General features: G+C 64.2%; 215 protein-coding genes, 2 tRNA genes and 5 pseudogenes (2 of these 222 only partly in view). 106 read left to right on the top strand and 116 right to left on the bottom strand.

What is annotated here, in order from left to right; translation table 11 throughout:
• On the top strand, positions 1–251 hold the final stretch of the coding sequence (locus ACLGL5_RS07450) for a fasciclin domain-containing protein (protein WP_069093235.1). 307 nt of this gene lie to the left of the window's left edge; only the last 251 of its 558 coding nucleotides appear in the window; its start codon lies off the left edge, out of view; its stop codon occupies positions 249–251.
• Between the two features lie 209 nt (positions 252–460).
• On the top strand, positions 461–964 hold the full coding sequence (gene msrB / locus ACLGL5_RS07445) for a peptide-methionine (R)-S-oxide reductase MsrB (RefSeq protein ID WP_019862438.1): 504 nt from the start codon (positions 461–463) through the stop codon (positions 962–964).
• 173 nt (positions 965–1137) lie between these two features.
• On the opposite strand, the gene ACLGL5_RS07440 is transcribed toward msrB, so the two are convergent.
• Positions 1138–2733 (bottom strand): DHA2 family efflux MFS transporter permease subunit, encoded by a 1596-nt coding sequence (locus tag ACLGL5_RS07440; protein ID WP_069090679.1) that lies wholly within the window; start codon positions 2731–2733, stop codon positions 1138–1140.
• Between the two features lie 72 nt (positions 2734–2805).
• Complete coding sequence (locus ACLGL5_RS07435) at positions 2806–3993, bottom strand: HlyD family secretion protein (RefSeq protein ID WP_494372892.1); 1188 nt, start codon at positions 3991–3993, stop codon at positions 2806–2808.
• Between the two features lie 128 nt (positions 3994–4121).
• On the opposite strand from ACLGL5_RS07435, the gene ACLGL5_RS07430 reads away from it, so the two are divergent.
• Positions 4122–4856: a TetR/AcrR family transcriptional regulator gene (locus tag ACLGL5_RS07430; RefSeq protein WP_494372891.1), complete on the top strand. Its 735-nt coding sequence runs from the start codon at positions 4122–4124 to the stop codon at positions 4854–4856.
• A gap of 96 nt (positions 4857–4952) precedes the next feature.
• Here ACLGL5_RS07430 and yihA read toward each other — a convergent pair whose 3' ends face one another.
• From yihA to ACLGL5_RS07415, 3 genes are all read right to left on the bottom strand, one after another.
• Entirely contained in the window at positions 4953–5612 is a 660-nt protein-coding gene (yihA, locus tag ACLGL5_RS07425) for a ribosome biogenesis GTP-binding protein YihA/YsxC (protein ID WP_019862432.1), read from the bottom strand.
• Entirely contained in the window at positions 5609–6247 is a 639-nt protein-coding gene (locus ACLGL5_RS07420) for a CatB-related O-acetyltransferase (protein WP_069090676.1), read from the bottom strand. The genes yihA and ACLGL5_RS07420 overlap by 4 nt, the downstream gene beginning before the upstream one ends.
• 120 nt (positions 6248–6367) lie before the next feature.
• Positions 6368–6682 carry a hypothetical protein gene (locus tag ACLGL5_RS07415; protein ID WP_019862430.1) on the bottom strand — a complete coding sequence of 105 codons (315 nt, stop codon included), beginning with the start codon at positions 6680–6682 and terminating at the stop codon, positions 6368–6370.
• A 178-nt stretch (positions 6683–6860) separates the two neighbouring features.
• Here ACLGL5_RS07415 and ACLGL5_RS07410 point away from each other — a divergent pair, with 178 nt between their 5' ends.
• The 3 genes from ACLGL5_RS07410 to ACLGL5_RS07400 are packed head-to-tail and all read left to right on the top strand — an operon-like array spanning position 6861 to position 10022.
• The gene (locus tag ACLGL5_RS07410; RefSeq protein WP_069090675.1) at positions 6861–7184 is read left to right on the top strand and encodes a hypothetical protein; all 324 of its coding nucleotides are present in this window, start codon (positions 6861–6863) and stop codon (positions 7182–7184) included.
• Positions 7177–8478 carry an HlyD family secretion protein gene (locus tag ACLGL5_RS07405; RefSeq protein WP_494372890.1) on the top strand — a complete coding sequence of 434 codons (1302 nt, stop codon included), beginning with the start codon at positions 7177–7179 and terminating at the stop codon, positions 8476–8478. The genes ACLGL5_RS07410 and ACLGL5_RS07405 overlap by 8 nt, the downstream gene beginning before the upstream one ends.
• Positions 8475–10022, top strand: coding sequence for a DHA2 family efflux MFS transporter permease subunit (locus tag ACLGL5_RS07400; RefSeq protein ID WP_038651159.1), 1548 nt, complete (start codon positions 8475–8477; stop codon positions 10020–10022). The genes ACLGL5_RS07405 and ACLGL5_RS07400 overlap by 4 nt, the downstream gene beginning before the upstream one ends.
• 204 nt (positions 10023–10226) lie before the next feature.
• Here the strand turns inward: ACLGL5_RS07400 and ACLGL5_RS07395 are convergent, their stop codons facing one another.
• The 4 genes from ACLGL5_RS07395 to rpmH form a co-directional block, all read right to left on the bottom strand.
• Entirely contained in the window at positions 10227–10787 is a 561-nt protein-coding gene (locus tag ACLGL5_RS07395; protein ID WP_069090674.1) for a fasciclin domain-containing protein, read from the bottom strand.
• Between the two features lie 165 nt (positions 10788–10952).
• Positions 10953–12764: a membrane protein insertase YidC gene (gene yidC / locus ACLGL5_RS07390; protein ID WP_019862425.1), complete on the bottom strand. Its 1812-nt coding sequence runs from the start codon at positions 12762–12764 to the stop codon at positions 10953–10955.
• A 14-nt stretch (positions 12765–12778) separates the two neighbouring features.
• Positions 12779–13132, bottom strand: coding sequence for a ribonuclease P protein component (gene rnpA, locus ACLGL5_RS07385; protein WP_027040889.1), 354 nt, complete (start codon positions 13130–13132; stop codon positions 12779–12781).
• 14 nt (positions 13133–13146) lie between these two features.
• On the bottom strand, positions 13147–13281 hold the full coding sequence (rpmH, locus tag ACLGL5_RS07380; RefSeq protein ID WP_008833937.1) for a 50S ribosomal protein L34: 135 nt from the start codon (positions 13279–13281) through the stop codon (positions 13147–13149).
• Positions 13282–13561: 280 nt separating this feature from the next.
• Here rpmH and ACLGL5_RS07375 point away from each other — a divergent pair, with 280 nt between their 5' ends.
• Positions 13562–15049: an ATP-binding protein gene (locus ACLGL5_RS07375; RefSeq protein ID WP_019862423.1), complete on the top strand. Its 1488-nt coding sequence runs from the start codon at positions 13562–13564 to the stop codon at positions 15047–15049.
• 276 nt (positions 15050–15325) lie between these two features.
• Positions 15326–15402: transfer RNA gene (locus tag ACLGL5_RS07370), tRNA-Arg, on the top strand.
• Positions 15403–15604: 202 nt separating this feature from the next.
• Here ACLGL5_RS07370 and ACLGL5_RS07365 read toward each other — a convergent pair.
• The 6 genes and pseudogenes from ACLGL5_RS07365 to ACLGL5_RS07340 all read right to left on the bottom strand — a co-directional run.
• Positions 15605–15673, bottom strand: a pseudogene (locus ACLGL5_RS07365) (hypothetical protein); the annotation flags it as partial.
• Positions 15674–15684: 11 nt separating this feature from the next.
• Positions 15685–15912 carry a DMT family transporter gene (locus tag ACLGL5_RS07360; RefSeq protein ID WP_019862422.1) on the bottom strand — a complete coding sequence of 76 codons (228 nt, stop codon included), beginning with the start codon at positions 15910–15912 and terminating at the stop codon, positions 15685–15687.
• A gap of 31 nt (positions 15913–15943) precedes the next feature.
• Entirely contained in the window at positions 15944–16468 is a 525-nt protein-coding gene (locus ACLGL5_RS07355; protein ID WP_019862421.1) for a GNAT family N-acetyltransferase, read from the bottom strand.
• Between the two features lie 13 nt (positions 16469–16481).
• A complete protein-coding gene (locus ACLGL5_RS07350; protein WP_236952197.1) occupies positions 16482–17009 on the bottom strand; it encodes an XRE family transcriptional regulator in 528 nt (175 codons plus the stop codon).
• Positions 17010–17326: 317 nt separating this feature from the next.
• Complete coding sequence (locus ACLGL5_RS07345) at positions 17327–17857, bottom strand: dihydrofolate reductase family protein (RefSeq protein WP_019862418.1); 531 nt, start codon at positions 17855–17857, stop codon at positions 17327–17329.
• Between the two features lie 263 nt (positions 17858–18120).
• Positions 18121–18822, bottom strand: coding sequence for a GntR family transcriptional regulator (locus ACLGL5_RS07340; RefSeq protein WP_019862416.1), 702 nt, complete (start codon positions 18820–18822; stop codon positions 18121–18123).
• Positions 18823–19038: 216 nt separating this feature from the next.
• Between ACLGL5_RS07340 and ACLGL5_RS07335 the strand changes: the two genes are divergently transcribed.
• The 8 genes from ACLGL5_RS07335 to ACLGL5_RS07300 all read left to right on the top strand — a co-directional run bounded on the left by ACLGL5_RS07335 (position 19039) and on the right by ACLGL5_RS07300 (position 27841).
• Positions 19039–20079 carry an ABC transporter substrate-binding protein gene (locus ACLGL5_RS07335; protein ID WP_019862415.1) on the top strand — a complete coding sequence of 347 codons (1041 nt, stop codon included), beginning with the start codon at positions 19039–19041 and terminating at the stop codon, positions 20077–20079.
• 193 nt (positions 20080–20272) lie between these two features.
• Entirely contained in the window at positions 20273–21358 is a 1086-nt protein-coding gene (locus tag ACLGL5_RS07330; protein ID WP_019862414.1) for an ABC transporter ATP-binding protein, read from the top strand.
• Positions 21355–22278: an ABC transporter permease gene (locus ACLGL5_RS07325; RefSeq protein ID WP_019862413.1), complete on the top strand. Its 924-nt coding sequence runs from the start codon at positions 21355–21357 to the stop codon at positions 22276–22278. The genes ACLGL5_RS07330 and ACLGL5_RS07325 overlap by 4 nt, the downstream gene beginning before the upstream one ends.
• The gene (locus ACLGL5_RS07320; RefSeq protein WP_069090673.1) at positions 22275–23075 is read left to right on the top strand and encodes an ABC transporter permease; all 801 of its coding nucleotides are present in this window, start codon (positions 22275–22277) and stop codon (positions 23073–23075) included. The genes ACLGL5_RS07325 and ACLGL5_RS07320 overlap by 4 nt, the downstream gene beginning before the upstream one ends.
• A 30-nt stretch (positions 23076–23105) precedes the next feature.
• Complete coding sequence (ggt, locus tag ACLGL5_RS07315; protein WP_019862411.1) at positions 23106–24692, top strand: gamma-glutamyltransferase; 1587 nt, start codon at positions 23106–23108, stop codon at positions 24690–24692.
• 108 nt (positions 24693–24800) lie between these two features.
• The gene (locus ACLGL5_RS07310; RefSeq protein WP_027047603.1) at positions 24801–26321 is read left to right on the top strand and encodes an acyl--CoA ligase; all 1521 of its coding nucleotides are present in this window, start codon (positions 24801–24803) and stop codon (positions 26319–26321) included.
• Between the two features lie 2 nt (positions 26322–26323).
• Positions 26324–27304, top strand: a complete 981-nt coding sequence (locus ACLGL5_RS07305; RefSeq protein WP_069090672.1) for a 2-dehydropantoate 2-reductase — start codon at positions 26324–26326, stop codon at positions 27302–27304.
• 144 nt (positions 27305–27448) lie between these two features.
• Complete coding sequence (locus tag ACLGL5_RS07300) at positions 27449–27841, top strand: lysozyme inhibitor LprI family protein (RefSeq protein WP_019862408.1); 393 nt, start codon at positions 27449–27451, stop codon at positions 27839–27841.
• A gap of 75 nt (positions 27842–27916) precedes the next feature.
• Here ACLGL5_RS07300 and ACLGL5_RS07295 read toward each other — a convergent pair whose 3' ends face one another.
• Genes ACLGL5_RS07295 through ACLGL5_RS07275 form a run of 5 tightly spaced genes read right to left on the bottom strand, consistent with a single transcriptional unit; the run spans position 27917 to position 32509 of the window.
• Positions 27917–28888 (bottom strand): branched-chain amino acid ABC transporter permease, encoded by a 972-nt coding sequence (locus ACLGL5_RS07295; RefSeq protein ID WP_083246505.1) that lies wholly within the window; start codon positions 28886–28888, stop codon positions 27917–27919.
• 22 nt (positions 28889–28910) lie between these two features.
• The gene (locus ACLGL5_RS07290; RefSeq protein WP_069090670.1) at positions 28911–29798 is read right to left on the bottom strand and encodes a branched-chain amino acid ABC transporter permease; all 888 of its coding nucleotides are present in this window, start codon (positions 29796–29798) and stop codon (positions 28911–28913) included.
• Positions 29799–29805: 7 nt separating this feature from the next.
• Positions 29806–30516, bottom strand: coding sequence for an ABC transporter ATP-binding protein (locus tag ACLGL5_RS07285; RefSeq protein WP_069090669.1), 711 nt, complete (start codon positions 30514–30516; stop codon positions 29806–29808).
• The gene (locus ACLGL5_RS07280; RefSeq protein ID WP_038651124.1) at positions 30509–31288 is read right to left on the bottom strand and encodes an ABC transporter ATP-binding protein; all 780 of its coding nucleotides are present in this window, start codon (positions 31286–31288) and stop codon (positions 30509–30511) included. Before ACLGL5_RS07280 ends, ACLGL5_RS07285 begins: the two co-directional genes overlap by 8 nt.
• Before the next feature lie 12 nt (positions 31289–31300).
• Positions 31301–32509 (bottom strand): ABC transporter substrate-binding protein, encoded by a 1209-nt coding sequence (locus ACLGL5_RS07275; protein ID WP_069090668.1) that lies wholly within the window; start codon positions 32507–32509, stop codon positions 31301–31303.
• Positions 32510–32882: 373 nt separating this feature from the next.
• On the opposite strand from ACLGL5_RS07275, the gene ACLGL5_RS07270 reads away from it, so the two are divergent.
• Genes ACLGL5_RS07270 through ACLGL5_RS07260 form a run of 3 tightly spaced genes read left to right on the top strand, consistent with a single transcriptional unit; the run spans position 32883 to position 37714 of the window.
• Positions 32883–33758: a glycosyltransferase family 2 protein gene (locus ACLGL5_RS07270; RefSeq protein WP_032920834.1), complete on the top strand. Its 876-nt coding sequence runs from the start codon at positions 32883–32885 to the stop codon at positions 33756–33758.
• 22 nt (positions 33759–33780) lie between these two features.
• Positions 33781–35064 (top strand): rhamnan synthesis F family protein, encoded by a 1284-nt coding sequence (locus ACLGL5_RS07265; RefSeq protein WP_171903234.1) that lies wholly within the window; start codon positions 33781–33783, stop codon positions 35062–35064.
• The gene (locus tag ACLGL5_RS07260; protein ID WP_141700883.1) at positions 35057–37714 is read left to right on the top strand and encodes a glycoside hydrolase family 99-like domain-containing protein; all 2658 of its coding nucleotides are present in this window, start codon (positions 35057–35059) and stop codon (positions 37712–37714) included. Before ACLGL5_RS07265 ends, ACLGL5_RS07260 begins: the two co-directional genes overlap by 8 nt.
• An 11-nt stretch (positions 37715–37725) precedes the next feature.
• Here ACLGL5_RS07260 and ACLGL5_RS07255 read toward each other — a convergent pair.
• Both ACLGL5_RS07255 and hpaR read right to left on the bottom strand, forming a co-directional pair.
• Positions 37726–38019 (bottom strand): annotated as a pseudogene (locus tag ACLGL5_RS07255) (helix-turn-helix domain-containing protein); the annotation flags it as partial.
• A gap of 45 nt (positions 38020–38064) precedes the next feature.
• Positions 38065–38568: a homoprotocatechuate degradation operon regulator HpaR gene (gene hpaR, locus ACLGL5_RS07250; protein ID WP_010912713.1), complete on the bottom strand. Its 504-nt coding sequence runs from the start codon at positions 38566–38568 to the stop codon at positions 38065–38067.
• 248 nt (positions 38569–38816) lie between these two features.
• Here hpaR and ACLGL5_RS07245 point away from each other — a divergent pair, with 248 nt between their 5' ends.
• The 3 genes from ACLGL5_RS07245 to ACLGL5_RS07235 all read left to right on the top strand — a co-directional run bounded on the left by ACLGL5_RS07245 (position 38817) and on the right by ACLGL5_RS07235 (position 41499).
• Complete coding sequence (locus ACLGL5_RS07245) at positions 38817–39671, top strand: MetQ/NlpA family lipoprotein (RefSeq protein WP_064985314.1); 855 nt, start codon at positions 38817–38819, stop codon at positions 39669–39671.
• A gap of 93 nt (positions 39672–39764) precedes the next feature.
• Positions 39765–40862, top strand: coding sequence for a methionine ABC transporter ATP-binding protein (locus ACLGL5_RS07240; protein ID WP_069090665.1), 1098 nt, complete (start codon positions 39765–39767; stop codon positions 40860–40862).
• Complete coding sequence (locus tag ACLGL5_RS07235; protein WP_069090664.1) at positions 40843–41499, top strand: methionine ABC transporter permease; 657 nt, start codon at positions 40843–40845, stop codon at positions 41497–41499. Before ACLGL5_RS07240 ends, ACLGL5_RS07235 begins: the two co-directional genes overlap by 20 nt.
• 229 nt (positions 41500–41728) lie before the next feature.
• Here ACLGL5_RS07235 and ACLGL5_RS07230 read toward each other — a convergent pair whose 3' ends face one another.
• The 4 genes from ACLGL5_RS07230 to ACLGL5_RS07215 form a co-directional block, all read right to left on the bottom strand.
• Positions 41729–42859, bottom strand: a complete 1131-nt coding sequence (locus tag ACLGL5_RS07230; RefSeq protein ID WP_069090663.1) for an aminomethyl transferase family protein — start codon at positions 42857–42859, stop codon at positions 41729–41731.
• A gap of 54 nt (positions 42860–42913) precedes the next feature.
• Positions 42914–43687 (bottom strand): ABC transporter substrate-binding protein, encoded by a 774-nt coding sequence (locus tag ACLGL5_RS07225; RefSeq protein WP_069090662.1) that lies wholly within the window; start codon positions 43685–43687, stop codon positions 42914–42916.
• Positions 43688–43811: 124 nt separating this feature from the next.
• A complete protein-coding gene (locus ACLGL5_RS07220; protein ID WP_069090661.1) occupies positions 43812–45554 on the bottom strand; it encodes a hydantoinase B/oxoprolinase family protein in 1743 nt (580 codons plus the stop codon).
• Positions 45555–45570: 16 nt separating this feature from the next.
• Positions 45571–47655 (bottom strand): hydantoinase/oxoprolinase family protein, encoded by a 2085-nt coding sequence (locus ACLGL5_RS07215; protein WP_069090660.1) that lies wholly within the window; start codon positions 47653–47655, stop codon positions 45571–45573.
• A 220-nt stretch (positions 47656–47875) separates the two neighbouring features.
• Between ACLGL5_RS07215 and ACLGL5_RS07210 the strand changes: the two genes are divergently transcribed.
• The 8 genes from ACLGL5_RS07210 to ACLGL5_RS07175 all read left to right on the top strand — a co-directional run bounded on the left by ACLGL5_RS07210 (position 47876) and on the right by ACLGL5_RS07175 (position 60330).
• Positions 47876–48703 (top strand): ferredoxin--NADP reductase, encoded by an 828-nt coding sequence (locus ACLGL5_RS07210; RefSeq protein ID WP_019862391.1) that lies wholly within the window; start codon positions 47876–47878, stop codon positions 48701–48703.
• A 533-nt stretch (positions 48704–49236) separates the two neighbouring features.
• The gene (locus ACLGL5_RS07205; protein WP_245307006.1) at positions 49237–50379 is read left to right on the top strand and encodes an efflux RND transporter periplasmic adaptor subunit; all 1143 of its coding nucleotides are present in this window, start codon (positions 49237–49239) and stop codon (positions 50377–50379) included.
• Positions 50379–53537: an efflux RND transporter permease subunit gene (locus ACLGL5_RS07200; RefSeq protein WP_069090658.1), complete on the top strand. Its 3159-nt coding sequence runs from the start codon at positions 50379–50381 to the stop codon at positions 53535–53537. The genes ACLGL5_RS07205 and ACLGL5_RS07200 overlap by 1 nt, the downstream gene beginning before the upstream one ends.
• Positions 53538–53636: 99 nt before the next feature.
• Positions 53637–54692: a deoxyribose-phosphate aldolase gene (gene deoC / locus ACLGL5_RS07195; protein WP_038651093.1), complete on the top strand. Its 1056-nt coding sequence runs from the start codon at positions 53637–53639 to the stop codon at positions 54690–54692.
• A 67-nt stretch (positions 54693–54759) separates the two neighbouring features.
• Positions 54760–57132 (top strand): aldehyde dehydrogenase family protein, encoded by a 2373-nt coding sequence (locus ACLGL5_RS07190; protein WP_069090657.1) that lies wholly within the window; start codon positions 54760–54762, stop codon positions 57130–57132.
• Positions 57133–57321: 189 nt separating this feature from the next.
• Complete coding sequence (locus tag ACLGL5_RS07185; RefSeq protein ID WP_019862384.1) at positions 57322–58053, top strand: SDR family oxidoreductase; 732 nt, start codon at positions 57322–57324, stop codon at positions 58051–58053.
• 193 nt (positions 58054–58246) lie between these two features.
• Entirely contained in the window at positions 58247–59092 is an 846-nt protein-coding gene (locus tag ACLGL5_RS07180; protein ID WP_069090656.1) for a fumarylacetoacetate hydrolase family protein, read from the top strand.
• Between the two features lie 302 nt (positions 59093–59394).
• Positions 59395–60330 carry an IS110 family RNA-guided transposase gene (locus ACLGL5_RS07175; protein WP_010910050.1) on the top strand — a complete coding sequence of 312 codons (936 nt, stop codon included), beginning with the start codon at positions 59395–59397 and terminating at the stop codon, positions 60328–60330.
• A gap of 85 nt (positions 60331–60415) precedes the next feature.
• On the opposite strand, the gene ACLGL5_RS07170 is transcribed toward ACLGL5_RS07175, so the two are convergent.
• The 6 genes and pseudogenes from ACLGL5_RS07170 to ACLGL5_RS07145 all read right to left on the bottom strand — a co-directional run bounded on the left by ACLGL5_RS07170 (position 60416) and on the right by ACLGL5_RS07145 (position 66961).
• Positions 60416–61414 carry an ABC transporter ATP-binding protein gene (locus ACLGL5_RS07170; protein WP_019862382.1) on the bottom strand — a complete coding sequence of 333 codons (999 nt, stop codon included), beginning with the start codon at positions 61412–61414 and terminating at the stop codon, positions 60416–60418.
• A gap of 16 nt (positions 61415–61430) precedes the next feature.
• Positions 61431–62492, bottom strand: coding sequence for a Gfo/Idh/MocA family protein (locus tag ACLGL5_RS07165; RefSeq protein WP_069090655.1), 1062 nt, complete (start codon positions 62490–62492; stop codon positions 61431–61433).
• Positions 62489–63328, bottom strand: coding sequence for a carbohydrate ABC transporter permease (locus ACLGL5_RS07160; RefSeq protein WP_010912697.1), 840 nt, complete (start codon positions 63326–63328; stop codon positions 62489–62491). The genes ACLGL5_RS07165 and ACLGL5_RS07160 overlap by 4 nt, the downstream gene beginning before the upstream one ends.
• Positions 63329–63555: 227 nt before the next feature.
• Positions 63556–64486 (bottom strand): annotated as a pseudogene (locus ACLGL5_RS07155) (carbohydrate ABC transporter permease).
• Between the two features lie 253 nt (positions 64487–64739).
• A complete protein-coding gene (locus ACLGL5_RS07150; RefSeq protein WP_494372889.1) occupies positions 64740–65999 on the bottom strand; it encodes an ABC transporter substrate-binding protein in 1260 nt (419 codons plus the stop codon).
• 2 nt (positions 66000–66001) lie between these two features.
• Positions 66002–66961 (bottom strand): N-acetylmuramic acid 6-phosphate etherase, encoded by a 960-nt coding sequence (locus ACLGL5_RS07145; protein ID WP_038651076.1) that lies wholly within the window; start codon positions 66959–66961, stop codon positions 66002–66004.
• Between the two features lie 198 nt (positions 66962–67159).
• Here ACLGL5_RS07145 and ACLGL5_RS07140 point away from each other — a divergent pair, with 198 nt between their 5' ends.
• The 6 genes from ACLGL5_RS07140 (at position 67160) to ACLGL5_RS07115 (ending at position 74292) form a co-directional block, all read left to right on the top strand.
• Positions 67160–68041: a glucosamine kinase nucleotide-binding domain-containing protein gene (locus tag ACLGL5_RS07140; protein WP_069090653.1), complete on the top strand. Its 882-nt coding sequence runs from the start codon at positions 67160–67162 to the stop codon at positions 68039–68041.
• Positions 68038–68820: a GntR family transcriptional regulator gene (locus ACLGL5_RS07135; protein ID WP_019862377.1), complete on the top strand. Its 783-nt coding sequence runs from the start codon at positions 68038–68040 to the stop codon at positions 68818–68820. Before ACLGL5_RS07140 ends, ACLGL5_RS07135 begins: the two co-directional genes overlap by 4 nt.
• A complete protein-coding gene (locus tag ACLGL5_RS07130) occupies positions 68817–69851 on the top strand; it encodes an SIS domain-containing protein (RefSeq protein ID WP_069090652.1) in 1035 nt (344 codons plus the stop codon). The genes ACLGL5_RS07135 and ACLGL5_RS07130 overlap by 4 nt, the downstream gene beginning before the upstream one ends.
• Positions 69848–71020 carry an N-acetylglucosamine-6-phosphate deacetylase gene (gene nagA / locus ACLGL5_RS07125; RefSeq protein ID WP_069090651.1) on the top strand — a complete coding sequence of 391 codons (1173 nt, stop codon included), beginning with the start codon at positions 69848–69850 and terminating at the stop codon, positions 71018–71020. The genes ACLGL5_RS07130 and nagA overlap by 4 nt, the downstream gene beginning before the upstream one ends.
• Positions 71021–71030: 10 nt before the next feature.
• Positions 71031–72143: an NAD(P)/FAD-dependent oxidoreductase gene (locus ACLGL5_RS07120; protein ID WP_069090650.1), complete on the top strand. Its 1113-nt coding sequence runs from the start codon at positions 71031–71033 to the stop codon at positions 72141–72143.
• Between the two features lie 76 nt (positions 72144–72219).
• Positions 72220–74292 (top strand): ABC transporter ATP-binding protein/permease, encoded by a 2073-nt coding sequence (locus tag ACLGL5_RS07115; protein WP_069090649.1) that lies wholly within the window; start codon positions 72220–72222, stop codon positions 74290–74292.
• Here the strand turns inward: ACLGL5_RS07115 and ACLGL5_RS07110 are convergent.
• From ACLGL5_RS07110 to ACLGL5_RS07090, 5 genes are all read right to left on the bottom strand, one after another.
• Complete coding sequence (locus ACLGL5_RS07110) at positions 74289–75803, bottom strand: malonate--CoA ligase (protein WP_069090648.1); 1515 nt, start codon at positions 75801–75803, stop codon at positions 74289–74291. The genes ACLGL5_RS07115 and ACLGL5_RS07110 overlap by 4 nt on opposite strands.
• Before the next feature lie 167 nt (positions 75804–75970).
• A complete protein-coding gene (locus tag ACLGL5_RS07105) occupies positions 75971–76714 on the bottom strand; it encodes a GntR family transcriptional regulator (RefSeq protein WP_069090647.1) in 744 nt (247 codons plus the stop codon).
• Between the two features lie 447 nt (positions 76715–77161).
• Positions 77162–77839 (bottom strand): ribulose-phosphate 3-epimerase, encoded by a 678-nt coding sequence (rpe, locus tag ACLGL5_RS07100; RefSeq protein WP_069090646.1) that lies wholly within the window; start codon positions 77837–77839, stop codon positions 77162–77164.
• A 207-nt stretch (positions 77840–78046) separates the two neighbouring features.
• Entirely contained in the window at positions 78047–81901 is a 3855-nt protein-coding gene (locus tag ACLGL5_RS07095) for a DUF7929 domain-containing protein (protein ID WP_069090645.1), read from the bottom strand.
• Positions 81902–81911: 10 nt separating this feature from the next.
• Positions 81912–84149 carry an NHL repeat-containing protein gene (locus tag ACLGL5_RS07090; protein WP_069090644.1) on the bottom strand — a complete coding sequence of 746 codons (2238 nt, stop codon included), beginning with the start codon at positions 84147–84149 and terminating at the stop codon, positions 81912–81914.
• A 212-nt stretch (positions 84150–84361) separates the two neighbouring features.
• On the opposite strand from ACLGL5_RS07090, the gene dnaK reads away from it, so the two are divergent.
• The 6 genes from dnaK (at position 84362) to ACLGL5_RS07060 (ending at position 90091) form a co-directional block, all read left to right on the top strand.
• Positions 84362–86278 carry a molecular chaperone DnaK gene (gene dnaK, locus ACLGL5_RS07085; RefSeq protein ID WP_010912682.1) on the top strand — a complete coding sequence of 639 codons (1917 nt, stop codon included), beginning with the start codon at positions 84362–84364 and terminating at the stop codon, positions 86276–86278.
• Between the two features lie 223 nt (positions 86279–86501).
• Complete coding sequence (gene dnaJ / locus ACLGL5_RS07080; RefSeq protein WP_019862366.1) at positions 86502–87632, top strand: molecular chaperone DnaJ; 1131 nt, start codon at positions 86502–86504, stop codon at positions 87630–87632.
• A 150-nt stretch (positions 87633–87782) separates the two neighbouring features.
• Positions 87783–88385, top strand: coding sequence for a phospholipid N-methyltransferase PmtA (gene pmtA, locus ACLGL5_RS07075; RefSeq protein WP_019862365.1), 603 nt, complete (start codon positions 87783–87785; stop codon positions 88383–88385).
• Positions 88386–88465: 80 nt separating this feature from the next.
• Complete coding sequence (locus ACLGL5_RS07070; protein WP_019862364.1) at positions 88466–89062, top strand: NADPH-dependent FMN reductase; 597 nt, start codon at positions 88466–88468, stop codon at positions 89060–89062.
• A gap of 11 nt (positions 89063–89073) precedes the next feature.
• A complete protein-coding gene (gene pyrF, locus ACLGL5_RS07065; RefSeq protein WP_038653622.1) occupies positions 89074–89787 on the top strand; it encodes an orotidine-5'-phosphate decarboxylase in 714 nt (237 codons plus the stop codon).
• A 16-nt stretch (positions 89788–89803) separates the two neighbouring features.
• Positions 89804–90091 (top strand): DUF1330 domain-containing protein, encoded by a 288-nt coding sequence (locus tag ACLGL5_RS07060; RefSeq protein WP_019862362.1) that lies wholly within the window; start codon positions 89804–89806, stop codon positions 90089–90091.
• Between the two features lie 32 nt (positions 90092–90123).
• On the opposite strand, the gene ACLGL5_RS07055 is transcribed toward ACLGL5_RS07060, so the two are convergent.
• Positions 90124–90870, bottom strand: coding sequence for a GntR family transcriptional regulator (locus ACLGL5_RS07055; RefSeq protein WP_069093233.1), 747 nt, complete (start codon positions 90868–90870; stop codon positions 90124–90126).
• Between the two features lie 78 nt (positions 90871–90948).
• Here ACLGL5_RS07055 and ACLGL5_RS07050 point away from each other — a divergent pair, with 78 nt between their 5' ends.
• On the top strand, positions 90949–91485 hold the full coding sequence (locus ACLGL5_RS07050; RefSeq protein WP_069090643.1) for an autotransporter: 537 nt from the start codon (positions 90949–90951) through the stop codon (positions 91483–91485).
• 7 nt (positions 91486–91492) lie between these two features.
• On the opposite strand, the gene ACLGL5_RS07045 is transcribed toward ACLGL5_RS07050, so the two are convergent.
• From ACLGL5_RS07045 to ACLGL5_RS07005, 9 genes are all read right to left on the bottom strand, one after another.
• A complete protein-coding gene (locus ACLGL5_RS07045) occupies positions 91493–92566 on the bottom strand; it encodes a D-alanine--D-alanine ligase family protein (RefSeq protein WP_069090642.1) in 1074 nt (357 codons plus the stop codon).
• A gap of 152 nt (positions 92567–92718) precedes the next feature.
• Entirely contained in the window at positions 92719–93591 is an 873-nt protein-coding gene (locus ACLGL5_RS07040) for an SMP-30/gluconolactonase/LRE family protein (RefSeq protein WP_069090641.1), read from the bottom strand.
• Complete coding sequence (locus tag ACLGL5_RS07035; protein WP_038651034.1) at positions 93591–94229, bottom strand: 2-dehydro-3-deoxy-6-phosphogalactonate aldolase; 639 nt, start codon at positions 94227–94229, stop codon at positions 93591–93593. The genes ACLGL5_RS07040 and ACLGL5_RS07035 overlap by 1 nt, the downstream gene beginning before the upstream one ends.
• Positions 94226–95185, bottom strand: coding sequence for a 2-dehydro-3-deoxygalactonokinase (locus tag ACLGL5_RS07030; RefSeq protein ID WP_069090640.1), 960 nt, complete (start codon positions 95183–95185; stop codon positions 94226–94228). The genes ACLGL5_RS07035 and ACLGL5_RS07030 overlap by 4 nt, the downstream gene beginning before the upstream one ends.
• Entirely contained in the window at positions 95182–95949 is a 768-nt protein-coding gene (locus ACLGL5_RS07025; RefSeq protein WP_019862353.1) for an SDR family NAD(P)-dependent oxidoreductase, read from the bottom strand. Before ACLGL5_RS07025 ends, ACLGL5_RS07030 begins: the two co-directional genes overlap by 4 nt.
• A 266-nt stretch (positions 95950–96215) precedes the next feature.
• Positions 96216–97565, bottom strand: a complete 1350-nt coding sequence (locus tag ACLGL5_RS07020; RefSeq protein WP_019862352.1) for a putative bifunctional diguanylate cyclase/phosphodiesterase — start codon at positions 97563–97565, stop codon at positions 96216–96218.
• A gap of 209 nt (positions 97566–97774) precedes the next feature.
• Complete coding sequence (locus tag ACLGL5_RS07015; RefSeq protein WP_069090639.1) at positions 97775–99592, bottom strand: polysaccharide biosynthesis protein GtrA; 1818 nt, start codon at positions 99590–99592, stop codon at positions 97775–97777.
• Between the two features lie 115 nt (positions 99593–99707).
• Complete coding sequence (locus tag ACLGL5_RS07010) at positions 99708–100115, bottom strand: GtrA family protein (RefSeq protein WP_038651025.1); 408 nt, start codon at positions 100113–100115, stop codon at positions 99708–99710.
• A complete protein-coding gene (locus tag ACLGL5_RS07005; protein ID WP_069090638.1) occupies positions 100112–101356 on the bottom strand; it encodes a glycosyltransferase family 2 protein in 1245 nt (414 codons plus the stop codon). Before ACLGL5_RS07005 ends, ACLGL5_RS07010 begins: the two co-directional genes overlap by 4 nt.
• 223 nt (positions 101357–101579) lie before the next feature.
• On the opposite strand from ACLGL5_RS07005, the gene gshB reads away from it, so the two are divergent.
• Positions 101580–102521, top strand: a complete 942-nt coding sequence (gene gshB / locus ACLGL5_RS07000; RefSeq protein ID WP_019862348.1) for a glutathione synthase — start codon at positions 101580–101582, stop codon at positions 102519–102521.
• 522 nt (positions 102522–103043) lie between these two features.
• Positions 103044–104576, top strand: a complete 1533-nt coding sequence (locus ACLGL5_RS06995; protein ID WP_069090637.1) for a YifB family Mg chelatase-like AAA ATPase — start codon at positions 103044–103046, stop codon at positions 104574–104576.
• A 195-nt stretch (positions 104577–104771) separates the two neighbouring features.
• Here ACLGL5_RS06995 and ACLGL5_RS06990 read toward each other — a convergent pair whose 3' ends face one another.
• From ACLGL5_RS06990 to ACLGL5_RS06950, 9 genes are all read right to left on the bottom strand, one after another.
• Positions 104772–105083, bottom strand: coding sequence for a DUF3303 domain-containing protein (locus tag ACLGL5_RS06990; RefSeq protein ID WP_069090636.1), 312 nt, complete (start codon positions 105081–105083; stop codon positions 104772–104774).
• Positions 105084–105397: 314 nt separating this feature from the next.
• Complete coding sequence (locus tag ACLGL5_RS06985) at positions 105398–105985, bottom strand: TetR/AcrR family transcriptional regulator (protein ID WP_019862344.1); 588 nt, start codon at positions 105983–105985, stop codon at positions 105398–105400.
• A gap of 132 nt (positions 105986–106117) precedes the next feature.
• On the bottom strand, positions 106118–106702 hold the full coding sequence (locus tag ACLGL5_RS06980; protein WP_064985343.1) for a DUF308 domain-containing protein: 585 nt from the start codon (positions 106700–106702) through the stop codon (positions 106118–106120).
• Between the two features lie 306 nt (positions 106703–107008).
• Positions 107009–109180, bottom strand: a complete 2172-nt coding sequence (locus tag ACLGL5_RS06975) for a malate synthase G (protein WP_069090635.1) — start codon at positions 109178–109180, stop codon at positions 107009–107011.
• A 269-nt stretch (positions 109181–109449) separates the two neighbouring features.
• Positions 109450–111492, bottom strand: coding sequence for a hydantoinase/oxoprolinase N-terminal domain-containing protein (locus ACLGL5_RS06970; protein WP_019862341.1), 2043 nt, complete (start codon positions 111490–111492; stop codon positions 109450–109452).
• Between the two features lie 175 nt (positions 111493–111667).
• Complete coding sequence (locus tag ACLGL5_RS06965; RefSeq protein ID WP_019862340.1) at positions 111668–111970, bottom strand: cupredoxin domain-containing protein; 303 nt, start codon at positions 111968–111970, stop codon at positions 111668–111670.
• A 58-nt stretch (positions 111971–112028) separates the two neighbouring features.
• Positions 112029–112655 (bottom strand): CDGSH iron-sulfur domain-containing protein, encoded by a 627-nt coding sequence (locus ACLGL5_RS06960; protein ID WP_069090634.1) that lies wholly within the window; start codon positions 112653–112655, stop codon positions 112029–112031.
• Positions 112656–112766: 111 nt separating this feature from the next.
• Positions 112767–113138, bottom strand: a complete 372-nt coding sequence (locus ACLGL5_RS06955; protein ID WP_019862338.1) for a hypothetical protein — start codon at positions 113136–113138, stop codon at positions 112767–112769.
• A 143-nt stretch (positions 113139–113281) separates the two neighbouring features.
• Complete coding sequence (locus ACLGL5_RS06950) at positions 113282–113530, bottom strand: DUF1127 domain-containing protein (protein WP_069093232.1); 249 nt, start codon at positions 113528–113530, stop codon at positions 113282–113284.
• A gap of 229 nt (positions 113531–113759) precedes the next feature.
• Between ACLGL5_RS06950 and ACLGL5_RS06945 the strand changes: the two genes are divergently transcribed.
• Positions 113760–115274: a winged helix-turn-helix domain-containing tetratricopeptide repeat protein gene (locus ACLGL5_RS06945; RefSeq protein ID WP_171903233.1), complete on the top strand. Its 1515-nt coding sequence runs from the start codon at positions 113760–113762 to the stop codon at positions 115272–115274.
• A 62-nt stretch (positions 115275–115336) separates the two neighbouring features.
• Here ACLGL5_RS06945 and ACLGL5_RS06940 read toward each other — a convergent pair whose 3' ends face one another.
• The 3 genes from ACLGL5_RS06940 to ACLGL5_RS06930 form a co-directional block, all read right to left on the bottom strand.
• Positions 115337–115693: a hypothetical protein gene (locus ACLGL5_RS06940; RefSeq protein ID WP_027047591.1), complete on the bottom strand. Its 357-nt coding sequence runs from the start codon at positions 115691–115693 to the stop codon at positions 115337–115339.
• Between the two features lie 68 nt (positions 115694–115761).
• Positions 115762–117249: a pyridoxal phosphate-dependent decarboxylase family protein gene (locus tag ACLGL5_RS06935; RefSeq protein ID WP_069090632.1), complete on the bottom strand. Its 1488-nt coding sequence runs from the start codon at positions 117247–117249 to the stop codon at positions 115762–115764.
• Between the two features lie 12 nt (positions 117250–117261).
• Positions 117262–118350, bottom strand: a complete 1089-nt coding sequence (locus tag ACLGL5_RS06930) for a PLP-dependent cysteine synthase family protein (RefSeq protein ID WP_083246500.1) — start codon at positions 118348–118350, stop codon at positions 117262–117264.
• A gap of 215 nt (positions 118351–118565) precedes the next feature.
• Between ACLGL5_RS06930 and ACLGL5_RS06925 the strand changes: the two genes are divergently transcribed.
• The 5 genes from ACLGL5_RS06925 to ACLGL5_RS06905 all read left to right on the top strand — a co-directional run bounded on the left by ACLGL5_RS06925 (position 118566) and on the right by ACLGL5_RS06905 (position 122328).
• Positions 118566–120587, top strand: a complete 2022-nt coding sequence (locus ACLGL5_RS06925; RefSeq protein WP_069090631.1) for a transcriptional regulator — start codon at positions 118566–118568, stop codon at positions 120585–120587.
• A gap of 96 nt (positions 120588–120683) precedes the next feature.
• Entirely contained in the window at positions 120684–120863 is a 180-nt protein-coding gene (locus ACLGL5_RS06920) for a hypothetical protein (RefSeq protein WP_027047588.1), read from the top strand.
• Positions 120864–121014: 151 nt separating this feature from the next.
• Positions 121015–121395, top strand: coding sequence for a YkvA family protein (locus ACLGL5_RS06915; protein WP_069090630.1), 381 nt, complete (start codon positions 121015–121017; stop codon positions 121393–121395).
• Positions 121396–121531: 136 nt separating this feature from the next.
• Positions 121532–122014: a DUF2127 domain-containing protein gene (locus ACLGL5_RS06910; RefSeq protein ID WP_069090629.1), complete on the top strand. Its 483-nt coding sequence runs from the start codon at positions 121532–121534 to the stop codon at positions 122012–122014.
• Positions 122011–122328, top strand: coding sequence for a hypothetical protein (locus ACLGL5_RS06905; protein WP_141700882.1), 318 nt, complete (start codon positions 122011–122013; stop codon positions 122326–122328). Before ACLGL5_RS06910 ends, ACLGL5_RS06905 begins: the two co-directional genes overlap by 4 nt.
• A gap of 49 nt (positions 122329–122377) precedes the next feature.
• Here ACLGL5_RS06905 and ACLGL5_RS06900 read toward each other — a convergent pair whose 3' ends face one another.
• Positions 122378–122686 carry a UBP-type zinc finger domain-containing protein gene (locus tag ACLGL5_RS06900; RefSeq protein WP_015314705.1) on the bottom strand — a complete coding sequence of 103 codons (309 nt, stop codon included), beginning with the start codon at positions 122684–122686 and terminating at the stop codon, positions 122378–122380.
• Positions 122686–124440, bottom strand: a complete 1755-nt coding sequence (locus ACLGL5_RS06895; protein ID WP_069090628.1) for an FAD-dependent oxidoreductase — start codon at positions 124438–124440, stop codon at positions 122686–122688. Before ACLGL5_RS06895 ends, ACLGL5_RS06900 begins: the two co-directional genes overlap by 1 nt.
• Before the next feature lie 246 nt (positions 124441–124686).
• On the opposite strand from ACLGL5_RS06895, the gene ACLGL5_RS06890 reads away from it, so the two are divergent.
• Genes ACLGL5_RS06890 through ACLGL5_RS06880 form a run of 3 tightly spaced genes read left to right on the top strand, consistent with a single transcriptional unit; the run spans position 124687 to position 127766 of the window.
• Positions 124687–125514 (top strand): FMN-binding protein, encoded by an 828-nt coding sequence (locus tag ACLGL5_RS06890; RefSeq protein WP_038650992.1) that lies wholly within the window; start codon positions 124687–124689, stop codon positions 125512–125514.
• Positions 125515–125538: 24 nt separating this feature from the next.
• Positions 125539–126258 carry an FAD:protein FMN transferase gene (locus ACLGL5_RS06885; protein WP_223217833.1) on the top strand — a complete coding sequence of 240 codons (720 nt, stop codon included), beginning with the start codon at positions 125539–125541 and terminating at the stop codon, positions 126256–126258.
• The gene (locus ACLGL5_RS06880; protein ID WP_019862323.1) at positions 126255–127766 is read left to right on the top strand and encodes an RnfABCDGE type electron transport complex subunit D; all 1512 of its coding nucleotides are present in this window, start codon (positions 126255–126257) and stop codon (positions 127764–127766) included. Before ACLGL5_RS06885 ends, ACLGL5_RS06880 begins: the two co-directional genes overlap by 4 nt.
• A gap of 7 nt (positions 127767–127773) precedes the next feature.
• Here the strand turns inward: ACLGL5_RS06880 and ACLGL5_RS06875 are convergent, their stop codons facing one another.
• The 13 genes from ACLGL5_RS06875 to ACLGL5_RS06815 all read right to left on the bottom strand — a co-directional run bounded on the left by ACLGL5_RS06875 (position 127774) and on the right by ACLGL5_RS06815 (position 139831).
• Positions 127774–129117, bottom strand: a complete 1344-nt coding sequence (locus ACLGL5_RS06875; RefSeq protein WP_064985351.1) for a sensor histidine kinase — start codon at positions 129115–129117, stop codon at positions 127774–127776.
• On the bottom strand, positions 129117–129782 hold the full coding sequence (locus ACLGL5_RS06870; protein ID WP_019862321.1) for a response regulator transcription factor: 666 nt from the start codon (positions 129780–129782) through the stop codon (positions 129117–129119). Before ACLGL5_RS06870 ends, ACLGL5_RS06875 begins: the two co-directional genes overlap by 1 nt.
• Positions 129782–130108, bottom strand: coding sequence for a PepSY domain-containing protein (locus ACLGL5_RS06865; protein ID WP_019862319.1), 327 nt, complete (start codon positions 130106–130108; stop codon positions 129782–129784). The genes ACLGL5_RS06870 and ACLGL5_RS06865 overlap by 1 nt, the downstream gene beginning before the upstream one ends.
• 108 nt (positions 130109–130216) lie before the next feature.
• Positions 130217–130759 carry a cytochrome b gene (locus ACLGL5_RS06860; protein WP_019862317.1) on the bottom strand — a complete coding sequence of 181 codons (543 nt, stop codon included), beginning with the start codon at positions 130757–130759 and terminating at the stop codon, positions 130217–130219.
• 288 nt (positions 130760–131047) lie between these two features.
• Positions 131048–131132 (bottom strand) — tRNA-Leu (locus tag ACLGL5_RS06855).
• A 142-nt stretch (positions 131133–131274) separates the two neighbouring features.
• Positions 131275–131895: a 2,3-bisphosphoglycerate-dependent phosphoglycerate mutase gene (locus ACLGL5_RS06850; protein ID WP_069090627.1), complete on the bottom strand. Its 621-nt coding sequence runs from the start codon at positions 131893–131895 to the stop codon at positions 131275–131277.
• Between the two features lie 41 nt (positions 131896–131936).
• Positions 131937–132758 carry a 4-hydroxy-tetrahydrodipicolinate reductase gene (gene dapB / locus ACLGL5_RS06845; RefSeq protein ID WP_038650977.1) on the bottom strand — a complete coding sequence of 274 codons (822 nt, stop codon included), beginning with the start codon at positions 132756–132758 and terminating at the stop codon, positions 131937–131939.
• Positions 132755–134614 carry an ABC transporter ATP-binding protein gene (locus ACLGL5_RS06840; RefSeq protein WP_080643847.1) on the bottom strand — a complete coding sequence of 620 codons (1860 nt, stop codon included), beginning with the start codon at positions 134612–134614 and terminating at the stop codon, positions 132755–132757. The genes dapB and ACLGL5_RS06840 overlap by 4 nt, the downstream gene beginning before the upstream one ends.
• Positions 134615–134749: 135 nt before the next feature.
• A complete protein-coding gene (locus ACLGL5_RS06835) occupies positions 134750–135775 on the bottom strand; it encodes a glucokinase (protein WP_038653604.1) in 1026 nt (341 codons plus the stop codon).
• A gap of 188 nt (positions 135776–135963) precedes the next feature.
• Positions 135964–137043, bottom strand: coding sequence for a penicillin-insensitive murein endopeptidase (mepA, locus tag ACLGL5_RS06830; RefSeq protein ID WP_069090626.1), 1080 nt, complete (start codon positions 137041–137043; stop codon positions 135964–135966).
• 64 nt (positions 137044–137107) lie between these two features.
• Positions 137108–138007: an SDR family oxidoreductase gene (locus ACLGL5_RS06825; RefSeq protein ID WP_069093230.1), complete on the bottom strand. Its 900-nt coding sequence runs from the start codon at positions 138005–138007 to the stop codon at positions 137108–137110.
• On the bottom strand, positions 138004–139158 hold the full coding sequence (gene queG / locus ACLGL5_RS06820) for a tRNA epoxyqueuosine(34) reductase QueG (RefSeq protein ID WP_069090625.1): 1155 nt from the start codon (positions 139156–139158) through the stop codon (positions 138004–138006). Before queG ends, ACLGL5_RS06825 begins: the two co-directional genes overlap by 4 nt.
• Entirely contained in the window at positions 139139–139831 is a 693-nt protein-coding gene (locus tag ACLGL5_RS06815; protein WP_010912586.1) for a glutathione S-transferase family protein, read from the bottom strand. The genes queG and ACLGL5_RS06815 overlap by 20 nt, the downstream gene beginning before the upstream one ends.
• A gap of 158 nt (positions 139832–139989) precedes the next feature.
• Here ACLGL5_RS06815 and ACLGL5_RS06810 point away from each other — a divergent pair, with 158 nt between their 5' ends.
• Complete coding sequence (locus ACLGL5_RS06810) at positions 139990–140796, top strand: undecaprenyl-diphosphate phosphatase (RefSeq protein ID WP_019862287.1); 807 nt, start codon at positions 139990–139992, stop codon at positions 140794–140796.
• 101 nt (positions 140797–140897) lie between these two features.
• On the opposite strand, the gene ACLGL5_RS06805 is transcribed toward ACLGL5_RS06810, so the two are convergent.
• Positions 140898–141275 carry a YraN family protein gene (locus tag ACLGL5_RS06805; RefSeq protein WP_019862285.1) on the bottom strand — a complete coding sequence of 126 codons (378 nt, stop codon included), beginning with the start codon at positions 141273–141275 and terminating at the stop codon, positions 140898–140900.
• A complete protein-coding gene (rsmI, locus tag ACLGL5_RS06800) occupies positions 141268–142182 on the bottom strand; it encodes a 16S rRNA (cytidine(1402)-2'-O)-methyltransferase (RefSeq protein WP_069093229.1) in 915 nt (304 codons plus the stop codon). The genes ACLGL5_RS06805 and rsmI overlap by 8 nt, the downstream gene beginning before the upstream one ends.
• 170 nt (positions 142183–142352) lie before the next feature.
• Between rsmI and ACLGL5_RS06795 the strand changes: the two genes are divergently transcribed.
• Both ACLGL5_RS06795 and ACLGL5_RS06790 read left to right on the top strand, forming a co-directional pair.
• On the top strand, positions 142353–142538 hold the full coding sequence (locus ACLGL5_RS06795) for a hypothetical protein (RefSeq protein ID WP_019862283.1): 186 nt from the start codon (positions 142353–142355) through the stop codon (positions 142536–142538).
• Positions 142539–142545: 7 nt separating this feature from the next.
• Positions 142546–142734 carry a hypothetical protein gene (locus ACLGL5_RS06790; protein WP_038650961.1) on the top strand — a complete coding sequence of 63 codons (189 nt, stop codon included), beginning with the start codon at positions 142546–142548 and terminating at the stop codon, positions 142732–142734.
• A gap of 39 nt (positions 142735–142773) precedes the next feature.
• Here ACLGL5_RS06790 and ACLGL5_RS06785 read toward each other — a convergent pair whose 3' ends face one another.
• The 5 genes from ACLGL5_RS06785 to rph are packed head-to-tail and all read right to left on the bottom strand — an operon-like array spanning position 142774 to position 146135.
• Positions 142774–143097: a low molecular weight protein tyrosine phosphatase family protein gene (locus ACLGL5_RS06785; RefSeq protein ID WP_069090624.1), complete on the bottom strand. Its 324-nt coding sequence runs from the start codon at positions 143095–143097 to the stop codon at positions 142774–142776.
• 58 nt (positions 143098–143155) lie between these two features.
• The gene (gene hemW, locus ACLGL5_RS06780; RefSeq protein WP_038650954.1) at positions 143156–144334 is read right to left on the bottom strand and encodes a radical SAM family heme chaperone HemW; all 1179 of its coding nucleotides are present in this window, start codon (positions 144332–144334) and stop codon (positions 143156–143158) included.
• Entirely contained in the window at positions 144331–144993 is a 663-nt protein-coding gene (rdgB, locus tag ACLGL5_RS06775) for an RdgB/HAM1 family non-canonical purine NTP pyrophosphatase (protein ID WP_038650951.1), read from the bottom strand. The genes hemW and rdgB overlap by 4 nt, the downstream gene beginning before the upstream one ends.
• Positions 144993–145403 (bottom strand): VOC family protein, encoded by a 411-nt coding sequence (locus tag ACLGL5_RS06770; protein ID WP_019862278.1) that lies wholly within the window; start codon positions 145401–145403, stop codon positions 144993–144995. The genes rdgB and ACLGL5_RS06770 overlap by 1 nt, the downstream gene beginning before the upstream one ends.
• Before the next feature lie 15 nt (positions 145404–145418).
• Positions 145419–146135: a ribonuclease PH gene (gene rph / locus ACLGL5_RS06765; protein WP_019862277.1), complete on the bottom strand. Its 717-nt coding sequence runs from the start codon at positions 146133–146135 to the stop codon at positions 145419–145421.
• A 158-nt stretch (positions 146136–146293) separates the two neighbouring features.
• Between rph and hrcA the strand changes: the two genes are divergently transcribed.
• The 6 genes from hrcA (at position 146294) to ACLGL5_RS06735 (ending at position 151913) form a co-directional block, all read left to right on the top strand.
• Positions 146294–147376 (top strand): heat-inducible transcriptional repressor HrcA, encoded by a 1083-nt coding sequence (hrcA, locus tag ACLGL5_RS06760; RefSeq protein ID WP_069090623.1) that lies wholly within the window; start codon positions 146294–146296, stop codon positions 147374–147376.
• A gap of 39 nt (positions 147377–147415) precedes the next feature.
• Positions 147416–147613, top strand: coding sequence for a hypothetical protein (locus ACLGL5_RS06755; RefSeq protein ID WP_010912574.1), 198 nt, complete (start codon positions 147416–147418; stop codon positions 147611–147613).
• A 91-nt stretch (positions 147614–147704) separates the two neighbouring features.
• Positions 147705–149072, top strand: coding sequence for a PQQ-dependent sugar dehydrogenase (locus tag ACLGL5_RS06750; RefSeq protein ID WP_083246906.1), 1368 nt, complete (start codon positions 147705–147707; stop codon positions 149070–149072).
• A 110-nt stretch (positions 149073–149182) separates the two neighbouring features.
• Positions 149183–149800: a LysE family translocator gene (locus ACLGL5_RS06745; protein ID WP_069090621.1), complete on the top strand. Its 618-nt coding sequence runs from the start codon at positions 149183–149185 to the stop codon at positions 149798–149800.
• Positions 149801–149980: 180 nt separating this feature from the next.
• Entirely contained in the window at positions 149981–150961 is a 981-nt protein-coding gene (cysK, locus tag ACLGL5_RS06740; RefSeq protein ID WP_019862274.1) for a cysteine synthase A, read from the top strand.
• Between the two features lie 325 nt (positions 150962–151286).
• Entirely contained in the window at positions 151287–151913 is a 627-nt protein-coding gene (locus tag ACLGL5_RS06735) for a glutathione S-transferase family protein (RefSeq protein WP_069090620.1), read from the top strand.
• A 3-nt stretch (positions 151914–151916) separates the two neighbouring features.
• Here the strand turns inward: ACLGL5_RS06735 and ACLGL5_RS06730 are convergent, their stop codons facing one another.
• A complete protein-coding gene (locus ACLGL5_RS06730) occupies positions 151917–153161 on the bottom strand; it encodes an RNA polymerase sigma factor (protein WP_019862270.1) in 1245 nt (414 codons plus the stop codon).
• A 25-nt stretch (positions 153162–153186) separates the two neighbouring features.
• Positions 153187–153555, bottom strand: a complete 369-nt coding sequence (locus tag ACLGL5_RS06725) for a YciI family protein (RefSeq protein ID WP_019862269.1) — start codon at positions 153553–153555, stop codon at positions 153187–153189.
• Between the two features lie 221 nt (positions 153556–153776).
• On the opposite strand from ACLGL5_RS06725, the gene ACLGL5_RS06720 reads away from it, so the two are divergent.
• The gene (locus ACLGL5_RS06720; RefSeq protein WP_069090619.1) at positions 153777–154238 is read left to right on the top strand and encodes a RidA family protein; all 462 of its coding nucleotides are present in this window, start codon (positions 153777–153779) and stop codon (positions 154236–154238) included.
• Between the two features lie 350 nt (positions 154239–154588).
• Here ACLGL5_RS06720 and ACLGL5_RS06715 read toward each other — a convergent pair whose 3' ends face one another.
• Entirely contained in the window at positions 154589–154729 is a 141-nt protein-coding gene (locus ACLGL5_RS06715; protein WP_013892047.1) for a hypothetical protein, read from the bottom strand.
• 398 nt (positions 154730–155127) lie between these two features.
• Between ACLGL5_RS06715 and ACLGL5_RS06710 the strand changes: the two genes are divergently transcribed.
• The 3 genes from ACLGL5_RS06710 (at position 155128) to ligD (ending at position 159105) form a co-directional block, all read left to right on the top strand.
• Positions 155128–155634, top strand: coding sequence for a YciE/YciF ferroxidase family protein (locus tag ACLGL5_RS06710; protein WP_019862267.1), 507 nt, complete (start codon positions 155128–155130; stop codon positions 155632–155634).
• A gap of 114 nt (positions 155635–155748) precedes the next feature.
• On the top strand, positions 155749–156606 hold the full coding sequence (gene ku / locus ACLGL5_RS06705; protein WP_069090618.1) for a non-homologous end joining protein Ku: 858 nt from the start codon (positions 155749–155751) through the stop codon (positions 156604–156606).
• A 9-nt stretch (positions 156607–156615) separates the two neighbouring features.
• Positions 156616–159105 carry a DNA ligase D gene (gene ligD / locus ACLGL5_RS06700; protein WP_069090617.1) on the top strand — a complete coding sequence of 830 codons (2490 nt, stop codon included), beginning with the start codon at positions 156616–156618 and terminating at the stop codon, positions 159103–159105.
• A gap of 10 nt (positions 159106–159115) precedes the next feature.
• Here the strand turns inward: ligD and ACLGL5_RS06695 are convergent, their stop codons facing one another.
• Positions 159116–159790 carry an ArsR/SmtB family transcription factor gene (locus tag ACLGL5_RS06695; protein WP_069090616.1) on the bottom strand — a complete coding sequence of 225 codons (675 nt, stop codon included), beginning with the start codon at positions 159788–159790 and terminating at the stop codon, positions 159116–159118.
• A 170-nt stretch (positions 159791–159960) separates the two neighbouring features.
• Between ACLGL5_RS06695 and ACLGL5_RS06690 the strand changes: the two genes are divergently transcribed.
• From ACLGL5_RS06690 to ACLGL5_RS06680, 3 genes are all read left to right on the top strand, one after another.
• Positions 159961–160293, top strand: a complete 333-nt coding sequence (locus tag ACLGL5_RS06690) for an NIPSNAP family protein (protein WP_019862263.1) — start codon at positions 159961–159963, stop codon at positions 160291–160293.
• Positions 160290–160634 carry an antibiotic biosynthesis monooxygenase family protein gene (locus ACLGL5_RS06685; RefSeq protein ID WP_064985388.1) on the top strand — a complete coding sequence of 115 codons (345 nt, stop codon included), beginning with the start codon at positions 160290–160292 and terminating at the stop codon, positions 160632–160634. The genes ACLGL5_RS06690 and ACLGL5_RS06685 overlap by 4 nt, the downstream gene beginning before the upstream one ends.
• 307 nt (positions 160635–160941) lie before the next feature.
• The gene (locus ACLGL5_RS06680; RefSeq protein WP_010910050.1) at positions 160942–161877 is read left to right on the top strand and encodes an IS110 family RNA-guided transposase; all 936 of its coding nucleotides are present in this window, start codon (positions 160942–160944) and stop codon (positions 161875–161877) included.
• Positions 161878–161951: 74 nt separating this feature from the next.
• On the opposite strand, the gene mbfA is transcribed toward ACLGL5_RS06680, so the two are convergent.
• On the bottom strand, positions 161952–162935 hold the full coding sequence (gene mbfA, locus ACLGL5_RS06675; protein WP_069090615.1) for an iron exporter MbfA: 984 nt from the start codon (positions 162933–162935) through the stop codon (positions 161952–161954).
• Between the two features lie 179 nt (positions 162936–163114).
• Between mbfA and ACLGL5_RS06670 the strand changes: the two genes are divergently transcribed.
• Together ACLGL5_RS06670 and ACLGL5_RS06665 are read left to right on the top strand one after the other, a co-directional pair.
• Entirely contained in the window at positions 163115–163435 is a 321-nt protein-coding gene (locus ACLGL5_RS06670; protein WP_019862259.1) for a hypothetical protein, read from the top strand.
• Positions 163436–163740: 305 nt separating this feature from the next.
• Positions 163741–164718, top strand: coding sequence for a threonine/serine dehydratase family protein (locus ACLGL5_RS06665; protein ID WP_069090614.1), 978 nt, complete (start codon positions 163741–163743; stop codon positions 164716–164718).
• A 79-nt stretch (positions 164719–164797) separates the two neighbouring features.
• Here ACLGL5_RS06665 and ACLGL5_RS06660 read toward each other — a convergent pair whose 3' ends face one another.
• The 4 genes from ACLGL5_RS06660 to ACLGL5_RS06645 are packed head-to-tail and all read right to left on the bottom strand — an operon-like array spanning position 164798 to position 168538.
• Positions 164798–165934: an ABC transporter permease gene (locus ACLGL5_RS06660; RefSeq protein ID WP_010912557.1), complete on the bottom strand. Its 1137-nt coding sequence runs from the start codon at positions 165932–165934 to the stop codon at positions 164798–164800.
• Positions 165931–166851 (bottom strand): ABC transporter ATP-binding protein, encoded by a 921-nt coding sequence (locus ACLGL5_RS06655; protein ID WP_069090613.1) that lies wholly within the window; start codon positions 166849–166851, stop codon positions 165931–165933. The genes ACLGL5_RS06660 and ACLGL5_RS06655 overlap by 4 nt, the downstream gene beginning before the upstream one ends.
• The gene (locus ACLGL5_RS06650; RefSeq protein ID WP_064982303.1) at positions 166848–167801 is read right to left on the bottom strand and encodes an HlyD family secretion protein; all 954 of its coding nucleotides are present in this window, start codon (positions 167799–167801) and stop codon (positions 166848–166850) included. Before ACLGL5_RS06650 ends, ACLGL5_RS06655 begins: the two co-directional genes overlap by 4 nt.
• A complete protein-coding gene (locus ACLGL5_RS06645; protein ID WP_064982301.1) occupies positions 167798–168538 on the bottom strand; it encodes a CerR family C-terminal domain-containing protein in 741 nt (246 codons plus the stop codon). Before ACLGL5_RS06645 ends, ACLGL5_RS06650 begins: the two co-directional genes overlap by 4 nt.
• A 90-nt stretch (positions 168539–168628) precedes the next feature.
• Here ACLGL5_RS06645 and ACLGL5_RS06640 point away from each other — a divergent pair, with 90 nt between their 5' ends.
• From ACLGL5_RS06640 to ACLGL5_RS06630, 3 genes are read left to right on the top strand one after another with little or no spacing between them, the layout of a single operon-like run.
• Positions 168629–169102, top strand: coding sequence for a CYTH domain-containing protein (locus tag ACLGL5_RS06640; RefSeq protein WP_019862253.1), 474 nt, complete (start codon positions 168629–168631; stop codon positions 169100–169102).
• A complete protein-coding gene (locus ACLGL5_RS06635) occupies positions 169099–170043 on the top strand; it encodes a CHAD domain-containing protein (RefSeq protein WP_069090612.1) in 945 nt (314 codons plus the stop codon). The genes ACLGL5_RS06640 and ACLGL5_RS06635 overlap by 4 nt, the downstream gene beginning before the upstream one ends.
• Before the next feature lie 55 nt (positions 170044–170098).
• The gene (locus tag ACLGL5_RS06630) at positions 170099–170905 is read left to right on the top strand and encodes a C40 family peptidase (protein ID WP_069090611.1); all 807 of its coding nucleotides are present in this window, start codon (positions 170099–170101) and stop codon (positions 170903–170905) included.
• Positions 170906–170911: 6 nt separating this feature from the next.
• Here the strand turns inward: ACLGL5_RS06630 and ACLGL5_RS06625 are convergent, their stop codons facing one another.
• Positions 170912–171709: a helix-turn-helix domain-containing protein gene (locus tag ACLGL5_RS06625; protein ID WP_069090610.1), complete on the bottom strand. Its 798-nt coding sequence runs from the start codon at positions 171707–171709 to the stop codon at positions 170912–170914.
• 113 nt (positions 171710–171822) lie between these two features.
• Between ACLGL5_RS06625 and ACLGL5_RS06620 the strand changes: the two genes are divergently transcribed.
• The 3 genes from ACLGL5_RS06620 (at position 171823) to ACLGL5_RS06610 (ending at position 173787) form a co-directional block, all read left to right on the top strand.
• Entirely contained in the window at positions 171823–172683 is an 861-nt protein-coding gene (locus ACLGL5_RS06620; protein ID WP_494372888.1) for an SMP-30/gluconolactonase/LRE family protein, read from the top strand.
• Between the two features lie 118 nt (positions 172684–172801).
• Positions 172802–173182 (top strand): nuclear transport factor 2 family protein, encoded by a 381-nt coding sequence (locus ACLGL5_RS06615; protein WP_064982325.1) that lies wholly within the window; start codon positions 172802–172804, stop codon positions 173180–173182.
• Positions 173161–173787, top strand: a complete 627-nt coding sequence (locus tag ACLGL5_RS06610) for a DNA-3-methyladenine glycosylase (protein ID WP_069090608.1) — start codon at positions 173161–173163, stop codon at positions 173785–173787. Before ACLGL5_RS06615 ends, ACLGL5_RS06610 begins: the two co-directional genes overlap by 22 nt.
• 38 nt (positions 173788–173825) lie before the next feature.
• Here the strand turns inward: ACLGL5_RS06610 and ACLGL5_RS06605 are convergent, their stop codons facing one another.
• On the bottom strand, positions 173826–174716 hold the full coding sequence (locus ACLGL5_RS06605) for a LysR family transcriptional regulator (protein WP_019862247.1): 891 nt from the start codon (positions 174714–174716) through the stop codon (positions 173826–173828).
• Positions 174717–174923: 207 nt separating this feature from the next.
• Between ACLGL5_RS06605 and ACLGL5_RS06600 the strand changes: the two genes are divergently transcribed.
• Together ACLGL5_RS06600 and ACLGL5_RS06595 are read left to right on the top strand one after the other, a co-directional pair.
• Complete coding sequence (locus ACLGL5_RS06600) at positions 174924–175850, top strand: DMT family transporter (RefSeq protein ID WP_064982323.1); 927 nt, start codon at positions 174924–174926, stop codon at positions 175848–175850.
• 83 nt (positions 175851–175933) lie between these two features.
• Positions 175934–176664: pseudogene (locus tag ACLGL5_RS06595) on the top strand (haloacid dehalogenase type II).
• A gap of 13 nt (positions 176665–176677) precedes the next feature.
• Here the strand turns inward: ACLGL5_RS06595 and ACLGL5_RS06590 are convergent.
• The 4 genes from ACLGL5_RS06590 to ACLGL5_RS06575 all read right to left on the bottom strand — a co-directional run bounded on the left by ACLGL5_RS06590 (position 176678) and on the right by ACLGL5_RS06575 (position 180171).
• Positions 176678–178453, bottom strand: coding sequence for a SulP family inorganic anion transporter (locus ACLGL5_RS06590; protein ID WP_083246499.1), 1776 nt, complete (start codon positions 178451–178453; stop codon positions 176678–176680).
• A 66-nt stretch (positions 178454–178519) separates the two neighbouring features.
• Positions 178520–178798, bottom strand: a complete 279-nt coding sequence (locus ACLGL5_RS06585; RefSeq protein WP_010912541.1) for a helix-turn-helix domain-containing protein — start codon at positions 178796–178798, stop codon at positions 178520–178522.
• A 295-nt stretch (positions 178799–179093) separates the two neighbouring features.
• A complete protein-coding gene (locus tag ACLGL5_RS06580; protein ID WP_064982293.1) occupies positions 179094–179804 on the bottom strand; it encodes a phosphatase PAP2 family protein in 711 nt (236 codons plus the stop codon).
• Between the two features lie 28 nt (positions 179805–179832).
• Positions 179833–180171, bottom strand: coding sequence for a hypothetical protein (locus tag ACLGL5_RS06575; RefSeq protein WP_019862242.1), 339 nt, complete (start codon positions 180169–180171; stop codon positions 179833–179835).
• A 171-nt stretch (positions 180172–180342) separates the two neighbouring features.
• On the opposite strand from ACLGL5_RS06575, the gene ACLGL5_RS06570 reads away from it, so the two are divergent.
• Positions 180343–181734: a sensor histidine kinase gene (locus ACLGL5_RS06570; RefSeq protein ID WP_027047576.1), complete on the top strand. Its 1392-nt coding sequence runs from the start codon at positions 180343–180345 to the stop codon at positions 181732–181734.
• Positions 181731–182393: a response regulator gene (locus ACLGL5_RS06565; protein ID WP_019862240.1), complete on the top strand. Its 663-nt coding sequence runs from the start codon at positions 181731–181733 to the stop codon at positions 182391–182393. The genes ACLGL5_RS06570 and ACLGL5_RS06565 overlap by 4 nt, the downstream gene beginning before the upstream one ends.
• A gap of 187 nt (positions 182394–182580) precedes the next feature.
• Here ACLGL5_RS06565 and ACLGL5_RS06560 read toward each other — a convergent pair whose 3' ends face one another.
• Positions 182581–183198, bottom strand: a complete 618-nt coding sequence (locus ACLGL5_RS06560; RefSeq protein WP_069090606.1) for a hypothetical protein — start codon at positions 183196–183198, stop codon at positions 182581–182583.
• Positions 183199–183472: 274 nt separating this feature from the next.
• Between ACLGL5_RS06560 and ACLGL5_RS06555 the strand changes: the two genes are divergently transcribed.
• Together ACLGL5_RS06555 and ACLGL5_RS06550 are read left to right on the top strand one after the other, a co-directional pair.
• On the top strand, positions 183473–185476 hold the full coding sequence (locus ACLGL5_RS06555) for a PhoX family protein (RefSeq protein WP_069090605.1): 2004 nt from the start codon (positions 183473–183475) through the stop codon (positions 185474–185476).
• 258 nt (positions 185477–185734) lie between these two features.
• Positions 185735–185959 carry a hypothetical protein gene (locus ACLGL5_RS06550; protein WP_069090604.1) on the top strand — a complete coding sequence of 75 codons (225 nt, stop codon included), beginning with the start codon at positions 185735–185737 and terminating at the stop codon, positions 185957–185959.
• A 73-nt stretch (positions 185960–186032) separates the two neighbouring features.
• Here ACLGL5_RS06550 and ACLGL5_RS06545 read toward each other — a convergent pair whose 3' ends face one another.
• Positions 186033–187202 (bottom strand): flavin-containing monooxygenase, encoded by a 1170-nt coding sequence (locus ACLGL5_RS06545; protein ID WP_069090603.1) that lies wholly within the window; start codon positions 187200–187202, stop codon positions 186033–186035.
• Positions 187203–187607: 405 nt separating this feature from the next.
• Between ACLGL5_RS06545 and ACLGL5_RS06540 the strand changes: the two genes are divergently transcribed.
• Both ACLGL5_RS06540 and ACLGL5_RS06535 read left to right on the top strand, forming a co-directional pair.
• Complete coding sequence (locus ACLGL5_RS06540) at positions 187608–188645, top strand: phosphatidylglycerol lysyltransferase domain-containing protein (protein WP_019862235.1); 1038 nt, start codon at positions 187608–187610, stop codon at positions 188643–188645.
• 253 nt (positions 188646–188898) lie between these two features.
• Positions 188899–189105 (top strand): annotated as a pseudogene (locus ACLGL5_RS06535) (ABC transporter ATP-binding protein); the annotation flags it as partial.
• 88 nt (positions 189106–189193) lie between these two features.
• Here the strand turns inward: ACLGL5_RS06535 and ACLGL5_RS06530 are convergent.
• Positions 189194–189370 carry a hypothetical protein gene (locus tag ACLGL5_RS06530; protein ID WP_010912525.1) on the bottom strand — a complete coding sequence of 59 codons (177 nt, stop codon included), beginning with the start codon at positions 189368–189370 and terminating at the stop codon, positions 189194–189196.
• Positions 189371–189679: 309 nt separating this feature from the next.
• On the opposite strand from ACLGL5_RS06530, the gene ACLGL5_RS06525 reads away from it, so the two are divergent.
• The 4 genes from ACLGL5_RS06525 to ACLGL5_RS06510 all read left to right on the top strand — a co-directional run bounded on the left by ACLGL5_RS06525 (position 189680) and on the right by ACLGL5_RS06510 (position 193012).
• Positions 189680–190045 carry a septal ring lytic transglycosylase RlpA family protein gene (locus ACLGL5_RS06525; RefSeq protein WP_019862233.1) on the top strand — a complete coding sequence of 122 codons (366 nt, stop codon included), beginning with the start codon at positions 189680–189682 and terminating at the stop codon, positions 190043–190045.
• A gap of 288 nt (positions 190046–190333) precedes the next feature.
• Positions 190334–191611 carry a polyhydroxyalkanoate depolymerase gene (locus ACLGL5_RS06520; RefSeq protein ID WP_069090602.1) on the top strand — a complete coding sequence of 426 codons (1278 nt, stop codon included), beginning with the start codon at positions 190334–190336 and terminating at the stop codon, positions 191609–191611.
• A gap of 158 nt (positions 191612–191769) precedes the next feature.
• The gene (locus ACLGL5_RS06515; protein ID WP_038650891.1) at positions 191770–192384 is read left to right on the top strand and encodes a transglutaminase-like cysteine peptidase; all 615 of its coding nucleotides are present in this window, start codon (positions 191770–191772) and stop codon (positions 192382–192384) included.
• 385 nt (positions 192385–192769) lie between these two features.
• Positions 192770–193012, top strand: a complete 243-nt coding sequence (locus ACLGL5_RS06510) for a hypothetical protein (RefSeq protein WP_019862230.1) — start codon at positions 192770–192772, stop codon at positions 193010–193012.
• Positions 193013–193097: 85 nt separating this feature from the next.
• Here the strand turns inward: ACLGL5_RS06510 and ACLGL5_RS06505 are convergent, their stop codons facing one another.
• The 4 genes from ACLGL5_RS06505 to ACLGL5_RS06490 all read right to left on the bottom strand — a co-directional run bounded on the left by ACLGL5_RS06505 (position 193098) and on the right by ACLGL5_RS06490 (position 195947).
• Positions 193098–193466 (bottom strand): helix-turn-helix domain-containing protein, encoded by a 369-nt coding sequence (locus ACLGL5_RS06505; RefSeq protein ID WP_019862229.1) that lies wholly within the window; start codon positions 193464–193466, stop codon positions 193098–193100.
• 19 nt (positions 193467–193485) lie between these two features.
• A complete protein-coding gene (locus ACLGL5_RS06500; RefSeq protein ID WP_069090601.1) occupies positions 193486–194016 on the bottom strand; it encodes a Smr/MutS family protein in 531 nt (176 codons plus the stop codon).
• The gene (gene mltA / locus ACLGL5_RS06495) at positions 194013–195113 is read right to left on the bottom strand and encodes a murein transglycosylase A (RefSeq protein WP_069090600.1); all 1101 of its coding nucleotides are present in this window, start codon (positions 195111–195113) and stop codon (positions 194013–194015) included. Before mltA ends, ACLGL5_RS06500 begins: the two co-directional genes overlap by 4 nt.
• Positions 195114–195239: 126 nt before the next feature.
• On the bottom strand, positions 195240–195947 hold the full coding sequence (locus tag ACLGL5_RS06490) for a Tim44/TimA family putative adaptor protein (RefSeq protein WP_019862226.1): 708 nt from the start codon (positions 195945–195947) through the stop codon (positions 195240–195242).
• Positions 195948–196154: 207 nt separating this feature from the next.
• Between ACLGL5_RS06490 and ACLGL5_RS06485 the strand changes: the two genes are divergently transcribed.
• From ACLGL5_RS06485 to ACLGL5_RS06475, 3 genes are all read left to right on the top strand, one after another.
• The gene (locus tag ACLGL5_RS06485) at positions 196155–196652 is read left to right on the top strand and encodes an FxsA family protein (protein WP_038650885.1); all 498 of its coding nucleotides are present in this window, start codon (positions 196155–196157) and stop codon (positions 196650–196652) included.
• 258 nt (positions 196653–196910) lie between these two features.
• Positions 196911–197411, top strand: coding sequence for a protein-export chaperone SecB (secB, locus tag ACLGL5_RS06480; protein WP_019862223.1), 501 nt, complete (start codon positions 196911–196913; stop codon positions 197409–197411).
• Between the two features lie 358 nt (positions 197412–197769).
• A complete protein-coding gene (locus ACLGL5_RS06475; RefSeq protein ID WP_069090599.1) occupies positions 197770–199410 on the top strand; it encodes an ABC transporter substrate-binding protein in 1641 nt (546 codons plus the stop codon).
• Between the two features lie 340 nt (positions 199411–199750).
• Here ACLGL5_RS06475 and ACLGL5_RS06470 read toward each other — a convergent pair whose 3' ends face one another.
• Together ACLGL5_RS06470 and ACLGL5_RS06465 are read right to left on the bottom strand one after the other, a co-directional pair.
• A complete protein-coding gene (locus tag ACLGL5_RS06470; RefSeq protein ID WP_069090598.1) occupies positions 199751–200263 on the bottom strand; it encodes a hypothetical protein in 513 nt (170 codons plus the stop codon).
• Between the two features lie 129 nt (positions 200264–200392).
• Entirely contained in the window at positions 200393–201256 is an 864-nt protein-coding gene (locus ACLGL5_RS06465) for a DUF7946 domain-containing protein (RefSeq protein WP_141700881.1), read from the bottom strand.
• A 547-nt stretch (positions 201257–201803) separates the two neighbouring features.
• Between ACLGL5_RS06465 and ACLGL5_RS06460 the strand changes: the two genes are divergently transcribed.
• The gene (locus tag ACLGL5_RS06460) at positions 201804–202574 is read left to right on the top strand and encodes a DUF3800 domain-containing protein (protein WP_141700880.1); all 771 of its coding nucleotides are present in this window, start codon (positions 201804–201806) and stop codon (positions 202572–202574) included.
• A 631-nt stretch (positions 202575–203205) separates the two neighbouring features.
• On the opposite strand, the gene lepA is transcribed toward ACLGL5_RS06460, so the two are convergent.
• Entirely contained in the window at positions 203206–205011 is a 1806-nt protein-coding gene (gene lepA / locus ACLGL5_RS06455) for a translation elongation factor 4 (RefSeq protein WP_027047572.1), read from the bottom strand.
• Between the two features lie 197 nt (positions 205012–205208).
• On the opposite strand from lepA, the gene ACLGL5_RS06450 reads away from it, so the two are divergent.
• The 5 genes from ACLGL5_RS06450 (at position 205209) to msrA (ending at position 208914) form a co-directional block, all read left to right on the top strand.
• Entirely contained in the window at positions 205209–206336 is a 1128-nt protein-coding gene (locus ACLGL5_RS06450; protein ID WP_069090596.1) for a TadE/TadG family type IV pilus assembly protein, read from the top strand.
• 115 nt (positions 206337–206451) lie between these two features.
• On the top strand, positions 206452–206778 hold the full coding sequence (locus ACLGL5_RS06445; protein WP_020629096.1) for a hypothetical protein: 327 nt from the start codon (positions 206452–206454) through the stop codon (positions 206776–206778).
• A gap of 115 nt (positions 206779–206893) precedes the next feature.
• On the top strand, positions 206894–207592 hold the full coding sequence (locus ACLGL5_RS06440) for a DUF1223 domain-containing protein (RefSeq protein ID WP_069090595.1): 699 nt from the start codon (positions 206894–206896) through the stop codon (positions 207590–207592).
• Between the two features lie 83 nt (positions 207593–207675).
• Entirely contained in the window at positions 207676–207975 is a 300-nt protein-coding gene (locus ACLGL5_RS06435) for a hypothetical protein (protein ID WP_069090594.1), read from the top strand.
• A 210-nt stretch (positions 207976–208185) separates the two neighbouring features.
• Positions 208186–208914, top strand: a complete 729-nt coding sequence (gene msrA / locus ACLGL5_RS06430) for a peptide-methionine (S)-S-oxide reductase MsrA (RefSeq protein ID WP_083246497.1) — start codon at positions 208186–208188, stop codon at positions 208912–208914.
• Between the two features lie 62 nt (positions 208915–208976).
• Here msrA and ACLGL5_RS06425 read toward each other — a convergent pair whose 3' ends face one another.
• Together ACLGL5_RS06425 and ACLGL5_RS06420 are read right to left on the bottom strand one after the other, a co-directional pair.
• Positions 208977–209477: a hypothetical protein gene (locus ACLGL5_RS06425; protein ID WP_038650857.1), complete on the bottom strand. Its 501-nt coding sequence runs from the start codon at positions 209475–209477 to the stop codon at positions 208977–208979.
• 340 nt (positions 209478–209817) lie between these two features.
• Positions 209818–210090 carry a DUF4242 domain-containing protein gene (locus tag ACLGL5_RS06420; protein ID WP_032932362.1) on the bottom strand — a complete coding sequence of 91 codons (273 nt, stop codon included), beginning with the start codon at positions 210088–210090 and terminating at the stop codon, positions 209818–209820.
• A gap of 244 nt (positions 210091–210334) precedes the next feature.
• Between ACLGL5_RS06420 and ACLGL5_RS06415 the strand changes: the two genes are divergently transcribed.
• Entirely contained in the window at positions 210335–212923 is a 2589-nt protein-coding gene (locus ACLGL5_RS06415) for a helix-turn-helix transcriptional regulator (protein ID WP_069093227.1), read from the top strand.
• A gap of 31 nt (positions 212924–212954) precedes the next feature.
• Here the strand turns inward: ACLGL5_RS06415 and ACLGL5_RS06410 are convergent, their stop codons facing one another.
• Together ACLGL5_RS06410 and ACLGL5_RS06405 are read right to left on the bottom strand one after the other, a co-directional pair.
• A complete protein-coding gene (locus ACLGL5_RS06410; protein ID WP_038650851.1) occupies positions 212955–213959 on the bottom strand; it encodes a cytochrome d ubiquinol oxidase subunit II in 1005 nt (334 codons plus the stop codon).
• Positions 213960–213964: 5 nt separating this feature from the next.
• Positions 213965–215326, bottom strand: a complete 1362-nt coding sequence (locus ACLGL5_RS06405) for a cytochrome ubiquinol oxidase subunit I (protein ID WP_019862207.1) — start codon at positions 215324–215326, stop codon at positions 213965–213967.
• Positions 215327–215565: 239 nt separating this feature from the next.
• Between ACLGL5_RS06405 and ACLGL5_RS06400 the strand changes: the two genes are divergently transcribed.
• Positions 215566–216492: an ABC transporter ATP-binding protein gene (locus ACLGL5_RS06400; protein ID WP_064982255.1), complete on the top strand. Its 927-nt coding sequence runs from the start codon at positions 215566–215568 to the stop codon at positions 216490–216492.
• Positions 216489–217250, top strand: a complete 762-nt coding sequence (locus ACLGL5_RS06395; protein WP_019862205.1) for an ABC transporter permease — start codon at positions 216489–216491, stop codon at positions 217248–217250. Before ACLGL5_RS06400 ends, ACLGL5_RS06395 begins: the two co-directional genes overlap by 4 nt.
• 119 nt (positions 217251–217369) lie before the next feature.
• Here ACLGL5_RS06395 and ACLGL5_RS06390 read toward each other — a convergent pair whose 3' ends face one another.
• From ACLGL5_RS06390 to tauA, 4 genes are all read right to left on the bottom strand, one after another.
• Positions 217370–217552, bottom strand: a complete 183-nt coding sequence (locus ACLGL5_RS06390; protein ID WP_069093226.1) for a hypothetical protein — start codon at positions 217550–217552, stop codon at positions 217370–217372.
• 26 nt (positions 217553–217578) lie between these two features.
• Positions 217579–218439, bottom strand: coding sequence for an ABC transporter permease subunit (locus tag ACLGL5_RS06385; RefSeq protein WP_069090593.1), 861 nt, complete (start codon positions 218437–218439; stop codon positions 217579–217581).
• Positions 218436–219209, bottom strand: a complete 774-nt coding sequence (locus tag ACLGL5_RS06380) for a taurine ABC transporter ATP-binding protein (protein WP_069090592.1) — start codon at positions 219207–219209, stop codon at positions 218436–218438. The genes ACLGL5_RS06385 and ACLGL5_RS06380 overlap by 4 nt, the downstream gene beginning before the upstream one ends.
• Positions 219210–219331: 122 nt before the next feature.
• A complete protein-coding gene (tauA, locus tag ACLGL5_RS06375; protein WP_069090591.1) occupies positions 219332–220345 on the bottom strand; it encodes a taurine ABC transporter substrate-binding protein in 1014 nt (337 codons plus the stop codon).
• A 597-nt stretch (positions 220346–220942) separates the two neighbouring features.
• Between tauA and ACLGL5_RS06370 the strand changes: the two genes are divergently transcribed.
• From ACLGL5_RS06370 to ACLGL5_RS06360, 3 genes are all read left to right on the top strand, one after another.
• Entirely contained in the window at positions 220943–221098 is a 156-nt protein-coding gene (locus ACLGL5_RS06370; RefSeq protein ID WP_171903232.1) for a hypothetical protein, read from the top strand.
• Positions 221099–221267: 169 nt separating this feature from the next.
• A complete protein-coding gene (locus ACLGL5_RS06365; RefSeq protein WP_064982249.1) occupies positions 221268–221738 on the top strand; it encodes an RrF2 family transcriptional regulator in 471 nt (156 codons plus the stop codon).
• Positions 221739–221763: 25 nt separating this feature from the next.
• Complete coding sequence (locus tag ACLGL5_RS06360; protein ID WP_064982247.1) at positions 221764–223107, top strand: FAD/NAD(P)-binding protein; 1344 nt, start codon at positions 221764–221766, stop codon at positions 223105–223107.
• 14 nt (positions 223108–223121) lie between these two features.
• Here ACLGL5_RS06360 and ACLGL5_RS06355 read toward each other — a convergent pair whose 3' ends face one another.
• The gene (locus tag ACLGL5_RS06355) at positions 223122–223892 is read right to left on the bottom strand and encodes a type 1 glutamine amidotransferase domain-containing protein (RefSeq protein ID WP_069090590.1); all 771 of its coding nucleotides are present in this window, start codon (positions 223890–223892) and stop codon (positions 223122–223124) included.
• A gap of 111 nt (positions 223893–224003) precedes the next feature.
• Here ACLGL5_RS06355 and ACLGL5_RS06350 point away from each other — a divergent pair, with 111 nt between their 5' ends.
• On the top strand, positions 224004–224357 hold the full coding sequence (locus ACLGL5_RS06350; protein ID WP_069093225.1) for a winged helix-turn-helix transcriptional regulator: 354 nt from the start codon (positions 224004–224006) through the stop codon (positions 224355–224357).
• Positions 224358–224370: 13 nt separating this feature from the next.
• Here the strand turns inward: ACLGL5_RS06350 and ACLGL5_RS06345 are convergent, their stop codons facing one another.
• Positions 224371–224914, bottom strand: the 3' portion of a protein-coding gene (locus ACLGL5_RS06345) for a cysteine hydrolase family protein (protein ID WP_083246494.1). 104 nt of this gene lie beyond the right edge of the window; the window shows 544 of its 648 coding nt (coding positions 105–648); its start codon lies beyond the right edge, outside the window; it ends in the stop codon at positions 224371–224373.

Below are 224914 nucleotides of genomic sequence, written 5' to 3'. Positions count from 1 at the left end.
CGAAGGTCCTGACCTGCCATGTCATCGGCGCCAAGGCGATGGCGGCGGATGTGGCCTCGATGGCCAAGGCCGACGGCGGCACGCACAAGGTCAAGACGGTCGGCGGCTGCGAGCTTTCCCTGAAGGCCGAGGGCGGCAAGGTCACCGTTACCGACGAGAACGGCAATGTCGCCAATGTGACGATCGCCGATGTCGAGCAGTCCAACGGTGTCATCCACGTCATCGACAAGGTTCTTTTGCCGAAGATGTAACAAGGGGCCAGCCGCGGACGAACCTGCGGCAAGAGCTCTCCGCCGATTGCGTCGTCCCGCTCCCCTGATCCGCAATCGACACGCACGCTCCGCGCCGCCCACAGCCAACTGTGGAACGGCGCGGAGTGTCGTTTGGGGGCAACCGTCACCGGCTTTTGATTTTGGCGTGGCGGTATAGTTTGGCAAAAGGAACAACCGGAGGAATGGTCATGAACCGTCGCGACTTTCTTTTGAGCGGTGCCGCCGCCCTTGGCGTCGTCGGGGCCGCCGCAACCATGCTGCGCATGGGCGCTCCGCAGCCCGCGCTGGCGGCCGAAAAATTCGAGATCACCAAGACGGATGACGAGTGGAAAGCCATCCTGTCGCCTGCCGCCTTCGACGTGCTGCGCAAGCAAGGCACGGAATATCCGGGCACCAGCCCGCTGCTCAACGAGCACCGCAAGGGTATCTTCGCCTGTGCCGGCTGCGACCTGCCGGTCTACCCCTCTGAGACGAAATTCGATTCCGGCACCGGCTGGCCGAGCTTCTGGCAGGAGATCGCCAACGGCATCGGCAAGACCGAGGACAGGTCGCTCGGCATGACCCGCACCGAGGTGCATTGCCGCCGCTGCGGCGGCCATCTCGGCCACGTCTTCGACGACGGTCCGGCGCCGACCGGCCTGCGCCACTGCATCAACGGCGTGGCGCTGACCTTCAAGCCGGCCACGGCCTGACGAAATTCGACCGGAAACGAAAAACTCCGGGTCTTGCGGCCCGGAGTTTTTTGCGCGGTCAGAGCTTTTCGGGCGTGGACTGGAGGAGCTTCCCGAAACCGCTGCCCACGTCTGTGTTTCTGTCTTGACGCAATTCCTGTGGGAAAACCGCTTCACACTTTTCCTGGAATTGCTTAGTGCCCGCCACCTCCGCCACCACCGGGCGCGGCCGGCTTGTTGATCAGCATCGTGAACAGGCCGAGCGTCGCGAACAGCACCGTCAGCATGTAGAACACGTCCATGAAGGACAGCAGCGCCGCCTGCTGCTGGACCATGCCCGACAGCTTGGAGATCGCCGCGCTGGCCGCATCCAGGCCAGTGGTCTGTTCGAAGTTCAGCGTCATGTTCTGCAGCTTGGTCTGCGCGGCGGCACTGCCCCACTGCACATGCTCTGCGAGCCTCGCATAGTGGAAGGCGTTGCGGTCGATCAGCACGGTGTTGATGAGGGCAAGGCCGACGGCGCCGCCGAGGTTGCGGGTGAGGTTGAACAGGCCGGACGCGTTCTTCAGCCGGTCGGGCGGCAAGGTGCCGAGCGCGATGTTGTTGATCGGCACCATGCACAGCATCATCGAACAACCGCGCAGGATCTGCGGGATGAGCAGTTCGTAGAAATCCCAGTCGGCGGTCAGATGCGTCATCCACCAGGTGCCGGTGGCGAAGCCGAAGAAGCCGATCATCATCATCAGCCGCAAGTCCATCTTGCTCGACAGGATGCCGGAGATCGGCGCGGTGACGAACATCGCCAGGCCGCTGACGAACAGCGCCTCGCCGATCATCATCGAATCATAGCCGCGGATACGGCCGAGGAAGACCGGATAGAGATAGGTCAGGCCGTAGAGGCCGATGCCGATGACGAAGGAAAACAGCGAGCCGAAGGCAAAGTTGACGTTGCTGAAGGCCCGGAGGTCGACGATCGGCTCCTCGGCGGTGAAGACACGCCAGAAGAAGATCACCGCGCCGACGCTCATGACAATGGCGCAGATGAACACGCCCTGGTCCTGCAGCCAGTCATTGTTCGGACCCTCTTCCAGCACATATTCCATACAGCCGAGGAAGGCCGCCATTCCGGCGAGGCCCCACCAGTCGAACTTGTTGAACAGCTTGAGATTGGGCTTGTCGAAATCGATCAGCGCCCAGGCGGCGCTCGCCACCAGGATGCCGGGCACGACATTGACCAGGAACAGCCAGTGCCATGAAAAGGCGTGGCTGATATAGCCGCCGACGGTCGGGCCGATGGTCGGCGCCAGCGTCGCCACCAGGCCGATCATCGGCGAGACGACGGCGCGCTTGGAAGGCGGGAAGATGGTGAAGGCCGCGGCAAAGACGCTCGGGATCATGCCGCCGCCGATGAAGCCCTGCACGGCGCGGTAGACGATCATCTGGTCGATGTTGGTGGCGGTCGCGGCAAGCGCGCTGGCCGCGGTGAAGCCGGCGGCGGCGATGGTGAACAGCACGCGCGTCGACAGCATGCGGCTGAGGAAGCCCGACAGCGGGATCATGACCACCTCGGCAATCAGATAGGCCGTCTGCACCCACGGAATTTCATCGGAGCTGGCGCTGAGGCCCGCCTGGATCTCGGCCAGCGAAGCCGAGACGATCTGGATGTCCAGGATCGCCATGAACATGCCGAACACCATCGCCAGGAAGGCGATGACGCGGCGTGTGGAGATGGTGTCAGGGACCGCCGGTCTTGCCGGCGGCGATCCTGCGGTGATGGTAGCGGTTGCCATTTCATGGGCCTCCTTGAGGCCGGCCGGGCGGCCCAGCGCTTCATCAGCCGCCGAGCCACCCTCCGAAAGCGCTTAGTTGGTCGTCGCGGCAGGTGCGGTGCGGCTGTCAACGTTGACGACAACGCTGAGGCCAGCACGCAGCTTGCCGGTCTTCAGGGCATCGGCCGGCACGTCGATGCGGACCGGGACGCGCTGCACAACCTTGGTGAAGTTGCCGGTGGCGTTTTCCGGCGGCAGGAGCGAGAAGACCGCGCCTGAAGCCGGAGCGAGCGACGAGACGGTTCCCTGGATGGGATGGCCGTCGATGGCGTCGACCGAGATGTTGACCTTTTCGCCCGGAACCAGCCGGGCAAGCTGCGTCTCCTTGAAGTTGGCGACGATGTAGAGCTTGTCCAACGGCACGACGACGGCGAGCTTCTGGCCGGGGCTGACAAGATCGCCCTGCTCGACCGAGCGGTTGCCGACGACGCCGTCATAAGGCGCCTTGAGCACGGTGAAGGACAGGTCGCGCGCGGCCTTGTCGCGGCTGAGCTGCAGCGAAGCGAGCGTGCTCGCCAACTCGGCGCGCTGCGCCTCGAACACGCCGATATTGGCCTGTGCAGCGGCGATCTGCGCATCGGCGCCAACCAACGCGGCATTGGCCTGGTCGAGCGCAGTCTGGGCATCGTCCAGTTGCGCCTGCGTGCCGACATGCGTCTTGACCAGTTGCGCGGCGCGCTGCTGGGCACGGGCGGCGTTGTCGGCCGCGGCCTGGTCTGCAACCTTCTGCGCCTGGGCCTGCTGCAGGGAGGCCTGCGCCGCCTTGGTCTGCGCGTCGATGCGGTCGAGCGTCTTGGACAATGTGGCGATCTGCGCTTCGGCCTGGGCAACGGCGATCTTGTAGTCGCCATCGTCGATCGTCAGCAGCGGGTCGCCGGCCTTGACCAGCTGGTTCTCGCTGACCTTGACCTGATCGACATAGCCGGAGATCTTGGGCGAAACGAACGCCATGTCGGCCTGGACATAGGCATCGTCGGTCGAGATCATGAAACGGCCCGTGGTCCAGTAGTCATAACCGTACCAGGCGCCACCGCTCAGGAGGGCAAGGCCGATGATCGGCAACAGGAAGGAACGCACCGAGCGCTTCTTCTTGGCTTGAGCTTCGGCCGCCGGCGGCGGTGCCACGGGCAGGACGGGAATCTCCGGTGCTTCCGTCGCCGGAGCGACCTTGGCGTTGGGGAAGGGGCGGACTTCGGCTGTGTTGGGCGCGTTCGAGGACATGACATCTCTCTAAAGTAATAATACTGAACCGTTCGGTTCGATCCGGCCGTTGACATAGCGTGAAAAGAGGACCATATCAAGGGGCAATCGAACCGGTTGGTTCGAATTATTTTCGAGGTGTGACTTTTATGGCCGAGACAACGCCTGACGTCGAAACCGACAACTGCAACGACCTGCTGGAAAGCCTGCGCCGCGGCCGCCCGGCGGCCGGACAGGATCCGGCCAAGCGCAGCCAGATCATCGACGGCGCCCGCCGAGTCTTCATAGACAAGGGCTTCGAGGCCGCCTCGATGAACGACATCACGCGCGAGGCCGGCGTTTCGAAGGGCACCATCTATGTCTACTTCGCCAACAAGGAAGAGCTGTTCGAAGCGCTGATCGAGGAAGAGCGCGGCACCATCTTCAAGAATATGTACGACATGCTCGACCGCGCCGACGATCTGCGCCAGACCCTGGTGAAGTTCGGCAAGGTGCTGTCGATGAAGATCACCTCGGCCAGGGTCATCCAGGCGCAACGCACGGTGATCGGCGCCTCCGACAGGATCCCCGACATGGGCGCGCGGTTTTACGAACGCGGCCCCAAACGCGGCCATGACAAGGTGGTGGAGTTTCTCAATGCCGCCATCGAACGCGGCCTGCTCAAGATCGACGATGTCGATCTTGCCGCCTACCAGTTTACCGAACTGTGCCTGGCCGGCCTCTTCCGGCAGTGCATCTTCGCCTACCGCACCAAGGCTCCGAGCGACGAAGAGATCGACCACATCGTCAGGTCGGGCGTCGGCATGTTCCTGAAGAACTATGGCACCGAACGGCTCGCGGAGGAAGAAAGCCACCATATGATTGCGCTGGAGGCAAAGGCCTAGAGCGTTTCACCGTTTCATGGAAACGGCGAACCACTCTGACTCTTAGTTTGACGCAATTCCCAAGGGAAAACCGCTCACACTTTTCCTGGAATTGCTCTAGCCGCCATTGGCGGCAAGCACGATGGCGGCCTGCAATTCCTCCAGCCCCTCGCCCTTTTCCGATGACGTCGCCAGGACGAACGGAAACGCCGCCGGCCGTTTCTTGATCTTTTGCAGCGTCTCCTCGATCAGCCGCGGCACGCCGGCGACCTTGATCTTGTCGGTCTTGGTCAGCACGATCTGGTAGGACACCGCCGCCTTGTCGAGCAGCGACAGCACCTCGTCGTCCTTGGCCTTGATGCCATGGCGGGCGTCGATCAGCACATAGACCCGCTTCAGCGTGACCCGGCCCTTGAGATAGTCGAAGACCAGCTTGGTCCACTCGTCGACTTTCTCCTTGGGCGCGGTGGCGTAGCCGTAGCCCGGCATGTCGACCAGCGCCATCGGCGGCAGGTCAGCGCCCTCGCCGGAAAATCCGTCCGGCACGAAATAATTCAATTCCTGCGTGCGCCCCGGCGTGTTGGAGGTGCGCGCCAGCCCCTTCTGGTTGACCAGGGCGTTGATCAGCGACGATTTGCCGACATTGGAGCGGCCGGCAAAGGCGATTTCCGGCGGCCCTTCCGGCGGCAGGAACTTCATGGCCGGCACGCCGCGGATGAAGATCCACCCGCGCGTGAACAGGTCGGTGGTGATCACAGTGCTGTTCAGAGCGTTCAAGCTGCTGCCTCCAGAAGAGAGATATCGGCGCCCCTGATGGCATCGAGGTTGCGGCCGATCTTGTCCACGGGCCAATGCCACCATGCCAGTGCCAGCAACCGCCTGATCGTCCTGTCGTCGAAACGCATCTTCACCACCTTGGCGGCGTTGCCGGTGACAATGGCATAGGGCGGCACATCATGCGTCACCACGGATTTGGCGGCGATGATGGCGCCATGGCCGATTTCCACGCCGGGCAGGATAACCGCCTCCATGCCGATCCAGACATCGCTGCCGACTACCGTGTCGCCGCGCACCTCCTTCGACCATGTCGCCGGGTCAAAGCCTTTTTCCCAGCCATGGCCGAAAATGTTGAACGGATAGGTGGAAAAGCCGGACATTGCGTGGTTGGCGCCGTTCATGATGAAGCGCGCGCCTTCGGCGATGGCGCAGAACTTGCCGATGATGAGCTTGTCGCCGATGAAGGGATAGTGGTGCAGCACGCATTTCTGCGCGAATTTGTCCGGTCCGTCCGGGTCGTCATAATAGGTGAAGTCGCCGATCTCGATGTTCGGCTCCGTCACCAGCGGCTTCAGGAAGCCGACGCGCGTGTGCATCGGGATCGGGTGCTTGATGTCGGGGTTGGGTCCGTCCATGTCGGGTCTTCCGGGAATTGGCAGACAGGCGCATCCGAACCGGAGGCGCCTGGTCAAAATAACGTGATCCGCCCTATAGCACCAATCGGCCGGGGTGCGAGTCTTCCGTGCGTGCCAGGCTCATTTGTCGCCGCGGCAGATCACGATCGGATTGGACAGCGCGCTGTCGAAACCGCTGCCCTGGTAGACGGTGACGTTGGCCGCACCTGGCGGCAGCAGGAACGTGCCTTCGACGACCTTCTGGTCGCCCGCCATGGTGTGGAGAGCCCAGCTAAACGTGCAGAATTGCGGCGGTGCCGCGGGTTCGACGTGGCTGCAGTTCAGCTGCGCGCCACCCAGCATGGCGGCGCCGCCGCAGCTCACCGCCTCCTTTGCAACCGCGATGCCGGGACACCCGACGAGAGCCGTCACGGCTGCGATCCTAATCCAGTTCATCGTCGAAATCCTTGCCGGAAAAATTCGCGCCGCAGGGGCGCCTCTTCCGTGTCGTGGCCCATGCGATTTTTGGCCAACGCGGCTTAGTCCGTCTTGCACGCGCCGTCCAGCGGGATTATGTGCATGATGATAATAAGCATGCTCACGAAAACTTGTCCGTAGATCCCGATCTCTTCCCATGTCCTCCTCGCCCCATATCAGCTTCGTGCTGCACAACGTCGCGCGCCTGCTTCGAACGCGGTTCGAGCAGCGTTTGCGGGCGTCGGCGCTGAGCCGTCCCCAATCGCAGGTGCTGGCCTGGCTGCCTTACCTGGCCCCGCTGGTCCGCCGGCTGCTCGAGATCATGCGCGGCAACGGCCGGAGAACGCGAGACGAGGCCTTCGCCGGCCCTTCTCCTGAAGAAACACGGCAGCATCGGCTGCAAACCCCAAACTTTATCAAATCCAATCTGCTCGCGGCTCGCGCCCAGCCAGCCGGCGACCGGGAGAAAGTCCATGGCTGAATCAACATCCCCCAAGAAGCCTGCCGAAAACGACCCCGCCACGGGTCGCCCCGGCGACCAGATCATCCGGCTGGACAGCGAGCGCGAACAGAGGCGTGCCAATGTCGTCATCGACAATGACGAGCTGGAAGCGCCGGTTGCGCTGCAGCCGGCGGCACTCGAGGCGCCGACCAAGGAGCCGCAGCCGCAGCCGGCTCCTATCGCCGTTGCCCCTCCCCCTGCTGCCCCAGCCAAGCCGAAGCGCAGTCTGAAGCGGCCGGTGCTGTTTGCCTTGCTTCCCATCGCGCTCGCCGTAGGCGGCTATCACTACGTGACCGGCGGCCAGGTGATGACGACCGACAATGCCTACATCCAGGCCCAGTCGCTCGGTGTGTCCACCGACGTCTCCGGCACCGTGCAGGAGATCGACGTACACGAGAACCAGGTGGTGAAGAAGGGCGACGTGCTGTTCCGCCTGCGGCCGGCCTCCTTCGAAACCGCTCTTGCCGCCGCCCAGGCCCAGCTCGGGACGGTGCGCAACCAGGTGCTGACCCTGCAGGCGAGCTACCAGCAGTCGCTGTCGCAGATCGAACAGGCGCAAGCCGACATTCCCTATTACGAGGCCGCCTTCCAGCGGCAGCAGGACCTTCTCAAGACCTCCACCGCCTCCAAGGCGTCTTTCGATAGCGCCCAGCACGACCTCGTCGCGGCGCGCCAGAAAGTGGCCGTCGCCAAGGCGCAGGCGCAGGCCACGCTTGCCCAGCTGGGCGGCGACGCCAACCAGCCGGTGGAAAAGAACCCGTTCTACCTGCAGGCCCAGTCGGGCGTCGACGATGCGCAGCGCAACCTCGCCGATTTCGTGGTCAAGGCGCCGTTCGACGGTGTCGTCACCAATGTCGATGCGCTTCAGGTCGGCAAATATCTGCCGGCCTCGCAACCGGCCTTCAGCCTGGTTTCGTCGACGGATCTGTGGATCGAGGCGGAGCCGAAGGAAACCGAACTGACCTATGTGCGGCCGGGACAGACGGCGACGATCAGTGTCGACACCTATCCAGGCGCCGTCTGGCACGGCACGGTTGCCTCGATCAGCCCGGCCTCGTCGTCGAGCTTCTCGCTGCTGCCGGCGCAGAACACCACCGGCAACTGGGTCAAGGTCGTGCAGCGCATCCCGATGCGCGTGACGGTCGATGACACCAAGGGCAAGCCGCCGCTGCGCGGCGGCATGAGCGTGGTGGTCGACGTCGAGACCGGCCATGCGCGCGGCCTGCCGGACTTCGTCACCAACCTCATCGACCGGTTCGGACAAAAATCATGACCAGCGCGACCGCGGCAGGTGCCACACCGGTGGTCGCCAATCGCGGCGCCATCACGGCTTGCGTGATCCTGGCGGTCATCATGCAGGCGCTGGACACGACCATCGCCAATGTGGCGCTGCCCTACATACAGGGCAGCGTTTCGGCCAGCGCCGATCAGATCAATTGGGTGCTGACCTCCTATATCGTCGCGGCCGCCGTCATGACGCCGCCTTCGGGCTACCTTGCCAACCGCTTCGGCCGCAAGCGCATCCTGTTGACCTCGATCACCGGCTTCGTGGTCGCCTCGGTGCTGTGCGGCTTCGCGCAGTCGCTGCCGCAGATCGTCGGCTTCCGCCTGCTGCAGGGCCTGTTCGGCGCCGCACTGGTGCCGCTGTCGCAGAGCATCCTGCTCGACATCTACAGCGTGGAGGAGCGGGGCTCGGCGATGGCGCTGTTCGGCGTGTCGGTGATGGTCGGGCCGGTGTTGGGCCCGGTCATCGGCGGCTGGCTGACCGAGAACGTCTCCTGGCGCTGGGTGTTCTACATCAACGTGCCGATCGGAGCGCTGGCTTTCGCCGGCGTATCGCTGTTCGTGCTCGAAACCAAGCTGGACATCAAGGCAAAGCTCGACTGGCTGGGTTTCGGCATGCTCAGCATCACCATCGCGGCGCTGCAAATGTTTCTCGACCGCGGCGAGCAGCTCAACTGGTTCTCCTCATCCGAGATCATCGTCGAGGCGCTGATCTGCGCGTCGGCCTTCTACATCTTCCTCGTCCACACCTTCACCGCCAAGAACACCTTCGTGAACCCGCGGCTGTTCCTGGACCGGAATTTCGCCGTCGGCATGATCTTCATCTTCATCGTCGGCATCACCTATCTCGCCTCGCTGGCGCTGATGACACCCTATCTACAGACGCTGATGGGCTATCCGGTGGTGACGGCCGGCATCGTCATGGGTCCGCGCGGCCTCGGCACGATGGCGTGCATGTTCCTGGTCGGCAGGCTGGTCGGCAAGGTGGACACACGCTGGCTGCTGTTCATCGGCCTCGCGATCACCGCCTGGGCGATGTACGACATGACCGGCTGGACGCCCGATGTCTCGCAATGGACGATCATCAGCACCGGCTTCATCCAGGGTGCGGGGCTCGGCTTCCTGTTCGTGCCGCTGACCACCATCACCTTCGCCACGCTGGCGCCGGAACGGCGGGCGGAAGGCACCGGGCTTTACAATTTGTCGCGAAATATCGGCTCCAGCGTCGGCATCTCGGTGGTCACCGCGCTCCTGACGCAGAACGTGCAGATCAACCATGCCAACATCGCCACATATGTGACGCCCTTCAACCAGGCATTCGGCAATCCGGCGATCGCGCAGGCGATGAACCCCTACACCGCCGCCGGTCGCGCAGCACTGGACGGCGTGGTAACGCTGCAGGCGACCGTTATCAGCTATATAGACGACTTCAAGCTGATGATGATCCTGTCGCTGGCCGCCATCCCGCTGGTACTCTTGCTGCGCAAGCCAGGCACGCCGGCAAAGGTCGACCATAGTGCCGTGATGGAATGATGGGCTGGAAGCGGTCGAAGTTCGATCGCTGAAGCCAAGCGTCTTCACGGTACGTATAAGGAAACCGGGGCCCTGTGAGGGACTACAGGACCCCGGCCTCGCCGAGAACGACTTCCCCAAGAAACTTGGCACCTCGTCACGAGGCGGGGATGGCAGGCCAAGAAAGCCCCAACGACCTGCCACTGCCCCTTTCACCGGAAGCCGTTACTTCGGCAACAGCACCTTATTGACGACATGGATGACGCCGTTCGACTGGTTGACGTCGGCGATGGTCACCTTCGCCTCGCCGCCGGACTCATCCATGATGAAGAGCTTGCCCTTCTTGACCTCGGCGGTGAGCGTGTCGCCCGAGACGGTCTTCATCTCGTATTTGCCGCCCATCGCCTTGGCCTGCTTCATCATCTCGGCGCCCGAGATCTTGCCAGCCACGACATGCGCGGTCAGGACCTTGGTGAGCTTGTCCTTGTTCTCGGGCTTGAGCAGCGTGTCGACCGTGCCGGCCGGCAGTGCCGCGAAGGCCTCGTTGGTCGGTGCGAAGACGGTGAACGGGCCGGCGCCCTGCAGCGTGTCCACCAGTCCGGCGGCCTTGACGGCGGCGACGAGCGTGGTGTGGTCCTTCGAATTCACGGCGTTCTCGACGATCTTCTTGGTGGTGTACATCGGCGCCCCACCGACATTGGGGTTCTTGGCGTAGGCGGGGGCGGCAATCGCCACGCCGGCGACGAGAGCGGAAATGGCGATGATCCTGAATGACGGCAAGTGCATGTGGTCTTCCTCCGGGTGAGGGCTGATCGGAATTGATAGCCTTTGGAAATGCACACGCAGTCACGCTCCGCGACCGCTCGCAGTTTCGCCGATCACGGGAACGTGAACGGATATCCACCCAAAGAAAAAGCCCGGACGAACCGGGCTTTCGCGAAGAGAGAGCTTCTATTCCGCCGGTGACGGTTTCTTTTTGAACAGGGCCATCAGATTGTCCCATAGCTCGATCTTGGCGCCCTGGCGCTTCATGATCACACCCTGCTGCAGGATCGACAGCGTGTTGTTCCAGGCCCAGTAGATGACCAGGCCGGCCGGGAAGCCCGCCATCATGAAGGTGAAGATAACAGGCATCCAGGTGAAGATCGCGGCCTGCGTCGGATCCGGCGGCGTCGGGTTCATGCGCATCTGCAGGAACATGGTGACGCCCATGATCAGCGGCCACACGCCGATCATCAGCATGTGCGGCAACGTCACCGGGATCAGACCGAACAGGTTGAACAGCGACGTCGGATCGGGCGCGGCCAGATCCTGGATCCAGCCGAAGAACGGCGCGTGCCGCATCTCGATGGTGATGTAGAGCACCTTGTAGAGCGAGAAGAAGACCGGGATCTGCAGCGCCACCGGCCAGCAGCCGGCAAGCGGATTGATCTTCTCGGTCTTGTACAGCTCCATCATCGCCTGCTGCTGCTTCATCTTGTCGTCCGCGTATTTCTCGCGGATCTCCAGCATCTTGGGCTGCACCTTCTTCATGTTCGCCATCGACGCGTAGGACTTGTTGGCGAGCGGGAAGAAGATGGCCTTGACGATAACGGTGGTGGCGAGGATCGCCAGACCGAAATTGCCGAAGAATTTGTAGAGCGTGTCGATCAGCCAGAACATCGGCTTGGTGATGAAATAGAACCAGCCCCAGTCGATCAGCAGATTGAACTGACGAATATGACGGTCCGCCTCGTAGGCGTTGATCTTGGCGACTTCCTTGGCGCCGGCGAAGATCTCAGTCTCCACCGTCGCGGACTGGCCGGCCTCGACATTGATGGCATCGGTCAGGAAGTCGGACTGGTAGCGGTGCCGGCCGTCCTCGAAAAAGGCGTAGCGCGGCTGGAAAGGCTGCTTTTCGGTCGGCACCAGCGTGACGGCCCAGTATTTGTCGGTGATGCCGAGCCAGCCATCGGTCGACTTGCCGGGCGTAATCTGCTTGTCGGATTCGATCTTGGCGTATTTGTACTCGGCCAGGCCCTCGGTGCCGGTAACGCCGATCAGACCTTCGTGCAGCACATAGGTGCTGGCAACGGCGGGCTTGTCGTAGCGCGTGACGCGGCCGTAATTGAACAGCGAAACCGCGCTCGAGCCGGAATTCTGCACCGTGTCCGACACCGTGAACATGTAATTGGCGTCGACGGAGAAGATGCGCTTGAAGGTCAGGCCCTTGTCGTTGGTGTAGGTGAGCGTCACCGGCGTCGATGGGGTCAGCGTCGGGTTGCCCTCGACATTCCACACCGTTTCGGCACCCGGTACCGTACCCGTCTTGTCGTTCCCGACGAAGCCGATCTCGGCGAAATAGCCGGTGGGCAGCGCCTGCGGGTTGAGCAGTTCGATCTCGGGCGAATTCTTGTCGACGGTCTCGGTGTAGTGCTTGAGCTTGAGGTCGTCGAGGCGCGCGCCAGTCAGGTTGATCGAGCCCTCGAGGCTCGGCGTGTCGATCTTGACGCGCTTGGAAGCGGCCAGCGCCTGATCGCGGCCAGCAGCGGTGACGGTGTCACCGCCGGGCGCGTTGGGAATGGTGCCCGGCGCCGGAGCCGGCGTTCCAGCACCCGGATTGGCGGCCTCGGCCGCCTTCTTCTGCTCTTCCACCCGCTGCTGCTCGATCTTGGCGGCCTCGCGCTGCTGCTCCACGCGCGGGTTCATGTAGAAAACCTGCCACAAAGTCAGGATCAGCACCGACAGCGCGATGGTGATGAAGAAGTTCCGGTTGTTTTCCATCGAGAGCCTTTGGCCTATCGTGTTCCGCGAAGTCGGCGGGAGAGTTCAGCCTTCAACTGGCCGAAAGGGGCGCGCAGCGCATCGTCGCGCCCGACGATGACATAATCATTGCCGGGCACCATGTCATCTGCGGCATGGACGCGGACAGCCTCTTTAAGCCGCCGCCTGACGCGGTTGCGCACAACAGCGTTGCCGACCTTCTTGGTGACGGTGTAGCCGACGCGCGGCACCCCGCCATCGCCGCGGTCGAGGACCTCGACGAGGAAAAACCGTCCGCGTCGCTTTTCACCACGACGGACGGCCAGGAATTCCGCGCGTTTCAGAAGCCGCTTGGGATTTTGCCCCACTGGCTTGCCGGTTGCGGGCAACGATATCGTCTCGCTTAGGCGCTGAGCCGCTTGCGGCCGCGGTTGCGGCGAGCTGCGACGACTCCACGACCACCCTTGGTGGCCATGCGGGCACGGAAACCGTGCCGGCGTTTGCGGACGAGTTTGGACGGTTGGTAGGTACGCTTCATTTGTTTTAATACCGCGGGGTGCGGCCCTTCTTGATTCTGTCACTCTGTAACAGGAGCTTTGCCGGGCCGGCTTTGGCGCGATCGAAACCGCGCCGGGACGAGTGGCCCGAGCGTGAGCGGGCTTATAGAAAGAAGGGTTTTGGAAGTCAATCCGGCGTCGGCGCGGCGCGGACGCCGGCTTCATGACGGTAATTTAATGTTCCGGCCAAAGGATGAAATTGGCAAAAATGCCGTAATCGCCTAATCTTGGCCGATCAAGTGATCGTGAAGACAGAGTCGCATGAGCGAAACCAGCCAAGCGGGGGAAGGGAACGGAACGGCGCCCGCCGCCGTCCGCACGGTACCCCTGTCACGCGGCCTGTCGACGAAACTGCTGCTGCTGACCATCGTTTTCGTGCTTCTGGCCGAAGTGCTCATCTTCCTGCCCTGGATCGCCAGCTACCGGCTGAGCTGGCTCAAGGAACGGCTGAGCACGGCGGCGGCCGTGTCGATCGTGCTGGTGCAGGGCGAGTCGACCTCGCTGTCGCGCACGGCACAGAATGACGTGCTGATGGCGATCGGCGCCAAGGCGATCGCGGTGCGCGACGGCGGCGTCTCGCGGCTTCTGGTGGTGGCAGACATGCCGCCGCAGGTCGACGAGCATATCGACCTCGCCAGCGTCGGCATGATCAAAGGCATGACCGGCGCGCTCGACACGCTGTTCTTCGGCGGCGACCGGATGCTGCGCGTCTTCGGACCGGTCGGCGACAGCGACAAGGAATTCGAGCTGATCATGCCGGATTACTCGCTGCGCAAGGCCATGCTCATCTATTCACGCAACGTCGCCTTCGTCTCGCTGCTGATCTCGCTGTTCACCGCCATGCTGGTCTATGCCGCGATCGACCTGATCATGATCGGGCCGATCCGCACCATGACGCGCTCGATGCTGTCCTTCTCCGAAGCGCCCGACGACCCTGGCCGCATCATCCATCCCGCCGCCCGCTCCGATGAGATCGGCGTTGCCGAACGCGAACTGTCGCAGATGCAGGAGCGGCTGCAAAAGATGCTTTCGGAGCAGAAACACCTTGCCGATCTCGGCCTGGCTGTCTCGAAGATCAACCACGACATGCGCAACATCCTGGCCTCGGCGCAGCTGATTTCGGACCGCCTGCGCCTGGTCAAGGACCCGACCGTGCAGGCCTTCGCGCCGAAGCTTTTGCGCGCGCTCGACCGGGCCGTCTCCTATTCCGAAGGCGTGCTTCACTATGGCCGCACGCAGGAGCCGCCGCCTTCGCGCCGCCGGGTGCGGCTGCGCCAGCTGGTCGAGGACGTGCACGGCCTGCTCGACATCGAGGAAGGCATCGAGTTCATCAACGCCGTCGAGGCGGCTTTCGAGGTGGACGCCGATTCCGACCAGCTGTTTAGGGTGCTCACCAATCTTTGCCGCAACTCGGTGCAGGCGATGGCGGCCGACACCGAGAGCGCCGTGGTGCGGCGGCTCGCCGTATCGGCGGAGCGCATGGGCAGCGTCAGCCGCATCGCCGTCACCGATACCGGCCCCGGCCTGCCGCCGAAGGCGCGCGAAAACCTGTTCGCGGCGTTCCGCGGCTCGGCGCGCAGCGGCGGCACCGGCCTTGGCCTGGCGATCGCCCACGAACTGATCAGGGCGCATGGCGGCACGGTGGAACTGGTCGAATCGATTGGCGGGCGCACCACTTTCGCCGTCACCATCCCCGACCAGCCGGTGCGGCTCGACCAGGCCCGCGGCAGCCTGCGCCGCCCGGCGTGACGGGCTCGGCGCTGTTTTCCCGAGGCTTCTGCCCTTCAAGTCTGACGCTTTCGATGATCTTCGCCGCGACTTTTCCCCACTCGGCCTGAATCAGACTGGCTTCGCGGCAGCTTCAAAGCCCTGAGATCGGGGCCGTCGTCACCGGATGACACACCCACGACAAAACTTTTGCCGGATCGGCTTGCTTTTCCCAAATTCAGTCGTTAGGGAACTGCACACATTCGCGGCCGGTCCTTGGGATCGGATCGCAGGGCCGTTGAAAACATGGCCTGATGCGCGCCCGTAGCTCAGCTGGATAGAGCACCAGACTACGAATCTGGGGGTCAGGAGTTCGAATCTCTTCGGGCGCGCCAAAAACTCATCCATGTCGTTGGGTATTCGGATCGAGTGGCCCCCGTCGGAAGCCACGCGAGAGTTGATCTGTCGCACAGGTGTCACACCGAGGCGGATGACAAATCGTGGCGACGATCCGGAAACGAGGTTTCAAGCCCTCTCTGCCGGCGGCATGAGGAGCGCGCGAGGGACGTCACGGGCGTGTCGAGAAGCCGTCGTTCGTTATGCCCTTGCCCTGACGAGCACTCCGATCACAACGAGCATCAATCCGATCAGACGCCCCATGCCGAAAGGCCTTTCGGTTAGTCCGAACGCCCCAAAGTGATCGTAGACCGTGAGGCATCGAGGTCAGGGCGGGTACGGATCGAGCGCCAACTGCCGAGCCTGACCACCAGCAGACGGGCCGCGACGGTGGCTATCAAGAAGGCCAAAAAGACCGCGGCAAGCGAATCGCGGTTCAGTTCCTCGGACAGACGCGCGCAAATCGGACCTTGCGCGGCAACCAGCATTCCGCCGATCACCGCGCTCATGCCAGCGAGAATCAGACCCGCTGGCACCCGGCTATATCCGCCTGAACATGTAGGTCGTCGCGTGCAGCGCCTTGCCGTCCGGGTCCCAAGCGAAGTCGGGGATCACACCAGCCACCTCGAAGCCGACGGAAGCGTATAACGGCTCCGCGGCGTCCCCGGTTCGCGTGTCGAGGGTTACGAGGGTTTTCCCCAGTTCACGCGCGCGATCCAGCGCTTCATTCATCAGGGCTCGCCCGATGCCGAGCCTGCGTGCCTGCGGATGGACGATCATCTTTGCGATCTCGCAGCGATGCGGCTGGTTGGGCGGCATGGCGGTGAGAAGCTGGACGGTTCCGACGATCTCGCCGTCCCGCTCCGCGCCGAAAAGCACTCTGCGTCCTGCAGCGACCTCACGTCGAACATCGCCCGACCAGAACCGAGCCGCGTCCTCGTAGGGCATGGGCGCCATGAAGCTGATAGCCGCGCCATCGGCTACGCTGTCCGCGAGAACCGTGGAAAGCTCGCCCAGCCTTTTTTCGATGGCGAGACCGTCGAGTTCAATGATCTGCATTTCCATGTATGGCGGTTCCTTAAGCCATGGCGATAATGTAGCGGGCCGATTGTTCGCCGGTCTCAAAGGAAGAGGCGCCACGCAGCCGATAGCGCAGGCAGTCACCGGGACGCAGGTCGTGCCGAACGCCATCGACGATCAAAACAAGCGCACCTGCCAAAAGCACGAGGTGGTGTTCGTGCCCCGGAAGAGCGGGCCGATCGTAGACGATGCGCTGGTTGGGCGCGATCTCGCACTCGATCATTTCGAGCTTCAGCTGCCCGCTGGGCGGCGAAAGAGCACGACGAGTGAAGCCCTTCTCCTGATCCGACCATATGCTTTGGTCAGCGTGGTGGACAAGCGGGGGAAAGTCCGGCTCGAGCGGCGCCAGAAGCTGGGAAAGCGGCAATGCGAAAGCCGACGCCAGACGACCAAGCGTTTCCGCTGTGGGGCTGACTTCGCCATTCTCGATCCGCGACAGCGTCGCCCGACTGACCCCGCTGTTTGCCGCGAGTTCCTGAAGGGTAAGCCCACGATCTGCTCGAAGCAGGCGAAGATGGTCGGCCAAGGCTTTAACGTGGCGAGACGCTGTGTCCATATGTGGGAAAATATCCCAAGTCAGGGAAATTGCAAGCGCGAGACCTGATCGTAAACATGTCTATCGCACGGCCCTAAAGGCAATTTCTGGGAACGCTGGAAGCGGCGGTGAATGTCTCGAGGAGGCCGGAAGCGACGCGCCATAGCGCATAGCCGGCGGCTCGAAGCCTGGGCCATCTGCAAGAAGGAGGACCTGGAGGCGATAGCGTAGACAAGTGATCATCTTAGCCCGGTGGGCCCAACCCAAGACCGGACTTCAGCGGCGATTTCATTCGACGGGCCGCGAGCTTATACAGGAACGTAGGTCAACCTGATCACATCCTCGCCGATCCGATCGTGGGTCATAAGGCGCAGCGGTGGCCGGGGTCCGGCAAAATAGGGCTTGCCGTGCCCAAGCACGACGGGATGCAAGTAGATCCGATACTCATCGATCAGGCCAAGTTCGGTGAGGGTCTGCGCCAAGTTCGGGCCGGCAACTTCGATCTCCCCATCGCGGTCGGCCTTCAACTCCCGCATCGCGCCCTCGAGATCATCCCCGACGAGCCTGGCGTTGGGACCAACCGACTTCAACGAGCGCGAGACGACCCATTTCGGCTGGTTCCGCCACGCCGCCGCGAAAGCGCGTTCGTCCGCATTCCATTCGGGATGATCGTCGTCCCAGTACCGCATGATTTCATACATCCGGCGGCCATAGACACTGCCCGCCTGCGCCTGAGCCTCCTCGATGAAGTGGCGGAAGAGCGTGGGGCCTGGCGCAAATCCCATATGGTCGACATAGCCGTCCAGGGACTGGTTCATTCCGAACACGAGCTTGGCCATACCCCTTCCTTCCTCACCGGCACGTCCGCGCGGTTCCGATTGTGTTATGCAATCGGTTATAGGCTAGATCGACCGATTTTGGATCGCAATTGGTTTTTGGCGGGGTCGCGCTCGGCGAGGTCGAGCAAACCTACATGGCCCGGCTCAGCGAACGCGACGCCTTCTGGCGGGCGATGGAAAGCTGTCAGGTCACGCGCGTGGGTCGAGGCGTCCTCTAAAGCGCGCCGCGCCTGAACGGATTCATGCTTCGCGCTTTGGTCTCCTCAGGACGCCTTGGCCAGAAAGCTCTGGTAGTCCGACTTTGCCTGCAGCAGGCGCAGCACGTTTTCGCGTGAGCCGCGCACATGGGCGCGGGCCAGGGCGCCGGCCCGGGTGGCATCGCCGGCGCAGATCGCTTCGACGATCTCCGCATGCTCGTCGCGGGCGATCTTCCATTCGTCGAGCCACAAGAGTTCGGTCCAGACATAGTGCTGGCACTTGTCGAGGATGCCGCACAGCATGCCGTGCAGCATGGCATTGCCGCTGATCTCGGCGATGACGCGGTGCAGGTCGATGCCGACCTCCAGCTCCTGGAATTTTTCCTTTGTGGTGCGGTCCGGAATGGCGGCCAACCGCTCGCATTCGGCCAGCATGGCGCGCAGCCGCGCTTTGTCCTTGTCGGTCGCGGCGGCCGCGGCCAGTTCGGTCGCATGGCCGTCGAGCAGTTCGCGGATGGCGAAGGCCTCGCGGAACATGTTGATGTCGAACTCTGTGACGACATAGCCCTGGCGCGGCCGGCCGGTGACCAGGCCGTCGCGCTCGAGGCGGTTGAAGGCTTCGCGCACCGGCGTGCGGCTGACATTAAGTTTTGCGGCTATGTCGCTCTCGGTGACGCGCGAGCCGGGCGGAATCTGGCCGGTCACGATCATCGCCTTCAGCGACGTGTAGACCGAGTCGCGCAGTGTGTTTTTGGGTTGCTTGCTCAAAGATCCGTCCCCACCGGCAATCGATATTTGCCTATCTCTATTCGCAGTCGGCGCGATTTGCCACGCCTTGACGGCGCTGCTCACGCCCGCCTGCATCGTGCCTGTCAGCCAGATTCGGACGGTGTTGACATCGTCGATCCCTAGGCTACACTCAAGATTGTATACAAAATCGCATGCTAAATCAAAACAAATGGGAACACCGGCTGGAGAACCGACATGAAAACCATCAATAGCCTTGGGATTGCCGCGGTCGCGGGCCTCATGGCATCGGCAGCGGCGCCCGCCTTTGCCGCCGATACGATCACTGTCGCCTCGTGGGGCGGCACCTATCAGGAGGCGCAGACCAAGGCGTTCTTCGATCCGACCGCCAAAGCGCTCGGCATCACCATCAAGCAGGACACCACCAACGGCCTCGACGACGTGCGGCTGCAGGTGACCGGCAACGCGGTGAAGTGGGACATCACCGAACTCGGCGCCGACGAATGCGCGCGCGGCTCGAAGGAAGGGCTGTTCGAGAAGCTCGATTACGGCTTGATCGACAAGAGCGGCATCAACCCGAAGCTGGTCCATGACGACTGGGTCGGCATTTCCTACACCTCCGTCGTGCTGATCTACCGGACCGATGTGTTCGGCGACAAAGGCCCCAAGACCTGGGCCGATTTCTGGAACGTGGAAAAATTCCCGGGGCGGCGCGCGCTCTCCAGCAGCCAGGCGACCGAGACGCTGAGCGTCGCCGCTCTCGCCTCCGGCCTGCCGATCGACAAGGTCTATCCAGTCGACATCGACGGCGCCTTGAAATCGGTCGACAAGATCCGCGGCCATGTCGACGCCTGGTGGACATCAGGCGCACAGGCCATGCAGCTGGTCAAGGACGGCGAGGTCGACATGGCGAGCATCTGGAACGGCCGCGCCGGCACGCTGAAGAAGGAAGGCGCACCGGTCAGCTTCTCGTTCGACCAGGGCGTGCTGACCGCCGACTGCATGGTCATCCCCAAGGGCGCCAAGAACAAGGAAGCGGCGATGAAGGCGCTGGCGATGTTCGTGAGCCCGCAATTGCAGGCCAACCTGCCGCTCTATGTCGACAATGGGCCGGTGAACGAAAAGGCCTTCGAGACCGGCAAGATCCCGCCCGAGCGGATCAAGGACATCAACTCGGCGCCCGAAAACGTCAAGAAGCAGGTGCTGCAGGATGCCGAGTTCTGGCGCGACACGCTGGTCGAGGCGACCGAGAAGTTCAACAATCTGATCCAGCAATAGCTGCCCGGAAGACACTTCACGGCAGGGCGGCGCAAGCCGCAAAGGCTGCTTCGCCCCGCCCTCCTCTTCGCCGCCCAGAGCAGTTCACCGTTTCTCCGAAACGTCGAACCACTCTATCTCTTTGTTTTTACGCAATTCCTGAGGGAAAACCGCTCCTCACTTTTCCTGGAATTGCCCTAAGGAGAAAAGAATCTTGTCCATTGCGCCATCCGCGCTGCCGATCAGCATGCGCCGGATCGAGAAACGATTTGGCAGCGTATCGGTGCTGCGCGACCTGAACCTCGATGTCGAGGCCGGCGAGTTCCTGACGCTGCTCGGGCCTTCCGGCTCCGGAAAGACGACGCTGCTGATGATCCTGGCAGGTTTCGTGCGGGCCGATGGAGGGTCGATCCGGGTCGGCGACGACGAGATCATCACCACGCCGCCGCATAGGCGCAACATCGGCATGGTGTTCCAGAACTACGCGCTGTTTCCGCATATGAACGTTTTTCACAACATCGCCTTTCCGCTGAAGCAGCGCGGCGTGGCGGCCACCGAGACCGCCGAGCGTGTCGAAAAAGCACTGGAACTGGTGAAGCTCAAGGGCCTAGGCGAACGGCGTGTCGACCAGCTTTCCGGCGGCCAGCGCCAGCGCGTGGCGCTGGCGCGCGCCATTGTCTTCGAACCGCGCATCGTGCTGATGGACGAGCCCCTGTCGGCGTTGGACAAAGGCTTGCGCGAGCATATGCAGATCGAGCTGCGCGCCCTGCACCGGCGGCTTGGCATGACGACGGTCTATGTCACGCACGACCAGCGCGAAGCCATCACCATGTCGGACCGCATCGCGGTGATGAATGCCGGACGCATCGAGCAGCTCGACAAGCCCGAGACGCTCTACGCCGCGCCGAAGACGCAATTCGTCGCCGGCTTCATCGGCGAATCGAATTTCATTCCGGTCGAATGCCGCAACGGTTCGGTCTGGTATGAGGACAGGCGCATCCAAACGGCGGGGGCGGCACCGGCCCCCGGCCAACATCTGATGGTGGTGCGGCCGGAAAAGCTGCGGCTGGTCACGGCGGCCGAACCGTCGAGCGGCATCAATGTGCTCGATGCCACGGTCGGCGACATCATCTACCAGGGCGACAGTTTCGTCTGCTACGCGGTCCTGCGCGACGGCCGCCAGCTGACTCTGCGCGACTACTGCCGCAGCGATGTGCTGGCCAGGCTGCCGGCGCCCGGCCAGCCGATCCGCCTCGGCCTCGATGCGCAGGACACCATCCTGGTGGCGGCCGAAAGATGAGCGCGCCATCCGCCCTCCTGAGAGAACCAGCCGGCGCGGGCCGGGACCTCAACGCGCAGGCGCTGCGCGCCGACGCGCGGCGCGAGTCGCTGCGGCTGCTGGCACTTTTGTCGCCCAGCCTGTTCCTCGTCTTCGCCATCATCATCGTGCCGATCGGCTGGCTGTTCTGGCTATCGCTGTTCGACGAGGCCGGCGCCTTCAGCACATCCAACTATGCGCGCTTCTTCGAGCAGGCCTCCTACATCAAGACCTTCGTCACCACCTTCAAGGTCGCCTTCATCGTCACCGGCGCCTGCGTGCTGCTGGGTTATCCCCTCGCCTACATGCTGTCGCAGCTGCCGCGCCGGGCGGCATCGATCTGCCTGATCTTCGTGATCCTGCCGTTCTGGACGTCGGTGCTGGTGCGTACCTATGCCTGGCTGGTGATCCTGCAGCGCAAGGGCCTGATCAACAGCTGGCTGATCGACCTCGGCGTGATCAGCCAGCCGCTGTCGCTCGCCAACAATCTGTCCGGCGTGGTCATCGGCATGACGCATATCCTGCTGCCGTTCCTGGTGCTGCCGCTCTACGCCTCGATGAAGACCATCGACACCGACTGCCTGCGCGCCGGCATGAATCTCGGCGCCGGTCCGGTCGCAACCTTCCGGCAGATCTTCTTCCCGCTGTCGCTGCCCGGCCTTGCTTCGGGCGTGGTCATCGTCTTCGTGCTGTGTCTCGGCTTCTTCGTCACCCCGGCGCTGATGGGCGGCGGCAAGGTGATCATGTGGGCGATGCGCATGGAGCAGACCACCAGCCTCTATTCCAACTGGGGCGCGGGTGCCGCGCTCGGCGTGGTGCTGCTGGTGGTCACGCTGGCGCTTCTCGGCCTTTTCCAATGGCTGCTTGGCGCGCGCGCCACCGGCGTGTGGAGTTCCCGATGAGCGCAGATATCGGCCTGCCAATCTCGCATCGGCAACGCCTGTGGCTTTACGCTCTGGGCGGCCTGGTGTTGCTGTTCCTGATCGCGCCGTCGGTCATCATCGTCATCATGTCTTTTTCGGATTCGACGCTGCTGCAGTTCCCGCCGCAGCAATGGTCGCTGCGCTGGTACGAAACCTATTTCCAGTCGGTGGAATGGCGCGATGCGACCATCGTCTCGGTCAAGGTGGCTGTCATGACCGTGCTGGTGGCGACGCCGCTCGGCACCGCCGCCGCCTATGCGATCAACCGGGGCACGCTGCGCTTCAACGGCACCATCAACGCGCTGCTCACCGCATCGCTGATCATCCCGGTGATCCTGATCGGCATCGGCACCTTCTTCCTCTACGCCCGCATCGGCCGCAACAACACGCTGACCGGGCTGGTCATCGCGCATACGGTGCAGGCCTTGCCGCTGGTGGTGCTGACCGTGCTGTCCGGCCTGCGCTCCTACGACATGAACCAGGAGCGCGTGGCGCGCAGCCTGGGCGCCGGGCGCATCGCCGCCTTCTGGCAGGTAACGATGCCGCAGATCCGTTTCTCGATCGTCTCGGGCGGGCTGTTCGCCTTCATCACCTCCTTCGACGAAGTGGTGGTTTCACTGTTCATCTCGGGCGGCGAGACCACCACGCTGACGCGGCGCATGTTCAACGCGCTGCGCGACCAGATCGACCCGACCATCGCCGCCATATCGACCTGCCTGATCGTGCTTTCCGTCCTGCTCCTGTCGGTGGCGCAGATCTTCGGGCGGCGGCATTGATTTCATCAGACCATGGGATATCCAGACAGAATGCGTGATTTCCAGTTTCCCGGCCGCTCCCCGGTTCGTGCCACGCAAGCGATTGCCGCGACCTCGCACCCGCTTGCGACCCTTGCCGCGATCGACATGCTGCGCGCCGGCGGCAATGCCATGGACGCCGCCGTTTGCGCCGCCGCCGTGCAGGGCGTCGTCGAGCCGCAATCGACCGGCATTGGCGGCGATTGCTTTGTCCTCTACTGCCCGAAGGGACAAGGCGATGTGCTGGCCTTCAACGGTTCGGGCCGCGCGCCCGCCAAGGCCACTGTCGACTGGTACCTCGACAAGGGTTTCAACGAGCTTCCCAAGCAGGGACCTCACGCGGTGACCGTGCCGGGCGCCGTCGATGCCTGGAGCCGGCTCCTGGAAGACCATGGCCGCAAGAGCCTGGCCGAAGTTCTGGCGCCGGCCATCCACTATGCCGAGAACGGCTATGTCGTGCATGACCGCGTCGCCTTCGACTGGGCCGATCCGGAAACCGACCTGTCGGCCGACGAACATGCCGCGCGCATCTTCCTGCCGGGCGGCACGGCGCCGAAGGCCGGCGATGTCCACCGCCAGCCGGAACTCGCCGCCACCTTACGGGTGATCGCAAAGCAGGGCCGCGCCGGCTTCTACGAAGGCGCCGTTGCCGACGACATGGTGCGCCGGCTCAATGAACTGGGCGGGCTGCATAGCCAAGAGGATTTCGCCGCGACCAAGGGCGACTATGTGGCGCCGGTCAGCACCGTCTATGGCGGCTACGATATCCACCAGATGCCGCCGAACAATCAGGGGCTGACGGCGCTGCTGATGCTGAACGTGCTGTCGGGCTTCAGGCTTGGCGGGCTCGACCCGAACGGTGCCGAGCGGCTGCATCTGGAGATCGAAGCCGGACGGCTGGCCTATCAGGACCGCGACCGCTTCGTCGGCGACCAGGACCAGGTTCACGTGCCGGTGCGGCAGCTTATGTCCGGCGCCTATGCAGACCGGCTGCGCGCCGAAATCCACCGCGACCGCGCCATGACACATCTGCCGCGCCTGGAGCTGCCCGGCAGCGACACGGTCTACATCTCGATCGTCGACCGCGACCGCAACGCGGTCTCCTTCATCAACTCGACCTATTACTCCTTCGGCAGCGGCGTCGTTGGGCCGAAGAGCGGTGTCGTGCTGCAGAACCGCGGATCGAGCTTCCGCCTCGACCCGGCGCACCCGAACGCGATCGCGCCCGGCAAGCGGCCGATGCACACGATCATGCCTGGCATGGCGACGAAAAACGGCCGCGTGGTGATGCCGTTCGGCGTCATGGGCGGCGGCTACCAGCCTTTCGGCCATGTCCATCTCCTGACCAACATGATCGACTTCGGCATGGATCCGCAGCAGGCGCTGGATGCGCCGCGCGTGTTCTACAATGACGATACCGTGGAGGCAGAGCGCAACGTTCCCGCCGAGGCGATCGAAGGTTTGCGCAAGCGCGGCCACCGCGTCGTCGAGCCGCAGCATCCGCTTGGCGGCGGACAGGCGGTGCTGATCGACTGGGAGAAAGGCACGCTCACCGGCGCCTCCGATCCGCGCAAGGATGGGATGGCGCTGGGGTATTGAGGTGGTTCGGGGATTGGAGAACCGGCTTCCGGTCGTGGACAATTGTCCGGGGTCGGAACCATTCCCAGGGCTTTCTAGAAGCAGTCGTTTGAAACATAGTCGGTGACCATGAGCACGAATTCAAAAGACCTTTCCCATCGTCTCGCCGCCGGCGCCGACGACGCGCCGGCGATACTGGCGCCCGACAAGGCGACGCTGACCCATGGCGGGCTGCGCCGCCTGATCGCAGCCACGGCCGAGCGGCTGCACGCGCTCGGCATCGGCCGGCGCGACCGGGTGGCGATCGTGTTGCCGAACGGGCCGGAGATGGCCACCGCCTTCGTCGCTGTGGCGGCGACAGCCTCGACGGCGCCGCTCAATCCTGCGTACCGCGCCGACGAGCTGGATTTCTACCTCACCGATATCGGTGCCAAGGCAATCCTGGTTTCGGAGACCGAGACCGGCCCGGCCGTGGCGGTCGCCGAACGGCTCGGCATCGGCGTGTTCAGGCTTGTCGTGCAAGCCGACGCGCCTGCCGGCTCCTTCACCATCGAGGGCGCGGCGATCGGTCCGCAGGCGGCGCCCGACATGGCAGGAGATGGCGACATCGCGCTGCTGCTGCACACGTCGGGCACGACATCGCGCCCAAAACTGGTGCCGCTCAGCCATGCCAATATCGCCGCCTCGGCAGCCCATATCGGCGCGACGCTCGGCCTAAGCGCCGACGACCGCTGCCTCAACATCATGCCGCTGTTCCACATCCATGGGTTGATCGCGGCGGTGCTGTCGTCGCTGGCGGCGGGCGGCAGCATCTACTGCACGCCGGGCTTCAACGCTTTGCGCTTCTTCCAGTGGCTGGGCGATGCCAAGCCAAGCTGGTACACGGCGGTGCCGACCATGCACCAGGCGATCCTGCCGCGTGCGGCGCGCAATGCGGAAGTGCTGGCGGCGGCACGCCTGCGTTTCATCCGCTCGTCCTCGGCATCGCTGCCGGCGCAAGTGATGGGGGAACTGGAAGCGACCTTCGGCTGCCCGGTGATCGAATCCTATGGGATGACCGAGGCCGCCCACCAGATGGCGTCGAACCGGCTGCCGCCGGGCCTGCGCAAGCCGGGCAGCGTCGGTGCCGGCGCCGGACCGGAGGTCGCGGTGATGGCGCCGGACGGGCGGCTGATGGAAGCCGGCGAGACCGGCGAGATCGTCATTCGCGGACCCAATGTCACCGCAGGCTATGAGAAGAACCCGGAGGCCAATGCCACGGCCTTCGCGCATGGCTGGTTCCACACCGGCGACCAGGGCGTGCTCGACCAGGACGGCTATCTGCGCGTCACCGGCCGGCTCAAGGAGATCATCAACCGCGGCGGCGAAAAGATCTCGCCGCTCGAGGTCGACGACGTGCTGATGGACCATCCGGCGGTGGCGCAGGTCGTCACCTTCGCGATGCCGCATGACAAGCTCGGCGAGGAGGTGGCGGCGGCCGTGGTGCTGCGCGAAGGCATGATCGCCACCGAAAGCGACATCCGCAGCCATGCCGCCACGCGGCTCGCCGACTTCAAGGTGCCGCGCAAGATCCTGATCCTGGACGAGATCCCCAAGGGCGCGACCGGCAAGCTGCAGCGCATCGGGCTCGCCGCCAAACTCGGGCTTTGACGATGAAGATCACCATTTTCGGCGCCGGCGCCATCGGCGGCTATCTCGCCGCCAAGCTGGCGCTCGCCGGCCGTACCGACCTGTCGATCGTCGCGCGCGGCGCGCATCTGGAAGCGATCCAGGCGAACGGCCTGCGCCTGATCGAGGACGGCGAGGAATCGGTTGCGCCGGTGAGAGCCGCCGCCAAGGCCGAGGAACTCGGCGTGCAGGACATCGTCGTGCTGGCGCTGAAAGCCCATTCGCTGACCCCGGCGCTTGACCAGATCGCGCCGCTGCTCGGGGAGCACACAGCCGTCGTCACCATGCAGAACGGCGTGCCATGGTGGTATTTCCATGGCGTGGGCGGGCCGCTCGAAGGCACCAGGCTGAGCACGGTCGATCCCGGCGGCGCGATCTGGCAGCGGATCGGGCCGGAGCGCGTCGTCGGCTCGGTCGTCTATCCCGCCGCCGAGGTCGACGCGCCCGGCCTCATCCGCCATGTCGAGGGCAAGCGCTTCTCGCTCGGCGAACCCTCGGGCGAGCGCAGCGAACGGGTGACACGACTGGCGGAGGAAATGGTCAAGGCCGGCCTGCAGGCGCCGGTGCGCGAGGATATCCGCAGCGAAATATGGGTGAAGCTGTGGGGCAACCTCTCCTTCAACCCGATCTCGGCGCTGACCGGCTCCACGCTTGCCGCAATCGTCGCCGACGAAGGCACCCGCGCGCTTGCCCGCACGATGATGCTGGAAGCCCAAGCGATCGGCGAAAGCCTCGGCGTGCGCTTTCCGATCGGGGTCGACCGCCGCATCAAGGGCGCCGGCGATGTCGGCGAGCACAAGACCTCGATGCTGCAGGACCTGGAACGGGGCCGACCGATGGAAATCGACGCGCTGGTGAGCGCGGTGCAGGAGCTTGGCCGGCTGACGGACAAGCCGACGCCGACCATAGATGCAGTGTCGGCACTGGTGCGCCGGCTGGCGGTGGAGCGGGGGTGTTACGGGTGATGGGGGCACGGCGGACCGAACCTTGAAGTGCTCACGCCCTGCCCAACATATCGTGGGCCGCCCTTGTTGCCGGTCCGAGATGGGCGGGCCGAAACAGATATGCCCTGACCCGCATCCAGCCTTTGGTTTCAAGGAACCGCCACCATGCTCCGATATGCCTGCCTCCTCGGAATTCTGGCCATGACAACGGCTCATCCCGCGATGGCACAGAGCGATGATGAAATGAAAGCGTGCGTCGACCGGTCCGGCGGCGCCACGTCGGAAATGCTGGATTGCGGGAAGACCGAGATCGACAAGTTCGATGCCAGGTTGAACGCGGCTTACAATACGCTGATGCATCGCGAACTTGGCCCTCAACGTGCCCGGTTGCAGCGCGAGCAGCGCGCCTGGCTGAAACATCATCTGCGGGAAGCGCATCGTCTTGCCGCCGATCCGAACAACGGATCGGCCGCCTTCCTTACATCTCAAAGCTTTGAATTGGACGATTTGAGCGCGCGCACGGCCGAACTCGAAAAACGTGTCCAGCAAAACCCGTAGTCGCTCAACCGGGGGTCATCGTTCGCCGGCACCCTGGCGTGGCCCGATCAATCGCGCCGGTCGATCTGGAACTGATCAGTGCTTGCCCTGTCGCTTGAGAAGCCGCGCATAAAGTTCGCCGACAATGCCGCGCCGGAAGGCCAGCACGCACACCATGAAGATCAGCCCGGTGGCGATGGTCACCGGGAAACCGGAGGTGGCAAGCGTGTTCTCCAGTCCGACGACGAGGCTGGCGCCGACAATCGGCCCGACCATGGTGCCGATGCCGCCCAGAAGCGTCATCAGGATCACCTCGCCCGACATCTGCCAGGTGACGTCGGTGAGCGTGGCGAACTGGAAGACGATCGCCTTGAGGGAGCCTGCCAGCCCGGCCAGCGCCGCCGACATGACGAAGGCGCCGAGCTTGTAGTTGGCGACGGAATAGCCCAGCGAAATGGCGCGGCTCTCGTTTTCCCGGATCGAGCGCAGGATCATGCCGAAGGGTGAATTGACGATGCGCCAGATGGCGAAAACGCCGATCAGGAATACCGCGAGCACGAAGTAGTACATATTCAGCGAGACGTTCAGGTCGAGGACACCGAACAGCATGCCGCGCGGTACGCCCTGAATGCCGTCCTCGCCCTCGGTGAAAGGCGCCTGCACGCAGAAAAAGAAGAACATCTGCGACAGCGCCAGGGTGATCATGGCGAAATAGATGCCTTGCCGGCGAATGGCGAAGAAGCCCATGACCAGGCCGAGCAGCGCTGCGCCCGCCATGCCGAGCAGGATGCCGGCTTCCGGCGGCCAGCCCCACACCTTGACGGCATGCGCGGTGAAATAGGCGGCGCCGCCAAAGAAGGTGGCGTGGCCGAACGACAGCAGGCCGGTGTAGCCGAGCAGGAGATTGAACGCGCAGGCAAGCAGCGCGAAACACAGCATCTTCATCAGGAAGATCGGGTAAACCAGGAAGGGTGCTACCAGCAGCGCCGCTATGCCGAGCCCGACCAGCGTCCATTCGAGCCATGCCGGGGTTCCTGCTGATGTCTGGCGACGCGACAGCCCGGCCATGTCAGATGTCCCTTCCGACATGTCAGGCATCCCTTCCGAACAGGCCGGCCGGCCGGACCAGAAGCACGATCGCCATGATGACGAAGACCACGAGGTTGGAGGCCTCGGGATAGAAGACCTTGGTCAGGCCCTCGGCGAGGCCGAGCATGTAGCCGGTGACGATCGCGCCAAGAATCGACCCCATGCCACCGATGACGACGACCGCGAAGACGACGATGATGAGATCCGAACCCATCAGCGGGCTCACCTGATAGACGGGGGCGGCCAGAATGCCGGCAAGCCCGGCAAGGGCGGAACCGAGACCGTAGGTCAGTGTCAGCAGCAACGGTACGTTGACGCCGAAGGCCTGGACGAGACGGGGATTCTCGGTTGCCGCGCGCAGATAGGAGCCGAGCCTGGTCTTCTCGATCAGCGCCCAGGTTCCGAAGCAGACGATCAGCGAGGCGACCACGACCCAGCCGCGATAGTTGGGCAGGAACATGAAGCCGAGATTGGTGCCGCCCGCAAGCAGCGGCGGCACGGCGTAGGGGTTTCCCGACACGCCGTAGTAATAGCGGAATATGCCTTCGAGCACGAGCGCGAGACCGAAGGTGAAAAGCAGGCCATAGAGTGGATCGGTGTCGTAAAGCCGCGACAGCGCCAGGCGCTCGACCACGATGCCGAAGAGGCCGACGATCAGCGGCGCGAGGATCAGCGCGGGCCAATAGCCGATGCCGAGATGGGTCAGCAGCAGGTAGCCGACGAAGGCGCCGAGCATATACTGGGCGCCATGGGCGAAATTGATGACGCGCAGCAAGCCGAATATGACGGCCAGACCCAGGCTCAGCATGGCGTAGAAGGAGCCGTTGATCAGCCCCACCAGCAATTGGCCAAGCAGTGCCTGGACGGGGATTCCGAAGATCATCGTCATGGCGTCCTCATACACCCAGAACGTCGTGGAGCTGCCCCATGCGGTCCGTCAGTTCGCCGACCGGGAACCCGGCGACGACCTTGCCGTGCTCCATCAGGTAGAAGCGATCGGCGACACGGCTGGCGAAGCGGAAATTCTGCTCGACCAGCAGGATCGTCATGCCGCGCTTCTTCAACGTCACCAGCAACTCGCCGATGCGCTGCACGATGACGGGAGCCAGGCCCTCGGTCGGCTCATCGAGAAGCAGCATCTTGACGCCGGTTCGCAGCATGCGGGCGATCGCCAGCATCTGCTGTTCGCCGCCCGACAGCCTCGTGCCGGGACTGTTGCGGCGCTCCTTCAGATTGGGGAAGAGGTCGAATATCTCCGCGACGCTCATGCCGCCCTCGGCGACGACCGGCGGCAGCACCAGATTCTCGTCGACCGTCAGCGTCGCGAAAATGCCGCGCTCCTCCGGCACGAAGCCGATGCCTTGATGCGCGGTGCGGTGCAGCGGCAGGCGCATCAGATCCGCGCCGTCGAAAACGACCTCGCCGGTCCGCGTGCGGATCAGCCCCATGATGGCGCGCAACGTCGTCGTCTTGCCGACGCCGTTGCGGCCGAGCAGCGTGACCGTCTCGCCGGCAAACACCTCCAGATCGACGCCGTGCAGCGCATGGCCCTCGCCATACCAGGCATTGAGGCCGCGGACCGCAAGCAGGGGGGCGGCACTAGTCATCGGCGGTGCCCATGTAAGCGACCTTCACCCGCTCGTCGCGGCTGACCGTCGCGTAGTCGCCGGCGGCGAGCACCTCGCCGCGCTGCATGACGGTTATCCAGTCGCAGAGATCGGCGACAACAGTCAGATTGTGCTCGACCATCAGCACCGCGCGCTCGCTCGCCACCGAACGGATGAGGTCGGAAACCATGGCGACGTCCTCATGCCCCATGCCGGCCATCGGCTCGTCCAACAGCAGCACCTTCGGGTCGAGAGCCAGGGTCGTGGCGATCTCCAGCGCGCGCTTCCTTCCATAGGAAAGATCGCCGGCCAGCCTGTTCCTGGCGTCGTCGAGACCAACGGAGCGCAACAGTTCGACGGCTCGCGGCGTCAGCCGATCGAGCGCCGCCAGGGAACGCCAGAACTGGACGCCGAGCCCACCCGGCCGCTGCAATGCGACGCGCACATTGTCGAGCACGCTAAGGTGCGGAAAGATCGCCGATATCTGGAACGAGCGCACCAGCCCCATGCGCGCCACCTTTGCCGGTGGCGTGCGGGTGATGTCGTGGCCGAGCAGTTCGATCCTGCCGCTGGTCGGCGCCAGGAACTTGGTGAGCAGGTTGAAAACGGTCGTCTTGCCGGCGCCGTTAGGCCCGATCAGCGCGTGGATGTTGCGATGGCGGACGTCGAGATCGACATTCCTGACGGCGACGAAACCGGCAAAATCGCGCCGCAGCCCGCGGGCGGAGAGCACCACCGGCGGCTCGTCGGCGTTGAGATCAGACGGCGCCACGGGCCGCGCCGATCACTGTGCCGCGGTTGGACAGCCGCTTTCCTTGTCGCTCAGGAAGGCCTCGTTGCCGGGGATGGTTGCGAGATATTTGTAATAGTCCCAGTCCTTGGTGCTCTCGTTGGGCGCCTTGACCTGGTAGAGATACATGTCGTGGACCATGTTGCCGTCCGCCTGCACCTTGCCGTTGGTCGTCACGGCGTCGTCAACCGGCATCGAATGCAATTGCTTGGCGACGGCCTCGGTCTCGTCGGTGCCGGCCTTGTCGATCGCCTTCAGATACTGCGTCACCGCCGAATAGGTCGCGGCCTGGATCATGTTCGGCATGCGGTTGGTGCGTTTGAAAAAGCGCTGTCCGAATTCGCGGCTCTTGTCGTCGCGATCCCAGTAGTAGCCCTCCGTCAGCACGACGCCCTGCGCGGCCTGAAGGCCCAACCCATGCACCTCGGCCAGCGTGAACAGAAGTGCCGCAAGGCGCTGGCCGCCCTGGACAATGCCGAATTCAGCCGCCTGCTTGATGGAATTGGACGTGTCGAGGCCGGCGTTGGCCAGCCCGATGACCTTGGCGCCCGACGACTGCGCCTGCAGGAGGAAGGATGAATAATCGGTCGACCCCAGGGGATAACGCACTTCGCCCAGCACCTTGCCGCCGTGGCTCTCGACGAATTTGGCGGTCTGCTCCTTGAGCGAATAGCCGAACGCATAGTCGACGGTGACGAAGAACCAGCTGTCGCCGCCCTGCTGCACGAGGGAGCCGCCAGTTCCCACCGCCTGCGAATGGGTGTCATAGGCCCAGTGGAAGCCGTAGGGCGAGCATTGCTTGCCGGTGAGATCGGTGGTTGCCGCGCCGGTAACGATGTCGATCTTCTTCTTTTCCTTGGAAATCCCCTGGACGGCGAGCGCGACCGATGAGGTTGTCAGCTCCATGATGGCATCGACCTGTTCGGTGTCGTACCATTGCCGCGCGATGTTGGAGGCGATGTCAGGCTTGTTCTGATGGTCGGCGCTGATGATCTCGATCGGCGCGCCCTGTACCTTGCCGCCGAAATCCTCGACCGCCATCTTGGCCGCCTCGACCGACCATTTGCCGCCGAAATCGGCATAGACGCCGGATTGATCATTGAGGATGCCGATCTTGACTTTTCCGTCGGAAATTTCGGCGGCCGAGGCGGGGATAGCGGCCGCGGCAAGAAGCGCGGCGGAAACGAAATAGCATACCTTCATTATCGACTTCCTCCCATGATGAATCCGACCGTTCCCCCCGGACGATCACCAGCAAGCGGTTATTGAACATGAGCAAGATGGGGATGAACGGCAAGGGGCCGTTGCGGATTTCTGGTTCGAAGCAGCCCTTCCTCGCCGGGAGTTTACCGCCCCGAGGGCAGCCAAGCCGATTGGCGATCACGCCAGCCGGAAACCTCGGAAGCAGCAAGACCATGTGAACCGTGACCGGCGGCTTGGCGAGACCGCGCGTCCATGCCCACGAACTTAGTCGGGAGTATTGACTCGACCGCCGGAGTCGCAACGCTTAGATTGCGTACGGATCACTAGCCTTTCCACGGGGGAAGCCAACTGAGGTATCAGGGTGGCTTTGGCAATGAACAGGTCGATAACTGCCATTACTGTGACGCACAACAGCGCGCATACCGTGCGGGGCGCGCTCGCTCGCCTGCCTCCAGGGGTGGAGATCGTATGCGTCGACAATGCAAGTACTGACGATCTTTCCACCGCGCTGTCCGGCCTTGCCGTTCATCGTATCGACAATCCTGTAAACCTCGGCTTCGGGCGCGCCTGCAACATCGGGGCGGCGGCGGCGACGGGGGAGTTTCTGCTGTTCGTCAACCCCGACGTGCGTCTTGGGACGGACGCCGTCGATGCGCTCATGCAGGCGGCTGAACGCTATCCAAATTGCGGCGTCTTCGTGCCGCGCACCAATACGGTGGATGGCCGGCTCTGGTTTCGCGAGGAGAGCGAGATCGATCGCCTTTCCGGCGTGTCGCTGCCCACACGCATCCGGCAGGTCTGGGGAGATTGTTGCGTCCGCTTCGTCAATGGCGGCGTGTTTATGATCAAACGAACGCTCTTCCTCGATACGGGCGGGTTTGACGAGGATATTTTCCTGTATTTCGAAGATGACGACCTTTCATATCGTCTGCTGCAGCGTGACGAACCCATGATCCTTGTCAGCGGCGCGCATGCTGTCCACGACATTGGCACGTCGGTTGCGCAATCAACCCGGTCGCGCATTTTCCGGTATCGCTCGAAGATGCGATCGGAGATCCACTTGCGCAAGAAATACGGCATCGCCTATAGCCCGTTTGTGGACATACTCCGTTACTCGACGAAAATTGGCTTCTATTGCCTGACGCTTAATCGAAACAGATTGATCAATTCCCTGGGCCGACTGATTGGCATATTCGACAGCATCCTTGACCGATCGCGCGCGAATCGGAACGGCGGCTATGTCGCCTGACGCTGCCGACACGAGGGTCGCCTTGCCTGATGTCCTGTCCAGCGAGCCGCGAAAAAGCGACGCCGACCCAAGCAGTGCCGTGAGCGAAATCCAGATCCACGCGCCGGGACGCTATATCGTCGAGTTTCGGCCGACAGAGAGGTGGATGCCGTTTCTCCGGCTCGATGTGCGCCGCCCGGGACATGCGGACAGGACCGTCTATGTGCCGGTCACCACGCGGACGTCCTATCTGCTCACAAGCAGCGAAGGCGGCCTGGTGCTGCAATTTGATAGAGACGACGTCGTTGCGGCGCGTGTTCGGCCCTTAACCATCGGGGATATTGGCGCGCTGCTGCGTCGGCGCCGTCGCCACAAGCGATTTCAGCTGCCGCTTGGCGAAGGCCTGGTCTTGCAGCCTCTTTTCCACGTCTCGGGATCGCAAGGGCGTGAATTGGCCCGGGCGCTCGGCAGTCTTGCCGGTTGGGGCTTTGGCACTGCAAGCGACAATCTGCAGAAGACCCTGTCGCGGCACTTTGATGGTCCGCCAGCCGAGGCCCCCGAGCGCCGGCCCACCGTCGAGCTGAAGATTGCCGTAGCGCTTCACCTGCATTACCCCGATCTCTGGCCCGAGTTCGAGGCGTTGCTGGAAGCAACCGGTCGTCAATTCCAGCTCTTTCTCACGCTGACCCAGCCTGACGCGGCACTTGCGCAACGCGTTCAGGCAAGATTTCCGGGTGCCGAGATCACGGTCTACGAAAATCGTGGCCGCGACGTCGGCCCTTTCATCCAATTGCTTCGCGAAGGAAAGTTCGATCCCTTCGATCTTATCTGCAAGCTGCATGGCAAGAAGTCGGGGCAGAGCGGGCCGCGCATGGTTCTCGGCGAGATCTGGCGCCAGGTGAGCGCGTTCGACCTGATCGGATCCCGCGGCGTGGTCGACCGCATCATCGCCAACTTCGAGCGTTCTCCCGACACCCAGATGATTGGATCCAGACGCTTTCGGCTGCCCAATGAATGGAAGGGGGAGAAGGCTGCATGGGGCGAGAACAGGGCGATGGCCCTCAATCTGCTGGAGGCTATGGGGATGCCTTCCAGTTCTCGCCTCGATTTCTTTGCCGGGACGATGTTCTGGGTCCGTCGCAGCGCGCTGGAACCACTGCGATGGCTCGATCTGCCTTTGGCAGCCTTTCCCGAAGAGGCAGGCCAACAAGACGGCACATTGCAGCATGCCCTCGAGCGTGTTCTTGGAATGATCTGCGCAAAGATCGGCGTTGCCTCGGATGGTGACATGACGACGGATTCCCGCGAGGCAGACCCGATTGGATAGATCCGAATTTTTGATCTTTGTAAGATCGCTCACCAGCAGAAGCCGATGGAAGAGATTTCGCCTGCGGCAACGAATTCGGGCCAGCGGCCTGTTCGATGTGTCGTGGTATATGGTTCAAAATCCGGATTTAGCCCGGAGCGGGAAAGATCCGATCTTGCATTACATCAGGTACGGTGCCGCGGAGTCCCGAAACCCGAGTCCGGACTTCGACAACGAATACTATCTGGCGAAAAATCCCGACGTGGCCGCCGCGTCGATGAATCCGTTGGATCACTACATTCGTTTCGGCAAGAGCGAGGGGCGCAGCCCCCGACGTGCTCCGGGCACAAATGCCGGCGCCATTCAGAGACCCGACACCTACGTGCCGCGATCCAACGAGAGGCGACCCGCCGCATTAAAGGCGCGCCTCATTGCCTTCTACCTACCACAGTTTCATCCGATTCCTGAAAATGACGCCTTTTGGGGAAAGGGCTTCACGGAATGGACGAATGTGACACGCGCGACGCCGCAGTTCGACGATCATTATCAGCCCAGGCGGCCGGCGGACCTCGGCTTCTACGATCTGAGGGTGAAGGACATCCAGAAGGAACAGATCGAGATTGCCCTTCAGTACGGCGTCTCGGGGTTCTGCTTTCACTTCTACTGGTTCAACGGCAAGCGCGTCCTCGAGATGCCGATCACACAATTTGTCGAAAATGACGCGCACGAACTGGGCTTCTGCATCAATTGGGCAAATGAACCCTGGAGCCGCCGTTGGGATGGGCGCGAGCAGGAGGTGCTGATTGCGCAATCGCATTCACCCGAAGACGACCTGGCCTTCATCGAATATGTATCCCGCTATTTTCGCGACCGGCGATACATCCGCATCGGCGGCAAGCCACTCCTGATGATTTACCGGCCCGGATTGTTTCCGTCAGCCGCTGAAACAGCACAACGCTGGAGAGCCTATTGCCGGGAAGCCGGCATCGGCGAGATTTTTCTTGCCTATCCGCAGTCGTTCGACAAGGACGATCCCGCCAAATTCGGATTCGACGCCGCCGTCGAATTTCCACCGAATCTTGGGAAATTTCGCGAGATCAGCGACAGAATTCCAACGCTCAAGAGCGGCTTCAGGGGAAAGATCTTCGACTGGACGGAGCTCCTCAATCGCAGCCGCGCCTACCCACAGGTTCCCTACACGCTGTTTCGCGGACTTTGCCCTTCCTGGGACAACACCGCACGGAGAATGGAGGCAGCCCACATTCTGATGAACGCATCACCGTCGCGCTACGCAGAATGGCTCGCCAACGCGGTCGCCGATACGTGCGATCGTTTCGCCGATTTCGACAGCCGCCTGATCTTCGTCAATGCCTGGAACGAGTGGGCGGAGGGAGCCTATCTCGAGCCCGACGCCCGCTATGGCTATGCCTATCTGCAAGAGACGCGGAACGTCCTGTCGGCTCCGTCAGCGGCCGGTAAATTCCCCGGGGATGCGTCCTGGCGCGTTTTGTTCGTTTCGCACGATGCGGCTCTCGGTGGGGCGCAGGCTTCGTTGATCGACATCGTCCAATGGCTGCAATCGCACACGGAGTTGGAGGTCAAGGTGCTGTGCCTGGCAGGCGGTGAACGGCTCGAACAGTTTCGACGCATCGTCGATACCGCCCTTCTGGACGATCTGGTTTCGCCGACCGAGACGACCGCCACGAAGCTGGCCCGCATCGCCGATTGGTACGGTGGCAGACCGGACCTGATCTATTGCAATAGCCTGGCCACCGGCCGTGTGCATGCGCTGCTTGGTGAACTGGACATTCCTATCCTGACGCATGCCAGGGAATTGGCAGCGAGCGTCGCCCGATATGCCAAGGACGATATGGAGGATGTCGTTTCCCACACGCGGAGATTCGTTGCGTGTTCGCCAAGCGTCCGGGACTACCTGGTGGCCCAGCACAAGGTCGAAACGAACGCCATCGACGTCATTCCAAGCGCGGTTCCGCAGCCCGGCGCCGATCCCGGTCAGATGGAAATCCAGCGTCTTGAACGTCGCCGGCTGGCCGGCTGGCCCGTGGACAAGACCATCGTCCTGGGATCCGGCCTCGCAATGCCATTCCGCAAGGGTGCCGACCTGTTTATCGAGGTGGCCCGAATTCTTCGGGCGCGGGGGATTGAGGACTATCATTTCTACTGGCTCGGCTCGTTTCCGGAGCGGGAACGGGATGAGGTTCTCGGCACCTGGTCGCAGCACCTCGACCGGATGCGGGCGGACGGGTTGGACGAAAAAGTTACATTTCTGGGCGATGTCGACGATGTGAGCGGCTATCTTCGGGCTGCCGATCTGTTTCTTCTGACATCCCGCGAAGAGCCGTTCGGCCGCGTCATGCTGGAGGCGGCATTCGCCGAGTTGCCGGTGATCTGCTTCGCAGGCAGCGGCGGGGCGCCGGATTTCGTCGAGGACGATGCCGGCATCATCGTCGAACGGGTCGATCCGGCCGCCATGGCCGATGCCACGCTGAAACTGATCCGGAACCAGCCGTTGCGGATGCAGCTCGGCAGGCAGGCGGGCGCCAAGGCGCGGCGGCATTTTTCCACCGACCAGGTCTTTCCGCGCCTGCTGTCGACCATGCGGAAGGTTGCAGGCCAGACGCCCGCGGTTCCGATCATCGTGCCTAACTAAATTATGCCCGCCTATGTACGATCAGCGCCGTGCAACTGCTTCCGCCGCCAGGCGGCAGGCGCTTCGCCGACGCGTCCGCGGAAGAACCTTGAGAAATAGGCGGGGTCGTCGAAGCCGATCTCGTAGGCGATGTCTTCGACCGTGCGCACGGTGAACAGCAAGAGCCGCTTGGCTTCCAGCAACCGCCGCTCGCTGACGACGCGCTTGACGCCGCTGCCCAGCAACATCCGCGCGGCCTTGTCGAGAAGATGCGGCGTCGTGGCCAGCGTCTCGACGTAGCGGTCGACCGGCCAGTTATCGCGGAAAATGCGCATGACCGTGGAAAGTTCTGCCGCGACGAACCGAACGCCTCAGCTCTCACCCTCGATCAGACCCTCCAGGAGATCGAGCAGCTGCTCCAGCTTCTCATGCCCAAGCCGCCGCTCGATGTCGTCGTAGATGACGCGGCGCTCGGGCGACAGGGCGTCGATCAGGGCGGAACCGGCCGGGGCGATGGTCAGCACGACGCGGCGGCCGTCGCCTTCCGCCTTGTTGCGGGTGATGAACCTTCGGCCCTCGAGCGCCTTGATGATGCGCGTCAGGCTGGGCGGCAGCACCGATGCACGATCGGCGAGCTCGGTCGCCTCGACCGGGCCGGCCTCACTCAGCACGCGCAGCACACGCCATTGCTGCTCGGTGACGTCATGCGCGGCGAGCATCGGGCGAAACCGCGCCATCACCACTTCGCGGGCATGAAGCAGCGCCATTGGTAAGGAGCGGCGGGTGTTCTCGGGCAGCAAGTGAAATTCTCTCCAGCGCAGGCTTGCAATCGGCAGGCTTTGCCGAGCGCTAGCCCTAAAGCCGGTCACCTTCATCCCGTATCGTCGCCTCAGGCCTGATGCAAGGCTTGACTTCCGATGTCCCCGGATCGCGGCGCGCTGGCGCCATGGTCGGTCCGGTGCCGTCTTGTGCTCCGGCCCTTCAAATTTTTGAGAGAATATTCCCGGCTTTGCCGAGAACGGCGAAACACGTTCTTTGATAAAATCGATAGAATTTCTGACGATGTGACCAAGCTTGGGCAATCCGCCTTGCTGTCATGACTTCACAACCGCAGAGATCAATCATGTCCGACGTCAACAACACTTTGCCCTCTTCCCTTTGGTCAACCCTCAACCGGCGCGGCGGCCTTGCTCTGCTGTTCGCATCGGCCGTCGCGGTCGGCAGCCTGATGGCGCCGCATGCGTCCTTCGCCGAGGACAAGAAGGCAATCAAGGTCGGCATCATCAGCGGCGAGGACGAGGATGTCTGGCGCGTCGTGGTCGCCCAGGCCGCCGAGAAGGGCCTGACCATCGAGACCGTGGTGTTCAACGATTACACGCAGCCCAACGAAGCGCTCGAGCGCGGCGAGATCGACGCCAACGCCTTCCAGCACCAGCCCTATCTCGACAACCAGATAAAGACTCAAGGTTATCACATCGTGCGCGTCGGCTATACCGGGGTCTGGCCGATCGGCCTTTACTCCAAGAAGTACAAGGCGGTCGCCGACCTGCCGGGAGGCGCTGTCATCGGCGTGCCGAACGACCCGTCCAATGAAGGCCGGGCGCTGCGCGTGCTGCAGAACGAGGGCGTGATCAAGCTGAAGGACGGTACCGGCATTCTGGCCACCACCGCCGACATTGCGGAGAACCCCAAGAAGGTCGAGATCAAGGAACTTGATGCCGGCATCGTCGGCCGCTCGGTCGAGGATCTCGACGCCGCCGTGGTCAATACCGACTGGGCGCTGAAGAGCGGCCTGACGCCGGAAAACCGCATCGCGCAGGAACCCATTGCCGACAATCCGTACCGCAACTTCATCGCGGTCAAGGTCGGCAATGAAAACGACGCCTGGGTGAAGACGCTGGTGGCCTCGTACCAGAACGACGCGGTCAAGGCCGAGTTCGACAAGGTCTACAAGGGCACCGGCCTCAGCGCCTATTGATCCGCGACCGGACGCCCGGTTCGAGAGCAAATGCGGTCCGCGCCTGAGCGCGGGCCGCACTTGCATTTTCGGATGGCGAGAGCAGGAACACGCATGAACCAGCATATCACGGCATCCCAGGCGATCGCCGATCCGAACCACGCGAGACCCGACGCGTCGCAAGACGTGGTGCGCCTTGTCGACCTGAAGCGCCGCTTCGGCGCCACGCCGGCGATCGACGGCATCTCGCTGACGGTGCGCAAGGGCGAGATCCTTGGCATTATCGGCCGCAGCGGCGCCGGCAAATCGACGCTTATCCGCTGCCTGAACGGGCTGGAGCGGCCCGATTCCGGCGAGGTGTTCATCGAGGGTCGCGAGATCAGCCAGCTCGGCGAGCGTGACCTGCAGCCGCTGCGCCGACGCATCGGCATGATCTTCCAGCACTTTAACCTTTTGTCGGCCAAGACGGTCGAGGACAATGTGGCGCTGCCGCTGAAGATCGAGGGCCGTCCGAAGGCCGAGCGGCTGGCGCGGGCGGCGGAGCTGCTTGAACTTGTTGCCCTGTCGGAGAAAGCCCGGGCCTATCCGGCATCGCTGTCAGGCGGCCAGAAGCAGCGCGTCGGCATCGCCCGGGCGCTCGCCGCGCGCCCGGCGCTGCTGTTGTCGGACGAAGCAACTTCGGCGCTCGACCCGGAGACGACGCGCTCGATCCTGGCGCTGCTGAAAGACATCAACCGGCAGCTTGGCCTGACCATTCTGCTGATCACCCATGAGATGGAGGTGATCCGCTCGATCGCCGACCGTGTGGCGGTGATCGATGCCGGGCGCATCGTCGAGGAGGGGCCGGTCTGGTCGGTGTTCGCCGACCCGCAATCGGACATCACCAAAAGCCTGCTCGGCGCCATCCGGCCGCAACTGCCGGCCGAACTGGCGGCGCGGCTGCTGCCGGCTTCCGGCGCGGAGACGATCCTGCGTATCGATGTGGCTGGCGAGGTCGCGCGTGGACCATTGCTGTCCGACCTTGCCACTTCTGTCCCGGGCGCCTTCCGCCTCGTCCATGGCGGCATCGACCATATCCAGCAGCAGCCGATCGGGACGCTGTTTCTCTCCGTTCCCGGCAGCGATGCGAGCCATCTCGCTGCCGTCATCACATTCCTGAAGGCCCGCCAGGCGCGGGTGGAGGTGCTTGGCCATGTCGCCAATCCTGTTTGAGCTTCTGCTGCGTTCGATCTGGGAGACGGTGCTGATGACGGCCGCCTCCGGCCTGATCTCGCTGGTCTTCGGCCTGCCGCTCGGGCTGGCCTTGATATCAACCGAACGCGGCGGCATCGCCGAGAGCCTGTGGGTCAACCGCGTGCTCGGCGCCGTCATCAACGGCTTCCGCTCGGTGCCGTTCATCATCCTTCTGGTGGCGCTGATCCCGCTGACGCGGCTGATCGTCGGCACCTCGATCGGCACCTGGGCCGCCATCGTGCCGCTGTCGATCGCCGCCACGCCCTATTACGCCCGCATCGCCGAGGTTTCGCTGCGCGAGGTCGACCACGGCCTGATCGAAGCGGCGCGCGCCATGGGCGGCAACCGCTGGACGATCATCCGCGAGGTGCTGGTGCCCGAGGCGCTGCCCGGCATCGTCGCCGGCTTCACGGTAACGCTGGTGACGCTGATCGGCGCCTCGGCCATGGCCGGCGCCATCGGCGCTGGCGGCCTCGGCGACCTCGCCATCCGCTATGGCTACCAGCGCTTCGAGACCTCGGTGATGGTGGCGGTGGTGATCGTGCTGATCATCCTGGTGTGTGGAATCCAGTGGGCGGGGGATCGATTGGTGGCGCGGCTGGATCGGCGGGGGTGAGCCGGTGCCTCGGACCCACTGAAACTGTCAATCAGGGCCTGAATCACCCAGTCACGGTCGAGGATATCGGCGTTGAACGTGAAGCCTGCGTGCTCGGCGAGCATGGCAAGGAATGTAAGCTGGGTACGGCCATTGCCTTCACGAAATGGGTGATGGCATTGATCTCCGCGATGATGTGCGCCAGATGCTTCGCAAAGCTGACTCTGTCAACGATTCCAGGCAAGCCGGGCTACCCCCTCAACCTCATACCCTCCGGATCGAAAAACGGCATCGGCGCCACGACCGCGCGGGTCGGCACGCCATTAATGTCGATGCTGAGTTCGGTACCGACCGCCGTGAACGGCAAGCGCAGATGCGCGGTGGCCAGCACCCTGCCGAGAGAGTAGCCGTGGTCGCTGTAGGTGACGATGCCGGCATCCTCGCCATCGGCCAGGATCCTGGCGTCCGTCGCCGCCGGTTTGTCGCCGTCGAGGATCAGTCCCGTCCAGCGCTCGTCGAGGCCCTTGTCGCGGATTTTGAGCAGCGCTTCGCGGCCGATGAAATCGCCCTTGTCGAACTTGATCCAGCGGTCGAGGCCGACATGGAAAGGCGTGCGGCTCTCGTCCATGTCGATGCCATGCGCCGGATAGGCCTTTTCCAGGCCGAGCGTGAACATCGCCAGCACGCCATAGGGTTTCAGGCCGAAGTCCTTGCCGGCCCGCATCAGCGTATCCCAGACGGAGGCCGCCTCGTCGGCCGGCACGAAGAGTTCGAAGCCGAGCTCGCCGGTGACGCCGGTGCGCGAGATCAGGACACGAGTGCCATTGACATGGCCCGACGTGAACGCCCAACGCTTGAGACCGTCCAGATCGGCATCCGAGATCATCGCCTTCAACAGTACGCGCGAGCGCGGACCCTGGATGGTCGGGAAGGCGACGGCGGCGGTGATGTCGGTGACATAGGCCTTGCGGCCCTGGGCATGGTGCTGCAGCCAGGGCAGCATCTTCAGCCGGTTGACCGAGCCGGTGACCAGCATGAAATGCTCAGTCGCCAACCGGAACACGGTGAGGTCGTCCATGATGCCGCCATCCTCGCGGCAGACCGTGGAGTAGCGGACCTGGCCCGGCTTCATCGCCGCCGCGTCGTTGACGATGACATGGTTGACCAGCGCCTCGGCCTCCGGCCCCTTGATGTCCATCTTGCCCATGGTGCTGAGATCCTGCACGCCGACATTGGCGCGCGTGTTCAGGTGCTCGTCGGCGATGCCGGAATAATATTTGGCCGAGATGAAATCGCCGCCGACCCGACCCATGGTCGCGCCGAGCCCGACGATGCTGCTGTAGAAGGGGGAACGCCGCTCAGCCAAGAAGGTCTCCATCATTCATGAAAAGCAGCAGCGCCAAGCGGCGCTGCCGGAAGGCATTGGTTGCCGGTCTCAGTTGCCGTAGACGTCGAAGGCAAAATACTTGTCGTTGATTTCCTTGTATTTGCCGTTGGCGCGCAAGGCGTCGATCGCCGCATTGAACTTACCGGCAAGTTCCTTGTTGCCCTTCTGCAGGGCGATGCCGACGCCGGGTCCGTGAATGGCCGGATCGGCCGTCAGCGTGCCGAGCAGCTTGCAGCAGGCGCCATCGGGCTTCTTCAGCCATTCGGTCAGGATGATCGAGCCGTCCATCATGGCGTCGAGGCGGCCATTGGCCATGTCGGTGCGGGCATCGTCGCCGGTCGGGTAGGCCTTGACGGTCGAGCCCGCATATTTCTGCTCGGCGAATTTCTGGTGGATGGTGGCGGTCTGCACGCCGAGCGCCTTGCCCTTCAAATCGTCGGGTGAGGTGCCCGCGATGGTCGAATCCTTCGGCACGGCGATGGCCGGCGGCGTCTGGTAATATTTGTGGGTGAACTCGACCTTCTCGGCCCGCTCGGGCGTAATGGTGATGTTGATGATGGCATCGAACTTGCCGGCTTGCAGCGCCGGAATAGAGCCGTCGAAATCCTGAACGGTGAATTCGCATTCGGCCTTCATCTCGGCACACAACGCCTTGCCGAGATCGATGTCGAAGCCGCCCAGCGTGCCGTCGGCACTGGCGTAGTTGAAGGGCGGATAGGCGCCCTCGGTGCCGATCCTGAGCTTGTCCTGGGCGCTGGCGGCACCGCTGGCAAGGGTAAGGGCGACGGAAGCGGCAAGCACGAAACGACCGAAAAGACGCATGTTCCAGATCTCCGTTGACTGGGGAAGTCTACGGGCTTTGGTGCTTTCGGCGGAGACGGAAGCGACATGTGCTGCGGCGATCACGGCGCCGTGAGCGATCCACGCCGTGGCGGATAGCAGTGCGTTAGCCGGCGCGCTGCCTGTCCGTCGCCTTGCGGTCAATTGTGAGACCGCCCGCCGACAGAACCACGCCGAACTTCTCGCTGGCTTCCTCTGAGGTGTAGTACCCCAGCGCTACGTCGCGAAGCACGAGATTGGCGTCACGCTCTAACGGATCGCCATAGCCGCCACCGCCTGGCGTGCCGACGCGCACGCGGTCGCCGGCCTTGAGCGGGATGTCCTGCTCCTTGGACAGATGCGGCGGCACATGTTCGACGCCGCCACGGAAGACGGTCACGCTGTTGGGTTCGCCATCCTTGCCGCCGAGCGCGCCTTGCGGGCCGAAACGGCCGTGATCCATGACGAAGGAGGCCCGCGCATCGCCGCGCAGGATCTCCACCTCATAGGCGAGGCCAAAACCGCCGCGATGCTTGCCGGCGCCGCCCGAGCCTTCGCGCAGGGCGTAGTGGCGGTAGAGCACCGGGAAGGCCTGCTCCATGATCTCGACCGGCGGCGATTTGGAAATGCCGATGGTCGAGCAGCCATTGGTCAGCCCGTCATGGCCCGAATTGCCGCCATAGCCGCCGCCGGAGATCTGGTACATGACGTAATCGCGGCCGCGCGCCGGGTCGTTGCCGCCCAGCGCGAAATTGCCGCTGGAGCCGGCGGGTGCGGCCGTCACCTTGTCCGGCAGAGCCTGCACCATGGCCGCGAACACCGCTTCGGCGATGCGCTGCGAGACTTCCGCCGCGCAGCCCGACACTGGACGCGGATATTTGGCATCGAGGAAGGTGCCTTCCGGCCGCTTGACGATCAACGGCTCGAAGGCGCCGGCGCTGATCGGCACGTCCGGGAAAATGTGGCGCATGGCGAGATAGACCGAGGACAGGGTCGTCGCCAGCACGCTGTTCATCGGCCCGGCGCAGGGCCTGGACGAGCCGGCGAAATCGAAGGTCAGCGTGTCGCCCTGTTTCTCCACCGCAAGCGCGATGGTCAGCGGCTCGTTGACCACGCCGTCGGAATCGACAAAGGCCTTCGAATGATAGGTGCCGTCGGGAATGGCCGTGATGTTGGCGCGCATCTGCTCGGCGGCGCGGCGGCGCAGTTCGGCGATCGCCTCGACAACAGTTTCGTCTCCGTAACGATCCAGGATTCCATTGAGCCGATCCTGACCAATCAGCAGCGCGGCCGCCTGCGCCCTGATGTCGCCGATGCGCTGGTCGGCGACGCGGATGTTGGAGCAGATGATGGCGTAGATCTCCGCGTCGAGCACGCCCTTCTTGAACAGTTTCACCGGCGGCAGCCGCAAGCCTTCCTGCTCGACCGCCGTCGCGGAAGCCGAGAAACCGCCCGGCACCGAGCCGCCAATGTCGGGCCAGTGGCCGGTGTTGGACAGCCAGCAGAAGATCTTGCCGTCGCGGTAGACCGGCATGGCAAAGCGCACATCCATCAGATGCGTGCCGCCGAGATAGGGGTCGTTGACGATGTAGATGTCGCCCGGCTCAGGGGCCAGGCAACGGCCGTCGGCGATCATCTCGATCACCGTTTTCGTCGAATATTGCATGACGCCGACGAACACCGGCAGGCCTTGGCTTCCCTGCGCGATCAGTGAGCCGTCGACAGCTGAATAGATTCCGTCGGAACGGTCGTTGGCTTCGGCGATGACCGGCGAGAAGGCAGCGCGGGAGAATGTCAGGTCCATCTCGTCGCAGACCTGCTGCAAGGCCGCCTGGAGGACCGAAAGCGTGATGGCGTCGAGCTTTGGCATATCAACGTCAGACATCTCAGGCCTCGCCAATGTCGATGATGATATTGCCGTCGGCGTCCGACCTTGCGCGGTCGCCGGGTTCGAGCACCGTGGTCGCATCCATCTGTTCGAGGATCGCCGGCCCTTCGATGACTGCATCGATCGGTAGCTTTTCGCGTGCGTATACCGGCGTGTCGTGCCACTGGCCCGCATACCAGACCGGCCGGATCTCGCGCCGCGCCTCGTCCAGCGTCTCGGCGCGCCCGGCCGGGTCGATCAGGCGCGACAGGTCGATCGCCGGGCGCACGCCGGTAACCGAGGTGTTGAGGTTGACCAGGTTGGCGCGGATTTCCGGCAGCTCGACCTTGAAGCGGGCGAAATAGGCCTTTTCGAACAGGGCTTGCAGCTCCTGCCGGCTCACGGTCGAGGACGGCAGCGGCACGTTGATGATGTGGGTCTGGCCGACGAACTGCATGTCGGCGGAGTGGGTGACGCGGATCGTCTCCGGCTTCACCGCTTCCTTGCCGATCAGCTCCTCACCTTCGTTTCGGTGCCGTTCCAATACTTGGCGCATCTGAGTTTCGTCGAGCACGGCAACCGGCTGGTTGATGGTGTTGACGAAGTCATGGCGCAGGTCGGCGACGACGCAGCCGAGCGCATTGGTGATGCCGGGACGCGCCGGCACCAGCACCCGTGGCAGGCCGAGTTCGCGCGCCAGCGCGGTCGCATGCAGCGGCCCGGCGCCGCCGAAGGCAAACAGGGCGAAATCGCGCGGGTCATGGCCGCGCGAAACAGAAACCATGCGGATGGCGCCCGCCATCTTCATGTTGCCCAGCCTCAGCACCGCGCCCGCCGCTTCGACGCCCGACAGGCCGGTTGCCTTGCCGATCTTGTCCTCGAAAATGCCGGTGACGCGCTCCACGGTGACCGGGTTTTCGACGGCCAGCAGCTTCTTCGGCGCCAGCCGGCCGAGCACCAGATTGGCGTCGGTGATGGTCGGCTCGAGACCGCCGCGGCCATAGCAAATCGGGCCGGGATTGGCGCCGGCGCTTTCGGGACCGATCTGGATCAGGCCGGCCGCGTCGACGCGGGCGATGGAACCGCCGCCGGCGCCGACCGTGTGCACCGCCACCATCGGCACATGGATGGGCATGGCATATTCGATCTCGATCTCGTTCGACACCGCCGGCTCGGCGTTGCGGATCAGCGCCACGTCGGTCGAGGTGCCGCCCATGTCGTAGGTGACGAGGTTTTCGAAGCCGGCACGCTTGCCCGTATAGGCGGCGGCGATGACGCCGGAGGCCGGGCCGGACATAACGGTCTTGGCCGATTCACGTGTGACGAAGCGGGCCGAGATCATGCCGCCATTGCCGTTCATGATCAGGAAGTCGCGGGCATAGCCTTTGGCCGCCAATTCCTTGCGCAGCCGCTCGACATAGCGCTCGAGAATCGGCTGCACCGAGGCATTCACGGAGGCGGTGACGCCGCGCTCGAATTCGCGCGCTTCCGACAGCAGCGCATGGCCCGTGGTGATGTAGCCGTTCGGCCAGAGCTCGGCGGCGATCTCGGCGGCGCGCCGCTCATGCGACGGGTTGGCGTAGGAATGCAGGAAGTGGATGACGAGGGATTCGCAGCCGGCCCCGATCAGCGCCTTCACCGCCTCGCGCATCCCGGCCTCGTCGAGCGGCGTGCGCACCGCGCCGGAAGCCTCGACGCGCTCAGACACTTCGAGCCTGAGGTTGCGCGGGATGACGGGGACGAAAGTGCCGGTCATGCCATAGGGTTGCGGCCGCGTGCGCCGGCCAAGCTCGATCACGTCGCGAAAGCCGCGCGTGGTGATCATGCCGGTCTTGGCCAGCCGGCGCTCCAGCACGGCATTGGTGGTGGTGGTCGTGCCGTGCACGATGAGGTCGATGCCGTCGATCGCAAATCCGGTGGCGCCAAGTGCCGAAACCACACCGAAAGCCTGGTTGTCGACAGTCGTCGGGGTCTTGGCGATATGCACCTTGGCGCCGTGCTTGCCGTCGATCAGAAGCAGGTCGGTGAAGGTCCCGCCGACATCGATGCCGGCCACGACGCTGCCCAGGGAATCCGGCGGCTGCACCGAAAAATTCTCTTTCATTGTCGAAACCCGAAATGCTGGGACTACGGATATGGCACAGTTTGGAAAGGTGTTTCGCGGCGGTATCTTGACGCAAATATCGTTTGTATACTAATAAATTCCGGACACAAGAGCTTACCGCTTTGGAGTGTGCGAGCAGCACGCCGGGATCTGAACGGTCCGGGCGCGCAGGTAAAAGTTTGGCGCCCGCGTCCCCGGTTGGGCCAGAAAGTTGGATTTGATGAACACCACATCCGCCTTCAACACCGCCGGCGCCCGCCCGCTGCAGTTTCCTATACCGGCCAATGTCTATGCCGAAACGGTCGTCTCGGTGAAGCACTACACCGACCGGCTCTTTTCGTTCCGCATCACCCGTCCGCAGTCGCTGCGCTTCCGCTCCGGCGAGTTCGTCATGATCGGCCTGCCCAATGCCGAGAAGCCGGTGTTCCGCGCCTATTCGGTGGCAAGCCCGGCTTGGGACGAAGAGCTGGAATTCTTCTCGATCAAGGTGCCAGACGGCCCGCTGACCTCGGAACTGCAGAAGATCCAGGTCGGCGACACCGTCATCATGCGCCAGAAGTCGACTGGCACGCTGGTGGTCGACGCGCTGACCCCGGCCAAGCGGCTGTTCATGATCTCGACCGGCACCGGCATCGCGCCGTTCGCCAGCCTGCTGCGCGACCCCGACACCTATGAGAAATTCGACCAGCTGATCCTGACCCACACCTGCCGCGACAATGCCGAGCTGACCTACGGCCAGGAATTGGTGGCGGCGCTGGAAAGCGACCCGCTGATCGGCGAACTGACCACCGGGCGCGTCACGCTCTACAATTCGACGACCCGCGAAGAATCAGCTCGCATGGGCCGCATCACCGCGCTGATCGGCTCTGGCAAATTCTACGCCGATCTCGGGATCGAGAAGCTCAATCCGGAAACGGACCGCATCATGATCTGCGGCTCGATGCATATGCTGAAGGACGTCAAGGAACTCGCCGAAAGCCTCGGCTTCCAGGAAGGCTCGCTCAGCCATCCCGCGACTTTCGTCGTCGAGCGCGCTTTCGTCGGCTGAGGGCCTCTGCCCAGCCTGAGGACAGGCTGCCTTTCCAGGCGAATACCGAAGCCCGGATAGGCTGCCGTAACAGCTCCGGCCACTCCTTCCCAATAGCGAATACGGCAAGCGCGCGCCTGTCGCGTCGTCCCAGCCATATCTGATTTCAGGCCACGCGAAGTGCCCCGGAATGGCAATGGCGACGTCTCCTGCGTCGACCGGACCGATGTATCCGTGGGCAGTTAACAAGCGCCTCGCATCCCCCCGGTCGATCGAGGCTCAGCCCTGACCCCGGGAGTAACTTTATCGCGATGGTGCATTCAGCGCGGCCTCACGCATCCTTGAATGCTGCGGCGCAACATGACCGACTTGTAACCTGACAGGGCTGGGTCGTCGGGACTACTGTCCCGGTGATCGACGCGGTCGGTCCTAACCCCCAACCATCCCGAAAAAGGCTTGATATCCTTGCCAGCCAGGTGGACGGCACCATGACTAATTCCACGACACAGCAAGCCAGGCGAAAACGACCCATGCGCTCTCGGTGCATCGTCCTGTTGACTACACTCCTCCTGCTCGGCGGCGGTTACGGCATATGGCGCAACCACGCCGAGGCAAGGGCAGCCACTCAATCGACGCCGCCCGCACCCAAGGTGCCGGTTACCGTGGCCACCGTGCAAAAGACCGATTTCCCGCTTTACCTCTATGGACTCGGCACGGTTACGCCGCTGAACAGCGTCAGCATCTCGAGCCGGGTCGCCGGTGTCGTCAACCAGGTTCCGGTCGATCAGGGACAGATGGTCAAGCAGGGCGATCTGCTCGCCGAGATCGACCCTCGCCCGTATCAGGCGGCGCTCGACCAGGCGAAGGCCAAGGAGGCGCAGGACGAAGCGACGCTCAAGAACGCGCAGGTCGTTCTCAATCGCCTTTCCACGCTCCTGAAAAAGACGTTCGAAACGCAGCAGGATGTCGATAACCAGCAAGCAGTGGTCACGACGGCAGCCGCCACGATCGAGGGTGACAAGGCCGCGGTCGAGGCGGCGCAACTCAACCTCGATTTCACCAGGATCACGGCGCCGCTGACCGGCAAGACAAGCTTCCGCACCATCGATCCGGGCAACATCGTGCAGGCCGGCCAGAGCCCCGGGCTTTTCACGGTCGTGCAGCTTCAGCCGATCTATGTGTCATTCACGCAACCGCAGGACGAGGTTTCGACCATCAACAAGGTTTTCGCGGCCGGTCCGGTTGCGATCGATACACTTGGCGCGGATATGAAGACCGTGCTGGCGAGCGGCAGGCTGGAAGCGATCCAGAACGCGGTCGACCAGGCTTCCGGCACGATTTCGCTCAAGGCAACGTTTACGAACCAGGACAATGCGCTATGGCCGGGCCTGTCCGTCAACACACGCATACGCATCGGCACGATGGCAGGCGCGATCGTGGTGCCCGACGAAGCTGTCCAGCATGGCCCTGACGGGCTCTTCGCCTATGTCGTCGGCGACGACGGCAAGGTCCGTCGCCAGACCGTCAAGACAGGCCCTTCCGACGGCGGCGAGACGGTCGTCACCGACGGTATCGCCGCGGGGCAACGTGTCGTGGTTGCCGGCCAATACCGGGTGGTTGACGGCGCAAGCGTCGACGCCGCCACGGCTCCCGGCGCCGGACAGGCGCAGAGCGGCGCTGCCGGAGGTGCAAGCTGATGGCACAGATCGGTGTTTCCACGCCTTTCATCCGCTATCCCGTCGCCACGTCGCTTCTGATGATCGGCGTGCTGTTCGTCGGCGTGGTCGCCTATCTCAACCTGCCGGTCGCGGCGATGCCGAACGTCGACTTTCCGACGATCCAGGTGTCCACCAGCCTGCCGGGCGCCGATCCGATCACCATCGCGTCGTCGGTGACCCAGCCACTCGAGACGCAGTTCGCGCAGATCCCGGGCATTGCTGAAATGACATCGAGCAGCCTGTCCGGTTCCAGCCAGGTCACCTTGCAATTCGCGCTCGACGTCGACATCGCATCGACGGCCGGGCTGGTGCAATCGGCCATCAATGCCGCCGGCGGACAGCTGCCGAAGAACCTTCCCAATCCGCCCACCTACCGGGAGGTCAACCCGACGGATTCGCCGATCATGCTGATCGGGGCCAGTTCGACCGACTTGCCGCTGACAACGTTGAGCGACGACGTCTACACCAAGCTCGCGCAGGTGATCAGCCATGTCGACGGCGTCGGCCAGGTGCTGGTCGGCGGCCAGCAGACACCGTCGATCCGCGTCCAGCTCGATCCGGCCAAGCTCGCGGCAAGGGGCCTGTCACTGGAAGCGGTGCGTACCCCGCTGTCGATCGGCACGGTGGACCTGCCCAAGGGCAACATCCAGGGCGAAGTACGCTCCTTCACCATCTTCTCAAACGACCAGATGACGGCGGCCGATGACTGGAACAACGCCATCATCGCCTATCGCGACGGCGCGCCGGTGCGGGTCAAGGATGTCGGCCGGGCCGTGCTCGACGCGCAGGACTACACCCAGGCCGGTTGGACCGACACGACACGCGGCGTCGTGCTCGTCATATTCAAGGAGCCCGGCGCCAACATCATCGACACGGTCGACAGGATCAAGGCGGAGCTGCCGATGCTGACCGCCTCGATGCCGGCTTCACTGAAGCTGCAGGTGCTTTCCGACCGCACCCAGACCATCCGCGCCTCGGTGGCGGACGTGCAGTTCACGCTGATGCTCACCATCGGGATGGTGGTGATGGTGATCTTCCTGTTCCTGCGAAATGTCTGGGCAACCGCCATCCCGGCTTTCACCGTGCCGCTGGCGCTGCTTGGCGCATGCGCCTTGATGTGGTCCGCCGGCTACAGCATCGACAATCTGTCGCTGATGGCGTTGACGATCTCGATCGGCTTTGTCGTCGACGATGCCATCGTCATGCTGGAGAACATCGTCCGCTACATCGAGCACGGCGAAAAACCGATGGATGCCGCGATCCGCGGGGCCAGCGAGATCGGCTTCACCATCATGTCGATCTCGATTTCGCTGGTGGCCGTGCTGATCCCGCTGCTCCTGATGAGCGGCATTATCGGCCGCCTGTTCAAGGAGTTCGCGGTGACGCTGGCGATGACCATCCTGGTTTCGGCCTGCGTTTCGCTGACGCTGACGCCGATGCTGGCCTCGCGTTTCATCAAGCCGGCGAACGAGGAGCATCACGGCAGGCTCTATCGGTGGAGCGAAAGCGTTTTCGACGGGATGCTGCGCGCCTATGAGCGCGGCCTCGACCATGCGCTCGGGCATCGTTTCATCACGCTGCTGGTGTTCCTGACCTGTGTGGGCCTTACCGGCTATTTCTTCACGCTGGTGCCGAGCGGCTTCTTCCCACAGCAGGATACCGGCCTGATCTTCGGCCAGGTGATCGCCGGGCAGGATGTCTCCACCGGCCAGATGCAGTCCTACATGGCGCGATTTGCCGGGATCGTCTCCAAGGATCCGGCGGTGGCGCATTTTGCGGCATCGACGGGCGGCAATGGCAACACGCAGAACACCGGCCGCATGTTCATCCAGCTGAAGCCACGCGACGAGCGGGACGTTTCCGCCGACCAGATCATCCGGCGGCTGCAGCCGAAGCTTTCGGCCGTCCAAGGCGCGCGCTTGTTCATGCAGGCCTCTCAGGACGTGCGCGTCGGCGGCAAACTGTCCGCGTCGCAATATCAATATGTGCTGGAAAGCAGCGACCTCGACACGCTGGATAGCTGGGCGCCCAAGCTGTTGACGGCCTTACAGCGCCTACCCGAATTGCGGGACGTCTCGACCGACCAGATGAGTTCCGGCACGACGCTGACGCTGCAGGTCGATCGCGATCAGGCTGCCCGCTATGGGCTAACGGCGAACGATGTCGACAACACGCTCAACGATGCTTTCGGGCAACGCCAGATCGCCCAGTATTTCACGCAGCTTTCGACCTATGACGTGATCCTGGAGGTGCTGCCGTCACTGCGCGGCGACATCAAGGCGCTCAACCAGATCTACCTGACGACGCCGAGCGGTTCGCAGGTGCCGCTCTCGGCGATTGCCAGATGGACCACGAAGCCCGTACAGCCGCTGGTGATCAACCATGAAGGCCAGTTCCCGTCGGTGACGATCAGCTTCAACCTGGCGCCCAATGTCGCGCTCGGCCAGGCCACCGCCGCGATCGACAGAACCGCCGCCGAGATGCGGCTGCCGGCGACCATCCAGACCAATTACACGGGGACGGCGCAGGCCTTCCAGCAGTCGCTGTCTTCGGTGCCAGTGCTTATCCTCGGCGCCCTGGTCGTGGTCTACCTGATCCTCGGCATCCTCTACGAAAGCTACATCCACCCGCTGACCATTCTCTCCACGCTGCCCTCCGCCGGGCTTGGCGCGCTGGGTACGCTGCTCGTCTTCCATATGGAGTTCAACCTGATCGGCCTGATCGGCGTCATCCTGCTCATCGGCATCGTCAAGAAGAACGGCATCATGATGGTCGACTTTGCCATCGCGGCCGAGAGGGACCAGAACCTCAGCTCGCTGGAATCGATCCGCCAGGCCTGCCTGCTGCGCTTCCGGCCGATCATGATGACCACCATGGTCTCCATGCTGGGCGCGCTGCCGCTGATGCTGGAGAACGGTACGGGGGCGGAAATCCGCCAGCCGCTCGGCTACACGATGTTCGGCGGGCTGCTTGTCAGCCAGGCGCTGACGCTCTTCACCACGCCGGTGATCTATCTCTACCTCGACGACCTTTCCCATTGGCTCACCTCATTGCGCAGGCATGAGCAGGATGACGGCGAACCCGAAGGCGTGGAGGCTGAAATCGGCCCGGCTCGGCGTAAGCTGGCGGCCGAGTAGGCCTTACGTCAACGCCTAAGGTCGGCATCGGACCGACAGGCTTGTGGCCTCGGTCCAAACGATCGTGTAAGTATCGCCCTAAACGAGAAAGGGCAGGAAATGAGCAACACGATCCGCGAAGCCGAGCCTGGCACCAGCGCGTCCAAGGTGACGCCGCTGCCGGCCCGCGCCGCCGCCAACACCCCCGTACCGCTGGACCATCGCATCGCGCGCAATCCCGGCATGAAACTCGACCTCGGCTTCATGGAATCGGTGCGCAGCGTCAACCGTTCGGCGCTGGAACGGCGCGTCGCCAGCCTGACCAAACGGCGTTCGATCAAGGCCGACAACCAGGCGGCCTGGCTGCTGCGCGCCGTCGCCTGCATGGATCTGACGACGCTGAACTCCAACGACACTGAGGAGCGCGTGCGCCGGCTCTGCGCCAAGGCGATCAACCCGTTCCGCCGCGACATCGTCGAAGGCCTCGGCATTGCGGGTGAAACCATCCGGCCGGCTGCCGTCTGCGTCTACCATCCCTTCGTCGCCACGGCCGTCGATGCCGTGCGCGGCACCGGCATTCATGTCGCGGCCGTCTCCACCGCCTTTCCGCATGGCCTGGCGCCCCTGTCGACCCGGCTGCAGGAAATCGAGGCTTCGGTGCGCGACGGCGCCGACGAGATCGATGTCGTCATTCCGCGCGGGCTGGTGTTCGGCGCCAAGTGGCGGGAGCTCTACAACGAGATCGTCTCGATGCGCGCCGCCTGCGGCGACGCGCATCTGAAGGTCATTCTGGGCACCGGCGACCTCGCCACTTTGCGCAACGTCATGCTGGCCTCGATGGTGGCGATGATGGCGGGCGCCGATTTCATCAAGACCTCGACCGGCAAGGAAAGCGTCAACGCGACGCTGCCCGTTGGCCTTGCCATGGTGCGCGCCATCAGGGCCTATTTCGAGGAAACCGGCTATCTCATCGGCTTCAAGCCGGCCGGCGGCATTTCCACCGCCAAGGCCTCGCTCGACTGGCTGGTGCTGATGAAGGAAGAACTCGGCCGGCCATGGCTGGAACCGGAACTGTTCCGCTTCGGCGCGTCGAGCCTTTTGACCGACATCGAGCGGCAGCTCGAGCATCATCTGACCGGTCACTATTCGGCCAATCACCGCCACGCAATGGCTTGAGCACCCACCCCGATCGGCTTCGCCGGTCGACCCTCCCCGCAAGGGGGAGGGTGAAGGAGGCACCCCCATGAATATTCTCGACCGCTATCATGCCATGGAATACGGCCCGGCGCCGGAAGCCCGCAACGAGGCCGATGCGTGGCTTGCCGCGCGCGATTTCGGCAAGGCGCTGTTCATCGACGGCGGCTGGAAAGCCGCTTCCGGCGGCAAGACCTTCGACACCAGCGAGCCGTCTTCCGGCAAGCTGCTGGCCAAGGTCTCCGACGCCAGTGCCGCCGATATCGACGCGGCGGTTGCGGCCGCCACCAAGGCGTTGCCGAAATGGAGCGCCAGTTCAGGCTACGCCAGGGCAAAGGTGCTCTACGCCATCGGCCGCGCCATGCAGCGGCATCAGCGCCTGTTCGCGGTGCTGGAATCGATCGACAACGGCAAGCCGATCCGCGAAAGCCGCGACATCGACGTGCCCCTGGCGATCCGCCATTTCATCCATCATGCCGGCTGGGCGCAAGCGCTGGACAATGATTTTCCCGGCCACAAGGGCGTCGGTGTCGTCGGTCAGATCATACCGTGGAATTTCCCGCTGCTGATGCTGGCCTGGAAGATCGCACCGGCACTGGCCGCCGGCTGCACGGTGGTGCTGAAGCCTGCCGAATTCACGCCGCTCACCGCCATCCTGTTCGCCGAAATCTGCGAGCGTGCCGGCGTGCCGAAGGGCGTCGTCAACATCGTGCAGGGCGGCCCAGAAGCGGGCGCGGCCATCGTCAACCATCCCGGCATCCAGAAGATCGCCTTCACCGGCTCGTCGGAAGTCGGCAAGATCATCAGGAAAGCCACCGCCGGGTCGGGCAAAAAACTGTCGCTGGAGCTCGGCGGCAAGTCGGCCTTCATCGTCTTCGAGGATGCCGATCTCGACAGCGCCGTGGAAGGCCTGGTCGACGGCATCTGGTTCAACCAGGGCCAGGTCTGCTGCGCCGGGTCGCGGCTCCTGGTACAGGAAGGCATCGCCGAGGCCTTGATCGCCAAGGTCAAGACGCGGATGAGCCGGCTGCGCGTCGGCAGCCCGCTCGACAAGAACACCGATATCGGCCCGCTGGTCGACTTGACCCAGCTTGACCGCGTCAAAGGCCTGGTCGCCGAAGGCGCCAGGCAGGGCGCCGTCTGCTGGCAGCCGGACGCAGCACTGCCGTCTTCCGGCTACTACCATCTGCCGACACTCGCCACCGGCGTTTCGCCGGCTAATATCCTGGCGCAGGAAGAGGTGTTTGGACCGGTTCTGGCGACCATGACCTTCCGCAACACCGAGGAAGCGATCGAGCTTGCCAACAACACGCGCTATGGGCTCGCGGCGAGCGTGTGGAGCGAGAACGTCAACCTCGCCTTGCACGTGGCGCCGCAATTGAAGGCCGGCGTGGTCTGGGTCAACGGCACCAACATGTTCGACGCCGCTTGCGGCTTCGGCGGCTACCGCGAGAGCGGCTTCGGCCGCGAGGGCGGGCGCGAAGGCATGTTCGAATATCTCGCGGCAAAGCTGCCGCTCGGACCGGTCATCAAGCCGGCGGTGGTCTCCGCGCAGCCCGTCGAGCAGGCTGACGGCGCGGCCATCGACCGCACCGCAAAACTGTTCATCGGCGGCAAGCAAATTCGGCCCGATAGCAATTATTCGCTGGCTGTCGCCACCGCCAAGGGCAAGCTGGCCGGCGAAGTCGGCTTTGGCAACCGCAAGGACATCCGTGACGCCGTCGCCGCCGCACGCGCCTGCAAGGGCTGGCCGGAAGCCACCGCCTATAACCGCTCCCAGGTGCTGTATTACCTGGCGGAGAATCTTTCCGGCCGCGCCGGCGAATTCGCCGCCCGTCTCAGTGAGCTGACCGGCGCCAACGCCAAGGCCGCGCGGGAAGAGGTAGAGCAATCCATCGAAAGGCTGTTTCTCTATGCCGGCCTCGCCGACAAGTTCGAGGGGCGCGTGCACCAACCGCCGGCCCGCGCCGTGACGCTGGCGCTGCATGAGGCGGTCGGCGTCGTCGGCATCGTCGCGCCGGATGCCTCGCCGCTGCTCGGCCTGATCTCGCTGATCGCGCCGGCGCTGGCCATGGGCAATACGGTGGTCGCGGTGCCTTCGGAACGCTATCCGCTGCTCGCCACCGATCTCTATCAGGTCATCGAATATTCCGACCTTCCGGCCGGCGCGATCAACATTGTCACCGGCCGCACGGCGGAACTTGCCGGCGTGCTGGCCAAGCATGACGATGTCGACGGGCTCTGGGTGTTCGCCGACGCCGAGACCTGCGCCAAGGCGGAGGCCGAATCCATCGGCAACCTCAAGCGCGTCTGGAGCGGCAATGGCCGCAGCCTCGACTGGGCATCCGACGAGGCGGCCGGCGATGCTTTCCTGCGCCGCGCCGTCGAGGTGAAGAATGTCTGGGTGCCTTACGGCGACTGACATTTCCAGACTGTCGCAATGGTGATCGTGTTCGGGCTTGACGCCCGGACACATGTTCTTTAACGAGAAAAAACATCTTTGTCAGTGAACTGGCTGCGACACAGGCCGCACAATCGAGCCTGACTGGCACATGACGCCTTGGCCGGCCGCCGATAAAGGCAGTTGACCCAAGCAGGCGAGGAAAGAAGCATGGCGGATCTGGCAGGCAAGGTCGTTGTCATCACGGCGGCGGCGCAAGGCATCGGCAAGGCGAGCGCGCTGGCCTTCGCCAAGACTGGAGCCACCGTCCACGCCACCGACATCAACGAGACGCTTCTCGCCGAACTCGCCAAGACGCCAGGGATCAAGACCCGCAAGCTCGATGTGCTCAACGACGAGGCGGTCAACGCCGCCTTCGCCGAGATCGGCCGCGTCGACGTGCTGTTCAACTGCGCCGGCTTTGTCCATTCCGGCTCGATCCTGGAGATGAAGGATGGCGATCTCGATTTCGCCTTCAACCTCAATGTCCGCGCCATGATCCGCACCATCAGGGCCGTGCTGCCCGGTATGCTGGAGCGCGGCGACGGATCGATCGTCAACATGTCTTCGGTCGCCGGCGCCGGCAAAGGCGTGCCGAACCGCTTTGCCTATGGCGTTACCAAGGCCGCTGTCATCGGCCTGACCAAGGCGATTGCCGCCGACTATGTCGGCAAGGGCATACGCTGCAACGCCATCTGCCCCGGCACGGTCGAGAGCCCGTCGCTGCAGGACCGCATGCATGCGCAAGGCGACTACGAAGCCGCCCGCGCCGCCTTCATCGCCCGCCAGCCGATGGGCAGGCTCGGCACGCCGGAGGAAATCGCCGATCTCGCCGTCTACCTGGCCGGCGCAACCTACACGTCCGGACAGGCCTATAATATCGACGGCGGCTGGTCGATCTGAGATCGGCTTCCGCTCCAACGTCTGCCGTGGATCGGGAAGTCTGAAAATCCAGCGCGCCGGCCCGCCCAACAGCTGTCCGAGCTTGCCCGGGAAGAGGTCGATGGGTACGGTCCGCCCGGCTCCCTGGGGAGCCATCGCCTCGGGCGGAGAGTTTGCAAAAGGCCGCGAGGCCGCAACCAGGAGAAGGATTTAGATGAAACTGCTGCGCTATGGCGAGGTGGGGAGCGAACGTCCCGGCCTGCTCGATGCGGATGGAACGATCCGCGATCTCTCCGCCCATGTCGCCGACATTGCCGGCACCACGCTTCATCCGGCCTCGTTGGAGATGCTGGGCAAGCTTGATCCGAAGTCGCTGCCGGTGGTTTCCGGCAAGCCTCGCCTCGGCCCCTGCGTCGCCGGCACCGGAAAATTCATCTGCATCGGCCTCAACTATTCCGACCACGCCGCCGAAACCGGCGCCACCGTGCCGCCGGAACCGATCATCTTCATGAAGGCAAGCTCGGCCATTGTCGGCCCGGATGACGACGTGCTGATCCCGCGCGGCTCTGAAAAGACCGACTGGGAAGTCGAGCTCGCCGTGGTTATCGGCAAGACCGCCAAATATGTCAGCGAAGCCGATGCGCTCGACTATGTCGCCGGCTATGCCGTTGCGCATGACGTCTCCGAGCGCGCCTTCCAGGCCGAGCGTCAGGGCCAGTGGACCAAGGGCAAGAGCTGCGACACGTTCGGCCCGACCGGCCCCTGGCTGGTGACCAAGGACGAAGTCGCCGATCCGCAGAACCTGAAGATGTGGCTGACCGTCAACGGCAAGACCATGCAGAACGGCTCGACCAAGACCATGGTCTATGGCGTCAAATATCTGGTGTCCTATCTTAGCCAGTTCATGTCGCTGCATCCCGGCGACATCATTTCGACAGGTACGCCGCCCGGCGTTGGGCTGGGCATGAAACCGCCGGTGTTCCTCAGGGCTGGCGATGTGGTGGAACTGGGCATCGAGGGCCTGGGCCAGCAGAAGCAGACGTTCAAGGCTGATTTGTAGGCGGCGGCTCCTGACCTTCTCCCCTTGCGGGAGAAGGTGGCCTCGCGAAGCGAGTCGGATGAGGGGTGCTCCAGGGAACGCCGACGCCTCACTTCGCTGGAGCACCCCTTGTATCTGCACGGAGGAGACTTTGTGCGATGGAAGCGACTGAGCCTCGAACCGGACGGCCATCCGATTCGAGGCTTGGCGAAGTCGCCCGACACCCCTGCGGCTACAACCGTGGATGAGCCTGGGATCTTCGTCTTCGTCACGCACGACCGAATAGTCGCTTGGCTCCAATCGCACGCACAAGGCAGGTTACCGTGAACACGACCCTCTGTGGAATAGATATTTCGAAAGACTGGCTCGACGCCCATATCGAGCCGATGGGAGCGGCAAACCGCTTCGCCAACGATGCGGCAGGCATCGCCGATCTGGCCGCCTGGTGTCAGAACCATGATGTCGAACTCGTCATCATGGAGGCCAGTGGCGGCTACGAACGGCTGGCCTTCCTGCTCTTGTGGGAGATGGGCCAACCCTGCGGCATGGCCAACGCGAGGAGCGTTCGCTACTTCGCCGAGGCAATGGGTTTCCTGGAGAAGACCGACAGAATCGATGCCGCCGTGATTGCCCGTTATGGTGCCGTCAAGCGGCTCAAGCCGACGCCGCCGCCGAGCGCGGCCCAGCAGCGGCTCAAGGCGCTGGTTGCGCGGCTTTCCCAGGTGGGAGGAGATCTCACCATTCAAAAGCAGCGCAAGAGCACCGCCGACGCCGAAACTATCGCCAGCCTCGATGAAGTGATCGCGCTGCTTGCGCGCCAGAGCCGCAGGCTCGAAGGTGAGATCGCCACGCTCATCGATGACGATCCGCTGTGGGCATGCCTCGACCGAGCCTTCCGCTCGCTCAAGGGTGTTGCCTCTCGCACCGTGGCGCGGCTGATGGCGCAGTTGCCGGAGATCGGCATCCTCTCCAACAAGGCCATCGCCAAGTTGGCCGGCCTGGCGCCGATCGCCAATGACAGTGGCAAGCGCAGCGGTCGAAGACCAGTGCGCGGCGGTCGGGCAGGGCCGCGCGGCGTCCTCTTTCTCGTTGCCAGCATCGTTGCCAAATATGATCCGCATCTGGCAGCTTTCAAGCAACGGTTGCAGACTGCCGGAAAGGAGAAAATGGTCATCCGCATTGCGCTCGCCCGCAAGCTGCTCGTCATTCTCAATGCAAAAGCACGCGACGCGCGTAACGAATTCGCAAATGCAACTTGACACCTCAGATAGTCGCTCATCCGTCTCGGCGCTGCGCGCCGATCCACCTTCCCCCACAAGGGGGAAGGAAAGGCGCGGTCCCGCGCTACTTGATCGTCTTCCCATCCGCGCCAAATCTATACGTCTTCGCCGGATCCGGCGTCGCATAGAGCGTCGCGCCCGGCTCGGCGTCATAGACGCCGAAAATCCGCACCGTAATCAGCCCAGCCTTTTCGCAGTCGAGATAAAGATTGGTGTCGGCGCCGAGATGCTCGGCATGCACCACCGTGCCCTTCCAGCTGCCTGACTTCGGATCGACGGTCAGATGTTCCGGCCGCACGCCGATGGTCTTGGCCGTCTCGCCGAGGCGCGCGCCGTCGATGAAGTTCATCTTCGGCGAGCCGATGAAGCCGGCGACGAATTCGTTCGCCGGTGAATTGTAGAGCTCCATCGGGCCGCCGATCTGCTCGATCCTGCCGGCGTTCAGCACGACGATCTTGTCGGCCAAGGTCATCGCCTCTACCTGGTCGTGGGTGACATAGATCATCGTCGCCTTCAGCCGGCGGTGCAACTGCGCGATCTCAAGCCGGGTGTTGACGCGCAGTGCCGCATCAAGGTTCGACAGCGGCTCGTCGAAGAGGAACAGTTTTGGCTCGCGCACCACGGCGCGGCCGATGGCGACGCGCTGGCGCTGGCCGCCGGAGAGTTCGGCCGGGCGCCGTTCGAGATAGGGCTCCAGCGACAACATGGACGAGGCGATGCCGATGCGGCGGTCGATCTCCGGGGCGGGCGTGCCGGCCTGTTTCAGGCCGAGGCCCATATTGTTCTTCACCGTCAGATGCGGGTAGAGCGCGTAGGTCTGGAAGACCATGGCGATGCCGCGCTTGGCCGGCGGCGTGACGGAGACGTCCTGACCGTCGATGACCACGCGGCCCGAGGTCGAATCCTCCAGCCCGGCGATGACCCTTAGCAAGGTCGACTTACCGCAGCCCGACGGGCCGACGAAGACGACGAATTCGCCATCGGTCACTTCGAGGTTGATGCCCTTCAGCACCTCGACCGGCCCGAAGGCCTTCTTCACATTCTCGATCTTCAGCGAGCCCACAATATTGTTCCTAGCTTTAGAGTTTGACGGCTGCGCCGCTGCGCACGCTCTCGTCGGCGGCAAGGCAGACGGCGAGTGACCTCACCGCGTCGTCCATGTGGCGGGTGAGATCCACATCCTCGCGGATCGCCTTCAGCACGAAGGCCTGTTCGAGGTCGCAGAGGTCCTGGTGTCCGGGTTCGCCTGCCATGGAAAGCATCTCGTCCGCCTTGACGAACTTGCCGTCCGGGCCGGTCGCCGCACTGTGCAGGCGGATGGTCGAGGTCTTGGTGTGGGTGTCGATGTCATCGGACTTCACACCTTCCTTCATGACGATCGACACGCAGCCATTCGGCGAGATGACGTCCTTCACGAAGAAGGCGGTTTCGGAAATCATCGGACCCCAGCCGGCCTCATACCAGCCGACCGAGCCGTCATCGAACAGCACCTGCAGGTGGCCGTAGTTGTACATGGTCGGCGCGACCTCCTGCGTCAGCCGCACGCCCATGCCACGCACCTCGACCGGCCTGGCGTCGGTGATCTGCAGCATGACGTCGAGATAGTGGACGCCGCAGTCGACGATCGGCGAGGTCGTCTGCATCAGCTGCTTGTGCGTCTCCCAGGTAGGGCCTGCGGATTGCTGGTTGAGGTTCATGCGGAAGACGTAGGGGCCGCCGAGCTTGCGCGCCTCGGCGATCAGCCGGATCCAGGACGGGTGGTGGCGCAAGATATAGCCGATCACCAGTTTCTTGCCGTTGGCCTTGGCGGCCGCGACGACGCGTTTTGCGGCGGCCACCGTGGTTGCCAGCGGTTTTTCGACGAAGACGTGGCAACCGGCCTCGAACGCCCTGACCGCATAGTCGGCATGGCTGTCGGAATAGGTGGCGATGCAGGCGACATCGGGCTTTTCGTCGCGCAGCGCCTCGTCGAAAGACCGCCTGATGCCATAGGCCGACAGCCCGTCCGGCAGCGGCACGTCGGAGCGGTTGATGAGGGCTGCGATCTCGAAGCCCGGATTGGTGTGATAGGCCAGCGCATGGCTGCGGCCCATATTGCCGAGCCCGGCGACGACGACGCGAAGAGGCTTTTGCGAACTCACTTGACGGCTCCGGAAGTAATGCCGCGGATCAGCTGCCGCGAGAAGATGACGTAGAGGATCAGCACAGGCATGATCGCCAGCGAGAGGGCGGCCAGAATGGCGTTCCAGTTGGTGACGAACTGGCCGAGGAAGAGCTGCGCGCCGAGCGTCACCGTCTTGGTCTCTTCCGACGGCGCCAGGATCAGCGGGAACCACAGATCGTTCCAGATCGGGATCATGGTGAAGACGGCGACAGTCGCCATCGACGGCCTGACCAGCGGCAGCACCAGCCGGAAGAAGATGGTGTATTCCGACAGGCCGTCGATGCGGCCGGCATTCTTCAAATCGTCGGACACCTGCTTCATGAATTCCGACAGGATGAAGACGGCGAGCGGCAGGCCTTGCGCGGTGTAGACCAGGATCAGTGCCGTCAGCGTGTTGACCAGCCCGCTCGCCACCATCAATTGCAGGATGGCAACGGTGCCCAGCCGGATCGGGATCATGATGCCGAGCGCGAGGTAGAGCCCCATCAGCGAATTGCCGCGGAAGCGGTATTCCGACAGCGCGAAGGCCGCCATCGCGCCGAACAGGAGCACGAAGAACAGCGAGGCGACGGTGACGACGAGGCTGTTCTGGAAATAATGGATGAAGTCGCCCTGGCCGATCACCGTGGTGTAGCCGATCAGGTCGAAGGTCTTCGGCGTCGGCGGCGTCAACGGCGCGCCGAAGATGCCGGCGCGGGATTTGAACGAATTCATGATGACCAGGATCACCGGGAACAGCGCGATCGCCGTGTAGGTCAAAAGGATCGCGTGAGCGCCGATGGTGCGGGGCAGCGAACGGGTGGCGGTGCTCATTGGAAGGTCTCCTGGACAATCGCGATCCGTGAGGTCGGCGCCCAGGCACCCCCCTCTGCCCTGCCGGGCATCTCCCCCGCAACGGGGGAGATTGGCAGCTTTTGCGTTGCCGCACGTCTTGCAACGCTGGAGATTGGCGAAGGCCGAAATGACATCCGATCTCCCCCCTTGCGGGGGAGATGGCCGGCAGGCCTAAGGGGGGTGTTCAGCCGTAACATATCCACCCCTCAGAACTGGTAGCGACGCAGGCGCGTCTGGACGAGGAACAGGTAGACGCAGACGCCGCCGAGGATGATCAGGAACATCATCGTGGCGATCGCCGCGCCCATATTGGGATCGCCGACCTGCAGCTGGAAGCCGAAGAAGGCGCGGTAGAGGAAGGTGCCGAGAATGTCGGTCGAATAGTTCGGCCCGGCGAGCGCGCCTTGCGCGGTGTAGATCAGGTCGAAAGCGTTGAAATTGCCGACGAAGGTGAGGATCGAGATGATGCCGATCGACGGCAGGATCAGCGGCAGCTTGATCTTCCAGAACTGCGACAGTCCCGTGATGCCGTCGCATTCGGCGGCCTCGATCACCTCTTCGGGAATCGACAGCAGGGCGGCGTAGATCAGCATCATCGGGATGCCGACGAACTGCCACACCGAGATCAGGCTGAGCGCGGTCAGCGCGTACTGCTCCTTGCCGAGCCAGGGCGTGAACAGGCTTTTCAGGCCGACGAGGTCCATCATATGCGGCGCCACGCCCCACAGCGGCGACAGGATCAGCTTCCAGGCGAAGCCGACGATGACGAAGGACAGGATGGTCGGCACGAAGATCGCCGTGCGGTAGACGGCCGCGAATTCTAAGCCTCGGGCTGGACAAGAGGGCGGCCAGCATGACGCCGATCGGGTTCTGCACCAGCATGTGGATGATGAAGAACCAGACATTGTTGCGCAGCGCATTCCAGAAATTCACCGACCAGTTGGGATCGCCGAACAAGGTGCGGAAATTGTCCAGACCGACAAAGACCTGGTGCTGCTCGATGTTGCGGAACAGCGAGAGCTGCAGCGTGCCGGCAAGCGGCAGGATCATGATCGCCGTATAGACGAGCACGGCCGGCGCCAGGAAGATGGCGATGTGCCAGCGAAACGGTCTTTTCGGTCTGATATCTGCGGCCATGAGTTCGGTTCCCGCCGTCTCTCGGTTCCAGACGATGTTGTTGCTAGATGATGCCTCGATGCACGGCCCCGACATCCTTGCCCGGTGCGGCAAGAACAAAGGCCTGCGACTGATCAGCCAGCCTTCCCCAAGACGAGCAAGGGTAAGGCCGCGAGGCGGTGCCGACAATCGCTATCTGAACGGACTTATTCTGAAAGCCAGGGTATCCGGAACCGGCCAGGCATGCGCCCGGCCGGCTCCGTTGCCTGAGCTCTTACTTCGCCGGCTTATACCAGCTGTCGAGACCGGTCTGCAGCTTCTTGGCCGCGGCTTCCGGCGTGTCGGTGCCGTTGATGACGTTGGCCGATTTAACCCAGGTCTCGTTCTCGAGGTTCGGCGTGCCGCGCGACAGGATCTGGTAGGTCGAGCGGATCGTCGACTTGCACTTGCCGCGCCAGGAGACGAATTCCTGCGCCAGCGGGTCCGCCATCTTCACCGGCGAGGAGTTCAGGCTGAAGAAGCCCGGCAGAGCGTTGGCGTAGATGGTGGCGAAATCCGGCGAGGCCACCCATGACAGGAAGGTCTTGGCCGCGTCGGCATGCTTGGAGGCTGCATTCAGGCCCATGCCGATATCGGTATGGTCGGAGATGTAGCAGGTGTCGCCGGCTTTCTCGACCGGCGGCGGGAAGGCGCCCATCTTGAACTGGGCCTGGGTGTTGAACAGGCCGATTTCCCACGAGCCGGCCGGGTAGATGGCGGCGCGGCCGAGCGTGAACAGGTTCTGGCTGTCCGGATAGGTCTGCGCTTCGAAGCCATCGCCGAGATACGGCTTCCACTTGGCCAGTTCCTCATAGGGCGCGACCCAGTCCTTGTCGGTCAGCTTCTGCGTGCCCTTGATCAGCGCCTGACGGCCGTCCTCGCCCTTCCAGTAATTGGGGCCGATGTTCTGGTAGCCCATGGTCGCGGCTTCCCAGAGATCCTTGGTGCCCATCGCCATCGGGATGTAGGTGCCGTCGGCCTTGATCTTGTCGAGCGCGGCGAAGAACTCGTCGCGGGTCGTCGGCACCTTGATGCCGAGCTTGTCGAAGGCGTCCTTGTTGTAGATGAAGCCGTGGATGACCGACGCCATCGGCACGCAGAAGCTCGCCTTGCCGTCATCGGTCTGCCAGGCGGACTTGGCGACCGGCGAGAAGTTCTCCATGCCGGGCAGCGCCGAGAGATCGGCGAGGTTGCCCTTCTTGTAGAGCTCGAGCGACTTGTCGAAGGGGCGGCAGGTGATCAGGTCGCCCGCCGAGCCGGCGGCGAGCTTGGCGCCGAGGGCTGCGTCATATTCGGTCGGAGCCGATGGCGCGAACACCACCTTGATGCCGGGATTCTTGGCTTCGAAGGCCGGGATCAGCTTGTCCTTCCAGATGGCAAGGTCGTCGCCGCGCCAGCTTTCGATGTTGAGCGTTACGTCCTCGGCATGAGCCAACCCGGCCGAGCCGAGAATGCTGGTGCCCAGAAGCAGTGCCGTCAGTAATTTCGTTGTCATGCTCAGTCTCCCTGTTGACCTTTTTCAGGTTCGGTTTTGATGAGAACAGAGGTTTTAGGCCCCTTGCTCCCCTCGATCGCGGAAAGCGCCGGTCGCAGCTTCTGGCCGGTTCCTTCCAGCAGTTTCTCCGCCGCATCGGCGCTGTCGGCGCCGGCGGCGAGCAGAATGGCGGTCTTGACCGCGCCGCCGCTCTTTTCGAGCAGCCGGGCGGCTTCGTTCCTGTCGCGCCCGCTGATGGCGGCGACGATGCGCGCGGCGCGGTCGCGCAGCTTGATGTTGTCGGCCATGAGATTGACCATGTAGCCGTCATGGACATGGCCGAGATGGACGGCGGTCAGCGTCGACAGCATGTTGAGCGCGATCTTCTGGGCGGTACCGGCCCCCATGCGCGTCGAGCCGGCGATCACTTCCGGCGGCGTTTCCAAGAGGATGGCGGTTTCCGCCTGACGCAGCAGCGCTGAGTCCCGGTTGTTGGCGATGCCGATGGTGGCCGCGCCACGGCGCCGGGCGTCCTCGATGGCGCGCACCGCATAGGGCGTGGTGCCGCTGGCGGAAAGGGCGATCAGGCAATCGCCGGCGCCGATGCCGGCCTTGGCGACCGCCGCCGCGGCTTCCTCCGTATCGTCCTCGGGGCCGCCGGCCAGCGTCTTGAAGGCCTCGTCGCCGCCGGCGATCAGGATGGCGATGCGGTCGCGCTGGATGCCGAAAGTGCCGGGAAGCTCCAGGGCGTCGGCCAAAGCCATCAGGCCGGAACTGCCGGCCGCGGCATAGGCAAGCTTGCCGCCGCCGTTCAACCGGCTGGCGATGATCTCGGCTGCCCGAGCGATGGCGGGGATGGCGTTGTGGACGGCCTTGGCGGCTTCGATCTGCGCATCGGCCAGCGAAACAAGGATGGCTTCCGGAGCCTGGATATCCAGCCCCTCGGCATTCCTGTGAAGCGCTTCGGTGCGCGTTTCAGCCATCCGTGTTCCTCCAATACCAGAACAATACCAAAAAAATACCACTTGTCCACACGCATTAACGAAATCGCGGAGAGGAAATCGCTCAGCCGACGAAATGTTCAGGATTTTCAATAAAATACGGCTTAGTCTTTTTGAAACGGAAATTAACTCTTGGCTATTGGTATTTTATTGGTATTATCCGCCCGGAGGAGAAATCGCGTGAAATTCGTGCTCGGTATCGATGGCGGCGGCACCAGCTGCAGGGCCGCCCTGGCAACGGTTGAAGGTTCGGTCATCGGCCGTGCCAAAAGCGGCGCCGCCAACATCCGCACCGACCTCACCGGCGCGCGCTCGAACATTGTCGACGCCGCGCGGCAAGCCTTCATCGCCGCCGGGAAGGATCCCGAACTCATCCCGCAAACACCGGCCATTCTCGGCCTTGCCGGTGCCAATGTCGGCACCTACCGGCAGCAGCTCGAAGCCATCCTGCCGTTCAGCACAAGCCGTGTCGAGACCGATGCCGAGATCGCGCTCGAAGGGGCCGTCGGCTCCGGTGACGGCGCCATGGCCATCCTCGGCACCGGCACCGCCTATATGGCGCGCAAGGATGGCACGTCGCGCGCCATCGGCGGCTGGGGCTTCCAGGTCGGCGACCAGGGCAGCGGCGCCCGCATCGGCCGCGACCTCCTAGAACAGACGCTGCTTGCCCATGACGGCGTGCGCGCGGCTTCGCCGCTGACCGACACCATGATGGCCATCTTCCGCAACAATCCCGAGGACGTGGTCGAATTCACCACCAATGCCAAGCCCGGCGATTTCGGCGGCTTCGCGCCGAAAGTGTTCGAGCATGCGCAAAAGGGCGATGCCGTCGCCAACTGGATCGTCGACAAGGCGGTCGGCGATGTCGAGGCGTCACTCGGCGCGTTCGGCCTTTCGGACGATGCGCCGCTTTGCCTGCTCGGCGGGCTGGCGCCGCTCTACGCGCCGCGCCTGTCGGCGCGCTACCGGGCACTGCTCAAGCCGCCGCTCGACGATGCGCTGGGCGGCGCGGTGCAGATGGCGGTCCGGCTTTTCGCCAGACCGGTGGAGGCGGCGCGATGAATGACGCCGCCGACCAGATCTTTGCCACGCTGAAGCAGTCCGCGCAAAGCGGCGCGCCGCTCTATCTGCAGCTGCGCAAAAGCATCGAGGACGCCGTCAATCGCGGCCTGATCGGCCCGGGCGACGCGCTGCCTTCCGAACGCGACATCGCCACCAAGGCCGACATTTCGCGCGTCACCGTGCGCAAGGCGGTGCAGGATCTGGTCAAGGGCGGCATCCTCGTGCAGCGCCACGGCTCCGGCACTTTCGTGGCGCCGCGCATGGAGCGCGTCGAGCAATCGCTGTCGCGGCTGACCTCGTTTACCGAAGACATGGCGCGGCGCGGCATGGCGGTGCGTTCGGCATGGCTGGACCGCGGCCTCTACGCGCCCTCGCCCGACGAGATGATGGTGCTTGGCCTGTCATCGAGCGAACTGGTGGCGCGCGTGGCGCGCCTGCGCATCGCCAACGACACGCCGCTGGCGATCGAACGCGCCTCGCTGTCAGCGAGCGTGCTGCCCGACCCAGCTGGTATCGGCTCCTCGCTCTATACGGCGCTGGAATTGACCGGCAACCGCCCGGTACGGGCGGTGCAGCGCATCTCGGCCGCCAATCTCGGCGACAGCGATGCGCGTCTGCTCGAAGTGCCGCCCGGTATCGCCGGCCTGCATATCGAACGCATTTCCTATCTGGCGAGCGGCAAGGTGATCGAATTCACCCGCTCCATCTACCGGGGCGACGCCTATGATTTCGTTGCCGAACTGCGGCTGACAGGGCCGAGCGAAGAGGGCCGACCATGATCTCCAACACCACCCATATGCAGCGCGAGATCGAGGAGATCCCTGAGGCCGTCGCCCGGCTGCTCGACGGCTCCGGCGCCGTGCTCGCCGAGGCCGGGCGCGGTATCAAGGAGCGCGACCCGCATTTCGTCGTCACCGTGGCGCGCGGGTCGTCCGACCATGCGGCCACCTTCATGAAATATGCCGTGGAGCTGACCGCGGGCCTTGCCGTCGCTTCGGTCGGTCCGTCCATTGCCTCGATCTATGGCCGCAAGCTGAGGCTCGACGGCTCGGCGTGTCTCGCGATCTCGCAGTCGGGCAAGAGCCCCGACATCGTCGCCATGGCCGAAACCGCCCGCGCCGGCGGCGCGCTGACCATCGCCATCACCAACACCGCCGACTCGCCGCTGGCGCGCGCCTCGGACTATGCGATCGACATCCTTGCCGGCCCGGAGCGCAGCGTCGCGGCGACCAAGACCTTCGTCAATTCCGCCGTCGCCGGTCTTGCGTTGATGGCGCATTCCACCGGCGACGAAGCTCTTCTGGCAGCACTGGCCCGTTTGCCAGAGCATTTCGGCAAGGCGATCGCCTGCGACTGGATGAGCGTGCTGGCCGAAACCATCGAGAAGCAGAAATCGCTGTTCATCCTTGGCCGCGGCCCGTCGGCGGCGATGGCCAACGAGGCGGCGCTGAAGTTCAAGGAAACCTGCGGCATGCATGCCGAGGCCTATAGCGCGGCCGAAGTCATGCATGGCCCGCTGGCGCTGATCGGTCCCGATTTTCCGGTGCTGGCGCTGGCCGCGCGCGATGCGTCAGAACCGTCCATCACTGAGGCGGCCGACGGGCTGGCGGCCAAGGGGGCGCCGGTGTTCGTCACCTCAGCGCTTGCCAACCGCGCCACCCGCCTGCCGCATGTCGCCACCGGTCACCCGCTGACCGATCCGCTGACGCTGATCGTTTCGTTCTACGTGTTCGTCGAGGCCTTCGCGCGCCATCGCGGCCTCGATCCGGACACGCCGCGCAATCTTCGCAAGGTGACGGAGACCGTATGAGCGACCGTTTTGCCCTGACTGGCGCCCGCATTTTCGACGGTGACGACTGGCATGAAGGCCACGCCCTAGTCGTGCGCGACGGCCTGGTCGAGGCGATTTTACCCACCGGCGCCATTCCCTCGGATATCCGCGCCGCCGACACAGGCGGCGGCATGCTGGTGCCGGGCTTCGTCGACATCCAGGTCAATGGCGGCGGCGGCGTCATGCTCAACGACCACCCCGATGTCGCCTCGATCGAAACCATCTGCCGGGCGCATGCGCCGTTCGGCACGACGGCGCTGCTGCCGACGCTCATCACCGACACGCCCGCGATCACCGCTGCCGCCATCGCCGCCGGCGAGGCCGCCGCGCTGCAAAAGGTGCCGGGCTTCCTCGGCCTGCATCTCGAAGGCCCGCATCTGTCGATCGCGCGCAAGGGCGCGCATGATCCGGCGCTGATCCGGCCGATGACGGATGCCGACCAGGCAATGCTGATCGCGGCGCGGCCGAAACTACCGGTGCTGCTCACCACGATCGCACCGGAATCCGTCGATCCGGCGCGCGTTGCGGCCTTGGCCAAGGCCGGCATCATCGTCAGCCTCGGCCATTCCGACACGGGTTATGCCACGGCAAAAGCCTTTGCCGATGCGGGTGCCGGCGTGGTCACCCATCTGTTCAATGCGATGAGCCAGATCGGCAACCGCGAGCCTGGCCTCGTCGGCGCGGCCGTCAACATCGGCACATTGTCAGCCGGACTGATCGCCGACGGCATCCACGTCCATCCAGCCAGCATCCGGATCGCGCTCGACGCCAAGCAGGGGCCGGGCAAGATCGTGCTGGTCACCGATGCGATGGCAACGATCGGCACCGACATGACCTCGTTCACGCTCAACGGCCGCACCATCTACCGCAAGGACGGGAGCCTGCGGCTTGCCGACGGCACGCTGGCCGGCGCCGATCTCGACATGATCTCGGCTGTGCGGTTCATGCACGATGTCGTCGGTGTCGATCTGTCCGAGGCCTTGCGCATGGCCTCGCTCTATCCGGCGCAGGCGATCGGCCAGTCGCACCGGCTTGGCCGTCTGGCCAACGGCACGGCGGCCGACATCGTTGCGCTGTCGGACGATCTTGGCATAGGAAGCGTCTGGATCGGCGGCGACAAGGTGTTCGAGGCCGGCGCTTCACGCTGAAGGCGGGGCCATGCAGACAATCGATTGTGTCGTCGCCGGAGCGGGCGTCGTCGGGCTTGCCGTCGCCAGGGCGCTGGCCGTGTCGGGCCGCGAGGTGGTGGTGGTCGAGCAGGCCGATGCGATCGGCACCGCCACCAGTTCGCGCAATTCCGAAGTCATCCATGCCGGGCTCTATTATGCGCCGGGAAGCCTGAAGGCCCGGCTCTGCGTCGAGGGGCGCCGGCGTCTCTACGCCTACTGCGCCGAGCACGACATCGCCCATAAGCGCACCGGCAAGCTGATTGTCGCCAGCGAGCCCGGCCAGACCGACGGGTTGCGGAAGATCGAGGCCAATGCGCGACGCAGCGGGGTTGATGATCTCGAGTTTTTGACGCAAAGCGAGGCCGAAAGCCTGGAGCCGGCACTGACCTGCGCCGGCGCACTGCTGTCGCCATCGACGGGCATTGTCGACAGCCATGCGCTGATGCTGTCGCTGCGCGGCGAGGCCGAAGCCGCCGGTGCGTCCTTTGCTTTCCTGACCACCGTTGCAAGGGCGACGGTGGAGGCTGGCGGGATCCGGATCGAAACGCGCGATGCCAATGGCGAGGCCTTCGCCCTGGATGCCGGCGCTTTCATCAACGCTACGGGCCTCGATGCGCAAGCCCTGGCCGGCCGGATCGACGGTTTCCCCGGGAATTTCATCCCCCGGCAGTGGCTGGCGCGCGGGAATTACTTCGCGCTTCCCGGCCGGTCGCCGTTTTCGCGGCTGATCTATCCGGTTCCGGTCGAAGGTGGCCTCGGCGTCCATCTGACGCTCGACCTTGGCGGCGGCGCACGCTTCGGGCCTGATGTCGAATGGATCGACCGTGTGGATTACACGGTCGATCCCGGCCGAAGTGCTGCCTTCTACGAAGCGATCCGGCGCTATTGGCCCGGTCTTGCCGACGGCGCTCTGCAGGCGGCTTATGCCGGGGTCAGGCCGAAACTGTCAGGTCCCGGCCAGCCTGCCGCCGATTTCATCATCCAGGGTCCGGCCGACCACGGAGCCGGACGGATCGTCAACCTGTTCGGCATCGAGAGCCCCGGCCTGACGGCAAGCCTGGCCATCGCCGACCATGTCGTCGAACTGCTGTACCCGCGATAGCGGTCGCAGCCGGGAATTTTGCCATATCAAGCGGGCGACATGAAACCTTTTGATTTCAAGCTCGTTGTCGGGGCGTATGTCCGAGGCGAAACCCAGATCGAAACCGGCCGACGGCATCAAACCGCGCGGCACCCCGAAGCCGCGACGGCAAAAGCCGCGTGACGAGAGACCGCGCGGGGAGGAACCGGGCGAAAAGAAGCCGCGCGACAAGAAGGCATCGACCGTGGAAGCGGCGGCGTCCGAGATTGTCGGCGAAGCCCCACCGCCGGAGGCCGCCGAACCCGATCCCGACCTGACGCCCGAGCAGGTAGAACAGGCGCGCAAGAAATATTTGCTGAAACGGTTCTGGATCAGCGGGCGCGGCTATTGGGGGCGGCACGGCGACAGGCTCGGCTGGCCATTGACGATCGGGCTGCTGATCCTGATCGGCATCAATGTCGGCTTCCAGTACGGGATCAATGTTTGGAACCGCTCGATTTTCGACGCCATCGAGAAGCGAGACGCCCACACCGTCTATTTCCTGAGCGCGGTGTTCGTGCCGCTCGTCATCGGCAGCATCAGTCTTGTCGTCACGCAGGTCTATCTGCGCATGACGATGCAGCGCCGCTGGCGCGCCTGGCTGACCACCTCGGTGATAGCGCGTTGGCTCGCCAATGGCCGCTACTACCAGCTGAACCTCGTGCAGGGCGACCACCAGAACCCCGAGGCCCGCCTCTCGGAAGATCTGCGGGTCGCCACCGAGGCGCCCGTCGACTTCGTCGCCGGCGTGATTGTCGCCACCCTGTCGGCCTCGACCTTCATCGTGGTGCTGTGGACGATCGGCGGGGCCTTGAGCTTCACCCTGGGAGGCTCGACTTTCACCGTGCCCGGCTTCCTCGTCGTCACGGCGGTGATCTATGCCGCGATCACCTCCACGTCGATGTTCGTCATCGGCCGCGATTTCGTGCGGCTGTCCGAAGAGAAGAACCAGGCGGAAGCCGAATTCCGCTACGTGCTGACGCGCGTGCGCGAAAACGGCGAGAGCATCGCCTTGCTCGGCGGCGAGGAGGAGGAACGCAGCGGCATCGACAAGACCTTTGCCGGCGTGCTGACACGCTGGGCACAACTGACCGGCCAGCACATGCGCACGGCATTGGTGTCGCAGGGTTCGAGCCTGTTCGCACCGGTCGTGCCGGTGCTGCTGTGCGCGCCAAAATTCCTCGAAGGCTCGATGTCGCTCGGCCAGGTCATGCAGGCGGCGTCCGCCTTCGCCATCGTGCAGGGCTCTTTCGGCTGGCTGGTCGACAATTATCCGCGCCTCGCCGACTGGAACGCCTCCGCACGCCGCATTGCTTCGCTGATGATGTCGCTCGACGGGTTGGAGCGCGCCGAGCAGAGCGACGAACTCGGGCGCATCCAGCACGGCGAGACCAAGGGCGACACCATGCTCTCCCTCGACAATCTCTCCGTGACGCTCGACGACGGCACGTCCATGGTGAAGGAAACGGAAGTCGCGGTCGAAGCGGGCGAGAGGGTGCTGGTCTCAGGCGAATCCGGCTCGGGCAAATCAACGCTTGTGCGGGCGATCGCCGGCCTGTGGCCGTGGGGAAGCGGCAGCGTCAATTTACATCCCGACAAGCGGTTGTTCATGCTGCCGCAGCGGCCCTATATCCCTTCGGGCACGCTGCGCCGGGTGGTCGCCTACCCCGCGGCCGCCGACAATTGGAAGCTCGAGCAAATCAAGGCAGCCCTCGACAAGGTCGGTCTCGGCCACCTCGCCGGCCGGATCAAGGAGGAAGCGCCCTGGGACCAGATGCTGTCGGGCGGCGAAAAGCAACGTGTCGCCTTCGCGCGCCTCTTGCTGCATCGCCCCGACATCGTCGTGCTGGACGAGGCAACGTCGGCGCTGGACGAAAAGAGCCAGGACCAGATGATGGAAACGGTGATCCGCGAACTGCCTGAGGTTACCATCGTCAGCGTGGCGCATCGCGCCGAGCTGGAAGCGTTCCACACCCGCAAGATCACGCTGGAGCGGCGCAAGGGCGGCGCGAAACTGGTCGGGGATATCGATCTCGTGCCGCGCAACCGCAAACGCGGGCTATTTCAGCGCGCCTTGTGGGGTTCCGGCACCAGGATCAACAAGCCGCGCAAGACGGCGAACGGCAGTTAGGACGCGTAAATATCCTTATAGGCGTCGCGCAGAAGATTCTTCTGGACCTTGCCCATCGTGTTGCGCGGCAATTCGTCGACGAAGATCACTTGCTTCGGGTGCTTGTACCTGGCCAGGCGCCCGGCGATGGCGCCGAGGATTTCGGCTGCGGTGATCGCTGCCCCCGGCGCCCGCACGACGACCGCGGTGACGCCTTCGCCGAAATCCGGATGGGCGACGCCGATGACGGCGCTTTCGCTCACTCCATCAAGCGCGTCGATCTCGCTTTCGAGCTCCTTCGGATAGATGTTGTAGCCGCCCGATATAATCAGGTCCTTGCCGCGGCCGACGATATGGACATAGAAGTCGGCGTCGACCATGCCGAGATCGCCGGTGATGAAGAAACCGTCGGCGCGGAATTCCGCCTTGGTCTTTTCCGGCATGCGCCAGTAGCCGCCAAAAACGTTCGGACCCTTGACCTCGATCATGCCGACCTGCCCTTGGGCCAGCGGCTTGCCGCTGTCGGGGTCGACGATGCGCAGCGCGACACCCGGCAAGGGGAAGCCGACCGTGCCGGCGCGCCGTTCGCCCTCATAGGGGTTCGAAGTGTTCATGTTGGTCTCGGTCATGCCGTAGCGTTCGAGGATGGCGTGGCCGGTGCGCTCGCGCCAGGCCTTGTGCGTATCGGCCAGCAGCGGCGCCGAGCCGGACACGAACAGGCGGATGGTCTTCGTCGCCTGTCGGTCCAGTCCATCCTGCTGCAGCAGCCGCACATAGAAGGTCGGCACGCCCATCAGCGCGGTGGCGCGCGGCAGCAGCGCGACGATCCGGGCCGGGTCGAATTTCTGCTCGAACAGCATCGAGGCGCCCGCCATCAGGACGACATTGGTGGCGACGAACAGGCCATGGGTGTGGAAGATCGGCAGCGCATGGATCAGCACGTCGCCCGATGTGAAGCGCCATTGCTCCACCAGCACCCGCGCATTCGAGGCCAGGTTTTCGTGGCTGAGCATGGCGCCTTTCGAGCGGCCTGTCGTTCCCGACGTGTAGAGGATTGCCGCGAGATCATCGGGCCCGCGCGCCACATCGTGAAAATCCGACGGCAGACGCGAAGCCTGGTCCGCCAGCGATCCCTGGCCGTTGCGGTCGAGCGTGACGACGACGGCGCCGGATGGCTCGACCATGCGCCCGATATCGGCCGCCCTTGCCGGATCGCAGACGATGACGCGCGGCGCCGCATCCCCGAAGAAATAGGCAAGCTCGGTCAGCGTGTAGGCGGTGTTGAGCGGCAGGAAGACAGCGCCGGCGCGCACGCAGGCGAGATAGAGCAGCAGCGCCTCCGGGCTCTTGTCGACCTGCACGGCGACCCGGTCGCCGGGCTCGACATCCAATTGCAGCAGCGCATGCGCGAACTGTGCCGACCGCGCCAGCATGTCGCCATAGCTGAGCGAGCGCCCGTCATCGGTTTCCATCAACAGATGCCCGGGCGCCGGCATCCGGGACTTGAACGCATCGAACAGATGATTGCTCATGAAGTCTTCCCGCAGTGACGGCAATGGCGACGCCGGCAACGCCTTGAGGGCTACATGAGTCGGCGGCGAAGAGTTCGCGTTTCCAAGCCATGCCGTCAAGGCCGCAAACGGCGGTCCAGCACGTCACTCCCGCCGAAGGTCGCGACAAGGCGCCAAGGGAAAGATCGTTACCGCCGGGCGCGTGCGACCGAGGCGGCGACCTTTGAGACTTCACCTTGCTTGAAACGCTCCATGCATATGGAAGCGGTCAGCTGGTAGTGCTCGATCAAGGCCTGGACCGCGCCATCGGCATTGCCGTCCAGCGCGTATTCGGCGATCAGCCGGTGTTCGGCGGAACCGTCGCGCGGGACGCTTTCGCCGCCATTGGCCATTTGCCGGTAGCGATAGGCGTGATCGGAAAGCTGATCGCAGAAACCCACGAGCCAGTGCGACCGGCAGGCGGAGATGAGCACGCGATGGAAGGTGCGATGCAATTTCTCCCAATCCGGATCGAGCGACGAGGGATCTTGCGGCGAAAGACGTGAGGCGCGGCCCAGGCGATGCAGCGCCAGCACCAGTTGTTCTTCCCATTCCGCGGTGCGGTGGGCGATGGATTCGCGAAGCGCCCGCTCCTCGAGCCAGCAGCGGGTGCGCGTCAGCTCCTCGAGCTCCGCCGCACTGACCGGCATGATGAAAAAGCCACGCTGGTCGTGGCGACCAAGAAGTCCTTCGGAGGCAAGGCGATTGAGAGCTTCGCGAACCGGGGAAGCGCCGGCGCCATATTTGGAAACAACCCACTCGACCCGCAGCTTGCTTTCGGTTTCAAGAGCGCCGCTGAGAAGATCCTCCCGCAATCGTTGGTAGACCGTACTGGCAAGTGTGCTCTTGGATCCTGTGCCGTCGTCGTTCAGATTGGCAGCTCCGTATGTCAAGGTTGACTCCTTGTCCCCAATTTTCCGGGCAATGCGAGTCCTAGAAGAATCTTCCGTACGTGTACCATACAATGTCTGCATCAAGGGGCTCAAGCAGAAGATGGCGCTATTGTACTTAAGCACAAAGAAATATACCCCGCTCTGCATCTGATCGTGGAAACTTGCGCGTCTCTACAACCAGCAGAAACTTAACGTGTTTTGTATACACGCAGGTTTATCCGTTTCTTGTGTGCCTGTGCGAGCATCTTTTCTGTCGCGCGCAAAGACTGCGGGCGGCTTGCCCCTATCAGGCCTTTCAGCGAATCCGATTCGTGGCGGCGCGTTAGAGCAATTCCAGGAAAAGTGTGAGCGGTTTTCCCCGGAAAAGCGCGTAGCGCTTTCCCTTGGGAATTGCGTCAAAACAAAGCGTTAGAGCGATCCGCCGTTTCCGTGAAACGGTGGAACGCTCTAGCCGGCGGCCTTGTCGGCCGCTGTCCTGATCGCCTCGATGTTGGCGCGGTAGGCTTCGACGCTGCCGCCCTTGAAGATGGCCGCACCCGCCACCAGCACATCGGCACCGGCTGCCGTGACCAGGGGGGCTGTCTCCGGCGACACACCGCCGTCGATCTCGATGCGGATCGGCCGGTCGCCGATCAGCGCCTTGACCCTTCTCACCTTGTCGACGATCCCCGGGATGAAAGCCTGGCCGCCAAAACCCGGATTGACAGTCATGATCAGGATCAGGTCGAGCCGGTCGAGCACATATTCGATCATCGTTTCCGGCGTCGCCGGATTGAGCGACACACCGGCCATCTTGCCGAGATTCCTGATGGTCTGCAGCGAACGGTCGAGATGCGGCCCGGCCTCGGCATGCACGGTCATGCCGTCACAGCCGGCCTCGGCGAAAGCGGCGAGGTAGGGATCGGCCGGCGCAATCATCAGATGGCAGTCGAAGAAGGCCTTGGTGCGGTTGCGGATCGCCTTGATGACGGGCGGGCCGAAGGTGATGTTGGGGACGAAATGGCCATCCATGACATCGAGATGGATCCAGTCGGCGCCTGCCGCCGCGACGGCTTCGACCTCGTCGCCGAGCCTCGAAAAGTCCGAAGCCAGCACCGATGGTGCGATCAAGGTCTTTCTGCTCATCCTGCGGCCTTTCCGGGCGCCCTTTTCATACCGGTCACTCTGGACCGACTGCCTAATGCCCGGCGGGTGACTTGTCGAGGGTGCAGACGTGGCGGCTCCACAGGCTTGGGTGGCGTTGCCGCGTCTGCGATCCCCCATTGCCGGTGCCATGAAGAAAAACCCGCCGGATTGCCCCGGCGGGTTTCTGGTCTGGCGTCGAGCAGCTGGTTACTGCTGCTGGAGCTTCAGGATTCTGTTTGGTGCTGGATCCTGCTGCTGGTCGACCTGCGGCTGACGCCGTGGCAGCACCTGCTGCAGCAGCAGTCCCGGGTTGATCTCCAGCGATGGTTGTCCCCGGATCGGACGGCAGTTTGGATACCGTCCGATCGTGCCTTCCGGGCAGCGCCGCTTGAAGATCGGCTGGCACTGGCCATTGATCATCTGGGTGCCCGGCGCGCACTCCGTCTGCTGCCTGGGCCTGCGGCATGCGCCGTCGATCACCTCGGTCCCGCGCGGACAGACACACTCGCCGCGCTTGTTGTGGACCTGGCCGCGTATGTCGCATTGCTCCAGTTGCGGCTGCTTGCGCCGACATGCGCCGTCGATCACCTCAGTCCCACGCGGGCAGACGCAATCGCCATTGGCATCGTGCACCTGGCCGCGGACAGCGCACTGCTCAGGCTTCGGCCGGACCGGACGGCAGGCGCCGTTGCGCACCTCGGTGCCCTGCGGACAGACGCAATCGCCATCGCCATTGCGGATCTGGCCGGGGATGCGGCACTGCTGAGGCTTCGGCCGCACCGGACGGCAAGCGCCGTTGCGCACCTCGGTCCCCTGCGGGCAGACGCAATCGCCATCGGCATTGCGGATCTGGCCGGGGATGCGGCACTCCTGGGGCTTCGGCCGGATCGGACGGCAGGCGCCGTTGCGCACTTCGGTCCCTTGCGGGCAGACGCAGTAGCCGTCGGCGTCGTGGATCTGGCCGCGGATGGTGCACTGCTCGGGCCTGTTGGTGCTGACGCACTTGCCGTTCTCCAGCGCCGTGCCGCGCGGGCAGATGCAGCGCCCGTCCTCGGTGCGGATCTGGCCTTCGAGCAGCACGCAGCGCTTCGGCGGCGGCGGTGGCGTCGGCAGAATGTTGGTGCCGCCGCCGGTGCACTGGCCGTTGCGGAAGGTGGTGCCTTCCGGGCAGACGCAGCGGCCGGCATCGCTCATGACGAAGCCCGGCGAGCATTCCTTCTTCACCTCATGGGTGATGATGAAGGGATGGCACGCATAGGCCTTGCCGCGATCGCCCTGCACATTGGCCGCATCCTTGGACAGCACGTCGCCGCCGTCCTGCACCCGCGTGTCGGGAGACAGGACGCCAACGCAGTTCTGGCCATTGACGTTGCCCTGCAGGTTGGCCAGACGCCCGTCGTCGGGAATGACCACGGTGACATGATGCGACTGGCTTTCGCCGGCGCCGAGCGTCAGGTTGGCGATGCAGGACAGAGGCAAGGTTGCCGGTTCGGGCGAGCAGCCGAAGGGCGGGTCGATCGAGGTGATCGCAACGCCATCCAGCCGGCCGAGACCTTCGACGCCGATCGCATCGCCGATGCGAACCGGGCCGGAGAAGGGGCTCGTCCCGTCATTGGTGATCGTGATGTCGAACGAGCAGGGCTGGCCGAGCCGGCATTCGCGATCGCCGGTCTTTTCGACACGGATGGTCGAAGCGCCGCCGCCCTTGGCGCAGGCCTGGCCGATCGGATAGACGATGTCGTCGCCAGGCGCCGGACCATAGGAGCCGCGCGCGCAGTTTTCGAACTCGCCATTGGCCGAGACCGTGACGTCGAAGTGCCTGCTGGTTCCGGGCGTCATGACGGCGCCGGGAATCTGGCACGACAGCGTGTTGGCCGGAACCGGTCCGCACGCCCATTCCGCGCCGTCAGGGGTGACGGTCTGGATCTGGACGGGCGCGCCGCCCGACACCAGCGTGGCGGCATCGTTGACCCGCACCGGCCCGGTGGGGGCGGCCGTGCCGGCGTTGGAGACGGTGATGCGGCAAGAGACGACCGCGGCACCGGCCAGCGAGCCGTTGCACACCTTGGTGATGCGCAGGCCAGGCTTGCCGCCATTGGGACGACGGATGCGTTCCTTGGCGCAGGCCTTGTTGTTGGTGAGATCGACCTCACCGGGAATGGCCTTCACCGCGGCGCAGTTCTCGACCGTATCCGACTGATAGTCGGCCGGCATGACCGCCTTGACGAAGATCGGCGTCGAGGCGCCCGCGGGCAGCGAGATGCCGGCATTGTCGCAGCGGAACTGGCCGGGGCCGTTCGGACCGCATGTCCAGGGCGGGCTCGGCCCGAAGGTCGAGGAGCTCGGTGCGCCGCCAGGATAGTTGTCGATCACCGTCAGCGGCCCGTTATAGGTGGATGTGCCGTTGTTGATGATGTCGATCACGAAGTAGCAGACGCCGTCCGGCGTGCAGACCGGGATGCGCGCGCGCTTCTTCAGGATCAGGTCGACCTTCTTCTCGACCGGCGGCTGGCAGTCGCGGTCACGATCGCCACGGCGGCAGATCGGGACCGAGGCGCAGCCACGATCATTCGACCGGCTGCCGAACAGCGGCTTGCCGCTGGCGGCATAGTTGTAGGTCGCGCAGTTGCGCAGCGCACTGCCTTGCCAGCCCCCGGCCGGCTTGAAGCCGAGCTTGAGGTCGACAAAGGCCCCCGGATTGAGCGTGGTCACCGGATAGGTGCATGTCATCGGCGTGGTGCCGGGCACGCAGACCCAGGGCGGATTGGGCCCTGAACTCAGCGTCGAGCCGGCCGGCAGCGTCACCTCGTCGAGCACGATCTTGCCGTTGTAGGGCGCGGTGCCGACATTGGTGACCCTGATGGTGAAGTCGCAGCCGCCGGCCATGGTGCAGCGTGGGACATCGGCGCGTTTCTCGACCTTGAGATCCGGCTCCTTGTCCTTGGGCGGGCACCGCTGGTCACGCGGGATGACGATGTCGATGGTCTGCGTGCAGCACAGGCCCCAGCCCTCCTTCGGCCCGGCATAGGTCTCGATCCCGGTGACGATGAGGTGGATGACGTCGCCAGGCGATGCGCCGACGATCTTCCAGTTGAGCACACCGCCGCCCACCGGCACCAGCTGGGTGTCGGGGATGATGGTGATGCCAGGCGTGGTGGTCGACACCTGCACCCACTTGCCGCCCATCTCCGGACCGACCGGCATGTGGTAGATGAAGGCGCCGCCGCCGGGCACGCAATCGACCGTGCCGCGTTCCACCTTGAAGCATTCCTTGCCGGGAGGTGGTGGCGGCGGGTTGCATTTGGTGACATCGATCTTGATCGAGGTCTTCACACCGGTCTTGTAGTCACCATCGTCAGGCTTGCTCGGATCCTGCGACGGGATGATGGTCCCGGTGCCGGCTTCGTTGCTCACCTTGATCAAGCCCTGATTGTCGACGATCGTCGGCGCGGGAAACGCCGCATGGTCGATCTTGGCGGTGATCTGGAAATTGATGACACGTTCATTGGCGGCACCGGCGCCGTCGAGATCGGCGGCGGAGAGCCGGAAATCGGACACCGTGGCGGTATCATTGGGTCCCGCCGTATTGCTGATCGTCGCGCTCGGCAGGGGTCCGCCGGAGGCATCCGTGCCGTCGCCGGATACATTGACGTTGACGATGGCAAGGCCGTGCGGAAGCTGGTCCTTGAACTCGATCTTGAGTTTCTTCAGCAAGCCCACCAGGCCCGGATCAGCAAAACCCTGCGGGTCACCGCGCAGGCCGAAGCTCAGGGAGTAGACGACATAGTCGCAGCCTCTCTGGGTGCCTTGCTTGGTGAAGAACGGGACGACCCGCTCCGGCCTCGGATTGACGACGCGCGAATTGTCGAGATCGAGCCTCAGTTCCGGGGTGATCGGAGCGGCGTCTTCCGCGTGGCTCGCGAACGGGGTTAGCATGGCGACCGCGATACCGGCCGCCATCAGCCAGCGCGCGCCGCGCCTGGCGTATGACAGGGGTTTCATGATCGTCTCCATGACGGTTGCGTGGTTTTGCGCGAGCGGGGAGAGTGCGAGATTGTTCATCGTCCCCTCCTCAACGTTCGCAGCTGACGGCTGGGGTGCGGAGCGGCAAGGTCATCTTGCAGCAAGGGTAGTAGCCACCCTTGTCCTTGTCGGACTTCCTGTAGAAGCAAAGTCCAACATCCACTCTGTCGCCCGGATAATGGCCGGTGATGCCGATCGTGTAAGGCTTGCCGGGCGCATGCGACATGGGTGACGTCACCGCGACGCCTGGCGTCCTGGACTGGGCCTTGATCGAATCGCCGCCGAAGCCGGCATGGTCATGGAGATAGAGATCGGCCTCGAGGCCCGAAGGCGTGCAGTAATATTGCACGTCGTCGACATCGAGACAGGGAGGCAGATTGCCGGGCGGTGGGAAGTCCGGCGGGTAGAAGGGTGGCAGATAGCCGCCCGGGATTTCTTCATAGTAGCCGGCGCGGCCCTCGCAGGGGTGCCAGACGGCGACGTCGCCGACATGGCCTTCCACCTCGGGATCCTCGAAATAGCCGTCGAAATCGACGAACCAGGAACCGAAGGGCGGCACGTTGGCCGGCTTGACCAGGTCCTTGGGCGTGATCTGCACGCCGTGCACGGCGAGCGGCCCGCCGGCGGCGAGTTGCTCGGCAAGCGTCGGATTGTCGCGCAGTTTGTCGCCGGTGTTGACCAGCGTCTGCGTGCATACCGAGGTGTCGAGATTGCCGTCGGCGTCATAGCCATATTGCAGGTCGAGGCCGCCGGCCGACTGCCGGTTGCCTTGCGGGAAACCGACCGCGTATTCCTGCGGCACTTCCACCCAGACCGATTCCGTTGCCGGATCGTCCGGATTCTCACGCCAATAACGGATGACCTCGCCTTTGCCGGAATCCGCGAACTGGCTGTAATCATAACGGTTTTCGACCGGGCCGCGCTGGGCGAGATACATGAAGCCGCTGTTGTCGAAGGCGATGTCGGTGACGGCGTAGTCCTTGTCGGCCTTGACCGTCAGTTCCCAGCGCGGGTCGCCGGCAAAGCTGCCGTCGCGGGCAATGCCCACCGACCAGATTTCCGACTTTTCGCCGACCGAATAGTAGAGCCGGCCGCCATGGTAGGAGACGGCCCAGACGCGGCGCTCGTCCTGGGTGTAGCCCCAGGTCTCGGGGTCTTCGGTGTCGAAGGCGGCACCCTGAATGTCCATCACCGCGCCGTCGTCGGCGACGGGAGCCAGGCCATGCGCCGGGCGCCCGGCGACGCCATGATCGAACGTGTCGATCAATCTGCCGGTGGCGTCGATGCGATGGATCAGGCCGGTGTCGAGATCCGAGGCGAAAAACTGGCGGTGGTTGGGATCGAAGGTGAGATTGCCGATGCCGGGGCCGCTGTTGGTGTCGATGTCGGCGAATTTGGCGACCTGGCCGGTGATGCCGTCGATCTTCCAGATGGTGCCGGGTCCGCCGCCGTTTTCGGTGCCGAACTGGCCATCCATGAAGGCGGCGCCCGCCGTGCCGCGGCGCTGCCGCTCCGGCCTGCCGTCATTGTCGGTATCAGGCGTGACGATGCGGATGCCGTGCAGCGAGGTGGCGGCGGCGTAAAGATTGGGAACGCCAGACGGAACGCCATCGCGCACGCCGTCATCATAGGTGAGGCCGAAAACCTGGCCGATCTGGCCGGCCGTGACCTCGAAGGGCGGCGGCGTGAAGACGAGCTGGCCCGAGGCCGGCCCGCCGAGATGCGAAACGTCGAAAACGCGCAAAGTGGCGCGCGTGGTGTCGATGAAGGTTTCGTCGACCGGATCGACACCGGGCGGCAGGCCTTCGTCGAAATTCGGGATGATGGTGCCGGAAAATCCGGTGACCGCCATCGAGCCGGGATAGATGATCTGGGTGTCCTGCGCCCGGGCGACGCCGCCAAGCCAAAGGCCGGCGGTCAGGGCAAACGCAAGAAGTCCGCCGGTTGCCTTGATCAGGCGGTGCAACCGGCTGATGCGAGAAGACACGAACGGGCCGTGATCGCAAGACATGGAACTCCCCCCGAAGTCTGCGGGAGGAGCCTCCGGCTGTGCCGCGCGAACCAGGGCAAGGCGCGGCGGTCCGGCTCGTTCTTCCCTGCTCGAATTGTCTGCTTTCCTCATTGTTACGATACGCCTGCTCTTACGCAGGGTCAACGGAATCAGCGGGAAGCCCAGCGCATCGACCCCGTCCCGAAGGCGGTGGTCGCGCCGAGCTCCTGTTGTTCCCGGAGACCTCAGAGCCTCTGGGTTGCTGGTCATGGGGGCTTCCTTTCCGGGCCGCACCATGCGGCACCTTGACCTCTGTCGCGGACGGAGGTGGAAAGGTTCATGGAAGCCTTGCGCAGAATGCTTGCGCCCGATGCTGCCTGTTCTTATATACGCGCCAAGCCGTGCGACGCCGGGACACCGGTGGCCGGACGGGATTTCTTATGAACAGGGGCTTTCGTCGGAACGCCTTCATGGGTCCTGAAAGCCTGCTTAGAGGAGAGACTAGAAAAATGGCAAAAGTAATCGGTATCGATCTCGGCACCACCAATTCCTGCATCGCCATCATGGATGGCAAGGAGCCCAAGGTGATCGAGAATGCGGAAGGCGCGCGCACGACGCCTTCCATCGTCGCCATCTCGGGCGACGGCGAACGTCTGGTCGGCCAGCCGGCCAAGCGCCAGGCGGTCACCAATCCTGAAAACACCATCTTCGCGGTCAAGCGCCTGATCGGCCGCCGCTATGACGATCCGGTGACGGAAAAGGACAAGAAGCTTGTCCCCTACAAGATCGTCAAGGGCGACAATGGCGATGCCTGGGTCGAGGCCGGCGGCAAGAAGCAGTCGCCCAGCCAGATCTCGGCCATGATCCTGCAGAAGATGAAGGAAACGGCGGAAGCCTATCTCGGCGAGAAGGTCGAGAAGGCGGTCATCACCGTTCCGGCCTATTTCAACGACGCCCAGCGCCAGGCCACCAAGGACGCCGGCAAGATCGCCGGCCTCGAAGTGCTGCGCATCATCAACGAGCCGACGGCTGCCGCGCTCGCCTACGGCCTCGACAAGAAGGATGGCAAGACCATTGCCGTCTATGACCTTGGCGGCGGCACGTTCGACATTTCGGTGCTCGAAATCGGCGACGGCGTGTTCGAGGTGAAGTCGACCAATGGCGACACCTTCCTCGGCGGCGAGGATTTCGACATGCGCCTGGTCGAGTACCTGGCGGCCGAGTTCAAGAAAGAACAGGGCATCGACCTGAAGAACGACAAGCTCGCCTTGCAGCGCCTCAAGGAGGCGGCTGAAAAGGCCAAGATCGAGCTGTCGTCCACCACGCAGACCGAGATCAACCTGCCCTTCATCACCGCCGACGCGACCGGCCCGAAGCACCTGACGCTGAAGCTGACGCGCGCCAAGTTCGAAAGCCTGGTCGAGGATCTCGTCCAGCGCACCATCGACCCGTGCAAGGCGGCGCTCAAGGATGCCGGCCTGAAGGCCGGCGAGATCGACGAAGTGGTCCTGGTCGGCGGCATGACCCGCATGCCCAAGATCCAGGAGATCGTGAAGCAGTTCTTCGGCAAGGAGCCGCACAAGGGCGTCAACCCGGATGAGGTCGTTGCTCTCGGCGCCGCCATCCAGGCCGGCGTGCTGCAGGGCGACGTCAAGGACGTGCTGTTGCTCGACGTGACGCCGCTGTCGCTCGGCATCGAGACGCTGGGCGGCGTGTTCACCCGGCTGATCGAGCGCAACACGACGATCCCGACCAAGAAGAGCCAGGTGTTCTCGACCGCTGAAGATTCGCAGTCGGCCGTGACCATCCGCGTCTTCCAGGGCGAGCGTGAAATGGCCGCCGACAACAAGGCGCTCGGCCAGTTCGACCTGGTCGGCATCCCGCCGGCGCCGCGCGGCGTGCCGCAGATCGAGGTCACCTTCGACATCGACGCCAACGGCATCGTCAACGTTTCGGCCAAGGACAAGGGCACCGGCAAGGAGCACCAGATCCGCATACAGGCCTCGGGTGGTCTTTCGGACGCCGACATCGAGAAGATGGTGAAGGACGCCGAAGCCAATGCCGAGACCGACAAGAAGCGGCGCGCCGTGGTCGAGGCCCGCAACCAGGCCGAGGCGCTGGTGCATTCGTCCGAGAAGTCGCTGAAGGAGTATGGCGACAAGGTCTCGGAAGCCGAGCGCACGGCGATTTCCGATGCCATCGCGGCGTTGAAGACCGCCGCCGAGGGCGACGACGCGGCCGACATCGAGGCCAAGAGCCAGGCGCTTGCCGAAGCTTCGATGAAGCTTGGCCAGGCCATGTACGAGGCTTCGCAGAAGGAAGCGGCGGAAGCCGATGCCAAGGCGGACGCCGCCAAGGACTCCGACGTGGTCGATGCCGATTTCGAGGAAATCGACGAGGACGACGACAAGAAGAAGTCGGCCTGAGCCGCCTGACGGCAAGATAAAGCGGAAAGCCCGGCATAAAGCCGGGCTTTTTTGCAACCCTTGCCGGAAAAGTGCGGGACCTCCCCGAAAAAACGACAGAAAAACCCGGACAGAGGCACGCCAGCACTGGCATCCGGGCGGCACCGATCTTAAATCGAGACAGCGTGCCGGCAAAAGACGCAACAATGCATCAAGACGTTGAGCATCCGGACAGCGGGAAAAAATGAAAGCTGATTTCTACGAAACGCTGGGCGTGCAAAAGGGCGCCGACGAGAAGGAGCTCAAGAGCGCTTTTCGCAAGCTCGCCATGCAGTTCCATCCTGACCGCAACCCCGGCGATCATTCCTGCGAGCACAAGTTCAAGGAAATCAACGAAGCCTACGAGACGCTGAAGGACCCGCAGAAACGCGCGGCCTATGACCGTTTCGGCCACGCCGCCTTCGAACAGGGCGGCATGAATGGCGGCGCGCAAGGCTTTGGCGCCGGCGGCTTCGCCGACATCTTCGAGGATATTTTCGGCGACATGATGGGTGGGCGCCAGCGCCGATCGTCAGGCGGCCGCGAGCGCGGCGCCGACCTGCGCTACAACATGGAAATCTCGCTGGAAGAGGCTTTCGCAGGAAAGACCGCGCAGATCCGGGTGCCGGCCTCGATCTCCTGCACGGAATGCTCCGGCAGCGGCGCCAAGCCCGGCACCCAGCCGGTGACCTGCTCGATGTGCCATGGCCACGGCAAGGTGCGCGCCACGCAAGGCTTCTTCTCGATCGAGCGTACCTGCCCGCAATGCCAGGGCCGCGGCCAGACGATCAAGGATCCGTGCCCGAAATGCGCCGGCCAGGGCCGCGTCACCGAGGAGCGTTCGCTGTCGGTCAACATTCCGGCCGGCATCGAGGACGGCACCCGCATCCGCCTTGCCAATGAGGGTGAGGCCGGCCTGCGCGGCGGGCCTTCGGGCGACCTCTATATTTTCCTGGCGGTGAAGCCGCATGAATTCTTCCAGCGCGACGGTGCCGACCTCTATTGCAAGGTGCCGATCTCGATGACGACGGCCGCCCTTGGCGGCTCCTTCGAGGTGACGACGCTGGATGGCAGCCAGACCAAGGTGAAAGTACCCGAAGGCACGCAGAACGGCCGCCAGTTCCGCCTCAAGGGCAAGGGCATGCCGGTGCTGCGCCAGCCCAATGTCGGCGACCTCTACATCCAGACCGCTGTCGAGACCCCGCAGAACCTGTCGCGCCGCCAGCGCGAGTTGCTGGAGGAGTTCGAACAGCTGTCCTCGCAGGACAATTCGCCCCAATCGAGCGGGTTTTTCGCCCGCATGAAGGATTTTTTCGAGTCTTTCGGCGAGCGCTGATAGTGCAAGAACGGCGCGGGAATGCATGAAACGCGCCGTGTTTTGAGACGCGACGAAATCTATCTTATCCACGACATGCGTCTCGCAACGCCTTGCCTTGCGTCAACCAGATGTTAAGTAGCTTTGCGGGGAGCCTTGAGGAGAGCTTGCATGACACGTGGTCACGGACTGCGGAAGGCGCTTGCCGAGAAGTTCGACGACGAACTCAAATTCTTCAAGGGCTGGATCGACAAGCCGAAGACGGTCGGTTCGATCGTGCCGACCAGTTCGATCACCGCGCGCAAGATGGCCTCGATCGTCAATCCCAGGTCCGGCCTGCCGGTGCTTGAAGTCGGTCCGGGCACCGGTGTCATCACCCGCGCCATCCTCGCTCAGGGCGTACGGCCCGAAAACCTCTATGCCGTCGAATACAACACCGATTTCGTGCGCCATCTGCGCCAGCTCTATCCCGGCGTCAACGTCATCGAGGGCGACGCCTTCAACCTCAACGCGACGCTTGGCGAGAGGAGCGGGATGATCTTCGATTCCGTGGTGTCCGGCGTGCCGCTGCTCAATTTCCCGGTCGCCCAGCGCATTGCCTATATAGAGAGCCTGCTCGACCGCATCCCGGCGGGCCGCCCGATCGTGCAGCTGACCTATGGCCCGATGTCGCCGATCCCGGCCGGCCGCGGCGACTACACTGTCAAGCATTTCGATTTCATCTTCCGCAACATCCCGCCGACGCAGCTGTGGATCTATCGAAGAGAGGGATAAGGCAGTAGGCAGTAGGGAATAGTCAGGAACCGCTTATCTCCTACTGCCTATTCCCCACTGCCTACTCTCTTTGCGAAGCAATGGCAGTGATCCCGAAAATCCTCGTCTTCGCCGGCTCGGTGCGCAGCGGCGCCTATAGCGGCAGGACCGCCGATGTGGCGCAGAAGGAACTTGCGGTGCAGGGCGCCGAGGTGACCCGCATTTCGCTCGCCGATTATCCCTTGCCGATCCTCGACGAGGATCTGGAGAAGGAGGAGGGTGTCCCCGAAAACGCCGTCAAACTCGGCCGTCTGATTTCAGCCCATGACGGATTGCTGATCGCCACGCCCGAATATAACGGCTCGATCCCGCCGCTGCTCAAGAACACGATCGACTGGGTGAGCCGGGTGCGCCGCGATGGCGGCCGATCGGTCAGGCCGCTTGCCGGCAAGGTCGTCGGGCTGTGTTCGTCCTCCAATGGCCATTTTGCCGGCATACGCTGCATCAACCATCTGCGCGCGGTGCTGGTACGCTGCCAGATGGAGGTGGTGACACCGGAATGCTCGGTGCCGGACGGCGGCGACGCCTTCGACGAAGGCGGCAATTTCCGTGACGAAAGACTGTACAAATCGATGGAGCATTTATGCCGCACGCTGATCGAAACCTCGCGCATGCTGTCGACCCGGATCGAGGCGTGACCGCCACGACCATGCAGGCCAAATCCATCCGGGCCCAGTCCATCCAGGAAAGACTGATCGTCGGCCTCGACGTGCCGACCGTGCGGGAAGCCGAGCAGGCGGTGCGCGAACTCGACGGCGTCGTCTCCTTCTACAAGATCGGCTATCAGCTGGCCTTCGCCGGCGGGCTCGACTTCGCCAGGGAGCTGGCCAGCGGCGGGACAAAAATCTTCCTCGACATGAAGCTGCTCGACATCGACCACACGGTGGCCAAGGGCGTCGAGAACATCGTCAAGATGGGCATGACGATGCTGACCATCCACGCCTATCCCAAGGCGATGCGTGCGGCGGTGGACGCGGCCAGGGGCAGCGACCTTTGCCTGCTCGCCGTCAGCGTGCTGACCTCGATGGACGAGCAGGACATGATCGATGTCGGCTATGAATATGACCCGCACACGCTGGTGCTGCGGCGCTCGGAACAGGCGCTGCATGCCGGCATGGGCGGCATCGTCTGCTCGGCCGCGGAAGCCGAAGCGGTGCGCCGCATCGTCGGACCCGACATGGCGGTGGTGACGCCCGGCATCCGGCCGGTGGGCAGCGACCATGGCGACCAGAAGCGCGTGGTGACGCCGGCGCAAGCGATCCGCAACGGCGCCAGCCATCTCGTCGTCGGCCGCCCGATCGTCGCGGCAAGCGACCGCCGCGCGGCGGCGCAGGCGATCCTCGACGAAATGCGCTCTGCATAGAATAAGGGAGAGAACAATGCCCAAGGGATACTGGATCGCCCGCGTCGATGTGCGCGATGCCGAAGGCTACAAGGAGTATATCGCCGCTTCGAAGCTCGCCTTCGACCGTTTTGGCGCGAAATTCCTGGCACGCGGCGGAGCCCATGAGCTGGCCGAAGGGCCTGGCCGCGCCCGCAACGTGATCATCGAATTCGAATCGCTTGCGATCGCGCACGACTGCTACCACTCGCCGGAATATCAGCGCGCGGTCGCCATCCGCCAGAAGGTCGCCGACGGCGAGATCGTGCTGGTCGAAGGGGCCTGAAGCGCGCCGCGCTTTTCCCCGGAACTGCTCCTTCAGACGAAGTCCTGAAGGTTCACATCCCGCAGCTTGGCCCCGCCAAGCAGCGCCCCGACCAGTTGATGCTTGAGGGCAAGGCACTGCGAGCGGGCGAGTTTCACGATGCCAGGAACGTCGCTCTTTTCGCAGGCCTGCAGCAATTGCTTCTGCTGTTCGATGATCAGCGGCATGAAATCGCGCGACTTGAAGCCGAGATGGAGCGCCCGTTCCGACTGGTCGAGGATCTGGCTGAGCAGCTGTGCCAGCCGCAAATTCTCGGAAAGCTCGGCGATCGCCAGGCGGAAGGCACGATCGGCCGCGAGGAACGCAACAGGGCTGCGCAGCGTCTCCGGCTTCAGCACCTTTCTGGCCGCCAGCCTGATCTCTTCCAGCCCGCGCTCGGTGATGCCGGTGGTGGCAACCCGGAACACTTCCGGCTCGACCAGGCTGCGCACGTCGAAGATCTCGTTGACGTCGCGTAGGGTCAGCGTGGTGATGACATAGCCGCGACGCGGCTCGCTCCTGACCAGACCCTCCTGCATGAGCCGGGCAAGTGCGGAGCGGATCGTAGCCTTCTTGATGCCGTAGCGTGCCTCGATCTGCTTTTCGGTCAGCGCTTCACCGGGCGACAGAACGCAAGCGACGATATCGCTCTTCAGCTGTTCGTAGGCCTGTTCGCTGCGCAGCACATCCGCCGTCGACAGCGCCGGCGTACCATCCGGGGACGCGGCCGATTTCGATGGCGTGGCTTTTGTCGGCTTCATGCTTGTCTCGCCTTGCATCGGTCTTGACATTGGCCCTCTTAGCTATGCTAACTGAGCATCTCAGTCAGGAGCTGTGGCATGCCTCTATCGGCCGACTCCCCTCTCTACCGCGCGATCAGGGATATCGTCAACGCGGCGGCTGGCGCCAATCCCTTCGAGGACGTCAAGGCTGTCTTGAGCGACTATACCAACCGCTTCCATGCGCTCGGCGGACTGGTTCACGAGGAGGAGGACGACGAGCTTTTGCTGCATGCCAGCCCGCAGCTGACGATCTACCACATCACGCTTTCGCCCGGGGTGCAGTATCCGCCGCATAACCATCTGATGGACGCCCTGGTCGGCATCTATTGGGGCGGCGAGACCAATTTCATCTACCCGCTCGCCGGCGAAAAGGTCGCCGAGCCGGAGCGGCAGGATTTTTCGGCGCCCTCGCTGATGCACATGTCTTCCAGCACCGTCCACTCAGTCGCCAATACCGGCAGCGCCCGCTCCGGCGCCCTGCATGTCTATCTCGGCGATCTGCCGGGCACCGACCGCCAATTGTGGAGCCTGGCCGACAACCGGCCGGAACCCTTCAACAACGCCAGGTATATAGCCGGCGCGCGACCGATATAGGCCAAGCCTAGCCGCTGCGGCGCTGACCGATAAATCGGCTTGCCGCCGTCGCCGCCATGGCATCGGCGAGGCTCAGGCCCCATTGCTGGCGGCAGTAGGCGCGGAAATCGAAGCAGGGAAGGCCGGGGCAGACCTCGAACTCGATCAGGTGAACCGTGTCGTCGGCCTCGACGCGCAGGTCGATGGAAAACACGTCGCGCAGGCCGAGCCCGCCGATCAGCCGCCCGGCGATCGCCCTGACCCTGGCGTCGGCGACCGGCTGGGCATCGGCGACGGCGACGAGCTCCGGTTCGGCATAAAGTCCTGCCGCCTTCGCCGCCTCGCCGGTTTCGCCGTAGAGCGCCATGCTGTCGGCCATGGTCTGGAAATCCGCGCCGGAATCGACAAAGGCGATGCCGAGCGCCTCGACACCGGTTTGCGGCGTCAGTCCGAGGAAGCTGGCGCGCACATTGCGGCCGGCGACATAGGGCTGGACGACGACATCGTCGCGATAGGCGGCGAAGACGCGCCGGCTAAGCTCCAGCGCATGGGCCAGCTCATAGCACCGGGAATCCGGCCAGATGCCTATCTTGGCGCCAAGCCGATTGGGCTTGACGAACCAGCCGGCGGTGGAGGCCGGCGGCTCGACCAGCCATTTGCCATCGCGGGCAAGGCCGGCCTGCGGCGCCGGCAGGCCGAGCGCGCCAAGGACGGCGCCGGAGCGGAACTTGTCCTGGCAGAGCGCGAACAGCGAATCGTCGGCTCCGATCGTCCGCAACCCCTTGAGCCGGGCCAGCGCAGGAGCCGCGCCGCCACGGAAATAGGCGATGCCATCAGACAACGTCCAGACCAGCGTGTCCTCAACATCCTCACCCTCCAGCGCCTCGGCGGCATCGTCGAGCGCCACCGGCGCAAAGGCGAGACCGCGCGCCTCGCAGGCGACGGCGAGTGCCGCGAATTCGGGAGCGATGTCCGTCGACTGCGCCAGGTAGGACGAGATTTCGGTGGCGCGCTGCGGCGGGAAGCCGTCGGCGACCAGCCGGTCGAAGCAGGCCTTCTCCGGCTCGTAGACAAGGATCAGCTTCGGCTTGCGGCTCGACATGAGATGGACGATTCCCGGCGATGCGATCGCCTACCATCGCACGGCCGACGCAAACAGCTTTCGCGAAACCGACCCAAGCCGGACGCCTGCGTGACAACACCGCTATGAAGAGGGGCGGCGCCGATCGCCCAGTATGTTCGGGCGCTCTCTGTTCAGGCGATCAGCACGCGCGGTTCGAACCGGCCGTTGACGGGGATGTCGATGAGGAAGGTCATGCCCGCCTGCGGATCGAGCTTGCGCTGCTTGTCGTCCTTGCCCTTCCAGGCCGAGGTCACCGCCAGACGGTCGGCCTTGGCGCCGACAAAGGCCGGACAGGAGGCCTGCGTCACCGGCATGGGAATTTCGCGCAGCAATGCGCCATCGGGCGAATAGGCCTTCACCGCCGCGCCGCCCCAGACGGCATTCCACAGCACGCCATCGCGGTCGACGACGGAACCGTCGACATAGCCCTTCGAGGAGCGATGGTCGACGAACACTTTCGGTACGCCAACCGGCAGGCCAGTCGCCGGATCGCAGGCGACGCGCATCAACAGGCCGGTCGCGGTGTCGGTGTAATAGGCGATCGTCCCGTCCTGCGAAAAGCAGATCGAGTTCGACACGGTGATGTCCGAAAACAGGCGGCGCAACTCGCCCCTGAAAAACCAGTAGATCGCGCCCGCACCCTTGCTCTCGTCCTTGGCCATCGTGCCGACCCAAAAGGCACCGCAGGGATGGACGCGGGAATCGTTGGAGCGGGTGAGCGGGTTATCGGCCTCGATGGGCGTATGCAGCGTCATCGTGCCGGTCGCGACGTCGCGGACAAAAAGCCCGGTCTCGGTGGCGATCAGCTGGCGCTGGTCGTCGATGATGGCGATGGCGCTGGCCATCTGGCCAAGCTCGTGGATTTTCAGCGCGCCCGTGAGCGGCTTTTCCAGAAGCTTGCCATTGACGATATCGAACCAGAACAGCGCATCGCTGGCCGGATCGTAGCTCGGGCCTTCGCCGAGCTGGCAGATGTGATCGGAAAAAACCGAAACTTCGCTCATCATGCTTCTCCGAACACCGCGTCCCAGGCCGCGACGGCGGCGTGCGCACGCGCCGCGACGTCGTCGACGCTCATGCCGGGCTTGAACAGGCTTGAGCCCAGGCCGAACACCGTGACGCCCACCGCCTTGTAGCCGGCAAAATCCTTCTCCGAAACGCCGCCAACGGCACCGACCAGCGTCTGTGCCGGCAGCACCGCCCGGATGGCGGAAATGCCGGATGCGCCGAGCGCGCTTGCCGGAAAGAATTTCAAGGCCGAGGCGCCCAGCCGGATCGCCTGAAAGGCCTCCGTCGGCGTGAACACGCCGGGCATGGTCACCATGCCGTAGTGCATAGCGCGCGCCATCACCTCGGCATCGATGTTGGGGCTGACCAGCAGCCGCCCGCCGGCTTGGTGCAGGCCGTCGACATCGGCCGCCGTCAGCACCGTGCCGGCGCCGATCAAGGCCGACTTCGGCAGCACTTGGACAATCCTGGCGATCGACGAGAAGGGCTGGGGCGAGTTGAGCGGCACTTCGATCGCCTCGATGCCGGCATCGAACAGCGCCTGCCCCATGGCAATCGCCTCGGCGGGTTTCAGGCCACGCAGTATGGCGACCAGCCCGCGCTTGAGTTTTGGAAAGGCTGCGGTCTCGGTCATGCCAAGGCTCCGGTTCTGGCGATCATGCCGTTTTCGCGCGCGGCTTCGGTGAGTCCGGCGCGCACCGCTTCGTCGGCGTCGACGGCGCGGACGGCAAGCCCTGCGAGGTCGAGTGCAGCCTGGTAGAGCACAGCGAGCGTACCCGAGGCAATCAGCACGACCGGCGCATCGCCGGCGCCATAGCGGCGCTTCGCCGAGGCGATCTCGCCGCCGATCAAAAGCCCGGACAGGCAGGCCGCCGCATCTTCCGACTTCAGGTCCTGCAAGAGCCCGGCGGCACGGATGGCAAACAGCTTCGAGGTGACATCGCCACCCTCGCCGAGCGCGCGTTCGCACCATTGCCGGAAGAATGTATTGTCCCCGGTGACGGGAGCCGGATGCTCGCCCAGCGAATGCTTGAGGATGGAGTGCGCGGCCAGCACCGAAAACAACTCGCCGGTCGGCCATGTGCCGAAGCCGGCAACCGCGCCATCCTCGACCAGCACCCATTTCGAATGGGTGCCGGGCATGCAGGCGAGATGCCGCCCCTTTGCCGGCAAACCGGCGCCGGCCAATTGTGTTTCCTCACCGCGCATGACATCGGGCGCATCGGCCAGGCGCTGAGCGAGACCCGGCACGATGCGGATGTCGCGTTTCTGATCAGCCACGCGAGCGGCACCGCCAAGGATGGCGCCGATCGGCGCCGGTACGGTCACATAGGGCGCCTCGATCCAGCCCTGACGAGAGCCGGCCATGCCGCAGATGATGACGGGCAGTGTTTCCGGCGCGCCCATGGCGGCCAGATGGCCTTCCAGAACGTTCGAAAAACCTTTTTCGCGCGCGGTGATCAGGCCGTCATCGCCGCGGCGCTCGGCCAGCACCTTGCCGCTGCCGTCGATCAGCCATGCGCGCAGCCGGGTCGTGCCCCAATCGAGCGCGGCGACCGCCGGAGCGTTGCCGGCAAATTCCGGGCTCACAGAAAACCTCCGTCGACGATCAGCATCTGCGCGGTCAGCATGCGCGAGGCGTCCGAGGCGAGGAACAGCACCGTCCCGACCATGTCGTCCGGGCGCATGACCTCCTTGATGCACTGCTTGGCAACATGGGCGGCAAGCGCCCCTTCGGTCACCCAGCGTTCCTGCTGCCGTTCGGTGATCACCCAGCCTGGCGCGACGGCGTTGACGCGGATGCGGTCAGGCCCGAGCTTGCCTGCCAGCCCCTTGGTGAGGCCGAGGATGCCCGCCTTGGCGGCGGTATAGGCCGGCATGTCAGGGTGGTTGATGAGGTAGGATGTCGAGGTGAAGTTGATGATCGAGCCGCCGCCGGCCCGCTTCATGCCCGGTGCCACCGCCTGCGCGGTGAAGAAATGTGGTCTGAGGTTGATCGCCTGGTTGTTGTCCCAGAACTCCACCGTCACGTCCTCGACGGCGTGGCGCTCGTCCCAGGCGGCATTGTTGACCAGCACGGTGACATCGCCATGCGCCTGTGCCGCCCTGGCAGCCGAGGCGCGCAGCGCCTCGATGTCGCGCAGGTCGGTCTTGAGGTAGAGCGGCCGGCGGCCGAATTCCTTCTCGATGCGGTCGGCAAGCAGCGTGCTCGGCCCCTCGGCGATGTCGATGAAGGCGACATTGGCACCCTGGCGCACGAAACCCTCGGTCAGCGCCGCGCCGATCCCGGAACCGCCGCCGGTGATCAGCACCGAGGCTCCCTTGAGGTCGGCAAAATCCGCCGATGGCATCATATTCTTCTCTCCCGGCGCATGACCCCGAAAATCGGATCGATTTTCGGATAGGGATCATGCGCAAATATAAGTTGCTACAGCGTCCTTTGCGCGTCCCAAGGACGCGCGGTGCTGTAGGCATGAACGGCGCGCATCCTAGCCACGCAAGTCGCGCGGGCAAGGGCGAAACGCCGGATTTGCAGGCTTATGTCGGACAAAACGACAATGCGCCGCACCGGAAGCGCGCCGCGATATCGGCGGAATGTCGATTAGGCCGAAAGCGCCGGTCAGATCGCCTTGGCGCGCAGGGCGCCACGGAAGGAATCGCGGAGGTAGCCGAGCGTGGCGTCGGCATCGACCGGCTTGCCGAACAGATAACCCTGCCCGCCGGCGCAGCCGAACTGGACCAGGCGATCGGCCTGCGCTTCCTCTTCTATGCCTTCGGCGACCACATCCATGCCCAACCCTTCGCACATGGCGAGAATGGCGCGGATGATGTGTTCGGACGGGCGGTCGTCGAGAATGGAGGCGACGAAGGCGCGGTCGATCTTGAGCTTGTCGAAATGGAATTCGCGCAGGCGGCCGAGCGAAGACTGGCCGGTGCCGAAATCGTCGAGCGAGACGCGGATGCCGACGCGCCGCAGATCCTCGACGATCTGCGCGGCGGAGGCCGGGTCGTTCATCAGGCCGGTCTCGGTGATCTCGATCTCGAGACGGCGCGGATCGAAGCCGGTGCGGTCGAGGATCGCCAATATGTGCAGGCCGGTGTTCTGGTCGACGAGCTGCGAGGGCGACAGGTTGAAGGACAGGAACAGGTCGCTCGGCCAGCTCCTCGCCGCCTCGGTCGCCTTGCGCAGCACCAGCTGCGACAGCGGGCCGATGATGCCGCGTTCCTCGGCGATGGGGATGAAGACCGTCGGCGGCACGGCACCGAGATCGCGATCGGTCCAGCGCGCCAGCGTCTCGAAGCCGATGGTGCGGCGCGTGGTGAGGTCGACGATCGGCTGGAAATGCGGTTCCACCTCGCCGGCCGAGACGGCGCGGCGCAGCGCCTGCTCGATGCGGGTGACGCGCTTGGCCGCCTCTTCCATCTCGCGGGTGTAGACGACGACGCGGCCACGGCCGGAACGCTTGGCGTGGTAGAGCGCCGTCTCGGCCTTGTTAACGAGGATCTCGGTGGTCTCGTCGCCGGAATAGAACAGCGAGCAGCCGACCGAGGCCGACAGCCTGGCGGTGCGTTCGCCGACATCGTACGGCGCCGACAGGATCTCGATCAGCATGCGGGCTTTTTCCGCCGCCGCGTCCTCGGAGAACACCAGCGGATAGAGGAAGGCGAATTCGTCGGCGCCGATCCGGCAGACCGTCGAATGGCCGTCCATCGAGGCGCGCAGCCGCATGGCGACCTGGATCAGGATGTCGTCGCCGGCCTTGTGACCGAACAGATCGTTGATAGGCTTGAAGCCGTCGAGGTCGAGAATGCCGACTGTGAAGGGCGCGGGATCATCGGCGCGGTCGCTGATCAGACGATCGACCTTGTCGAAAAAGCGGCGATGGTTGCCAAGCCCGGTCAACGGATCGGTGAAGGCCAGATCCGTGCTCTCCCTGTTTGCCTGACCGGTGCCAAACGGAGTTTGCATCGGTGTCCCTGTTTTAACGTCGGAATTTGTGTCGGAGACTGCCAGCAAACCCTTTAGGAAACGTATCTCGAAAATCGATTTTTCGCGGCCGGAACGGAATCCGGAAAAACGGAATCCGGGTTTCACCGGCGATCTTGCCGGGGCAGAAAGCCGGATCCCCCGGGGAGCCGGCTAAACCAAGCATCAAGCCTTTGTTTTCGCGCTGATTTTCAGCCGCCGAGCTTGACGCGATAGAGCTCGAGCTGGGCACCCCGTGTCTCCGCCACCGGCTCCAGCCAGTCCGGCAAATTGCCGCGCGTCAGCCCGGCCAGAAAGCCGTCCGGCGCCCTGCCGACGAGCAGGCGGGTTTCCGGGTTGCCGCGGCAGAGCGCGACAAGCCCGACATGGTGGCTTTCGACCACCGACCTGGCATCGGCGGCCGATCCGAGGAAGGTATCGAGTGCAAGCAGGTTTCCCGCGACGTTGCGATGATACGGCCCGGCGAACACGCGATGTCCGGAATAGGCCAGGATGGGCGAGCCAAGATTGGAAATGGCGAGCACGGTGGTGTCCGGCAGCTGGCTGAGCGCTGCGAACGAGGTCTTGCCTTGGCAGTTCCCATCGACACTGGCGGCCTTGACGGCCGCGGCGGTTTCGAAGGCGCTTGATGCAGCCACGGCCGCGCACGCCCAGAGTGCGTTGACCGAGACCAGCCAGGCCGCGGCCACCCTGAGCGCGGCGCCGCGCGACGGGCTGGCTTCGGCCCGCTGCCGCCATTTGGCGATCCAGGCGCAAAGCGGGATCACCGCCAAGGCAATGGAGAAAGTCGAGCCACGCACTTGCCAGGCACTGACCAGGAACGCCACCACCAGCAGCGCGCCAACGAGGCTGTCCTGCCGCCGCGAGCCGCCACGGCCGAGGCCAAGCGCCATCAGCAGGATCGCCACCAGTGGCGTGGCGAAACGCTCCACCACCGCGACCTGGTTGTAGATAACAAGCTTGTACAGCGACTGCGCCTCTTCGATGTTGTCGAGCCATAATTCCCTGAGGCGCGGATCGAGGTTCGCATAGGGGGCTGCCAGGCATTGCGGGAAAAGCGACACCACGACAGCGCCCAGCACGAGCACAAGCAGGCCGAGCGCAAACAGGCGACGGCCGACCGTGGCGTTAGCCATGTCGAGCGATGCCACGGCGGCGAGGCCGCATCCGGCGAGCGCGGCGACCACGAACTGCACTGTCGAAAAGGCATCGCATTGCGGCTGGCCCCACGCCGATGGGGCGATGGTGGTGAGGAAGACCAGCCCCGAAACGCCGGCAAAGCCAAGGCCGAAATCCCTGGCGATCCGCCCCTCGCCGCTGGGGTCGGCGACAAACAGCAGGGCAATGCACGCGCCGATGGTGGCGACGTAGGGCGCCGTTTCCATGCCGACGGCCAGCATCAGCGCCGCGCACAGGCCCGCGAGCAGCGCCGCCCAGCGCTGCACGGGTGCATCGAGCAGCAGGCTCAGGCAGGCCATGGTCAGCGTCAGCTGGACATTGTGATGATCGAGCGAGCCGGGCGAAAAGATGCCGATGAAATGCAGCGCCGCGGCGCCGATGACGACAGCCGGCAGCACGGCCGCGGCACCGGCGAAACTGCGCGCCGCGCGGGCGGTAAAGAGCAAAGCGAGGTAGAAGAGCAGTGCCGGCCAGAGCACCTCGGCGGTGGTCTCGGCCCTGGCCATGCTGCCGGTCAGCGCCGAGGCTACGAGAACGATGGCGGCGAGCGGCGCGTCGACCAGCCGCGACCAGTGCATGACGAAGCCGCCTTCAAGACCCATCCGGTACTGATGTAGGTCGAACCAGCCCTGGCCGGCCAGCATGTCGCGAACCTCGACCAGACGCAACAGATTGTCATTGTCGCCGCCGGCGTCGGTCAAGTCGCGGAATCCGCTGAGGGCGCTGACGGCAACCATCACCAGCGTGGCGACGAGCACGAGCGCGAGGTCGTTGCGCCGTGACGGAAGTGGCTTGGCCTCGACGGAGATCATGGTATCGGCAGGAGTCACGGGACGACCTCTGGGCGCTCTTTTCGCGACGGAAGTTATCGCGAACTCACTGCGCAAATCTTAAACCAGCCTTGCACGTCGTCGCATCGCGTCGGCGGGCCGCCGTCGAATGCCTTCACGCGGCTCTTTGATCGTCGCGAAACACCCAGACCGACGAGAGCACATAGCTCGCGGCGCTTGCGGCGACGGTGATAATGGCTGACATGATCAGCGGCGAGGCGGAGAATATCGACACCGCGACATGGGCGGACAGGCCTGCAAACGCTGCGCAGACCAGCTGGGTGACGAGATAGCGTGGAAACGCATGGGCGTGGTCGTGGCGTCCCTCGAACGTCCAGCCACGTTGTGCCGAATATGCCACGACGAAGGCCAGCATATAGGCGATGACGCTTCCGACGAATGGCGGCAAACCGGCCGACACCAAGGCCCATGACAGCATGAACAACAGCAGCGCCGCGCCAACGCCGACGATGACAAACCGGACAAGCCGTACCGCGGCGAATCTTCGTAGAAGCCGGCTCATTTTTCGGCAGTCGCGGCGGCTTCGCCGGATCCGCCGGGCTGGCCGGCTTTCAGCCGCTTGACCGGAATCTCGAGGACACCGAGCAGGAATGCCGAAAAGAAGGCCTGGAACGAAATGACGATCAGGCTCAGGCCCAGCACGACGATGCGCGGGATTTCGGAATCGTTCAGCGGGCCGAAGCCAAGATGCGCCCAGCGCAGCACCGCATAGCCGAAGAACAGGACGCCGCCGGCAAAGCAGATGCCGGCATTGGCGGCAAGACGGTCGGTGCTGATGGTCCTTCTCAGCCAGTCGGACCCGCGGCTGCGCGGCAGGATGCCGGTGATCTCGGCATAGTATCGCGATATGGCGCCGAAGGTGATGAGCTGGATGCCGGTGATGATCATGAAGCAGGCGGCGACGAAAGTGTTGAGGTCGAGCGACAGATTGTCGATCACCCGCAGCGGTCCAAACACCAGCAGGGCCGCGAACAGCATGCCCAGGCCGCACAACGCCGCGCCCGGGATGAAGAACATCCAGCGCGGATTGTAGACGAGCAGGAATTTGAGATGCCGCCAGCCGTCACGCCAGGTCCTGAGATGCGGCGGCCGGCTGCGGCCGTCGGGCTTGAGCGTGGTCGGCACTTCCTCGATGCGCAGCCCGGCAAGCGCGCTGCGCACCACCATTTCGCTGGCGAATTCCATGCCGGTCGTCTGCAGGTCGAGCTTGCGGATGCTCTCGGCGTTGAAGCCGCGCAGGCCGCAATGGAAGTCCCCGGTCTTGATGCGGAAAAACAGGCGGCCGACGAAGCTCAGCACCGGATTGCCGAGATAGCGATGCAGCGGCGGCATGGCTCCGGTTTCGATGCCGCCCTGGAAGCGATTGCCCATGACCAGGTCGGCGCCGTCGCGCAGGCGCGTCATGAAGGCATCCAGCGCGCCGAAATCGTAGCTGTCGTCGGCATCGCCCATGATGATGAAGCGCCCCCTGGCGGCGGCGATGCCGCCGAGAAGTGCCGCGCCATAGCCCTTCTGCGCCACCGGTACGACACGGGCGCCGCCCTGGGCCGCGATCTCCTGCGAACCGTCGGTGCTGCCATTGTCCGCGATCAGCACCTCACCCAGGATTCCGGCCTTGTCGAGGAAGGCCCTGGCCTTGCCGATGCAAACGGCCAGCGTCTCGGCCTCGTTGAGGCACGGCATCAGGATGGTGAGTTCAAGCTGTTTGGTCGCGGCGGCGCGGATGGCGGTGAGCGCGTTCATGGTCGTTGTTCCATCGAGGGCCCCCATCCGGCGCCTGCCGTTGGGGTATTCGAGGCCTATTCTTGTACAGCAAGGCTTAAGAAAACGATGACGCGGCCGCTTGTCTTGTCGCGATTGGGCTGGCGGGGATTGTGCCCTGCTGTTGCCGATCTTCAGATGTCGCGATTGGCAGAAGGCGCGGCGACCCTTATATCGCTCTCGTCGACTGCGCTGGGGACCCGCCATGAAGCTGAAAATCGCCGTCCAGATGGACCATATCTCCACCGTGTCGATCGCCGGCGACACGTCGTTCGCGCTGTCGCTGGAAGCGCAGCGGCGCGGCCACCAATTGTTCCATTACACGCCCGACCGGCTGTCGCTACGCGACGGCAAGGTGTTTGCGCGCATCGAGGAGATGCAGGTGCGCGACGAGAAGGGCAGCCATTACTCGCTGGGCGACAAGGTGCGCACCGACCTGTCGGAGATGGACGTCGTCCTGCTGCGCCAGGATCCTCCCTTCGACATGAACTACATCACCACCACGCATATCCTCGAGCGCATCCACCCGAAGACGCTGGTCGTCAACGACCCGGCCTGGGTGCGCAACAGCCCGGAAAAGATCTTCGTCACCGAGTTTGCCGACCTGATGCCGGACACGCTGATCACCAAGGACAGCCAAGAAGTCGCCGCCTTCCGCAAGGAATTCGGCGACATCATCGTCAAGCCGCTCTACGGCAATGGCGGCGCCGGCATCTTCCATCTGCACGAGGCCGACCGCAACCTCGCCTCGCTGCTCGAAATGTTCGGCCAGCTGTTCCGCGAGCCCTATATCGTGCAGCGCTACCTCAAGGATGTGCGCAAGGGCGACAAGCGCATCATCCTGATCGACGGCGAGCCGGTCGGCGCCATCAACCGCGTGCCGGCCGAGCATGATTCCCGCTCCAACATGCATGTCGGCGGCCGCGCCGAGAAGACCGAACTGACCGAGCGCGAGCGCGAGATCTGCGCCCGCATCGGGCCGTCGCTCAGGGAACGCGGCTTCATCCTGGTCGGCATCGACGTCATCGGCGATTACATGACCGAGATCAACGTGACCTCGCCGACCGGCGTGCGCGAGGTGCAGCGCTTTGGCGGCGCCGACATTGCCAGCCTGTTCTGGGATGCGGTCGAGGGGAAGCGGAAGTAACCTCCGAAACCCTGCTGCCTAAGCGATCCGGGAGGAGAAATGTGGCAAGCATCCTATATGAAAATGTCTTTTTAATACTCGCCGTTTGTTTCGGTATTGCGGCATCACTGGTGAATTTATTTGGGTTGACAGCATGCGAGGTAAATTCTTTCGTCCTCTCGACGAGAAGGACCGAAGCCTTTACGGACTTGCTTCGATACTGGTTATCCTGGCAGTCATTTTCATGGCTGCTCATATTCACTCCCTGGGTGGATCGAAATGAGACCTGCCGCGAGACTGGGGCTGACAATTCTGTGACGATGTCGCGCCTCACTGCGGTCATAGGCACACAGCGATATTTTCCGTTTTCAGTTCGTATTAACCATGTTCCGCCTTTTCAACCGGGCTCAATCCGGCTGCAACCATAGCGATTGCTTTGTTCTCGTAATGTTCTTGATTTGACCGGCAATCTGTGATTGTCTTCTGCCGGGGCCACGTTCCAGGCCTATCGCATGGGTTGCGGCCCATATCCGGGGTGGGAAAATGGTGGCGCGGGTTCGCACGGTCGCTTTCCAGGGCATCGAGGCCGTGCCGGTCGACGTGCAGGTGATGATCGCGCCCGGCAAGGTCGGCATGCAGATCGTCGGCCTGCCCGACAAGGCGGTGGCCGAAAGCCGTGAGCGGGTGCAGGCGGCGCTGCATGCGTCGGGCCTGTCGATGCCGTCGAAGAAGGTGACGGTCAATCTGGCGCCGGCCGACCTGCCCAAGGAAGGCAGCCATTACGATCTGCCGATCGCGCTTGGCCTGATGGCCGCGCTTGGCGCCATTCCGGGCGACATGCTGGCCGGTTATGTCGTGCTTGGCGAATTGTCGCTCGACGGCACCATTGCCGCCGTCGCCGGTGCCCTGCCGGCGGCGATCGGCGCCAATGCCGAGGGCAAGGGGCTGATCTGTCCGTTCGCCTGCGAGCCGGAAGCCGCCTGGGCCGGCAAGGACTTCGATATTCTGGCGCCGCGCAGCCTGATCGCCATCGCCAACCATTTCCGTGGCACGCAGGTGCTGTCGCGGCCGGAGGCCGGTATCCACGCCGCGGCGCGCGACCTGCCCGACCTTGCCGACATCAAGGGCCAGGAGACGGCCAAGCGCGCGCTGGAAGTGGCGGCGGCCGGCGGCCACAATCTGCTGATGGTCGGCCCGCCAGGCTCGGGAAAATCGATGCTGGCGCAGCGGCTGCCGTCGATCCTGCCGCCGCTGGCGCCGAAGGAATTGCTCGAAGTCTCGATGATCGCCTCGGTGGCGGGCGAGCTCGGCGAAGGCAAGCTGACCGACCGGCGGCCGTTCCGCGCCCCGCACCATTCGGCCTCGATGGCGGCAATGGTCGGCGGCGGGTTGCGCGCACGGCCGGGCGAAGTCTCGCTCGCCCATCACGGCGTGCTGTTCCTCGACGAGTTCCCCGAGTTCACGCCGCAGACGCTCGACGCGCTGCGCCAGCCGCTGGAGACGGGCGACTGCATGATCGCGCGCGCCAACCACCGCGTCACCTATCCGGCGCGCATCCAGCTGGTGGCGGCGATGAACCCGTGCCGCTGCGGCATGGCCGGCGAACCGGGCTATCGCTGCCTGCGCGGCGAACGCTGCCGCACCGATTATCAGGCACGCATTTCCGGTCCGCTGCTCGACCGCATCGACCTGCGGATCGAAGTGCCGGCGGTCTCGGCCAGCGACCTGATAAGGCCGGACCGGGCGGAGAAGAGTGCTGATGTGGCGTTGCGCGTCGCACGCGCCCGCACCCTGCAGCGCGAGCGTTTCGAACGGCTCGGCGTGACCAGCGCCACCACCAACGCCCATTGCGCACCTTCTGTCATCGAGGACATCGCGATGCCCGACGCAGCCGGCCTGTCGCTGCTCAAGGACGCCAGCGAGAAACTCGCTTTCTCGGCGCGGGCCTATCACCGCGTGCTGAAAGTGGCGCGCACGCTGGCCGACCTCGACGCCAGCGAAACCGTCGGCCGCATCCATCTTGCCGAGGCGATTTCCTATCGCATGAGTTCGGAACGCGTGGCGCAGGCGGCGTAGAGCGCCTTCCGCCGTCGCCAATCACTTCCGCAGCACCCAGGTACTGTCTCGCCCCAAAGCCGGCATCCATGCCTCGGTGCGCGACCTGCTTCGTGAGCGCACCGGCTGGATCCCACGAAGCCGGTGAAGCGAGTGCGCTCCGAATGCGTCGCCTCGTCCGGCTTTTGCGAGATGCGCAGCCTCGTCGGCTGCCGCTCATGAAGGAAGTTCATCCCGCCATTTGATAGCTTCCATCTCGACGCGGACCGCGTCCTGAACGTCGATGACCTGATGGACGTCGAATTGGAACGCCGGGAAGGTCGAACACATTTTGTGGACTACCAGCGGGTCATCTGCCTCGATCAGCATGCTGCCACCCCATTCACCCACCCGCGCCACGAAGGCATGTACCTTGACTTCGCTGGGTATCTCCCAGTGCCGGAAGATTTTCAGGATGCGCTTTTGGACGTTCTCGTATTCGATCGCCGATCCCTGTGGCCGCTCGTTCCAATTTACGAGGTATTTCATAATCTCCTCCCTCTGGGGTGACCGTAAATCCCCGAGCGGCACTGTAGCTCCCCTCCTTCAAAAAGAGGTAGGCATCACGACAGGAAAGGCGGTGAATCTGTCCGACATTTGAGAACGTATGAAGAACTCATTCGGCCTGACGGTGGATGCGGCTGATTTTGGGCGTAGAGGGCCTCGTAAAGCACGGTTTTGCCGATTTTCACGCGCGCGACCAGCCCGTCGCTGGGAGCTACAGGTGCGGCTTCGGGGGAGCTACCTATGCTAACATTGTGGTCAATTAAACCGCGCGTCGGGCCGATCCGCCTTTGCCCGGATCAATCGGTCGCGGGGATCAACTTCTGCAGCGTCGGCGTCAGGATCATGCCGAAGGTCAAGACATCGCCATAGGCTCGCGCGGAAAGCATTGCCCCGTGGACGGTCGCCATGAAGGCTTCCGCTTCCACACGCGGCGCATTCGATATTGCCAGTGTCCTCTGTTCTGCGCCGCGCTCGATGACGCCAGTCAGCCATCCCGAGAGAAACTGGAAATACGCCCGGACTTCCACGGCAACCTCCGGCGGAAGGGCGGGCAGCTCGCTGGCAAGCAGCGCGCAGACGCAGAACGGCACGCTCGCATCCTCGATGCATCGGGCCCAGATGCCGGCATAGGTTCGAAGCAACTCGGGCGGTTCGGGGACATCGCGCTCGAGCCCTCCCATGCCGATGACGGCATCCTCGAGGTAACGCTTGAGCAGGGTCTGCACGAGGTCGACCTTGCTGGGGAAATGGTGATGGATGCTGGCTTTGCGGATGCCAACCACCTCGGCGATATCGGCGTAGCTGAATCCATTGTAGCCGCCCGCGACGATGAAGGCTCGCGCGGCGGCCAGGATCTCGTCGGCGGTGTTCGAAGGCTTGCTCATGACTTGCTCCGGCGGAGGGCTCCTCTGCACTTAGAGCGGTTCGCCGTTTCATGGAAACCGGCGAACCGCTCTAACCCGTTTGTTTTGACGCGATTCCCAAGGGAAAGCGCTCACACTTTTGCTGGCATTGCCCTAACTTGCGACCCGCGGCGACTTGCGAAGGACGTCGCTGACCGACAGCCACAGAGCGGACACGAAGAAGTAGAAGGCGCCGAACGCGGCATAAGGTGCAACATTGGCGATGCCGATGATCTCCGTGCCGCCGGCCATCTTGACGAAGAACAGACCCGCCAGCGCCGATTGGGCGCCGCTCAGGATCATCGGCCATTGCGCACCGTTGGTTTTCCAGCGCCGCGCCGCGGTCAGGAGCTGAAACACGCCGGAGACAACGGCCCAGACGCCGTAGACCGAGAGCACCGCATTCATGCTGTGACCGAGCGCGATGGCGACCGCAATCGTGGCGACGATGCTGACCGCGAAGTTCAGCAATTGCGACTTGTTGCGACCGAGCCCGCCGGTGCGCCGGGCGTCGATGTAATTCGCAAGCGCATCCCATGCAGGATAGGCAACCAGCATGGCGGCAGCGAGCGGCGGGCTGCTTTTCGCGACGGTGAAAGCCGCCACAACCCAGGCTGCCGATACGGCAAACCGCAGATAGTAATAGCTTTTGAGCCAGCCGTTTGATGACGGGCTCTGATCGTTCATTTGTCCAGGCATGATGGGGTTCTCTCGTTTAATCTACCTACCAACTAGTAGGTAGATTAATGGTCGTCAAGGCGCCTGGAACTGATTGCCGGTCACCTCGACATCGCATTTATGTGATCAGCATTCGCCTGCGCCTGCGCTGGCGCCAAGGAACGACAGTGGCTGCTTTATGCATGTTTTTGACTTGAGTGGCAGCCTTCGCTAGCGCGCGCACTGGCCGGCGCCAGCGGTCGGGCGCATCCACAGCGTCGAGGCGATTTCCTACCGCATCAGAGCGCGTGGCGCAGGCGGCGAGGCGCTTGGGGCCGGCCCTGCTTTTCAGGTCCTATCGCGCGCCTTCAGCTCCAGCCGCCGCGCGTGCAGCACCGGCTCCGTATAGCCGTTGGGCTGGCTGGTTCCCTTGAACACCAGGTCACAGGCGGCCTGGAAGGCGATGGAGGTGTCGAAATCCGGCGCCATCGGCCGGTAGAGCGGATCGCCGACATTCTGGCGGTCGACGATGGCCGCCATGCGCTGCAGGGAATCGCGTACCTGGATCTCCGAACACACCTTGTGGCGCAGCCAGTTGGCGATGTGCTGCGAGGAGATGCGCAGCGTGGCGCGGTCTTCCATCAGGCCGACATCGTTGATGTCGGGCACTTTCGAGCAGCCGACGCCCTGGTCGATCCAGCGCACGACATAGCCCAGAATGCCTTGAGCGTTGTTGTCGAGTTCGCGCTGGATCTCGTCGGGTGTCCAGTTCGGCCGCACGGCCACCGGAACGGACAAGATATCGTCGAGTTTCGCCTTCGGCCGGCTCTTCAACGCCGCCTGCACGGCATGGACGTCGACCTTGTGATAGTGCGTGGCATGCAAGGTCGCGGCCGTCGGCGACGGCACCCAGGCGGTGTTGGCGCCGGCCTTGGGATGCGCGATCTTCTGTTCCAGCATCGCCGCCATCAGATCCGGCATCGCCCACATGCCCTTGCCGATCTGGGCATGGCCGGCGAGCCCGCATTCGAGCCCGGTGTCGACATTCCAGGCCTCGTAGGCGGAGATCCAGGCGGCCTGCTTCATGTCGCCCTTGCGGATCATCGGGCCGGCTTCCATCGAGGTGTGGATCTCGTCGCCGGTGCGGTCGAGGAAGCCGGTGTTGATGAACACCACGCGTTCCTTCGCAGCGCGGATCGCTTCCTTGAGGTTGATAGTGGTGCGCCGCTCCTCGTCCATGATGCCCATCTTGATGGTGTTCTTCGCCATGCCGAGCAGCGCCTCGACACTGTCGAAGATCTCGACGGCGAAAGCGACTTCCTCCGGCCCGTGCATCTTGGGCTTCACCACATACATCGAGCCGGCGCGGGAATTGGCGCGGCGGCCTTTCGACCCGACATCGTGCAACGCGATCAGCGCCGTCAGCGCGGCGTCCATGATGCCTTCCGGCACCTCGTTGCCGTCGCGGTCCAGGATCGCCGGATTGGTCATCAGGTGGCCGACGTTCCTGACCAGCATCAGCGAGCGGCCGGGCAACGTCAGCGTGCCGCCGCCGGGCGCCGTGTAGGCGCGGTCGGGGTTGAGCTTGCGGACAAACGTCTTGCCGCCCTTGCTGATCTCTTCGGCGAGGTCGCCCTTCATCAGGCCGAGCCAGTTGCGGTAGACCACGACCTTGTCCTCCGCATCCACCGCCGCGACCGAATCCTCGCAGTCCTGGATGGTGGTCAGCGCCGATTCCAGGATGACGTCGGCAATGCCCGCCGGATCGGTGCGGCCGATCTGGTTGTTGCGGTCGATGACGATCTCGATGTGCAGTCCGTTCTTCACCAGCAGCACGGCATCGGGGTTGGCGGCATCGCCGCGATAACCGACGAATTGCGTGGGGTCGGCCAGCGTGGTGCCGCCGGCGCCGGCGCCAAGCTTCAGCGCGCCATGCGCCACCGACAGGCCGTTGACCCCCGCCCATTTGCCCGAGGTGAGCGGCACCGACTGGTCGAGGAAATCCTTGGCCCAGGCGATGACCTTGGCGCCGCGCGCCGGGTTGAAGCCTTTACCCTTTTCGGCGCCGCCGGTCTCGGGAATGGCATCGGTGCCATAGAGCGCATCGTAGAGCGAACCCCAGCGCGCATTGGCGGCGTTGAGCGCATAGCGCGCATTCATCACCGGCACGACCAGCTGCGGCCCGGCAACAATGGCGATTTCGGGATCGACATTTCCCGTCGACACGCTGAAGGCCGGCCCTTCGGGAACGAGATAACCGATCTCTTTCAGGAAGCCCCTGTAAGCCTCCATGTCGACCGGCGCGCCATTGTCGCGATACCAGCCGTCGAGCTTTTCCTGCATGGCGTCGCGTTTTTTGAGCAGCGCCCGGTTCTTCGGCGCGAGGTCGTGGACGATGGCCGAAAAACCGTTCCAGAACGCATCTGCGGCGATGCCGGTGCCGGGCACGGCCTCGCCAGCCACAAAATCATGCAGCGCGCGGGCAATCCGCAATCCAGCGATCTCGATGCGATCGGTCATCAGCTTGTCTCCAGACGAAAGGCTCGGGCGGGCCTTTGGCATGTCAGGTCTACAGGGTCAATTCGGCTTAAGGTGAAGGGGACATTTAGGCAAGGTTGGCGAAGCTGCGTCCTTCTCCCCGTTCTATGGGGAGAAGATGGCGGCAGCCAGATGAGGGGGCGGCGCGGCGTTGGCCGAACGGGCGGCACAGTGAAACTGCATTCCCTTGGCTCTGCCCCTCATCCGCCCTTCGGGCACCTTCTCCCCGTGAACGGGGAGAAGGAAGGCGCTCACATCGCGATCCGTGGCCGTCCCGAGGCGACCGCCACCACATGCGCCTCGATGAACATGCGCTGGGCTTCGACGGTGGAAACCTTGAACTCGGTCGCGACGTCGATCTCGGCATTGTCGGTACCGGCGTCCCGGGCGCGCTCGGCCACGATCGCTCGCACATCGGCCTCGGCAGCGGCGATCGCCGCAGCCTCGTCGAGGAAATCGCGCACCGTTTCTCCGGAGGCCAGACGGAACAGCCCTTCCCTGGGCTGGCTGACCCGCGCTTCGGCCGAGACCCTGACCTGGCCGACGACGGCGCCGAGCGCGTTGGCGACATCGGTGTCCTCGGGCACCACGCAGTCATTGCCGACCAGGGGCGCCAGGCCGGCGTAGTGCAGCGGCGCGGAAGCGCCGAGGCCGATGACCGGGCGGTCGAGCGCGACGCTCAACCGGGCGATGCCGGGATGGGCATCGACGGCGCGCTGCACCAGCGCGTGCGCCACGGTCGCGGCGCCATCGAGCCCGTCCTCGGCGAAGGCGGTTTCGAGGATGTATTCGGCCGACCAGCGCGTCAACGTCACCAGCACGCGCTCCGAGATCACTTCCGGCGACGCGGCGATAGGCTGGCCACGGCCATCGCGCTTGCGGGCGAACAGCTCGGCGCCGAGGCGGGCGGTGGCGGCATCCCAATTGGCTTGCTTGCCCAGCACGTGTGCTGCGTCCGACGGGGTGAAGCCTGAGATATGCACCAGCCCACGCGAGACTAGCCGGTTCAAGGTGGCGTTCTGGGCATTGGACGTCAGCAACCTGTCGAGGGCAAGCGGCGTCGCGCCGATCGCCTCGTAAAGCCGCGCTTCCGGAGCGGTGAGACCCGCCGCAAGCCTGTCCGGCACGCCGGTGCGCACCGCGAAGCGGCCGTCCATGCGGCCGGGATTGGGCGAACGCAGCTGGCGTTCGAGCTCCGATTTGACGGCGTCGCCATGCGCCATGCCGGCCAGCGCCAGCGGCACCAGGCGGCGCGGCCCGAGCAGGATTTTTGGATTGAGCGCGCCGTCCTCCAGCGCCACTTCGGAATCGCCGCCAAGGCCGAAGGTGCGCATGGCGACCGCCTCGACCATGGTGCGGAAGCCTCCGACGGTGGCGCCTTCGGGATCCAGGCGCGGCCGGCCCTTGTCGAGCACGGCGACATCGGTGGTGGTGCCGCCAATGTCGGAGACCACGGCATTGTCGAGCCCGGTCATGTGGCGGGCACCGACCAGGCTGGCCGCCGGACCGGAGAGGATGGTCTCGATCGGCCGCTGGCGGGCGAACACCGCCGAGACCAGCGCACCGTCGCCGCGCACCACCATCAGGGGAGCGGCGATGTTGCGGGCTTGCAAAAACCCTTCGGTCGCCGCCACCAGCCGGTCGATCATCGAGATCAGCCTGGCGTTGAGCAGCGTGGTCAGCGCCCGACGCGGGCCGCCGAGCTTGGCCGAGAGTTCGTGGCTCGCGGTGACCGGCAGGCCGGTCTTGTCGCGGATCAGTTCGCGGGCGGCGATCTCATGCGCCGGGTTGCGGGTGGCGAAATAGGCGCACACGGCAAAGCCGGACACCGAGGCACCGAGTTCCGGCAGGGCCTCTTCCAGCCCTGACAGATCGAGCTTGGCGGCATTGCCGTGGACATCATGGCCGCCCGGGCAAAACACCACCGGATCGGTGCCGAGCGCGGTCTTCAGCCCATCGCGGGCGAGGTCGGCTTCGGAAAAGCCGATCATGACGAGCGCGACGCGGCCCCCCTGGCCCTCGACCAGCGCATTGGTGGCCAGCGTCGTCGACATCGAGACCAGTTTGATCGCGGCCGGATCGGTACCGGCCTTTTCGAGCACCGCGTCGACCGCGCCGGAAATGCCGACAGCGAGATCATGCCTGGTGGTCAGCGCCTTGGCCTTGGCCAGCACCTTGCCCTTGTTCGGCCCCTGCTGCGGGCCCTCCGTCTCGGACCACAGCACGGCATCGGTGTAGGTGCCGCCGGTGTCGATGCCGAGGAACAGAGGTTTTGACTTGGTCTTGGCGGTCATTGGCAGTCCGGGCGGTGGGGAATTTTGCTTCCCGCCCTTAGCCTATCGCGGCCGGCCGATAAAGCCACGAGCGCTGGGCCAACACGCGATGACCGCAATAGGAGCCCCGATCTCCCCTTGGGAGGGGATCGGCGGCTTTGACCGCAACGCCAGGGGCCCTCTGGCGAGGATGCCGCTATTTGGCTGTGACAATGCCCTTCATCGAGCTGTGGATCGCACAATGGAATGGATGTGCGCCGGCCGCCGATACCTTGACCTTGGCGCTCTTGCCGGTGGCGAGATGGCCGGTGTCGAAGGAGCCATCGAGCGCGGTGGCGGTGTGCGTCATCGAGTCGGCATTGGTGAAAGTGATGGTATCGCCAACGGCGACCGCGATTTTCGGTGGGTTAAATTTCATGCCCTTGATCTGGACCGCATGATTGGCGGCGTAGGCGGGCACGGCAAAGGCAAGCAAAGCAAGAACGAGCATGGTGCGCATGATGGATTTCCTCCTGAGCGCGAACCCTCATCCTACACTAACGCTGGCGAACGGCCTTTTATGCCACGAAGCCGATCTTCTTATGCGTATTGTCACAAAACGGCTTGTTGGCCGAGTGGCCGCAGCGGCAGAGGAAGGTGCGCTGCGTGCGGTCGATCGTGTGGCCGGTGCCGGTGACGATCTCGACATTGCCTTCCAGCTTGAGGGGGCCGTTGGTGGTCGGCGTCACTTTCAGCGGGCCGTTGCGCGCTTCGAGCGCCGGCGTGTCCTTCAGCGGCGGTTCGCCGGTGGCGGTGAAGCCGGCCTTGCTGTGGCTGCCGTCGCAGAACGGCTTGTTTTCCGACGCGCCGCAGCGGCACAGCGTGGCGCGAAAGAAGGTTTCGCCGTCGAGCACGATCTCGGCATGCACGGCAAGCGGGCCGTTTTCACGCAGCCGCACGGTGTTGACCACCGGCGGCTGTTCCTGCGGCCCGCCATCCTTCCTGACATAGGTGATGGCACCCGACGGACAGCTTTCGGCGATGGCGACAATCTTTTCGACACTGGCCGCGTCGGGATGGATCCATTGCCCCGGCGCGTTGGGCACGAAGACATGCGGGTCGCCGAGCACGCAATTGCGCGAATGGATGCAGCGCTTGCCGGAAAAGCCGACGTCGATCTTCTCACCCTCGACCGTGCCTGCCATTGCCGTGCTCCTCTCGCCTGGGGCGCGTCGCGGCTGAACCGACGCGGCGCGCTTTGGGTATCGGCACAGGCTATCGCTCCCATGGGGGAGACCGTCAAGCTGGCAAACCGATCAGGGGACGAGATTGATCTCCTCGGTCTCGCCGCCGCTGCAGGTGTAGCAGCAATCCTCGCATTTTTCCTTGTTGCCGGGGCCGACGCCCCAATAGGTGCCCTCGTCGCCATCGACCCAGGCGCCGTAGCAGATGGATTCGCCTTCGTTGCAGGAGATCGGCAACGACTTGGTCTCGCCGTCATCGAGATAGAAGTCCTTGCCGTTGCCCGGCCAGACATAATCGCGATCCTGGCTGTAGAGCTCAAGGCGCATGGCGTTGGGATGGCTGTTCTTGATGGCAAAGGTGACGTCGCCGGCATGGGCGGCTGGTGCAAAAAGGATGGCAAGCGAGAACGCGGCGGCAAGCCGGCGCGCTGGTATGAAAGACATGGAAACCCCCGATGAAGAATCGGCCCCCACGGCCGATGGGGTCATCATGCCATGACGGGGGCCGGTGCTAAAGGGGGATGACGACAATCCCTGATAGAATCGCGGGAGCTAAACGACGAACCGGCGTCATTGCAGGCTTCGCCCTATCGTTGCCAGAACGGCAGCTTGGCGATCTCTTCATCGACCTCCCGCCTGGTCAGGCCGATATCGTCGATCAGATGCGGATTGACTTCCGAGATCCGCTTGAGGTCCCAGCGATAGCGTGTCTTTTGACGCCAGGCCGCGATAGTGTTCCGCAAGGTGGCAAGGCTGTAGCGCCGGCGCGATGTCTGCCCCACGCGCGCTCCACACCGCACTGCCTGATGCGGGGCCGAAGCAAAGATATTGGTCATGACAACCTCCATATGTTTTGGCGCCCACAGGCTTGAGAATGGGCGGCCTTTGATCTGAACGAGGTTGAATTCTGCAGGATATTGAGGGCGCCGTAATTAAGCCCTGCCAAATAGTTCTCAAAAGTTCCAAACAGGCGCTAACGCGTTGTTTTGACGCCATTCCCTAGGGAGGCGCCGCGCGCTTTCCCCGATGAAACCGCCTCACACTTTTCGCGGAATTGCTCTATAGATGCGCCCTATGCAGGGATCGCGCTTTGCCTTTGGTCCGTTCGTACTTGATCCGGGTGCGGGAACGCTGCTTCGGAACGACGATCCTGTTGCTGTCGGCTATCGTGGGCTGAAGCTGCTTGCCGCGCTCGTCGGACGGCCCGGCGAAATCCTAGAGAAAGCCGAGCTGATGGATGCGGCGTGGCCGGGAACGGCGGTCGAGGAAGGCAACCTCACCGTCCAGATCGCGCAGCTGCGCAAGCTGCTTGGTCCGCCCGCCGATGGCGGAGAATGGATATCGACGGTTCCGCGCGTCGGCTACCGCTTCACGGGCGCCATCGAAAAGCTCGACCGGGCAAAGCGTAAACCCTTGCCGCTGCCCGACAAGCCATCGATAGCGGTGCTGCCTTTCGTCAATCTCAGCAACGACCCCGAGCAGGAGGCCTTCGCCGACGGGTTAACCGAGGATCTGATCACCGACTTGTCCAGGGCCCCGGGCCTGTTCGTCATCGCCCGCAACTCGACCTTTGCCTACAAGGGCAAGGCGATGGACGTGCGCGCGATCGCCGAGGAGCTTGGCGTGCGCTATCTGCTGGAGGGCAGCGCCAGACGCGCCGCGGGGCGCGTGCGCATCAACGCCCAGCTGGTCGACGCGATAAGCGGCGAGCATCTGTGGGCCGAACGCTTCGATCGCGGCCTGGACGACATATTTGCCGTTCAGGACGAGGCCACGGCCAAGATCGTCGAGGCGCTGCTCGGACGGCTGCGGGCGCCGCCGCCACGCAACCGGCCGACAAATCTCGAGGCCTACGATCTGTGCGTGCGGGCGCGCAAGCTGATCGACGAATCACCACAGACGGCAAGGGAAGCGCATCTGTTGCTGACGCGCGCGGTGTCTCTCGACCCGGACTACGCCGAGGCTCATCGCTGGCTTGCCATGAACTATTGGATGGGATGGGTGCATTGGGGCGAGCCGGTCGACCCCAACCGTCGCATCGCGCTGGAACTGGCGCGCAAGGCCGTGGCGATCGATCCCAACGATGCCGGCTGCCGTTGGGTGCTCGGCAATCTGCTCGCCTATGAGCACAGTTTCGAAGAGTCGGAAGCCGAATTCGCCAAGGCGTTCGAACTCGACCCGAACGAGGCCGACGCCTGGGCGACCTTGTCCGACATCGCGGTGCTGGCCGGACGAGTCGAGGAAGGCCTCGAGCACATCCGCAAGGCGTTCCGGCTCAATCCCTATCCGGCAAGCTGGTACTATCTGACGCTCGGCGAAGCGCAATATGCGGCGCGCGACTACGAAGCCGCCGTCGAGACCTTGCGCCGGGAGGAGACTTACCGGACGAGCTCACGCCGTTTCCTGGCGGCGAGCCTGGCGCAACTCGGCCGGCTCGACGAGGCGCGGGCCGAGGTCGAAATGTTCCTCATCGGCAACCCGCACTTCACGACCAGCTACTGGGTCTGGACGGAGCCATTCCGCGACACCGCGATGCGCGATCATTTCGTCGACGGTTTTCGCAAGGCGGGTCTTCCGTAGAGCAATTCCGGACCGAAACCATTTCACAATTTCCCGGAATTGCTCTGGTGACGCCCGGCCAATCACGGCACCAGATCGATCGTCTCGGTCGTGTGTTCCACGCAGATGAAGCAGCAGGTGTCGCAAGGCTGGTCGTTATCAGGCCCGACGCCGGCCGAGATCCGGTCATTGCCGTCGACCCAGGCGCCATAGCAGATGCGCTCACCCTGATTGCAGGAAAGCGGCACCGATTTCTGGGAATTCGGGTCGATCAGGAACACCTTGCCGTTGCCCGGCCAGACGGTCTCGCGGTCGCGGCTGAACAGCTCGACCGCTACCGCTTCCTTGCGCAGGTTCTTGACGAAGAAGGCCATGTCGGCGGCCTTGGCCGAGGTCGTGCAGACGAGCGCCGCGAGCACGGCCATACGAAACAGCGTCACGGTCGGACCTCCCGAATCACCACCGCAGAATCGCATGACCGCCCATGCCTGTCGCTTCGCTTTTGGAACTATTTCACGGAAGAACCTTCTGCCATCATCTGCCGCCCCAGCCGCACCATTTCGCCGACCAGAAGATCGAGATCGTCGCGCCTTGTGCGGTGGTTGGCGATCGCCACGCGCAGCCAGTGCTCGCCATGCACCGTGGTGTCGGAAAGGACGGCGATGCCCTTTTCCTGCAGCCGCAGCATGATCTCGGTGTTGAGCGCCTTCAGCGCCTCGCCGGTGACGCCGGGCTGGTAGCGGAAGCAGACGATGTTGATGGTCGGCGCCATCGCCAGCTCCAGCAGCGGCTCGGCCTCGATCAGCCCGGCGAGATAGGAGGCCTGCGCGATGTTCTGGTCGATGAGGCGGCCGAATTTATCGGCGCCATGTTCCTTCAGCGCCATCCAGACTTTCAGCGCGCGAAAACCGCGCGAGGTCTGCAGGCCGTAATCGTGCAGCCATTCGCCGGAGGCGAGGCCGCGCGGCGTCGATTCCAGATATTCCGGCGTCACCGCGAAGGTCCGGCGATGCGCGACGGCGTCCCTGACCAGGGCGCAGCCGACCTCGAACGGCGCGTGCAGCCATTTGTGCGGATCGAGCGCGACGGAATCCGCCCATTCGATGCCGGCGACGCGATGCGCATTGTCGGGCGCGATCGCGATCAGCGCGCCGATGCAGCCATCGACATGGAACCATAGGCCTTCCTCATGCGCCAGCTTGGCGAGCGCCCGCAGATCGTCGATCGCCCCGGTGTTCACCGTGCCGGCGTTGCCAATGACGCAGGCCGGATTGAAACCGGCTTCGCGATCCTCCGATATCGCTGCGCGCAAGGCCGGTATGTCGATGCACAGGCCGGCATCGGTCGGGATGCGGCGCAGCGCCCGGTTGCCGAGGCCGAGTGCTTCCATCGCCTTGCGGTGGCAGGAATGGATCTGGTCCGAGCCATAGAAGCGCAGCGGCTTTTCGATTGCGGCGACGCCGTGCTCGCGCACGTCGAAGCCGGCCTTGGTGTTGCGCGCCACGGTCAGGCCGATGATGTTGGCCATCGAGCCACCGCTGACCAGCGTGCCGGAGGCGGAAGCGGGAAAGCCCAGCATCTGCTTGCACCAGTTTACCACCTGACTGTCCATCAGCCCGGCGGCGTGGTTGCCGCCGCCGAGATTGGAACCCTGGATCGCCGCCAGGAAATCGCCGAGCGCGCCGGTGAAGTTGCTCGACCCCATGTACCAGGCCCAGAAGCGCGGATGGATGTTGCCCATCGGATAGGACATCACCGTGCGCGAGACCTCGCCGTAGACGGCGGCCAGCGGCGCGGGCGATCGCGGCAAGGGTGCCGCGAAGGCTTCTCGCACCTCCGCCGGCATCTCGCGCCAGGCCGGGCGGTCCCTGACATCGCTGAGGTAATCGACGGCGTCGTCGATGACCTGGTGCGACAGGGCTTGCACGGCGGCCCAGTCGGCGGGGTCGAGCGTTTCCTCGGCGGCCACGCCGAGGGTTTCCTGCGCGATGTCCATGACCGGTCTCCGTCAAGCCGCCGGGAACTGGCAGCCGGGCGTCGAGCGCGACAGTGCCATCTCCTCGGCATCCATCTCGGCCTCGATGCCGTCGAACAGCGGTGTCGACATGTAGCGCTCGCCGGTGTCGGGCAGCATGCACAGGATCACCGATCCGGCCGGCGCCTTTTCCGCGACCTGCCGCGCCACGGCGAAGGTGGCGCCGCCGGAAATGCCGGTGAAGATGCCCTCCTTCTGCGCCAAGGCCTTGGCCCACTTCATCCCTTCGGGTCCGGCGATCGGCATCACCTCGTCATAGAGGCTAGCGTCGATGGCTTCCTGCAGCACGTTGGGGATGAAGTCCGGCGTCCAGCCCTGGATCGGATGCGGCTCGAAGGCCGGGTGGCTGGCGGCAGGGGCGCCATGGGCACCGCGCTGCTGCGCCTTGCCGCTGCCGACCAGCTGCGCGTTGGCCGGTTCGGAGAGCACGATGCGGGTCTCCGGCCGCTCGCGGCGCAGCACGCGCGCCACGCCGACGACCGTGCCGCCGGTGCCGTAACCGGTGACGAAGCAGTCGAGCCGCGAGCCGGCGAAATCATTGATGATCTCGCGCGCCGTGGTGGCCTCGTGGATGGCGGCGTTCGCCGCCGTCTCGAACTGCCGGGCGAGGAACCAGCCATTGGCCTCGGCCAGTTCCACCGCCTTCTTGTACATGCCAAAACCCTTTTCGGCGCGTGGCGTCAGCACCACCTTGGCGCCGAGCATGCGCATCAGCTTGCGGCGCTCGACCGAAAAGCTGTCGGCCATGGTGACGACCAGCGGATAACCCTTCTGCGCGCAGACCATGGCCAGCCCAATGCCGGTGTTGCCGCTGGTTGCCTCGACCACCGTCTGGCCGGGCTTCAATGCTCCGCTACGCTCGCCCTGCTCGATGATGTTGAGCGCCAGCCGGTCCTTCACCGAGGCGGCGGGGTTGAAGAACTCGGCCTTGACGTAGATCGTCGCATGGGCCGGTGCCAGATTGTTGATGCGGATCACCGGCGTGTCGCCGACGGTGTCAAGAATGCTGTCGAACAGGCGGCCGCGTCCGGCGGTGGTTCTGATTTTCTGTCGATTCAACATGTTTTGATCTCCTCGATCGTGTTCGTCTTCACAGGCCGGTTACAAACCGGCGGCTTGGGCGGCGAGGTTTCGAGACATGGCCGCGCTAGGACTGACATGCCGACGATGCGGCAATGACGGTATCCGGCGCGAGATTCGCCCCGGATGCGCCGTGTCACGTTTGGTGATACAGCAAGGGTCGACGGGCCAGCGTGGGAGCAGGCGTGGAAACGCACGTGGAATCCGCACCATCGAGGCTGGAGGCTGACAGGCCGATCCTGTCCTTGCGCCTGCTCGGACCGCTGGAAATCCTGCGCGACGGCGTGCCAGTGGCGCTGCCGGCGTCGCGCAAGTTGCGCGCGCTCCTGGCCTATCTGGTGCTGGCGCCGCACGCCGTGGGCCGTGGCCGCCTGTGCGAGTTGTTGTGGGATGTGCCCAACGACCCCCGCGGCGAATTGCGCTGGTGCCTGAGCAAGCTGCGCGCCGCTCTAGACACGCCGGACCGGCGTCGGGTCATCACCCAGGGCGATACGGTCGCGCTCGATCTCGAAGGCTGCCATGTCGATGCGCCGGAGATCAGCCATGCCGCCGCGCAAGGGATCGCTACGCTTGATGTGAAGCGGCTGCAGGCGCTGGCAGGATTCTTCGCCGGCGATCTGCTCGACGGGCTGGAGCTGGAGCGGAGCCCGCTTTTCGACGGCTGGCTGGTCGCCCAGCGCCGGCGTTTTCACGCATACCACGCCGCCGTGCTGGAACAGCTTGCCGCAAACCATCCCGCGGGCTCGCCCGAAATGTCCACGCATCTCGATAAATGGGTCGAGCTGGCGCCTTTCGACACGCGCGCTCATCTGGCCTTGCTATCCAATCTGGCCGAGCGCGGCGCTATCGGCGCGGCCGAGGAGCATCTGGCGTCGGCTGCTCGCCTATTCCAGTCGGAAGAGCTGGATTTCGCCCCGCTTCGCGCGGCCTGGCAGGCAATCCGCCATCAACAGTCAAGCAGCCCGCTCAAGTCACAGCCGGCCGGCCTGTCCACACTGCCGCAATTGGTGGTCACAGCGGATGACGTGGCCACGGTCGAGCCAAGCCAGGCGTCGCTGGCGGTGATGCCGTTTGTCGAGGAAAGCGGCGGGCGTGGCGGGCTCGCCGACGGCTTCACCCACGACATCATCACCCGGCTTGCCAAGCTTCGGGATTTCTTCGTCATCGCGCGCGGATCGGTGTTCGCGCTGGCCGAGAAAGCCATCGCACCCGAGGAGGCCGGCAGAAAGCTTGACGTCGACTATGTCGCCACCGGCACGGTGCGCAGCCTGACCGGCCGCCTGATCGTCAGCGTCGAGCTGGTCGAGGTGCGCACGGCCAGGATTGTCTGGGCCGAAACCTTCGAGCGTCGGCCCGACGACCTCTTCGCCGTGCTCGACGATATCGGCGACAGCATCGTGTCGTCGATCTCGGCCGAGATCGAAACGGTCGAGCGCAACCGCGCCATGCTGAAGGCGCCCAACTCGCTCAGTGCCTGGGAAGCCTATCATCGCGGCCTCTGGCACATGTACCGCTTCACCCAGGCCGAGAACGAGCAGGCGCGGCATTTCTTCGACAAGGCCTTGCAGCTCGACCCGACCTTTGCCCGCGCCTATGCCGGCCTGTCCTTCACCCACTGGCAAAATGCCTTCCAGCGCTGGGGCGACCGCGACCGGGAAAGCGCGCTGGCCTATGAGAGCGCCGGCCACAGCCTGCTGGTCGACGATCACAATCCGGCCGCGCACTGGGCGATGGGCCGGGCGCTGTGGCTGCGCGGCGAGCAGGACGGGTCGCTCTCCGAACTGGAGCGGGCCGTGGATCTCAGCCCGAATTTCGCGCTTGGCCATTACGCGCTGTCCTTCGTCCACTCGCAGTCGGGCGACCCGCAGGCGGCGATAAGCTCGTCCGACCATTCGCGGCATCTCAGCCCCTTCGACCCGCTGCTGTTCGGCATGCTGGGGTCGCGCGCCATGTCGCATGTCCGGCTCGGCCAGTTCGAGGAGGCGGCCGAATGGGCGCTCAAGGCGGCGGCGCGGCCCAACGCGCATACCATCATCCTGGCGATCGCCGCGCACTGCCTGGCGCTTGCCGGCCGGCTCGAGGAGGCGCGCGGCTTCGCCGCCGCGATCCGCAGGACATTGCCTGATTACCGTGCCGACGATTTCATCGGCACCTTCCGCTTCGACCCCGATGCCGAGGCGCTGTTCCGGCAAGGCGCGAGGCGCATCGGGCTCAGCTGATTTCGCGCTTGCGGCCCCGTTAACGAAGTCGGAAGGAGTTGCTTAACGGTTCACCTCTATGTGACCCCTCGGGGGGTCCATGGCAAAGTGAGTATGATGAGCGACAGCCCCGACAAGCGCAGCAACGAATGGCGCGCCATTCTTCATGTACAGGCCCGTGTCGCCGTCCTGTTCGTTCCGGTGGTGGCCAGCCTGCTGCTCATAGCCGCGCTTGCCGGCAACGACCGCAAGTCCGTTCCGGATGTAGACCGGACCGTTACCGGATCCGTGCGATAAACGGAGCGGCTCCGAGCCGCTTGCGGGAAGCCCCGAACCGGTGCCATGTCTTAACAAGAGGTCCGTCAGCTCTTCTAGGCGGATGCCATGTAGGGGTGCCGGGCGGCTGGCGTGCGCTATCGGGGCATCATCGTCGGCGTTAAGGTCGCCAATGGCTCCGAGACTGAATGAATGGGCGCGAACGATCAAGCGCGACGTGCATGCGCTCTACCTCGCCGCGCGCGATCCCCGAACGCCGTGGTACGCCAAGGCGCTTGCTATGTGTGTCGCGGGCTACGCCTTGTCGCCAATCGATTTGATTCCCGATTTCATCCCCGTGGTTGGCTACCTCGACGATGCGGTCCTGGTCCCCTTGGGCATCCTTGCCGTGGTCAAGATGATACCGCCCGAGGTCATGGCAGAACACAGGGCGGCCGCCGCCCTCGCTGTCGACAGGCCGGTGAGCCGCGGCGCGGCGCTGATCATCGCCTGTATCTGGGTCGCTTCGGTGGCGCTGGCGGGATGGCTGGGGTATCGGTACTTCGCGGGCTGATCCTGAAGAGCCGTCCCGTCGATCACGTTCTGGACGCGTCCGTTGGCGGCCTAAAGAACTTTGGTCACCAGATTGTCCAGCCGGGAGTTCTCGCGGTAAGCCAGTCGTACCACGTGGCTGGTTGTGAGGTGGATTGTTGAAACCCGTCGATGAACACCGCATCCATCAGATCTTCGAAGTCAGCGTATGGCTGAAGGGCGCGCATGCCCTGATCGAATGCATCGGCGGGCTTCTGCTCTATGTCGTCACCACCGATACCATCGCCTCCTGGGTCAATGCCCTCACCGCGGAAGAATTGATCGAAGATCCGAACGATTTCATAGCTGGGCATCTGTCGCAGATGGCAAGCCATTTTTCGATCGCCAGCAAACAGTTCTACGCCTTCTACCTGCTCAGCCACGGCCTGATAAAGCTTGCCCTGGTTGTCGGGCTTTTGAGAGGCAAGCTCTGGTCTTACCCGGCCTCGCTCGCGGCCTTGGGCCTGTTCATGATCTATCAAGTCTACCGCTACTCATACACCCATTCACCCGGCCTGGTGGTCCTGACCGTCTTCGATGCGGTCGTGATGGTGTTGATCTGGCATGAGTGGAGGATCGTGCGACAGCACAAGCCGGCATGACGGTGCCGGCACAAGGTGGACCGACGGTAAACGCTGCTGCTGTCCGGCTACAAACGCCTGATTGCAAGGCGCGCCTGCTTTGCCGGCGGAACCGCGTGCCGCGTCGAACATTGTCTTCCAGGACAACCCTGGAGGACATCATGACCCGAGCCCTCGACGTCAACGAAAACACCGAGCAAAATCCCGAGCGTCCGCCGCAACCGCAGACCGGCGACGATCTCAGGAAAAAGAAGGTCGAAGGAAAGGCCTTACAGGTGAATGAGAACAGCGTCGACAATCCGGCACGCGCGCCCGTGACGCCAAAGCGGGACTGATCGCGAGATCGGCAGTATCGGGCGAAAACTTGGCCGCGTGCGCGGCGCCTCAATAAAACCTTGGGATCGGCCCGTTCTGCGGCGTCGTGCGGTCGCCGAGGTCGAGAAAGACCTCGTCGACATAGCACCAGCCCCAGCCTTCCGGCGGATCGTAGCCCTCGATGACGGGATGGCTGGTGGCGTGGAAATGCTTTGTCGCGTGGCGGTTGGGCGAGTCGTCGCAGCAGCCGACGTGTCCGCAGGTGCGGCAGAGCCGCAGATGCACCCACCACGAGCCGCTCTTCAGGCATTCCTCACAGCCGAGCGCGCTCGGCGTCACATCCTTGATCCCGGCCGCATGCTTGCATTCGTCCGCCATCACTCTCTCCTGAAATATCTCTTCGTTGAAGCGTGATCTTCTTCCGACAACCGGTTGCCACTTTTCGGGATCATGCTTTGAGGCGTGACGGCGGGGCTGCCGTCCCGCGCGAGATAGGCATGCAAGGCCGCGACCACCTGGGCACCTTCGCCGACGGCGGCCGCGACGCGCTTGACCGAGCCGCAGCGCACGTCGCCGATGGCAAACACGCCGCTGCGGCTGGTCTCCATCAGGCCATGCTCCGGTCCGAGCTCCGATCCGGTGCGGACGAAGCCCTTGGCGTCGAGCGCCACATTGCATTGCGCCAGCCAGTCGGTGTTGGGATCGGCGCCGATGAACAGGAAGAGGTGGCCGATTGGTCGTGTCGTCTCCTGCCCGCTGACACGGTTGCGCCAGCGGACAGTGGCAAGATTGCCTTCCTCGCCCTCCAGCGCCTCGATTTCGGTCTCGGTCAGCACCTCGATGTTCGGCTGCGCCTTGATGCGCTCGACGAGGTAGCGCGACATCGAGGCATCGAGGCTGCCGCCGCGCGCCAGCAGCGCCACCTTGCGCGCATGGCTGGCGAGATAGACGGCCGCCTGCCCGGCCGAATTGCCGGCGCCGACCAGCGCCACCTCCTGCCCGGCGCAAAGCCGGCCTTCGATCGGCGAGGCCCAATAGTGGACGGACGTTCCCTCGAACTGCGACAAATTAGCGACATCGAGGCGGCGATAGCGCGCGCCGCTGGCGATCACCACGCTGCGGGTGCGCACCGTCTCGCCGTCGCCGACATCGAGCAGGTAACGGGCGCCCGAATTGTCGGTCGCGGCACTCAAAAGCTTCGCCTCGTCCGGGATCACCATTTCGACGCCGAATTTCTGCGCCTGGTTGTAGGCGCGCGCCATCAGCGCCATGCCGGTGATGCCGGTGGGGAAGCCGAGATAGTTCTCGATGCGCGAGGAAGCGCCGGCCTGGCCGCCGAAGGCCCGGCAATCGAGCACGATGGTCGACAGCCCTTCGGAGGCGGCATAGACCGCCGCCGCCAAGCCCGCAGGCCCGGCGCCGACAATGGCGACATCATACAGCGTATCGGCATCGATCGGCCGCAGCAGGCCGATGCAGCGGGCGAGGTCCTTCTCACCGGGATTCATCAGCAGCCTGCCGTTCGGGCACAGCACGACCGGCAGATGGTGCGGGTCGACATCGAAACGCTCGACCAGCGTTTTGGCGCAAGGGTCGCTGCCGGAATCGAGCACGCGGTGCGGCTGGCCGCTGCGAGCCAGGAAGCCCTGCAGCCGCAGCACGTCGGCATTGCCTGATGGTCCGATGATGATCGGCCCGCTTGTGGCGCTTTCCAGGAGCCCGACGCGGCGCAGGATCAGCGCCCGCATGATGCGCTCGCCGAGATTGGCCTCCTGCACCATCAGGTCGCGCACCCGCCGCGAGGGAATGACGAAGGCCTCGACCGGCTCGGCGGCCTCGGCATTGACCAGCGAGGGCCGGGCCGAAAGCTGCGCCAGCTCGCCGACGAAGCTGCCGGGGCCGTGGGTGACGATCGTCTCGCGCCGGCCAAGACCATCCTGGGTGATATCGACCTTGCCCGACAGCACGACGATCAGACCCGGCGCGACATCGCCGGCCCTGATGATGTGCTCGCCGGCCGCATAGGCGCTGGCCTCGCCGAAACGGCGCATGTGGTCGATGTCGGCCTCGCTCAGCGTGGGAAACGCCTGGTCGCGACGGGCGCCGAAGATCGCGGTGCTGGATTGAGACATGGCCGCAAGCGTAGCGAAGCCGCGGCCCGGTTTGAAGTGGTTTGTTCAGCGCCTAGCCGCGAGGGCAGGTTTGGTTGACGGCCGCCGTCGTCCCGTTCGTTTCGAGGTGACGACTGGAGGCTCAAGGATCGGTGCTGTCGACGGTGCCGGGGCCTGACAGCCAATTGTCAGGTGGATCGTGAGACATTGTTTCCGAATAGCCGCGAAGCCGATTCGCCGGCACGGGATTCAAGGTGAAACGAGCCCATGAAACAGATTGCCCTGTCACTTTTCGTGATCGCGTCTTCGGGCGCCTATGTATGGGACCAGGCAGGCAAGGGTCCTGCCGGCGACATGATCGACACAGCGGGTTCCGCCAATGCGGCCGAGGACAGTGTGGTGCAGCCCCCAGCTCCGGCCAGCCCCGTTCGGACCGATCCCACTCCAGCGCCTGCGCCGCCATCGCCTGGGATCCGCCAGCAGAGTGTGCGGTTCGATCCTCCTGCACCCAAGCCAACATCGGTCGGCGACGAAACCACCGCCGCGATCTCGGCGCCCACCCCGAAGCAGCAGGCGATAAAGCCGCCGCTCTCATCCAGCCCTCCGCAGCTTTCTCAAGCGCCCGCAGCCCAGCCCGAACAGGCGCCAGTTCAAACTGGCGCCGATGCCGCGCCACGGACGGCATCCTTCACCATAACCCCGGCCGTCTATATCCCCATTCCCCAGCCGAGGCCGGACTATCCGCAAGCACCCGCCCGCGTCTTCAAGGCCGCCATGAAGCTGGCTGTGAGCCCCAAGCCGGCGGGGCACGGCTTTGCCGACGGTACCTACACCGGTCCTGCCGCCGATGCCTATTACGGCCTCATCCAGATTCAGGCCTCCATCCAAGGCGGCCGTCTCACGGCGCTCAAGGTGCTGAAATACCCGAATGACCGCCGCACCTCGGTCAGCATCAACAGGCAGGCGCTGCCGATGCTGCGTGACGAGGCGATCAGTGCGCAGAGCGCCAATGTCGACATCATTTCGGGCGCCACGCTGACCAGCAAGGCCTTCATCCAGTCGCTTGGCGGCGCATTGAAGAAGGCATCGTCCTGATCGATGCGCGACACGAGGATCTTGATGGGCATGCCCATCACCGTCGACATCGCCGGTGCCTCGGGTGCGACCCTTGTAGAAGCGGTCTTCGATTATTTCGAGCACATCGACCGCCGCTTCAGCACCTACAGGACCGACAGCGAGATTTCGGCCATCAACCGGGGTGATCTTCCGATCCGCGACTGGAGCGCCGAAATGATGGAAGTGATGGCGCTTGCCGCACAGACGAAAAACCAGACGGACGGATATTTCGACATCCGCAAGCCCGACGGATCGCTGGACCCGTCCGGCATCGTCAAGGGCTGGGCCATCCGCAATGCCGCCGGGATCGTTCGCCGGGCCGGCGTCGGCGATTTCTTCATCGAGGCGGGCGGCGACATCCAGTCCTGCGGCCGAAATGCTTCGGGTCTCGACTGGAGCGTCGGCATCCGCAATCCCTTCAATGCCGAAGAGATCATCAAGATCGTCTACCCGCGAGGACACGGCGTCGCCACCTCCGGCACCTATGTGCGCGGGCAGCACATCTACAATCCGCTCGGAGCCGATCCGATCACCGAAATCGTCAGCCTGACCGTCATCGGCTCGGATGTGTTGGAGGCCGACCGTTTCGCCACCGCCGCCTTCGCCATGGGCCGGCAGGGCATTCTCTTTCTCGAACAGGCGCCTGGCCTCGAAGGCTACGTCGTCGACAGCAACCGTCGGGCCACGCCGACGAGCGGCTTCGGAGCTTTTTGCCAGCCATGATCAAGACCATCGACCGGCTTCTCGACCATCAGACCATGTACCGGCTGGTCCTCTATTACCTGATCGCCCTGCTGGGCACGGCCTTCGTGCTCGGTTTCCTCAAACTGGTGCCGCATGACCCGGTCATGCTCGCCTTCACGACGGGGCTGATGCTGGCAGCCTGCTGGATCACCAACAGGGTTTTTGCCGCCGTCTTCAAGGTTCCGGCCAACAACGAGTCGGTCTACATCACCGCCCTCATCCTGGCGCTCATCCTCGATCCGGTGGCCGCCACGGACCTCAAGGGGATATGCGCGGTGGTATTCGCCTGCGTCTGGGCGATTTCATCCAAGTTCATCCTCGCCATCGGCGGGAAACACCTGTTCAATCCCGCGGCGCTGGGCGTGGCGCTGACCGCGCTGCTGCTCGACCAGCCGGCCACCTGGTGGGTCGGCGGCAATTTGCCATTGCTTCCCGTCGTGCTTCTTGGCGGCCTTCTCATGGTGCGCAAGCTGCGCCGGCTCGATCTGGTCGCCACCTTTGGTGTCGTCGCGCTGGCGACAATCCTGGCAACCACCGAGCCGTCGCAATACGCTGCCGCGCTGACGGAGACACTGGGCTCGTCGCCGCTGCTGTTCTTCGCCTTCGTGATGCTGACCGAGCCGCTGACGGCGCCGACCACACGGTGGCCGCGCATCGCCTTCGCCGCCATCGTCGGCTTCCTGTTCGCGCCCAACATCCATGTCGGCTCGTTCTATTTCACGCCGGAACTGGCGCTTCTGACCGGCAATCTGTTTGCCTACGCCGTGAGCCCGAGAGGACGCCTCGTGTTGACGCTCGAGCGCATCGAGCAATCGGCGGTCGACAGCTATGATTTCATCTTCAGGTCACCGCGAAAGCTTGCCTTCCAGGCTGGACAATATCTGGAATGGACACTTGGGCTCGACCGATCGGACAGTCGCGGCAACCGCCGCTATTTCACGGTGGCGTCGGCGCCCACGGAGCAATCCATACGGCTCGGCGTCAAGTTCTACCCGCAATCGAGCGCCTTCAAGCGAATGCTGGGCGCGATGAAGCCGGGCAGCACGATCCACGCCTCCCAGCTGGCCGGCGACTTCACCTTGCCGGCCAATCCCCAAACCAAGATTGCCTTCCTGGCCGGCGGCATCGGCATCACGCCATTCCGCTCGATGCTGCAATACCTCATCGACAGCCATGAAAGGCGGCCCATCGTCGTCCTCTACGGAGCCGAGACCCAGCAGGACATCGCCTATCGCGACGTGCTCGGCGCGGCGAGACGGGAACTGGGTATAAGGACGGTGCTTGCCGTGGCCCGGGGGGCCGAGCGGGGCCAGTATCCCGGCTATATCGACGCGCGCCTGGTGCGCCTGGCCATTCCCGACTATCTGGAGCGGACCTTCTACATTTCCGGCCCCCAGGCCATGGTCAAGGCGCTGCGCGACACGCTGCTGGCCATGGGTGTTCGCCGCTCGAAGATAAAGGTCGACTATTTCCCCGGCTTTGCCTGAGTGTCGATCAACCCTGGCGGGGGAGGGTGATGGTCACGACCAGGCCGGGATCGGCGTTGGCCATGGTCAGCCGCCCGCCATAGGCTTCGACAATGTCCGAGACGATGGCCAGGCCCAGCCCGCTGCTGCCGCCCTTGCTGTCCAACTGCACCCCGCGCGACAGGGCGGATTCCCGGTCGGCATCGGGGATGCCCGGGCCGTCGTCGGCGACGGCTATGGACACCTCGCCGCCGGTTGCCCACGCACTGACCTTGACCGAGGATCTCGCGAAGCGCGCGGCGTTCTCCACCAGATTGCCGAGGATTTCCGAAAGGTCGCCCTCGTCGACCGGCGCCATGAAATCGTCCGCGACGTCGACCAGGAACGAGAGCTGCTTGCCGCCCGGCGTGCGCTTGATGACGGCGATGACGCCGGCCGCGGCTTCCCTGACGCGGCACGATGCCTTGCCGGAAACGCCGGGCGCCAGACGGGCGCGCGCGAGTTCGCGTTCAACGTGACGTCGGATCGCTCCAGCGCTCTTCTCGATCTCGTCGGCCAACTCGGTTTCGCCCTTCCCGCGCAGGGCCCGGATGTCGGCCGACAGCACCTGCAGTGGCGTCTTGAGGCCATGCGCCAGGTCGGTGGCGCGCGACCGGGCGCGTGCAAGGGCCTTCTCCTGCGCATCGAGGAGGCGGTTGATTTCGTCGGCGAGCGGCTGCACCTCGCTCGGCGCCGCCACGTCCAGTCGCGCCGTCCGCTGCGCGATCACGTTTCGAACGGCGACCCGCAGGCTTTCCAGCGGCGCGAGGCCAACGGTGATCTGGACGAAGAAGGCCGCCATGAGGGCGGCGGCGAGCAGGATGAGCGCCGGGATGAGATCGCGTACATATTCGCGCACCGACACTGTGACGCTGCTATGATCTTCCGCCACGATGGCGCGAAACGACCGGCCGTCTGCATCGGTTATGGTGCGCACGACGGCTACGGTGAGTTCGTCGCCAGGCCCCTTGAGCTCCTCGATCGTTCTCAGTTCGCCGCTCGCGCCTTGGCCGGGCAATGCAAGCTTTGCGTCCCACAACGAACGCGAGCGCACCAGGCCATGGCTGGCCAGGTCTTCCACCTGCCAGTAATGACCCGACAGCGGATTGGTGAAGCGCGGGTCGGTCAGGCCCGGGGCGACCGAAAGCTGGCCGTTGGCCGCGAAGCTGGTCGCGCCGATCAGTTCATTGAGATCGGCGGTCAGTTCGCCGACGATACGCCTCTCGACATTCAGCTCGAACAGATAGCGTAGCCCGACCCCGGCGATGGCAAGGGCGACGAGGATCGAAATGGTGGCCGCCGACCAAAGCCTGAAGCGGATCGAATTGCCCATCAGGACGGCTCGTCGGGTACGAAATATCCGAAGCCGCGCCGAGTCTCGATGACGTCGTTGCCGAGCTTGCGGCGCAGGCGCGCGACAATGACCTCGATTGTGTTCGGATCGCGATCATTGCCGGAATCGTAGAGATGCTCGGCGAGTTCGGTCGGCGCCACCACGCGCCCGGCATGATGCATCAGGAACGCCATCAGCCGGTATTCCAGCGGCGACAGTGCGACGGGAACGCCGCGCAGCGAAATGCGCATCTGGCGGGTGTCGAGGACCAGCGGTCCAGATTTCAGCACCGGTGCCGCCTGGCCTGTCGAACGGCGAAGGATCGCGCGCAGCCGCGCCAGCAGCTCGTCCATTTCGAACGGCTTGGGCAGGTAGTCGTCGGCGCCCGCGTTGATGCCTTCGACGCGCTCGGTCCAAAGGCCCCGTGCCGTCAGGATCAGGACGGGAAAGCGGCGCGTGTTGGCCCGCCAGCGCTTCAGCACCGTCAGGCCATCGAGTTTCGGCAATCCGAGATCGAGGATCGCCGCGTCGTAATTCTCGACGTCGCCCGCGAACCACGCGGCCTCTCCGTCACGCACGGTATCGACGGCCATCCCCGCGGCCTTGAGCACTGCCGCGATGTCGCCCGCGATGCGCGGCTCGTCTTCGGCAAGGAGTATTTTCATCAATCACCACCCCTGTCGCGCATCAGCACGCCGGCGCCGGCGTCGACGTCAACGATCCTGCGGCGTCCGTCAGGGGCGACGACCTGGAAGCGATAGACCCAGCGGTCGCCAATCCGGATGAAATCGACGGCCACGATGTCGCCGGGAGCATCGGCGTGAACCACGCCCAGTATATTGGCCAAGCCCTTTATTTCGCCACGCTCGTAAAGGTCCCGCGCCCGGTCGTGATCGCCGTCGTCATCCTCGTCCGCGCGGGCGTGGAACGGTCGAAGCAGGACAAGCCCGACCAGGCTCGCCGTCGCCAGATGTTTCAGTATCGGTTTCATCCAAGGGCCATGCAGCAGACCTTGTGTTTCAATCCGGCTCGTCACCTGGCCAGTCTCCTGGCCCACAAACACGACAAAGGGCATCGCCCGCCGACGTTTGACTCGCGATCAGGGGCCACTTGTCCCCGGCAGCATACGCTTGAGCACCTCGTCCCGGCGGACATAGTGATGCCAGAGCGCAGCCGCCGCATGCAGGCCGGCAAGGATGAGGATCAGATTGGCGCAGAGGCTGTGCAGTTCTCTTATGGTTCGGGCCGTGGCGCTGTCCGCGGAGACCGGAGCCGGGATGGTGAAGAGGCCGAAGAAACTCAAGGCGTCGCCCCTGTACCAGGTCACCAGGATGCCAAGAACCGGAATGGCCACAAGCAGCCCGTAAAGCACGAGATGCGCGACCTTGGCCACCCATCGTTCCAGCTCCGACATTTCCCGCGGCAGCCCCGGGGTTCCCAAGATCAGGCGCAGGCCAATGCGGATCACGACTAGCGCAAACAGCAGCATCCCGAACGAGATATGGAACCACCAGACGAGTGCCCGGCCGGGGTCGTTGCGTGGAAAGATATCCGCGACATAAGTCAGGCCGTAAAGGCCGATAACCAGCAGAAACACGGCCCAATGAATGGCCTTCTGTGCGCTTGTGTAGGTAGGATTCATGCAGGGCTGTCCAATTTCGAATGTTTCTAAACTAGCCGCGATCATGTCAAAGCTTTGTCAGGTCCCTTCGACGGCAATCGAGGGGGCCGTGACGGTTCCCCCGACGAGAGCGGTCCTGGAACCGGGCTTTGGCGATCGTGACCTAGTGGGACATTGGCTGGAGGAACCTGTCAATTCGCTGACAGTCGGACACCGGACAACGCCGATATGCCGGACAAAGAAAAAGCCCGGACGAACCGGGCTTTTTCTTTGGGTCTCTGAACCATCGAACGGTTCGAAACGGGAATTTGGTGCCCAGAAGAGGACTCGAACCTCCACTCCTTGCGGAACACGGACCTGAACCGTGCGCGTCTACCAATTCCGCCATCTGGGCTGGTGCGGGCTCATGTAAGCGGGCAAGCGATTGCTGTCAACGCGCTTTTTGGACCATGTCGCCGAAAGCTGGAAACACAGCTTTGGCAAAAGCGCCACGTTCCAGCCAGGGCTTGGACTTCCACTTGCCGGCTCAGCAAGCGTCAGCTCTCCAGCACTTCCTTCGACGCCACGGTCGAATCGGCGTTCAGTTGGTAGATGACCGGCACGCCGGTGCCCAGTTCCAGCTCGACGATCTCCTCGCCCGACTTGCCGTCCAGCGCCATGATCAGCGCGCGCAGCGAATTGCCGTGCGCGGCGACCAGCACGGTGCCGCCGCGCAGCACGTGCGGCTGCAGGTCGTGCAGGTAGTAAGGCCAGACGCGGGCGCCGGTGTCCTTCAGGCTCTCGCCGCCGGGCGGCGGCACGTCATAGGAGCGGCGCCAGACATGCACCTGCTCCTCGCCCCATTTCTTGCGGGCATCGTCCTTGTTGAGGCCGGAAAGATCGCCATAGTCGCGCTCGTTGAGCGCCTGGTCGCGGATGGTCTTGAGATCGCTCTGGCCGACCGCGTCGAGAATATGCTGGCAGGTCTTTTGCGCCCGGCTCAGCGCCGAGGTGAAGGCGATGTCGAACTTCAGGCCGCGCGCCTTGAGTTTCCGCCCGGCGGCCTTGGCCTCGGCATGGCCCTGCTCGGTCAGGTCGACGTCACGCCAGCCGGTGAACAGGTTCTTCAAATTCCATTCGCTCTGGCCATGGCGCACGAGCACGAGGGTTCTCGACATGTTTGCTCCTTCAGATTGGCAAAATTGGCAGATTGGCCGCTTCAGCTCAGGCCGAGCACGTCCCGCATCGAATACAGTCCAGGCTTCTTGCCACGGGCCCACAGCGCCGCCTTGACGGCGCCGCGCGCGAAGATGGCGCGGTCCTCGGCATGATGGGACAGCGTGATGCGCTCGCCGGTGCCGGCCAGGATGACGCTGTGGTCGCCGACCACCGAGCCGCCGCGCAGCGTGGCGAAGCCGATCGACCCGGTTTTTCGCACACCCGTATGGCCGTCGCGTGAACGCACATCGTTGCCGGCGAGCGCAATGCCGCGCCCGGCGGCGGCGGCTTCGCCGAGCAGCAGTGCCGTGCCCGACGGCGCGTCGACCTTGTGCTTGTGGTGCATCTCCAAAATCTCGATGTCGAAATCGTCGGCGTCGAGCGCGCGTGCCGCCTGTTCGACCAGCACCGCCAGCAGATTGACGCCGAGGCTCATATTGCCCGACTTGACGATCGTCGCGTGGCGCGCCGCGGCCGCGATCCTGGCATTGTCGTCGGCTGAGCAGCCGGTGGTGCCGATGACATGGACGATGCGCGCCTGCGCCGCGTAGCCGGCGAATTCGACGGACGAGGCCGGCGTGGTGAAGTCCAGCACGCCGTCGGCCTTGGCGAAGACCGGCAGCGGATCGTCTGATATCGGCACGTTGATGATGCCTATGCCCGCGAGCTCACCGGCATCCTTGCCGAGATGGGGCGAATCCGCGCGCTCGACCGCGCCGATGACGCGGGCGCCCGGAATGGTGTGGATGGCGCGGATCAGCGTCTGGCCCATGCGGCCGGCTGCCCCCACCACCACAAGGCCCATATCGCCTGCTTCGCTCATGTGCTCCTCACCGCCGTCTTTTTCGCACGCGTGGCCCGGACCGGAGTTTGGATCGGCTTGCTGTCATCGACAAGCCCCAGACCCTTCTTGCCCTGCACCCGGTGGAACCGTGCATAGACACTGTGCTGGTCGGCCATCAGCTCGGCATGCGTGCCTTCCTCGACCACCCGGCCCTGTTCCATGACGACGATGTGGTCGGCATTGACCACCGTCGACAGGCGGTGGGCGATGACGATGGTGGTGCGTCCTTCCATGACATGGGTCAGCGCTTCCTGGACACGCGCCTCCGCCTCGTTGTCGAGCGCCGAGGTCGCCTCGTCGAGCAGCAGGATCGGCGCCTGGCGCACGATGGCGCGGGCGATCGAGACGCGCTGGCGCTGGCCGCCGGACAGCGTCGCGCCGTTCTCGCCGACCGGCGTGTCGTAGCCTTGCGGCTGCTGGCGGATGAACTCGTCGGCCGCCGCCTGGCTTGCCGCGCGCTCGATCTCGGCGTCGGTGGCCGAGATACGGCCGTAGCGGATGTTGTCGCGAATCGTGCCTTCGAACAGATAGGGCGACTGCGAGACATAGGCGATCGAGCCGCGCAGCGACTGTTTGGTGACCTTGGAAATGTCCTGGCCATCGACCTCGATGGTGCCGGACTCGACGTCGTAGAAACGCTGCAGCAGCGCCACCAGCGTCGTCTTGCCGGCGCCCGAGGCCCCGACGATGGCGGTCATCTTGCCGGCGGCTGCGACGAAGCTCAGCTCCTGCAGCACCGGCGTCTCCTCGACATAGCGGAAGGACACGTTGTTGAAGCGCACTTCACCCGACGTGAAGTGTGCCTCGACGGCATCCGGCGCGTCGCCCTGCTGCGGCTTGAGGTCGAGCAGTTCGTAGATCATGCGGGCATTGACCAGCGCGCGCTCCATGCCGACCTGCATGCGCGCCAGGCGCCGGGCCGGATCGTAGGCCAGGATCAGCGCGGTGATGAAGGAGAACACCGCGCCCGGCGGCTGGCCGAGAACGAGTGCCCGGTAGCCGGAATAGGCGATGACGGAGGTGACGGCGAGGCCGGCCAGCATGTCGGAAATCGGCGCCAACCGCTCCGAAACGCGGGCGATCTTGTTCGAGCGCTGTTCGGCCGTGTCGGCCAAGGCGCCGATGCGGCTCGCCAGCTGGTCCTCCATGGTGAAGGCCTTGACGATGGCGATGCCTTGCGTGGCTTCCTGGACGGCGCCGATGAGCCGGGAATTGATCAGCACGGATTCCCGCGTGATACGCCGCACGCGACGCGTCAGGTAGACGACCGCCCAGATCAGCGGCGGTCCGATCAGCAGCGAACTCAGCGATAGAACCGGATCCTGGTAGATCATGATGCCGACAAGGCCGACCAGGGTCACCGCGTCGCGGGTGATGGATGTCAGCGTGATCGACAAGAGGTCGCGGATGCCGCCGACATTCTCGTTGACCTGCGCCGCCAGCCGGCCGGAGCGCGTATCGTTGAAGAAGCCGACGCCGAGCTTCATCAGATGGTCGAAGATGCGTTTCTGGTAACGCGCAACCAGATTGTTGCCGATCGTGGCCAGCGCCACCGCCTGGCCGTAGCCGGCGAAACCGCGCACCAGGAAGGCCGCCATGATCCCGGCGCAAATCCACACCACCAGGTCGCCGCGCCGTTCGTAGAAGATCTGGTTGACGATCGGGCTCATGATCCAGGCCGTGAAGGCCGTCGTGCCCGACACCAGCAGCATGCAGGTGATGGCGACGACATAGGACCAGCGATGATCGCGGCCGTTTTCGGAGAGGATGCGGCGCAGCACGGCGTTGACTTCGCCAACGCTGGCTTTCTGCTTGTTTGGAGCTTGAAGTGTCAAATCGGGAGCTTCGTGGGTTTTTCGCCTGGGGCCGGGCTGCAATTCGGCACTCCTCTTAGCGCCATGCGGCCGGCTTGCCTATGCCCGCGGCTGATTAACTTCGTCGCGGGCGCCCCGACGCTTCGCGCCGAGGGTTCAGGCCTGCCAGCGCCGGCCGGCCGTCTGGACGCCGAACAGCGACGGGTTCCTGGCATAGGCGGCAAGGCCGAGAAGGGCCGCCAGCGGATGGGTGATGACATAGACGGGCATGGTGCGCATCAGCGCGCTGTGCGGTGCCTTGTCCTCGAAGGCGGCGCGGAAATTGCCCTCCTTCAGCGCCGGCACGATTTTTTGGGCGATGCCGCCGGTCAAGAACACGCCGCCACGGCTCATGAACACCAGGGCAAGATCGCCGGCGGTGCGCCCAAGGCAGGTGACGAAGGTCTCCAGCGCTTCCTGCGCCACCGGATCGGTCTTGGCCAGCGCCGCGCCGGTGATCTCGGCCGGCGTGGTGAAAGGCGCCGGCTTGCCGTCCGCCTTGGCGACAGCCCGGTAGACGTTGACGAGGCCGCGCCCGCACAGGATCTGTTCGCCGGAAATGCGGCCCTCGAGCTTCTCGATATGCGGGAAAACCTCGAAATCGCGCGGCGTGCGCGGACCGATGTCCATATGGCCGCCCTCGCCGGGCACCGGGATCCAGTGGTGCAGCGCATGGACCAGCCCGGCGACACCGAGCCCGGTTCCGGGCCCGAGCACGACGCGGCCGGCATTGGGCTCCGGCGTGCCGCCGCCGATCTTTTCCATATGCTCTTCGCCGAGCGCCACGACGGCCAGCGCCTGCGCCTCGAAATCGTTGAGCACGACGATGTCGCTCAAGCCGACATTGGCGAACATCTGCTTCGGCTTGACGACCCACGGGCAATTGGTGAGTTCGATCTCGTCGCCGTCGACCGGACCGGCCACCGCCAGCACCGCCGAATTGGGGCGGACCGACGAGCGGTCGAGCACCGCCGCCTGAATCGCCTCGTCGATCGTGTTGAAACTTGCGGTCTGGACGATCTGCGGCTCGGTCGGTTCGGAATTGGCGTCAAGCACGATCGAAAAGCGCGCATTGGTGCCGCCAATGTCGCCGATCAGGATCGGAAACCGCAACGACGTGTCGGTATCGCTTACGCTTGGCATGCTCTCGTCCGTCCCCGGCGCCCCCTGACGGCGTGTCGCCGTTCCTCCGTTGACTAGCGCATGAGTTTGAAAAGGGAAACGGTTTTCGAACCCGTCGGTGCGCAGAGAGGGGTTCTGCGGCCAAACGGCCACTATTTCCCGAAAACGGCTGGCTAAACCGATTGAGCCGACCGGTGGCGCGGAGGCAATCAGTTCGCGGGCGGTCGAGGCCTTGGCACCGGCGCGCCCATTCTGGGGGTCGCGGCGAATGCATTTGCCGCGCTCGGCAAATCGCCGCTATCGCTGGCCGGGGTGGCGGGCCCGGACGGCGCTGCCGGTTCGGGTGCCGCGGCCGCGACCGGCACGGCGCCGCCGTGATAGGTCGCCGCCTCGGCTGACACCGGCCCCGGCGCGTCGAGCACGGCGCGGCATTCCTTGGGCAGGTTGGCCATCGTCATCACGTCGCGGGCCTTCGGCGCATCCGGGTTCTTGTTGGGCCGCCACGGTTCTTCGGTGAACCACCAGGCCAGCGGCTTGCCGCAGCCGTCATCATCCGGCGTCGCCTCCTGCGCCTTGCAGTCGGGCGAGCCCGGCTGGCAGCCGATGCGCATGTGGAAATGATAGTCGTGGCCCCAGAACGGCCGGATCTTGCGCAGCCAGCTACGGTCGCCCTTGACGGTGTCGCAGAGCTTTTTCTTGATGCCGGGATTGACCAGGATGCGTTCCACCTCGGGGTAGCTCGCCGCCCGCTTCAAGAGCGCCGTGTGCTGGGGCGTCCACAGCGCGTCCTTCACCAGATGGGTCTTCTCGTCGACCATCAAGGTGGCGCTCATCGATTCGCGCTGCGCCCTGGTCATGGCGCGGTCAGGCATCGGCGTCAGCCAGATGTCGGCATCGAGCCCGATCTGGTGCGAGGCATGGCCTGTCATCATCGGGCCGCCGCGCGGCTGCGAAATGTCGCCGATCAGAAGGCCCGGCCAGCCGTCGGCGGCGGCGTCGCGCGACAGTTTCTCGATCAGCGCGATCATCGCCGGGTGGCCCCAGCGACGGTTGCGCGAGGGCCGCATGACCTGCCAGGTCGGGCCGTCCATGGGGATGGCGACACCGCCGGCGAAGCAGCCCTTGGAATAGAAGCCGAAGGATTGCGCGGCGGTCGCGGCCGGCAGTTTTTCGGCGCCGAACAGGTCCTTGGCCCGTTCCTCGGCCGCCGCCGGCTGGATGGCGAGGCCAAGCAAACCGAGCACCGCTGCCAGCAGTGATTTCTTGCCAAGCCGCATCGCTGTCTTCATGAAACCGGATCCCCACCGCAATCCCAAGCCGAATCATAGCACGCCGCGCAGTATGCTTCGATCGTCAGCGTTTCATCGGGCTGCGCGCTTCGCCGTCGCGCCAGTCGCCGCTTGCCCACATATGGTCGAAGGCGGCGCGGTAGTCCGGAAAGCGCAGGGAATAGCCCGCCGCCTTGATCGCCGCATTGGCGACACGCTTGTTCTCGCCATAGAAGGACCGCGCCATGGGCGAAAGTTGGGCGGTGTCGAAAGGAATTTCGGGCGGCGGCTCGACGCCCATCAGCGACGCGGCATAGGCAACGACATCCTGCGGCGGCGCCGGCTCATCATCGGTGACGTTGAAGATGCCCCCAGTGTTGCCTTCGACAAGCCGCCACAACGCCCCGGCAATATCGTCGCAATGGATGCGGTTGAACACCTGGTCCGGCTTGACCAGCCGCCGCGCGGTGCCGTTTTCCAGATTGACCAGCGCATTGCGGCCAGGACCATAGATGCCGGACAGGCGCAGGATCGCCACCGGCTTGCCGATTTCCGCGCCGAGCTTCAGCCATGCCTGCTCAGCCTCAACCCGCATGACGGAGCGCTTCGACACCGGCCGGCATGCGGCCGTTTCATCGACCCAGGCGCCGCCATAGTCGCCATAGACGCCGACGGTCGAGAGATAGCCGATCCATTCGACCGCCGGCATCCCCGCGATTGCCTCCCGGGCGGCATTCAAGACTGGGTCGCCGGTCTCTTCCGGGGCGACCGAAATCACCAGATGCGTCGTTTTCGCCAGCGCCTCGCCGATTTCGCCGGTCAACGCGCCATCGAACAGCAGCGGCGCGATGCCAGCCCGGCGCAACGCCTCGAATTTTTCCTCGGACCGCGTCGTGCCAAGGATCACGGCGGCATCCCTGTTGGCGCGGGCAAAGGCCTTGCCGGAATAACCGGCGCCCAAGATGAAGATCTGCTTTCCGCTCATGCATGCGCCCCGTCTGGCCGCGCCAGGCGCCATTCCTCGCGCACCGCCGCATCGTTCTCGGTTTTCAGACCGGTCGCGGCCCATTTGGCATATTCGGCGTCAGGCACCAGCCGCGCCAGCGCCCATATTGCCGCGCCCCGCACCAGCGGCGAGGGATCGCCGAGCAGCGCACGCACCGGGACGGCCAAGGCGGCATCGCCCGAATTGCCGGCAGCGATCAGCACGTTGCGGATGAAACGATCGCGGCCGATGCGCTTGATCGGCGAACTTGAGAAGAAGGCGCGGAAGGCCGCGTCGTCCAGTTCGAGCAGGTCGGCGAGCGGCGGCTTGCGCAGATCGTCGCGCGCGGCGAGTTTTGCTTCCGATGCCGCGCGGGCGAACTTGTTCCAGGGGCAGGCGGCCAGGCAATCGTCGCAGCCATAGATGCGGTTGCCGATCTTTTCGCGGAATTCGTGCGGGATCGGACCCTTGTTCTCGATGGTGAGGTAGGAAATGCAGCGCCGCGCATCGAGCCGGTAGGGCGCGGGAAAGGCATCGGTCGGGCAGGCATCGAGACAGGCGCGGCATGAGCCGCAATGATCGATCTCGGCCCGGTCGGGCGCGAGCTCAACCGTGGTGAAGATAGTGCCGAGGAACAGCCACGAACCATGTTCGCGGCTGACCAGATTGGTGTGTTTTCCCTGCCAGCCAAGCCCGGCGGCTTCGGCCAACGGCTTTTCCATCACCGGCGCGGTGTCGACGAACACCTTCACGTCGCCGCCGGCGCGCGCGACGATCTTGCCGGCGATTTCCTTCAGCCGGCCTTTTATCACATCGTGATAGTCGCGGTTTTGCGCATAGACCGAGATGGCGCCCCGGTCGCGCCTGGCCTGCAGCGCACGCGGGTCGTGGTCGGGGCCGTAATTCATCGCCAGCACGACGATCGAGCGCACTTCAGGCCAAAGCGTGGAAGGTTCGCTCCGCCTTGCAATCGTCTCGGCGATCCAGTCCATCGAGCCGTGAAAGCCGTCGGCGACGAATTCGGCGAGCCGCGCCGGCGCCAGCGGGATCGCATCAGGGGTGGCGACGGCAATGGCATCGAAGCCGGCGCGCTGCGCCTCCGCGTCGATCAGCGCGCGCAGTTTTGCGACGTCAGAAGTCGAGGTCCGCATAATGCGACACCGGCGACAGACCGCGCACGCGGTCGGTCAAGAGCGGCCGGAAGGAGGGCCGCGACTTCACCCGCGTATACCATTCGCGCGCCGCGGCGTGTTCGCGCCAGTCGATCTCGCCGAGATAGTCGAGCACCGACAGCGTCGCGGCGGCGGCCAGATCGGCATAGGTGACCCTGCCGCCGGCCAGCCAATGGCGGGTGCCGGCCAGCCAGTTGGTGTATTTCATATGCTGGCGGATGTTGGCGCGCGCCGCACGGATGGCACCCGAATCGGGTGAGCCGCCGCCCGCCGTTTCCGGCATGATCGGCTTCAGCACGCGTTCGCGCACCAGATGGCGGGTGACTTCGCTTTCGGCCTTGTTGAGATACCAGTCGATCAGCCGGCGGATTTCGGCGCGCTGCATCGGGTCCTCGGCGAACAGCCGCTTGTCGCGCTTGAGCACACCGCGGGTCTCGTCGAGATATTCCGAGATCACCGTCGCGCCGACGATCGGCACGTCGCCTTCGGCGAGCAGGATCGGCAGCGTGCCGGCCGGGTTCAGCGCCAGAAACTCCTTGCGCCGCGTCCACGGCTTTTCCTCGATCAGCGCCAGCTCCTCGCCATACTCGCCGAAAGCAAGGCGGACGAAGCGGCAGGTGGCGAACATGGGATGATGGAAAAGCGTCAGCATGGTTCCGCGATGATAAAGCGCACTGGCGAATCGCCGGTCGCACCGGTAAGTCTTGGCCGCCCGGTTAGCGGGCCGTCAGGTGTTGCGACCTATAGGGGGAGTTCAACGCCATGACAAGCAAGCCGTTCTGTTAGCCGTCGCGCAAAGCCGAGGTAGCCATGGAAAGCCAGACCATCGTCGAAGCCCTGCTGCTCGGCCTGCTGGAGGGGTTGACGGAGTTCATACCGGTGTCCTCGACTGGCCATATCCTGCTTGCCGGCCATTTCCTCGGCTTCAACTCGACCGGCAAGGCCTTCGAGATCCTGATCCAGCTCGGCGCCATCCTGGCGATCCTGAGCGTCTATTTCCGCCGCCTGTGGCAGATGCTGCTCGACCTGCCGCACGACCGGCTGACGCGGCATTTCGTCATCGGCATCCTGATCGCCTTCCTGCCGGCGGCCATCATCGGCGCGCTGGCGCATGATTTCATCAAGACGGTGCTGTTCGAATCGCCGAGGCTGATCTGCATCATGCTGATCATCGGCGGTGTCGTGCTGCTGGCGGTCGACCGCATGAACCTGAAGCCGGTCTACCGCGACGTCGAGCGCTTCCCGACCAGGCTTTACCTGCAGATCGGCCTGTTCCAGTGCCTGTCGCTGATCCCCGGCACGTCGCGCTCGGGCTCGACCATCGTCGGCGCGCTGCTTCTGGGCGTCGACAAGCGGGCGGCGGCGGAATTTTCCTTCTTCCTGGCGATCCCGACCATGGTCGGCGCCTTCGCCTTCGACCTGTTCAAGAACCGTAATGTGCTGACCTCGGCCGACCTGCCGATCATCGCCATCGGCTTCGTCGCCGCCTTCGTCGCGGCGCTCATCGTCGTCCGCTTCCTGCTCGATTACGTCTCGCGCAACGGCTACTCGCTGTTCGGCTGGTGGCGGCTGGTGGTGGGCATCGTCGGCCTGGTGGCGTTGATGATCTGGGGGTGAGGAGTGATCCGCGAAGCGGACGGAAAGCCAATTGCTTGGCTTTCCGAACGACGAACGCCCTGAGCCGGCGAAGGGCGAGCAATGCCTCTCTGAGGTCCCCCCTAATTCCGTCCATAAAACGCATTTTCGACATGCACCGGCCAGCGCCAGGGCAGCACGGCGACCATGTCGAAGCGCATCGACAGCCTGCCATAATCCGCCTGCCGCGACAGCCAGATGTCGGCCGCCGCTTCGATGCGGCGCTCCGATTCACGGCCGATCGCTTCCATGGCTTCCATCAGCGTGCGCCGCGCCTTGACCTCGACGAACAGCACCAGGTCGCCACGCCGCGCGATCAGGTCGATCTCGCCGAAGCGGGTGCGATGGCGGCGCGCCAGAATCCGGTAGCCCTTCAGCATCAGTGCGGCGGCTGCCAGCCACTCGCCGCGATGGCCGCGCCGATAGGCTTTCTGGCGGCTGGCGCTCGGGCGCTCAGCCACCGTCGCTTTCTCCTGAGGCGTCCCTGAGTTCCAACAGTCGGCGATACAGCGCCTGCTTCTGGCCACCGGTCATCTTCGCGGCCTCGGCCGCTGCCTTGGAGGCCGGCATTTCGGCAGCGAGCGACAAAAGCAACCGGTCAATGTCTGCGGGCTCGTCCGCCTTGGCCTCGGCCGGGCCGACGCAGACGACGATCTCGCCCTTCGGCGTGTCGGCCGCCGCATAATGGTCGGCCAGCGCCCGTAGCGTGCCGGTGCGCATTTCCTCGAAGGTCTTGGTCAGTTCGCGACCGATGGCGGCTTTGCGCTCGCCGCCGAGCGCCTCGACCATGGCGCCGAGCGATTCGGCCAGCCGGCGCGGCGATTCAAAGAAGATCAGCGTCGCCGGTACCGCCTTCAGCGCCTCCAGCCGCGTCAGCCGCTGCCCTGATTTGACCGGCAAAAATCCGGCGAACAGGAAGGCGTCGGACGGCAGGCCGGACGCGGTCAAAGCCGCAAGCGGGGCCGACGGACCGGGAATCGGCACGACGCGAATGCCGTGCTCGATCGCTTCCCCGACCAGCCGGTAGCCGGGATCGGAGACCAGCGGCGTGCCGGCGTCGGAAATCAGCGCCACGCTCTGGCCGCCTTGAAGCGCCGCGATCAGCTTCGGCCCGGCCTCGCCGGCATTGTGCTCATGATAGGCCGTGGTGCGGCGGCGGATGCCGTAGCGGTCGAGCAGCACGCGCGACACCCTGGTATCCTCGCAGGCGACGACGTCGGCGGCGGCCAGCGTCTCCAGCGCGCGCAGCGTGATGTCGGCGAGATTGCCGATCGGCGTCGCCACAAGGTAGAGCGCCGGCTCGAGCGGACGGGCGGGGATTTCGGTCTGCCCGACCACATAGCTGCGTCTTCCCGTCTCTTCGGTCACTGATGCCGTCTCCGTTCCGCCCTGTTTGGCCTGCCAAATCTTGTTTGGCATGGCTGGCGCGGCCTTGCAAAAGGTCATGCCGATGTAAGGTGATCGCCATGCCTTCGCCACAGTAGGGAACCAAACCGGCATTGGCAGATTTAGCCCCTGATTCCTAAAGGGAGGACAGGATGGACAGCCTGAAGATACAGGACGCTTTCGAGCCTTACTATGCCGGCCGCAAGCGCGTTGCCGCCGCCAGGGACAAGCGCCTGCCTGCCAAGACCGACACCAGCCTGATCGAGCGGGCGACAACCGCCCTGCCGACGAATGTCAGGCTTTCCGACAACCAACCCGATAGCACGACGGAGCACTGACCGGACGATGCCCAATCGCTTCGATATCTTCATCACCCGTCTTGAAACGAAAAGCGCCAGGGAAGGCGTGCCCCCGCACCCGATGAACGACCAGCACAGCGTTCGCCGCGAAAAGGCCGACGCCAAACCGGCCCGGAACGGCGAGGCGCATGCCGAGAAGGATCGCGGCAAGCGCCGTTTCAAGCACGACGCCTGACAAGCGCGACTGGCCGAGACCGTTCTGCCTTCGTCTGGGTCACCCCAGATAGCGTGAAACGCGCGCCTTCAGAAGGTCAATCAGCTCCAGATCCATGAATTCATAGTTGTCCGGTATATCGAGGCAGATGACCCGGGCCTTCTTCAGGCTGGTCTTGAATTTCTTCTGCAGTTTGGTGCGGTGCACCTTTTCCATGACGAAGATGATGTCGGCCCAGGCGACGAGCTCATGAGTCAGCGGCGTGTCGGCATCATGATTGGTGCCGGCCGACGCAACTTCGATATCCCGGCGCGTTGAAAACACCTGTTCGGCGGTCGGGCTGCGCAAGCGGTTCTGACTGCAGACGAAGAGGACGTTTTTCAAGACTTTTGCTCAAGCATGATCTTGACCGAAAACCGGCTTCCACTTTTCGGGATCATGCTTAGCGCGCCAGATCCGCGACCACGGCGTCGAGAACGATCATCCCGGCCGGCGTGGCGCGCAGACGGGCATTGCCGATCGGCGCTACCAGCCCCTCGCCCTGCAGTACCGACAGCCGTGCGCTCGACAGGCCGCGGCCGGAAAACGCCTCGTAGCGCGAGAGGTCGATGCCCTCGGCCAGTCTCAGCCCCATCAGCAGGAACTCGTCGGCCTCCTCCGAGCGTGTCAGGATCTCGCCGCCGGTGACGCCATGGCCCTTGGCCTCGACGAGGTTGGCCCAGGTTTCCGGCATCCGCTCGGCGATCGTCACCGTGCGGCGGCCGTTCTCGACGAAGCGGCCATGCGCGCCGGGGCCGACGCCGACATATTCGCCATAGCGCCAATAGGTCAGATTGTGCCGGCTTTCAGCGCCCGGCCTGGCGTGGTTGGAAATCTCATAGGCCGGCAGGCCATGCGCGGACGTAATCTCCTGCGTCAGCGCATAGAGGTCGGCGGCGTGGTCATTGTCGGGAATGGCAAATTTCTTTGCCGCGTGCAAAGCGTGGAAGGGCGTACCTTCCTCGATGGTCAGCTGGTAGAGCGAGAGATGGTCGGCGGCGTGGCCGATCGCCTGTTCGAGCTCGGCTGCCCAGGCTTCCGGCGTCTGGCCGGGCCGGGCGTAGATCAGGTCGAAAGACAGGCGCGGAAAGATTTCCCGCGCGAGGCCGATGGCGTGCAGCGCCTCGTCGACATTGTGCAGCCGGCCGAGGAAACGCAAATCCTTGTCGTTCAGCGCCTGTACGCCGAGCGAGACGCGGTTGACGCCGGCCGCGCGATAGCCGCGAAAGCGTTCGGCCTCGACCGAGGACGGGTTGGCCTCCAGCGTCACTTCGATGCCGTCCGGCACCGTCCAGTTCTTGGCCACGGCGTCCAGAACCCTGGCCACGGTTTCCGGCTTCATCAGCGAGGGGGTGCCGCCGCCGAGAAAGATGCTGGTCACCTCGCGCGGCCCGGTGCGCTCACGCATCGTCGCCAGTTCCGCCTCGAAGGCGGCGGCAAAGCGCTCCTGGTCCACCGGCTGGTGGCGGACATGGCTGTTGAAGTCGCAATAGGGGCATTTGGCCGCGCAGAACGGCCAATGGATGTAGACGCCGAAGCCGGGGCTGCGGTCGAGCGGCATGGTCATGCCGGGTCCAGTCATGCCGAGCCCAATCTCGGCAGATCCAACCGTGCTTGGGCGAATTTCTGGAAAGCACGGGCGCGATGTGAGAGCGCCGCAGCCTGGCCGGGTTTCCAGCCATGCTTTTCCTCAGCGCTCATCTCGCCAAACGTCTTGTCGAAACCATCGGGCAAGAACACCGGATCATAACCGAAGCCGAGCTCGCCACGCGGCGGCCAGACCAGCGTGCCTTCGGCCTCGCCGCGATAATATTCGGCCGCCCCGTCGGGAAAGGCCAGACAAATGACGGCGACGAAGCGGCCCTTGCGCTGTTCGGCCGAGGCTGCGCCGACTTCCTGCAGCGCCACTTCGGTGCGCTGCATGGCCATGGCGAAATCTCTGCTGCCGTCAGGGGTTTCGGCCCAGTTGGCGGTGTAGACGCCGGGCGCGCCGTCGAGCGCGTCGACGCACAGGCCGGAATCGTCCGACAGCGCCGGCAGGCCGGTCGCCTTCGCGGCGGCCAGCGCCTTGATGTAGGCATTTTCCTCGAAAGTGGTGCCGGTCTCGTCGGGCTCAGGCAGGCCGTAGTCCTTGGCCGACTTCGCCTCGAAGCCGAACGGCCCCATCAAATCGGCGAATTCGCGCAGCTTGCCGGCATTGTGGCTGGCGACGACGATCTTCTTGCCATCAAGTGTATGCATCAAAGGCCCCAGATTCTCGGCTCGGCGAACTCGATCGAATTGCCCGAGGGGTCGCGTATATAGAGCGAACGGCCGCCTTGCGGCCATTCGAATTCGCTTTCGATGGCGATTCTTTTTGCCCCTAAATGCGCTTTCCAAGCCACGATTTCATCCGCGCTGGCCGCAAAGCAGAGATGACCTTCTCCGACCGCGCCGTGCGGCGGCACGGGCAGCCGGGCATCCGGCGCCGGCGGTATTCTGGTCGCCTCGGCGTTGAAGATGAGCAGCACGCCCGGCCCGCAACGAAAGAAGAGGTGGCGGCCGTCGACCTTGCCGAGCAGATCAAGGCCGAGCACGCCGACATAGAATTCTTCCGCCGCCGCCAGATCGGTGACGTAGAGGGCTGATTCAAGGATGGCGGAGGGGGTCACCAGAAAATCGATGGCTTACGCCACCGCCATCTGCTGCAGGCTGACCAGGCGCTGGATGCCTTTCTTGGCCAGGCCCATCAACTCGCCGAACTGGTCCTCCGAGAAGGGCTCGCCCTCGGCTGTGCCCTGGATCTCGACGATGCCGCCCTTGCCGGTCATGACGAAATTGGCGTCGGTGCCGGCCGCGGAATCCTCGAGATAATCGAGGTCGATGACCGGCTGGCCGTCATGGATGCCGCAGGAAATCGCCGCGACATGGTCCTTCAGCACCTTGGCGACGCTCGCCATCTGCCGGGCTTCCATCCAGCGCAGGCAGTCATACAGCGCCACCCAACCGCCGGTGATCGAGGCGGTGCGGGTGCCGCCATCGGCCTGGATGACGTCGCAATCGACGGTGATCTGCTGTTCGCCTAGCGCCTGCAGATCGACGACGGCGCGCAAGGACCGGCCGATCAGGCGCTGGATTTCCAGCGTGCGGCCGCCCTGCTTGCCGGCGGAGGCCTCGCGGCGCATGCGCTCGCCGGTCGAGCGCGGCAGCATGCCATATTCGGCCGTCACCCAACCCTTGCCGGAATTGCGCATCCAGCCCGGCACCTTCTCCTCGAGGCTCGCCGTGCACAGGACATGGGTGTCGCCGAACTTCACCAGGCACGAGCCTTCGGCGTGCTTGGAGACGCCACGCTCGAAGGAGATGGCGCGCATTTCGTCGAATTGGCGTTTGGAGGGGCGCATTCAGGCTTCTTTCCCAGTCATTTTTCGGAATCGTGGCCGGCTTTTAGACGGATGGGGGGCAGCGCGCAAAGGAAAACGGACCGGGCGATCCGATACAGAGACCGGGTTGCGCCCACCGTGCCGAAGTCTATATCCTGAACAAGGAGGTTTTTGGCCGAATGACCAAGGCAATCGATCCGGGTTCGCAGTCGCTTGCACTTCAATCACTCGACATGCGCTCTCGCGACATCTTCCGGCGCATCGTCGATTCCTATCTCAGGGACGGCGAGCCCGTGGGCTCGCGCAGCCTGTCGCGCATCCTGCCCTCCTCGCTGTCGCCGGCCACCATTCGCAATGTGATGAGCGACCTCGAGCATCTCGGGCTGATCTACGCGCCGCATATCTCGGCCGGCCGGCTGCCGACGCAGGCGGGCCTGCGCTTCTTCGTCGATGCCTTCATGGAACTTGGCGACCTCTCCGACGAGGAGCGCCGCACCATCGAGGCGCAGGTGCGGGCCTCCGGCTCGGGCGCGACGCTGGAGCACATGCTGACCGAGGCCAGCCAGATGCTGTCGGGCATGTCGCGCGGCGCCGGCCTGGTGCTGGCCGCCAAGAACGAGGTGGCGCTGAAGCATATCGAATTCATCCAGCTGGAGCCGACCAAGGCGCTCGCCGTGCTGGTGTCGCAAAATGGCGACGTCGAGAACCGCGTTGTCGAGCTGCCGGCGGGCATCACCGTCCCGCAGCTGCACGAAGCCTCGAATTTCCTCAACGCCCATATTCGCGGCCGCACGCTGGCCGAGGCGCGCACCGAGATCGCCCGCATCAAGGAAGAGACGAGAGCCGCCCTCGACACGCTGTCGCAGGACCTCGTCGAGAAGGGGCTGGCGGTGTGGGCGGGCGCGGAAAGCGGCCTGCCGGCACGGCTCATCGTGCGCGGCCGCGCCAACCTGCTCGAAAACGTCACCGCCCAGGCCGACATCGAATTGCTGCGGCATCTGTTCGAGGACATGGAGACGCAGGACGGGCTGATCCAGCTGCTTGACCTCGCCGAGCAGGGATCGGGCGTGCGCATCTTCATCGGTTCGGAAAACAAGTTGTTTTCGCTGTCGGGCTCGTCGCTGGTGGTCGCGCCCTATCGCGACAAGGATGCCCGCGTCGTCGGCGCGCTCGGCGTCATCGGGCCGACCCGGTTGAACTACGCCCGCATCGTGCCGATGGTCGATTATACGGCGCAGCTGATTTCACGCATGCTAAGGTAGGGCCCCGAACGGGAAGAGACGGGCAGCAAGGAGAAAAGAATGGCGCTCGAAGAACTCAAGGCCCGGATCAGCCTGCTGCTCGAGGAGATGGTCAACCAGCCGGAAGACCAGCACGAAATCCAGGAACAATTGCGCGAGAAATTGCGGGAAATGCGCGCCATGGGCCTGCCGCTGCCGGCCGATCTGGTCGCGCTGGAAAAACGCCTCGACGACGATTTTTACGCTGCCGGCACATAAGACCGGATTTTCGCTTCCTCGTCAGGTCGAGCGAGCGGAACCCGGAGACAAGCCGGCCGTTGGTTTCCTTCGCGACCAGATGGAGGACAAGATGATCCGATTAGCCGGACTGGTGATCCCCGCCCTGTTCCTCACAAGCGCGGCGTTCGCACAGCAGGCGGACCAGCCGGTGCTGAAGGGCGCGGCGGCCTTCGGCGACTGGCGTGCCGACAAACCGGGCGTGCGCCGACTGATCAAGCCGGAAGACCTGCCGAAGCCCTATGTCACCAAGTCGGTGTCGAACAGCGCCGGCCTTGCCGACATGCCGGCGGGCGCGAAGCCGCAATTGCCGCCGGGTTTTTCGGCCGAGCTGATCGCATCCGGCATCGACAATCCGCGCGCCGTGCGCGTCGCACCCAATGGCGACCTGTTCGTCGCCGACAGCGAAGCCAACCAGGTCCGCGTCTATCGCCTGGCCAAGGACAGCGCCAAGCCCGCCGAGGACGGCATTTTCGCCGGCAATCTCAACCAGCCCTATGGCATTGCCTTCTATCCGCCGGGGGACGACCCGCAATGGGTCTATGTCGCCAACAGCGACAGCATCGTGCGCTTCGCCTACCGCGGTGGCGAGCTGAAGGCATCCGGCGAACCCGAAATCATCGTCGCCAACATTCCCGCGAACCATCACTGGACCCGCGACATCGTCTTTTCGCCTGACGGCAAGACGCTCTATCTGTCGGTCGGCTCCGGCTCGAACGTCGCCGAGGACATGGGCAAGGCGCCCGATGGCGGCCTTGAAGCATGGGTGAAATCGCAGCCGCTGGGCGCGGCCTGGGGCTCCGAAGAGGGGCGCGCCGACGTGCAGGCCTTCGATCCGGACGGCAAGAACGGCCGCATCGTCGCCACCGGCCTGCGCAACTGTTCTGGCATGACCATCCAGCCGGCGACCGGCGCGCTGTGGTGCGTCGTCAACGAGCGCGACGCGCTGGGCGACAATGTGCCGTTCGAATACGCCACCTCGGTCAAGGACGGCGCGTACTATGGCTGGCCCTGGTACTATATCGGCAACCACGAGGACCCGCGCCACAAGGGCGCGCGGCCCGACCTCGCCGGCAAGGCAACCACTCCCGACGTATTGATGCAGGCGCATTCGGCGCCGCTCAACATCGCCTTCTACGACCGCAAGGACCTGCCCGCCGACAGCGGTTTTCCCAAGGAATACAGGGGCGATGCCTTCGTTGCCCTGCACGGTTCGTGGAATCGCGGCAACCGGACCGGCTACAAGGTCGTCCGACTGCTGTTCAAGGATGGCAAGCCGACCGGCGAGTATGAGGATTTCATGACCGGCTTCGTCGTTTCCAGCGGCGAGGTGTGGGGCCGGCCCGTGGGCGTGGCGGTGGCCCATGACGGCGCGCTGATCGTCACCGACGACGGCAATGGCACGATCTGGCGCGTGACCTATGACGGCGGCCGTTCCTGAGGGATTTTACTCGGATGGCGCGGTATCTGGTGCAATAGAATCCGACCGCCAGGGAATTCAATCCTGGTCCGTTCCGTGCGAAAAGGCCGCCTGATCCAGGACCACTCGCCATGACCCTCACCGGCTTCCTCGCCTACAGTGCCGCCCTCGGCATCGCCGCCGCCATTCCCGGCCCCGGCGTCACCGCGCTTGTCGCACGGGCGCTCGGCTCGGGTTTTCGCTCGTCGCTGGCCATGTCTTTTGGCCTGATGCTCGGTGACCTCATTTACCTGACCGCCGTGGTGCTCGGCCTCGCCTTCGTCGCGCAGACCTTCGGCATGGTGTTCCTCGCCATCAAATGGGCCGGCGTCGCCTATCTGGCGTTTCTGGGCTGGCGCTTCTGGACCGCCGGCATCACGCCCGAGACGGTCGAGGCGAAAAAGGGCAAGAGCGGACTGGTGTCGAGCTTTGTCGCCGGCCTCACCGTCACGCTCGGCAATCCGAAGACGATGATCTTCTACCTGGCGATCACGCCGACCATCGTCGACCTGAAGACGATCACGCTGGCCGATTACGGCATTCTCGCCGCGCTGACGGTGGTCGTGCTGTTCGTCGTGCTGGTTCCCTACCTGGCGCTCGCCGCCAAGGCGCGCTGGTTCCTGAAATCGCCGCGCGCGCTAAAGCTGCTGAACCGCACCGCCGCCGGCTTCATGGTCGGCGCCGCGGCAGCGATCGCGGCCCGCCAGTAGCAGCCTTTCAGCCAAAACATTCCGGGGCCAGGCTTCCCCGCGAAATGCTTTTCCGGGACTTGGGCGTTTTAGACACAGGCCCCACTCGGATATTTCCGGCCGACAGCTTATGTTGCGCGGCTGAAAGCCCTATCTTGCCGGCTGCAATGCCACTTGCCTGAAATCCTGGGAGCGAAACCAATGAACAAGCCCGTCACCTCCGCCCGCGTCCCCGGCCGCGGCCGCATCTACAGTTCCATCACCGACACGATCGGCGACACGCCCCTGGTCCGGCTCGACAAGTTCGCTAAGGAGAAGGGCGTCGTCGCCAATCTGGTCGCCAAGCTCGAATTCTTCAACCCGATCGCCTCGGTCAAGGACCGCATCGGTGTGGCGATGATCGAGGCGCTCGAGGCTGCCGGCAAGATTGCGGCCGGCAAGACGACGCTGATCGAACCGACCTCGGGCAATACCGGCATCGCGCTTGCCTTCGCCGCCGCCGCCAAGGGCTACAAGCTCATCCTGACCATGCCCGAGACGATGTCGGTCGAGCGCCGCAAGATGCTGGCGCTGCTCGGCGCCGAACTGGTGCTGACCGAAGGGCCGAAAGGCATGAAGGGCGCGATCGCCAAAGCGGACGAACTGGCCGCGACGATCCCCAATGCCGTCATCCCGCAGCAGTTCGAGAACCCGGCCAACCCGGAAATCCACCGCAAGACGACGGCGCAGGAGATCTGGAACGACACGCAGGGCGAGGTCGACATCTTCGTCGCCGGCATCGGCACCGGCGGCACCATCACCGGCGTCGGCCAGGTGCTGAAGAAGCTCAAGCCTTCGCTGCATGTCGTCGCCGTCGAGCCGGAAGCCTCGCCGGTGCTGTCGGGCGGCCAGCCCGGCCCGCACAAGATCCAGGGTATCGGCGCCGGCTTCGCGCCAAAAATTCTCGACACCACGATCTATGACGAGATCGTCAAGGTTTCCAACGAGGATTCGGTCGCCAATGCCCGCCTCGTCGCCCGCCTCGAAGGCGTGCCGGTCGGCATTTCGTCGGGTGCGGCGCTGCAGGCGGCAATCGTCGTCGGCTCGCGGCCGGAGAACAGGGGCAAGACCCTGGTCGTGGTCATTCCCGACTTCGCCGAGCGCTACCTGTCGACGATCTTGTTCGAGGGATTGGGGGCTTAGGCCACTACACAAACGTCGAGATCCTTCGCGCCCCCCTCTGCCCTGCCGGGCATCTCCCCCACAAGGGGGGAGATCGGCTGTCATCCGGACTTTCGCTAATCGTCAACGATGCAGGATGGAGCGGAGCGCGAAAACTGCCAATCTCCCCCTCGTGGGGAAGATGTCCGGTAGGACAGAGGGGGGCGCTGTCCCGCCGGCATAAAAAGGTTCCGGACGCTGGCCCGTTGAAAAATCCTCCCGTGGCGCCTGTGACCCGGCTTGAGCAGGACCCTGCTTCAGGTGCATATCGCCCCGGTCCGCTTTGCGCGGACCAGGGGAGAATTTCATGTACAAGCTCTATACCCGTCCCGGCAGCGGCGGCTTCGTCGTCGAGGCGGCGCTGGCGCTGGCCAACGCACCGTTCGAACAGGTCGATGTACCTAAATCCGACCGCCCCGATCCGGCCTTCCTCGACATCAGCCCGCTGAACCAGGTGCCGGTGCTGACCTTGCCGGACGGCAGCTCGATGACCGAATCGGCAGCGATTTGCATCCTGCTCGCCGAGCGCCATCCCGAGGCCGGCCTGGCACCGGCGGTCGATGCGCCTGCCCGCGCCGATTTCCTGCGCTGGATGGCCTTCATGTCGTCGGTGCTCTACCCGGCGGTGCTGCGGTTCTACTACGCCCATCGCTACACGACCGACGCCGACGGCACGAAAGCCGTCAAGCAGGCGGCAGTCGCCGAGATGAACCGTGGCTTCGCCGTCCTCGATGCCGCTCTGAAGGGTCGTGACTGGCTGGTTGGTGACCAGATGTCGCTGGCCGACATCTATCTCGTCATGCTGGTGGCCTGGCATCCCGACATCGACACAGCGCGAGCGGCATGGCCTGATATTGAACGTCTCTGGGCCAGGCTGCGCGGCCATCCGCTGTTGAAGACGCTCAACACCTCACATGAGATGTGGCCGGGCTGAAGATCAGTTTCGCAGCGCCGCCCTTTTGCCTTGCAGGAACCGGCGCACCGCCGGGTCGCGTTCGAGACCGATTGCCCTGTCATAGGCCTCGGTTGCCTGCGGCGCCTGGCCGAGCCTGGCCAGGAGACCGGCCCGCGCCGCCCAATAGGGCTGATACTCATTGAGCCGCTTGTCGTCGCCCAGCACGTAAAGCGCCGCCAGCCCCGCCACGGCGCCCTCCGTCTCGGCAAGCGCCACCGCGCGGTTGATCGCCACCACCGGCGATCCGACGATCGAAAACAGCGCGTCGTAAAGCGCGCGGATCGCCGGCCAATCGGTGCGGCCGGTCAGCCGCCGCGCCGCGTGGGCGGACTGGACGGCCGCCTCGAGCTGGTAGCGGCCGACGACGCCGCTCATCGCGGCATGGGACAGAAGCGCCTCCGCCTCGTCGATGAGGGCGCGGTCCCACAGGTCGCAGTCCTGTTCGGCCAGCGGCACGAAGTCGCCTTCGGCACTGCGCCGGGCAGTGCGGCGCGCCTCGGCAAACAGCATGAGCGCCAGCAGGCCAAGCGCTTCCGGCTCTTGCGGCATCAGCGTCACCACCAGGCGGCCGAGCCAGATGCCTTCGGTGGCGAGGTTGCGGCGCTGCGTCTCGGTGCCGACCGGATCGGACCAGCCTTCGGCGAAGGCGGCGTAGATCGCTTCCAGCACCGCGCCCAGCCTTTCGCCGAGTTCGGCCCGCTCCGGCACACGGAACGGAATGCCGGTTTCGCGGATGCGCGTCTTGGCGCGCACCAGGCGCTGGCCCATCGTTGCCGGCGAGACCAGGAAGGCGGAAGCGATCGTCGCGGCATCGAAGCCCAGCACGGTCTGCAGGATCAGCGGCGCCCGCACGCCCGGCTCGATCGCAGGATGCGCGCAAGCAAACATCAGCCGCAGCCGTTCGTCGGGCAGCTCTTCGTCGGTCATGCGCGCCTCCATCTCCTCGGCGATCAGCTTGAGATGATCGCGGGCCGCCTCCCGGGTGAGCCGCCGGCGAACCGCATCGACCCGCCGCCGCCGCGCCACGGCCAGCAGCCAGGCTTCCGGCTTTTCAGGCACGCCTGACTTCGGCCAGCGCTCGAGCGCGGCGGCAAAGGCGTCCGCCAGCGCATCCTCGGCCGCGGTCACGTCGCGCGTGCGCGCCGCGAGCCAGGCGACCAGCTTGCCGTAGCTCTGCCGGGCGGCGGCCTCGGCGGCCGCCCGGGCGATCTCCGGGCGACTGTCCATCACATGGTCATTTCCTGGCACGTCGTCATTGCTTGGGCATGTAGTCGGCCATTTCCCAGATCGGCCGCAACTCGACCGTGCCGGTGCTGGCCGCCGGACAGCGCGCGGCCCATTCGATGGCGGTGTCGATATCGGCCGCCTCGATCATGTAGAAGCCGGCAAGCTGCTCCTTGGTGTCGGCATAGGGGCCGTCGATCACATTGGTCTTGCCGTCGGCGATCCGGACCGAGGTGGTCGCCTGGGTCGGGCGCAGGCGTTCGCCGGCCAGCCACGCGCCGGATTTCTTCAACGCTTCGGTATAGGCGCCATAGGCCGCGCTCATCTGCTGGGTCTTCTCGATCGGCATGGCCGCCATTGCGGCTTCGTTATTGTTGATCATCAGCATGTATCGCATGGGTCTTCTCCCGTGGTTTCGAAGGCCGCGTCCTTGCGGGGCCAGACGTATGTCGCGCGGCGTCGACCGATTTCGACAGGCGCCAGGAAAAAACTTTCGGCTTCGTCACGCGGTTTCGCAAGGACCAGGTTTCGCCAAGCGGCCGGCGGCGCTGGCCATGATGCCTCGCCGCGCTACCCTTTGTGATCCAGGCACGTCACGCCAGAGATGGGAGATGAGCAATGGAACTCGTGACCCGCAAGAAATTCAAAAGCGGCCGGTTGATGCCGTGGGGCAAGGGGACCGTCGTCACCGGCGCGAAGGGATTCGTCTACCTTTGCGGAAACACGGCGACCGCCGCCGACTACGATCCGGCCGGCAAGCAGGGCGGTCGTTTCGCCGGCGATGCGGCGGCGCAGTGGCTCGAGGTTCTGGGCAACATCAAATCAGATCTGGAGGAGCTGGGCACCGCGCTTGAACACCTTGTCAAACTGACCTTCTTTGTCCGAGGACCGTTTCCCGACGGCGGCGTTCTCAGCTCTCCCAATTTTCGCCTGGACGTTCTGGACGCGTTCTTTGCCGAGCATTGCCCGAAGCACTGCAGTTACAACAACCCGCCGCCCTCGGAGGTGATTGGCGTTGCCGCGCTCGCTCAAGCCGACATCGTCATTGAAATTGTCGCGATCGCGGCCCTGCCGGATTGAGCCGGGCCTTGGCGTGCCTCCCTCACCCCCATGCGCACGAGGCCGGAGCGCAGTACGCAGACGCCATCGAAGACGATCAGCGGATTGGCTGGTATCGAAAGATGGTTCAGCGGGAGGACTGGGCTTGGCCAGACGTGATTGGGGCGGACTGGACCGAGGAAGGTCGGTCACGCGGTCCTCGGCTGCTCGTGTCCTGGGACACCAGGCCAGCCGGGGGCGGGATCAAAGACGTGGCGATGTCGCACGACGCCTGTCGCTCAGAGCCGGGCGCTCGGAACGATAGGTGGTGGCGCGGGTCGTGGCACCCGGCCTGCAGATACGGCTGTTGTGGCGGCTCTCGAACGTCATGGTCAGTGCGCGCCCAGCGACGTGCCGCGACGGGCGCAAGCCGGACCGGGGCCGCGCATGTAGTAGCGCTCCGGCCGATAGGTCGGCGCGACGAATTCGCGGATGGCGGCGGCGTAGCCGATGAGGTGCGTGAGGAAGTTCATTTACCCTGTCCCTGTCCCGATTTTCGGATGTCCCTTCCGAATTGCGCGAAGGATAGCATCGAGGCGTGAATAGTCGGTGAACACGATGTTAATATCTGGTCGAAAACCCGTTGCTTCGTGGCCGGAATGCGGCTGTTTCGGGGTGTTTCCGCGCCTTTTGTCGCCATTCCGGCCAGTGTGACTTTTGCATCACATATGTTTCGTTTGAATGTCGCCTGGGCGCGGTTCTGTTTCAATTTCCGGCTGGCTGATGGAATTTCCTTGCTCAGGCAGGAAAGGAAGGAACCGGCATATAGGGCGGACGTTGACCGTCGGGACTGGCGTGGCCGGCCCGCGATTGCCTGCAAGCCGCAGGCACGTACACCAACACCGCAAGAGCAAATGGAAAGGCTAGAACCATGGGCTTCTTTTCGAAGGACATCAAAACGCTGGACGACCTGTTCGTGCACACGTTGCGCGACATCTATTACGCGGAAAAGCAGATCGAGAAGGCATTGCCGAAGATGATCGACAAGGCCACCAACGCGCAGCTCAAAGCAGGCTTCGAAAAACATCTAGAACAGACCAGGGGCCATATCGAACGCGTCGAAGAGGTGTTCGAGCTGCATGGCGTCAAGGCCAAGGCCATCGACTGCCCGGCCATTGACGGCATCCTCGAGGAAGCCGACGAGGTGAGCGGCGACATCGCAGACAAGGAGGTCCTGGACGCCGCCCTGATCGCGTCTGCGCAAGCAGTCGAGCATTACGAAATGACCCGCTACGGCACGCTGATTGCATGGGCCAAGCAACTCGGCCGCAGCGATTGCGCCAATGTACTCGCGAAGAATCTCAAGGAAGAGCAGGCGACCGATCGCAAGCTCACCGAGATGGCGGAAAGCAAGATCAATCTCCAGGCTGCCGAATAGGTGAGATGGCAGGCAAGATCGGCGCGGCAACGGCGCCGACTTGCCTTGTCGCGCGGTCGGAACCGGAATGGGCTTTGCCCCGTTCTGGATTGAACCCATTGCAAGGAGTTTGTCATGGCGCCGCGTCCAGCCTGGAAGGGTTATCTGAAGCTCTCGCTGGTCACCTGTGCCGTCGAACTGACCAATGTCGTCACGCATACCGAAAGGGTGTCGTTCCGCATTCTCAACCGCAAGACGGGCAACACGGTGAAGCGAATCTATGTCGATGCCGAAACCGGCAAGCCCTTGGACGATGGCGACGAGATCAAGGGCTATGAATTGGACGGCGGCGATTTCGTCCATATCGAGGAAGACGAGATCGAGGCCGTGCAGATCGAATCCTCGCACACGATGAGCCTCGACGGTTTCGTCGACAAGGCCTCGATCCAGCAGATCTATCTCGACACGCCCTACTATGTCGCGCCGGCCGACAAGGTGTCGGAAGAGGCGTTCGCCGTCATCCGCGATGCCATGGCGGGCAAGAAGATGGCCGGGCTGGCGCGCATCGTGCTCTACCAACGCGAGCGCCCCGTGGTCATCGAGCCGCTCGGCAAGGGCATGGTGCTGACGACGCTGCGCTACGACAACACGGTGCGCCAGCCGGACAGCGTGTTCGGCGAGATCAAGGCGGTGAAGACCGACCAGGAAATGACCGATTTGGCCGAGCTGATCATCGACAAGAAGAAAGCAAAATTCGACCCCTCGAAATTCGACGACAAATATGAGGACGCGCTGCTCGAACTGATCCGGGCCAAGAAGGCGGGGCACAAGGCGCCCAAGGCCAAGGCGGCCCCCAAACCCTCCAACGTCGTCAATCTGTTCGACGCGCTGAAGAAGAGCCTGTCGTCGGATTCGGGGTCAACGAAGGCTTCATCGCCGGCGGCCAAACGCGCCAGGCCGAAAGCCACCGGGCCGAAGCGCAAATCCGCCTGAGGACATCATATGGCCGGCCTCGAACAATATCACGCCAAGCGCGATTTCAAGAAAACGTCGGAGCCGGCGGGCAAGGTCGCACGCACGAAAAAGAGCGAAGCGGGCGGAATCTTCGTCATCCACAAGCACGCTGCGACCAGGCTGCATTACGATCTTCGCCTCGAGCATGGCGGCGTGCTGTGGAGCTGGGCCGTGACGCGAGGGCCGAGCCTTGATCCGCACGAAAAGCGGCTCGCCGTCCATGTCGAGGACCACCCGATCGACTATGCGCCGTTCGAAGGCACGATCCCGAAGGGCCAATATGGCGGCGGCTCGGTCATCGTCTGGGACGAGGGAACATGGGTACCCGAGACCGACCCGGCCCAGGCGATGAAGAAGGGCCATATCAGCTTCGAACTCAACGGCCACAAATTGCATGGGTTGTGGCATCTGGTGCGGCTGAAACCCCGCGCGGGCGAAAAGCGCGACAACTGGCTGCTGATCAAGTCGGACGACGCCGCGGCGCGGCCGGGCGAGGACATTTTGAAGGAGAAGCCGGAATCGGTGAAGTCGGGCCTGACGATCGAAGAGGTCGGTGAAGGCAAGACCGCCAAGGGTAAGAAGCCTGAAGTCTGGCACTCCAACAAGCCGGCCGCCGGCAAGGCGAAGGCCGCAAGCCGCAAACTCGATTTCATCGAGCCGCAACTGGCGACGCTGGAGCGGAACGCACCGCCGGGCAAGGACTGGCTGCATGAAGTCAAATTCGACGGCTATCGCATGCAGGCGCAGATCGCCGGCACGGAAGTGCGGCTCTTGACCCGCACCGGCCTCGACTGGACCGACAAGTTTGGGAGCGAGATCATCGCGGAACTGGCCGCGCTGAAATGCAGCGACGCCATCCTCGACGGCGAGATCGTCGTGCTGGCCGACAGCGGCGTCTCGTCCTTCGCGCTGCTGCAGCAGGATCTGTCGGCGAAGCGGAAGAACCGCTTCCTCTATTACGTGTTCGACCTGATGCGTCTCGACGGCAAGGATTTGCGCGCCGAGCCGCTGGTCGAGCGCAAGCAGGCCTTGCAGGAACTGGTCGGCAAGCAGTCGGAAAATGCGGCGGTGCGTTTCTCCGACCATTTTTTTGAACCTGGCAAGATCATGCTGGAGCATGCCTGCCGCATGGGGCTGGAAGGCGTCGTCTCAAAACGCGCCGATGCGCCCTATCGCAGCGGGCGCGGCCCGACCTGGGTGAAGTCGAAATGCACGGCACGGCAGGAATTCGTCATCGGCGGCTATCTGCCGTCGGACAAGACCGGGCGCGGGCTGCGCTCGCTGCTGGTCGGCTATTACGAGGGCGGCAAACTGCAGTATGCCGGTCGTGTCGGCACCGGCTTCTCGGCCAAGGGCGCTATCGCGCTGAAGAACAAGCTCGATGCGCTGAAGGCGAAGGCTTCGCCCTTCGACAAGGCCGTGCCGAAAGGCAAGGGGCTGGTCTGGGTCAAGCCGGAATTGGTCGGCGAAGTGGAGTTTCGCAGCTGGACGTCGGACCGTATAATACGTCATGCCTCGTTCCAGGGGCTGCGCGAGGACAAGCCGGCGGAGGACGTTGTGCAGGAAAAGCCCAAGGCAGCGACAGGCAAGGGCAAGCCGGCCTCGAGCGGCGGCGGGACGATGACGACCAGCGTAAAACTCTCGCATCCCGACAAGCTGCTATGGCCCGACGAGAAGATCTCCAAGCAGGGCCTGCTCGACCATTACGCCGAGGTTTGGCCGCGCATGGAGCAGTTCGTCGTCAACCGGCCGCTCAGCCTGGTGCGGGCGCCGGACGGCATCGGCGGCCCGCGCTTCTTCCAAAAACATGCCTCGGCCGGCATGAGCGACAGAATAGCCCGGATGAAAGACCCGACGGATGGCGAGGAAATCCTGTTCGTGCGAGATTTCGACGGGGTGGCGGCGCTCGTCCAATACGGCGTGGTCGAGATCCACATCTGGGGCTGCACGATCGACAAGCTTGAACAGCCGGACCAGATCATCTTCGATCTCGACCCCGATGAAGGTGTCGACGTCAAAGCGGTGCGCGAGGCGGCGCTCGATATCCGGGGCAGGCTCGACGAGCTGTCGCTGCCGAACTTCGTCAAGACATCGGGCGGCAAGGGCTATCATGTGCTGGTGCCGCTGAAGCCATCGGCGGACTGGGAGGCGGTGAAGACCTTCGCCCATGATTTCGCCAAGGCGCTCGAACAGGGTGCCCCCGACCGCTACACGGCCACACTCTCGAAGAAGGCGCGCACCGGGAAAATCTTCGTCGACTATCTGCGCAATGGCAGGGGCTCGACGACGGTCGCGCCCTATTCCTCGCGCGCCAAGAAGGGCGCCACCGTATCGATGCCGGTGACCTGGGCCGAGATCGAGGCCGGCCTGGCGCCGAACGCTTTCCCCATAGGCGACAAGACGACGCTGAAGCAGTTGGCGGAAGCCGATCCTTGGGTGGATTTCTTCAAGCAGGGCAAGGTGTTGAAGCGGGGGTAGTTCTCGGCGCTCAGCTCAAAAACACTTTCTCGAAGGCCTGCTTGCCCGGTGGCGAGAAAATCACCGCGCGGCTGTCCTTTTCGCGGCGCGCCCATTTTTCCAGAAGGATCTTGTCGAGGATGGCGGCGCCCAGCGTGCCGGCGAGGTGCGAGCGGCGCACGCTCCAGTCGAGGCAGGCGCGGCAGACCGGGCGGCGCGGTTTGGCGTCGACATCGATGCCGATCGCGGCAAAATGCGACGACGCGGATGGCCCAAGCCTGATCTCCCTGCCGTCGCGCAGCAATATGTCTTTCTCGACCAGACGGTCGAGCATCGCCACCGCCTGCTCGCCGGCGAGATGGTCGTAGCAGACGCGGGCGACGCGCATGGCACCGTCGCGCGGGCCGGGCCGCACGCGCTTGGGGCCGACAGCCTCGGCGACACCGGTGATGGCCTCGATCATGCCCGCCACTTGCGGCCCGGCAAGGCCGTAATAGCGGTGCCTGCCCTGGCTGGCCAAGGTCAGCAGCCCGCCCTCCATCAGTTTCGACAGATGCGAAGAGGCGGTCGGCAGCGACACGCCGGCTTCCAGCGCCAATTCGCTCGCTGTCAGCGCCGTGCCGCCCATCAGCGCGTTCAGCATGTTGGCGCGGGCCGGGTCGCCGACCAGGCTGGCGATGCGGGCGATGTCAGGTCCTTCACGCATAGTTCGTTCCTCATCGAAGCATTCTTGTCAGATAGCCATTATTCTCCGGCCAGATCAACGAGCCGGCGACGCAAGCGACGATGGCTCCTGACACGAACTGCCTAGCACACCAATGCGTATGACGTTTCGACCGCGCTCGAAGCGTCGATGCAGAACCCAAGGAGACGACCGTGACCATCACCTGCTTTATCCGCTATGAGATCGACCCGTTCGGCAAGGCCGCCTTCGAGGAATACGCCCGCAACTGGGGCCAGGCCATTCCGCGCTGTGGGGCCGATCTGATCGGCTACTATGCCCCGCATGAAGGCTCGGCGACGACGGCCTACGCCGCCTACAACATCGAGAACCTGGCGGCCTATGAAGCCTATCGCGCCCGGCTTGCCGCCGATCCCGCCGGCAAGGCAAACTATGAGTTCGCCAAGCGCGAACGATTCATCCTCAAGGAGGACCGCATGTTCCTGAAACACGTCTCCGGGCCGCACGCCAAGCTGGTGCTGCCGTGATCGCCGTCATCTTCGAGGTGCAGCCCGCGGAGGGCAAACGCGATGCCTATCTCGGCATCGCCGCCAATCTGCGTCCCTTGCTCGACGGCATTGACGGCTTCATCTCGATCGAACGTTTTCAGAGCCTCGCCGACCCGAACCGCATCCTGTCGCTGTCGTTCTGGCGCGACGAGGACGCGGTGAAGGCCTGGCGCAACACCGAAGAGCACAGGCAGGCGCAGCAGGCCGGCCGCGGCGGCATCTTTGCCGGCTACCGATTGCGCATAGCGCATGTGGTCAGGGATTATGGGCTGACCGAAAGGGACGAGGCGCCGGCGGACAGCCGGGCCGTGAATGGGTAGTGGAGAGGCGCGTTTCTTCCTTCTCCCCTTGCGGGAGAAGGTGGCCGAGCGAAGCGAGGTCGGATGAGGGGTGTTCCAGGGAACGCCAGCGCCTCACTCCGCTGGAGCACCCCTTGTATCTGCACGGAGGAGACTTTGTGCGATGGAAGCGACTGAGCCTCGAACCGGACGGCCATCCGATTCGAGGCTTGGCGAAGTCGCCCGACACCCCTGTGGCTACAACCGTGGATGAGCCTGGGATCTTCGTCTTCGTCACGCACGACCGAATAGTCGCTTGGCTCCAATCGCACGCACAAGGCAGGTTACCGTGAACACGACCCTCTGTGGAATAGATATTTCGAAAGACTGGCTCGACGCTCATATCGAGCCGATGGGAGCGGCAAACCGCTTCGCCAACGATGCGGCAGGCATCGCCGATCTGGCCGCCTGGTGTCAGAACCATGATGTCGAACTCGTCATCATGGAGGCCAGTGGCGGCTACGAACGGCTGGCCTTCCTGCTCTTGTGGGAGATGGGCCAACCCTGCGGCATGGCCAACGCGAGGAGCGTTCGCTACTTCGCCGAGGCAATGGGTTTCCTGGAGAAGACCGACAGAATCGATGCCGCCGTGATTGCCCGTTATGGTGCCGTCAAGCGGCTCAAGCCGACGCCGCCGCCGAGCGCGGCCCAGCAGCGGCTCAAGGCGCTGGTTGCGCGGCTTTCCCAGGTGGGAGGAGATCTCACCATTCAAAAGCAGCGCAAAAGCACCGCCGACGCCGAAACTATCGCCAGCCTCGATGAAGTGATCGCGCTGCTTGCGCGCCAGAGCCGCAGGCTCGAAGGTGAGATCGCCACGCTCATCGATGACGATCCGCTGTGGGCATGCCTCGACCGAGCCTTCCGCTCGCTCAAGGGTGTTGCCTCTCGCACCGTGGCGCGGCTGATGGCGCAGTTGCCGGAGATCGGCATCCTCTCCAACAAGGCCATCGCCAAGTTGGCCGGCCTGGCGCCGATCGCCAATGACAGTGGCAAGCGCAGCGGTCGAAGACCAGTGCGCGGCGGTCGGGCAGGGCCGCGCGGCGTCCTCTTTCTCGTTGCCAGCATCGTTGCCAAATATGATCCGCATCTGGCAGCTTTCAAGCAACGGTTGCAGACTGCCGGAAAGGAGAAAATGGTCATCCGCATTGCGCTCGCCCGCAAGCTGCTCGTCATTCTCAATGCAAAAGCACGCGACGCGCGCAACGAATTCGCAAATGCAACTTGACACCTCAGATAGTCGCTCATCCGTCTCGGCGCTACGCGCCGATCCACCTTCCCCCACAAGGGGGGAAGGAAGAACTATGCATTCCCGATCAGCACGCCGGCCGCGAACACCAGCGCGCCGCCCAGCACCACCTGGAAGGCGGCGCGCAGGAACGGGGTCTGCATGTAGCGGTTCTGGACGAAGGCGATGGCCCACAGTTCGAAGAACACCACGACGGCGGCAACCGCCGTCGCCGTCCAGAAATGCGGGATGAGATAGGGCAATGCGTGGCCGAGACCACCGGCCGATGTCATGACGCCAGTGGTGATGCCGCGCTTTATCGGCGAGCCGCGACCCGAGAGCTTGCCGTCGTCGGAAGCGACTTCCGTAAAGCCCATGGAGATACCGGCGCCGATCGACGCGGCAAGCCCGACCAGGAAGGTCTGCCAGGTGTCGTGCGTGGCAAAGGCAGCGGCGAAGATCGGCGCCAGCGTCGACACCGAACCGTCCATCAGGCCTGCCAGGCCCGGCTGCACATAAGTCAGGATGAACTGGCGCTGCTCGGCGGCGGCCTCTTCATCCTTCACTTCGCCAGGCACATGCTTCTGCTCCAGCCGCTGGGCGAGCGTCTCGTGGCCCTGTTCGGCTATTGCCAGGTCGCCGAGAAGTTTTCGCGTCGAGGCATCGGTCGTGCGCTTTGCCGCCTCGACGTAGAACAGATAGGCCTGCCGCTCCATGGCCTCGGCCTGGCTGCGCACATGCTCGATGCCGAGCGGCCTCACCAGCCAGTCGGGCTTGCGCTCATAGTAGCCCTTCACATGTTCGCGCCGGATCAGCGGGATGCGCTCGCCGAAACGCTTGCGGAAGAGCTCGATCAGCGAGTCGCGATGGCCGTCCTCTTCCTCGGCCATCTCCTCGAACACTTTCGCCGATTGCGGGAAGTTGTCCGCCAGCCCGTCGGCATAGGCGCGGTAGATGCGCCCGTCATCTTCCTCGGATGAAATGGCCAGCGCCAGGATTTCCTGTTCGGAGAGCGATTCGAAGGGGCGGCGGCCGAAACCGAAAACACGGGAAAGCATGAGGAAAGGATCCTAGTTTAGAATTGTTCTAAACTAGGGTCTGCGGTGCTCCGGGTCAATCGCGCTGAAGTCTCGGGGTTCAAGAATTGTTGAAGCGCTTGAGCGGCGTCGACCCTTATCTATTGGCAAAGCTTCACCTATATAGCTGAACCTAAGACAAGAATGAGGATTTTGAGCGTATGACGAAGCCGCACCCCCAGCATTTCGACCCGAAACCCGTTCTCGATCTCATCGCCAGCATCGAGGCCGATCTGCAGCGGCTGAAGGGCCTGGTCGAGCAGCAGATCGAGAAATTCGACCCCGCCAACCCGCACAACAAGGCCCCCGACGGCAAGCTGACCGAGGAAGGGGTCGAGTGCTGCTACCGCATGTTCGACGAAGGCAAGTCGCGCTATTCGGTCGCCCAGCAGATGAAGATCTCATTTGCCGCCGCCACGCATCGCTTCAACAATTGGCGCAAGCTGGGCGGGACGAAGAGGCAGCGGACGTTGCTGGGGTGAGAACCCGGTTCGCCGCAGGCGAATTGAAAGGTCCGGTGGACCTTTCAAGGGTTCGAACCGGGGAGCTGCCGCAGGCAGCGGGCCCCCGGCTAAGCGCTCCGACTGCAGGAAACAGAACATCGCAGACGTGGCGGGACAGCACCCCCGTCTGTCCGGCAGGACAGAGGGGGGGTGGCCGGCCGTAACGCTAGCCACACTTGGCACCTAGCTCACATCGCCAACTTTGTATCGGTCACATCTTTTCGTTGGCATGGCGCGGCCGTTTGCGTGCACCATGGCCGGATCACATCGCCACAGGATCCGCCATGACCACCTCTCCCGGCATCGCCGACATCCATGCTGCCGCCGCCCGCCTCTCCGGCCTGATCGTCGAAACGCCATTGATCGAATCGGCCGAACTGAACAAGCGCTTCGGCGGGCGCATCCTGTTCAAGCCGGAGACGTTGCAGCGCACCGGCTCGTTCAAGTTCCGCGGCGCCTACAACAAGCTGTCGTCGCTGAGCGAGGAAGAGCGCAGCCGTGGCGTCGTCGCCTTCTCCTCCGGCAATCATGCGCAAGGGGTAGCCGCTTCGGCGGCCATCTTCGGCGTCAAGGCGGTCATCGCCATGCCGGCCGACGCGCCGGCGATGAAGATCGGCAATGTCCGCAGGATGGGGGCGGAAGTGGTGCCGTTCGACCGCTTCCGCGATGACCGCATGACCGTGGTTCGCCCCTATATCGACAAGGGCATGGTGCTGGTGCCGCCCTTCGACGATCCGGCCATCATTGCCGGGCAAGGTACGATCGGCCTTGAACTCATGCGGCAGGCCAAAGCGCTCGGCGTCAGCCTCGACGCCGTCGTCATTCCCTGCGGTGGCGGCGGGCTGTCGAGCGGCATTTCAGTCGCGGTCAAGGACGCCTCGCCGGGCACCGCGGTCTGGGCGGTGGAGCCCGAGCATTTCGACGACACGCGCCGCTCGCTCGCCGCCGGCGCCCGGGTTTCGAACGAACCGGGTTACAGCTCGATCTGCGACGCGATCCTGACCGCCGAGCCGGGCGCCATCACCTTCGAAATCAATCGCAAGAACCTCGCCGGCGCCATCGCCGTCTCCGACAAAGCGACCGCACAGGCGATGCGCGATGCCATGGGCTATCTCAAGCTGGTGGTCGAGCCGGGCGGCTGCGTGGCGCTCGCGGCGCTGTCGTCGGGCGAGATCGAACTGTCCGGCAAATGCGTTGCCGTGGTGCTGTCCGGCGGCAATGTCGATTTCGGCACCTATGCCGAAATCATGGCCGCCGCCTGATCGCTTTGTCCTCTGCGCCATGTCGCTATCGGCGTGGTCCGGCATCGGCGGCTCACAGCGGCCGGGCGCCCTTTTGCGGTCAGTCCAGCGTGCGCCTGAACCGCAGCAGCGCGGTGCCCGCGAAGACCAGCACGAACACGGCCAGCCAGCCGACCTCGGTGGCGATGGCATGGAAGTCGGCGCCCTTCAGCATCACCGATCGGGTGATGCGCAGGAAATGCGTCAGCGGGAAGATTTCGCCCAGCGCCTGGGCCCAGCCCGGCATGCCCCGATAGGGGAACATGAAGCCGGACAGGAGCAGCGACGGCAGGAAGAAAAAGAAGGTGAGCTGCATCGCCTGCATCTGCGAGCGGGCCATGGTCGAGATGGTGTAGCCGAGCAGCACCAGCGACAGCACGAAGACAAGCACCGACGACAACAGCAGCGTCAGGCTGCCGACGAAGGGGATATCGAACAGAAGCTTCGCCGCCACCAGCACCACCGCCACCTGCACCGCGCCGACGACAAGGAAGGGCAGCACCTTGCCCAGCATGATCTCGGCCGGACTGGACGGCATGGCGAGCAGGTTTTCCATCGTGCCGCGCTCGGTTTCGCGGGTCAGCGCCATGGCCGTCATCATCACCATGGTCATCTGCAGGATGACGCCGAGCAGACCGGGCACGATGTTGTATTGCGAAATGCCTTCAGGATTGTAGCGATGGTGCACCACCACCTGCAGCTGCTGTCTGGCATTCTCGGCGGCCGCCGCCTGCATGCCTTGCGCGCGCAGCAGCGCCTGGCTCGCCACCGTGCTCAGCGTGGAAATGGCGCCGCTCGCGGCCGAGGGATCGGTCGCGTCGGCCTCGATCAGGATCTGCGGATTGTCGCCGCGCTCGACTCGGCTGGCGAAGTCGGCCGGGATGGTGACGACGAAGGAAACGTCGCCGCGCGCCATCAGGAACTCCGCCTCTTCGGCGCTTTCGGTGACATGGTCGAAATGGTAGTAGCCCGTCACCTGCAGCGCCGAGACCATGGCGCGCGTATACTGGTCGTTGCTCATCGCCACCAGCGCCGTCGGCAGGCCCTTCGGATCGTTGTTGATGGCAAAGCCGAACAGAATGAGCTGCAGCAGCGGCACGCCGAGCATCATGGCGAAGGTGATGCGGTCGCGCCGCATCTGGATGAATTCCTTGATCAGCAGGGCACCGAGCCGGGCGAAAGAGAAGACGCTGTTCATGCCATATTGTCCTTCGACCCCGACATGAACTGGATGAAGACATCCTCCAGGCTGGTTTCGCCCGGCGCGACCGTCACGCCCTCATGCTCCTTCTCGACATCGGCAAGGGCTGCCTCGAGCTTCTTCCTGTCGGAACCGACGACATGCAGCGTGGCACCGAAAGGCGCCACCTGGTCGACGCCGGGGCGGCCATGCAGCTCTTCGGCCACCTTGGCGAGCCGTGGACCCTGCACCACGAACGTCGTCAGGCCGGCGTTTTTCACCACCTCCTCAACGGTGCCGGTGGCCAGCATCTTGCCATAGGAGATGTAGCTGATGCGGTGGCAGCGCTCGGCTTCGTCCATGTAATGGGTCGAGACCAGCACGGTGAGCCCGCCGCTGGCGAGGCGATGGATCTCGTCCCAGAATTCGCGCCGCGCCTTCGGGTCGACGCCTGCCGTCGGCTCGTCGAGCAGCAGCAATTTCGGCTTGTGCATGATGCAGGCGGCGAGCGCCAGCCGCTGCTTCCAACCGCCGGAGAGCGTGCCGGCCAGCTGGCTGCGGCGCGTGGTCAGCCCGAGTTCCTCCAATGTCCTGGCTACATACTCCTCGACCGGTTTCAGCCGGTAGAGCCGCGCCACGAATTCGAGGTTCTCGCCGATCGTCAGATCTTCGTAGAAGGAGAATTTCTGCGTCATGTAGCCGACTTCGCGCTTGATACTGAGCGACTCCGTGCGGATGTTGAAACCGAGCACCGTGCCTTCGCCTTCGTCGGGCGTCAGCAGGCCGCACATGATGCGGATGGTGGTGGTCTTGCCTGAACCGTTGGGGCCGAGGAAGCCGACGATCTCGCCTTCGGCGACCGACATCGTCACATGGTCGACGACGGTCTTGTCGCCGAACCGCTTGACCAGCCCGTGAACGTCGATGGCATTCATTTTGCCGTTCCCGCAAGATCGACGTCGACGATCTGGCCGGGCTGCAGCGGGCCGGCGTCGCCCTCCGGCCGCGCCTCGACCAGATAGACCAGCTTTTGCCGGTTCTCGAGCGAATAGATCACCGGCGGGGTGAATTCGGGATCGGGCGAGACATAGCTGACGCGCGCCTTCACATCGGGGCCGCAGCCGTCGCAATGGACGCTGAGCAGGCTGCCGATCCTGACCGAGGCGAAGGCGGCTTCCGGTATGTAGACGCTGAGCTTGACCGCACCGTCAGGCAGCATCGAGATGACCGGCGCGGTCGGGCCGGCGGTGTCGCCGGGATTGCGGATGACGTCGTTGACGCGGCCGGGCGAAGGTGCGGCGAGCGTGCGCTTGGACAGCCGCCACTGAGCCTGCTGCAGGGCTGCCTGCGCCTGCTTGACCTGGTTGTCGGCGGCCTTGATCGTCTCGGGCCGCGCCGGCAGGCCGCCGACGGCGAGATTGGCCTGCGCCTGGCCGACCTGGGCGTTGGCGGTCTCCAGCGTCGCCGAGGCGGTGTCGTAATCGGCCTGGGTGCCGGTGCCGCGCTTGAACAGATCGGCGGCGCGGTCGTATTTGCGCTTTGCATCGTCGGCCTGCGCCTTGGCCATGTCGACCTGCGCCTTGAGTGCAGCGATCTCTTCCGGCCGCTTGCCGACCTGCAGATCGGCGAGCTGCGCCTGCGCCTGGGCGAGGCTTGCCTCGGCCTGCGCCACCGCGATCCTGGCGTCGGCGCTTTCCAGCGTCACCACCGTCGCACCGGGCGTGACGCGATCGCCGCGCTTGACGGCGACGGTCTCGACCTGCGCCACCTCGATCGGCGCCAGCAGCACATAATCGCCCTCGACATAGCCGACGGCGAGTGGAGCGGCGGGCGCACAGGCACTGAGGAGCTTGGCGGCAAGCGGCAAGGAGCAAAGGAAACTCATTGTTTTGATCCAATTGGGGGTTTTGATCCCATTTTAGGTTTTGATCCCATTCGGGCGGCCAGTATGGCGCTGAGATTGTCCGTCGTGACCGCCACGACCTTGGCGGCCTCGGCGGCGCCGATGTCGTGCCAGCCCATGCGGCGCTTCACCGCCTCGCGGCCGATGCGGAAATAGACGACCTGGCCGATCAGCGTGAACACGGTGAGCCGGGTCCGCTCGCTTTCGGCCGGCTCGCCGGTCGCCTGCTCCCAGAGATAACATAGCCGGCGATGCGTGGGCTCGAACACGCCGTCATAGATGCGGTCGAGCGCAGCGGTGGGATGCTGCAGTTCGCGCAGCAAGAATTGCACGATCTCGCCGGCGTGCGGCTGCGCCACGACGAAACCGACGATCCCCTCTATTGCGGCGAAAAGCTGCGCGCGCGCCGCCTCGGGATCGCCCGCCGGCGCGGCCTGGCCACTGGCTGGCGCCTGGCCGGCGGCCAGTGCCCGGCCGGCAACAGCCTGGACGGTTTCGACGATATAGTCGGCGACGGCGGCGCGGAGGCCCTCCTTGCCGCCGAAATGATAGGCGATCGAGCCGATATTGGCCTGCGCCTCGCCCGCGATCTCACGGGTCGAGGTGCCGTCGAAACCCTGCCGGCCGAACAGTTTCAGCGCCGCCTGCACGAGTGCTGCACGGGTCGGCTCCGGTGATGTCTCGCGGCGGGAATTTTTGGCGTCGGGCAATTTGATCATGACAGGGCTTTAATCAATCGATTGATTAAAGTCAACTTGTGTTCGGAGCTGTCTTGCCATCGCCCGCGCCAAACGCTTTAGTGCGCGGCCATGGGCAAGGAAGTCGAGCGCAAGTTCCTGGTCTCCAGCACCGCATGGCGGGAGCTGGCCGAGGCGGACATCCGCATCCGACAGTTCTATCTCGCCACGGCGCCCGGGCGAACCGTCCGCATCCGCATCAGCGACGGCGCTTCCGCCAAGCTGACGCTCAAATTCGGCAGCGGCGCTCGCGAGCGCGACGAGTTCGAATATCCGATCCCGCTTGCCGATGCCCTGGAGATGCTGGACTTCGCCATCGGACGTGTCATCGAGAAGACACGTCACCATGTTAGGCATCGCGGCTATCTCTATGAAGTCGATGTCTTTGGCGGTGCACTGGCGGGACTTGTGGTGGCCGAACTCGAAACTCCGGAAGATGTGCCGGACGAAATGCTGCCTGACTGGCTCGGCCGTGAAGTGACCGGCGAGCAGAAATTCTACAACGCGTCGCTCGCCCTCGGGGGGATACCGGAGATCGCCGCATGAGCTTTCGCATCGACCCGCGCCTGCCGCTGACCGGCGAGGTCAGGCGCATCCTTGCCGCGGAAATCGGCAAGGCGCTCCAGCATCTGGATGCGGCGCGCAGCCGGCCGGAACAGGGGCTGCATAAATGCCGCAAGCGGCTGAAGAGCGCGCGTGCCTTGCTGCGGCTGGTTCATTCCGGTAACGAAACATTCTGCACGACAGAGAATCAATGCTATCGCAACGTGGCGGCGCTGCTTGCCGCCCCCCGCGAGGCGACGGCGCTGATCGAGACGCTCGACCGGCTGGCCGCAGCTTTTCCCAAGGAGAGCGCCGATGGCGGGCTCGACGCCGTGCGCGACAGGCTGGTCGCCCGTCAGCACGATTTGCATGAAGGCGCCGGCCTCGAAGCCGCGATCGGCGCGGCGACCGCTGCCTGCGAAGACGGCATGAAGCGGATCGAAAGCCTCGCCTTGCCCGACCAGCCGGAACAGGCAGCCGACGTGCTGGCCGAGGGCGCACGCGTCACTCTGCGCCGCGCCAAAAAGGCGCTCGACAAGGCCAGCGCGCGCGGCGAAGCCAATGATTTCCATGATTTGCGCAAGGCCGCCAAGACGCATGGCATGCACCTGTCCCTGCTGGGCAGGCTGTGGCCGACGCCGATCAAGGCGCGGCGCAAGGCGGTGGATGAACTGGGCGAGCGGCTCGGCGAACTGCATGACCTGTTCGTCATGCGCGCGCTGCTCGAGGCGGACGACGAGCCGCTGGGTCCGCACGAGGACACAAAGCTTCTCGGCAAGCTGTTGAAGCGCTCGGAGAAGAGCCTGAGGAAATCCTGCCTTGCCGAGGCGGCCGAGCTGTTCGGCGACAGCCCCAAGCGCTCGACACGCAAGCTGGCCCGCAAGGCGCGCGACGACCTGGCCAGCCCGGCGCCGCATGACGAGACGAACGCTTCCGCCGGCTGACCAAACGCCGGCGCGCTGGCACTCCCGCGCCGGCCCGTGCTAGTCACGCTCTACCATGACCGAGCCCGGCGACACGCTTCTGGATCGACTTGGCCGCTGGCTGGCTCGCCGGCTGCAGCAAGAATCCTCCGGCTATGAGCCCTATACCCCATCCGACGCCGAAACGCTGCGCCGCACGCTGGAGCCAGGCGACATCCTGCTGGTCGAGGGCAACCAGAAGATTTCGGCGGCTATCAAATACCTCACCCAGTCGACCTGGTCGCATGCGGCATTCTATGTCGGCGACGCGCTGGCCGAACCGGAGGACGGAACCGAGCGGCGTCGGCTGATCGAGGTGACGCTCGGCGAAGGCTGCGTGGCGGTACCCCTGTCGCGCTATCGCACCTACAACACCCGCATCTGCCGGGCGAGCGGGCTGACACCGGAGGACCGCGATCATGTCGTCGCCTTCATGATCGGCAAGCTTGGCCTGAGATACGACCTCAAGAACATTTTCGACATGTTGCGCTACTTCTTCCCGACACCGCCGGTGCCGGTGCGCTGGCGCCGCCGCATGCTGGCCTTCGGCTCCGGCGATCCGACGCGGGCCATCTGCTCCTCGCTCATCGCCGAGGCCTATGGCCAGATCCACTACCCGATCCTGCCCGAGATCACCCGTGCGCCGGGCCGCGCTTCGGCGCAGTCGACCTACATGCGCAAGGAAATCCTGCACATTCGCCACCACTCGCTCTACACGCCGCGCGACTTCGACCTGTCGCCGTTTTTCCGCATCGTCAAGCCGACGCTGGAATATGGTTTCGACTACCGGCAGATGGTCTGGGACGACAAGCCTGCGGGCGCGGAGACGAAGGCCGCCGAATAGCAGATGCTAGGCCGGCATGGGGCGACGTGTCTTGGCGACCCGATCGTCGGGCCTTGCCCCGGCATCGCGCGGGTGCGGGCCGATCGGCATGATCGCGGGGAACGGCGTCGCGCCGAAGGCAAACGTGAATTTGTAGCCGGTGAGCCCGTCCTCGGGTGTCGTATGCTGGTCGTGATGGGCGAGCAGCTTGGCGCGCTCGGCCAACTCCTCGGCCTCGCGCCGTACCATCTCCGCCGTCTCCGGCCGCATCCGCCTGGAGAAGCTGGCGAAGGTCGCCTCCTTGTCGATATGGGTGATGGCCCAGCCGATGAAATTCTTGTTGGTCATCTCGAACAGCGGCCTCAGCGGCCCTTCGAAATTCCACTGGATCGGCGTCTCGACCAGCAATCTTGCCGAAAGACCCCGGCCGAGGGCGATCAGGCCGAGCTCCTCGAGGTCGCGCAGATAGAGGAACATCGAGGCCTCGCTCAGGCCTTGCGAGCGCATGATGCCTTCGGGCGTGAACTTTTCCGACAGCATGACGAAGATGAACAGCAGCGCCGGCCGGCCGGCCAGCCTCTGTTCGATCTCGGGCGCGATGTGGTTGACCGGACCCGGCCCGCGGTTCATCGAGCCGAGTACGTTCTCCAGCTCGACGCCGGCGGCCGTGCAGATCTCCACCAGCCGGTCGAGCTTGCAGTTGCGCTCGTGGAAGATGCGCTTCACCGTCGGCTCGGAAACGCCCATGCGTTCGGCAAGCTCGCGATAGGTGACGCCCTTGGCCTTCAGCGTCCGCTTCAGCGCCTCGAAGATCAGACTGTTCATGGCATGCACCTCTTGCCGGCAGTTTCGTATCGATATTTGATACTAGCGGTAATCTGGCTTCCGGAAAAGTATCGAAAATCCTAGCTCTTGCCTGTCATCACAGGAGAACAGCCATGAACCGCCTCATCCTCTCAGCCTTTGCCGCCGCCATCGGAATTACGGCCGCACCCGTCGCCCGGGCCGGCGAGCTCTGGCGCGCCACGGGCCTCGAACAGCCGGAATTGGCGCTGTTCGACGCCGCCAACAACCGCATCATCGTCTCCAACATCGTCGGCAATCCCGGCGCTGCGGACGGCAACGGCTATCTCTCGGTGCTTTCCCTCGACGGCAAGACGATCACCCAGCACTGGACCGACGGCATGGATGCGCCCAAGGGCATGGCGATATCCGGCGGCAAACTCTATGTCGCCGACATCACCAAGGTCCGCGTCGTCGATCTCGCCAGCGGCAAGCTGATCGCCAGCATTGTGGTGCCGAATGCCGTCTTCCTTAACGACATGACCTCGGACCAGACAGGCAAGGTCTATGTCAGCGACATGCTGGCCGACACGATCTACCGCATCGACGGCGACCGGCCGGAGCTGTTCGTCAGGGATGCGCTGCTGGCTTCGCCCAACGGCGTCTTCGCCGATGGCGACAGGCTGATCGTCGCCTCCTGGGGCAAGGGCATCAAGCCCGACTTCAGCACGGCGGAGCCAGGCGGGCTGCTCGCCATCGACCTCGCAAGCAAGGCGATTTCGCCGCTGCCCGGCGCGCAGAAATTCGCCGACCTCGATGGCGTCGTCGCCATTGGCGACACCATCTACGCCACCGCCTACATGACCGGCACGCTTTACCGATACAAGGCCGGTGGCGCACCGGAAGCGGTGGCGCATTTCAAGCCGGGCAGCGCCGACATCGGCACCGACGGCAAGTCGATCCTCTATGTGCCGCTCATGAACGAGGGCGAAATCGCGGCGCTGAAGCTGGACTGAGAGCCGGCGCCTCAGGGTCGATCCGCGCGACCTCTGGCTAACAGCCGTGGGATGGACCGTGCTACGACAGTCCATCCCACGGTGACGGTCAAGGAGGATTGCGATGGAAGACATTGCCATGGAAGACCGGGACATCCCCGTGGCTCTGGATCGTCACTGGGCCGCCTCGGATGCCGGTGATTTCGAGGCAGAGCATGAGATCTATCGGGAGGATGCGGTGCTTGACTATCCGCAATCCGGCGAGCGCATCCACGGGCGGCGCAACATCCAGGCCTCCCGCGCCGCGCAGCCCAACCGCAAGCGTTTTGCCGTGCGGCGGATCACCGGCACGGATGGTCTCTGGGTCACCGAATATGTCCTGACCTATGACGGGCGGCCCTCCTATACAGTCAGCATCATGGAGTTCCTCGACGGCAAGGTGGCGCGCGAGACCCAGTATTTCAGCGACCCGTTCGAGCCGGGGCCGTCGCGTGCTCAATGGGTCGAGCGCATGCCGTGAGCCATGGGGAAGATCATCCGCCGATCGCTCGTTCGGAGCTGCCTGATGATACGGCTGCGTTAGCCCGCTTCCTCATCGGCAAGCTGGTGGTGCGCGATTTGCCGGAGGGCATGGTCAGCGGCCGCATCGTCGAGACGGAGGCCTATGTCGTCGGCGACGCCGCCGGGCATGGCTTCAGGGGGATGACCTCGCGCAACCGTTCGCTGTTTCTCGAGCGCGGCCACGCCTATGTCTATCTCGCCTATGGCGTCTCCATGATGCTGAATGTCTCGAGCGAGGCGGAAGGAATCGGAACGGGCGTGCTGATCCGGGCGCTCGAGCCACTCGAGGGCATCGCCATCATGCGTCAGAATCGCGGCGTCGAGCGCTTGCGCGACCTGGCGCGCGGACCGGGCAGGCTGGCCGCGGCGCTGCGGATCGATCGGTCGCTCGACGGGCTCGACCTCTGCCGGAAAGGGCCGCTATGGCTGGCGAAGGACGGCCAAAAGGCCGGCGAGATCGGGCAAGGCATCAGGATCGGCATTACCAAGGATGCGGACCGGCTGCTGCGGTTCTATGTCAGGGGAAGCCCGTTCGTCAGCGGTCCGAGATCGCTTCAGAAATAACAGACCAGCCAGCTTTCGCAGCGCGCCGCGCTTAAGCTCTAGACGGCAATTTGCAGCGTCCCGTAACGCTTTACCTCAGCCTCGATCTCCCTGACCAGAGTCTCGAGCGCGGGGTTCCTGGGGGTGCGCGCGCGCCTGATGACATAGGCCAGGTCTGGCGGCTTGGGGAATGTGTTGTCGACAATCTCCATGTCGGGCTGCAGGTACCGCTGACTCAGGAGTGCCACGCCGAGCCCCGCGGTCACGCCTGCAATGATCCCGGCCGCGCTGGAGCATTCGAACACGGTCTCCAACACCGTATCCTCGTCCTGCCCGACGTCGATGCCCCAGCGCCGGTAAAAGCAATTCTCATCGAAGGAAAGAAATGGGACCGGCTTCCCGTTCGACAGAACCAGGTCGCGAGATTTCACCCAATGCAGCGTCTCGCGGAACAGGAGGATGTCGGCGGGGCGGACCTCGTGCTGGAATACCTGGATGATGGCGGCGTCAAGGGCTCCCTGGCTGAGCTGCTCCTGCAAGACGAGGCTCATGCGCACCTGCGTGCGGACGCTCACCTCCGGGTAGAGCCGGCGAAACCGGCCAAGAATGCGCGAAAGGTCCGTGCAGGTGGTATCCTCGGTCATTCCCAGCGCGATCTTGCCTTGCAAAGAGCTTTTCGACAGGCTCAGGACCGCCTCGTCATGGATGCCCAGAATGCGCCGCGCATAGCCAAGCAGGTCCCGTCCGGCCGTGGTGAACATCGGCGCGTTTGCTTTCCGGGTGAGGATTTCGCAGTCGAGACTCGTTTCGAGTCTCTTGATCTTGTGGCTGACGGCCGACTGTGACAGGCCGAGAATCTCGGCCGCGCGCGTGACGCCGCCGTGCTTCTCGATCGCGACTAGTGCGCGCAAGGCGTCGACATCCAAGCGGCGGCTCATCAGTCCGGTCATGACAATCCTCGCTCGAAACCAAAGAGACGCGCCAATTTCTGATCCTCCGATGCGTTTCAGGCAAGCCAGTATGGCGATTTTTCTGACTGCTTCATGATCGTATCGAAATTTGTCATGTGCAAACACGCGCTGGAGCCTTCAATGGTCTGAGCCACGTCGGCCATGCTCCGCTTCGGGGTCACGGGCCGGCTTGAACAGAGAGATTTCATGACGCTCCCGCAAACCAGGATCCATCGCCTCGTGTGGCCAACAATGGCGACGGCGCTGGTCGTAAGCTGGAGTTCCGGCTTCGTCGGCATCCGCTACGCCAGCGAGAATGCCGATGTCATGCTGGTGCTGTTCTGGCGGACCTTGATGTCCGGGCTGATCCTCGTGCCATTTGCTCTCCTGATCGGACCGCGCGTCAACGCCCGTGCCCTTGTCCAGCAGATGGTCTTCGGCGTGGCGACGATGTTCCTCTATCTCGGCGGATTCGCGCTTGCCATCGGCCAGCGCGTGCCGACCGGCCTTGTCGCGCTGATTTCCGATCTTGTCCCGCTCGCCATCGCGGCCTTGTCGCAGCCGGTTCTGGGACACCGATTGACCGGGAGACAGTGGATCGGAACGGCTCTCGGAGTGACCGGCGTTCTCATCGTTTCGCTGGACAGCCTGAGCCTCGGGACGGCCCCGGCCTGGGCATATTTGTTGACAGTCGCTTCCATGATGGTTCTGGCGCTGGCAACGGTGGTGCAGAAGCGGATGGGGACGATCAATATGCCCATTCATCAGAGCCTGTGCATTCAATGCCTGACGGCAGCAGTCCTTTTCGCCGCTTGCGCCGGATGGAATGGCGGGCTGATGCCGCCCCTCGATGCCAGGTTCGGATTCGGCATCGCCTGGCTGGTGCTGTTTTCGACCTTCTTCTGCTACGGCACGTACTACGCAAGCCTGCGCCTCTACACGGCCTCACAGGTCAGCAGCGTGATCTATCTCAGCCCACCCGTGACGATGCTCTGGGGCTGGTCGATGTTCGGCGAGCCGCTTTCGAAGGCGATGCTGGCTGGCCTTGCGGTGACGCTGTCCGGCGTCTGGTTCATCTCGTCGGGCAGCGCAGCGTCGAAGGACTTTCAGCTCAGTCAGCATCATGTCGGCTAGTCGCCGAGGCGAAATCGACCTGATGATTGATGGCGATCCACGTCAGTGTCGCTTCACCCAGGGACTTCAAAGGAGGTAGTTTCATGAAACTCACAGAATTCAAAGCCCTGACCTTCGACTGCTACGGCACCCTGATCGATTGGGAGTCCGGCATGATCGCCGGCCTGAAGCCGCTGACAGAAAGGGCTGCCCGCAGCTTGAGCCGGAACGAGATCCTCGAGGCGCACGCCCGGCACGAATCCAGTCAACAGAAATGGACGCCGGGGAAACGCTACCGCGACCTCCTGCCGATCGTTTACAAGCGACTTGCGGAGGAGTGGGGTGTCGTCGCCACTCGAGAGGAATGCGTGGCGTATGGGGAAAGCGTGAGGGACTGGCCGGCTTTCGCCGACTCCGCGGAAGCCTTGCAGTACCTCAAAAGCACTACAAGCTGATCATCCTCTCCAACGTCGACAACGAAAGTTTCTCGTTCAGCAACAAGAAGCTCGGCGTTGATTTCGACGCGATCTATACGGCGGAAGATATCGGCTCCTACAAGCCCTCCGACCGGAACTTCGACTATATGCTCGAAAAGCTCGGTACAATCGGGGTAGAAAAGCGAGAGGTCCTACACACCGCGGAAAGCATGTTTCACGATCACGCTCCCGCAAATCGCTTCAGCCTGACATCGTGCTGGATCTATCGCCGGCATGCGGATCAGGGCTTCGGCGCCACGATGAACCCCGGCGATGCACCGACGGTGGATTTTCGCTTCGACAGCATGGCCGACCTCGTGAAGGCGCACGCTGAAGAAATACGGGGCGCTGGCCTCTGAGCCGCCAGGCTGCCTATTGCGTGGCATCAACCGCCGGCGGAACCGTCAGTTGCGCCCGCGCATCGCTGATCGAAGCGGCATAGGTCACCAGCGGCCGCTTGACGCCGTGGTTGATCAGGGTGCGCCGTATCTGCGGAGAGGCACCCGATATGATGAAGCGCACACCGGCGCGCCTGGCCTTGTGGGCCGCGCTTTCGATGACATTGGCGGCCGTCGAATCGAAGAAAGGCACCGCCGAGCAGTCGAGGATGAAATTCTTACGCTGGTCGGCAATGCGGTCGAGCACGCCGCCGACGGTGGAAGCGGCGCCGAAGAAGAAGGCGCCCGAGATGCGGTAGACGACGGTGTCGACGTCGCTCGCCTCGCTGGCATCATAGGCGCGACCGCTGCTGTCGGCGACATCGTCCTGCACCAGATCCGCCTCGACAGCGATCGACTTGGCCATGCGGTCGATGAACAGGATCGAGCCCAGCGCGAAACCGACGACGATGCCTTCGGTCAGGTCGCGGAAGACGACGATCAGGAAGGTCGCCATCAGCACCAGCGCGTCGCCGCGCGAGGCGCGCAACAGCGTCGCGAAGGCCTGTTTCTCGAACATGTTCCAGCAGACCACCGCCAGCACGCCGGCAAGCGCGGCAAGCGGGATGTAGCTGGCCAGCGGCGCGGCCACCAGCATGAAGACCAGCAGGAACAGTGAATGCAGCATGCCCGAGACCGGCCCATGCGCGCCGGCCCGCACATTGGTGGCGGTGCGGGCGATGGTGCCGGTGACGCAGATGCCGCCGAACAATGCGGATGCGATGTTGGCGAAACCCTGCGCCACCAGCTCGCAGTTGGAACGGTGCCGCCGGCCGGTCATGCCGTCGGCAACCACGGCCGACAGCAACGATTCGATGGCGCCGAGCAGGGCAAAGGCAATGGCGTCCGGCAGCACCGCGACGATCTTGCCCATGCTGAGCGTCGGCAGCGTCGGAAACGGCAGGCTGCGGGGAATGCCGCCATAGCGCGTGCCGATGGTTTCAGCCGGCAACGCCAGCAGCGCCACCACCAGCGAGGCAAGTCCGACGGCGATCAGCATGCCCGGCCAGCCCGGCCGCCAGCGCTTCACCGCGACAATGGTGACGATGGTCAGCACCGCCACCAGCGTCGCCGAGATGTTTACCGTGCCAGCCGCCTGCCCGATCGCCATCAATTTCGGCAGCAGCGGCCCCGGCTCCGGCCCCGCAAGCTTAAGCCCGAACAATTCGACGATCTGGCCGGAGAAGATGATGATCGCAATGCCGGCGGTGAAGCCGACCGTCACCGGATAGGGGATGAATTTGATGTAGGTGCCAAGCCTGAGATAGCCGATGGCGAGCAGGAACACGCCGGCCATCATCGTTGCCAGAAGCAATCCATCGACACCTTCGCGCTGGACGGTCGCCGCCACCAGCACGATGAAGGCGCCGGCCGGCCCGCCGATCTGGAAGCGGCTGCCGCCGAATGCCGAGATGATGAAGCCGCCGACGATGGCTGTGAACAGGCCGCGCTCCGGCGTCACGCCGGAGGCGATCGCAATCGCCATCGACAGCGGCAGCGCCACGATGGCGACGGTCAGCCCGGCCATGAAGTCGGCCTTGAACTGCGGCAGGTGGTAACCTTCGCGCCAGACCGTCACCAGTTTGGGCGTGAACAATTCGGCAAATGTCGGGCTTGCCGACCCTTGGGCCGACCCTTGGGCCGACCCACGAGTTGATTTGTGGGCCGACCTTTGGGTCGATTGATGCACTGCCTGCCGTGTCTGATCCATGGACTGCCTTCCGCACATGAAGGCGGCGGGATCGTCGGCAGGAATGTCGGCGGTCGCCGTCGCGACTTATGCCGGCTCAGCCCTGGGATCTGGCGGCACGGCGGGTTTGAGGCGCACGCCCCTGCCGCCGCGCTCGCTGGCCTGGTTCTCGCCGATCAACTCCACCCCGGCCTCGTCGAGCGCCTGGATGACCTTCATCAGCGTATCGACCACGCCCCGGACCACGCCATCGCTCGCTTCCATGCGCTGGATGGTCGGAAGCGAAACGCCTGCGCGTTCGGCGAGCGTCTTCTGGTCGATGCCGGCCAAGGCCCTTGCGGCACGCATCTGCGCGGCAGTGATCATCGGCCGGACCCCATGTCTGAGTCTGCAGGAATAAGGTATAATACCATTGTCATGATGTTTCAAGCATCAATATGAATGTCTGAGGCGTAAGCGCCTTCGCCTGATTGTCCATTTTTTCCGATACTTCCCGAGGATTGCAGGCTAGGGTGCTGCCCATCTGGGCAGGGGGTAACGCGGTGAATATTTTCAAGACCTTGATGACATCCGCATGCCTGCTTTCGATGGTTCTGGCTCTGGCAGGCTGTGGTGGACACCTCATCAACCGCTTGATCTGAGCGCAAGCCCGAGGGTGCGGTCAGGCGCCATCGGCATCGTCGCTCACCACCTTGCGGCGCTGCAACACACGCGCCACCAGCCAGCACAGCATCGCCCAGGCGAAGCCCGCGCACCAGCCGGCCAGCACATCCGACGGCCAGTGGACGCCGAGATAGATGCGGCTGACGCCGACCAGCACCGTCGTCAGCACGGCCAGCGACAAGACGTAGATCTTCGTCGCCCTGCCATGCAGGAAGCGCGCCGCGAGCGAACCAAGCGTGAGATAGGTCACCGCCGACAGCATGGCGTGGCCGCTTGGGAAGGAAAGCGACGTCTCGCTGACCAGATGCGAAACGAGCTCGGGCCGCGGCCGGTCGACGCCGACCTTCAGCAGGCTCGACAGCACCTGGCCGCCGGCCACGGCGACGAAGATGAGAAGTGCCGTCCCCGGCCGGCGGATCAACAGCAAATAGAGGATCGTTGCCGTCGTGATCAGCACCAGCACGCTGGCGCTGCCGAGGCTGGTGATGTCGCGCATCGCGCCTTCCAGCCACGATGGGCCGATCGGGATTGCCGGTTGGCCAACCTGGCGGAAGGCAAGCAGGATTTCGGTGTCGAAGGCGTGCGACGCGGTTGCCCGCGCCACCTCCATGAGCTCCACGAAGCCCCACAGGCCGCCGGCGATGACCAGGCCGGCCAGCAGCACCGGGAATTCGATGCGGTTGAGCAGGGTGCTTGCGGTGTCTTTCATCGGGCCGGTGTCGCAATCTTCATCTCGATCAACGCCCCTGCAGATAGGGCCCAAGCGTGATCAGCGCCACTGCGGCGATCGCCAGCACGATGCCGGTGGCCTGCAGCGCGTTGACGCGCTCGCCGAAGAACACCAGCGCCACGACGTTGACCGAGACCAGCTGGATGACCGCCGAGAGGCTGAACGACACCGACATGCCGAATTCGCGGATCAGCCGCAGCATGATCAGATTGCCCAGCGAATAGAGCGCGAGCGTCAACAGGATCTTGCCGAGGCTCGGCGCCAGTCCCCATTGCTTGGCGGCGGTCGCCGCCAAAAGGAAGATCACCGTCGAAAAGCCAAGCTGCAGCAGTCCCGAAAAACTCAACGTCCCATCCCCCTCGAAGCGGCTGCCGCCGCATGTGCCGCGGACCTTGTTTCCGAAGCGCCTCGAGACGTCAAGCGACCTCGTTCTAACGACAGGGTCTTGGCAACGGCAAGACTGAGGCTCAATGTGCGATGTCGCCCAGCTGTTCGATGGAAGGGCGGTCAGGGGATCATGATTCGCATTCTGCAGAATTTGGCGCGGCGCTGGAGCGAGCTTTCGCTTGCCCTGCAATTCCTCGTTGCCGGCGGCTTTGGCCTGCTGGCCGTCATGCTGGTGGTGGGTGCCTGGGTGACGTCGCAGATCCGGGACGGCGTCACCCGCAATTCGGCAGCCACGACGGCGCTCTATGTCGACAGCGTGATCGCGCCGCTGCTGCCGGACCTGCGCAAGAGCGAGGAGCTCAGCGAGTCCGTCAAGCAGGCGCTCGACGAGACGCTCGGCCAGGGCGCGCTCGGCAAGCGCCTGGTCTCGTTCAGGCTCTGGCGCCGGGACGGCACCGTGCTCTACGCGAAAGATGCAACTTTGATCGGCCGCCGCTTTGATCTGACCGACGATCTGCGGTCCGCCTTTCAGGGCAACGTCACCGCCCAATTCGATACGTTCGACGAAACCGAAAGCAAGGAGCAGGCCGCGGGCGTGCCATTGCTGGAGATCTACAATCCCGTGCGCGAACCCTGGTCGGGCGAGGTGGTGGCCGTCACCGAATTCTTCGAGGTCGCCACTGATTTCAAGGCCACGCTGGCCTCTGCCCTGCTGTCGAGCTGGCTGATCGTGGCCGGCACCACCCTGACGGCTTTTCTGCTCCTGTCGAGCATCGTGCTGCGCGCCAGCCGCACCATCGACGATCAGCGCGGGGCGCTGCGCCGCCAGGTGTCGGAGTTGCAAGGCCTGGTGACGCAAAACAGCGCCTTGCGGCAGCGTGTGCAGAGGGCGTCCCGCCGCGCCACCGCGCTCAACGAACGATATTTGCGCCGGATCGGTGCCGACCTGCATGACGGACCGGCGCAACTCGTGGCCCTGGCGGCGCTGCGCATGGACAGCCCGGTATTCTCCGGCGACGGCCATTGGGGCGAAAACCGCGCGACCGAGGTCGCGATGATCCGCAAGACGCTGGAGGATGCGATGCGCGAAATTCGCGGTATCTGCACCGGTCTCGTCTTGCCGCAGATCGAAACGGCCGCGGCAACGGACATATTGCGGATGGCGGTCGACGAACATCAGCACCGGACGGGAACGTCCGTGCTGCTCACGCTGCCCAGGCATTTGCCTGAGCTCGGCACTTCCGAAAAGATCAGCATCTATCGTTTCGTGCAGGAAGGGCTGAACAATGCCTATCGCCACGGGCGGGCCAAGGATCAGACGGTGCGGGCCGGGATGAAGAATGGCAGGCTTTTTGTCGAAGTGTCGGACGGCGGGCCGGGTTTTGATCCGGCGCGGGTCGACGGGTTGGGGCTCGCCGGCCTCAGGGAGCGGGTCGAAAGCATTGGCGGCCAGTTCGAGACCTTGACCGGAGCGCAAGGCACGCGATTGGTGATCAGTCTTTCGATCGAGGAGCAAGCATGATTGGCGCTATCCGCATCGCTATTGTCGACGATCATCCGCTGTTTCGCGAAGGCGTGACGCGCAGCCTGTCGGAGATCGGAGGTTTCGAGATCGTCGGCGAAGGCGCGACAGCGCAGGATGCCGAACGCATCGCCTCGACGGTGCAGCCTGACATATTGCTGCTCGACATCTCCATGCCGGGCGGCGGCCTGTCCGCGGTTGTCAGCATCCTCGCCGACCATCCTGCCCAGAAGATCGTCATGCTGACGGTTTCGGAGACCAATGCCGATGTAACCACGGCGCTGAACGCAGGCGTGCAGGGCTATATCCTCAAGGGCGTCGGATCGCGCGCGCTCGCCGACATCCTGCGCAATGTGGCTGCCGGCGAGGGCTACCTTACGCCGACGCTGTCGGCACGGCTGCTTTCCGATCTCCAGTCCCCGCAATCTGCCAACGGCGTGGCGGACCGGTTGCGGCAACTGACTGAACGGCAGACGGAAATCCTGCGGCTGGTGGCGGAGGGGCTCAGCAACAAGGAGGTTGCCTTGCGCCTGGAGCTGCAGGAAAAGACGGTCAAGCACCACATGACCGGGGTGCTGTCCAAACTCAATGTGCGAAACCGCACGGAAGCGGCTCTCATGGTGCGCGAGTTCCGCGACCGGGACAGAAACCGCTCTTAGAGCAATTCCAGGAAAAGTGTGAAACGGGTTTCCCGGGCAAAGCGCATGGCGCTTTTCCCTTGGGAATCGCGGCAAAACAAACAGTCAGGCCATTGCGGACCCGCGCAAGGGCCGGACAAGGGAAGATCACCTCTGCCGGGGGCGGCGGAGGTGACGTGTGAAACCGGCCGTTGCCTGCTAGCCAGTTTCACAAGGCCTTTAGACGGCTGACATCGGCCGGCGTGGCCCGGCGGTCGATGATCGTGCGACCCAGCGCATCCTTCATTTTGAAACGGCCGTTTTCGATCTTTTCGGTGATGCCGTCGGGATGTGTGACCGTGATCTTGTTGCCGCTCACCGAGACCTTGTCACCGGTCGCGGCGTTGACATGGCTGACGCCTTTGTCGCTCTGTCCCTTGCCGGATGCCGAGTTGTCACCACTGCCATCCGTTCCGGAATTGCCGCCGTTTCCATTTCCGTTGCCGCTGTTACCGCCGCTGCTGTTACCGCCGTTACCGCCGCCGCTGTTGCCACCGTTACCGCCGCCGCTGTTACCGCCGTTACCGCCGCTGCTGTTACCGCCGTTACCGCCGCCGCTGTTGCCGCCATTACCGCCGTTGCCACCGCTGCCGCCGCCGCCGTTGCCGCCATTGCCACCGCCACCGTTGCCGCCGCCATTGCCGCCATTGGCGGCCTGTGCTGATGCGGCGTCGATTCCGGGGGCGGAGCCGTGCAGGGCAATTCGATAGGGAATGATGGTCAGCGCCAGAGCAGCCGCCGAAACGACCGTCAGCCGGCGGCACCGGGCCGTGATCGATCCGTGCATCCTGATCTCCGTCGATTGAGCCGGCGCGCCCACCCCAACGTTGCAAACAGCAACATCGCCGAAAGATGTATTGGCCGGAAGCGACCTCCGACCGTTGCGTTTGTCCTCCAGGACTTTTGCAAGCGCAAGGTTGGACTAAAGTCCGATGTCACGGTGACAATCATCTCGCGTGGAGCGGCGGAGCAGGTATGATGTCACGAAAATGTGATCAGTTGTCTGTAGGGGTCGAAAGACGACAAAAAAGCTCCAGCCACTCCAAAGCCAGAGGCCCTTCGTGACCGAACATCGCTCTCCCGACGCCCGATTCCGCACCAGCCTGCTCGAGGAAAACGAAGGACCGGCCACCAACCCCACCGACAACCGCACCATGGGCGAGATCATCGCCGCGCGGTTCCCGCGCCGGGGATTCCTGAAGGGATCGCTCGCCGTCTCGGCGATCGCCGCGACCGTCGGCCCGCTGGCCATGATCGCCGCCGACGATGCCCGCGCCGCGGAAGGCTCCGCCTTCAAATTCGACGAGCTCGAGGCCGGGATCGACGACAAGCATCATGTCGCGCCGGGCTACGACGCCGACGTGCTGTTGCGCTGGGGCGATCCGCTGTTTGCCGATTCGCCGCAGTTCGACCCGACGAAACAGTCGGCCGAGGCGCAGGCCAGACAGTTTGGCTACAACAACGACTATGTCGGCTACATCGCGATCGACGGCTCGGCCGAGCACGGCCTGCTCGTCGTCAACCACGAATACACCAACCCGCATCTGATGTTTCCGGGCATCGTTTCGATCGTCGAGAAGGACGGGAAGAAGAAGGCCGAGGTCGCGCCGCTCTCGAAGGAGCAGGTCGATGTCGAGATGGCGGCGCATGGCGGCACCATCGTCGAAATCCGCAAGGTGTCAGACAAATGGCAAGTGGTGCGGGACGGCAAGCTCAACCGCCGCATCACCGCCACCACCGAAATGGCGCTGTCGGGCCCGGTCGCCGGCCACGACCGCGTCAAGACCAATGCCGACCCGTCCGGCACGAAAGTGTTCGGCACTTTCAACAATTGCGCCGGCGGCGTCACCCCTTGGGGCACCTATGTGATGGCCGAGGAGAACATCCACGGCTATTTCTCCGGCGAATTGCCCGAGGGCCACAAGGAAGCCGCCAACTACAAGCGGCTCGGCATTCCGGAAGGTGCCTATGAATGGGGCGCGCATTACGACCGCTTCAACCTCGCCAAGGAGCCGCACGAACCCAATCGCTTCGGCTGGATCGTCGAGGTCGACGTCAACGATCCGACATCGACACCGAGGAAGCGCACCGCCATGGGCCGCTTCAAGCATGAGGGCGCCGAATCCATCGTCGCCAAGGACGGCCGCGTCGTCTTCTATCTCGGCGACGACGAGCGCTTCGACTATGTCTACAAATTCGTCACCAAGGGCACGTTCAACGCCAACGACCATGCCGCCAACAAGGACCTGCTCGACGAGGGCACGCTGCATGTCGCCAAATTCGCCGAGGACGGCACGGTCGACTGGCTGCCGATCGTCTTCGGCCAGGGGCCGCTGACGGCGGAAAACGGCTTTGGCAGCCAGGCCGACGTGCTGATCGAGACGCGGCGCGCCGCCGATCTGCTCGGTGCCACCAAGATGGACCGGCCCGAGGACATCCAGCCCAATGGTGTCAACGGCAAGGTCTATGTCATGCTGACCAACAATTCGAAGCGCAAGGCAGACCAGGTCGACGCCGCCAATCCGCGCGCCGAGAATGCCTTCGGCCACATTATCGAGATCACCGAGACCGACGGCGATTTCACGGCCGCCAAGGGCAAATGGGAAGTGCTTTTGAAATGCGGCGATCCGTCGGTTGCCGATGTCGGCGCCACCTTCTCGACGGCGACGACGGCCCATGGCTGGTTCGGCATGCCCGACAATTGCGCGGTCGATTCGGCCGGGCGCCTGTGGGTCGCTACCGACGGCCAAGGCCCGAAGGCCACCGGCCGCACCGATGGCTTGTGGGCGGTCGACACCGAGGGGGCTGCGCGGGCAACTTCGAAACTGTTCTTCCGCGTGCCGATCGGCGCGGAAATGTGCGGCCCGCTGTTTGCGCCCGACGACCGGACCGCCTTCGTTGCCGTCCAGCATCCGGGCGATGGCGGCGAGGATTGGGAAGGCTTCGGCCGGCCGTCCTACTATGAGGATCCGTCGACGCGCTGGCCGGACTTCAAGTCCGAAATGCCGGTGCGGCCGTCGGTCGTCGCCATCACCAGGCAAGGCGGCGGCAAGATCGCGGTGTGATATCAGGCGGCTGGAGCACGCAGCGGATTTGACCGAGCCCTGCGTGCCGGACCGCCTCCCCAACGTCGATGGATGTTTCCGCCAATCGCCAAGGTTCAAGCCTCGGGAAAGATCGGCAATTTACTGGTGGCGCCCTAACGCGCGTCGAAACGGATTCGTGCGACGCGCGTTAGGTCTTTGTCTTGTGCATGTCGTACGCCCAAAACCGGACCCGCTTTTGGGCGAGATGAATTGGGTCGTTTCCCGGAGCCCGCCACCATGTCGAAGTCAGTCTATGACCGGGGCCTGCTCAAGCCCGGCGACATCGCCAGGCTGCAGCGCGTCTTTGACGAAGTCTGCCTGCGGCGCACAGCTCAGCCCGATTCGCCGGAAGCACGCGAGATCGCGCTCACCCTGCTCGCGCTGCACAATGCCGGCATGGTCGACGGGGAGATGCTGATGCAAGCCGTCGGCTTCCGCCGGCTCGAGCCGAAATCGGCGTGAGGCGTCAGGTCGCTAGAGCTCTTTGTTTCGACGCAATTCCCAAGGGAAAGCGCTCACACTTCCCGGAATTGCGCTAGCGGCCCGCGCCGGCGATCCGCCTGGCGATCGCCTTGCCCAAAATGGCGGCATTGGCGAAGCAGCCACGAATGCTCGGCCGCATACCGGTGAACCACAGGCCGGGCAGTTTCGGGTCGGCTTCACCGCCGTTGAAGAGCGGGACACCCTTGCCGTCGAGCACGCCGAGATCGCCGACCATGCGCTCCAGCCCGGTGCGGTAGCCCGTGGCGGCAATGACGATATCGGGATCGATCAGGCGACCATTGGCCAGGATCACGCCATCGCGGGTGAATTCTCGTATCGCCCGCACCACGGTAATCTTGCCAGACTTTATGGCGTCGACGGCACCGTCATCCGCGGCAATCGCGGTGTAGTCCGAGGCCAGGCGGCTGGCGCCGCCCGACGGCGCGGGCGGCATGCCGAATTTGGTGAGATCGCCGAAAACCAGCCGCTGCGTCGCGGCCATCACCGCATCGGCAACGCGCAGCGGCAAGCGCGCCATGAGCGGCGAAAGCCGGTGCACGGCGATCTTGCCGATCCGCTTGGGCAGAAGGGCGGGGCCATTGCGGGCCGACAGCCAGAGAGAAGCCGTATCCACGCCGGCCAGATGATTGAGGGCATCGAAGCCCGAATTGCCGGCGCCGACGACCAGCACCTTCTTGCCGGCATAGGACTTGGCGTCGCCAAAATCCGCCGAATGGATGATCCGGCCCGCGAAGGCCTGCATGCCCACCCACTGCGGCGTGAAGGGCTCCTTGTCACGACCGGTGGCGACGATGACATGACGCGCCAGACGCGAGCCGGCGCTGGTGCGCACCAGCCAATGGTCGCCCTTGAACACGAGGGTCTCGACGGCAACGCCGAACTCCACAGGCAACTGGTTCGCCTCGCGGAAATCGTTCATATGGCGGATGACGACGCTCTTGGGTGGAAAGGCTGGCGTACCCCCGGGAAAGGAAAGGCCGGGCAGCGCCGAGAGATCGCGATGGGTGTTGAGATGCAGCTGCTGGTGCCGCCGATGCCAGGGTTCGGCCAGCCGGCTCTCCTGTTCCAGGATCGCCACCGGCACGCCGGCCTTGATCAGGGCCTGCGCGACAGCCAGTCCGGCGGCGCCGGCGCCAATGACAATCGCCGGCTCGATCGCCGCCACCTGCTCCACCTTCGATCTGGTTGTCGTATCTGCCATTCGCTTTCAAAATCCATTCAACCGCCCGCTCTACAAGCTCGCAGGACGCTGTAACCGTTTGATCGCGCGCAAACCCAACAGCGGATCGGTGCGCTCAAGTGCCTTGCGCCGCCAGGGCGCAAACAACTCCCGTCGCGCAAATGCGGCTAAACCAACGACATGGAACGGAATGCCCCGCTTCCGTCCGAAACCATGCAGCCCTATATGGCATATCAGCGGCATCGGCGATAATCAGGTCGCGGCAATGTGATTGATTCGAGTTCCGAGGGGCTGGCGGATCTCGTTACCGACGCAGGAATTCGAAACCGAGGCGATTTCGGCTTCCCGTGAAAAATCAAGGCGCCGTGGTGCGTCTGGCGTGCCGAAAGGCATGTCGCGCCACATACGGCACGCGGAATCCGGACCATGCCCTCCTTGCGGATCTATTTCGACAAAATCCTCGAGGGTGCCTCGCCCAGGGTCGAGCGCCAGGCATTGACGCATGTCGAACGCCTGGCGATGGTCCGTCGCCATGGCGACTTCTCGCTCGCCTATTCGACTGCCGTACAGCGCAAGCTTTCCTATTTTGGCGACGCCGACGGCTACATCGCCTTCGGCACCAAGATGAAGCATCATTTCGCGCTTGGCGACCCGGTGGCGGCGCCGGCCCGGCGGCCCGACTATATCAGGCGCTTCGTCGAGACCGCCGGCGACCCGTGGTTCGTGCAGGTTGGCGAGGAGACCGCGCGCGTGCTGGCCGGGCTCGGCTACAAGGTCAACCGGCTGGGCATCGACACCCGCCTCGCCCTGCCCGAGCATGACTTTTCCGGCAAGCGCAACGAGACCGTGCGCTATTCCGAGCGCTGGCTCTTGAAGAAGGGCTTTTCGTTCGAGGAAGACAAGCGGACGGTATTCCTCGACGAAATCGCCCGGCTGTCCGAGAACTGGCGCGGCGACCGCATAGTCAAGCGCTGGGAGATGGGTTTTCTCAACCGCCCATTTTACGATCAGCTCGGCACCGACATGCGCCGCTTCGTCCTGCATGGCCCCGATGGCGAACTCATCGCGCTGCTCGATTTCGATCCGTTGTTTCGCGACGGCAAGGTCATCGGCTACACCACCGCCTTCAAGCGCAAGCACATCGATGCCTCGCCGCACGCCGAGATCGGCCTGACCAAATTCGCCGTCGACCGGTTTCGCGAAGAGGGCATTTCGGCGGTCACGCTCGGCCTGTCGCCGCTTCTCGACGTCACCCCCAGCGGATTTGCCGAAAGCGATTTCTGGCGCAACACTTTTCAGCGCGCCTACTCTTCGCCATGGGTCAACCGCCGCAGGTTCAACCTGCAGGGCCAGGCGGCATTCAAGCGCCGCTTCCATGGCATGGAAGAGCCGGTCTACATCGCTTTCCGCAAGGGGACCTATATCGAGATGCTGGGCCTGCTGCGGCTGGTGAAAGCAATCTAGAGCGTTTCACCGTTTCATGGAAACGGCGAACCACTCTAACTCTTTGTTTTGACGCAATTCCGGACGGAAAACCGGTCACACTTTTCCTGGAATTGCTCTAGGGGCCCGGCGCGGTCCTGGCCAAAGCCTTATCATTCGTCATCCCTGCGCCGTCGCTCCGCCCCTTGCCTTGCCCTCGAATGACGAATGCCGGGTTGTCGTGGAAGATACTTCCGCACCTTTGCGCCAATTCGCAAAATCATTCCTCTACTAGGAACGCATCTGGCTCGCCCAGAAATTCACCGCCGTTCTGGTCACGCACGATGTCGCCGAGGCGGTCGCCCTCGCCGACCGGGTGGTGGTGATCAGCGCCGGCAGGATCGCGCTCGACCTGGAGGTGCCGGTGGCCCGGCCGCGCCGGCGCGGCTCCGCCGAGCTCGCCCGCCTCGAAGGCACGATCCTGGACCGGCTGTTCGGTTAGGGGTGTCGGGGGCGGCGCGAACCTCGAGACGGCGGCGCGACAGCGCCCACGCTCGTTCTGCAACGCAGTCTAGCGCCACTCATCACCCCTACCGGTTCGCCCACACCAGCCCGGCCAGGCCGAGCAGCATGGCGACGAGACCGATATAAAGCCATTGCGACTGGCCGGTCATGAAGCTGCCGCCGATCACGCCGATGCCTTGCAGCGCCCACACCGCGCCGACAGCCAGCACAATCAAGGCCAGCAGATTTTTGGTCAGTCTCATTGACGGATCTCGCTTTTCAAGTCGATCGTTTGCCGCGCAGTGAGCGTGATGAAAGAGCCAAAGGAAGGCACCCAATCACGTCGGATTCTACTTGGATATTTATCCGATATCTTGTCAAAGACATCTCGCATATCGGCCCGAAGATCATCGGAAATGAATCAAATCGCGCCGGAAAATCCCTGACAGACTGTTACCTTCTGACTCCAAACGTGTGATCTCGCCACGGAACGGACAGATGCTTGCCGCATTTCCTGCCTTATTCGGCACCTAACGGCTGGGGTCTGTCAAAAACGGAGCCACCCCTCAAATATGAAGACCCTAAACCAGACCGCGCTTGTCGCGGTAACGATCGCTGCTGGCCTGATGGTCGGCGCTTCGGCCACTTCGGCAACCGCCGCCGGCCAGTGTGGCCGTGCTTCCTGGTACGCGCTGCACTCGCGCACCGCATCGGGCGAGCGCATGAACCCGTCGGCGTTGACCGCCGCCCACCGCACGCTGCCGTTCGGCACCAAATTGCGGGTCACCAACCAGAACAATGGCCGCAGCGTCGTCGTGCGCATCAACGATCGCGGCCCGTTCATCCGGGGTCGCGTGCTCGACCTGTCGAAGGGCGCCGCCGGCCAGCTCGGCTTCATCGGTTCCGGCCATACCTCGGTCTGCATGGCGCGCGTTTGACATGATTTTCCCTGGACCATGATCTTCTTCCGAAAACCGGAACCACTTTTCGGGATCATGGTCTGGTGTCCGGCAGCAGGGCCGGACACATTTCCTACACATTTCGGCACTGCACATTGAGCCGGCTCGGCCGTTCCAGGCGGATTTGCAACGCTTTGGACGAAAGAACCATTGGTCACGCCACGTGACGTATTGCATCGCAGCAATTAGTTGTTAACTTCGCCACGAGACATTTGAGGCTCGGCGCTGCTCGTCGTCCCTTCGGTCGCAGCAGCAGCGGGGTTGTCGATGTTCTACCAGCTCTACGAATTGAACCATGCGGCGCTGCAGCCGGCCCGGCTCTATGCCGATGCGGTGCGGATGTTCTATTCCAACCCGCTGAACCCGGTCTCGCACACGCCCTGGGGCCGTTCGATCGCGGCGGGCGCCGAACTGTTCGAGCGCACCACGCGCCGCTACGGCAAGCCCACCTTCGGCCTCGACAAGACCGTCGTCGACTGGAAGAGCGTCGAGGTCACCGAAAAGACCGTCTGGTCGAAGCCCTTCTGCAATCTCGTCCGCTTCGAACGCGCCGTGCCGGCCGGCCGCAAGCCGGATCCGAAGCTGCTGATCGTGGCTCCGATGTCGGGCCACTATGCGACGCTGCTGCGCGGCACGGTGGAAGCCATGCTGCCCCATGCCGATGTCCACATCACCGACTGGGTCGACGCCCGCATGGTGCCGCTGGCCGACGGCAGCTTCGATCTCGACGACTATATCGACTATATCGTCGACATGTTTCACACGCTGGGTCCCGACACCCATGTGATGGCGGTGTGCCAGCCTTCCGTGCCGGTCCTGGCGGCGGTGGCGCTGATGGAGGCGAAGGGCGATCCCTTCGTGCCCTCGACCATGACCCTGATGGGCGGCCCGATCGACACGCGCCGCAACCCGACCGCGGTCAATCTCCTGGCCGGGGAAAAGGGCATCGACTGGTTCCGCGACAATGTCATCATGCGCGCGCCCTGGCCGGTACCGGGCTTCGGCCGCGAGGTCTATCCGGGCTTCCTGCAGTTGTCGGGCTTCATGAGCATGAATCTCGACCGACACATCATCGCCCACAAGGACTTCTTCATGCACCTTGTGAAGCATGACGGCGACAATGCCGAGAAGCACCGCGACTTCTATGACGAGTACCTGGCCGTCATGGACCTGACGGCGGAATTCTACCTGCAGACCGTCGACACCGTGTTCGTGCGCCATGCCCTGCCGAAAGGTGAGATGATGCATCGCGGCACCAGGATCGATCCGTCTGATATCCGCAACGTCGCCTTGTTCACGGTCGAGGGCGAGAACGACGACATATCGGGCCTCGGCCAGACCAAGGCGGCGCAGGATCTGTGCGTCAACATTCCGGCCGACAAGAAGGCGCATTACATGCAGCCGGCGGTCGGCCATTACGGCGTCTTCAACGGCTCGCGCTTCCGCTCCGAAATCGTGCCGCGCATCGTCGACTTCATCACCAGCTATGGCCGCCAGAACCGCGTCGCGGTGAAGCCGAAACTGGTCCGCACCGCCAAGCGGTAGGCCATTCCGGGACAGATCGGCTGCAGGGCCGATTCTGTTGCACAATAGACGCTGTCCCTGCCCGCGGGTAACCATGCCGCAAATCAGTCCGTCGTCGTAATTGACACGGACTGTCAATCGCCCTTAACGTTTCGTTAATAACAGGGTGAGCGGGGACAATGAATTCCTCAACAATGGCGAGAAGGCTGCGTTTGTGCGTGGCTGCGGCCGGTCTGGCAGCCACGGGAAGCTGGCCGGCAATGGCTGCCGGAGCGATGGCGACCGGGGGCATCACCTCGCAGCCGATCGGCCACTATGATTTCTGCAAGCAGCACCCGGGCGAATGCTCGATCCGTCCGAGCAACCTGGCGCCGGCCAGGATGACCAATGGGCTGATGAGCAAGCTCGCTAGCGTCACCGCCAGGGTCAATGCCGCCGTCAAGCCGATGAGCGACATGGACATTTACGGCAAGGACGAGGTCTGGGCCTATCCCGACAAGGGCGTCGGCGACTGCGAGGACTATGTTCTGGAAAAGCGCCGCCGGCTGTCCCACATGGGCATCTCGCTGGCCGACCTGCTCATCACCGTGGTGCGCAAGCCCGATGGCGAAGGCCATTCCGTGCTGACGGTGCGCACCGACAAGGGCGACTACGTGCTCGACAATCTGACCGACAAGGTCAAGGCCTGGGACCAGACCGGCTACCGCTTCCTCAAGCGCCAGGCGATCGACAACACCGGCCGCTGGGTCTCCATCCGCGGCGGCCAGCAGGTGCTGGTCGGGTCGGTGGAGTAGGGGCTGCGGCTGCGGTTTTGAGGCGCGGCCGTTCTTGCGAGTCCCATGGGCGCTGTCGGCCATTGTAGTCAAATAGCAGAGGTCGGCGCCGCCCCTCATTGCCCTGCCGGGCATTTCTCCCCGTATAGGGGAGAAGATGCTGTCATCGCCGCTTTCGCCAATCACCAACGCCGCAAGACAAGCGTCAACCGCGCGGCTGTTCCCTTCTCCCAGTAACTATACGGGAAGAAGGTGCCGGCAGGCGGATGAGGGGCGGCGCCAACATAGACAGCCACCCACCTCACGCATCCCTCCCGAAAAATTTCCACACCTCTCCATGAACCATTTCCGTCCGCCCGGCGACACACAGCCGTGAACGACGAAAACCCAACCATGGAGACTTCAAATGACTGCTTTCCTGCGCAACACCCTTCTCGCCTTCGCTGCCGTGTCGGCCCTGGGCGGATCCGCAATGGCCGACCAGACGGTCAGCTGCGTCCACACCAACCTCAATGATCTCTGGGCCGGCCGTTGTTGCGGCACTGCCGGCGCGTCGGACTGCCTGGGCGGCGGCAACAATGGCCACGACCATGGCGACCCCGGCACCAAGGGCGGCAACCCCAATGGCAGCACGGCCGGCAAGCCCTGATCCCGCCACAGTGGCCCGCCGGCTGCCGCCGGCGGGCCCTGTTTTTGCGCTCCGGCAGGCCGTCGCGAAATCCGGGTAAAACCTGCTACTTCAGCCGGCCAAGCGCGGCGCGGATCGAGGCGGTGATGCGGCGCAGCTCCGCTTCGTCGAGCTTCTCGATGTTCTCGGCCAGGAGATTGGCGAGCTCGGTGGCGGCGGGATTGAGACCCGACGTGTCTAGCCGAACACGCGGGTGCGAGGCTTCGGCCAGCCGCGCCAGCTCCTCGGCATCGTCCCAGATGATGTTGAAATAGCCGATGATCTTCTGGATCAGCGTCCAGGTCGGCGCGCCGCGCCTGCCATGCTCGAGCGCCGAGAGGTAGGCGGCGCTGACGCCGATTGCCGCGGCCATGTCCTTCTGGCTGACGCCGCGCTCGCGCCGCAGCGCCCGCAGCCTCTCGCCGAACGGCGTCATGCGGCCTGCCCTCCAGCCCTCATGAGCGTGCCCGCCGCAGCCTGATATAGAGCGCGCCCGCGCCGCCATGGTTGCGTGCGGCATGGTCGTGGCTGGAGACCAGCGGCCGGAAGGCCGGCGTCGACAGCCAGGCGGGCACCGCGCGCCGCAGCACGCCGTCGCCGCCGGAGGACGACCCCTTGCCGGTAATGACCAGGACATAGCGGATGCCGCCGGCATGCGCCCGGTGCAGGAACGAGAACAGCAGCGAATAGGCCTCGTCCTGCGTCATGCCGTGCAGGTCGACGCGGCCTTCGATCGGCAGCCTGCCTTTCGACAATTTGTCCAGCGTCGGCTCGTCGAGGCGATGGGTGATATGCTGCACCTTCGGCTTTGCCGCGCCCGCCGCATTGGCGGCGGGCTGGGCCGCCTGCGGCGCCGCCGGCTTGGCCTCGATGGCCATGTCGGGAATGTCGACCGAGGCCCTGCCCTTGAGCGGCTTGGCCGTGCGCGCCACCAGGTTCCACAGCACCCGGTCGTCTTCGCTCAGCCTGTCCGGGCGCTCGCTCATTTGGCGCCCCCGGCCAGCGCGCGGGGCACCAGCGCATAGAAATCGGCGGCGTTGCGCACCACGCCGGCGATCTCGCCGGCGGCATCGCCCGAGCCGGCGAAGAGGTCGCCCCGCGCCGGGCCGGTGATGGCCGAGCCGGTGTCCTGCGCGATCATCAGGCGGCGGAACGGTTTTGCGTCGAAGGCGGTCAGCGTCGGCGCGTCGATGTAGAAGGGCGTGCCGAATGTGTGCAGCAGCCGGTCGACCGCGACGGAGCGGCCCGGCGTCAGCGGCACCTTGGCGGCGGCGATCGGGCCGAGCGCGGCATCCTCCACCTCAGCCTCGCGGAAGAAGATGTAGGAGCGGTTCTGCCACAGGATCTCGTCGATGCGCTGCGGATGTGCCTTGAACCAGGCGCGGATCGACTGCATCGTCACCTGCGCCAGCGGGATTTCGCCGAGCTCGCTCAGCACCTTGCCGGGTCCGGTAAAACGCTGGCCCGACTTGGCGGCGTAGGTGACGCGGCGCAGCCGGCCGTCGGTCATGGCGAGCCGTGCCGCGCCTTGCACATGGATGAAGAAGGCGTCGACCTTGTCGGCCAGCCAGGCGATCTCCAGCCCTTGGCCGGCAAGCGCCCCGCGCTCGATAGCGCCACGGTCGAAATACTCGGCCAGTCCATCCGTCGTCCGGCGCGCGAAGGCGAGGTAGGGATCCATCCCGGCGGGCCGGTTGGCGTCGTCGACATCGACGAGATCGGCCGGCCGCGACAGCAGCGGCACGACGAAGCGCTCCGTGCGCACCGGCGAGGCCTCGACCTGCGGCTCGTAGAAGCCGGTGACGAGGCCGGCGCCGCTCTCGGGGCGGACCAGCATGGGGACAAAATGGCGCTCGAAGAAGGCGCGGGCTTCCGCTCGGGTCGCAGGCGAAGCGCCGCGCGCCTCCGCATAAGCCGCCGTGAAGGCGCCAAAATCGACGCCGAGCGCGCCGCTGCGATAGGGTTTTACCGGCGCATGGAAGGCGGAACGGCGAAACGCGGCGAAGGCCGGCACAGCGTCGTCATCGCCCCAGCCAGGCAGATCGTCGAAGGATTTTTCGATGAAGAGAGGCGATAGCGACACCGGAGCCCCGTCGCTTTAAAGCGCGTCGTGTTTGAAGAGGGTCATGCAACGCGCTTGGAGTCTTGATTTTGCTGCAAGTCGTTGTCCCAAAACCGCTTCGCACCTTTGGGCGACATGCATCGGGGCTCAGTCTTCTTCTTCGGTGGCGACGAGCTTCCAGTTCGGATCGCGCGAGCGCGTGTCGCGCGCGAAGGTCCAGACATCCTTGACCTCGGCCACGGTTTCCGGATCGCCGTCGATCACCGTGCCGGCCTTGTCGCGCGTCGCCGAAATCAGCTCGCTGATGATGCGCAGCGTCACATGCGCCTCGCCGCCCTTCATCTCGGCCGAGACGATATCGGCCTTGTCGATGCCGACGAAGGAGGACTGGATCTTCTCCGACTTGGCCTCGCGCTCGCCGATTGCGGCGACGAAGCCGTCGAACACCTCGCGCGACAACAGGTTCTTCAGCGTTTTGCGGTCGCCATCGGCATAGGCCATGACGATCATCTCATAGGCCATCTTGGCGCCGTCGATGAACCCCTTCGGGTCGAAGGACGGGTCATTGTCCTTGATCGCGCGCAGGCCCTTGTTGAGGTCGGTGTCGGGCTTGGCGAAGGCGTCGATCGCCGTATAGGCGTCGGCCGGCGCCGGCTCGCCGGGCAGGCGCTTGCGCGGCAGCGAAACGACATTTTCGGGCTTCTGCGTGGCGTCCTTGTCGGTGCGCGCCGCCGAGTAGGGGTCGAAGGGCGGCCGCTCGCTACCGGTCCGACGGCCCAGCACGTTGCGCAGCTGGAAGAAGATCACCACCGCCGCGATCAGGAAGAAAATCGTGCCGAAGTCGAAGAAACCCATATCTTCCGCCAATCAATCCCTGCCTCGAGGCCGGACCATCCGGCCAACAGGCCGCGGTCGCATAGCGTTCAACATTCAAAGCATATAGAACGCAAGGTGCAATCATTCAAATTAAAGGCAGGCATACCTATCTAACAGCCTCAGTGCCAGCGGCGATTGGCCGCCAGGGGCCAAAACAATCGAAACGACCAACAAGGTTGGCAAGACTTGCGCATTTCGCTGCTTCCCCTTTTTCTTCTCGCCCTTCCGCTCATGGAAATCGCCGGTTTCGTCATCGTCGGCCGTGAGGTCGGCGCGCTGGCGACGGTCGGCCTGGTGCTGGCCTCGAGCATCGCCGGCGTGCTTTTGCTGAGGCACCAGGGTTTCGGCGTCATGGCGCGGGTACGCGCCGAGATGGACGCCGGCCATGATCCCAGCCGCCATCTCGCCCACGGCGCCATGATCGTGGTCGCGGCGATCCTCCTGATCATCCCCGGCTTCATCACCGACATCATCGGCCTGCTCCTGTTCCTGCCGCCGGTGCGCGACCTTGCCTGGCGCCGGTTCAAGGGCCGCATCGTCGTCGCCACCGATTTCTCGGCCGGCGGTTTTCGCCGGTCGCGCGACAAGGTCATCGACCTCGACGACGGCGACTATTCGCGCGAGGACGATTTCAAGCGCGGCCCGGATCACAATTCGCCGTGGCGGCGGCTGAAGGACGACTGAGACTGCACCGATATTCAGGTGATGCCGGTCTGCAAAGGGCGGCTTCCTGCGCTTCCGGTGCTCACGTACTTCAAGTACGCTCCGCTCCGGTTCTCGGAAACCACCCTTTTCGCCTCGGCCTGACCTGAATCTCGATGCAGTCTGGGTCCGCTCCGGTCACAAGGCGGCAAACCTTGTCTTGTCATGCCGACCATGGTAGCGAACGCCCGATTTCAATTCGGTCAGCAAGGCTGCCCAGGGGAAAAGGATATAAGGCTCATGGCCAGCAATGATGACGCGCCGACCGGCGCAGCAAACGGCAACGGCAATGCGGCGCAGCCGTCGCTCAACGTGCTTGCCCAGTATGTGAAGGACCTGTCCTTCGAAAGCCCCGGCGCGCCGAACTCGCTGCGCGGCCGCGACAAGGCGCCCGGCATCGCCATCAACGTCAATGTCAACGCCAACCCGCTTTCCGACAAGCAGTTCGACGTCAATCTGACGCTGAACGCCAAGGCCTCCTTCGACCAGGAAGTGCTGTTCAATGTCGAGCTGGTCTATGGCGGCGTTTTCGCCATCTCCGGCTTCCCGCAGGAGCACATGCTGCCGATCCTGTTCATCGAATGCCCGCGCTTGCTGTTCCCCTTCGCCCGCCAGATCATCGCCGAGGCCACCCGCAATGGCGGCTTCCCGCCGCTGATGCTCGACCCGATCGACTTCGCGCAGATGTTCCAGCAGAAGATCGCCGAGGACCAGGCCGCGTCGAAGGTCCAGGTGAGCTGAGGTTTATCCTCCTCGTTTCTGAAAAGCCCGGCCTCGCGCCGGGCTTTTTTGTTGGCCACGGCCGGCCGGGTCCCCGCTGCTTCGCGGCGTCCCGGCGTTTGCTGCCTTTCATCGTGCCCCAGGCACGACGAATTCACTTCGTGAACCGGCACTCACCCTGCGGAGCAGCGCACAACTCCTGCGGATTCCAGAACACTCCGCAACGTCACCCCGCCCTATCATCGCCGCCTCAGGCAAAGGCGTCCCGGCGGTCGTAGCCGCCCCGCGTCGGCGATCCGCCGGGACGAGCCTGCTTCCGTGCAAGCCCCAAAACCCCAGCGCTTTTGGGCGGCCTGCACCAACGACAAAGGGAACGACGATGAGATTCATGCTGACCGACCGCAAATTGCACCCGCAGGCCAAGCCCGTCGCCGAGGATTTCAAAACCGGCGGCATCAGCCGCCGCGAATATCTGGCGCTGATGGCCGGCCTCGGCGTCAGCGCCGCCGGCGCGTTTGCACTGGGCGGCCTCGCCGCGACGCCGGCCCGCGCCGCCGAGCCGAAGAAGGGCGGCACCTTGCGCGTCGCCATGAACGTCAAGGGTTTCAAGGACCCGCGCACCTTCGACGGCGTCGAAATGTCCAACGTCGCCCGCCACTGCAACGAATATCTGGTGCGCTGGAACACCGATTTCTCGTTCGAGCCCTGGCTGCTCGAAAAATGGGAGATGAGCGACGACGCCAAGACGCTGACGCTGCATGTGCGCAAGGGCATTTCGTGGTCGAACGGCGACGCCTTCGACGCCGACGATGTCGTCCACAACCTCACCCGCTGGTGCGAGGCGGGCGTGGCCGGCAATTCGGTCGCCGCGCGCATGGGCGCGCTGGTCAATGCCGACACCAAGAAGGTGGTCGATGGCGGCATCGAGAAGGTCGACGACCACACGATCAAGCTCAACCTGCCCAAGCCCGACATTTCGCTGATCGCCGGCATGGCCGACTATCCCGCGCTGATCATGCACCGCTCCTATGAGGGCGACGGCGATCCGATGAAGGCGCTCGCCATCACCACCGGCCCTTGCGAACTGGTGAAATGGGACGCCGAGACGGGCGCGGAGGTCAAGCGCAAGGACAAGCCTTGGTGGAAGGGCGAGTTCTATCTCGATGGCATCCAGTGGATCGACTACGGCTCCGACCCCAACGCCATGCTGTCGGCCTTCGAATCCGGCGAGATCGACACCGACCACGAGACCGCCTCCGACGCCGTCGCGCAGACCGACAAGATGGGGCTCAAGAATTCCGAGATCGCCACCGGCTCGACCATCGTCGCCCGCTTCAATATCGGCAACGCGCCCTATGACGACATCAAGGTCCGCCGCGCCGCCCAGCTCGCCGTCGACAATTCGGCCGTGCTGGCGCTCGGCCTCGGCGGCCGCGGCAAACCCGCCGACAACCACCATGTCGGCCCCATGCACCCCGAATATGCCGATATCGGCCCGGCCAAACACGATGTGGCGGAGGCCAAGAAGCTGCTCGCCGCCTCCGCCAAGCCCGACCATGAATATGAGCTGATCTCGGTCGACGTCGAATGGCAGAAGAGCACCGGCGACGCGATATCCGCGCAGATGCGCGAGGCCGGCCTCAAGATCAAGCGCACCGTGCTGCCCGCCGCCACCTTCTGGAACGACTGGAGCAAATACCCCTTCTCCTGCACCGAATGGCTGGGTCGCCCCCTCGGCGTCCAGGTGCTGGCGCTGGCGTATAAATCCGGCGCCGCCTGGAACGAAAGCGCCTATGCCAGCAAGGAGTTCGACGATTTGCTCGACAAGGCGCTCGCCACCCCCGACGCCAAGGCGCGCAAGGAGATCATGGCCGGCATCGAGAAGAACCTGCGCGATTCCGGCATCATCATCCAGCCCTACTGGCGCTCGGTGTACCGGACCTATCGCAAGGGGGTGGAGGGCTGCGAGCAGCACCAGGCGCTGGAGCAGCATTTTGAGAAGGTTTGGTTGGAGGGGTGAGGCGCGGCGCTTCTTCCCTTCTCCCCTTGTGGGGTGAGGGGCGGTCCGCGTCAGCGGACGGAAAGCCAATTGCTTGGCTTTCCGAGCCTCGAACGCCCTGAGCCTGCGAAGGGCCGGGGGCGCGGGCGCTGGTCTTCCCTTCTCCCCTTGCGGGAGAAGGTGGATTGCCGCGAAGCGGCAAGACAGATGAGGGGTGCGTGACGGAGTGAGGCTTTGCTATTTAAGGCTTTGAGTCCGTAACTTTCGACGGTATCGCCAAGCTGAAACACCCCTCATCCGTCTCGGCGCTGGCGCGCCGATCCACCTTCTCCCACACGGGGAGAAGGAAGGCGCGCTCCCCTTATCGCCCCTCCCTCACCAGCGTCCAGATCCACCCGATAAAAGTCAGCACCAGGAACGGATAGCCTGCCGCCGGCAGCGGCGACGAGGTCGGCAGCAAGGGCGCGCCCCACAGGATCATGCCGGCCGAGACGACAAACAGCAGGGCGGCGACGAGCGCGGTGAGCCGCATCCACAGCGCGAACGTGCTTGGCGCGCTGACTAGGACCAGCCCCGCCGCCCAGAGCGAAATGCCGCCGGCATAGGAAGGCACGCTGGCCTCCAGCCCCGCTGCATTGCCGGCCAGCAGCAGGCTCTCGCCGGCCAGGAAGGTCAGGAAGCCCGCGGCGACGCAATCATGGCCCAGCCGCTGGTATTTCATGGTGAGCAGCGCGGTGGCGACGACGATCGCCACGCCGTCGACCGTCCAGAGCGTTTCGCGTAACGGAGCGCTGGCGACGAAAGTGCCGGCCAGGCCAAAGGCGCCGCCTATGGCGAGGCCGATGGCGGCGATGGTGTCTGAGGTGGTGCGCATGTGGGGTTCCCCGGGCAGGGGAGAGGATAAGCCAATATTTGGCGGGTTCAATGGCGGTTGCCGTCGGAGAACAGCGCTTCAGACGGCACTAAGCGGACCACGTCTTGAATACCAGAGAACGGTAGCGATCTAAAATATTTGTAGAATCAGAAATCCCTTTAGCCGTCCATTCTTGCTCTCATATCGAAGTGCCGAAAACCGGATTTCCGCATTCTCATCAAACCTATCGAGTGCGTTTGCGGATAGGCTGCGTACGACTTTCAAGACTGTTCCTGGGTTCCGGCTCACATCAGCTAAGGTGAATGGAACGGGTCGGCCCTCGTTCTCAATATATATGCGCCCTTTAAATGTATTTGAGTTGTAGCTTGAAACTTTTCCGACGAATTTCTCCTGATCGTCTGTCAGATTAGTAACATTGATGTACTCGAAGGTATCCTTGTCAAGGACAGGGCCCGTCTGTCGAACGATCTGTCCTGCCTGACTTGCACCCAAAATAGCAGTTTCAGCGGTCCTTGAGTGGCTTATCGGTCGGTGTAAATCGCGAACAGCGGGTTCCACCTTCTCAATCAACGATTCAAACTTGCCCTGATCAATTTCGCGAGGGATTTCGTCTGAGGTCGATCGATGTTCTTCGATCTGCTGCCCTAGAGATTTCTCATAGTCAACGTGAAAGCCGAGGCTTTCCGAAATGACATAGTCATAAGCCGATGTCAGCAAGTGTCCAAGAACAGAATCTTTCGAAGCAACGCCAGCGCTCAATAATACGGTGCCAGTAACGATTGCCACTGCACGCCAGCTACCTGGCTCTGGAGGAAGTGACAATATTACCGCATTTTTTAGCGACGGAGCTTGAGTTATTATTTCTCCATTTACAACTAGATGGGTAGTCAATGCCAATGTACGTTGAAAAGCTGCGAACGCCTGCGCGGCATCATAGAAGTCCAACAGATTACGGTCGGCTTCATTACCTTCAAATTGCAGAGTGAATTCCATGTTGCCCCCCAACTTCCCAACTCATTGATACAATTATTTGAGGGAGACGCATCTCATTTTTTAGGTCACTCACAATTGCCCAGACCGCGAGGCCGCCATCGGCGGGTGCGTTACCTTATGGTGATATCGGAAACGTGGGACGGACTTCAATCTCAGCTGCGTAGACGTTTGACACACACGAGGTCACAAAAGCTACGCAAACGAATCCTTGACGGCGCAAAACGAGTCGCCTTCTATAGGCTATGTACTCCTGTTGAGAGTACGACCGGAACGTTCTGAGCCCGGTCTTTTTCCGGATTATGTGCGCTTTTGCCCGCATCTACGACCTGTCGCAAGGCTGCGAACACACATCTTGAACTTTAAATGATGATTGTAGGACTGGGATAAATTGTCAGTTAATACTATATTTAGTGTTTGCAGGCATGACTGGTTAATAAATAGTTAAGGCACACGATCGAAGGCTTCCTCTGACTGATCCGTTACCAGATCGCGGGTAGCGGCGCGAAACTTATCTACCTGTTTCTTTTCAACCTTGGTGGTCATAGTCATGCACCTGTGTTTCGTGGACGAAAGCGGCACCCCTGCTAAACTTGGCGCGGCAGGGTCGCGCTATTTCGTGATCGCGGGTCTGATCATACCCGAAGACAAGTGGCATCGCATCTCCGGTCACTTGCAAGGGCAAAAGGCCAATCGTGGGTATCATGGCGAGCTTAAATGGCGATACTTTGCTCCTAACAATGCCGAGCCGGCCAACCCAATGCGGGAGTGGGATCAAGCCGCCCGCAACACATTTAGATCACTAATGTTCCGAATTCTGACCAGCGACCGATCCATCAAGGTCGTCGCCGGAGTTTGTGACGCTCCGTTGGCCTACGGCCTCGGCAATGTAAACGAACAGGCCGATATCTATTTCCGAACCTACAAGGTGGTTACGGAGCGGTTTCAATATGCCCTGCAAGATATTTCGAGAGAGAGCGGCAAAACCTTCCATGGCATCATTGTCGCAGATCACCGTGGTACCGGTGACGATAAGAGGCTACGCGAGCAACACCAACGCCTGCTGGACGAAACGGGATCTTACTCTTCAAACTATCCGAATCTGATTGAGGGCTGCTTCCTCTCTCCTTCCCATACAAGCGCCGGAATCCAGTTTGCTGATATGGTCGCCGGGGCGATATGGCGTCGGTTTGAACACGACGATGCTACCTTTTTTGATCAAATTAGGCCGCTCTTACGAACCAGCCCTTCGGGAGCAATCGACGGGTTTGGACTGGCCAGATTCCCCAAAAGAGGATGGGGAGGTCCAATCGTGGCTTGAGGGACGCCGGGTGGGGCCGTAACCCCACCGTGCAATGTGACGCACTCCCGGCGCACGTAATATATACGAATCTTCCTTGAGAATCAAAGCTTATTCCACTTCCGAAATGAACCTTTCCACAAAGGCAGTTGGAGTTGCACCGCCTTTCGATAGTGATCCTTGTTCGCGTCAAGCAACTGGTCGATAGGTAAGTCGCTTGCCCTGGCACTCTTCAATGCAATCAGCGAACGAGCGTTGTCTTCACCGCCCGTGGCCAGGGTGTTGGTATGGACCCTTGTGCCGCGAACGACTCGCCGGCGCTATGCTCGACCGTGCCGTGGGCGGCAACTCTGCGCCGACGCGCCGATGCTGGCGGGCCTCGTCTGAAGATCGTTTCGCGGCCAATGTTCGCATTCACGATGGGGACGATCGTGTGGGTGGCGGAAGCCTTCTGCTTCGGAACGCCCTACAAGCGGCCAATGTAGCTTTCGTCGACCTCAACGAACTCGCCACCGCCGCCCATGGGCGTGAAGTCATCCGAGCGCATGGCCGCAACCCCCGGGGTGGGACCCGCTGCCTGCGGCAGCTCCCACCCGGACTTGCGCTCGCATCGACCCACCGGGTCGATGCGAGCGGCCGGAGGCCGGATCGCTCAATCGCCCATCTTCAGCGCCTGGATAAACGCCTCCTGGGGAATATCGACCTTCCCAAACTGCCTCATCCGCTTCTTGCCTTCTTTCTGCTTGTCCAGCAGCTTGCGTTTGCGCGAGACGTCGCCGCCGTAGCATTTGGCGGTCACGTCCTTGCGAAGGGCGGAGATGGTTTCGCGCGCGATGACCTTGCCGCCGATCGCGGCCTGGATCGGGATCTTGAAGAGATGGTGCGGGATCAGCTCCTTCAGCTTCTCGCACATCTGCCTTCCGCGCTTTTCCGCCGCCGTGCGGTGCACCAGCATGGAGAGCGCGTCGACCGGCTCCTCATTGACCAGGATCGACATCTTCACCAGATCGCCCTCGCGGTAGTCGGTGAGGTGATAGTCGAACGAGGCGTAGCCCTTGGAGATCGACTTCAGCCGGTCATAGAAATCGAAGACGACTTCGTTGAGCGGCAGATCGTAGGTCAGCATGGCGCGCTTGCCGACATAGGACAGGTCGGCCTGGATGCCGCGCCGGTCCTGGCAAAGCTTCAGGATGCCGCCGAGATAGTCGTCGGGGGTGAGGATGGTGGCGCGGATCCACGGCTCCTCGATCGCCGAGATCTTCACCACGTCGGGCATGTCGGCCGGGTTGTGCAGCTCCTTCACCGAACCGTCATTGAGCAGCAGCCGGTAGACGACGGATGGAGCCGTGGCGATCAGGTCGAGGTTGAACTCGCGCTCCAGCCGCTCCTGAATGATTTCCAGATGAAGCAGGCCAAGGAAGCCGCAGCGATAGCCGAAGCCGAGCGCCGCACTGGTTTCCATTTCATAGGAGAAGGACGCGTCGTTGAGGCGCAGTTTGCCGACGGCGGCGCGCAGGTCCTCGAAATCGGCGGCGTCGACCGGGAACAGGCCGCAGAACACCACCGGCTGCGCCGGCTTGAAGCCGGGCAGGGCCTGCGCGGTGGGGCGCTTGTCCTCGGTGATGGTGTCGCCGACGCGGGTGTCGGCCACTTCCTTGATCGAGCCGGTGAAGAAACCGAACTCGCCGGGGCCAAGCTCTTCGACATTGATGCGGGCAGGCGTGAACACGCCGGTGCGCTCGACCAGATATTTGGCGCCGGTGCCCATCATGCGGATGGTCTGGCCCTTCTTCAGCACGCCGTCGATGATGCGCACCAGCACGATGACGCCGAGATAGGCGTCGTACCAGCTGTCGACCAGCATGGCCTTCAAGGGTGCTGTCGCATCGCCCTCGCGCGGCGGCGGCAATTGGTGGACGATGGCCTCCAGCACGTCGGGAATGCCAAGGCCGGTCTTGGCCGAGATCAGCACGGCGCCGGAAGCGTCGATGCCGATCACCTCCTCGACCTGCTCGCGGATGCGCTCGGGCTCGGCGGCCGGCAGGTCGACCTTGTTCAGCACCACGACGATCTCGTGGTTGTTGTCGATGGCCTGGTAGACATTGGCGAGCGTCTGCGCCTCGACGCCCTGGCTGGCGTCGACCACCAGCAGCGAGCCTTCGCAGGCGGCCAGCGAACGCGACACTTCATAGGCGAAGTCGACATGTCCGGGCGTGTCGATGAGGTTGAGGATATAGTCCTCGCCATTGTTGGCGCGGTATTTCAGCCGCACCGTCTGCGCCTTGATGGTGATGCCGCGCTCGCGCTCAATGTCCATCGAGTCCAGCACCTGCTCCTTCATGTCGCGCAGCTCCAGACCGCCGGTGGACTGGATCAGGCGGTCGGCAAGCGTGGATTTGCCATGGTCGATATGGGCGACGATGGAGAAATTGCGGATGTGGTCGAGGGGCGTGCTCATGTCGCGCGCTTTAGCAGGGGTGGCTTGCGGCGGCAAGGCTTGCGGCGCAAGGGCGGCGCCTTCGATCACAAAGCGGTGAGCCGCGCCAAATGCCGGCCGCGGCGGTCGCGGATGCTTAAACTTTGATCGATCGCGTTAGACCTTGGTTTGCTGCCGCGTGGTATATGCGGCATCACTAATATCCGCGGGGTAAGAAAATGCTGAAAATTGCAGGCGGGTTCGCCCGTTCGCGCAGCGGCTCGATGATGCCGCTGTTTTTCCTGAGCCTGGTGCCCTTGATCACCGCCGTCGGCTTCTCCGTCGACTACACCAATGCCGTCGAGACCCGCTCCAACATGCAGGAAGCGCTGGATGCCGCGACGCTGGCCATCACCACGCTGCCGCCGACCACGACGCAGCCGGTCCGCCAGCAAGCGCTGCAGGACAACTTCACCGCCAACAATGGCCAGGGCACCACGACGCTGGTGAGCTTCAACGTTGCCGCCGACGGCACCGTCACCGCGCAGACCTCGGCCAGCTTTGCCATGCCGACCAATTTCATGACCATCGCCCGGATCAACACCGTGCCGGTCGCCGTCGCCTCGGGTGTCAACAAGGCGCCCGGCCTGGTGCAGGCGACGTTCAAGATCGACAAGGTGTCGGGCTACTGGAACAAGATCATGACGCTTTACGGCACGGCCTTCAGCGCGACGACGTCGCAAAAGCTGATGACCGCCAGCTATGTCTACTCGCCCTACACCTATTCATACAAGGTGAACGGCAAGTCCTATTCCATGACGGAACCGAAGGGTTACGGCACGACGACGATCTCGCTTGTCAATGGTTCGACATCGACGATAGTCCAGACGCAGACATGCTCGACCATCGGTGCGACGGCCGCTTTCACCAGCCCGCCGTCGGGCGCGATCCTGAGCGCCGGGCAGTACGACAGCAACAGCGGCAAGACGGTCTATTTCCAGACCACATGCGTCACCACCAACGTGCCGGCCACCGGTGCCGGCGCCGCCGTCGACGTCAGCCAGATGGGCCAGCTTTACCTGCAGATGGATGTCACGACCGGCAACAAGGCAACGTTCAAATCGAACGACGCCACCACCTCCGACCACCTCTATCTGGGCACCACACCCACGCCCTTGACCGAGGTCGCCGCGGGCAAGCTCATCGACATCTTCAGCGTCGTGCCTTGCTCGCAGACCAGCTACCAGGCCTGGGAAGACGGCGGCACCACCCTTCCCGCGGATTATACCAATGCCGACTTCGTCTACAACATCTCCGGCAAGTGCGACTTCAACCAGCGCCCGTCGCTGACGGCGCTGACGCAGTAAGGCAGCCAATCTCCGGCGCTGAAAAAATCCGCACTCAATCTTGATTGGCACGGTATTGGCGGACAGGGTCGGCGGGGCCTAGCCTGGGGCACGTCAACTCCCGGAGAAGAACCCGATGCCTGATTCCGTGCTGCGTGTGTCCATCCTGCGCTGCGATGCAGCGAAGTTCGCGTCGTTGCGAGAGATGATGGTGGACGCCGAAGCAGAGCTTCGGCCCGGCATCGAGGCCCTGCCGGGGCTGCTCGTCTTCTACGCCGGCGCCGACGAGGCGACATCGTCGCTGATCAATACCAGTGTGTGGGACACGCTGGAGCACGCCAGGCAACTCGATACGTTCCAGCCCATGCTGGATGCGGGAAAGCGTTTTGTCGCCGAAGGCGCAAGGTTCGAGCGGCCGATCATGCACTACACCTCGCTCTGGCGTTTCGGGCCGCTCGCGTAGGCCTGGCGAGGCGCTCCAATCACAAACCGGTGAGCGCTGTAACGAAGCGGCAGATGGCAGCGAAATGGGGGAATGACCGGCGCGTCTCAGCGCCGTCCCCCACGGAGCCCGCCCTATGCCGAGATCCTCAAAGTTCATTGCCCTGTCCAGCCTGGGGGCGTTGGCGCTCGCAGCCTCGCTCGGTGCCGCCGCCGCGCAGCCGCTCAGCGTCGTCGAGCTGTTCACCAGCCAGGGCTGCTCGTCCTGCCCGCCGGCCAATGCCAATCTGATCAAGGTCAAGGACCAGCCAGGCGTGCTGGCGCTGTCCTTCAACGTCACCTACTGGGATTATCTCGGCTGGAAGGACACTTTTGGAAAGCAGGAGTTTACCCAGCGCCAGGTTTCCTACGAGCCGCCGCTCGGCCATGACGGGCCGTTCACGCCGCAAGTGGTGGTCAACGGCCATGCCGATGTGGTCGGCGCCGCACCGGGCGAGATCGAGCATCTGATTTCCGCGACCGGCAAGACCGGCGGCCCCTCGCTGTCGCTCGGGGGCGGCAAGGTGACGATCGGCGCCGGTGCCGCACCGGGCGGCAAGGCCGATGTGTGGCTGGTACGCTATGCCAAGGGCGTCGTGCAGGTGCCGGTGGCGCGCGGCGAAAACACCGGGCGCACGCTGCCGCATGCCAATGTCGTGCATGCGCTGGAAAAGCTCGGCAGCTGGACCGGCGGCGCCACCGCCTATGCGCTGCCGGCCGCGCCCGGTGGCTTGAGCACCGCCGTGCTGGTGCAATCGCCGGGCGGCGGACCGATCCTGGCCGCCGCCACCAACTGATTTTCTTTCTCTTCGCGCGGGGCCGCATGCAGCGGCAACGCATCACCCGGCCCGCTTGCGCGCCAAAACCCAAGGAAACATCCATGACCAAGTACCTGACCCTGCCGGCGCTCGCCTTCGCGCTTTCGGCCGCCGTTTTCGTCGCCGGCGCCCGTGCCGACGAAGCGACCAACGCCATGAAGCCCGCCAATGCGATGGCCACCGACGCCATGAAGCCGGCGACGGATGCGATGAAGCCGGCGGATGCCATGAAGCCCGCAACCGACGCGATGAAGCCGGCCGACCCGATGGCCACCAATGCGATGAAGCCCGCAGCGGACGCGATGAAACCTGCCGCCGACGCCATGAAACCGGCGGCGGACGCGATGAAGCCAGCGCAGTAAGCAGGTCGGCTGCCCCTCACCCAGCCTCCGCTTCGCTCGCCTGACCGTTCCGGGGCGAACGGCGCCAACTTTTCTTCTCCCCCTCGGGGAGAAGGTGGCCCGAAGGGCCGGATGAGGGGGAGTGCCTGCGGCGGGAGCCGCCGCACGGCAAATTGAGACCTCTTGGCGGCTCACGTCGTATATATTGGAACAACAACAGGAGATCAGAACATGACCGGTATCGAAAAGACACGGCCGTTCTTTACCCGCGGCGCGCTGGCCGTGCTCGGTTTTGCCGCGGTGGCGGCGGCCGCCTTCTGGCAGACCCCGGCGCGCTCCGCCGAGGACGCGGTGGTGATCCCGCCGCCGGCAATGGACGAGAAGGCCGCCCCGGGCAGCGAGACGGCGATCTTCGCCGGCGGCTGCTTCTGGGGCGTGCAGGGCGTGTTCCAGCACGTCAAGGGCGTCAGCAAGGCCGTCTCCGGCTACACCGGCGGTGCCAAGGATGACGCCGTCTACGAGACCGTCGGCACCGGCCGCACCGGCCATGCCGAATCCGTCGAGATCACCTACGACCCGTCCAAGGTGACCTACGGCCAGCTGCTGCAGGTCTATTTCTCGGTCGCCCACAATCCGACGCAGCTGAACTTCCAGGGACCGGATTCCGGCACCCAGTACCGCTCGACGATCTTCGCCGAGAACGACACGCAAAAGAAGATCGCGCAGAGCTATATCGAGCAGCTCGACAAGGCCAAGCTCTATCCGGCACGAATCGTCACCACGATCGAGACCGGCAAGACCTTCTATCCGGCCGAGAACTACCACCAGGATTTCCTGACGCTGAACCCGACCTATCCCTACATCGTCTACAACGACCTGCCCAAGGTGGCGAACCTGAAGCAGCTGTTCCCGGCGCTGTACAGCGACAAGCCGGTGCTGGTGCTGTCGGCCAGCAATTGAATTCAAAAAGGGGCGCGCATCTTACCTCCAAGGGTGGATACGCGCCCCTTCTATCCAGCCGGTTACATGGCCTTCATCGCGTCGCATGACACATCAGGGTTCATGTCGGCGAAGGTGCCTGTCGGGTTCTTCTTCCAGGCCCAGACATGCAGCTCGTAGAAAGGCCCCAGGCCATACCGGTTGGGCGCGCTGTTGAAGTTGAACAGCTGTCCTTCCAGGGAGGCCGGACCTTTCGAGGTGATGTATTCGACGGCCACCAGCTTGAGCTTGCCGTCTGCCATCGGCTCGTACATCACGGCCTCCGGCTTAGCGAGGTCGACGGCATCGTCCTTCAGGTAGGCCGCATTGACGTAGTGAATGCCCATGGCGCCGCCGGTGATGCCGCTGGCGCAAGGGATCGGCGCATAGCCTTCCGCGGTGGCCTTCGCCACATCCTCGAAACGGCTGTCGGCTGCCCGCACCTTCTCATCCAGCCTGCCCGTGTCATTGGCATTCGCCGCCGTTGCCGCGATCGACAGGATCGACAGGTTGATGAGGTGCCTGGTCCACACATGAATGTTCATTTTCTCTCCTGGTTTGTTGATTGCGCGCGGGGACAGCCGCCCCGCCGCGAAGTCGGGCCTGGGCTGGGCGCATCATCTGTCCGACCGGGTGAAGTCCCAGTATTGCGGCAGCTCCACGAGCTCCGGCAAGCCGATGTCGCGTCTCAGATAATCGTCCTGCGGTGGCAATCCGCGCCGGCTCGGGCGCAAGGGTGCGAACAGCAAGGCGGCAAGCTGCCGGAAAAGCCGGCCCAGTAACGGGTCTCGTCCGACCGGTCTCGAAGCCGCCGACACCTCGCTGGACGCGTTGTCAGGCAAGCCGCCATCGCCGCGAAGGGCAGTTGGATGCGCATTGCCGCGATCAACGGTAAAAGTAAGGGTCAAGAACCCGCACCTCCGTGATCTTGTCGACCGGAAGCGCGTTTTTCTGGGCAGTGCTGCGGATCGCTTCGGGCGAGGGCGCATCATAAATGCAGAAGCTCTGCTTCTTGTCCGGCGAGACGAAGGACTGCACCCAGGTCACGCCCTTCTCGGCGTTGCGCATGATCACGCCGCCAAGCGCCTCAGCGCCGACATCGTTCATCGGCACGCTGAGGCCATCGGGAAATGTGCGTTCAACCACATAGCGAGGCATATTGGTTTTCCTTTTTCCATGGTTTCACGCTCGATTTGAGCGCGCCAGGACATTGACCACGCTCGCCATGGACGCGCATCGGAGCCTTTCCCTATGTTTTGTGGGAAGATTCCCTATAATGGCGACGTTATGTGTGAGATTGCACCGAAATGTGTGGAGGGTCACATTGTCGGTGATGGTCCCGGACGCTTCTGGCGGACGTCCAGGGAACCGCCGAAACACAATCCTTTCTGGGCGTATGATGATGCTTCTGGAACGGCAGACACAGCTGGCGCAGCTGGATGAACTTCTCGCAGAGGCCGCGAATGGTCGCGGCCGCGTGGTGGCGCTGTCGGGCGAGGCAGGCGCCGGCAAGTCGGCGCTTGTCGAGGCCTTCGTTGGCGGAGTTGCCGATGGCACGCGCATCTTCCGCAGCGCCTGCGAGGATCTGTCGATCCCCGATCCGCTCGGCCCGCTCTACGATCTTGCCCGCGAGGCGCAATGGGCGATGCCGCAGGCGATCGACGCGCGGCAGGGGCAGAGGTTGCCCCTGTTTTCCGACGCGCTGGGAGTCTTCGAGGCAAAGAGCCAGCCGACGCTCCTGGTCATCGAGGACCTGCACTGGGCCGACGACGCGACACTGGATTTCGTTCGCTTCCTCGGGCGCCGCATCGCCAACACCCACATCCTGCTCGCCCTGACGGCGCGCACCGACCGCAGTGAGGGGCAGATGCGCGTGCGCCGCGCGCTCGGCGAAATCCCCGCCGGCAACGTCGTGCGCATCGATGTGCCGCTGCTGAGCGAGGCGGCGGTGCTGTTGCTTGCCAATGCCGCCGGCCGTGATGGCGATGCCATCTACCGCGCGACGGCGGGCAATGCCTTCTTCGTCACCGAGCTTTTGTGCGCGGACAATGAGATGACGCCACCCGCCAGCGTACGCGACGCCGTCGTCGCACGGGCCGAACGGCTGTCGGCCGGCGCCCGCTCGATGCTCGATGCAGTTTCGGTGTTTCCCAGACGCGCCGACGCGTGGGCCTTGCAGGGCCTGTGCGGCGTCGCGGCTGCCGGCCAGCTCGCGGAATGCGTGTCGAACGGCCTGCTCGACGATCTCGGCGACGGCTACGCCTTCCGTCATGAGATCGCGCGCCGCGCCATCGAGATGATGCTGACGACCAGTTCCAGGAGATTGTTCAATCAGCGTGCGCTGTCGGCGCTGCTCGAGAATGGTGGTGTCGCCACAGCGCGCCTCGTCCACCATGCGGTCGAGGCGCACAATCTGCAGGCGGTGCGTGAGTTCGCACCGATTGCGGCGCGGGAGGCCTCGCGTGTCGGCGCCCATCGCGACGCCGCCGGCTACTACGAGGTTGCCCTGCGGCAGGCCGATAGCTTGCCTCAAGACGAGCGCGCCGGCCTTTACGAGCAATATGCGTTCGAGTGCCATTTGATCGCTCGCATAGACGAGGCCATCAAGGCGCAGGAACAGGCACGTGTGCTGCAACAGGCGCTTGGCAACAGGCTGAAGGAAGGCGACAGCCTCAGATGGCTGTCGCGCTTCGCCTATCTTCTGGGGGACCGACAGGCAGCCGACATGTTCGGCGCCCAGGCGGTCGCATTGCTGGAAACCGTTCCGGCCAGCGCCGAACTCGCCATGGCCTATTCGAACCTTTCGCAGCTTGCGATGCTGGCCGAAAGGCTGGACGAGACCTTGTCGCTCGGCGCCAGGGCGATCGAACTCGCCGAACGGTTGAACAGGCCGGAAGTCGTTTGCCATGCTCTCAACAATGTCGGCGCCGCCGAGCAGTGGCTGGACCTGAGCAGCAGCAGGCTGCATCTTGCCCGCAGCCTCGAGATCGCGCTGGAGCAGAATTTTCAGGAACATGCCGCGCGCGCCTTCACCAACTGCGCTTGTGGCGAGATGAACCAGTTGGGCTACAGCCAGGCCCAATCCTTCCTCGATCGCGGCATCGACTATTGCGTCGAGAACGATCTGGCGACCTGGCGCGATTACATGCGTGGGGTGCGGGCCCAGTTGTTGGTGCGCAACGGACGCTGGGATGACGCGGCTGCCGAGGCGCTGGATGTGATTGCCAACGACCGGGCGACGGCGCTGGTGCGCTATCCCGCGCTCGTAGCGCTGTCGCGGCTGAGGGTTCGCCGCGGCGACCCCTCGGCAGAGCCGCTCCTGGCGGAGATGAAGCGGTTTCTGGAGAAGGGCGCCGAACTGCAGCGGCTGTTGCCCTACGCGGCTGTGATGGCCGAACTGGCCTGGCTGGGGGAGGCGGACAAGGACGAGGCGCTGCGGCTGATCGACCTTGCCGAGGGCATGTCGCCGACCCGGGCGGTGTTCGCCGAACTGGCAAGCTGGCGGCAGATGCTGGCGCCCGATGCAGATGCGGGCGACACATTAGGCATGGCCGCGCCCTACCGGATGCTGCTGGCCGGCGACTGGCGGGGAGCGGCCGCGGCGTGGGCCGAACTCGACGCGCCTTACGAACGCGCCCTGGCGCTGGCGCAGGGCGATGAGGCGGCACAGCGGGCGGCGCTGGAGATCCTTGAGGCGCTCGGCGCCCGGCCGGTCGCGAGCCATGTGCGCGACATCATGCGGCGAAACGGCGTCATCGGCATCGCGCGCGGACCGCGCCGCACCACGCGCGCCAACAGCGCCGGCCTGACCCAGCGCCAGATGGAAGTGCTGCAGCTGATCGAGCGGGGTCTCTCCAACAAGCGCATAGCCGAGCATCTCGCCATTTCGCCCAAGACGGTCGATCACCACGTCTCGGCGGTGCTGGGCAAGCTGGATGCCGTCTCACGCGGCCAGGCGTCCGCGTGCGCGCGCGCCAGCGGGCTGATCTGAAGGCGGCAGGCCAGTTTGAACGGCCGGCCCCTCAATCGTAGGTCAGATCCGTCGCCTTGCCGCCGAACACCCGGTAGGCATAGAAGGAATAGAAGATGATGATCGGCAGCACCACCACCGTGCCGACAAGGATGATGGCCAGGCTTTCGGTCGCCGACGCCGCCTGCCATATCGTCAATCTATCGGGCACCACGAACGGGTAGAACGACCAGGCGAGGCCGGCAAAGCCGAGCGCGAAGATGGCGGCCAGCGTCAGGAACGGCGTCAGCGCATGACGGTCGTCGGGCTTCGGCAGATGGAAGGTCTGCCGCCACAGCCACAGGAACAACAGCGCCGACAGGATCGGCAGCGGCGACAGATAGAGAATCTGCGGCCAGACGAACCATTTATCGAAGATGCGCGGGCTGGCGAAGGGTGTCGCCAGCGACACCGCCGCCATGCCGAGCGCCGTCAGCACCAGCGCGGTGCGCAGCCAGCGCACCGCCTTCTTCTGCAGCTCGCCTTCGGTCTTGTAGATCACCCAGGCGGCACCCATCGCCGCGTAGGCGGCGGCCAGGCAGAACGCCACCAGCACGCCGAAGGCCATGCCGCCCAGGCCGACATCGAGGCCGAGCACATAGACGCCCAGCATATAGCCCTGCGCCAGCGAGGCGATGACGGAGCCGAGGAAGAAAATGCGGTTCCAGCGATGCTTCTTGCCGCTCGGCACCTTGGCGCGAAAATCGAAGGCGACGCCGCGCAGGATCAGCCCGACCAAGAGCACGAAGACGGGAATGTAGAGCGCGCTGAGGATGACGCCATGCGCCATCGGGAACGCCACCAGCAGCAGGCCGACGGCCAGCACCAGCCAGGTCTCGTTGGCGTCCCAGAACGGACCGATCGCCGCGATCATCGTGTCCTGTTCGCCGTCCTCGGCCACGGCGAACAGAATGCCGATGCCGAGGTCGAAACCGTCGAGAATGACATAGATCAGGATGGCGAGGCCCATCAGGCCGGCGAAGATGAGGGGGAGAGCGGTGGGCCAGTCGAAGGTCATTTTTCTTACTCCCCAGCCGCCGGCTGCGACATGGCTGCTTTCATGACGCCCGGCAGTGGTGATGAATCGCCATCCTTCGCCGCCTTCAGCGCCAGATGCACCAGCACGCCGAGATAGGCGAGCAGCAGCAGCACGTAGAGGATGAGATAGACGGCGAGCGTCAGCGCGACATGGCTGCCCGCCACCGGGCCGACGGCATCGGCGGTCTTGAGCACGCCGGTGACCAGCCAGGGCTGGCGGCCGATCTCGGTCGTGTACCAGCCGGCCAGCGTCGCCAGCCAGCCCGACAGCGCCATCGGCACCATCAGCATGGCGAGCGGCTTCGGCAGGCTATGCCGGCGCTTGAGGAAGAAGGCGCCCGACCAGGAAACGGCGAGCATCAAAAGGCCGGTGCCGACCATGATGCGAAAACCCCAGAACACCGGGAAGACCGGCGGATGGTTGCCGGGATAATCGTTCAGCCCCGGCACCACGCCGTCGGTCGAGTGCCGCAGCACCAGGCTGGCGCCGTCCGGAATGGCGATCTCGAACCGGTTTTCCTTCGCCGCCTCGTCGGGCAGCGCGAACAGCACCAGCGGCACGTTGGGGCCGGTGTTCCAGTTGGCCTCCATGGCGGCGATCTTCTGCGGCTGGTGCTCCAGCGTGTTCAGCCCATGCTGGTCGCCGGCAAAGATCTGGATCGGGATCAGGATCGCGGCGGTGAAGACGCCGGTGCGCAACGCCTTCCACATCGATTCCGAGCGGTCGCCATTGAGATAACGCAGCGCCGACAGGCCCGATACCAGGAACGAAACCGTCAGACCCGATGCCAGCAGCATGTGAACGAGGCGGTAGGGCATGGACGGGTTGAAGACGATGGCCCACCAGTCGACGGCATGCGCCTTGCCGTCAATCATCTCGAAGCCGGCCGGCGTCTGCATCCAGGAATTCAGCGCGATGATCCAGAAGGCCGACAGGGTGGTGCCGCCGGCGACCAGCACCGTGGCCAGCGTGTGGACGCGGTTGGAAACGCGGCGGAAACCGAACAGCATGATGCCGAGGAAGGCCGCCTCTAGGAAGAAGGCGGTGAGGATCTCATAGGCCAGCAGCGGTCCGGCGATGTTGCCGACATGTTCCATATAGCCCGGCCAGTTGGTGCCGAACTGGAAGCTCATGGTGACGCCGGACACCACGCCCATGGCGAAGGACAGCGCGAACACCTTCACCCAGGTGAAATAGGCGCGCATCCAGGCGGAATCGTTGGTCGCGTTGTAGCGCAGCTTGAAGAACAGCAGCACCCAGCCAAGTGCAATGGTGATTGTCGGAAACAGAATATGAAACGAAATATTCGCGCCGAACTGGATGCGCGACAGTATGAGCGGGTCCATGGCGGGCTCCGGCTGCTATTTGCTGGCGTCAGCGTATGCCCGTTATGCGAGTTGGTCAAAGCGGCGTCCTGCCGCGAGGCTGAACGCCACAGGACAATTTTACCGGTTCATGCGGTACATCTCCAGCCGCTCCCGGCACTGGCTGTCCAGAACTGTCAGCAGCGCCATTGACTTGCGGTTGCACGCGACGACATTCGGCCTATATCAGGGGACCTCTTTCAGGCAGCCGTTTTCAGCCCATGCCCTCCATTCTGTCCATTTCCGGGGTCTCCAAGACCTATGCCACCGGTTTCACCGCGCTCAAGGAAGTCAATCTCGACATCCAGCGCGGCGAGATCTTCGCTTTGCTCGGGCCAAACGGCGCCGGCAAGACGACCCTGATCTCGATCGTCTGCGGCATCGTCAACCGCTCAACCGGCACTGTTACGGTGGACGGTCACGACATCAGCAAGGATTACCGCGCCGCGCGCAGCCTGATCGGCCTGGTGCCGCAGGAACTGACCATCGACGCTTTCGAGAGCGTCTGGGCGACGGTCAACTACAGCCGCGGCCTGTTCGGCAAGCCGGCCAATCCAGGCTTCGTCGAGAAGGTGCTGCGCGACCTGTCGCTCTGGGACAAGAAGGACGCCAAGGCGATCACGCTGTCGGGCGGCATGAAGCGCAGGCTGATGATCGCCAAGGCGCTGTCGCATGAGCCGCGCATCCTGTTCCTCGACGAGCCGACCGCCGGCGTCGATGTCGAGCTGCGCCAGGACATGTGGGAGATGGTGCGCCGGCTGCGCGAGGATGGCGTCACCATCATCCTCACCACCCACTATATCGAGGAAGCCGAAGCGATGGCCGACCGCGTCGGCGTCATCAACCGCGGCGAAATCATCCTGGTCGAGAACAAGGCCGAACTGATGCACAAGCTCGGCCGCAAGCGGCTGGTGCTGGAGCTGCGCAATCCGCTGACGGCGATCCCGGAAACCTTCTCGCGCTATGCGCTGGAGCTGTCGCCGGATGGCGGGCAATTGACCTACACCTATGACAACCAAGCCGAGCGGCCGGGCGTCGCCTCGCTGATCCGCGACCTCGAGGCATCAGGCATCCAGTTCCGCGACATCGACACGCAAAACAGCTCGCTCGAGGAGATCTTCGTCAATCTGGTGAGGAGAGAGCCATGAACCTGCGCGCAGTTTGGGCGATCTACCGGGTCGAGATGGCGCGTGCCTTCCGCACCGTACTGCAGAGCATCATCTCGCCGGTCATCTCGACATCGCTGTACTTCGTCGTCTTCGGCTCGGCCATCGGCTCGCGCATCACCGAGATCGACGGCATCAGCTACGGCGCCTTCATCGTGCCCGGGCTGATCATGCTGTCGCTCTTGACGCAGTCGATCTCCAACGCCTCCTTCGCCATCTATTTCCCGAAATTCGTCGGCTCGATCTACGAGCTTCTGTCGGCGCCGGTCTCCTATCTGGAGATCGTCATCGCCTATGTCGGCGGCGCGGCGACCAAGTCGATCATCCTCGGCCTGATCATCCTGGCCACCGCCTCGCTGTTCGTGCCGCTGCAGATCGAACATCCCTTCTGGATGATCGCCTTCCTGGTGCTGACGGCGGTGACCTTCAGCCTGTTCGGCTTCATCATCGGCATCTGGGCGAAAAGTTTCGAGCAGCTGCAGCTTGTGCCGCTGCTGATCGTCACGCCGCTCACCTTCCTCGGCGGCAGCTTCTATTCGATCCACATGCTGCCCGGCATCTGGAAGACGATCACGCTGTTCAACCCGGTCGTGTACCTGATCAGCGGTTTCCGCTGGAGCTTTTACGGCAAGGCCGACGTCTCGGTCGGCGTCAGCCTCGGCATGACGCTGGTCTTCCTGGCCGTCTGCATCGCCATCGTCGCCTGGATCTTCAAGACCGGCTACAGGCTGCGGAACTGACGCAGTGCTAAAGTCGTCGTCCTGGGGCAATTCCAGGAAAAGTGTGAGCGGTTTTCCGTCCGGAATTGCTTCAAAACAAAGAGTTGGGACGATACAGGGAGCGAAGCTCCCTGTAGCTCTCACTGCGACCAATACTGCCAGGCCCAGTAAAAACTTTCGTCGCGCGGCGGCAGGCGGTCGCAGCCGGTCGGGAATTGGACCGGCGCCGGCGAGCGCTCCTGGCTCGCCGCTTTGTCGTCGGAGGCAAGGCCGAGCAGCCAGGCGCCGAAATGGGCGAACAGCACGGCGGTGGAATGGGTCATCGTCACTCTCCTGCGCTTGCGGTTGATCATTCCCGTCCCGCCCACGGGACGAGCGCGCGCTCGATCCGGCGGATGGTGAATTCGAGCACGAAGGCGATGGCCGCGATCACCAGAATGCCCATGATCACCACTTCGGTGACCAGGAACTGCGCCGCCGACTGGATCATGAAGCCAAGCCCGCGCGTCGCCGCCACCAGCTCGGCCGCCACCAGTGTCGACCAGCCGGCGCCGAGCGCGATGCGCAGCCCGGTCAGGATCGAGGGCAGGGCGCTCGGCAGGATGACGTGGCGGACCACCTGGCGCCTGGTCGCGCCGAGCGAGCGCGCCGCGTCGATGCGCTCCTGCGAGACGCCGCGAACACCCGATGCGGTCGACAGCGCCACCGGCGCCAGCATGGCGATGGCGATCACCAGGATCTTCGATGGCTCGCCGATGCCGAACCAGATGATGACCAGCGGCAGATAGGCCAGCGGCGGGATCGGCCGCAGGAATTCCAGCAGCGGATCGAAAATGCCGCGCCCGACCGTGCTGATGCCGATGGCAAGACCGACCGGCACGCCGACGAGGATGGCGGCGACCAATGCGGCGAACACGCGGCCGAGGCTGGCGACAGTGTGCTGCAGCAGCGTCGCGTCGACGAAGCCGTCGCGCGCCACGACGATGAATTTGTTCCACACCGCCACGGGCGAGGGCAGGAACACCGGCGACACCAGCTGCAGGCGGGCCGACAGCGCCCACGCCGCCAGCACCACCAGGATGGTGACCGCGCTGATCATGCGGGCCGAAACCCCTTTGCGTTTCGGGCTGGGCCGCGACCACGGCACCGATAGGCCGTCGGCCTCTTCGGTCCTGTGGCCGGCGCGCTCGGTGTAGGAGGAGATGGTCATGCCGCTTCTCCCTCGAAGATGGCATCGGTCAGTTCGCCGCGCGCCGCGGCGAAGGCCGGGTCGGCCTTGATCGCGCGGATGCCCTCGCCCGCGGCGTAGCGCCTGGAGAAGCCTGGCTCGAAGCTGCGCACGACGCGGCCAGGGCCTGGCGCCAGCACGACGATGCGGGTGGCGAGCACCAGCGCCTCCTCGATGCCGTGCGTGACCATCAGCACGCCGGCATGGCTGGCCGTCCAGAGATCGAGCAGCGTCGTCTGCATGCGCTCGCGCGTCAGCGCGTCGAGCGCGCCGAGCGGCTCGTCGAGCAACAGGAATTGCGGTTCGGCGGCGAGCGCGCGGGCAAGGCCGACACGCTGGCGCATGCCGCCGGACAGCTCCCAGATGCGCTTGTCGCCGGCGTCACCGAGCTTGACCAGCGCCAGAAGCTCGTCGGCGCGCCGCGCACGCTCGGCCGGCCGGACACCGCGCAGACGCAGCGCGAAGGCAACATTTTCGCGCGCGGTCAGCCAGGGAAACAAGGCATCGTTCTGGAACACCACGGCGCGATCCGAACCTGGCGCCGTGATCGGCCGGCCGTTGATCGTGGCATTGCCGCGCGCCGGCGTGACCAGGCCGGCGCCGACATTGAGCAGCGAGGTCTTGCCGCAGCCGGAACGGCCGACAAGTACGACGAAATCATCCCCGGCCACATCGATCGACACACGCTCGACGGCAGGTGCCGGCTGGCCGTCATAGTGGATCGAGATCTTGTCGAGCACGAGATGCGGCATGGAGCCTCTCAGGACGTTCATTGAAACTCGCCTGCCCCGAAAACGCGCCTCGTCAGCGATTCCGGGGCAGGCACGCGGCGTCAGGGAAGGAGATCCGCGCGCGTTCAGGTGGCGCCAGGCGGTCAGTTCGAGGCCAGCGCCTCGGTGACGTATTTCGATGTCACATATTTCGAATAGTCCGGCAGCACGGCATCGACCTTACCCTGCTCCTTGAGGAAGGCGGAGGCCGCCGCGACCGCCTTGACCGTGCCGCCGCCGAGGAATTTGTCGGAGGCCTGCTCTTCCAAGGTCGGGAAGACATAGCCCTTCAACAGTTCCGGCACCTCTTCCAGCTTGGCGCCGGTGAGCTTGGCGATCTTGCCGGCCTGCGGCGAGGACACCGACCAGGCGTCGGGCTTGGCGAGGTACTCGGCATAGGCCGCACCCGTCACCTTGACGAAGTCGCGCACGGCTTCCGGGTTCTTCTGCGCAAAATCGGTGCGCACGATCCAGGCGTCGAAGGTCGGCGCTCCCCAGGCGGCGACCTGCGAGGAATCCACCACCACCTTGCCCGTCGTCTTGATCTGGCCGAGCGCCGGATCCCAGACATAGGCCGCATCGATGTCGCCGCGGGCGAAGGCGGCGGCGATTTCCGGCGGCCGCAGATTGAGGATCTGGACCGACTTCGGATCGACATTCTCGTGCTTGAGCGCGGCAAGCAGGCTGTAATGCGTGGTCGAGACGAAGGGCACGGCGACCTTCTTGCCGGCGAGGTCGGCGACCTTCTCGATGCCGGCGCCGTTGCGCGCGACCAGCGCCTCGGACGGTCCGATCAGGCCGACGACGAAGATGGTCTGGATCGGCAATTCGCGGCTGGCCGCGGCCGCCAGCGGGCTCGAACCGACATAGCCGATATCGACCGAGCCGGAAGCGACCGCGGTGATGACATCGGCGCCGGAATCGAATTTGCGCCAGTCGATCGCGGCCTTGATAACCTTTTCATAGGCGCCATCGGCCTGCGGCACCTTGGAGGGTTCGACCACCGTCTGGTAACCGATGGTGATCTTCAGGTCATCGGCCAAAGCCGGGCTGAGAAAGGCGGCGCCGGCGAGGGCAGCCGACGACAGAAGGAGAATGCGTCGCGAAATGGTGGACATCAAAGGGCTCCATGAAACCAGAGAAAACCGGATTGCCCTATGATAGTCCGCTAATTCTATCGGCCTTGTAGAGTTAAATCCTTCCAACGAAGGCGGGTTTGTTGGAAAAAATCTGCCGACGAGACGGCGCCAAGGCGGAAAGGGCGGCTGCAGCGGCGGTCACCGCCACGATGGTCCATATGAAGGGGAATGACGCTCCACGAACGCCAGACTTCGTCATCCCGGGCGAAGCAAGGAGCGAAGCGACGCGGCGCAGACCCTAGAACCATGCCGGGACTCCGGAGCGCTGCTGCGGTTCAGGTTCTGGTCCGCTGCACCCTTAGACCAAGGTCGCGGCATGGATCCATTGGGCTGCGGAGCAGTTCCCGGGTCTCCGCGACGGGAGCTTCGCTCCTGCTCCGCCCGTGGATGACGAAGTCGGGAAGGCTCGGGGCAGGTCGACAACCGTCGGCACCCATCATCCACGAAATGACAATTTTCGCTTTTGCGATTGCCACGAAAAATCCATGCCTCAAACAGCCACGGAATTGACAAGCCATTCCGCGTGTTCGAGGGTAAGTATAGTATCCTTATCGACATGAGGGATTGGAGGCGACGATGAGCGAGCACCCCACCACCATGATCGTTCACGGCATGCGTCGGCTGAAGGCACCACATCAGTCGGCGCGCGACACGGCGGACCTGCGGGAAACCATTTGCCGCCTCTTCGCCATCGAGATGCATTTCTGTGCTCTTATTGGCACAAAGGCCTGACAAAATGGCTATTGCGGCTTGAAAACGAAGCAAATTCAACGTTTCTCGGCTTGTACATCATGTCACTAGAATTTATGTGTCATGGATGCTTGGACGCGGCGGGGAGGCTCGCCAGGCGTTTCGCAACGGATGGCCTCGTGCCATCGCATGACAGAGAAACGTTCGGTCAATGCTCACCAAAAAAGGCAAGTACGGCCTCAAGGCGCTGGTCCACCTCGCGCATATGCCGGCCGGGCAACTGGCCTTCGTCAACGACATCGCGACCGGCAACAACATTCCGAAGAAATTTCTCGACGCCATACTGGGCGAGCTGCGCAATGCCGGTTTCGTCCAGAGCCGCAAGGGCAAGGATGGCGGCTACCGCCTGGCGCGGCCGGCCGACGAGATCAAGGTCGGCCATGTCGTGCGCGTCCTCGACGGGCCGCTGGCGCCAATTCCCTGCGCCAGCCGCACGCAATATCAGCGCTGTGAAGACTGCAACGAGGCGACATGCCAAGTCCGACATCTGATGCTCGAGGTCCGGCAGGCGATCGCCGAGGTGCTCGACCAGCGCAGCCTCGCCGAAATGCGCGACATCGTCCTCGACGACCTTACGGTCGCGAGGGCTATCGACGAGCTACCAGTGAAGGTCCAGGCCTGACGCCTCCCGTCCTGCGGAGGCGCGCATGAGTGGCCGCGCGAACTCGATCATCATCGTCGGCGGCGGCGCCTCGGGCGTCGTGATGGCCGCGCATCTCCTGAAATCACCCAATCCGGATCTGCGCGTCACACTGATCGAAAAGCGCCCGCATTTCGGTCAAGGCATCGCCTATTCGACGCTGCTGTCGGCCCATGTCTTGAACGTCAGCGCCGCCGGCATGAGCGCCTATGCCGACGATCCCGGCAATTTCTGGCGCTGGCTGCAGGGGCGGGGCCTGGTCGACCCGGAGCAGACGCCGCAGACACCCTTCTACGCGCCGCGCAGTATTTATGCCCGCTATCTCGGCGAGCTGCTCGACGAGCTCGAAGCGCGCGAGCAGCCGACCGGACGGCTGCGCCTGATCCACGAAGAGAGCCTGTCGATCACGCCGACCGCGTCGGGCGTCGAGGTGGCGCTTGCCAACGGCACCAGCGTCGTCGCCCATCTGGCCATACTCGCCACCGGCCATGACGAACAGCCGGCGCAAGGCCATGCGATCCGCATGGGCTCGGAGGCCGACACCGCGCTCGACCCGGAAAGCCGCGTCATGGTGCTGGGCACCGGCCTCAGCATGGTCGATGCGTTCCTGGCGCTGGAACAGCGCGGCCACACGGGCGAGATCGTCGCGGTGTCGCGGCGCGGCCTGCTGCCGTCGCCGCACCGCAAGGGCAATCCGATCAAGCTCGACGTCGCCGACATCCCGCTCGGCACCCAGCTTTCCTATTTCGTCGGCTGGTTCCGCGACCTGATCCGCGAGAACCAGAAGGCCGGCATCGACTGGCGCGACGTGGTCGATGGTCTCAGGCCGTTCAACCAGAAGATCTGGCAGAACTGGCCGGCTTCCGCCAAGCGCCGCTTCGTCGAGCACACCAAGGCCTGGTGGGACATCCACCGCCATCGCATGGCGCCGGAAGTCTACGCCAAGGTGACACAAGCCGTGCAGGCCGGCCGCATCCGGCTTGTCGCCGGGCGCGTCGTCGGCATCGTGCCAAGCGAGGCTTTCAGCGTCGACATCCAGTCGCGCCACAGCCAGCTTGTCGAGACTTTAGACGTCGCCCGTATCTATGATTGCTCGGGCATCGTGCGGGACATTTCGACCTCGTCGAACAGCGTGGTGCGCTCCCTGGTCGACCGCGGGCTCGCGCGACCGGATCCGATGCGCATCGGCCTCGACGTCTCGGCCAATTGCGAGATCATCGCCAGCGACGGCACGGTCTCGCGCAAGATCCTCGCCGTCGGCCCGCTGACGCGCGGCACCTTCTTCGAGATCGACGCCATTCCCGACATCCGCGTCCAGTGCGCGCGGCTGAGCAAGCAGTTGCTGGGATAAATGCCGGCTGGCGCTCAGCCGCCTAGCGCCTCGCACACCAGGCGCGCGGTCTCGGCGCCGGAGAAATTCTGCTGGCCGGTGATCAGGTTACCGTCGCGCACGGCGAAGCCGCGCCACAGCCCGGCCTGGACATAGTTGGCGCCGATCGCCCTCAACTCGTCCTCGATGCGCCAGGGCATCAGATGCTTGCCGCGCTCGAGCGCGCCCATCTCCCACGTCGCCTTGTCGGCGAAATCCTCCTCGGCATTGGCGAAACCGGTCACGGTCTTGCCGGCGGCGAGCAGCGCCCCATCGGCGCGCCTGGCGTAACGCAGGATGGCGGTGCCGTGGCAGAGTGCGGCGGCCACCTTGCCGGCCTCATGGAAGGCGACGAAGGTCCGTTGCAGGTCGGTCGCGCTCTCGTAAGAGAACATCGGCGCCTGGCCGCCGGCAACCACAATCGCGTCAAAGCTGCCGACATCGATCTCCGCCGCTGGCCGCGTGGTCTCGACCAGGGCCGCGAGTTTCGGGCTCGACAGGAAGCCGAGCGAGATGAGATCGGTTTCGGAATAACCCGAGGGATCACGCGGATCGCTCAGCGCGTCGGCCTCGCATCTGCCGCCCTCGGGCGAGAAGATTTCCACCGCATAGCCGCGCTCGGTGAAGGCGAACCAGGGATGCGTCAACTCGCTCCACCAGAAGCCGACCGGCCATCCTGTCGTGGTCGATATGGCCGGATTGGCGATGACGATGGCCACACGTTTCGGCTTGCGTGCATTGACCGCATTGGCATCCCTGACGCTCATCTTCGCTCTCCCTCATGAAACTGTCGCCGACAAAGCCGGGCCCGGCAATCTGGCCACATGGCCGGGCAAAATCCGCTTCCGTCGCGGCGGCGCCTTGCCTACGATGGTGCCATGACACAACGCGGTAGACTCTATGGCTGCCCGGTCGAGTTCGCGCTCGACGCGCTCGGCGGCAAATGGAAAACGGTGATCATCGCGCGCATCAAGCAAGGGCCGCTGCGCTATTCCGAACTGCGCCGGCTGATCCCGTCGCTGTCCGACAAGATGCTGACGCAGCGCCTGGCCGATCTCGTCGAGATCGGCTTCGCGGTGCTCGAGACGTCGCCCGACGGCAAGGCGCGCTACGCCTTGACCGAGCGCGGCCAAGATCTGGCCGCAGCGCTCCAGGCGCTCTACGACTGGGGCAGCGTGCATGGCCGCGCCGAGGGCGTGCGCTTCCGCGGTGATATCGAGGCGGCGGCCTAGCAACTTTTGTCCCTCACGCCGCATCGGCAAGCGCGCCGCAAAAGCCGGCGACATCGGTGATGACGGCCTCGCCGAGGAAACGCAGCGTCGCCATCGAGCGGTCGCGCGCTTCCTGGTTGCCGAAGCCGCAGGCGTCTTCGATCACCACAGCCGTAAAACCATTGTCGGTCGCCTGGCGCACGCTCGGCTCTATGCCGATCTCCATGGCGATGCCGGCAAGGGCGACGGCGCGCACGCCGCAATCGCGCAAGGCGAAGCCCAGGGCGGTGGAATCGAAGGCCGACATGGTCAGCTTGTCGAACACGGCTTCGTCGGCGCGAGGCGCCAGTTCGGGGACAATTCTCGTCGCTACGGCGTCGCGCAGGAACCACGGCTCTACCGCGTCGGGACTGTCGCGCCGCTGCCAGGCCATGGCGGTGCGCAATTGGGTGGCGCCCATCCATTTGCGCGGCAAGGAGAGATGGCGCGTGAACGCCACCCGCATGCCGGCCGAGCGGGCGGCTTCGAGCACAATACCTGTGCGCTCGACGATATCGGCCGCGCCGGCGACCTGGCGG

The sequence above is a fragment of the Mesorhizobium sp. U510 genome (assembly GCF_059180695.1).
Note: the sequence above shows the minus strand (reverse complement) of the source record. Positions and strands in the feature narration are given on the sequence as shown.

Coding starts and splice junctions, on each gene's coding strand:
- ACLGL5_RS06895 (WP_069090628.1), bottom strand. CDS start 124,440: ATGTCTCAATCCAGCACCGCGATCTTCGGCGCCCGTCGCGACCAGGCG.
- msrA (WP_083246497.1), top strand. CDS start 208,186: ATGACCGGTATCGAAAAGACACGGCCGTTCTTTACCCGCGGCGCGCTG.
- ku (WP_069090618.1), top strand. CDS start 155,749: ATGGCGCCGCGTCCAGCCTGGAAGGGTTATCTGAAGCTCTCGCTGGTC.
- ACLGL5_RS06425 (WP_038650857.1), bottom strand. CDS start 209,477: ATGAACATTCATGTGTGGACCAGGCACCTCATCAACCTGTCGATCCTG.
- ACLGL5_RS07110 (WP_069090648.1), bottom strand. CDS start 75,803: ATGAGCAATCATCTGTTCGATGCGTTCAAGTCCCGGATGCCGGCGCCC.
- gshB (WP_019862348.1), top strand. CDS start 101,580: ATGAAGCTGAAAATCGCCGTCCAGATGGACCATATCTCCACCGTGTCG.
- ACLGL5_RS07190 (WP_069090657.1), top strand. CDS start 54,760: ATGAATATTCTCGACCGCTATCATGCCATGGAATACGGCCCGGCGCCG.
- ACLGL5_RS06380 (WP_069090592.1), bottom strand. CDS start 219,209: ATGCCGCATCTCGTGCTCGACAAGATCTCGATCCACTATGACGGCCAG.
- ACLGL5_RS06795 (WP_019862283.1), top strand. CDS start 142,353: ATGGACAGCCTGAAGATACAGGACGCTTTCGAGCCTTACTATGCCGGC.
- ACLGL5_RS06835 (WP_038653604.1), bottom strand. CDS start 135,775: ATGCCAAGCGTAAGCGATACCGACACGTCGTTGCGGTTTCCGATCCTG.
- ACLGL5_RS06880 (WP_019862323.1), top strand. CDS start 126,255: ATGATCAAGACCATCGACCGGCTTCTCGACCATCAGACCATGTACCGG.
- ACLGL5_RS07405 (WP_494372890.1), top strand. CDS start 7,177: ATGGCTGAATCAACATCCCCCAAGAAGCCTGCCGAAAACGACCCCGCC.
- ACLGL5_RS06695 (WP_069090616.1), bottom strand. CDS start 159,790: ATGCGTGAAGGACCTGACATCGCCCGCATCGCCAGCCTGGTCGGCGAC.
- rph (WP_019862277.1), bottom strand. CDS start 146,135: ATGCGCCCCTCCAAACGCCAATTCGACGAAATGCGCGCCATCTCCTTC.
- ACLGL5_RS06500 (WP_069090601.1), bottom strand. CDS start 194,016: ATGAGCGAGCGCCCGGACAGGCTGAGCGAAGACGACCGGGTGCTGTGG.
- rpmH (WP_008833937.1), bottom strand. CDS start 13,281: ATGAAGCGTACCTACCAACCGTCCAAACTCGTCCGCAAACGCCGGCAC.
- ACLGL5_RS06730 (WP_019862270.1), bottom strand. CDS start 153,161: ATGGACAGTCGCCCGGAGATCGCCCGGGCGGCCGCCGAGGCCGCCGCC.
- ACLGL5_RS06525 (WP_019862233.1), top strand. CDS start 189,680: ATGAAGACCCTAAACCAGACCGCGCTTGTCGCGGTAACGATCGCTGCT.
- ACLGL5_RS06875 (WP_064985351.1), bottom strand. CDS start 129,117: ATGGGCAATTCGATCCGCTTCAGGCTTTGGTCGGCGGCCACCATTTCG.
- ACLGL5_RS07070 (WP_019862364.1), top strand. CDS start 88,466: ATGGCAGTGATCCCGAAAATCCTCGTCTTCGCCGGCTCGGTGCGCAGC.
- ACLGL5_RS07415 (WP_019862430.1), bottom strand. CDS start 6,682: ATGAACTGGATTAGGATCGCAGCCGTGACGGCTCTCGTCGGGTGTCCC.
- ACLGL5_RS06950 (WP_069093232.1), bottom strand. CDS start 113,530: ATGACCAATATCTTTGCTTCGGCCCCGCATCAGGCAGTGCGGTGTGGA.
- ACLGL5_RS06600 (WP_064982323.1), top strand. CDS start 174,924: ATGACGCTCCCGCAAACCAGGATCCATCGCCTCGTGTGGCCAACAATG.
- ACLGL5_RS06655 (WP_069090613.1), bottom strand. CDS start 166,851: ATGAATGCCATCGACGTTCACGGGCTGGTCAAGCGGTTCGGCGACAAG.
- ACLGL5_RS07345 (WP_019862418.1), bottom strand. CDS start 17,857: ATGGCCAAGCTCGTGTTCGGAATGAACCAGTCCCTGGACGGCTATGTC.
- ACLGL5_RS06985 (WP_019862344.1), bottom strand. CDS start 105,985: ATGAGCAAGCCTTCGAACACCGCCGACGAGATCCTGGCCGCCGCGCGA.
- ACLGL5_RS06360 (WP_064982247.1), top strand. CDS start 221,764: ATGAGTGGCCGCGCGAACTCGATCATCATCGTCGGCGGCGGCGCCTCG.
- ACLGL5_RS07115 (WP_069090649.1), top strand. CDS start 72,220: ATGTCCGAGGCGAAACCCAGATCGAAACCGGCCGACGGCATCAAACCG.
- ACLGL5_RS07335 (WP_019862415.1), top strand. CDS start 19,039: ATGAAAACCATCAATAGCCTTGGGATTGCCGCGGTCGCGGGCCTCATG.
- rdgB (WP_038650951.1), bottom strand. CDS start 144,993: ATGCATACACTTGATGGCAAGAAGATCGTCGTCGCCAGCCACAATGCC.
- nagA (WP_069090651.1), top strand. CDS start 69,848: ATGAGCGACCGTTTTGCCCTGACTGGCGCCCGCATTTTCGACGGTGAC.
- ACLGL5_RS07040 (WP_069090641.1), bottom strand. CDS start 93,591: ATGAGCGAAGTTTCGGTTTTTTCCGATCACATCTGCCAGCTCGGCGAA.
- ACLGL5_RS06750 (WP_083246906.1), top strand. CDS start 147,705: ATGATCCGATTAGCCGGACTGGTGATCCCCGCCCTGTTCCTCACAAGC.
- ACLGL5_RS06355 (WP_069090590.1), bottom strand. CDS start 223,892: ATGAGCGTCAGGGATGCCAATGCGGTCAATGCACGCAAGCCGAAACGT.
- ACLGL5_RS07060 (WP_019862362.1), top strand. CDS start 89,804: ATGCCCAAGGGATACTGGATCGCCCGCGTCGATGTGCGCGATGCCGAA.
- ACLGL5_RS07275 (WP_069090668.1), bottom strand. CDS start 32,509: ATGAAGGTATGCTATTTCGTTTCCGCCGCGCTTCTTGCCGCGGCCGCT.
- ACLGL5_RS07025 (WP_019862353.1), bottom strand. CDS start 95,949: ATGATGCCATCGGCGGATTTTGCCGACCTCAAGGGAGCCTCGGTGCTG.
- ACLGL5_RS06465 (WP_141700881.1), bottom strand. CDS start 201,256: ATGGAATTCACTCTGCAATTTGAAGGTAATGAAGCCGACCGTAATCTG.
- ACLGL5_RS07320 (WP_069090673.1), top strand. CDS start 22,275: ATGAGCGCAGATATCGGCCTGCCAATCTCGCATCGGCAACGCCTGTGG.
- ACLGL5_RS06395 (WP_019862205.1), top strand. CDS start 216,489: ATGAACCTGCGCGCAGTTTGGGCGATCTACCGGGTCGAGATGGCGCGT.
- ACLGL5_RS06440 (WP_069090595.1), top strand. CDS start 206,894: ATGCCGAGATCCTCAAAGTTCATTGCCCTGTCCAGCCTGGGGGCGTTG.
- ACLGL5_RS07245 (WP_064985314.1), top strand. CDS start 38,817: ATGTCCGACGTCAACAACACTTTGCCCTCTTCCCTTTGGTCAACCCTC.
- ACLGL5_RS06825 (WP_069093230.1), bottom strand. CDS start 138,007: ATGAGCGGAAAGCAGATCTTCATCTTGGGCGCCGGTTATTCCGGCAAG.
- ACLGL5_RS06605 (WP_019862247.1), bottom strand. CDS start 174,716: ATGACCGGACTGATGAGCCGCCGCTTGGATGTCGACGCCTTGCGCGCA.
- ACLGL5_RS06900 (WP_015314705.1), bottom strand. CDS start 122,686: ATGGCGGACGAATGCAAGCATGCGGCCGGGATCAAGGATGTGACGCCG.
- ACLGL5_RS07055 (WP_069093233.1), bottom strand. CDS start 90,870: ATGAAGCCGACAAAAGCCACGCCATCGAAATCGGCCGCGTCCCCGGAT.
- ACLGL5_RS07240 (WP_069090665.1), top strand. CDS start 39,765: ATGAACCAGCATATCACGGCATCCCAGGCGATCGCCGATCCGAACCAC.
- ACLGL5_RS06435 (WP_069090594.1), top strand. CDS start 207,676: ATGACCAAGTACCTGACCCTGCCGGCGCTCGCCTTCGCGCTTTCGGCC.
- ACLGL5_RS06460 (WP_141700880.1), top strand. CDS start 201,804: ATGCACCTGTGTTTCGTGGACGAAAGCGGCACCCCTGCTAAACTTGGC.
- ACLGL5_RS07145 (WP_038651076.1), bottom strand. CDS start 66,961: ATGGCTGAAACGCGCACCGAAGCGCTTCACAGGAATGCCGAGGGGCTG.
- ACLGL5_RS07270 (WP_032920834.1), top strand. CDS start 32,883: ATGAACAGGTCGATAACTGCCATTACTGTGACGCACAACAGCGCGCAT.
- ACLGL5_RS06640 (WP_019862253.1), top strand. CDS start 168,629: ATGGGCAAGGAAGTCGAGCGCAAGTTCCTGGTCTCCAGCACCGCATGG.
- ACLGL5_RS07045 (WP_069090642.1), bottom strand. CDS start 92,566: ATGTCGAGCCGCAAGCCGAAGCTGATCCTTGTCTACGAGCCGGAGAAG.
- ACLGL5_RS07230 (WP_069090663.1), bottom strand. CDS start 42,859: ATGATGGAGACCTTCTTGGCTGAGCGGCGTTCCCCCTTCTACAGCAGC.
- ACLGL5_RS06975 (WP_069090635.1), bottom strand. CDS start 109,180: ATGACCGATCGCATCGAGATCGCTGGATTGCGGATTGCCCGCGCGCTG.
- ACLGL5_RS06670 (WP_019862259.1), top strand. CDS start 163,115: ATGACGAAGCCGCACCCCCAGCATTTCGACCCGAAACCCGTTCTCGAT.
- ACLGL5_RS06790 (WP_038650961.1), top strand. CDS start 142,546: ATGCCCAATCGCTTCGATATCTTCATCACCCGTCTTGAAACGAAAAGC.
- ACLGL5_RS06420 (WP_032932362.1), bottom strand. CDS start 210,090: ATGCCTCGCTATGTGGTTGAACGCACATTTCCCGATGGCCTCAGCGTG.
- ACLGL5_RS06580 (WP_064982293.1), bottom strand. CDS start 179,804: ATGAAAGACACCGCAAGCACCCTGCTCAACCGCATCGAATTCCCGGTG.
- ACLGL5_RS06505 (WP_019862229.1), bottom strand. CDS start 193,466: ATGACGCCGTTCGGCGAGAGGCTGCGGGCGCTGCGGCGCGAGCGCGGC.
- ACLGL5_RS07020 (WP_019862352.1), bottom strand. CDS start 97,565: ATGCAAACTCCGTTTGGCACCGGTCAGGCAAACAGGGAGAGCACGGAT.
- ACLGL5_RS07325 (WP_019862413.1), top strand. CDS start 21,355: ATGAGCGCGCCATCCGCCCTCCTGAGAGAACCAGCCGGCGCGGGCCGG.
- deoC (WP_038651093.1), top strand. CDS start 53,637: ATGAGCAACACGATCCGCGAAGCCGAGCCTGGCACCAGCGCGTCCAAG.
- ACLGL5_RS07130 (WP_069090652.1), top strand. CDS start 68,817: ATGATCTCCAACACCACCCATATGCAGCGCGAGATCGAGGAGATCCCT.
- ACLGL5_RS06720 (WP_069090619.1), top strand. CDS start 153,777: ATGGAACTCGTGACCCGCAAGAAATTCAAAAGCGGCCGGTTGATGCCG.
- hrcA (WP_069090623.1), top strand. CDS start 146,294: ATGACCAAGGCAATCGATCCGGGTTCGCAGTCGCTTGCACTTCAATCA.
- ACLGL5_RS06405 (WP_019862207.1), bottom strand. CDS start 215,326: ATGGACCCGCTCATACTGTCGCGCATCCAGTTCGGCGCGAATATTTCG.
- ACLGL5_RS06560 (WP_069090606.1), bottom strand. CDS start 183,198: ATGCACGGATCGATCACGGCCCGGTGCCGCCGGCTGACGGTCGTTTCG.
- ACLGL5_RS06615 (WP_064982325.1), top strand. CDS start 172,802: ATGGAAGACCGGGACATCCCCGTGGCTCTGGATCGTCACTGGGCCGCC.
- ACLGL5_RS07120 (WP_069090650.1), top strand. CDS start 71,031: ATGCAGACAATCGATTGTGTCGTCGCCGGAGCGGGCGTCGTCGGGCTT.
- ACLGL5_RS07220 (WP_069090661.1), bottom strand. CDS start 45,554: ATGCCAAAGCTCGACGCCATCACGCTTTCGGTCCTCCAGGCGGCCTTG.
- ACLGL5_RS07400 (WP_038651159.1), top strand. CDS start 8,475: ATGACCAGCGCGACCGCGGCAGGTGCCACACCGGTGGTCGCCAATCGC.
- ACLGL5_RS06650 (WP_064982303.1), bottom strand. CDS start 167,801: ATGAGTTTCCTTTGCTCCTTGCCGCTTGCCGCCAAGCTCCTCAGTGCC.
- ACLGL5_RS06520 (WP_069090602.1), top strand. CDS start 190,334: ATGTTCTACCAGCTCTACGAATTGAACCATGCGGCGCTGCAGCCGGCC.
- ACLGL5_RS06590 (WP_083246499.1), bottom strand. CDS start 178,453: ATGGATCAGACACGGCAGGCAGTGCATCAATCGACCCAAAGGTCGGCC.
- ACLGL5_RS07375 (WP_019862423.1), top strand. CDS start 13,562: ATGAGCGAAACCAGCCAAGCGGGGGAAGGGAACGGAACGGCGCCCGCC.
- ACLGL5_RS06630 (WP_069090611.1), top strand. CDS start 170,099: ATGACCGAGCCCGGCGACACGCTTCTGGATCGACTTGGCCGCTGGCTG.
- ACLGL5_RS07160 (WP_010912697.1), bottom strand. CDS start 63,328: ATGAGCACCGCCACCCGTTCGCTGCCCCGCACCATCGGCGCTCACGCG.
- ACLGL5_RS06585 (WP_010912541.1), bottom strand. CDS start 178,798: ATGATCACTGCCGCGCAGATGCGTGCCGCAAGGGCCTTGGCCGGCATC.
- ACLGL5_RS06710 (WP_019862267.1), top strand. CDS start 155,128: ATGGGCTTCTTTTCGAAGGACATCAAAACGCTGGACGACCTGTTCGTG.
- ACLGL5_RS06885 (WP_223217833.1), top strand. CDS start 125,539: ATGGGCATGCCCATCACCGTCGACATCGCCGGTGCCTCGGGTGCGACC.
- secB (WP_019862223.1), top strand. CDS start 196,911: ATGGCCAGCAATGATGACGCGCCGACCGGCGCAGCAAACGGCAACGGC.
- ACLGL5_RS06860 (WP_019862317.1), bottom strand. CDS start 130,759: ATGAATCCTACCTACACAAGCGCACAGAAGGCCATTCATTGGGCCGTG.
- ACLGL5_RS07430 (WP_494372891.1), top strand. CDS start 4,122: ATGGCCGAGACAACGCCTGACGTCGAAACCGACAACTGCAACGACCTG.
- ACLGL5_RS06810 (WP_019862287.1), top strand. CDS start 139,990: ATGGAAAGCCAGACCATCGTCGAAGCCCTGCTGCTCGGCCTGCTGGAG.
- ACLGL5_RS06965 (WP_019862340.1), bottom strand. CDS start 111,970: ATGCGCACCATGCTCGTTCTTGCTTTGCTTGCCTTTGCCGTGCCCGCC.
- ACLGL5_RS07290 (WP_069090670.1), bottom strand. CDS start 29,798: ATGACGATGATCTTCGGAATCCCCGTCCAGGCACTGCTTGGCCAATTG.
- ACLGL5_RS06665 (WP_069090614.1), top strand. CDS start 163,741: ATGACCACCTCTCCCGGCATCGCCGACATCCATGCTGCCGCCGCCCGC.
- ACLGL5_RS07305 (WP_069090672.1), top strand. CDS start 26,324: ATGAAGATCACCATTTTCGGCGCCGGCGCCATCGGCGGCTATCTCGCC.
- tauA (WP_069090591.1), bottom strand. CDS start 220,345: ATGTCCACCATTTCGCGACGCATTCTCCTTCTGTCGTCGGCTGCCCTC.
- ACLGL5_RS06715 (WP_013892047.1), bottom strand. CDS start 154,729: ATGAACTTCCTCACGCACCTCATCGGCTACGCCGCCGCCATCCGCGAA.
- ACLGL5_RS07010 (WP_038651025.1), bottom strand. CDS start 100,115: ATGAGCCGGCTTCTACGAAGATTCGCCGCGGTACGGCTTGTCCGGTTT.
- ACLGL5_RS07005 (WP_069090638.1), bottom strand. CDS start 101,356: ATGAACGCGCTCACCGCCATCCGCGCCGCCGCGACCAAACAGCTTGAA.
- ACLGL5_RS06365 (WP_064982249.1), top strand. CDS start 221,268: ATGCTCACCAAAAAAGGCAAGTACGGCCTCAAGGCGCTGGTCCACCTC.
- mepA (WP_069090626.1), bottom strand. CDS start 137,043: ATGAAGACAGCGATGCGGCTTGGCAAGAAATCACTGCTGGCAGCGGTG.
- ACLGL5_RS06920 (WP_027047588.1), top strand. CDS start 120,684: ATGAGCGACAGCCCCGACAAGCGCAGCAACGAATGGCGCGCCATTCTT.
- ACLGL5_RS06970 (WP_019862341.1), bottom strand. CDS start 111,492: ATGACCGCCAAGACCAAGTCAAAACCTCTGTTCCTCGGCATCGACACC.
- ACLGL5_RS06470 (WP_069090598.1), bottom strand. CDS start 200,263: ATGCGCACCACCTCAGACACCATCGCCGCCATCGGCCTCGCCATAGGC.
- ACLGL5_RS06620 (WP_494372888.1), top strand. CDS start 171,823: ATGAACCGCCTCATCCTCTCAGCCTTTGCCGCCGCCATCGGAATTACG.
- ACLGL5_RS06930 (WP_083246500.1), bottom strand. CDS start 118,350: ATGTTGAATCGACAGAAAATCAGAACCACCGCCGGACGCGGCCGCCTG.
- lepA (WP_027047572.1), bottom strand. CDS start 205,011: ATGAGCACGCCCCTCGACCACATCCGCAATTTCTCCATCGTCGCCCAT.
- ACLGL5_RS07300 (WP_019862408.1), top strand. CDS start 27,449: ATGCTCCGATATGCCTGCCTCCTCGGAATTCTGGCCATGACAACGGCT.
- ACLGL5_RS07355 (WP_019862421.1), bottom strand. CDS start 16,468: ATGGAAATGCAGATCATTGAACTCGACGGTCTCGCCATCGAAAAAAGG.
- rpe (WP_069090646.1), bottom strand. CDS start 77,839: ATGAGCAGAAAGACCTTGATCGCACCATCGGTGCTGGCTTCGGACTTT.
- ACLGL5_RS06390 (WP_069093226.1), bottom strand. CDS start 217,552: ATGACCCATTCCACCGCCGTGCTGTTCGCCCATTTCGGCGCCTGGCTG.
- ACLGL5_RS06565 (WP_019862240.1), top strand. CDS start 181,731: ATGATTGGCGCTATCCGCATCGCTATTGTCGACGATCATCCGCTGTTT.
- queG (WP_069090625.1), bottom strand. CDS start 139,158: ATGCGGACCTCGACTTCTGACGTCGCAAAACTGCGCGCGCTGATCGAC.
- ACLGL5_RS06945 (WP_171903233.1), top strand. CDS start 113,760: ATGCGCCCTATGCAGGGATCGCGCTTTGCCTTTGGTCCGTTCGTACTT.
- ACLGL5_RS06410 (WP_038650851.1), bottom strand. CDS start 213,959: ATGACCTTCGACTGGCCCACCGCTCTCCCCCTCATCTTCGCCGGCCTG.
- ACLGL5_RS07310 (WP_027047603.1), top strand. CDS start 24,801: ATGAGCACGAATTCAAAAGACCTTTCCCATCGTCTCGCCGCCGGCGCC.
- ACLGL5_RS06865 (WP_019862319.1), bottom strand. CDS start 130,108: ATGAAACCGATACTGAAACATCTGGCGACGGCGAGCCTGGTCGGGCTT.
- ACLGL5_RS07235 (WP_069090664.1), top strand. CDS start 40,843: ATGTCGCCAATCCTGTTTGAGCTTCTGCTGCGTTCGATCTGGGAGACG.
- ACLGL5_RS07185 (WP_019862384.1), top strand. CDS start 57,322: ATGGCGGATCTGGCAGGCAAGGTCGTTGTCATCACGGCGGCGGCGCAA.
- ACLGL5_RS06645 (WP_064982301.1), bottom strand. CDS start 168,538: ATGATCAAATTGCCCGACGCCAAAAATTCCCGCCGCGAGACATCACCG.
- ACLGL5_RS06570 (WP_027047576.1), top strand. CDS start 180,343: ATGATTCGCATTCTGCAGAATTTGGCGCGGCGCTGGAGCGAGCTTTCG.
- ACLGL5_RS06350 (WP_069093225.1), top strand. CDS start 224,004: ATGACACAACGCGGTAGACTCTATGGCTGCCCGGTCGAGTTCGCGCTC.
- dapB (WP_038650977.1), bottom strand. CDS start 132,758: ATGAGCGAAGCAGGCGATATGGGCCTTGTGGTGGTGGGGGCAGCCGGC.
- ACLGL5_RS07135 (WP_019862377.1), top strand. CDS start 68,038: ATGAATGACGCCGCCGACCAGATCTTTGCCACGCTGAAGCAGTCCGCG.
- ACLGL5_RS07435 (WP_494372892.1), bottom strand. CDS start 3,993: ATGTCCTCGAACGCGCCCAACACAGCCGAAGTCCGCCCCTTCCCCAAC.
- ACLGL5_RS07420 (WP_069090676.1), bottom strand. CDS start 6,247: ATGGACGGACCCAACCCCGACATCAAGCACCCGATCCCGATGCACACG.
- ACLGL5_RS06935 (WP_069090632.1), bottom strand. CDS start 117,249: ATGGACATCGCGCAGGAAACCCTCGGCGTGGCCGCCGAGGAAACGCTC.
- ACLGL5_RS06905 (WP_141700882.1), top strand. CDS start 122,011: ATGACGGTGCCGGCACAAGGTGGACCGACGGTAAACGCTGCTGCTGTC.
- ACLGL5_RS07285 (WP_069090669.1), bottom strand. CDS start 30,516: ATGACTAGTGCCGCCCCCCTGCTTGCGGTCCGCGGCCTCAATGCCTGG.
- ACLGL5_RS07180 (WP_069090656.1), top strand. CDS start 58,247: ATGAAACTGCTGCGCTATGGCGAGGTGGGGAGCGAACGTCCCGGCCTG.
- dnaJ (WP_019862366.1), top strand. CDS start 86,502: ATGAAAGCTGATTTCTACGAAACGCTGGGCGTGCAAAAGGGCGCCGAC.
- ACLGL5_RS06735 (WP_069090620.1), top strand. CDS start 151,287: ATGTACAAGCTCTATACCCGTCCCGGCAGCGGCGGCTTCGTCGTCGAG.
- ACLGL5_RS06815 (WP_010912586.1), bottom strand. CDS start 139,831: ATGCTGACGCTTTTCCATCATCCCATGTTCGCCACCTGCCGCTTCGTC.
- ACLGL5_RS06475 (WP_069090599.1), top strand. CDS start 197,770: ATGAGATTCATGCTGACCGACCGCAAATTGCACCCGCAGGCCAAGCCC.
- ACLGL5_RS06540 (WP_019862235.1), top strand. CDS start 187,608: ATGCCCTCCTTGCGGATCTATTTCGACAAAATCCTCGAGGGTGCCTCG.
- ACLGL5_RS06960 (WP_069090634.1), bottom strand. CDS start 112,655: ATGGCAGGCACGGTCGAGGGTGAGAAGATCGACGTCGGCTTTTCCGGC.
- ACLGL5_RS06870 (WP_019862321.1), bottom strand. CDS start 129,782: ATGAAAATACTCCTTGCCGAAGACGAGCCGCGCATCGCGGGCGACATC.
- dnaK (WP_010912682.1), top strand. CDS start 84,362: ATGGCAAAAGTAATCGGTATCGATCTCGGCACCACCAATTCCTGCATC.
- ACLGL5_RS06745 (WP_069090621.1), top strand. CDS start 149,183: ATGACCCTCACCGGCTTCCTCGCCTACAGTGCCGCCCTCGGCATCGCC.
- hemW (WP_038650954.1), bottom strand. CDS start 144,334: ATGACTGGACCCGGCATGACCATGCCGCTCGACCGCAGCCCCGGCTTC.
- ACLGL5_RS06415 (WP_069093227.1), top strand. CDS start 210,335: ATGCTTCTGGAACGGCAGACACAGCTGGCGCAGCTGGATGAACTTCTC.
- cysK (WP_019862274.1), top strand. CDS start 149,981: ATGAACAAGCCCGTCACCTCCGCCCGCGTCCCCGGCCGCGGCCGCATC.
- yidC (WP_019862425.1), bottom strand. CDS start 12,764: ATGGAAAACAACCGGAACTTCTTCATCACCATCGCGCTGTCGGTGCTG.
- ACLGL5_RS06370 (WP_171903232.1), top strand. CDS start 220,943: ATGAGCGAGCACCCCACCACCATGATCGTTCACGGCATGCGTCGGCTG.
- ACLGL5_RS06515 (WP_038650891.1), top strand. CDS start 191,770: ATGAATTCCTCAACAATGGCGAGAAGGCTGCGTTTGTGCGTGGCTGCG.
- ACLGL5_RS07440 (WP_069090679.1), bottom strand. CDS start 2,733: ATGGCAACCGCTACCATCACCGCAGGATCGCCGCCGGCAAGACCGGCG.
- ACLGL5_RS06635 (WP_069090612.1), top strand. CDS start 169,099: ATGAGCTTTCGCATCGACCCGCGCCTGCCGCTGACCGGCGAGGTCAGG.
- ACLGL5_RS07360 (WP_019862422.1), bottom strand. CDS start 15,912: ATGAGCGCGGTGATCGGCGGAATGCTGGTTGCCGCGCAAGGTCCGATT.
- ACLGL5_RS07295 (WP_083246505.1), bottom strand. CDS start 28,888: ATGGCCGGGCTGTCGCGTCGCCAGACATCAGCAGGAACCCCGGCATGG.
- ACLGL5_RS06400 (WP_064982255.1), top strand. CDS start 215,566: ATGCCCTCCATTCTGTCCATTTCCGGGGTCTCCAAGACCTATGCCACC.
- ACLGL5_RS07050 (WP_069090643.1), top strand. CDS start 90,949: ATGCCTCTATCGGCCGACTCCCCTCTCTACCGCGCGATCAGGGATATC.
- pmtA (WP_019862365.1), top strand. CDS start 87,783: ATGACACGTGGTCACGGACTGCGGAAGGCGCTTGCCGAGAAGTTCGAC.
- ACLGL5_RS06725 (WP_019862269.1), bottom strand. CDS start 153,555: ATGCGATACATGCTGATGATCAACAATAACGAAGCCGCAATGGCGGCC.
- ACLGL5_RS06995 (WP_069090637.1), top strand. CDS start 103,044: ATGGTGGCGCGGGTTCGCACGGTCGCTTTCCAGGGCATCGAGGCCGTG.
- ACLGL5_RS07210 (WP_019862391.1), top strand. CDS start 47,876: ATGAACACCACATCCGCCTTCAACACCGCCGGCGCCCGCCCGCTGCAG.
- hpaR (WP_010912713.1), bottom strand. CDS start 38,568: ATGAAGGTGACCGGCTTTAGGGCTAGCGCTCGGCAAAGCCTGCCGATT.
- ggt (WP_019862411.1), top strand. CDS start 23,106: ATGCGTGATTTCCAGTTTCCCGGCCGCTCCCCGGTTCGTGCCACGCAA.
- ACLGL5_RS06490 (WP_019862226.1), bottom strand. CDS start 195,947: ATGGGTTTCTTCGACTTCGGCACGATTTTCTTCCTGATCGCGGCGGTG.
- ACLGL5_RS07200 (WP_069090658.1), top strand. CDS start 50,379: ATGGCACAGATCGGTGTTTCCACGCCTTTCATCCGCTATCCCGTCGCC.
- ACLGL5_RS07035 (WP_038651034.1), bottom strand. CDS start 94,229: ATGACCGAGACCGCAGCCTTTCCAAAACTCAAGCGCGGGCTGGTCGCC.
- ACLGL5_RS06610 (WP_069090608.1), top strand. CDS start 173,161: ATGGGTCGAGCGCATGCCGTGAGCCATGGGGAAGATCATCCGCCGATC.
- ACLGL5_RS06990 (WP_069090636.1), bottom strand. CDS start 105,083: ATGAAATACCTCGTAAATTGGAACGAGCGGCCACAGGGATCGGCGATC.
- ACLGL5_RS07150 (WP_494372889.1), bottom strand. CDS start 65,999: ATGACAACGAAATTACTGACGGCACTGCTTCTGGGCACCAGCATTCTC.
- ACLGL5_RS06625 (WP_069090610.1), bottom strand. CDS start 171,709: ATGAACAGTCTGATCTTCGAGGCGCTGAAGCGGACGCTGAAGGCCAAG.
- ACLGL5_RS06890 (WP_038650992.1), top strand. CDS start 124,687: ATGAAACAGATTGCCCTGTCACTTTTCGTGATCGCGTCTTCGGGCGCC.
- ACLGL5_RS06445 (WP_020629096.1), top strand. CDS start 206,452: ATGCCTGATTCCGTGCTGCGTGTGTCCATCCTGCGCTGCGATGCAGCG.
- ACLGL5_RS06550 (WP_069090604.1), top strand. CDS start 185,735: ATGTCGAAGTCAGTCTATGACCGGGGCCTGCTCAAGCCCGGCGACATC.
- ACLGL5_RS06915 (WP_069090630.1), top strand. CDS start 121,015: ATGGCTCCGAGACTGAATGAATGGGCGCGAACGATCAAGCGCGACGTG.
- ACLGL5_RS06450 (WP_069090596.1), top strand. CDS start 205,209: ATGCTGAAAATTGCAGGCGGGTTCGCCCGTTCGCGCAGCGGCTCGATG.
- ACLGL5_RS07090 (WP_069090644.1), bottom strand. CDS start 84,149: ATGGTGCGGCCCGGAAAGGAAGCCCCCATGACCAGCAACCCAGAGGCT.
- ACLGL5_RS06755 (WP_010912574.1), top strand. CDS start 147,416: ATGGCGCTCGAAGAACTCAAGGCCCGGATCAGCCTGCTGCTCGAGGAG.
- ACLGL5_RS07225 (WP_069090662.1), bottom strand. CDS start 43,687: ATGCGTCTTTTCGGTCGTTTCGTGCTTGCCGCTTCCGTCGCCCTTACC.
- ACLGL5_RS06510 (WP_019862230.1), top strand. CDS start 192,770: ATGACTGCTTTCCTGCGCAACACCCTTCTCGCCTTCGCTGCCGTGTCG.
- ACLGL5_RS06530 (WP_010912525.1), bottom strand. CDS start 189,370: ATGAGACTGACCAAAAATCTGCTGGCCTTGATTGTGCTGGCTGTCGGC.
- ACLGL5_RS06385 (WP_069090593.1), bottom strand. CDS start 218,439: ATGACCATCTCCTCCTACACCGAGCGCGCCGGCCACAGGACCGAAGAG.
- ACLGL5_RS06660 (WP_010912557.1), bottom strand. CDS start 165,934: ATGAACAGCGTCTTCTCTTTCGCCCGGCTCGGTGCCCTGCTGATCAAG.
- ACLGL5_RS06980 (WP_064985343.1), bottom strand. CDS start 106,702: ATGCCTGGACAAATGAACGATCAGAGCCCGTCATCAAACGGCTGGCTC.
- ACLGL5_RS07215 (WP_069090660.1), bottom strand. CDS start 47,655: ATGAAAGAGAATTTTTCGGTGCAGCCGCCGGATTCCCTGGGCAGCGTC.
- ACLGL5_RS07410 (WP_069090675.1), top strand. CDS start 6,861: ATGTCCTCCTCGCCCCATATCAGCTTCGTGCTGCACAACGTCGCGCGC.
- ligD (WP_069090617.1), top strand. CDS start 156,616: ATGGCCGGCCTCGAACAATATCACGCCAAGCGCGATTTCAAGAAAACG.
- ACLGL5_RS07395 (WP_069090674.1), bottom strand. CDS start 10,787: ATGCACTTGCCGTCATTCAGGATCATCGCCATTTCCGCTCTCGTCGCC.
- mbfA (WP_069090615.1), bottom strand. CDS start 162,935: ATGCTTTCCCGTGTTTTCGGTTTCGGCCGCCGCCCCTTCGAATCGCTC.
- ACLGL5_RS06955 (WP_019862338.1), bottom strand. CDS start 113,138: ATGTCTTTCATACCAGCGCGCCGGCTTGCCGCCGCGTTCTCGCTTGCC.
- ACLGL5_RS06545 (WP_069090603.1), bottom strand. CDS start 187,202: ATGGCAGATACGACAACCAGATCGAAGGTGGAGCAGGTGGCGGCGATC.
- ACLGL5_RS06850 (WP_069090627.1), bottom strand. CDS start 131,895: ATGTCGAGAACCCTCGTGCTCGTGCGCCATGGCCAGAGCGAATGGAAT.
- pyrF (WP_038653622.1), top strand. CDS start 89,074: ATGCAGGCCAAATCCATCCGGGCCCAGTCCATCCAGGAAAGACTGATC.
- ACLGL5_RS07095 (WP_069090645.1), bottom strand. CDS start 81,901: ATGAACAATCTCGCACTCTCCCCGCTCGCGCAAAACCACGCAACCGTC.
- msrB (WP_019862438.1), top strand. CDS start 461: ATGAACCGTCGCGACTTTCTTTTGAGCGGTGCCGCCGCCCTTGGCGTC.